The 230686-nt window shown below is 70.9% G+C and carries 203 protein-coding genes, 1 tRNA gene and 1 riboswitch (1 of these 205 only partly in view); of the genes, 79 read left to right on the top strand and 125 right to left on the bottom strand.

Annotation, left to right across the window (positions count from 1 at the left end):
• From ASE01_RS09590 to ASE01_RS09570, 5 genes are all read left to right on the top strand, one after another.
• Positions 1-178, top strand: the end of a protein-coding gene (locus tag ASE01_RS09590) for a BMP family lipoprotein (protein WP_235535933.1). Its footprint begins 905 nt before the window's first position; the window shows 178 of its 1083 coding nt (coding positions 906-1083); its start codon lies beyond the left edge, outside the window; its stop codon occupies positions 176-178.
• Between the two features lie 150 nt (positions 179-328).
• Positions 329-1843 carry an ABC transporter ATP-binding protein gene (locus ASE01_RS09585; protein ID WP_056750008.1) on the top strand — a complete coding sequence of 505 codons (1515 nt, stop codon included), beginning with the start codon at positions 329-331 and terminating at the stop codon, positions 1841-1843.
• On the top strand, positions 1840-3102 hold the full coding sequence (locus ASE01_RS09580; RefSeq protein ID WP_235535932.1) for an ABC transporter permease: 1263 nt from the start codon (positions 1840-1842) through the stop codon (positions 3100-3102). The genes ASE01_RS09585 and ASE01_RS09580 overlap by 4 nt, the downstream gene beginning before the upstream one ends.
• A complete protein-coding gene (locus ASE01_RS09575) occupies positions 3099-4388 on the top strand; it encodes an ABC transporter permease (protein ID WP_056750007.1) in 1290 nt (429 codons plus the stop codon). Before ASE01_RS09580 ends, ASE01_RS09575 begins: the two co-directional genes overlap by 4 nt.
• Before the next feature lie 332 nt (positions 4389-4720).
• A complete protein-coding gene (locus ASE01_RS09570; protein WP_056750006.1) occupies positions 4721-5527 on the top strand; it encodes a hypothetical protein in 807 nt (268 codons plus the stop codon).
• A 110-nt stretch (positions 5528-5637) separates the two neighbouring features.
• On the opposite strand, the gene ASE01_RS09565 is transcribed toward ASE01_RS09570, so the two are convergent.
• The 4 genes from ASE01_RS09565 to ASE01_RS09550 are packed head-to-tail and all read right to left on the bottom strand — an operon-like array spanning position 5638 to position 11702.
• The gene (locus ASE01_RS09565) at positions 5638-6825 is read right to left on the bottom strand and encodes an amidohydrolase (protein ID WP_056749997.1); all 1188 of its coding nucleotides are present in this window, start codon (positions 6823-6825) and stop codon (positions 5638-5640) included.
• 10 nt (positions 6826-6835) lie between these two features.
• Entirely contained in the window at positions 6836-7816 is a 981-nt protein-coding gene (gene meaB / locus ASE01_RS09560) for a methylmalonyl Co-A mutase-associated GTPase MeaB (protein WP_056749994.1), read from the bottom strand.
• A complete protein-coding gene (gene scpA / locus ASE01_RS09555; RefSeq protein WP_056749991.1) occupies positions 7816-9978 on the bottom strand; it encodes a methylmalonyl-CoA mutase in 2163 nt (720 codons plus the stop codon). The genes meaB and scpA overlap by 1 nt, the downstream gene beginning before the upstream one ends.
• Positions 9975-11702 carry a methylmalonyl-CoA mutase family protein gene (locus ASE01_RS09550; RefSeq protein ID WP_056749987.1) on the bottom strand — a complete coding sequence of 576 codons (1728 nt, stop codon included), beginning with the start codon at positions 11700-11702 and terminating at the stop codon, positions 9975-9977. Before ASE01_RS09550 ends, scpA begins: the two co-directional genes overlap by 4 nt.
• An 83-nt stretch (positions 11703-11785) precedes the next feature.
• Between ASE01_RS09550 and ASE01_RS09545 the strand changes: the two genes are divergently transcribed.
• Entirely contained in the window at positions 11786-12211 is a 426-nt protein-coding gene (locus ASE01_RS09545) for a hypothetical protein (protein ID WP_157537218.1), read from the top strand.
• Between the two features lie 73 nt (positions 12212-12284).
• Complete coding sequence (locus ASE01_RS09540) at positions 12285-13331, top strand: glycosyltransferase (protein WP_056749981.1); 1047 nt, start codon at positions 12285-12287, stop codon at positions 13329-13331.
• A 29-nt stretch (positions 13332-13360) separates the two neighbouring features.
• Here ASE01_RS09540 and fdhD read toward each other — a convergent pair whose 3' ends face one another.
• Positions 13361-14188, bottom strand: a complete 828-nt coding sequence (fdhD, locus tag ASE01_RS09535; RefSeq protein ID WP_056749973.1) for a formate dehydrogenase accessory sulfurtransferase FdhD — start codon at positions 14186-14188, stop codon at positions 13361-13363.
• On the bottom strand, positions 14188-16470 hold the full coding sequence (locus tag ASE01_RS09530) for an FdhF/YdeP family oxidoreductase (protein ID WP_056749970.1): 2283 nt from the start codon (positions 16468-16470) through the stop codon (positions 14188-14190). Before ASE01_RS09530 ends, fdhD begins: the two co-directional genes overlap by 1 nt.
• Positions 16471-16599: 129 nt before the next feature.
• On the opposite strand from ASE01_RS09530, the gene ASE01_RS09525 reads away from it, so the two are divergent.
• From ASE01_RS09525 to ASE01_RS09510, 4 genes are all read left to right on the top strand, one after another.
• Complete coding sequence (locus tag ASE01_RS09525) at positions 16600-17322, top strand: succinate dehydrogenase cytochrome b subunit (protein ID WP_056749964.1); 723 nt, start codon at positions 16600-16602, stop codon at positions 17320-17322.
• Positions 17323-17334: 12 nt separating this feature from the next.
• Positions 17335-19398, top strand: coding sequence for a fumarate reductase/succinate dehydrogenase flavoprotein subunit (locus ASE01_RS09520; RefSeq protein ID WP_082605936.1), 2064 nt, complete (start codon positions 17335-17337; stop codon positions 19396-19398).
• Positions 19395-20138 (top strand): succinate dehydrogenase/fumarate reductase iron-sulfur subunit, encoded by a 744-nt coding sequence (locus ASE01_RS09515; RefSeq protein ID WP_056749961.1) that lies wholly within the window; start codon positions 19395-19397, stop codon positions 20136-20138. Before ASE01_RS09520 ends, ASE01_RS09515 begins: the two co-directional genes overlap by 4 nt.
• 73 nt (positions 20139-20211) lie before the next feature.
• Positions 20212-21504, top strand: coding sequence for an adenylate/guanylate cyclase domain-containing protein (locus tag ASE01_RS09510; RefSeq protein ID WP_056749959.1), 1293 nt, complete (start codon positions 20212-20214; stop codon positions 21502-21504).
• 13 nt (positions 21505-21517) lie between these two features.
• On the opposite strand, the gene ASE01_RS09505 is transcribed toward ASE01_RS09510, so the two are convergent.
• The 9 genes from ASE01_RS09505 to ASE01_RS09465 all read right to left on the bottom strand — a co-directional run bounded on the left by ASE01_RS09505 (position 21518) and on the right by ASE01_RS09465 (position 28841).
• Positions 21518-22105 carry a hypothetical protein gene (locus ASE01_RS09505; protein WP_157537216.1) on the bottom strand — a complete coding sequence of 196 codons (588 nt, stop codon included), beginning with the start codon at positions 22103-22105 and terminating at the stop codon, positions 21518-21520.
• The gene (locus tag ASE01_RS09500; RefSeq protein WP_056749948.1) at positions 22093-23343 is read right to left on the bottom strand and encodes a hypothetical protein; all 1251 of its coding nucleotides are present in this window, start codon (positions 23341-23343) and stop codon (positions 22093-22095) included. The genes ASE01_RS09505 and ASE01_RS09500 overlap by 13 nt, the downstream gene beginning before the upstream one ends.
• Positions 23340-24062, bottom strand: coding sequence for an ATP-binding cassette domain-containing protein (locus ASE01_RS09495; protein ID WP_056749946.1), 723 nt, complete (start codon positions 24060-24062; stop codon positions 23340-23342). Before ASE01_RS09495 ends, ASE01_RS09500 begins: the two co-directional genes overlap by 4 nt.
• 22 nt (positions 24063-24084) lie before the next feature.
• Complete coding sequence (locus ASE01_RS09490; RefSeq protein WP_056749944.1) at positions 24085-24564, bottom strand: hypothetical protein; 480 nt, start codon at positions 24562-24564, stop codon at positions 24085-24087.
• A gap of 101 nt (positions 24565-24665) precedes the next feature.
• On the bottom strand, positions 24666-24893 hold the full coding sequence (locus ASE01_RS09485) for an SCO4848 family membrane protein (protein ID WP_056749943.1): 228 nt from the start codon (positions 24891-24893) through the stop codon (positions 24666-24668).
• Between the two features lie 24 nt (positions 24894-24917).
• Positions 24918-25967 carry a YihY/virulence factor BrkB family protein gene (locus ASE01_RS09480; RefSeq protein WP_056749941.1) on the bottom strand — a complete coding sequence of 350 codons (1050 nt, stop codon included), beginning with the start codon at positions 25965-25967 and terminating at the stop codon, positions 24918-24920.
• A 4-nt stretch (positions 25968-25971) separates the two neighbouring features.
• Complete coding sequence (locus ASE01_RS09475) at positions 25972-26475, bottom strand: 2'-5' RNA ligase family protein (protein ID WP_056749939.1); 504 nt, start codon at positions 26473-26475, stop codon at positions 25972-25974.
• Positions 26475-27563 (bottom strand): tryptophan--tRNA ligase, encoded by a 1089-nt coding sequence (gene trpS / locus ASE01_RS09470; protein WP_082605933.1) that lies wholly within the window; start codon positions 27561-27563, stop codon positions 26475-26477. The genes ASE01_RS09475 and trpS overlap by 1 nt, the downstream gene beginning before the upstream one ends.
• Positions 27564-27614: 51 nt before the next feature.
• A complete protein-coding gene (locus ASE01_RS09465; RefSeq protein WP_235535931.1) occupies positions 27615-28841 on the bottom strand; it encodes an MFS transporter in 1227 nt (408 codons plus the stop codon).
• A 188-nt stretch (positions 28842-29029) separates the two neighbouring features.
• On the opposite strand from ASE01_RS09465, the gene ASE01_RS09460 reads away from it, so the two are divergent.
• Positions 29030-29854 (top strand): hypothetical protein, encoded by an 825-nt coding sequence (locus tag ASE01_RS09460; protein ID WP_056749937.1) that lies wholly within the window; start codon positions 29030-29032, stop codon positions 29852-29854.
• Here the strand turns inward: ASE01_RS09460 and ASE01_RS09455 are convergent.
• The gene (locus ASE01_RS09455) at positions 29839-30687 is read right to left on the bottom strand and encodes an SDR family oxidoreductase (RefSeq protein ID WP_056749934.1); all 849 of its coding nucleotides are present in this window, start codon (positions 30685-30687) and stop codon (positions 29839-29841) included. The two genes, ASE01_RS09460 and ASE01_RS09455, sit on opposite strands and share 16 nt — an antisense overlap.
• Before the next feature lie 20 nt (positions 30688-30707).
• The gene (locus tag ASE01_RS09450; protein ID WP_056749928.1) at positions 30708-32048 is read right to left on the bottom strand and encodes a cytochrome P450; all 1341 of its coding nucleotides are present in this window, start codon (positions 32046-32048) and stop codon (positions 30708-30710) included.
• A gap of 112 nt (positions 32049-32160) precedes the next feature.
• On the opposite strand from ASE01_RS09450, the gene ASE01_RS09445 reads away from it, so the two are divergent.
• Positions 32161-32763, top strand: coding sequence for a TetR/AcrR family transcriptional regulator (locus ASE01_RS09445; protein ID WP_056749925.1), 603 nt, complete (start codon positions 32161-32163; stop codon positions 32761-32763).
• A gap of 22 nt (positions 32764-32785) precedes the next feature.
• Here ASE01_RS09445 and ASE01_RS09440 read toward each other — a convergent pair whose 3' ends face one another.
• From ASE01_RS09440 to ASE01_RS09430, 3 genes are all read right to left on the bottom strand, one after another.
• The gene (locus ASE01_RS09440; RefSeq protein WP_056749923.1) at positions 32786-34897 is read right to left on the bottom strand and encodes a hypothetical protein; all 2112 of its coding nucleotides are present in this window, start codon (positions 34895-34897) and stop codon (positions 32786-32788) included.
• A gap of 225 nt (positions 34898-35122) precedes the next feature.
• Entirely contained in the window at positions 35123-36472 is a 1350-nt protein-coding gene (locus ASE01_RS09435) for an HNH endonuclease (RefSeq protein WP_162260285.1), read from the bottom strand.
• 202 nt (positions 36473-36674) lie between these two features.
• Positions 36675-37508: a hypothetical protein gene (locus ASE01_RS09430; RefSeq protein ID WP_056749917.1), complete on the bottom strand. Its 834-nt coding sequence runs from the start codon at positions 37506-37508 to the stop codon at positions 36675-36677.
• A gap of 407 nt (positions 37509-37915) precedes the next feature.
• On the opposite strand from ASE01_RS09430, the gene ASE01_RS09425 reads away from it, so the two are divergent.
• The 3 genes from ASE01_RS09425 to ASE01_RS09415 all read left to right on the top strand — a co-directional run bounded on the left by ASE01_RS09425 (position 37916) and on the right by ASE01_RS09415 (position 39955).
• Entirely contained in the window at positions 37916-38281 is a 366-nt protein-coding gene (locus ASE01_RS09425) for a hypothetical protein (protein ID WP_056749914.1), read from the top strand.
• Between the two features lie 193 nt (positions 38282-38474).
• Positions 38475-39077 carry a TetR/AcrR family transcriptional regulator gene (locus tag ASE01_RS09420; protein ID WP_082605930.1) on the top strand — a complete coding sequence of 201 codons (603 nt, stop codon included), beginning with the start codon at positions 38475-38477 and terminating at the stop codon, positions 39075-39077.
• Positions 39078-39193: 116 nt separating this feature from the next.
• Positions 39194-39955 carry a hypothetical protein gene (locus tag ASE01_RS09415; RefSeq protein ID WP_056749905.1) on the top strand — a complete coding sequence of 254 codons (762 nt, stop codon included), beginning with the start codon at positions 39194-39196 and terminating at the stop codon, positions 39953-39955.
• Between the two features lie 66 nt (positions 39956-40021).
• Here ASE01_RS09415 and ASE01_RS09410 read toward each other — a convergent pair whose 3' ends face one another.
• Positions 40022-40438, bottom strand: a complete 417-nt coding sequence (locus ASE01_RS09410) for a DUF1761 domain-containing protein (protein ID WP_056749903.1) — start codon at positions 40436-40438, stop codon at positions 40022-40024.
• Between the two features lie 100 nt (positions 40439-40538).
• Here ASE01_RS09410 and ASE01_RS09405 point away from each other — a divergent pair, with 100 nt between their 5' ends.
• From ASE01_RS09405 to ASE01_RS09395, 3 genes are all read left to right on the top strand, one after another.
• Positions 40539-41531: a helix-turn-helix transcriptional regulator gene (locus ASE01_RS09405; RefSeq protein WP_082605968.1), complete on the top strand. Its 993-nt coding sequence runs from the start codon at positions 40539-40541 to the stop codon at positions 41529-41531.
• A 97-nt stretch (positions 41532-41628) separates the two neighbouring features.
• On the top strand, positions 41629-43368 hold the full coding sequence (locus tag ASE01_RS09400) for a helicase (protein WP_056749898.1): 1740 nt from the start codon (positions 41629-41631) through the stop codon (positions 43366-43368).
• Entirely contained in the window at positions 43365-43658 is a 294-nt protein-coding gene (locus ASE01_RS09395; RefSeq protein WP_056749896.1) for a DUF1294 domain-containing protein, read from the top strand. Before ASE01_RS09400 ends, ASE01_RS09395 begins: the two co-directional genes overlap by 4 nt.
• A 19-nt stretch (positions 43659-43677) precedes the next feature.
• Here ASE01_RS09395 and ASE01_RS09390 read toward each other — a convergent pair whose 3' ends face one another.
• The gene (locus ASE01_RS09390; RefSeq protein ID WP_157537214.1) at positions 43678-44229 is read right to left on the bottom strand and encodes a hypothetical protein; all 552 of its coding nucleotides are present in this window, start codon (positions 44227-44229) and stop codon (positions 43678-43680) included.
• 92 nt (positions 44230-44321) lie between these two features.
• On the opposite strand from ASE01_RS09390, the gene ASE01_RS09385 reads away from it, so the two are divergent.
• On the top strand, positions 44322-45200 hold the full coding sequence (locus ASE01_RS09385; RefSeq protein ID WP_056749893.1) for a hypothetical protein: 879 nt from the start codon (positions 44322-44324) through the stop codon (positions 45198-45200).
• Positions 45201-45242: 42 nt separating this feature from the next.
• Positions 45243-46277 carry a CPCC family cysteine-rich protein gene (locus ASE01_RS24960; RefSeq protein WP_056749891.1) on the top strand — a complete coding sequence of 345 codons (1035 nt, stop codon included), beginning with the start codon at positions 45243-45245 and terminating at the stop codon, positions 46275-46277.
• A gap of 16 nt (positions 46278-46293) precedes the next feature.
• Here ASE01_RS24960 and ASE01_RS09375 read toward each other — a convergent pair whose 3' ends face one another.
• Together ASE01_RS09375 and ASE01_RS09370 are read right to left on the bottom strand one after the other, a co-directional pair.
• Positions 46294-46731: a VOC family protein gene (locus tag ASE01_RS09375; protein WP_056749889.1), complete on the bottom strand. Its 438-nt coding sequence runs from the start codon at positions 46729-46731 to the stop codon at positions 46294-46296.
• 42 nt (positions 46732-46773) lie between these two features.
• Positions 46774-50289 carry an ATP-binding cassette domain-containing protein gene (locus tag ASE01_RS09370; RefSeq protein WP_235535930.1) on the bottom strand — a complete coding sequence of 1172 codons (3516 nt, stop codon included), beginning with the start codon at positions 50287-50289 and terminating at the stop codon, positions 46774-46776.
• A 182-nt stretch (positions 50290-50471) separates the two neighbouring features.
• Here ASE01_RS09370 and ASE01_RS09365 point away from each other — a divergent pair, with 182 nt between their 5' ends.
• Both ASE01_RS09365 and ASE01_RS09360 read left to right on the top strand, forming a co-directional pair.
• Complete coding sequence (locus ASE01_RS09365; RefSeq protein ID WP_056749886.1) at positions 50472-51818, top strand: hemolysin family protein; 1347 nt, start codon at positions 50472-50474, stop codon at positions 51816-51818.
• Positions 51818-52828, top strand: coding sequence for a CNNM domain-containing protein (locus ASE01_RS09360; protein WP_056749884.1), 1011 nt, complete (start codon positions 51818-51820; stop codon positions 52826-52828). The genes ASE01_RS09365 and ASE01_RS09360 overlap by 1 nt, the downstream gene beginning before the upstream one ends.
• Before the next feature lie 50 nt (positions 52829-52878).
• Here the strand turns inward: ASE01_RS09360 and ASE01_RS09355 are convergent, their stop codons facing one another.
• Positions 52879-55068, bottom strand: coding sequence for an NADP-dependent isocitrate dehydrogenase (locus ASE01_RS09355; protein ID WP_056749882.1), 2190 nt, complete (start codon positions 55066-55068; stop codon positions 52879-52881).
• A gap of 156 nt (positions 55069-55224) precedes the next feature.
• Between ASE01_RS09355 and ASE01_RS09350 the strand changes: the two genes are divergently transcribed.
• Positions 55225-56262 carry an aquaporin gene (locus ASE01_RS09350; protein WP_082605929.1) on the top strand — a complete coding sequence of 346 codons (1038 nt, stop codon included), beginning with the start codon at positions 55225-55227 and terminating at the stop codon, positions 56260-56262.
• Between the two features lie 21 nt (positions 56263-56283).
• Here the strand turns inward: ASE01_RS09350 and ASE01_RS09345 are convergent, their stop codons facing one another.
• Complete coding sequence (locus tag ASE01_RS09345; protein ID WP_056749878.1) at positions 56284-56955, bottom strand: hypothetical protein; 672 nt, start codon at positions 56953-56955, stop codon at positions 56284-56286.
• Positions 56956-57050: 95 nt separating this feature from the next.
• On the opposite strand from ASE01_RS09345, the gene ASE01_RS09340 reads away from it, so the two are divergent.
• The gene (locus tag ASE01_RS09340; RefSeq protein WP_056749877.1) at positions 57051-58037 is read left to right on the top strand and encodes a malate dehydrogenase; all 987 of its coding nucleotides are present in this window, start codon (positions 57051-57053) and stop codon (positions 58035-58037) included.
• Between the two features lie 173 nt (positions 58038-58210).
• Here the strand turns inward: ASE01_RS09340 and ASE01_RS25255 are convergent, their stop codons facing one another.
• The 5 genes from ASE01_RS25255 to ASE01_RS09320 all read right to left on the bottom strand — a co-directional run bounded on the left by ASE01_RS25255 (position 58211) and on the right by ASE01_RS09320 (position 63248).
• The gene (locus tag ASE01_RS25255) at positions 58211-58441 is read right to left on the bottom strand and encodes a DUF3017 domain-containing protein (protein WP_268788667.1); all 231 of its coding nucleotides are present in this window, start codon (positions 58439-58441) and stop codon (positions 58211-58213) included.
• Between the two features lie 104 nt (positions 58442-58545).
• Complete coding sequence (locus tag ASE01_RS09335) at positions 58546-59421, bottom strand: bifunctional methylenetetrahydrofolate dehydrogenase/methenyltetrahydrofolate cyclohydrolase (protein ID WP_056749876.1); 876 nt, start codon at positions 59419-59421, stop codon at positions 58546-58548.
• Between the two features lie 148 nt (positions 59422-59569).
• Positions 59570-61165: a bifunctional phosphoribosylaminoimidazolecarboxamide formyltransferase/IMP cyclohydrolase gene (purH, locus tag ASE01_RS09330; protein ID WP_056749875.1), complete on the bottom strand. Its 1596-nt coding sequence runs from the start codon at positions 61163-61165 to the stop codon at positions 59570-59572.
• Positions 61166-61268: 103 nt separating this feature from the next.
• A complete protein-coding gene (gene purN / locus ASE01_RS09325; RefSeq protein ID WP_056749874.1) occupies positions 61269-61880 on the bottom strand; it encodes a phosphoribosylglycinamide formyltransferase in 612 nt (203 codons plus the stop codon).
• Positions 61881-61940: 60 nt separating this feature from the next.
• Positions 61941-63248 carry a hypothetical protein gene (locus tag ASE01_RS09320; RefSeq protein WP_056749873.1) on the bottom strand — a complete coding sequence of 436 codons (1308 nt, stop codon included), beginning with the start codon at positions 63246-63248 and terminating at the stop codon, positions 61941-61943.
• A 194-nt stretch (positions 63249-63442) separates the two neighbouring features.
• Between ASE01_RS09320 and ASE01_RS09315 the strand changes: the two genes are divergently transcribed.
• The 3 genes from ASE01_RS09315 (at position 63443) to ASE01_RS09305 (ending at position 65434) form a co-directional block, all read left to right on the top strand.
• Complete coding sequence (locus tag ASE01_RS09315) at positions 63443-63949, top strand: GNAT family N-acetyltransferase (protein WP_056749872.1); 507 nt, start codon at positions 63443-63445, stop codon at positions 63947-63949.
• A gap of 166 nt (positions 63950-64115) precedes the next feature.
• Positions 64116-64583 carry an SRPBCC family protein gene (locus tag ASE01_RS09310; protein ID WP_056749871.1) on the top strand — a complete coding sequence of 156 codons (468 nt, stop codon included), beginning with the start codon at positions 64116-64118 and terminating at the stop codon, positions 64581-64583.
• An 89-nt stretch (positions 64584-64672) separates the two neighbouring features.
• Positions 64673-65434: a hemerythrin domain-containing protein gene (locus ASE01_RS09305; RefSeq protein WP_162260284.1), complete on the top strand. Its 762-nt coding sequence runs from the start codon at positions 64673-64675 to the stop codon at positions 65432-65434.
• A 52-nt stretch (positions 65435-65486) separates the two neighbouring features.
• Here the strand turns inward: ASE01_RS09305 and ASE01_RS09300 are convergent, their stop codons facing one another.
• Together ASE01_RS09300 and ASE01_RS09295 are read right to left on the bottom strand one after the other, a co-directional pair.
• On the bottom strand, positions 65487-68861 hold the full coding sequence (locus ASE01_RS09300; protein WP_056749869.1) for a BTAD domain-containing putative transcriptional regulator: 3375 nt from the start codon (positions 68859-68861) through the stop codon (positions 65487-65489).
• Between the two features lie 130 nt (positions 68862-68991).
• Positions 68992-70329, bottom strand: coding sequence for a DUF6350 family protein (locus tag ASE01_RS09295; RefSeq protein WP_157537212.1), 1338 nt, complete (start codon positions 70327-70329; stop codon positions 68992-68994).
• 149 nt (positions 70330-70478) lie between these two features.
• Between ASE01_RS09295 and ASE01_RS09290 the strand changes: the two genes are divergently transcribed.
• The 4 genes from ASE01_RS09290 to ASE01_RS09275 all read left to right on the top strand — a co-directional run bounded on the left by ASE01_RS09290 (position 70479) and on the right by ASE01_RS09275 (position 75371).
• Complete coding sequence (locus ASE01_RS09290; RefSeq protein ID WP_056749868.1) at positions 70479-72407, top strand: hypothetical protein; 1929 nt, start codon at positions 70479-70481, stop codon at positions 72405-72407.
• Between the two features lie 94 nt (positions 72408-72501).
• Positions 72502-73011, top strand: a complete 510-nt coding sequence (locus ASE01_RS09285; RefSeq protein WP_056749867.1) for a SigE family RNA polymerase sigma factor — start codon at positions 72502-72504, stop codon at positions 73009-73011.
• Positions 73004-74482: a hypothetical protein gene (locus ASE01_RS09280; RefSeq protein ID WP_056749866.1), complete on the top strand. Its 1479-nt coding sequence runs from the start codon at positions 73004-73006 to the stop codon at positions 74480-74482. Before ASE01_RS09285 ends, ASE01_RS09280 begins: the two co-directional genes overlap by 8 nt.
• Before the next feature lie 160 nt (positions 74483-74642).
• Positions 74643-75371 (top strand): hypothetical protein, encoded by a 729-nt coding sequence (locus ASE01_RS09275; protein ID WP_056749865.1) that lies wholly within the window; start codon positions 74643-74645, stop codon positions 75369-75371.
• A 75-nt stretch (positions 75372-75446) separates the two neighbouring features.
• Here the strand turns inward: ASE01_RS09275 and sucD are convergent, their stop codons facing one another.
• Together sucD and sucC are read right to left on the bottom strand one after the other, a co-directional pair.
• Positions 75447-76343: a succinate--CoA ligase subunit alpha gene (sucD, locus tag ASE01_RS09270; protein WP_056749864.1), complete on the bottom strand. Its 897-nt coding sequence runs from the start codon at positions 76341-76343 to the stop codon at positions 75447-75449.
• A gap of 11 nt (positions 76344-76354) precedes the next feature.
• Positions 76355-77521 (bottom strand): ADP-forming succinate--CoA ligase subunit beta, encoded by a 1167-nt coding sequence (sucC, locus tag ASE01_RS09265; RefSeq protein ID WP_056749863.1) that lies wholly within the window; start codon positions 77519-77521, stop codon positions 76355-76357.
• A 322-nt stretch (positions 77522-77843) separates the two neighbouring features.
• Between sucC and ASE01_RS09260 the strand changes: the two genes are divergently transcribed.
• Positions 77844-79022 (top strand): M23 family metallopeptidase, encoded by a 1179-nt coding sequence (locus tag ASE01_RS09260; RefSeq protein ID WP_056749862.1) that lies wholly within the window; start codon positions 77844-77846, stop codon positions 79020-79022.
• A 46-nt stretch (positions 79023-79068) separates the two neighbouring features.
• Here the strand turns inward: ASE01_RS09260 and pcrA are convergent, their stop codons facing one another.
• From pcrA to ASE01_RS09235, 5 genes are all read right to left on the bottom strand, one after another.
• On the bottom strand, positions 79069-81537 hold the full coding sequence (gene pcrA, locus ASE01_RS09255) for a DNA helicase PcrA (RefSeq protein ID WP_056749861.1): 2469 nt from the start codon (positions 81535-81537) through the stop codon (positions 79069-79071).
• Positions 81538-81624: 87 nt separating this feature from the next.
• Positions 81625-81990, bottom strand: coding sequence for a hypothetical protein (locus tag ASE01_RS09250; protein WP_056749860.1), 366 nt, complete (start codon positions 81988-81990; stop codon positions 81625-81627).
• A 41-nt stretch (positions 81991-82031) separates the two neighbouring features.
• Positions 82032-82913 carry a M15 family metallopeptidase gene (locus tag ASE01_RS09245; protein WP_200958788.1) on the bottom strand — a complete coding sequence of 294 codons (882 nt, stop codon included), beginning with the start codon at positions 82911-82913 and terminating at the stop codon, positions 82032-82034.
• Complete coding sequence (locus ASE01_RS09240) at positions 82910-83569, bottom strand: LuxR C-terminal-related transcriptional regulator (protein ID WP_056749859.1); 660 nt, start codon at positions 83567-83569, stop codon at positions 82910-82912. The genes ASE01_RS09245 and ASE01_RS09240 overlap by 4 nt, the downstream gene beginning before the upstream one ends.
• Positions 83566-84849: a PspC domain-containing protein gene (locus ASE01_RS09235; protein WP_056749858.1), complete on the bottom strand. Its 1284-nt coding sequence runs from the start codon at positions 84847-84849 to the stop codon at positions 83566-83568. Before ASE01_RS09235 ends, ASE01_RS09240 begins: the two co-directional genes overlap by 4 nt.
• A 143-nt stretch (positions 84850-84992) precedes the next feature.
• Here ASE01_RS09235 and ASE01_RS09230 point away from each other — a divergent pair, with 143 nt between their 5' ends.
• From ASE01_RS09230 to ASE01_RS09210, 5 genes are read left to right on the top strand one after another with little or no spacing between them, the layout of a single operon-like run.
• A complete protein-coding gene (locus ASE01_RS09230) occupies positions 84993-86189 on the top strand; it encodes a PspC domain-containing protein (protein WP_056749857.1) in 1197 nt (398 codons plus the stop codon).
• Positions 86186-86563: a hypothetical protein gene (locus ASE01_RS09225; RefSeq protein WP_056749856.1), complete on the top strand. Its 378-nt coding sequence runs from the start codon at positions 86186-86188 to the stop codon at positions 86561-86563. The genes ASE01_RS09230 and ASE01_RS09225 overlap by 4 nt, the downstream gene beginning before the upstream one ends.
• On the top strand, positions 86554-87102 hold the full coding sequence (locus ASE01_RS09220) for a YbaK/EbsC family protein (RefSeq protein WP_056749855.1): 549 nt from the start codon (positions 86554-86556) through the stop codon (positions 87100-87102). Before ASE01_RS09225 ends, ASE01_RS09220 begins: the two co-directional genes overlap by 10 nt.
• A 48-nt stretch (positions 87103-87150) precedes the next feature.
• A complete protein-coding gene (locus ASE01_RS09215) occupies positions 87151-87693 on the top strand; it encodes a SigE family RNA polymerase sigma factor (protein ID WP_235535929.1) in 543 nt (180 codons plus the stop codon).
• Complete coding sequence (locus tag ASE01_RS09210) at positions 87686-88696, top strand: hypothetical protein (protein ID WP_056749854.1); 1011 nt, start codon at positions 87686-87688, stop codon at positions 88694-88696. The genes ASE01_RS09215 and ASE01_RS09210 overlap by 8 nt, the downstream gene beginning before the upstream one ends.
• Positions 88697-88801: 105 nt before the next feature.
• On the opposite strand, the gene npdG is transcribed toward ASE01_RS09210, so the two are convergent.
• Positions 88802-89518: an NADPH-dependent F420 reductase gene (gene npdG, locus ASE01_RS09205; RefSeq protein WP_235535928.1), complete on the bottom strand. Its 717-nt coding sequence runs from the start codon at positions 89516-89518 to the stop codon at positions 88802-88804.
• Positions 89519-89676: 158 nt separating this feature from the next.
• Here npdG and ASE01_RS09200 point away from each other — a divergent pair, with 158 nt between their 5' ends.
• The 9 genes from ASE01_RS09200 to ASE01_RS09160 all read left to right on the top strand — a co-directional run bounded on the left by ASE01_RS09200 (position 89677) and on the right by ASE01_RS09160 (position 103085).
• Positions 89677-90714 carry an LLM class F420-dependent oxidoreductase gene (locus ASE01_RS09200; RefSeq protein ID WP_056749853.1) on the top strand — a complete coding sequence of 346 codons (1038 nt, stop codon included), beginning with the start codon at positions 89677-89679 and terminating at the stop codon, positions 90712-90714.
• Positions 90714-91862: an acyl-CoA dehydrogenase family protein gene (locus ASE01_RS09195; RefSeq protein WP_056750209.1), complete on the top strand. Its 1149-nt coding sequence runs from the start codon at positions 90714-90716 to the stop codon at positions 91860-91862. The genes ASE01_RS09200 and ASE01_RS09195 overlap by 1 nt, the downstream gene beginning before the upstream one ends.
• A gap of 188 nt (positions 91863-92050) precedes the next feature.
• Entirely contained in the window at positions 92051-94231 is a 2181-nt protein-coding gene (locus tag ASE01_RS09190; RefSeq protein WP_056749852.1) for an MMPL family transporter, read from the top strand.
• 69 nt (positions 94232-94300) lie between these two features.
• Positions 94301-95653 carry a hypothetical protein gene (locus ASE01_RS09185; protein ID WP_157537208.1) on the top strand — a complete coding sequence of 451 codons (1353 nt, stop codon included), beginning with the start codon at positions 94301-94303 and terminating at the stop codon, positions 95651-95653.
• A gap of 82 nt (positions 95654-95735) precedes the next feature.
• The gene (locus ASE01_RS09180; protein WP_056749850.1) at positions 95736-98318 is read left to right on the top strand and encodes a bifunctional FO biosynthesis protein CofGH; all 2583 of its coding nucleotides are present in this window, start codon (positions 95736-95738) and stop codon (positions 98316-98318) included.
• Positions 98319-98517: 199 nt separating this feature from the next.
• Positions 98518-99603, top strand: coding sequence for a sugar ABC transporter substrate-binding protein (locus ASE01_RS09175; RefSeq protein ID WP_056749849.1), 1086 nt, complete (start codon positions 98518-98520; stop codon positions 99601-99603).
• A gap of 138 nt (positions 99604-99741) precedes the next feature.
• Positions 99742-100557 (top strand): ATP-binding cassette domain-containing protein, encoded by an 816-nt coding sequence (locus ASE01_RS09170; RefSeq protein ID WP_056749848.1) that lies wholly within the window; start codon positions 99742-99744, stop codon positions 100555-100557.
• A gap of 10 nt (positions 100558-100567) precedes the next feature.
• Positions 100568-101857: a sugar ABC transporter permease gene (locus ASE01_RS09165; RefSeq protein WP_056749847.1), complete on the top strand. Its 1290-nt coding sequence runs from the start codon at positions 100568-100570 to the stop codon at positions 101855-101857.
• Positions 101858-101939: 82 nt separating this feature from the next.
• Positions 101940-103085 carry an ROK family protein gene (locus ASE01_RS09160; RefSeq protein ID WP_056749846.1) on the top strand — a complete coding sequence of 382 codons (1146 nt, stop codon included), beginning with the start codon at positions 101940-101942 and terminating at the stop codon, positions 103083-103085.
• A gap of 151 nt (positions 103086-103236) precedes the next feature.
• On the opposite strand, the gene ASE01_RS09155 is transcribed toward ASE01_RS09160, so the two are convergent.
• From ASE01_RS09155 to ASE01_RS09140, 4 genes are read right to left on the bottom strand one after another with little or no spacing between them, the layout of a single operon-like run.
• On the bottom strand, positions 103237-104424 hold the full coding sequence (locus ASE01_RS09155) for an ROK family protein (RefSeq protein WP_056749845.1): 1188 nt from the start codon (positions 104422-104424) through the stop codon (positions 103237-103239).
• Entirely contained in the window at positions 104417-105589 is a 1173-nt protein-coding gene (gene xylA / locus ASE01_RS09150) for a xylose isomerase (RefSeq protein WP_056749844.1), read from the bottom strand. The genes ASE01_RS09155 and xylA overlap by 8 nt, the downstream gene beginning before the upstream one ends.
• A 36-nt stretch (positions 105590-105625) precedes the next feature.
• Positions 105626-107014, bottom strand: coding sequence for a xylulokinase (gene xylB, locus ASE01_RS09145; RefSeq protein ID WP_056749843.1), 1389 nt, complete (start codon positions 107012-107014; stop codon positions 105626-105628).
• A gap of 26 nt (positions 107015-107040) precedes the next feature.
• A complete protein-coding gene (locus ASE01_RS09140; RefSeq protein ID WP_056750206.1) occupies positions 107041-107655 on the bottom strand; it encodes a DUF4126 domain-containing protein in 615 nt (204 codons plus the stop codon).
• 140 nt (positions 107656-107795) lie between these two features.
• Here ASE01_RS09140 and ASE01_RS09135 point away from each other — a divergent pair, with 140 nt between their 5' ends.
• The 4 genes from ASE01_RS09135 to ASE01_RS24955 all read left to right on the top strand — a co-directional run bounded on the left by ASE01_RS09135 (position 107796) and on the right by ASE01_RS24955 (position 111119).
• On the top strand, positions 107796-108779 hold the full coding sequence (locus ASE01_RS09135) for a PASTA domain-containing protein (RefSeq protein ID WP_056749842.1): 984 nt from the start codon (positions 107796-107798) through the stop codon (positions 108777-108779).
• 7 nt (positions 108780-108786) lie between these two features.
• Complete coding sequence (locus ASE01_RS09130; RefSeq protein WP_056749841.1) at positions 108787-110310, top strand: TolB family protein; 1524 nt, start codon at positions 108787-108789, stop codon at positions 110308-110310.
• Positions 110311-110418: 108 nt separating this feature from the next.
• Positions 110419-110886 carry a DUF5709 domain-containing protein gene (locus tag ASE01_RS09125; protein WP_056749840.1) on the top strand — a complete coding sequence of 156 codons (468 nt, stop codon included), beginning with the start codon at positions 110419-110421 and terminating at the stop codon, positions 110884-110886.
• Positions 110887-110975: 89 nt separating this feature from the next.
• Positions 110976-111119: a GPGG-motif small membrane protein gene (locus ASE01_RS24955; protein WP_200958787.1), complete on the top strand. Its 144-nt coding sequence runs from the start codon at positions 110976-110978 to the stop codon at positions 111117-111119.
• Between the two features lie 18 nt (positions 111120-111137).
• Here the strand turns inward: ASE01_RS24955 and ASE01_RS09120 are convergent, their stop codons facing one another.
• Genes ASE01_RS09120 through ASE01_RS09110 form a run of 3 tightly spaced genes read right to left on the bottom strand, consistent with a single transcriptional unit; the run spans position 111138 to position 114712 of the window.
• Positions 111138-112664, bottom strand: a complete 1527-nt coding sequence (locus ASE01_RS09120; protein ID WP_056749839.1) for an acyl-CoA synthetase — start codon at positions 112662-112664, stop codon at positions 111138-111140.
• 30 nt (positions 112665-112694) lie between these two features.
• Complete coding sequence (locus ASE01_RS09115; protein ID WP_056749838.1) at positions 112695-113825, bottom strand: FAD-dependent oxidoreductase; 1131 nt, start codon at positions 113823-113825, stop codon at positions 112695-112697.
• Entirely contained in the window at positions 113822-114712 is an 891-nt protein-coding gene (locus ASE01_RS09110) for a DUF1295 domain-containing protein (protein WP_056749837.1), read from the bottom strand. Before ASE01_RS09110 ends, ASE01_RS09115 begins: the two co-directional genes overlap by 4 nt.
• A 53-nt stretch (positions 114713-114765) precedes the next feature.
• On the opposite strand from ASE01_RS09110, the gene ASE01_RS09105 reads away from it, so the two are divergent.
• Positions 114766-115059 carry a hypothetical protein gene (locus ASE01_RS09105; RefSeq protein WP_056749836.1) on the top strand — a complete coding sequence of 98 codons (294 nt, stop codon included), beginning with the start codon at positions 114766-114768 and terminating at the stop codon, positions 115057-115059.
• 121 nt (positions 115060-115180) lie between these two features.
• Positions 115181-116317 carry a N(5)-(carboxyethyl)ornithine synthase gene (locus tag ASE01_RS09100; protein WP_056749835.1) on the top strand — a complete coding sequence of 379 codons (1137 nt, stop codon included), beginning with the start codon at positions 115181-115183 and terminating at the stop codon, positions 116315-116317.
• A gap of 6 nt (positions 116318-116323) precedes the next feature.
• Here ASE01_RS09100 and ASE01_RS24950 read toward each other — a convergent pair whose 3' ends face one another.
• From ASE01_RS24950 to guaA, 4 genes are all read right to left on the bottom strand, one after another.
• Entirely contained in the window at positions 116324-116467 is a 144-nt protein-coding gene (locus ASE01_RS24950; RefSeq protein ID WP_200958786.1) for a hypothetical protein, read from the bottom strand.
• The gene (locus ASE01_RS09095; RefSeq protein WP_056749834.1) at positions 116464-118290 is read right to left on the bottom strand and encodes a thiamine pyrophosphate-requiring protein; all 1827 of its coding nucleotides are present in this window, start codon (positions 118288-118290) and stop codon (positions 116464-116466) included. Before ASE01_RS09095 ends, ASE01_RS24950 begins: the two co-directional genes overlap by 4 nt.
• A 10-nt stretch (positions 118291-118300) precedes the next feature.
• Positions 118301-118771, bottom strand: a complete 471-nt coding sequence (locus tag ASE01_RS09090) for a pyridoxamine 5'-phosphate oxidase family protein (protein WP_056749833.1) — start codon at positions 118769-118771, stop codon at positions 118301-118303.
• Between the two features lie 112 nt (positions 118772-118883).
• Positions 118884-120485, bottom strand: a complete 1602-nt coding sequence (gene guaA / locus ASE01_RS09085) for a glutamine-hydrolyzing GMP synthase (RefSeq protein WP_056749832.1) — start codon at positions 120483-120485, stop codon at positions 118884-118886.
• A 135-nt stretch (positions 120486-120620) separates the two neighbouring features.
• Here guaA and ASE01_RS09080 point away from each other — a divergent pair, with 135 nt between their 5' ends.
• Entirely contained in the window at positions 120621-123959 is a 3339-nt protein-coding gene (locus ASE01_RS09080) for an InlB B-repeat-containing protein (protein ID WP_056749831.1), read from the top strand.
• On the opposite strand, the gene ASE01_RS09075 is transcribed toward ASE01_RS09080, so the two are convergent.
• The 9 genes from ASE01_RS09075 to ASE01_RS09030 form a co-directional block, all read right to left on the bottom strand.
• Positions 123935-124516, bottom strand: a complete 582-nt coding sequence (locus ASE01_RS09075) for a hypothetical protein (RefSeq protein ID WP_157537204.1) — start codon at positions 124514-124516, stop codon at positions 123935-123937. The two genes, ASE01_RS09080 and ASE01_RS09075, sit on opposite strands and share 25 nt — an antisense overlap.
• Positions 124503-125168, bottom strand: a complete 666-nt coding sequence (locus tag ASE01_RS09070; RefSeq protein ID WP_056749829.1) for a hypothetical protein — start codon at positions 125166-125168, stop codon at positions 124503-124505. Before ASE01_RS09070 ends, ASE01_RS09075 begins: the two co-directional genes overlap by 14 nt.
• A gap of 610 nt (positions 125169-125778) precedes the next feature.
• Entirely contained in the window at positions 125779-126516 is a 738-nt protein-coding gene (locus ASE01_RS09060; RefSeq protein ID WP_056749827.1) for an ABC transporter ATP-binding protein, read from the bottom strand.
• A gap of 4 nt (positions 126517-126520) precedes the next feature.
• Positions 126521-126814 (bottom strand): hypothetical protein, encoded by a 294-nt coding sequence (locus tag ASE01_RS09055; RefSeq protein ID WP_056749826.1) that lies wholly within the window; start codon positions 126812-126814, stop codon positions 126521-126523.
• Between the two features lie 362 nt (positions 126815-127176).
• Entirely contained in the window at positions 127177-128889 is a 1713-nt protein-coding gene (locus tag ASE01_RS09050) for an FAD-dependent oxidoreductase (protein WP_056750203.1), read from the bottom strand.
• A 17-nt stretch (positions 128890-128906) separates the two neighbouring features.
• Positions 128907-130535: a succinic semialdehyde dehydrogenase gene (locus ASE01_RS09045; RefSeq protein ID WP_056749825.1), complete on the bottom strand. Its 1629-nt coding sequence runs from the start codon at positions 130533-130535 to the stop codon at positions 128907-128909.
• A 120-nt stretch (positions 130536-130655) separates the two neighbouring features.
• Positions 130656-132110, bottom strand: coding sequence for an aldehyde dehydrogenase (locus tag ASE01_RS09040; protein WP_056749824.1), 1455 nt, complete (start codon positions 132108-132110; stop codon positions 130656-130658).
• Positions 132111-132231: 121 nt separating this feature from the next.
• Complete coding sequence (locus ASE01_RS09035) at positions 132232-133401, bottom strand: hypothetical protein (RefSeq protein WP_235535927.1); 1170 nt, start codon at positions 133399-133401, stop codon at positions 132232-132234.
• Complete coding sequence (locus ASE01_RS09030; RefSeq protein WP_235535926.1) at positions 133398-134555, bottom strand: phosphotransferase family protein; 1158 nt, start codon at positions 134553-134555, stop codon at positions 133398-133400. Before ASE01_RS09030 ends, ASE01_RS09035 begins: the two co-directional genes overlap by 4 nt.
• Positions 134556-134651: 96 nt before the next feature.
• On the opposite strand from ASE01_RS09030, the gene ASE01_RS09025 reads away from it, so the two are divergent.
• Complete coding sequence (locus ASE01_RS09025; protein WP_056749822.1) at positions 134652-135230, top strand: TetR/AcrR family transcriptional regulator; 579 nt, start codon at positions 134652-134654, stop codon at positions 135228-135230.
• Between the two features lie 7 nt (positions 135231-135237).
• Here the strand turns inward: ASE01_RS09025 and ASE01_RS09020 are convergent, their stop codons facing one another.
• Positions 135238-136743, bottom strand: a complete 1506-nt coding sequence (locus ASE01_RS09020; RefSeq protein ID WP_056749821.1) for an MFS transporter — start codon at positions 136741-136743, stop codon at positions 135238-135240.
• A gap of 4 nt (positions 136744-136747) precedes the next feature.
• Positions 136748-137872: a GuaB3 family IMP dehydrogenase-related protein gene (locus tag ASE01_RS09015; RefSeq protein WP_056749820.1), complete on the bottom strand. Its 1125-nt coding sequence runs from the start codon at positions 137870-137872 to the stop codon at positions 136748-136750.
• A gap of 34 nt (positions 137873-137906) precedes the next feature.
• Between ASE01_RS09015 and ASE01_RS09010 the strand changes: the two genes are divergently transcribed.
• Positions 137907-138356 carry a hypothetical protein gene (locus ASE01_RS09010; RefSeq protein ID WP_056749819.1) on the top strand — a complete coding sequence of 150 codons (450 nt, stop codon included), beginning with the start codon at positions 137907-137909 and terminating at the stop codon, positions 138354-138356.
• Positions 138357-138398: 42 nt separating this feature from the next.
• On the opposite strand, the gene guaB is transcribed toward ASE01_RS09010, so the two are convergent.
• Both guaB and ASE01_RS09000 read right to left on the bottom strand, forming a co-directional pair.
• Positions 138399-139898 carry an IMP dehydrogenase gene (guaB, locus tag ASE01_RS09005; RefSeq protein WP_056749818.1) on the bottom strand — a complete coding sequence of 500 codons (1500 nt, stop codon included), beginning with the start codon at positions 139896-139898 and terminating at the stop codon, positions 138399-138401.
• 76 nt (positions 139899-139974) lie between these two features.
• Positions 139975-143403 carry an HtaA domain-containing protein gene (locus tag ASE01_RS09000; protein WP_162260283.1) on the bottom strand — a complete coding sequence of 1143 codons (3429 nt, stop codon included), beginning with the start codon at positions 143401-143403 and terminating at the stop codon, positions 139975-139977.
• Positions 143404-143560: 157 nt separating this feature from the next.
• On the opposite strand from ASE01_RS09000, the gene zwf reads away from it, so the two are divergent.
• Positions 143561-145039 (top strand): glucose-6-phosphate dehydrogenase, encoded by a 1479-nt coding sequence (gene zwf, locus ASE01_RS08995; protein WP_056749816.1) that lies wholly within the window; start codon positions 143561-143563, stop codon positions 145037-145039.
• Here zwf and ASE01_RS08990 read toward each other — a convergent pair.
• From ASE01_RS08990 to groES, 5 genes are all read right to left on the bottom strand, one after another.
• Positions 145008-146009 carry a cytochrome d ubiquinol oxidase subunit II gene (locus ASE01_RS08990; RefSeq protein ID WP_056749815.1) on the bottom strand — a complete coding sequence of 334 codons (1002 nt, stop codon included), beginning with the start codon at positions 146007-146009 and terminating at the stop codon, positions 145008-145010. The genes zwf and ASE01_RS08990 overlap by 32 nt on opposite strands.
• The gene (locus ASE01_RS08985; protein ID WP_235535925.1) at positions 146006-147412 is read right to left on the bottom strand and encodes a cytochrome ubiquinol oxidase subunit I; all 1407 of its coding nucleotides are present in this window, start codon (positions 147410-147412) and stop codon (positions 146006-146008) included. Before ASE01_RS08985 ends, ASE01_RS08990 begins: the two co-directional genes overlap by 4 nt.
• 59 nt (positions 147413-147471) lie before the next feature.
• Positions 147472-148332 (bottom strand): GNAT family N-acetyltransferase, encoded by an 861-nt coding sequence (locus ASE01_RS08980; RefSeq protein ID WP_082605922.1) that lies wholly within the window; start codon positions 148330-148332, stop codon positions 147472-147474.
• 252 nt (positions 148333-148584) lie between these two features.
• Complete coding sequence (gene groL, locus ASE01_RS08975; RefSeq protein ID WP_056749813.1) at positions 148585-150210, bottom strand: chaperonin GroEL; 1626 nt, start codon at positions 150208-150210, stop codon at positions 148585-148587.
• A 107-nt stretch (positions 150211-150317) separates the two neighbouring features.
• Entirely contained in the window at positions 150318-150611 is a 294-nt protein-coding gene (groES, locus tag ASE01_RS08970; RefSeq protein ID WP_056750194.1) for a co-chaperone GroES, read from the bottom strand.
• A 229-nt stretch (positions 150612-150840) separates the two neighbouring features.
• On the opposite strand from groES, the gene ASE01_RS08965 reads away from it, so the two are divergent.
• Both ASE01_RS08965 and ASE01_RS08960 read left to right on the top strand, forming a co-directional pair.
• Positions 150841-153000: an MMPL family transporter gene (locus ASE01_RS08965; protein ID WP_056749812.1), complete on the top strand. Its 2160-nt coding sequence runs from the start codon at positions 150841-150843 to the stop codon at positions 152998-153000.
• A gap of 23 nt (positions 153001-153023) precedes the next feature.
• Positions 153024-154199, top strand: a complete 1176-nt coding sequence (locus tag ASE01_RS08960; RefSeq protein WP_056749811.1) for a class I SAM-dependent methyltransferase — start codon at positions 153024-153026, stop codon at positions 154197-154199.
• A 21-nt stretch (positions 154200-154220) separates the two neighbouring features.
• On the opposite strand, the gene ASE01_RS08955 is transcribed toward ASE01_RS08960, so the two are convergent.
• The 14 genes from ASE01_RS08955 to glmS all read right to left on the bottom strand — a co-directional run bounded on the left by ASE01_RS08955 (position 154221) and on the right by glmS (position 168332).
• A complete protein-coding gene (locus ASE01_RS08955; RefSeq protein ID WP_056749810.1) occupies positions 154221-154838 on the bottom strand; it encodes an MBL fold metallo-hydrolase in 618 nt (205 codons plus the stop codon).
• On the bottom strand, positions 154838-155950 hold the full coding sequence (locus ASE01_RS08950) for an S-(hydroxymethyl)mycothiol dehydrogenase (RefSeq protein WP_056749809.1): 1113 nt from the start codon (positions 155948-155950) through the stop codon (positions 154838-154840). The genes ASE01_RS08955 and ASE01_RS08950 overlap by 1 nt, the downstream gene beginning before the upstream one ends.
• 43 nt (positions 155951-155993) lie before the next feature.
• Positions 155994-157058, bottom strand: a complete 1065-nt coding sequence (tsaD, locus tag ASE01_RS08945; protein ID WP_056749808.1) for a tRNA (adenosine(37)-N6)-threonylcarbamoyltransferase complex transferase subunit TsaD — start codon at positions 157056-157058, stop codon at positions 155994-155996.
• Positions 157055-157564 carry a ribosomal protein S18-alanine N-acetyltransferase gene (gene rimI, locus ASE01_RS08940; RefSeq protein ID WP_235535924.1) on the bottom strand — a complete coding sequence of 170 codons (510 nt, stop codon included), beginning with the start codon at positions 157562-157564 and terminating at the stop codon, positions 157055-157057. Before rimI ends, tsaD begins: the two co-directional genes overlap by 4 nt.
• Positions 157561-158220 (bottom strand): tRNA (adenosine(37)-N6)-threonylcarbamoyltransferase complex dimerization subunit type 1 TsaB, encoded by a 660-nt coding sequence (gene tsaB / locus ASE01_RS08935; RefSeq protein WP_056749807.1) that lies wholly within the window; start codon positions 158218-158220, stop codon positions 157561-157563. The genes rimI and tsaB overlap by 4 nt, the downstream gene beginning before the upstream one ends.
• A gap of 32 nt (positions 158221-158252) precedes the next feature.
• Positions 158253-159125, bottom strand: coding sequence for a family 16 glycosylhydrolase (locus tag ASE01_RS08930; RefSeq protein ID WP_056749806.1), 873 nt, complete (start codon positions 159123-159125; stop codon positions 158253-158255).
• Between the two features lie 99 nt (positions 159126-159224).
• Complete coding sequence (locus tag ASE01_RS08925) at positions 159225-160100, bottom strand: family 16 glycosylhydrolase (RefSeq protein ID WP_056749805.1); 876 nt, start codon at positions 160098-160100, stop codon at positions 159225-159227.
• Between the two features lie 73 nt (positions 160101-160173).
• Positions 160174-161337 (bottom strand): glycoside hydrolase family 16 protein, encoded by a 1164-nt coding sequence (locus ASE01_RS08920; RefSeq protein ID WP_056749804.1) that lies wholly within the window; start codon positions 161335-161337, stop codon positions 160174-160176.
• A 183-nt stretch (positions 161338-161520) separates the two neighbouring features.
• Positions 161521-162471, bottom strand: coding sequence for a tRNA (adenosine(37)-N6)-threonylcarbamoyltransferase complex ATPase subunit type 1 TsaE (gene tsaE, locus ASE01_RS23970; RefSeq protein WP_200958785.1), 951 nt, complete (start codon positions 162469-162471; stop codon positions 161521-161523).
• Positions 162468-163565, bottom strand: a complete 1098-nt coding sequence (locus ASE01_RS08910) for an alpha/beta fold hydrolase (RefSeq protein WP_056749803.1) — start codon at positions 163563-163565, stop codon at positions 162468-162470. The genes tsaE and ASE01_RS08910 overlap by 4 nt, the downstream gene beginning before the upstream one ends.
• Positions 163562-164731, bottom strand: a complete 1170-nt coding sequence (gene alr / locus ASE01_RS08905) for an alanine racemase (protein WP_321164121.1) — start codon at positions 164729-164731, stop codon at positions 163562-163564. The genes ASE01_RS08910 and alr overlap by 4 nt, the downstream gene beginning before the upstream one ends.
• Before the next feature lie 7 nt (positions 164732-164738).
• A complete protein-coding gene (locus tag ASE01_RS08900) occupies positions 164739-166124 on the bottom strand; it encodes a bifunctional ADP-dependent NAD(P)H-hydrate dehydratase/NAD(P)H-hydrate epimerase (RefSeq protein ID WP_056749802.1) in 1386 nt (461 codons plus the stop codon).
• Positions 166124-166477: a holo-ACP synthase gene (locus ASE01_RS08895; protein WP_056749801.1), complete on the bottom strand. Its 354-nt coding sequence runs from the start codon at positions 166475-166477 to the stop codon at positions 166124-166126. The genes ASE01_RS08900 and ASE01_RS08895 overlap by 1 nt, the downstream gene beginning before the upstream one ends.
• A gap of 10 nt (positions 166478-166487) precedes the next feature.
• On the bottom strand, positions 166488-168332 hold the full coding sequence (glmS, locus tag ASE01_RS08890) for a glutamine--fructose-6-phosphate transaminase (isomerizing) (RefSeq protein ID WP_056749800.1): 1845 nt from the start codon (positions 168330-168332) through the stop codon (positions 166488-166490).
• A 126-nt stretch (positions 168333-168458) separates the two neighbouring features.
• Here glmS and coaA point away from each other — a divergent pair, with 126 nt between their 5' ends.
• Entirely contained in the window at positions 168459-169445 is a 987-nt protein-coding gene (gene coaA / locus ASE01_RS08885) for a type I pantothenate kinase (protein ID WP_056749799.1), read from the top strand.
• 365 nt (positions 169446-169810) lie between these two features.
• Here coaA and ASE01_RS08880 read toward each other — a convergent pair whose 3' ends face one another.
• Positions 169811-171052 (bottom strand): transcriptional regulator, encoded by a 1242-nt coding sequence (locus ASE01_RS08880; protein ID WP_235535923.1) that lies wholly within the window; start codon positions 171050-171052, stop codon positions 169811-169813.
• Positions 171053-171113: 61 nt separating this feature from the next.
• On the bottom strand, positions 171114-171566 hold the full coding sequence (locus ASE01_RS08875; protein ID WP_056749798.1) for a carboxymuconolactone decarboxylase family protein: 453 nt from the start codon (positions 171564-171566) through the stop codon (positions 171114-171116).
• A 148-nt stretch (positions 171567-171714) separates the two neighbouring features.
• On the opposite strand from ASE01_RS08875, the gene sigJ reads away from it, so the two are divergent.
• A complete protein-coding gene (gene sigJ / locus ASE01_RS08870) occupies positions 171715-172602 on the top strand; it encodes an RNA polymerase sigma factor SigJ (RefSeq protein WP_056750177.1) in 888 nt (295 codons plus the stop codon).
• 19 nt (positions 172603-172621) lie between these two features.
• Here sigJ and ASE01_RS08865 read toward each other — a convergent pair whose 3' ends face one another.
• From ASE01_RS08865 to ASE01_RS08815, 11 genes are all read right to left on the bottom strand, one after another.
• On the bottom strand, positions 172622-173818 hold the full coding sequence (locus ASE01_RS08865; protein WP_056749797.1) for an XdhC family protein: 1197 nt from the start codon (positions 173816-173818) through the stop codon (positions 172622-172624).
• The gene (locus ASE01_RS08860; RefSeq protein ID WP_056749796.1) at positions 173811-174932 is read right to left on the bottom strand and encodes a vWA domain-containing protein; all 1122 of its coding nucleotides are present in this window, start codon (positions 174930-174932) and stop codon (positions 173811-173813) included. Before ASE01_RS08860 ends, ASE01_RS08865 begins: the two co-directional genes overlap by 8 nt.
• Entirely contained in the window at positions 174929-175822 is an 894-nt protein-coding gene (locus tag ASE01_RS08855; RefSeq protein WP_056749795.1) for an AAA family ATPase, read from the bottom strand. Before ASE01_RS08855 ends, ASE01_RS08860 begins: the two co-directional genes overlap by 4 nt.
• Before the next feature lie 9 nt (positions 175823-175831).
• Positions 175832-176437 carry an NTP transferase domain-containing protein gene (locus tag ASE01_RS08850; protein WP_082605921.1) on the bottom strand — a complete coding sequence of 202 codons (606 nt, stop codon included), beginning with the start codon at positions 176435-176437 and terminating at the stop codon, positions 175832-175834.
• A complete protein-coding gene (locus ASE01_RS08845; protein WP_056749794.1) occupies positions 176434-176823 on the bottom strand; it encodes a RidA family protein in 390 nt (129 codons plus the stop codon). The genes ASE01_RS08850 and ASE01_RS08845 overlap by 4 nt, the downstream gene beginning before the upstream one ends.
• 242 nt (positions 176824-177065) lie before the next feature.
• Positions 177066-178697: a chaperonin GroEL gene (gene groL, locus ASE01_RS08840; protein WP_056749793.1), complete on the bottom strand. Its 1632-nt coding sequence runs from the start codon at positions 178695-178697 to the stop codon at positions 177066-177068.
• 136 nt (positions 178698-178833) lie between these two features.
• Complete coding sequence (locus ASE01_RS08835) at positions 178834-179715, bottom strand: ATP-grasp domain-containing protein (RefSeq protein WP_056749792.1); 882 nt, start codon at positions 179713-179715, stop codon at positions 178834-178836.
• A gap of 9 nt (positions 179716-179724) precedes the next feature.
• Positions 179725-180897 (bottom strand): hypothetical protein, encoded by a 1173-nt coding sequence (locus tag ASE01_RS08830; protein ID WP_056749791.1) that lies wholly within the window; start codon positions 180895-180897, stop codon positions 179725-179727.
• Between the two features lies 1 nt (position 180898).
• On the bottom strand, positions 180899-181402 hold the full coding sequence (locus ASE01_RS08825) for a SigE family RNA polymerase sigma factor (protein WP_056749790.1): 504 nt from the start codon (positions 181400-181402) through the stop codon (positions 180899-180901).
• Between the two features lie 41 nt (positions 181403-181443).
• Complete coding sequence (locus ASE01_RS08820) at positions 181444-182283, bottom strand: SGNH/GDSL hydrolase family protein (protein WP_082605920.1); 840 nt, start codon at positions 182281-182283, stop codon at positions 181444-181446.
• A gap of 59 nt (positions 182284-182342) precedes the next feature.
• On the bottom strand, positions 182343-182813 hold the full coding sequence (locus ASE01_RS08815) for an OsmC family protein (RefSeq protein ID WP_414858529.1): 471 nt from the start codon (positions 182811-182813) through the stop codon (positions 182343-182345).
• Between the two features lie 88 nt (positions 182814-182901).
• On the opposite strand from ASE01_RS08815, the gene ASE01_RS08810 reads away from it, so the two are divergent.
• The 3 genes from ASE01_RS08810 (at position 182902) to ASE01_RS08800 (ending at position 186189) form a co-directional block, all read left to right on the top strand.
• Positions 182902-184491, top strand: coding sequence for an AMP-binding protein (locus tag ASE01_RS08810; RefSeq protein WP_056749788.1), 1590 nt, complete (start codon positions 182902-182904; stop codon positions 184489-184491).
• Between the two features lie 99 nt (positions 184492-184590).
• Entirely contained in the window at positions 184591-184950 is a 360-nt protein-coding gene (locus tag ASE01_RS08805) for a YciI family protein (protein ID WP_056749787.1), read from the top strand.
• A 27-nt stretch (positions 184951-184977) separates the two neighbouring features.
• Entirely contained in the window at positions 184978-186189 is a 1212-nt protein-coding gene (locus ASE01_RS08800) for an RNA polymerase sigma factor (RefSeq protein ID WP_056749786.1), read from the top strand.
• Positions 186190-186201: 12 nt separating this feature from the next.
• On the opposite strand, the gene ASE01_RS08795 is transcribed toward ASE01_RS08800, so the two are convergent.
• The 5 genes from ASE01_RS08795 to ASE01_RS08775 form a co-directional block, all read right to left on the bottom strand.
• Entirely contained in the window at positions 186202-186480 is a 279-nt protein-coding gene (locus ASE01_RS08795; RefSeq protein WP_056749785.1) for a MoaD/ThiS family protein, read from the bottom strand.
• Positions 186481-186511: 31 nt separating this feature from the next.
• Positions 186512-187783 carry a threonine synthase gene (gene thrC / locus ASE01_RS08790; protein WP_056749784.1) on the bottom strand — a complete coding sequence of 424 codons (1272 nt, stop codon included), beginning with the start codon at positions 187781-187783 and terminating at the stop codon, positions 186512-186514.
• Between the two features lie 10 nt (positions 187784-187793).
• Positions 187794-187941: riboswitch (SAM riboswitch) on the bottom strand.
• 70 nt (positions 187942-188011) lie between these two features.
• A complete protein-coding gene (gene otsB / locus ASE01_RS08785; protein WP_056749783.1) occupies positions 188012-188860 on the bottom strand; it encodes a trehalose-phosphatase in 849 nt (282 codons plus the stop codon).
• A gap of 86 nt (positions 188861-188946) precedes the next feature.
• Positions 188947-189513, bottom strand: coding sequence for a LytR C-terminal domain-containing protein (locus tag ASE01_RS08780; RefSeq protein WP_056749782.1), 567 nt, complete (start codon positions 189511-189513; stop codon positions 188947-188949).
• Positions 189514-189546: 33 nt separating this feature from the next.
• A complete protein-coding gene (locus ASE01_RS08775) occupies positions 189547-189843 on the bottom strand; it encodes a DUF3263 domain-containing protein (protein WP_056749781.1) in 297 nt (98 codons plus the stop codon).
• 117 nt (positions 189844-189960) lie between these two features.
• On the opposite strand from ASE01_RS08775, the gene ASE01_RS08770 reads away from it, so the two are divergent.
• Positions 189961-190983, top strand: a complete 1023-nt coding sequence (locus tag ASE01_RS08770; RefSeq protein ID WP_056749780.1) for a Gfo/Idh/MocA family protein — start codon at positions 189961-189963, stop codon at positions 190981-190983.
• Here ASE01_RS08770 and ASE01_RS08765 read toward each other — a convergent pair.
• The gene (locus tag ASE01_RS08765) at positions 190953-191621 is read right to left on the bottom strand and encodes a response regulator (RefSeq protein ID WP_056749779.1); all 669 of its coding nucleotides are present in this window, start codon (positions 191619-191621) and stop codon (positions 190953-190955) included. The genes ASE01_RS08770 and ASE01_RS08765 overlap by 31 nt on opposite strands.
• Positions 191618-192958: a sensor histidine kinase gene (locus ASE01_RS08760; RefSeq protein WP_056749778.1), complete on the bottom strand. Its 1341-nt coding sequence runs from the start codon at positions 192956-192958 to the stop codon at positions 191618-191620. Before ASE01_RS08760 ends, ASE01_RS08765 begins: the two co-directional genes overlap by 4 nt.
• 101 nt (positions 192959-193059) lie before the next feature.
• Between ASE01_RS08760 and ASE01_RS08755 the strand changes: the two genes are divergently transcribed.
• From ASE01_RS08755 to ASE01_RS08730, 6 genes are all read left to right on the top strand, one after another.
• Positions 193060-194487, top strand: a complete 1428-nt coding sequence (locus ASE01_RS08755) for an alpha,alpha-trehalose-phosphate synthase (UDP-forming) (RefSeq protein WP_056749777.1) — start codon at positions 193060-193062, stop codon at positions 194485-194487.
• Positions 194488-194515: 28 nt separating this feature from the next.
• Positions 194516-195700, top strand: coding sequence for an alpha/beta fold hydrolase (locus tag ASE01_RS08750; RefSeq protein ID WP_157537202.1), 1185 nt, complete (start codon positions 194516-194518; stop codon positions 195698-195700).
• Positions 195697-197016 (top strand): MFS transporter, encoded by a 1320-nt coding sequence (locus ASE01_RS08745; RefSeq protein WP_056749776.1) that lies wholly within the window; start codon positions 195697-195699, stop codon positions 197014-197016. Before ASE01_RS08750 ends, ASE01_RS08745 begins: the two co-directional genes overlap by 4 nt.
• Entirely contained in the window at positions 197006-198424 is a 1419-nt protein-coding gene (locus ASE01_RS08740; RefSeq protein WP_056749775.1) for a pyridoxal phosphate-dependent decarboxylase family protein, read from the top strand. Before ASE01_RS08745 ends, ASE01_RS08740 begins: the two co-directional genes overlap by 11 nt.
• Positions 198425-198797: 373 nt before the next feature.
• Complete coding sequence (locus ASE01_RS08735; protein ID WP_056750170.1) at positions 198798-199460, top strand: uracil-DNA glycosylase; 663 nt, start codon at positions 198798-198800, stop codon at positions 199458-199460.
• A 43-nt stretch (positions 199461-199503) separates the two neighbouring features.
• Positions 199504-200292 carry a dioxygenase gene (locus tag ASE01_RS08730; RefSeq protein WP_056749774.1) on the top strand — a complete coding sequence of 263 codons (789 nt, stop codon included), beginning with the start codon at positions 199504-199506 and terminating at the stop codon, positions 200290-200292.
• Between the two features lie 45 nt (positions 200293-200337).
• Here ASE01_RS08730 and ASE01_RS08725 read toward each other — a convergent pair whose 3' ends face one another.
• Both ASE01_RS08725 and ASE01_RS08720 read right to left on the bottom strand, forming a co-directional pair.
• Positions 200338-201918, bottom strand: a complete 1581-nt coding sequence (locus ASE01_RS08725) for a succinic semialdehyde dehydrogenase (protein WP_056749773.1) — start codon at positions 201916-201918, stop codon at positions 200338-200340.
• Entirely contained in the window at positions 201915-203570 is a 1656-nt protein-coding gene (locus ASE01_RS08720) for a GMC family oxidoreductase (protein ID WP_056749772.1), read from the bottom strand. The genes ASE01_RS08725 and ASE01_RS08720 overlap by 4 nt, the downstream gene beginning before the upstream one ends.
• A gap of 127 nt (positions 203571-203697) precedes the next feature.
• On the opposite strand from ASE01_RS08720, the gene pdxY reads away from it, so the two are divergent.
• A complete protein-coding gene (gene pdxY, locus ASE01_RS08715; RefSeq protein ID WP_056749771.1) occupies positions 203698-204561 on the top strand; it encodes a pyridoxal kinase PdxY in 864 nt (287 codons plus the stop codon).
• A 35-nt stretch (positions 204562-204596) separates the two neighbouring features.
• Positions 204597-204669, top strand: a tRNA-Thr gene (locus ASE01_RS08710).
• Between the two features lie 213 nt (positions 204670-204882).
• Here ASE01_RS08710 and ASE01_RS08705 read toward each other — a convergent pair.
• Positions 204883-205815: a DMT family transporter gene (locus tag ASE01_RS08705; RefSeq protein WP_235535922.1), complete on the bottom strand. Its 933-nt coding sequence runs from the start codon at positions 205813-205815 to the stop codon at positions 204883-204885.
• Positions 205816-205924: 109 nt separating this feature from the next.
• Here ASE01_RS08705 and ASE01_RS08700 point away from each other — a divergent pair, with 109 nt between their 5' ends.
• From ASE01_RS08700 to ASE01_RS08690, 3 genes are read left to right on the top strand one after another with little or no spacing between them, the layout of a single operon-like run.
• Positions 205925-207076, top strand: a complete 1152-nt coding sequence (locus ASE01_RS08700; RefSeq protein ID WP_056749769.1) for an ATP-dependent DNA ligase — start codon at positions 205925-205927, stop codon at positions 207074-207076.
• A gap of 31 nt (positions 207077-207107) precedes the next feature.
• Positions 207108-207641: a hypothetical protein gene (locus ASE01_RS08695; protein WP_056749768.1), complete on the top strand. Its 534-nt coding sequence runs from the start codon at positions 207108-207110 to the stop codon at positions 207639-207641.
• A gap of 57 nt (positions 207642-207698) precedes the next feature.
• On the top strand, positions 207699-207953 hold the full coding sequence (locus ASE01_RS08690) for a hypothetical protein (RefSeq protein ID WP_056749767.1): 255 nt from the start codon (positions 207699-207701) through the stop codon (positions 207951-207953).
• Positions 207954-207957: 4 nt separating this feature from the next.
• Here the strand turns inward: ASE01_RS08690 and ASE01_RS08685 are convergent, their stop codons facing one another.
• From ASE01_RS08685 to ASE01_RS08635, 11 genes are all read right to left on the bottom strand, one after another.
• On the bottom strand, positions 207958-209049 hold the full coding sequence (locus ASE01_RS08685; RefSeq protein ID WP_056749766.1) for a DNA polymerase domain-containing protein: 1092 nt from the start codon (positions 209047-209049) through the stop codon (positions 207958-207960).
• Between the two features lie 18 nt (positions 209050-209067).
• Entirely contained in the window at positions 209068-210327 is a 1260-nt protein-coding gene (gene aztD, locus ASE01_RS08680) for a zinc metallochaperone AztD (RefSeq protein WP_056749765.1), read from the bottom strand.
• A gap of 56 nt (positions 210328-210383) precedes the next feature.
• Positions 210384-210785 (bottom strand): peptide-methionine (R)-S-oxide reductase MsrB, encoded by a 402-nt coding sequence (gene msrB, locus ASE01_RS08675; RefSeq protein ID WP_056749764.1) that lies wholly within the window; start codon positions 210783-210785, stop codon positions 210384-210386.
• Between the two features lie 33 nt (positions 210786-210818).
• A complete protein-coding gene (locus ASE01_RS08670) occupies positions 210819-211262 on the bottom strand; it encodes a rhodanese-like domain-containing protein (protein ID WP_235535921.1) in 444 nt (147 codons plus the stop codon).
• Positions 211259-211708, bottom strand: coding sequence for a cysteine dioxygenase (locus tag ASE01_RS08665; protein WP_056749763.1), 450 nt, complete (start codon positions 211706-211708; stop codon positions 211259-211261). The genes ASE01_RS08670 and ASE01_RS08665 overlap by 4 nt, the downstream gene beginning before the upstream one ends.
• Before the next feature lie 201 nt (positions 211709-211909).
• Positions 211910-214276 (bottom strand): S8 family serine peptidase, encoded by a 2367-nt coding sequence (locus tag ASE01_RS08660; RefSeq protein WP_056749762.1) that lies wholly within the window; start codon positions 214274-214276, stop codon positions 211910-211912.
• Between the two features lie 51 nt (positions 214277-214327).
• Positions 214328-215053, bottom strand: a complete 726-nt coding sequence (gene hemQ, locus ASE01_RS08655) for a hydrogen peroxide-dependent heme synthase (RefSeq protein ID WP_056749761.1) — start codon at positions 215051-215053, stop codon at positions 214328-214330.
• Between the two features lie 20 nt (positions 215054-215073).
• Positions 215074-215745, bottom strand: coding sequence for a response regulator transcription factor (locus ASE01_RS08650; RefSeq protein WP_056749760.1), 672 nt, complete (start codon positions 215743-215745; stop codon positions 215074-215076).
• Positions 215742-217790, bottom strand: coding sequence for a sensor histidine kinase (locus ASE01_RS08645; protein ID WP_157537200.1), 2049 nt, complete (start codon positions 217788-217790; stop codon positions 215742-215744). The genes ASE01_RS08650 and ASE01_RS08645 overlap by 4 nt, the downstream gene beginning before the upstream one ends.
• Positions 217791-217809: 19 nt before the next feature.
• Entirely contained in the window at positions 217810-218553 is a 744-nt protein-coding gene (locus ASE01_RS08640; RefSeq protein ID WP_056749758.1) for a hypothetical protein, read from the bottom strand.
• 247 nt (positions 218554-218800) lie between these two features.
• Complete coding sequence (locus tag ASE01_RS08635; RefSeq protein WP_082605961.1) at positions 218801-220147, bottom strand: protoporphyrinogen/coproporphyrinogen oxidase; 1347 nt, start codon at positions 220145-220147, stop codon at positions 218801-218803.
• Positions 220148-220205: 58 nt separating this feature from the next.
• On the opposite strand from ASE01_RS08635, the gene ASE01_RS08630 reads away from it, so the two are divergent.
• The gene (locus tag ASE01_RS08630) at positions 220206-221198 is read left to right on the top strand and encodes a DUF4349 domain-containing protein (protein WP_056749756.1); all 993 of its coding nucleotides are present in this window, start codon (positions 220206-220208) and stop codon (positions 221196-221198) included.
• Here the strand turns inward: ASE01_RS08630 and ASE01_RS08625 are convergent.
• From ASE01_RS08625 to ASE01_RS08600, 6 genes are all read right to left on the bottom strand, one after another.
• Positions 221170-221694, bottom strand: a complete 525-nt coding sequence (locus tag ASE01_RS08625; protein ID WP_200958784.1) for an NADPH-dependent FMN reductase — start codon at positions 221692-221694, stop codon at positions 221170-221172. The genes ASE01_RS08630 and ASE01_RS08625 overlap by 29 nt on opposite strands.
• Positions 221691-222851, bottom strand: a complete 1161-nt coding sequence (locus tag ASE01_RS08620; RefSeq protein ID WP_056749755.1) for an LLM class flavin-dependent oxidoreductase — start codon at positions 222849-222851, stop codon at positions 221691-221693. Before ASE01_RS08620 ends, ASE01_RS08625 begins: the two co-directional genes overlap by 4 nt.
• Positions 222852-222882: 31 nt before the next feature.
• Entirely contained in the window at positions 222883-224094 is a 1212-nt protein-coding gene (locus ASE01_RS08615) for an SfnB family sulfur acquisition oxidoreductase (protein WP_056749754.1), read from the bottom strand.
• Positions 224095-224147: 53 nt separating this feature from the next.
• Positions 224148-225272 (bottom strand): dimethylsulfone monooxygenase SfnG, encoded by a 1125-nt coding sequence (gene sfnG, locus ASE01_RS08610; protein ID WP_056749753.1) that lies wholly within the window; start codon positions 225270-225272, stop codon positions 224148-224150.
• Positions 225273-225411: 139 nt separating this feature from the next.
• Positions 225412-226647 (bottom strand): acyl-CoA dehydrogenase family protein, encoded by a 1236-nt coding sequence (locus ASE01_RS08605; RefSeq protein ID WP_056749752.1) that lies wholly within the window; start codon positions 226645-226647, stop codon positions 225412-225414.
• Positions 226648-226657: 10 nt separating this feature from the next.
• Positions 226658-227926, bottom strand: coding sequence for an acyl-CoA dehydrogenase family protein (locus ASE01_RS08600; RefSeq protein WP_056749751.1), 1269 nt, complete (start codon positions 227924-227926; stop codon positions 226658-226660).
• 122 nt (positions 227927-228048) lie between these two features.
• Between ASE01_RS08600 and ASE01_RS08595 the strand changes: the two genes are divergently transcribed.
• Positions 228049-228978 (top strand): LysR family transcriptional regulator, encoded by a 930-nt coding sequence (locus ASE01_RS08595; protein ID WP_056749750.1) that lies wholly within the window; start codon positions 228049-228051, stop codon positions 228976-228978.
• A 32-nt stretch (positions 228979-229010) separates the two neighbouring features.
• Positions 229011-229817, top strand: coding sequence for an NYN domain-containing protein (locus ASE01_RS08590; protein ID WP_056749749.1), 807 nt, complete (start codon positions 229011-229013; stop codon positions 229815-229817).
• A gap of 43 nt (positions 229818-229860) precedes the next feature.
• Here ASE01_RS08590 and ASE01_RS08585 read toward each other — a convergent pair whose 3' ends face one another.
• Entirely contained in the window at positions 229861-230346 is a 486-nt protein-coding gene (locus ASE01_RS08585) for a hypothetical protein (RefSeq protein ID WP_157537199.1), read from the bottom strand.
• Positions 230347-230686 lie beyond the last annotated feature (340 nt).

Below are 230686 nucleotides of genomic sequence, written 5' to 3'. Positions count from 1 at the left end.
CGAGGACAAGTTCGACGCGAACTCCTACGTCGGCACGCTCGAGAACGACGGAGTCGGCATCGCGCCGTTCCACAACTTCGACAGCAAGATCTCCGACACCCTCGCCGCTGAGCTGGAGACGGTGAAGGCCGGCATCATCGACGGGTCGATCCCCGTCACGTCGTACCTCAACCAGTAAGCACCACGGCACCGCAGCACCACCACTGCGTCCGGGGGAGGTCGGTTCCCGCAGAACCGGCCTCTCCCGGATTGCCTTTCCTGCCCTGAACCAGCCCGTTCACGGCACGTTCGCTGGTATCTGACCGCCCGCTCGGAGAGGATCGACTCCATGACGCTCGAACTCAGGGGGATCACGAAGCGATTCGGCTCCCTGGTCGCCAACGACCGCATCTCCCTCACCGTGAACCAGGGCGAGATCCACGCCCTGCTGGGTGAGAACGGTGCCGGCAAGTCGACCCTCATGAACGTCCTCTACGGCCTCTACCAGGCCGACGAGGGCGAGATCCTCCTCGACGGCGCCGAGCTGAAGATGTCCGGACCCGGCGACGCGATGGCCGCCGGCATCGGCATGGTCCACCAGCACTTCATGCTCATCCCCGTCTTCACGGTCGCCGAGAACGTCATGCTCGGCAACGAGGCGACCGGCTTCGCCGGCACCCTCGACATCGACGCCGCCCGGGCCCGGGTGCGCGAGATCTCCCAGAGGTTCGGGTTCGACGTCGACCCCGACGCCCTGGTCGAGACGCTGCCCGTCGGCGTGCAGCAGCGCGTCGAGATCATCAAGGCCCTCTCCCGGGACGCACGCGTCCTCGTCTTCGACGAGCCGACCGCCGTCCTGACGCCGCAGGAGACCGACGAGCTGATGGAGATCATGCGCCAGCTCCGGGAGTCCGGGACGGCGATCGTCTTCATCAGCCACAAGCTCCGTGAGGTGCGCGCGATCGCGGACCGGATCACGGTCATCCGGCGCGGTGCCGTGGTCGGCGAGGCCAGCCCGACCGCGACCAACGCCGAGCTGGCCGCCCTGATGGTGGGACGTCCGGTCGAGCTGACCGTGCACAAGGACCCCGCCAAGCCCGGCGCCGACGCCTTCGTCGTCCGCGACCTGCGCGTCATCGACGACTCCGGCCACATCCACCTCGACGGGATCAGCTTCACCATCGCGGCGGGCGAGGTGCTCGGGGTCGCCGGCGTGCAGGGCAACGGCCAGACCGAGCTCACCGAGGCCGTCCTGGGCCTGCAGTCCCACGTCAAGGGATCGATCGACCTCGACGGCGCCCAGCTCGTCGGCCGCTCGGTCCGCAAGGTGCTGGACGCCGGTGTCGGCTTCATCCCCGAGGACCGTCAGGTCGACGGCCTGGTCAGCAACTTCACCATCGCCGAGAACCTCATGCTGAACCGCAGCCACGGCGAGCCGTTCGTCGGGCTGGGCACCGTGCGCACCAAGGTGCTCGAGGCCTTCGCCGAGGAGAAGCTCGTCGAGTACGACGTACGCGCGTCCGGCATCCAGTCCACCGCCGGCCAGCTCTCCGGCGGCAACCAGCAGAAGGTCGTCGTCGCGCGTGAGCTCTCCCGCGACCTGCGCCTGCTCGTCGCCGCCCAGCCGACCCGCGGGGTCGACGTCGGCTCCATCGAGTTCATCCACAAGCAGATCGTCGCCACCCGCGACAGCGGGGTGCCGGTGCTGCTGGTCTCCACCGAGCTGGACGAGATCGCCGCCCTGTCGGACCGGATCATGGTGCTGTTCCGTGGCCGGATCGTCGGGATCGTGCCGGCGGACACACCGCGAGAGACGCTCGGGCTGATGATGGCCGGCGAGCGACCGGAAGGAGTCGTCGCGTGAGCAACGAGACAGGGGCGTCCGAGGTGCCCGAGCCGGGCTCCCCCGCCGATCTGGAGAAGCCCGGGACCCCGGGGACCCCGCCGGCCGACAAGACGCCCAGTCCGTGGCGCGGCGTGATGCGCGAGATCGCCTCCGGCAGTGCGCTGGTCTCGGTCCTGTCGGTCCTGCTCGCCGTGGTGGTCGGGTCGCTGATGATCCTGCTGACCGACGAGACCGTCCGGGAGGCCGCCTCCTACATCGGCGCGCGACCCAGTGACTTCTTCTACGCCGTGCGCGACTCGATCCTCGACGCCTACACCGCGCTGTTCCAGGGCGCGATCTACAACACCAACGTCGAGGGCTTCGAGCGACGCATCCGGCCGCTCACCGAGACCCTCAAGTACGCCTCCCCGCTGATCCTGGCCGGCCTCGGCGTCGGCCTGGCCTTCCGCGCGGGCCTGTTCAACATCGGTGGCCGCGGCCAGATGCTCCTCGCAGGCGCAGCAGCCGGTTGGGTCGCGGTCTCCGTCGACCTGCCGATGGCCCTGCACCTCCCCCTCGCCGCCCTCGTCGGCGCGGCGGCGGGTGCACTGTGGGCGGGCATCGCGGGCGTCCTCAAGGCACGCACCGGCGCCCACGAGGTGATCGTCACGATCATGCTCAACTACGTCGGCTACTACCTCATCTTCTACGCCCTCTCCCGTCAGGGCCTGCTGCAGGCGCCGGGCTCGGGCAACCCGAAGTCGGAGGCGATGCCGGAATCGGCGATCCTGCCGAAGATCCTGGGCGACGGGTTCAACCTGCACGCCGGGTTCCTGCTGGCGCTGGTCGCCGTCGCCTTCGTCTGGTGGCTGCTCAACAAGTCCGCGATGGGCTTCCGCTTCCGCGCGGTCGGCGAGAACCCGGAGGCTGCGCAGGCCTCCGGCATCCACGTCGGTCGCACCTACACGACCGTGATGCTGATCGCCGGTGCGCTGGTCGGCCTCGCCGGGGTCAACCAGGTGCTCGGCACGGCCACGAGCGGCGTCACCGTCGACCTCGACGCCGGCATCGGCTTCGACGCGATCACCGTCGCCCTGCTCGGCCGCTCCCGACCGCTCGGGATCCTGGCTGCCGGGCTGCTCTTCGGCGGACTCAAGGCAGGTGGCTTCTCGATGGCCGCGGCCGAGGGGATCCCCGTCGAGATCGTGCTGGTCATCCAGTCGCTCATCGTCCTGTTCATCGCGGCCCCACCGCTCGTCAGAGCGATCTTCCGACTGCCGAAGGAGGCGACGGCATGACCGCCCTCTCCGAGAAGACGCCGATGGTCCCGGCGCCCGACGCTCCGGTCGTGACCACCCGTGGCCTCGTCAAGACCCCGATCGTCTTCGGTGTCGTCACCGTCCTGATCTCCCTGCTCGTGGCCTTCAAGGCACGAGAGGGCGACACGACCTTCCGCCTCGCCCAGGACACCGACTTCTTCGAGCTGCCCGAGATCACGGTCCCCTCGACCGCCTCGCTCTCGACCGTCGTGGTCCTGCTGGCCCTCTGCACCGCCGCCTCCGCGCTCCTGGTGAGCCGCGGGCGCCGGTCGCCGTTGTGGCTGGTCGCCGTCTTCGCCTTCCTCGCACTGACCGGGTTCCTGTGCTGGGCCGCCGCAGGCGAGGCCGTTCCGGTCATCGGCCTGCTCGGTGGCTCGATCGCACTCGCCGTCCCGCTGGTGTTCGGCGCCCTCGGCGGCGTGCTCGGCGAGCGGGCCGGCGTCGTCAACATCGCCATCGACGGACAGCTCCTCTTCGGGGCCTTCGCCGCGGCGATGTTCGGCACGATCGTCGGCTCACCGTGGGGCGGTCTGGTCGCCGCGATGGTCGCGGGCGCGCTGGTCGCGGTGGTCCTCGCCTTCTTCGCGATCAACTACTTCGTCGACCAGGTCATCGTCGGTGTCGTGCTCAACGTGCTGGTGATCGGACTGACCAGCTTCCTCTTCGGCCAGGTGATGGCCAAGAACTCCGAGGGCCTCAACGACCCGCCGCACTTCGACCGGATCCCGATCCCGGTGCTCGGCGAGATCCCCGTCATCGGTCCGGTGCTGTTCCGCCAGACGATCCTCGTCTACATCATGTACGCCGCCGTCCTGCTCGTCGCCTGGGCGCTCTACCGCACCAAGTGGGGCCTTCGGGTCCGCGCCGTGGGCGAGCACCCGAAGGCAGCCGACACCGTCGGCATCAAGGTCAACCGGACCCGCTACACCACGCTGATCATCGCCGGCCTCATCGCCGGCATCGGCGGCGCGACGTACACCCTGGTCTCGGTCCCCCAGTTCGGCGAGGAGATGACCGACGGCGCGGGCTACATCGCGCTGGCGGCCGTCATCTTCGGTCGCTGGGACCCGGTGCGCGCGACCCTGGCCGCGCTGCTGTTCGGCTTCGCGACCAACCTGTCGGGCGTGCTGTCGGTCATCGGTTCGCCGGTGCCCAGCCAGTTCATGCTGATGCTGCCGTACGTCGTGACGATCATCGCCGTCGCCGGTCTCGTCGGGAGCTCCCGGGCTCCTGCTGCCGATGGGGTGCCGTACCGCAAGGGCTGAGGTCGGCGCTGCAGGAATCCCCTCTTCAGCGGGGATTCCTGCGCTTACTGGCCGTTGCACCGGCCAGTAAGCGCAGGCAAGGGGCAGGAAGTTCTCCGCGAATGACCGTTGTCCACAGGCCAGCGCTTTCCGCGCCGCGGTGAAGCGCCGGAAAGTGCATCCTGATTCCTGTGCACCTACCTCCCGACGATGTTCGCCTCGGAGACCTTCGGCTGCGGGGCGAGCTCCTGGCGGCCGGTCACAGTGACCGATCGTTGGCGGCGGCCGTACGACACGGCCACCTGGCCAGGCCACGACGAGGCGCCTACTTCGACGGACCGACGTGGCAAGGCTTGAGCGTCGAGCAGCGGTACGCCGTCCAGTGTCGCGCAGCGTTCATCCAGGCCAACACCGAGGTCATCCTCAGCCATGTGTCGGCACTGCCGTTCCTCGATGCTCCGATGTGGGGCTTCGACCTCGCTCACGTGCACCTCACCCGGGAGGACATGTTGAGCGGTCGCAAGGAGAGCGGCGTCTGTCGGCACAGCGGCAAGCTGCTCGCGGGCGACGTGGTCGAGACGCACGGCCTCCTCGTGATGTCAGCCGTGCGCACCGCGCTCGAGGTCACGATGCTGGGCGCCACCGAAGCAGCCCTCGTGGTGGTCAACCACTTCCTGCACCGTGGTGAGGTCACCCCCGAGGAGCTTCGCCACCGGTACGACGAGTCGATGGGGCACTGGCCGAACTCCCTCGCTTCCGACCTCGTTCTTCGCCTCGCCAATCCACTGGTCGAGTCGGTGGGCGAGTCACGCACGGAGTACTTCCTGTTTCGGCGAGGGCTCCCTCGCCCCGTCGCTCAGTACGAGGTCCGCGACGAGGGACGTCTGGTCGCTCGCCTGGACTTCGCCTTCCCCGACCACGGTTTCTGGATCGAGTTCGACGGCCGCGTGAAGTACGAAGGCCATCTCAAGCCCGGCGAGACAGCCGTCGACGTGGTCCTGCGGGAGAAGCAGCGGGAACAGATCGTCGCGGAGCTGACGGGATGGCGTTGCCTGCGGATCACGTGGGCGGACCTTGCCAAACCCGACCGTCTCGAACGACGGATCCGTCGGATGATCGACTCGATCGCGCAGGAGCGGGCGCGCCGACTCGCCTCCTGACATCACGGGCTCGCGGGCGGACTTCCTGGCCGCTTCCTGCACTTCCTGGCCGTTGCAACGGGCGGGAAGCGCGGGAATCCCCACGTAGGAGGGGATCCCTGCACCAGGAATCAGCCGGCAGCGATCGCAGTGACAGCCACACCGGCCATCATCTTCGCGCCGTACCCGATGGCCAGGTCGTCGACCTGGAAGTCACCCTGGTGGAGGTCGTAGCGCGGGCCACCGGGGGTACGGGTGCCGAGACGGAACATCGAGCCGGGGACCTCTTCGAGGTACCAGCCGAAGTCCTCGCCGCCGAGGCTCTGCTCGACCTCGGTGCGGTGGTGCACGCCGAGGACCAGGTCGGCGGTGGTGGCGACCATCGCGGTGGAGAGGCGGTCGTTGACCACGGGCGGGACGCCCTGGAGGTAGTCGACCGTCGCGGTCACGCCGTAGGGGCGCACGATGTCGTGCACGGCCTCGCGCACGACCGGCTCGCACGACGCCCAGGCCGCGGCCTCGAGGATGCGCACCGTGCCGCTGGCAATGCCGCGGTCGGGGATGACGTTGGGTGCCGAACCGGCGCGGAGCATGCCCCACACGACGCTGACGCCGGCGCGCGGGTCCATCCGGCGGCTCAGGACGGCCGGGAGCTCGCTCGCCACCTTGGCGAGGGCGAAGGTCAGGTCGCCGGTGAGGTGCGGGCGTGAGGTGTGTCCCCCGCTCCCCTCGAGGCGTACGTCGATGCGGTCGGCCGCGCTCGTGATCGGGCCGGCACGCAGGCCGATCGCGCCGACGTCGACGGAGGGGTCGCAGTGCAGGGCGAAGATGCGGTCCACGCCCTCGAGGGCGCCGTGGCTGATGAGGTGCTTGGCGCCGCCCGGCATGACTTCCTCGGCGGGCTGGAACAGCAGCCGGATCCGGCCACGCAGCAGGCCCTGCTGGTGGAGCTGGGCGATGGCCAGGGCCGCGCCGAGGAGCGCGGCGACGTGGACGTCGTGGCCGCAGGCGTGGGCGACCCCGTCGTTCTCGCTGCGCCAGGGATCGGTGGTCAGGTCGGCGACGGGAAGCGCGTCCAGGTCGGCCCGCAGGGCGATGAGTGGGCCCACCTCGCCGATGTCGGCGATCAGTCCGCTGCGCGGGGTGCGGGCCAGGCGCCAGCCCGTGCCCTCGAGCCGGTCGGCGACGCGGTCGACCGTGCCCTGCTCGGCCCAGGCGAGCTCGGGGTGACGGTGGAGGTCGCGACGAAGCTCGACCAGCTCACCGTCGTACTTGTCGACGACGGAGGCGACGATCGCCAGCAGGTCAGAGGTCTCCACGGACCCCAACCTACTCGCCCGACGAGGAGTCGTAGGCGGCGAGGATCCGGTCCGCGGCCAGTGGCGCGGTCAGCTCACCGGCCAGGACGCCGGCCCGGATCTCGGCCTGCACGGCACGAACAGGCGCGCTGTGGCGCAGTCGCTGGTCGAGCTCGTCGCGGACCAGGGCCCAGGTGAACTCCAGCTGCTGCTCGGCCCGCTTGCGGGCCAGCCCGTCGACACCGAGGTGGCTGCGATGGAGACCGACCTGGTCCCAGACCTCGTCGACCCGGTCGCCGGTCAGGCCGGAGCAGGTCACGACGGGCGGGGCCCACTCGCCGTGGCCACGCACGAGGCGCAGGGCACCGGCGAGCTCGCGGGCAGCGCCACGCGCCTCCATCTCGCGGTCGCCGTCGGCCTTGTTGACCGCGATCACGTCGGCGATCTCGAGGATCCCCTTCTTGATGCCCTGGAGCTGGTCGCCCGTGCGGGCCAGGGTCAGGAAGAGGAAGGTGTCGACCATGCCGGCGACGGTGACCTCGGACTGGCCGACACCCACCGTCTCGACGAGCACGACGTCGTACCCAGCAGCCTCGAGGACCGCCATCGCCTGCGTCGTGGCGCGGGCGACGCCGCCGAGCGTGCCGGCGGAGGGCGAGGGCCGGATGAAGGCGTTGGGGTCGACGGACAGCTGGGCCATCCGGGTCTTGTCCCCGAGCACCGAGCCGCCGGTGCGGACCGAGGACGGGTCGACCGCGAGCACGCCCACCTTGTGCCCGGCGGCCGTCAGCTGGCTGCCGAGCGCCTCGATGAAGGTCGACTTGCCGACGCCGGGCACACCCGAGATGCCGATCCGGGTCGCCGTCGGCGCGTCGGGGTCCGCGAGCTCGGTCAGGAGCTCACGGGCCGCCTCGCGGTGTCGGGGCGCGGTCGACTCGACGAGCGTGATGGCCCGAGCCACCTGCGCCCGCTTGCCTGCGCGGATGCCCTCCAGCAGGCCGGAGACATCCATCAGTGATCGAGCGCGGCGCCGAGCTTGGCGAGCAGGTCGAGCGCCGACTCCGCGATGACCGTGCCGGGCAGGAACACCGCCGCGGCGCCCATGTCGCGCAGCGTCTGGACGTCGTCCGGGGGGATGACGCCACCGATGACGACCATGATGTCGTCACGGCCCTGCTCGGCCAGCGCGGTCTTCAGCGCGGGCAGCAGGGTGAGGTGGCCAGCAGCGAGCGACGACACACCGACGATGTGGACGTCGGCGTCGATCGCCTGCTGCGCGACCTCCTCGGGGGTGGAGAACAGCGGGCCCACGTCGACGTCGAAGCCGAGGTCGGCGAAGGCGGAGACGACGACCTTCTGGCCGCGGTCGTGGCCGTCCTGGCCCATCTTGGCGACCAGGATGCGCGGACGGCGCCCCTCGGCCTCGGCGAACTCGTCGGTGGCGACCCGGGCCTGGGCGACGAGCGAGTCGCCCTCGCCGTCGTTCGCCAGGTTGGCCTCGTCGCGGTACACGCCGCTGATGGTACGGATGACGGCCTGGTGACGTCCGTAGATCTTCTCCATCGCGTCCGAGATCTCACCGACGGTGGCCTTGGCACGAGCGGCGGCCACGGCGAGCTCGAGCAGGTTGCCGTCGCCGCTCTCGGCGCTGCGGGTCAGCGCGTGCAGTGCGTCCTCGACGTCGGCACCGTTGCGCTCGGCACGGAGCCGCTCCAGCTTGGCGATCTGCTGGCGGTAGACGTCGTCGTTGTCGACCTTGAGCACGTCGAGCTTGTCCTCGACGGCCAGGCGGAACGTGTTGACGCCGATGACCTTCTGCGCGCCCGAGTCGATCCGCGCCTGGGTGCGGGCGGCGGCCTCCTCGATGCGCATCTTCGGGATGCCCTGCTCGATCGCAGCGGCCATGCCGCCGGCGGCCTCGGCCTCCTGGATGTGCGCCCAAGCGCGCTCCGCGAGGTCGTGGGTCAGCTTCTCGACGTAGTAGGAACCTGCCCACGGGTCGATCGTCTGGGTCGTGCCGGACTCCTGCTGCAGCAGCAGCTGGGTGTTGCGGGCGATCCGGGCGGAGAAGTCCGTCGGGAGCGCGATCGCCTCGTCGAGCGCGTTGGTGTGCAGCGACTGGGTGTGGCCCTGGGTCGCGGCCATCGCCTCGATCGCGGTGCGCCCGACGTTGTTGAACACGTCCTGCGCGGTCAGCGACCAGCCGGAGGTCTGGCTGTGCGTGCGCAGCGAGAGCGACTTCGGGTTCTGCGGGTCGAACTGGCGCACCAGCCGGCTCCACAGCGCCCGGGCCGCGCGCATCTTGGCGACCTCCATGTAGAAGTTCATGCCGATCGCCCAGAAGAAGGACAGGCGCGGCGCGAACTGGTCGATGGTCAGGCCCGACTCGAGGCCGGCGCGGATGTACTCGACACCGTCGGCGAGCGTGTAGGCGAGCTCGAGGTCGGCGGTCGCCCCGGCCTCCTGCATGTGGTAGCCGGAGATCGAGATCGAGTTGAAGCGCGGCATCCGCTGGCTGGTGAAGGCGAAGATGTCGGAGATGATCCGCATCGACGGCGTCGGCGGGTAGATGTAGGTGTTGCGGACCATGAACTCCTTGAGGATGTCGTTCTGGATCGTCCCCGAGAGCTGCTCCGGCTTCACCCCCTGCTCCTCGGCCGCGGCGATGTAGAGGGCGAGCACCGGGAGCACCGCGCCGTTCATCGTCATCGACACCGACATCTGGTCCAGGGGGATGCCCTCGAACAGGGTGCGGGTGTCGTAGATCGAGTCGATCGCCACGCCGGCCATGCCGACGTCGCCGCGCACGCGCGGGTGGTCGGAGTCGTAGCCCCGGTGGGTCGCGAGGTCGAAGGCGACCGAGAGGCCCTTCTGGCCGGCCGCCAGGTTGCGACGGTAGAAGGCGTTGGACTCCTCGGCGGTCGAGAACCCGGCGTACTGCCGGATGGTCCACGGCTGCGTGGTGTACATCGTCGGGTACGGCCCACGCAGGAACGGGCTCAGGCCGGGGAAGGTGTCCAGCCCGTCGAGGCCCTCGAGGTCGGCCGGTCCGTAGGACGGCTGGATCTCGATGCCCTCGGGGCTGCGCCAGCCCTCACCGGTCGGCGGGGTCGGCACGGGCGCCGCAGCGTCCGATGCCAGCGGGAGACCCGCGAAGCTCTTCGGAATGCTCATGCGAGCACCTCCCTGGTCCGGTTGAGGAAGGACAGTGCATCCACACCCATGGCGGCGCTGTCATCGGCGAAGTCGGCCTTGCCGGCGATGATGACGTGGGTCGCGCCCGCCTCGCGGAGCGCGGTCGCCGCGTCGGCGCCCCACTCCTCGTAGGCCGCGTCCGTGCCGGCGAGGCACACGACCGCACGGCTGCCCGAGGACTGGTACGCCGCCAGGAGCTCCTCGGTGCCCGAGGTCGGTCCGGCGACCTCGACCGCCACACCGCCGGCCGCGAAGAGGTTGCTGACGAAGGTCGCGCGGGCGGTGTGCTGCGCGACCGTGCCGAGCGTGGCGAGGAAGACGGGTGCAGCGGCAGGCTCGTCGCGCAGCGCCTCGAAGGAGGCGCCGTAGCGGCGGACCCGGTCGTTGAGCGGGTCGGCGGCACGCTCGGGGAGCGTCTCGGCCAGGTTGGGGAACTCGCTGACGCCGGTGAGCGGGCGCTTGCGGCGGGTGATGTCGCTCTCGCGCTTCGCGACGACGTCGGCGATCCGGGCACGGAACGGGTCGAAGTCGTGACCGCTCTCCCACTCCTGCTCGAGGGCGAGGAACTCCGCCCAGCCGGCAGCGGCGAGGTCGGCGGTGAGCTTCTCCACGGCGTACGCGCCACCGGCCGGGTCGGCCACGGCGGCGACGTGCGACTCGTCGATCAGCAGGTGGTTGACGTTGCGCGCGATCCGGCGACCGAAGGCGTCCGGACGTCCGTTGGCGCTGTCGAAGGGCAGGACCGTCACGGCGTCCGCCCCACCGACGCCGGCGGCGAAGGCCGCGACCGTGCCGCGCAGCATGTTGACGTAGGGGTCGTACTTGCTCAGCATCGGCCGGCTCGTCGTGGCGTGCTGGCGCTGGCCGGTCGCGGTCGCACCGCTGATCTCGAGCACCCTCGCCCACAGCACGCGCGCGGCGCGCAGCTTGGCGATGGTCGGGAACTGCTCGTCGGTCGCGGCGTAGCGGAAGTCGACCTGGCCGGCGGCGTCGTCGATCGAGAGGCCGTGGTCGGTCAGCCAGCGCAGGTAGGCGACGCCGGCAGCGAGCGACCAGCCGAGCTCCTGCGCGTCACTGGCGCCGAGGTCGTGCGCAGCGGTGGCGTCCACGACGATCGCGCGGATGTCGTGCTGGTGGGCCTTGCGAGCCAGGGTCTGCAGCTCGGCGACAGCCTCGTCGACCGCCAGCGGGACCTCGCGCAGCATCACGCCGAGCGGGTCGATGCCGAGGTTGCTGTCGGGGTGCTTGGCGCCGGGCAGCGCGAGGAAGGCCTCGGCGGCGGCCGTCGTGGCCGACGGGGCGTCGAGGACGACGGGCGCCAGGTCGAGCAGGACACCGGCGAGCGTCGCGGCGACGTCGGTGTCCGCGTCGGCCGCGAGCCAGATGCTGGTGACCCCGCCGTCGAGGTCGACGAGCGCCGCCTCGTTGGCCAGCTTGGCGTCCGGGTGGTTGATCAGGCTGCGCACGTCCCACGCTCCGGCACGCGTCGGCCGGACCGTGCTGGCCTCGCCTCCGGGCAGGCCCAGGGGCGTGATCCCGATGCCGTCGAGGGTGGTGCGGGTGAGCTTGTCCCAGACGTTGCTGTCCGGGTCGGCGTCACCGAGCTTGCGCGTCTTGCGCAGGACGGCGGCAGTGGCGGCTTCCCAGTCGGAGCGCGAATGCGCGTCCTCGGGTTGCGCCAGCGTCAGAGGCGAGTCAGTCACGAGTGTCGAGAATAGCCCCGTCCCGACCCGAACCAGTCAGGTGTGACCAATCTCCGGGCTACCGGCAGGTAGGGTCCGCCCGCATGAGGGTGAACGACCCGCAGGGGCAGACGTGGCGGGTGACCCGGCGCTGGGTGCCGTGGCGCCCCCGGCGGCGCAACCTCAGCCCGGACCTGATGCTCGAGGGCGAGGACCCGATCGGTTTCCTCTTCTTCCTCGTCCTCGGCCTGGTCCTGCTGCCACTGCTGAGCCTGGTGGTGTTCCTCGCGGTCGAGCTGGTGCTGCTCGTGGTGCTGCTGCCGGTGGTCGTCGTGCTGCGGATCGCCTTCGGGCACCAGTGGTGGATCGAGGCGCGCCAGGGCTTTCGACCCCACTGGGAGGTCCAGGCCGGGACCTGGCGCGAGAGCGGCGAGCAGATCCGGCAGGTCGCGGCCTCGATCGGACGCGGCGACCCGCCGTTGCGCAACCTCGGCAAGGACGAGAACGAGGTCGGGTCCGGCGAGGACTGAGCGCCGCCCCGGATTCATCCGCCGGACACCTCGGCTCCCGTCCTCGGAAAGGTTCGGGGTCCACGGTGGAGCCATGAAGATCGTCCTCGCGACCGAGACCTTCTACCCCGCCGTCGACAGCACCACGACGACCCTCAAGGCGACCGCCGACCGGCTGGTCGACCTGGGGCACACCGTGCGCATCGTGGCCCCCGGCCCGGGACTGGCGTCCTACCGCGGCTGCGACGTCGTCCGGGTCCGTCCCCTCGAGCCGACCGGTGCGCAGATCCGCGAGGCCCTCGAGTCGTTCGAGCCCGACCTCGTGCAGGTCCACTCACCGCGCCAGGTCGGCCGCAAGGCGCTCAAGCACGCCGGTCGCCTCGGCCTGGCGACCCTCGTCGTCGAGCAGTCCGCCGTACTCGACCTGTCGGCCGACTACTGGCGCGCCAAGGTTGCCGACCGCGCCGACCGGGTCCTGGTGACCTCGCCCTGGATGGTCGGACGGGCCGCCGAGCTCGGCGTGCACGCCCACCTGTGGGAGCCCGGCGTCGACGCCCGCGCCTTCACCCCGACCCTGCGCGACCCGTGGCTGCGCGGCTCGTGGTCCCGCGCGAAGTCACGGGAGGGCGGCCGGGTGGTCGTCGGGTACGTCGGCGGTCTCCACAAGGCTGCCGGGGTACGACGCCTGGCCGACCTCGCACGGGTGCCCGGCATCCGCCTCGTGGTGATCGGCGACGGCCCCGAGCGCGCGTGGCTGTCCCGCCGTCTCCCGAACGCCCGCTTCACCGGAGCGCTGTCCGCGGCCGACCTCACCGTCGCCCTCCCGACGCTCGACGTGCTGGTGCACCCGGGCGAGCACGAGACGGACTGCCACGCGCTGCGCGAGGCAGGTGCGTCCGGTGTCCCGGTCGTCGCCCCGCGCGCCGGCGGCGCCCGCTCGGTGGTGTCCCACCTCGAGACCGGCCTCCTCCACGACGCCTCCGACCCGCGCGACCTGACCCGCGCGGTGGCCTCGATCGCTGCCGACCCGCACCGGAGCCTGATGGGCGCGGCCGCGCGGGAGCGCGCCCTGCGGCGTACGTGGCACGACGCGGTGGACGAGCTGCTCGCCGAGCACGTCCGGCTCCCCACGCCCCGCTGACCCTGACCCTGACCGCCCAGCGCAGCCCCTCAGTCCAGCAGCACCCGGTCCGCGCCGGCGTAGACGTTCATCGAGCTCCCACGCAGGAAGCCGACGAGGGTGAGCCCGTTCTCCTCGGCCAGGTCGACGGCGAGCGACGAGGGCGCCGACACGGCAGCGAGCGCGGGGATGCCCGCCATCACGGCCTTCTGGACCAGCTCGAAGGACGCCCGTCCGCTGACCATCAGGACGGTCTCGCGCAGCGGCAGCAGGCCGTTGCGGACGGCGTGTCCGATGACCTTGTCGACGGCGTTGTGGCGCCCGACGTCCTCGCGGACGACGAGGAGCTCCCCCGACGCCGTGAACAACGCCGCGCCGTGCAGTCCGCCGGTGCGGTCGAAGACCTTCTGGGCGTCGCGCAGCTGCCCGGGCAGGGCCGTGAGCGTCTCGACGGAGATCCGCAGCGGGTCGTCGGCGACCGACCACGTCAGCGTCGTACGCACGGCGTCGAGGCTCGCCTTTCCGCACAGCCCACACGAGGAGCTGGTGTAGAAGTTGCGCTCCAGGGAGGGGTCGATCGGCGGCAGCGACGGGTCGAGGCCGACGTCGACGACGTTGTAGGTGTTCATCCCGTCGTCGTCGGTGCCGGCGCAGTAGCGGGCGGCCAGCACGTCGTCCGCGGAGCGCACGACCCCTTCGCCGACCAGGAAGCCGACGGCCAGGTCGAAGTCGTCGCCGGGCGTGCGCATGGTGATGGTCAGGGGCCGACCGCCGACCCGGATCTCCATCGGCTCCTCGACCGCGAGGGTGTCCTGCCTGCGGTCGGCGACGCCGTCGCGGATCCGCAGCACCTTGCGGCGCGAGGTCACCCGTCCCATCAGGGCTCGGCTCGGGGCTCGAGGCGCACGATGACGCCCTTGGAGGTCGGGGTGTTGCTGATCTCGGCGACGCTGTCGAGCGGCACCAGGACGTTCGTCTCCGGGTAGTACGACGCCGCCGAGCCGCGCGCGGCCGGGTAGCCGACGACGCGGAAGCCCTCGGCGCGACGCTCGGTGCCGTCGGTCCAGATGCTCACGATGTCGACGAGCGACTGGTCCTCGATGCCCAGGTCGGCGAGGTCGGCCGGGTTGACCATGACGATCCGGCGGGCGTCGTGGATGCCCCGGTAGCGGTCGTCCATGGCGTAGGGGATGGTGTTCCACTGGTCGTGGGAGCGCAGGGACTGCAGCACCAGGTGGCCGGGCGGGGTCTCCAGCCAGGTGCGGTCGTTGCTGGTGAAGACGGCCTTGCCGCTCGGGGTCGGGAAGACCCCGGAGTTGACCGGGTTCGGCAGCCGGAAGCCGCCGGGCACCGCGACCCGCTCGTTGAAGTCCTCGAAGCCGGGGACGACGCGCGCGATCCGGTCGCGGACGAGCGCGTAGTCCTGCTCGAAGTCCTCCCACGGGATCGCGCCGCCCTCGCCGAGGGTGCGCCGGGCGAGCCGGCTGATGATGGCGACCTCGCTGAGCAGGTGGGGCGAGGCGGGGGTCAGCCGGCCGCGGGACTGGTGGACCTCGCTCATCGAGTCCTCGACGGTGACGAACTGCTCCCCCGCGGCCTGGACGTCGCGGTCGCTGCGGCCGAGCGTCGGCAGGATCAGCGCGGTCTCCCCGCACACGGTGTGCGAGCGGTTGAGCTTGGTGGAGATCTGCACGGTCAACGAGCACGAGCGCAGCGCCGCCTCGGTGACGTCGCTGTCCGACATCGCCCGCACGAAGTTGCCGGCGACGCCCATGAAGACCGATGCCTTGCCGTCACGCATCGCGCGTACGCCGGCGACGGAGTCGACGCCGTGGTGGCGGGGCGGCTCGAAGTCGAACTCGGCGGCGAGCGCGTCGAGGAACACCTCCGGCACCCGCTCCCAGATGCCCATCGTGCGGTCACCCTGGACGTTGCTGTGCCCGCGCACCGGGCACACGCCCGCGCCCGGCCGGCCGAGGTTGCCGCGCAGGAGCAGGAAGTTCACGATCTCGCGGATCGTCGGCACGCCGTGCTTGTGCTGGGTCAGGCCCATCGCCCAGCAGACGATGACGCTGCCGCTGGCGAGCACCTGCCGGTGGACCGCCTCGATCTCGGAGCGGGACAGGCCGGTCGCCTCGAGCACGTGCTCCCAGGTGATGGTGCGAGCGTGATCGGCGAACTCGTCGTACCCCGTCGTGTGCGCGGCGATGTAGTCGTGGTCGAGGACCTCGCCCGGGGCGGCGTCCTCGGCATCGAGCAGCAGCCGGTTGAGCATCTGGAACAGCGCGAGGTCTCCCCCGGGACGGATCTTGAGGAACTGGTCGGCGATGACCGTTCCCTTGCCGATCACGCCGCGCGGCTTCTGCGGGTTCTTGAACCTCATCAGCCCGGCCTCGGGCAACGGGTTGACGGCGATCACCCTGCCGCCGTTGGCCTTGGTCTCCTCGAGCGCCGACAGCATCCGGGGGTGGTTGGTGCCGGGGTTCTGCCCGACGACGAAGACCAGGTCGGAGTGGTGGATGTCGTCGAGGGAGACGGTTCCCTTGCCGATGCCCAACGTCTCCCCGAGGCCGGAACCACTCGACTCGTGGCACATGTTCGAGCAGTCGGGCAGGTTGTTGGTGCCGTAGGCGCGGGAGAAGAGCTGGAGCAGGAACGCAGCCTCGTTCGCGAGCCGGCCGGAGGTGTAGAACATCGCCTCGTCCGGCGAGTCCAGGGCGTTCAACCCGTCGGCGACCAGGCCGAGGGCGTCGTCCCAGCCGATGGGCTCGTAGTGCGTGGCTCCGGGCCGCTTGACCATCGGCTCGGTCAGCCGGCCCTGCTGGTTGAGCCACAGGTCGGAGCGGGCGTCGAGCTCGGCCACGGAGTGCTCGGCGAAGAACTCACGGGTCACCCGGCGCGTGGTCGCCTCGTCGCTGACGTGCTTGGCGCCGTTCTCGCAGTACTCGTTCTTGTGCCGGTGCTGGGGGTCCGGCCACGCGCAGCCGGGGCAGTCGATGCCCTCGGTCTGGTTGAGGCTGAGCAGGGTCAGGGCCGTACGACGGGGCCCGGCCTGGGCGAGGGAGTACTCCATCGCGTGCCGCACGCCCGGCACCCCGGCCGCCCAGGTCTTCGGTGGGGTGACCGTGAGGTCGTCCTTGGGATCCTCGCTCGCCCGCATGGGGCCAGCCTCCCTCGCTGGTGGGTACCGGTCAAAGTCAACCGACCGCGCGGTAAGGGTCGCCTTACGTGCCTATGTCACATGATCCGTGTCACCTACTGCCCAGTAGCAGGGGTAGCGTGAACCCTCGTGGCAACGACGACGCGATCTGAATTGGTCAAGGGCTCACGTGCAGCCCGCACGACCATCGCCCTCAAACTCCTGATGGCCGTGAGCGGCCTGCTGTTCATCGGCTTCGTGCTGGGGCACATGTACGGCAACCTCAAGGCCTTCGCCGGTGAGGAGAAGTTCAACGAGTACGCGCACCACCTGCGCGAGCTCGGTGAGCCGATGCTCCCGTACGAGGGCTTCCTCTGGATCATGCGCGTCGGCCTCCTCGTGGCGATCATCGTCCACGTCGCGTGCGCCATCGCGCTCTGGAAGCGGGCTGCGGACGCCCGACCGGTGAAGTACGTCGCGAAGAGGAACAGCGGCTCGTCCTTCTCCTCCCGCACGATGCGCTGGGGCGGCGTGACCGTCCTCGTCTTCATCGTCTGGCACCTGCTCAACTTCACGGTCGTCAAGATCAACCCGAGCAACGGCGAGACGGGGGACCCGGACCACAGCCCGTACGCCCTGCTCGTCGACACCTTCGACCTGTGGTGGATGACGATCCTCTACCTCATCGCGATGCTCGCGCTCGCGCTCCACCTCCACCACGGCACGTTCAGCTCCTTGCAGACGCTCGGCCTGACCAACTCCGCCGTCTCCCGCGCCCGCGCCCGTGCGGCCGGCTGGGTCATCGCGATCGTCGTTGCTGGCGGCTTCTCGTTGGTCCCGCTGTCCGTCCTCGTCGGCATCATCGAGAAGTAAGGGGCCAACGACATGGCTGCAGGAACCCACTACCTCCCCGGTCTGACCCCGACCAACAAGCCGTCGGTCCAGAAGTCCGACGACGCCGCCGGCTTCTACGAGCTCGGCGAGAACGTGGTCGACGAGAGCGCTCCGACCGGCCCGATCGGCGAGCGCTGGACCACCCGCAAGTTCGAGAACCGCCTGGTCAACCCGGCCAACCGCCGCAAGCTCGACATCATCATCGTCGGCACCGGCCTGGCCGGCGGCGCTGCCGCCGCCACGCTCGGCGAGGCCGGCTACAACGTGAAGTCCTTCTGCTACCAGGACTCCCCGCGCCGGGCGCACTCGATCGCCGCCCAGGGCGGCATCAACGCGGCCAAGAACTACAAGGAGGACGGTGACTCGACGTACCGCCTCTTCTACGACACGGTCAAGGGCGGCGACTACCGCGCCCGCGAGTCGAACGTCTTCCGCCTCGCCGAGGAGTCGGTGAACATCATCGACCAGTGCGTCGCGCAGGGCGTCCCGTTCGCCCGTGAGTACGGCGGCCTGCTCGACAACCGTTCCTTCGGTGGCGTCCAGGTGTCCCGCACCTTCTACGCCCGCGGCCAGACCGGCCAGCAGCTGCTGCTCGGTGCCTACCAGGCCATGGAGCGCCAGGTCGCCGCCGGCACCGTCGAGTCGCTCACCCGTCACGAGATGCTCGAGCTGATCGTCGTCGACGACAAGGCCCGCGGCATCATCGCGCGCAACATGGTGACCGGCGAGATCGAGACCCACCTCGCCGACGTCGTCGTGCTCGCCTCCGGCGGCTACGGCAACGTCTTCTACCTCTCGACCAACGCGATGGGCTCCAACGTCACCGCCGCGTGGCGGGCGCACCGCAAGGGCGCCTACATGGCCAACCCCTGCTACACGCAGATCCACCCGACCTGCATCCCGGTCACCGGCAGCCACCAGTCGAAGCTGACCCTGATGTCGGAGTCGCTGCGCAACGACGGCCGGATCTGGGTCCCCAAGAACGTCGAGGACTGCGAGAAGGACCCGCGTGAGATCCCCGAGGCGGACCGCGACTTCTTCCTGGAGCGGATCTACCCCTCGTTCGGCAACCTGGTCCCCCGCGACATCGCCTCGCGTGCCGCGAAGTACATGTGCGACGAGGGTCGCGGTGTCGGACCGGAGATCTCCGAGATCGGTCCCGACGGCGAGGAGCGGCTCGTCCGCCGTGGCGTCTACCTCGACCTGACCGACGCGATCAAGCGCCTGGGCAAGCACGCGATCGAGGAGAAGTACGACAACCTCCTCGACATGTACGAGCGGATCACGGGCGAGAACCCGTACGAGCTGCCGATGCGCATCTACCCCGCCGTCCACTACGTCATGGGCGGCCTGTGGGTCGACTACGAGCTGCAGTCCAACATCAAGGGCCTGTTCGTGACCGGAGAGGCCAACTTCTCCGACCACGGCGCGAACCGCCTCGGTGCCTCGGCGCTGATGCAGGGCCTGGCCGACGGCTACTTCGTGCTCCCGAACACCATCCGCGACTACCTCGCCGACGCTCCGTTCGACAAGATCCCCGAGGACCACCCCGCCGTGGTCGAGGCGCTCTCGTCCGTCCAGGACAAGGTCAGCCAGTTCCTGTCGATCAACGGCACCCGCTCGGTCGAGAGCTACCACAAGGAGCTCGGCTCGATCATGTGGGAGTACTGCGGCATGGAGCGCACCGAGCCCGGCCTCAAGATCGCGATCCAGAAGATCCGCGACCTGCGCGCCGACTTCTGGACCAACGTCAAGGTGCTCGGCTCCGCCGACAACATCAACCAGGACCTCGAGAAGGCCGGCCGCGTGGCCGACTTCCTCGAGCTGGGTGAGCTCATGTGCGTCGACGCGCTCAACCGGCGCGAGTCCTGCGGTGGTCACTTCCGCGGCGAGTCGCAGACCGAGGACGGCGAGGCACTGCGCCACGACGAGGAGTTCGCCTACGTCGCGGCCTGGGAATGGGGCGGCGACTCCAACGACGGCGGTCAGCCGGTCCTGCACAAGGAAGACCTGGTCTACACGGCCATCGAGATGAAGCAGAGGTCCTACAAGTGAAGCTCACGCTCAAGATCTGGCGCCAGGAGAACCCCAGCGCCACCGGTGGGATCCACACGTACGAGCTCGACGGTGTCTCGAAGGACATGTCCTTCCTGGAGATGCTCGACCTGCTCAACGAGCAGCTCGTCACCGGTGGCGAGGAGCCGGTGGCCTTCGACTCCGACTGTCGCGAGGGCATCTGCGGCATGTGTTCGCTGATGATCAACGGCGAGGCGCACGGTCCGGAGGTCACCACGACCTGCCAGCTGCACATGCGCTCGTTCAACGACGGCGACACGATCACCATCGAGCCGTGGCGCGCCGAGCCCTTCCCGGTCCTCAAGGACCTGGTGGTGGACCGGTCCGCCTTCGACCGGATCATCCAGTCCGGCGGCTTCATCTCCTCCAACACCGGCTCGGCGCCCGAGGCCAACTCGGTGCCGGCGCCGCGCGACAAGGCCATGCGGGCGTTCAACGTCGCGACCTGCATCGGCTGCGGCGCGTGCGTCGCCGCGTGCCCGAACGGGTCCGCCTCGCTGTTCGTGGGTGCCAAGATCACCCACCTCGGCGAGCTGCCGCAGGGCCAGCCCGAGCGCTGGTCCCGGGTCGTCGACATGGTCGGCCAGCACGACCACGAGGGCTTCGGTGGCTGCACGAACATCGGCGAGTGCGCCTCCGCCTGCCCCAAGGAGATCCCGCTCGACGTGATCTCGCAGCTCAACAAGGACCTGCGCACCGCGCTCAAGAACGGCTTCTGACCGCTCGAGGTTCCTGCTCGGCCCGGCTCGCGTTTGCGCGCCGGGCCGATGCCTTTTCTGACACCATGCGCCTGTGGGGGTCAATCCGCTTCGCGGCTGGGTGCTCGAGCGTCATGCGCAGCTGCACATGCGTCGCTGGATGCTGGAGTTCGACCAGCGCGAGGCCGAAGAGGAGTTCGTCGCCTACGACGACGTGATGGGCGTCAACGCCGGCCCGTTCGCCCTCTCGATCGGCGTCTTCTTCACCGTCGTCTACGGCGTCGTCGACGTGCTGGTGCTGGACGACGGCCTGCTCGGCGCCGTGCTGATCCGGCTCTCGATCGTCGTGCTCTTCGCGATCTCCCTGGTGATGCTCGCGCGGTCGATGCTGGTGCACCGCTTCCCCCAGGCCTCGACGACCCTGCTGATCGCCCTCATCCTGGTCTCGCTCGGCCCTGCCCTCGGCCTGGTCGGGGACTTCCCGCCGGAGTACCTCCGCACGTCGTGCAGCGTCACCCTGCTGGGTGCGGTGGGCCTGCTGCGCCTGCGGATGCACGCCGCGATGGCGGCATCGGTCGTGTACGTCGCGTGCTGCCTGTCCCTGCCCGGAGTGCGCAACGGCGGGGTGGATGCGCTCGCCAGCCACGTCGCCCCGACGCTGGGGATGGCCTCGATCGCGGTCCTGATCGCCTACGCGCTCGAGAAGCTGCGTCGTACCGACTTCCTGCGCCAGCGCGAGGTCGAGCTGGAGCAGGCACGCTCCGACGAGCTCCTGCACAACGTGCTGCCCGTGACGATCGCCCACCGGTTGCGCAACGGTCCGGGGGCGATCGCGGACTCCGCACCCAGCGTCAGCGTGCTGTTCTCCGACATCGTCGGCTTCACGCCGGTCTCGGAGGCGCTCGAGCCGGAGGAGCTGGTGCAGCTGCTCGACACGATGTTCCGCGCGTTCGACGCCCTGTGCGACCAGCGCGGCGTGGAGAAGATCAAGACCGTCGGCGACGCCTACATGGCGGTGGCCGGTCTCCCCGACCCGGACGAGGACCATGCCGCCTCGATGGCCGAGCTGGCCCTCGACATGCAACGCACCCTGGCCCGCCTCTCCTCGACCTGGCCGAGCCCGATCGCGATGAGGATCGGGATCGCGTCGGGGCCTGTGGTCGCCGGTGTCATCGGCCAGCGCAAGTTCACCTACGACCTGTGGGGCGACACCGTCAACACCGCCAGCCGGATGGAGTCGCACGGTCGCCCGCACCGGATCCAGGTGTCCGCAGCGACCCACGCCCTGCTGGAGGACCGCTATGCGTTCAGCGACGCGCAGGTGGTGGACGTCAAGGGCAAGGGTCCGATGACGACGTACTTCCTGTTGGGCGCCGACGTCCGCTGACCTCGCACCTCGCTCAGTCCGAGGCGGCGGCGCGGTCGCCGAGTCGGGCGTGGAGCAGGAGCATCAGTGCCCAGCCGGCCCACACGGCGGCCTGGGCGGCGAGCGGCAGGGCGTCCCAGATCCGCGCCGGGGTGAGGTCACGAGCGGCGTGCACCTGCACCAGGAGGACGATGATCGGCACCGCGGCGAGGACCGGGGCCAGGCGCCCCAGCACCACCGAGGCGCCGAACACCAGCCCGGTCATGACCGCAGCCGAGGCGCCGAGCATCGGCTGGGCGGCGCTGGCCCCGACCAGCTCGCCGCCCGCGCCCGCCACCAGGCACACGAGCAGCGACCAGGCCAGACGGGCCCGCACCGCCGGCTCGTGCCAGAGCAGGCGCGGCACCGCACTCGTGGCACCGAGCCCGGCGAACAGGGCCAGCAGCGGAGGGACCAGCAGCCACACGGGCAACCGGCCGCCGCGCACGCCCGGGACGGACGACCACGCATGGAGGACGCCGACGAGCGTGACGACGCCGAGCGCGATCACCAGCGCCGTGGCGTCGTGCGCGACGAGCCATGCCCGCAGGACGCTGCCCCGGCGAGCCCTCACTGCGCCCACGGGACGGTGATGGTGTCGAACGCGCACGAGCGCAGCGCGGCGTAGGTGCGCACGACCCATGCCCGGGTGTCCTCGGACCCGATCTGGTCCAGCCAGGCCTGCATCGGCGGATCGAAGGCCTCCGGTCGCCCGCCCGCGCGGAACACCATCCACTCGACGAGCACCTGCTCGGCCTCGAAGACCACGTCGGCCGGCGGCCCGGCGGGGTCGGACCACTGCGGACACGCCTCGGGACGGGTGAGCAGGGACGCCCCGTCACGCACCGAGGGCCGGTCGATTGTCAGTGGTTGGAGGAGGCCACGCCCCGGCGAGCGCGGACGGTAGGGCAGCTCCTCGTCGAAGCGCGGCGGCAGCCGCACGCCGGCATCGGCCAGCGCGGTCGCAGGAGCGCGCAGCGCCTGCTCGGTCCGCTCGAGGTGGCGCACGCTGGAGCCGGACAGGCACACGGCAGGCGCCGTGCCCCGGCAGCGCGAGGGTGACTCGTCCGACATCGTCCACGGGTAGGAGCCGACCCGGTCGAGGTTGACGAGGGCGCCGGCCAAGGCGATCGCCGCCGCGATCGCCGCGGCCAGCCGCAACCTCCGCCCGCGACCCCGGCGCCGATCGCGCCCCTCGCGCCACGGCAGCATCGCCACGACCAGGCAGCCGGACAGCGCCACGAGAGCGAGGACCCGGCCGACCAGCACGCCCGGCTCCCACACCAGTCCCGCCAGGGAGCCGGTCGAGGGCCCGTGGCGCAGCAGGTCGGCCACGGGGTGCGGGGCGTAGGCGCCCACCAGGAACACTAGGACGGGGACGGCGAGGACCACCACGCGCTGCGGCGCCCACCACGTTGCCAGCGCTCCGGCCAGGGCACAGACGGCGAGCGTCGAGATCCCTGCGGACAGGGCCCACCACTCGAGCGGACCGCCGTGGGGCCCGGCCAGGGTCACGATCGCCGCGACGAGTCCCGTGCCCAGCAGGACGACCGATCCGACCAGCCAGGCATCCGTCGCCGAGCGGACCGGGACCAGCCAGCCCCGCGGGGACACCTGCGCCACGGCCGCGACCCGGTGGGCGTTGAGCTGGAACGCCGCGGCGAGGCCCCCGACCAGCGGCCCCGTCAGGACGGTGGAGCCGTTGACCGCGTCGACGGTCCACGACCACTGGCCCGGCCACTCGCGATAGGTCCACAGCGCGAACGCCGCGACCACAGCGAGTCCGGCCGCACCGAGGACGCGGCCGGTCCGGTCGATCATCGGGTGCCTGCCCGGGACCGCAGCCTCAGGAAGGCCGACTCGAAGTCCGACATGCCCTCGACCGGACCGGCGGCCCCGACCGCCCTGAGCTCCTCGACCGCACCGTCGAACGCAATGCGCTGCTCGTCGAGCATCACCATCCGGTCCACGATCGGGACGAGGTCCTCCAGCGCGTGGCTGCTCACCATCACCAGGGGCGCGTCCAGGGCGCCGATCAGCTCCCGGAACCTGACGCGCTGCTCCGGATCGAGACCTGCGGTCGGCTCGTCGAGGAGCAGGACCTGCGGTCGCCCCAGCAGCGCCTGGGCAAGGAGGAGCCGTCGCTGCATCCCTCCGGAGAGCTCGCCGATCCGGCTCGACCCGCGCCGGTCGAGGCCGACGGCCTCGACCACCCGCTCGACCTCGGCGGCGCGCTCTCGTCGCGGGACCGCCTTGAGCCAGGCGACGTAGGCCAGGAAGTCGACGCCGCGCAGGTTGCGCGGCAGCCGCAGCTCCTGCGGCATGTAGCCGATGTCGGCCAGCTCGCGGCGGCGTCCCGGGCCGAGGCCGGTGACCTGCACCGATCCGTCACTGGGCTCCAGGGCGGTGCTGAGGATGCGGATCAACGTCGACTTGCCGGCGCCGTTGACCCCGATCAGGCCGACCCGCTCCGCGCCGAGCTCGAGGTCCAGCGCGTCGAGCACCGAGAACCCGTCGTAGGAGTGGGAGACACCGGACAACCGGAGGGACGGTCCGGTGGGCTCAGTAACCAAAGGACGGCAACGCCTTGGCGCTGCACGGGTCGTTGCTCCATGCCTGGATCTCGCAGATGTCGATGTGTCCGCGGGCGGTCGAGGAGTTGCCGCTCAACCTCCGCGAGCGGGTGTGGGTCTTCCACGACGAGCTCGTGGTCGACTCCGTCTGCTTCGACGCCGAGGTGATCCAGCAGGTGCCGACCTGGCCGCAGGTCGCGTTGTGCTCGTAGTACTGGAAGTCGGTCTCGACACGGACCGCGTCGCCGCCGGGGCGCATGTCGGCGTACGTCGCCTTGTTCTTGGCGTAGGTGCTCTCGGAGTTGTAGAAGTTGCCGAACGCCTTGCCCTGGCCGACACCGTCCTCCCTCACGATGAGGGGTTTCGACTGTGACCACCACGTCACGCCGGATGCGCTCGAGGCGAAGGCGATGAGCAGGGCAGGTAGAACCGCGACCGTGAGCAGGGCGCGAAGGGCTGTCGAACGCATGGGTCCTCCCGAGAACCGTCCTCGCTGGGACGTCCAGCGAGGATCAGACCGTAGAACACCATCTTCGTATGGTCAAGCAGGCGATCCGGCGCCTGTGGACATCAGTCCGTGCGGGTCGCCTTGAGGGCCTTCCAGCCCAGGGATCCCAGCAGTCCGGCGATCGCGAAGTTCACGACGATCAGGACGGTGTGCGCGATCCAGTAGCCCGCGGCCCGGTCCTCACCGGCGTCGTAGGCCTGGTAGAGGTTCTTGGCGAAGTTGCCGAAGGAGAAGACGTTCCAGGCGGCAACGGCCAGGAGGAGCAGGGCGTGCTTGCGCTCGAACTTCACCGGGACATTGTCTCAGGGGTCCCGTCAGGCCCGGCGCCGCCCCAGCCACGCGCCCACCAGGGTGCCGGCGGCACCGCCGATGGCCAGTGGCCGGGCCCACGCCCGCTTGCCGGCGGGCGGCGCGCCCGACGCCTGGTTCGCCGACGCGTCGCCGGAGACCGCTGCGGCGATGGCGAACGCAGCGGGGCTGGGCGGCACCGCGGCGGGGTGGTGGGCGGTGTGGGCCCAGGCGGCGGCGTACAGGGTGACGCGGGAGAAGTAGTTGATCCAGACCAGCAGGATCAGCGCGATGCCGAAGGCCTGGAAGGCAGGCTGACCCCTGGTGCCGGTCAGCAGCACTCCGGAGAGCTGCTTGAGGATCTCGAAGCCGATCGCCCCGAGCCAGGCGCCCGACCAGATGGCGCGCGCCGGGATCCGCGGCTGGGCCAGGATCCGGAACATCAGGAAGAACAGCAGTGCCGAGGCGGCGAGGCCGAAGGCGAGGGCCACCAGCGTGACCAGCCAGCCCAGGCCGCTGCCCAGGCCCACCAGGTCGAGCGCGCCCTCCGAGGTGCGGGTCAGCACCCCGGACACCGCGACGCTCAGCAGCAGCACCGCACCGAGCACCGCGAGCGAGAGGAGGTCGCGCACCTTGGCGACGATGAAGCTGGGCTGGAGCCGCTCGGGCATCTCGAAGACGACGATGAGGGCGGTCTGCAGCGAGCTCAGCCAGCCCAGACCGGCGTAGAGCACACCCGCCAGACCGATCAGCCCGACGGCGCCGGCGGCGTCCTGGATGTCGGAGAGGGGGATCTCGTTGGCGCCGTTGCCGACCAGTCCCGGGAGGATCTCGTTGATCGCGGTGAGCAACGAGTCCTGCGCGTCGGGGAACACCTTGGCGACGTACCCGACGACGAAGAACGCGAGGGCGAGGACCGGGAAGACCGACAGGAAGCCGAAGTAGGTGACACCACCGGCCTGCTGGCCGGCCTTGAGCGCCGAGAAGTGTTCCTGCATGCGGACCACGTGATCGACGAAGGGCGAGCGGGCTCGGAGGTCGGCCACACGGGCCTTCACACGGTCGATCAGGGTCATCTCGTCACAGGGAGAAGGTGCGGGTGGCCCTCCAACCCTCCTCCTCGTCATGGACGTACAGATGGAACTCCGATACCCCGAACCGGCAATCGAATCCGGCCAGCTCCTCGAAGGCCCGGTCCAGCGTCGGGTCGTCCAGGTGGTGCGCGACGGTGACGTGGGGGTGGTACGGGTACTCCAGGTCGAGGGCCAGCGGCCCTTCGCGTACGGCGTCGGCGAGCTGCTCGCACTGGGAGATCCCCTCGACCAGCCCGATGAACACCACCGGGGAGACGGGCCGGAAGGTGGCGGTGCCGCGCAGGTGGACGTCGAACGGCGCGATCCCGGCCCCGGCCGTGGCCAGGTGCGCCTCGATCGCGCTCAGGTCGCCCTCGACCTCGGTCGGGGGGATGAGGGTGATGTGGCTCGGCACGCCCTCGGCGGTGGGGTCACCGATCGCGATCCGGTAGTCGTACAGCTCGCTGGCCCACGGCTCCGGAATCGCGATCGCGACACCGATCACCGGCATCAGGATCCCGCCGGACGCAGCGGCGTCGGGGCGACGAAGCCCACCCGTTGGTAGACGTCCTTGAGCGTGGCCCGCGCGACCTCGCCGGCCGTCTCGGCGCCCTGGGCGAGCACCTGCATGAGGTGGTCCTGGTCGTCGAGCAGCTCGAGGGTGCGGTCGCGGAACGGGGTGACGAAGTCGACCACCACGTCGGCGAGGTCCTTCTTCAGGTCGCCGTACATGCGGCCGGCGTACTGGTCCTCGAGGGCGGTGATCGCCTCACCGGTCAGCGCGGAGTAGATCGTCAGCAGGTTGCTGACACCCGGCTTCTCCTCGGGGTCGAAGCGGACCACGGAGTCGGAGTCGGTGACCGCGGAGCGGATCTTCTTGGCGCTCACCTTCGGGTCGTCGAGCATCTCGATGATGCCGGACGGCGAGGACGCCGACTTCGACATCTTGGCGGTCGGCTCCTGCAGGTCGGCGATCTTGCCGGTGGCCTTGAGGATGTAGGGCTCGGGCAGCCGGAAGGTCTTCTTGTAGCGGCTGTTGAAGCGCTGCGCGAGGTCGCGGGTCAGCTCGAGGTGCTGGCGCTGGTCCTCGCCGACCGGCACGTAGTGGGGCCGGTAGAGCAGGATGTCGGCCGCCTGCAGCACGGGGTAGGTGAAGAGGCCGACGCTGGCCGCCCCCTCCCCCTGCTTGGAGGACTTGTCCTTGAACTGCGTCATCCGCCGGGCCTCGCCGAAGCCGGTCAGGCAGTTGAGCACCCATCCGAGCTGGGCGTGCTCAGGCACGTGGCTCTGCACGAAGATCGAGCTGCGCGCCGGGTCGATGCCCATCGCGAGCAGCTGGGCGGCGGCACGCAGGGTGCGCTCGCGCAGCACCTTCGGGTCCTGCTCGACGGTGATCGCGTGCAGGTCGGCGATGAAGAAGAAGGGCTGGTGGTCCCGCTGCAGGTCCACCCACTGCCGGGTCGCGCCGAGGTAGTTGCCGAAGTGGAAGGAGTCCGACGTCGGCTGGATCCCGGAGAGCACACGCGGACGCGCGGCACCCTCGGGAACGGCCGGCTGCGCGGTCTCCGGCACGGGCGGGTGCTCGGTGGTGGCAGACATGGGGTCGATTCTCTCAGGCCGCACCCCGGGCCGCGACAGGCCCTGTCCGCGTCAGGACGTCGCGATCAGCTGGGTACGGCGATGCAGTAGTGCGGACACGACCAGGATGACCACGCCGACCGCGGCCAGGCCGGCTCCGACCAGCGCCGGAGCCCGGTAGCCGTAGCCACCGGCGATGACCAGGCCACCCAGCCAGGCGCCGAGGGCGTTGGCGATGTTGAGCGCGGCGTGGTTCATCGCGGCGCCGAGGGTGACGGCGTTGCCAGCGACGTCCATCAGCCGCAGCTGGAGGTTGATCACCAGGACCGAGCCGACCGCGGTCACCATGAAGGCGACCGGCAGCAGCCACCACCCGGCGGGGGCGACGACCCAGTAGACGAGCATCAGCACGATGCCGGCGATGCCGGAGCCCAGCAGGCTGCGGTAGACCGACCAGGCCGCGAGCTCGCCGGCCGCCCACGTGCCGGCGACCATGCCGAGCCCGAGCGCCAGCACGAAGACCGGGACGGTGCCGCGGTCCAGGTCGCCGACGTCGGTGACCGTCTTGGCGATGTAGGAGTAGACGGCGAACATGCCACCGAAGCCGACCGCGCCCACGCCCATCGTGAGCCACACCTGGAGGTTGCCGAAGAACTCGCGCGCCTCCCGACGACCGCTGGCCTCGGAGTCCCCCGGGATCGACGGGACCGCCGCGAGGACCATGACCACGGTGGCGAGGGCGAGCAGGCCGCCGAGCAGGTACGTCGAGCGCCACCCCACCTGCTGGCCCAGGAAGGTGGCCAGCGGGACCCCGACGACGTTGGCCACCGAGAGCCCGAGCATGACGCTGGCGATGGCGCGACCGCGGCGATCCGGGGGCACCAGGCTCGCGGCCACGAGACTGGCGACACCGAAGTAGGCGCCGTGCGGCAACCCGTCGAGGAACCGGGCGGCCGTGAGCACCTCGTAGTTGGGTGCCGCGGCGCTGAGGAGGTTGAAGGCGGCGTACGCGCCCATCAGCCCGACGAGCATCCCGCGGCGCGGGAGAGCCGCTCCGAAGAAGGCGAGGATCGGGACGCCGACCACCACGCCGATGGCGTAGGCGGAGATCACGTGGCCGGCCGAGGGCACGGAGACGTCGACGCCGTCGGCGATCTCGGGCAGCACGCCCATCGTCATGAACTCGGTGGTCCCGATGGTGAACCCGCCGACCGCGAGCGCCAGGATCGCCAGCGCGGGTCGGGAGTGGGACACCGTCGGGCGGCCTTCGGTGGAGGTCGTCGTCGGCGTGGAAGTCACGTGGGATGGTAACTGCCCTCCGCGGCCCGCCATTCCCGGACGTCGGATGTTTCCCGCAGGGCCCGCCGCGGGGTGGCCGGGGTCACGTTCCTTCTCATCCCTACTGCCGCCGACGCGGTCCCGGTGCTCGAATGGAAGGTCCGTCCGACCGGCGGCACGTCACCACCAGCAGGAAGCAGTGTGAGCCCATGTCCGCTCCCCGTCCCCGAACTCGTCGCCTCGGCGCACTGGTCGCCACCCTCCTCGTGGCGCCCCTGCTCGCGGTGTCGCTGACGAGCGCTCCCGCGGCGGCCGGAGCGCCGTACGTCGTGACGCTCACCTCGTCGAACTCGACGATCACCTACGGCGCGAAGGTGACGCTGCGCGGCAAGGTCTCACCGGCCGCGGACGGCCAGCGCGTGAAGGTCCAGCGCCGGATCGAGAGCGGGGCCTGGGCGACGATCGCCACGCCGCGTCTGAGCACCAGCAGCACCTACTCCCTCGTCACGACGCCGTCGAAGGGCCGCACGTCCTACCGCGTGATCAAGAGCGCCTCCAACGGCCATGCCGCTGACGCGAGCCCCACTGTGCTGGTGAAGGCGTGGCGCTGGCGCACCCTCGTGGGCGTGGCCCCGAAGGCGTCGAACGACCTGCGGACCGGGACGTACGCGCAGGACGGCTTCACCCACGGCGCAGGCGTGTCCCTCGGCAACACTGGCTACGTCCAGTGGCGGGTCATCAGCTGGCGCTGCACGCGGGCCCGCGCCGTCGTCGGCGTCCCCGACACCGCTCCCGACGGGACCACCTACAACGGCGTGATCAGCTGGGCCGAGGACGACGGCGACGACCTCGGCGACGCCGAGTTCACGATGCGCAAGTACGACTCACCGCGGGTGTTCATGATGAACAGCCGCTACTCCACGCTCGTCGCGGACGACACCGTCCAGTTCGAGGCCTACCGGGCCGACGGCGGCTCGGCCGACTCCTCGGCCCGCCTCGTCTTCGCGGCCCCGGCGGTCTACTGCAACTCCTGATCCGTACGGCTGCCCGCCGCTGCCCGCTCCTCGTAGGCGGCGCGGGCAGCCGGGTCGGCCGAGGCCAGGACGTCGTCGGCCTTGAGGGCCCTGGTCATCGCCGACTGCACGACCCGCGGCAGGGCCAGCGTCGACTTGCTCAGGCCCTGGGTCCAGCGCGGCACCCACAGCTCGGCGCGCGGCTTGAGCACGGCAGCCTCGACCACCTCGGCGACGTCCTCCGCGGTGACCGGGCGGACGCCGCGGGCGGCGGGGACGCCGGCGGAGAGCTCGGTGCGGACCACCGTCGGGAGCACCATCGTCACCTCGATGCCCTTCGGGGCGAGCTCGGCGCGCGTGGCCTCGCTGAACCCGACGACAGCGAACTTCGAGGCGGAGTACGTCGCCCCGTGCGGCAGCGCCACCCGTCCGACGGCCGAGGCGACGTTGATGATGTGGCCCCTCCCCCGCTGGGCCATCGCGGGCGCCACGGCCTTCGTGCCGAAGATGACGCCGTGGACGTTGACGTCGATGATCGTCTTCGCCTTCTCGTTCGACTCCTCGAGAATGGAGCCGAGCGGCATGATGCCGGCGTTGTTGACCAGCACGTCCCACGGCCCGAGGTGGTCGACCTCGGCGAGGAACGCGGTCCAGGACTCCGGGTCGGTGACGTCGAGGCGTGCGGCGGCCACCTTGTCGCCGTACGACGATGCGACGTCCTTGGCGAGGTCGACGTCGAGGTCACCCAGCGCGACCCGGGCTCCCTGACGGGCGAACCGCTCGACGGTGGCGCGGCCGATGCCGCGGGCACCTCCGGTGACGATGATGGACAGGCCTGCGATGGAGCTGCTCACGATGGGTTTCCTTCGGTGGTTCAGAGTCGGACGAGGTCGATGGGCTGGCCGTCCTTGGGGAACGGCAGCGAGTGGTTGTCGAGCGGCGCGACGTACGACGGGTCGACGGACCAGCTGTGCGTGCGGAGCAGGCGGTGCATGATCGCCTTCACCTCGGCGCCGGCGAAGTAGAGGCCGATGCACTTGTGGACGCCGCCACCGAAGGGCGACCAGGCGTAGCGGTGCGACTTGTCCTCGCGGCGCTCCGGGCCGAACCGGTCGGGGTCGAAGCGCGTGGGCTCGCTCCAGAGCTCAGGCATCAGGTGGGAGAGCTGGACGCCGACGGCGACGTGGGAGCCGGCCGGCACCCGTACGCCCTGCACGACCGTGTCCTTGATCGCACTGCGCGCCAGCATCGGCACCGGGGCGCGAAGCCGCAGGGACTCCTTCATCACCAGGTCCAGCGAGGTCAGCTGCTCGAGCTCGGCGAGGGTGGGCTCGTCCCCGAGCACCATCGACTCGGCCCGGCAGCGCTCCTGCCACTCGGGGTGCTGGCCGAGGTGCTGGAGCATCGTGGAGGTCGTGATGGTGGAGGTGTCGTGGGCCGCCATCATCAGGAAGATCATGTGGTTGACGACGTCGTCGTCGGTGAACCGCTCCCCGTCCGAGGTCTCGATGTGGCAGAGCACCGAGAACAGGTCGTCGGTGCGGTGCGCCCGCTTCTCGGGCAGGTAGTGGCGCAGGAAGTCCTCGAGCACCTTGCGTCCGCGGTAGGCGCGGCCCCAGCGGGTGCCCGGGACGTGGGCGCGCACCACCCCGCTCGCCGCCTGAACGCAGTCGACGAACGCCTTGTTGACCCGGTCCATCTCGGCGCGCGAGGTGTCCGCGGCGCCGCCCATGAAGATGTCGGCCGCGATGTCGAGGGTGAGCTGCTTCAGCGCGGGGTAGCACCGGAACCCCTCGCCGGGCTGCCAGGTCGCCACACCCCGGGCGATCGCGGGATGCATGGGGGCGACGTACGACGCCAGGCGGTCGCGCGTGAACGCCTCCTGCATGATCCGCCGGTGGCCGTGGTGCTCCTCGAAGTCGAGCAGCATGAGGCCGCGGTTGAAGAAGGGGCCCACGAGGCTGCCCCAGGCGGGTCCGTTGGCGAAGGCCTTCTCACCGTTGCGGAGGACTTCCTCGCAGGCGTCGGGACCGAGCATCATCACGAAGGTCTGGCCCAGGAACGGGAACGGTGACACCGGCCCGTAGGTGTCCCACTGGTGCTGCATCAGCGCCACGGGATCGCGGGCGTAGTCGGTGACCCGACCCAGGAACGGGAGTCCCTTGTCGCCCTTGCCGATCGCGGGGAGCTCGCGAATCGTCTGTCCAGCCGTCATCACTGACCTCCTCGGCACGACCTCGGCGTCGCACCTCGTCGGGCCCAGCCTCATTCAGGAAGGGCGTCCTGTCAACCTTCTCTTCGGAGGTCGGACGTGACAGGCTGAGGACATGGCAGTGCAGTCCGGGACCTATCGCGGCGTCAGCGCCGCCGACCGCGCAGCCGAGCGCCGTCGGCGCCTGCTCGACGCCACCCTCTCGGTCTGGGCGGCCCCCGACACCCGCACCACGATGACCGCCGTGTGCGCCGAGGCCGGGCTCACCGAGCGCTACTTCTACGAGAGCTTCACCGGTCTCGAGCAGGCCCAGACCGCCGTACTCGACGACGTTGCGACCGAGATCGAGAGCACCACCCTGGCCGCCGCGGAGGCCGCCGGCCCCGACCCGGCCCAGCGGATCCACGCCGCCATCACCGCCTTCGTCGACCTCCTGCTCGCCGACCCCCGCAAGGGCCGCGTCGCGATCGTCGAAGCCGGCTCGATGCCGGCGCTACGGTCCAGGCGCACCGAGCTGCTGCGCCACTTCGCCCACCTCGCCGCCGAGGAGGCGCACGAGACGCACCGGTCGCGGCGACGTGAGGACGAGCTCGCCGGTCTGCTGTTCATCGGTGGGATGGCGGAAGTCGTCACCGCGTGGCTGGACGGGGTGCTCGACGCGACGCCTGAAGAGGTCGTGGCGACTGCGAGCCGGGGGTTCCTGGGGTTGTACGGCTGAGGCGTCGGGGGCGCGGCTGGCTCTAGTGCATGTACACGCGGAGCGTGGTCGACGCTGGGGTCGCCCGGCTCGAGCCGAGGTAGTCAATCCGAACTGTCACCCATCCGCGCCGGCCGAAATAGAGATCCCTGCGGATCAGGTCGCGAGTCACATTGGAGCGGTAGACGCGCCCGGGGTACCTGATCGTGATCGAGCCACCGGGTCTGGACTGGCCCGAGGTGAGGACGCGGACCTGGAGCTGCGCGCTCAGGTGCTCCCGGTTGCGCACCCACCGCGCACGAATGACGGTCCGGGCCTTCACCACGCCGGTCATTGGCGACGTGGTGGAGGCCATCAGACCGGTGATGGTCGAGCGGGCAGTCACCTTCACCGTCAGCCGGTCGCCGACGTCAGCTGTCACCAGACGGTAGGACCCACCCGTCGCCCCGGCGATGGGCTTCCCGTTGCGGTACCACTGGTGCGAGCGCCCGTCGGCCGCAAAGTTCCAGACGGGCGTTGTGGCGCGCAGGACGGCGCCCGACACGCGCGACCCCGTGATGGCGACACGCACCGTGGCTCGCGGCGCAACGATCGTCACGGGCGCAGATTCAGAAATCGCAGGTTGGTGGCCTGTCAGCATCGAGACTTGGCGGACCGTGAGCCGACAGCCAGCCGTCGTTGCGGGCAACCTGACCGACGCTCCCGTCAGTCCGAGCGACACGCCATCACACAGCCACAGGAACCGAGTCGTCCCAGGGGTGGGCGAGACCGGCACAGCACTGGTGCTCACCTCGAGCCCGGCGATCGCCGTTCCCTCGATGACGGGCGCACCAGCCGCGGCCAGTCGGAACTGCGGGAGGTGGCTCACCGTCTGGTCAGCGACTGACAGATGGTTCCGGTCGAGGTGGTCGAGCGTCTGGAGCGAAGACCTGTACGTCTTGCTCGGATACCAGCTCCTCACCAGGAGCGGATGGTCGTAGCGCAGATTGACGTCGGGCATCGAGCTCGAGCCCAAACCGGAGATCGACCACGTTCCGTCGCTCGCCGAGACGGCCGATCCTTTGACGTCATCGGTCCCATGGGCGAACGCGGTCACCGCGACTCCTGCCATCGGGTCTCCCGCGGTGTCACTGACAACGCCGTTGATCGTTCGCCCGCCGGGGAGCTGAAGGTCGGGGAGCGCGAGCGTCTGCCCCTCGGCGGGATGGAGGGCAGTGGCGCCGGCCGCGTCCGGTGCGCCGCCCAGCCAACCGACGCCGTACTTGTCGTTCGGAGCGACTGCTTGCAGCGTGAGAGTTGTGGCGGGTACGACCAGGGAGAACTCGCCAGTCTTGAGGTCGGAGTCGGTCACCGTGGAGGATCCGAGGTCGAGCCGTTGCCCGTCCTCGATGATCGTGGCGCGCACCTTTGCCGCGATGACGGCGTCGTTGACGTTGGTCGTGCGCCCCGTCACCGTGGCGGTCGCAGGCATGTCGATCGCCAGGCCACTCAGCTCCTCGCCGCTGGCGACCTGCAGCGCGGGAGAGTTCCTCCAGTGGTACTTGTTGCCATTGAAGCGAGCCACACCCGTTGCCCACCGCAGACCGACAGTGACGGGAGCCTCGGTCGTGATCCACACGGCAAACTCGCCATCCGCGATGGTGCGGAGCAGCGAGCCGGAGCCGATTCCAGGCGTGGCCCGCATCAGCAGGAGCGATGACGGCTTGGAGCCCGAATAGGTGCCGCGAATGACGCCTGCCGGGTCGAGAGCGACCGACGCGTCCACGATGCCGCTCGTACCGACGTCGATGATGCTCGCCGATGCCGCGGTCTCACCACCGCCGTACCAGTGTGTGATCGTCTGTGTTGATGTGAATCTCAGCCGATACCCGCGCGCGAAGCCCACCGGGATCTGAAAGCGCCCGTCAGCGTCGGTGTACTTGCCACCGCCGCTGGGCGTGTCAGAGGTGATGTCTCCCGTGAACACCACCAACACGCCTTCGAGCGGCGATCCGTCGACGCTCGAGGTCACTGTGCCACTCACCACCGCAGTCGATCCGGGGAGATCAGCACTGACGACGTGCTCGACGCTTCCAGCCGCGCCGTTGGCAGGCAGGACGAGCACAGGAACCGAGAGGACGGTCGACGCGACCAGGATCCCGAGCAGACGAATCACCGCAGCAGGCTATCCGGGCTGACCGACGCCTGCGGAGAAACGCGACGAGCCGCCACTCTCCCGCGCCGGCGTACGCCGAGACGCTCCAGCAACAGGTTGCGATCGGCTTGCACCTGGGCACTGGGTCGAAAGCCAACGCGTGCCATTCGGATGAGTTGGGCGATCGGTGCGCGGCATGGTCCCAACGCTCGGCGACCTTCATGCCACGGAACCTCGACATGCGCCTCAGGCGGCGCGTAGCCATTGGATGTCGATCATGAAGGCTCGGGGTGGCCCGTGGTCACCCCACCCGGGTGGGGCAGGGGCGGTGGCGTGGTAGCGGTGGCCGGTGGGGGTGGTCGTGGTCACGGCGGGTCGGCCGATCGGCGAGTCGGCGCTCTGGCGCCAGCCGGCTTGTTTGGCGTGGTTGCACGCCGCACAGAGCCCCTGACCGTTGTGGTGGTCGGTCGCACCGTCGTCCTCGACGGGGACGATGTGGTCGGAGTGTTGGATCGGGGCGTCACACCAGGGGGTTGCGCAGATCCCGTGGCCTTGGACCTGCAGCAGCTCGGCGAGACCGTCGGGAAAGGTACGTTGACGGCTGGTCAGGGCGACGAGTCGGCCCAGGGGGTTGGCGTAGAGCTGCCGGAACCACGCCCCAACGCCCTCGGTGATGGAGTGCGCGAGCAGGAGGCGGGCGGTCTCGGCGGGTACGACCTCCCCGGCCACCCCACGGGCGGTCAACAACGCAGGGGCATGACCGCCGGCCAACGTGGGGGCGGGGAGGGTGATGTTGACGGTGACCGGCACCGCGGGCGCTTGGGCGGGGACGCCAGTGTCGGGGACCCCGGTCAGCCGGGAGACGACGAGGTCGGCCGTGAGCTGGCGTCGGGAGCGGTCGTCGCCGGCAGCCTTCTTGGCGTCGGCATCCCTCTGCAAGGTGGCGTAGACGGCGACCCCTTGGGCCATTGGAATCAGGGTGGTGAGGTAGGCCATCGTGTCCGGCGCGGGGCGCAACGACACCCCACGCTCGGACTCGGCCTTGCGGTTGCGCCGCGCGACCGCCGCGGGGTCCAGGAGCGCGACCCGGCGCCGGACGCGGCCAGCAAGTTCCCGGGTCCCGACCCCGACCAATGCAGCCGGGGAACAGCACAGCTCCTCATCGACCGCGGCTCGTTGCTCGGCGTTGAGGCATCCGGTCTCGCGGGCAAGGATCGTGGCTCGGAACTCGTTGAGCGTCCCGTCACGCAGGCGGTCCAGGGTGTGCGGCATCTCAACGACCAGCACCCGGGCCAGCCCGAGCAACGACTGACCCCTGGCTGCGGACTCCTTGCGGGCCAACGCGACTTCACCGCCCACCCCGCGCCCCTGAAGGCGGGAAGCGACACCTGCCGCGGCCTCGCTGGCACGACGGGCAGCATCGAACGCCACCGCGGCCTCAGCCTGCACCGCCCGCGCCGTCGAGGTCAGGTCCTCCAACGCCGCAATCAGGTCCACCAAGTCACCCGCGTCACCCTCGCAGGCATCTGTGCTGCCTCGGGCCAGCCGATCACGCCACGCCACCACATCAGAAGCAACCACCGGGGAGACGTTCATACGCATATGGTAACTCGAACACACGTTCGAAACAACCCCAGAACCGGTCTACTCACAGATCCGAGCGTTGTCCGTGGACCGACGTTCCGCCCCCGCCGACCATGACCGCGAAGGGCAGTGGCGCACGCGGGTCATGAGCAATCGGGAGCCGGAGGAGGGTGGCACATTCCGCCACTTCTCTGGCATCCACCGGGGGGGCGGTCTACTCGGTCTCGCGCTCGCTGGCTCCATCGCGAATCTGTTCGACCACGACGGTGCTCGTCTCGACGCTTGCCGCGAAGTCAGGATTCAGTTCGAGTTCCTCATCGAAGTCGCCGTTCAGGTTGGCAGCCAACGTGTCGGCCAGGCGGTTTCCCATGGGTCGAAACGTCATGAAGGTCAGGCCCCCGGCGATCACGCCGCCAGCAACCGGGACCGCTTTGGTAATCGTCTTCTCCACAGACTTCTTTGTTACCTGCTTGCCGACCAGCGCACCGACCTTCTTGACCAGCGGGTACCACGCCGTCTTCGTGAGTGCCTGCGCCGCGACCTTCTTGCCGAGATTCGCGCCTGCAAGCTTCGACGTCTGAGAGACGAGTGCCGCAGCGCCAGCTGCACCGAACATGGCCCCTAGGTACGCGATCACACGAATCTGGGCCGCCTCGGACAATTGCCCGCCATCGTCGAACAGGTCGTCCTCGCCGAACAGGTAGGCGAGTTGCTGAGCCAAGTTGATGGCGAAGCCGAAGTACTGGGCGACGTCGGCGCCACCCGCCGCGATCATCACCACAGGATTGCCTGGCAGGCCGGTCGCGAAAGACGCCATAGAGGTCTTCGCCGTGCTGTTCTTGATGATCGAGTTGGCCTTCTGGCGCAGTGATTCGACCGTGTAAACCGCCTGTGGACCGCTCTCGAGAACGACGGCCAGATGCGGGGACGACGCGAACTGCTTGCGCAGGAAGGCCTCGCGTTCAACGTGAACCATGGGCAGTTTGGACACTGCGCCGATCGTTTGCAGTGTCGTTGCATAGAGCTTGTCCTGAGAGTCGTCCGCCATGCAGGAGACACTACGACGAGGGCGGGATTGGGTCCTCCCGAGTGTGGGCGGTGTGTCAGGGCAGACGAGTTGCACTTGTGTCCTTCCGCCGCCCGTGGGGCACCGATCGCTACTCCGGAAGACCCCATGGCGACTCTGCCCATCGCCGCTCGACCTGACGGACGGCAGATGCGGTGCTCACGCTGGATGTGATGGTCTTGAGGACGCCGAGGAGGTCGTTCAACCTTTCGTACTGCCGCGATTGGCCGGTGTTTCGCGGAGAGTCCAGTTTTACTGGGTGTTGGACGCGCGCTGGTCTACTACCGCAGGACTCGGTAGCGCCAAGCATTTCAAGACAGCTAGATCCCGTCGACACGTGCGAAGTCCAACAGCCGCTCTCCAAGCGGCACTGACTATCGTTGGGGGCGATGATCACCCGCCGCGACGCTGCCCAACGCTTGGACATCCCCTTGGAGATGGCCACCCGGCACGGCCTTCCCACGACGCTCACTGAAGCCGAACTGGCCGAGATCGAGGACAGCCCGCCACCGTGGCTGGTCCAGTCGCGTGCCAACCGGATCGGCAAGAAGCCGGTGTGGGTCGAGCTGGTGTGCAACGTCTGCGGGTTTGCCGAGAAGGCCCGGCCGAAGAAGTGGTGGCCGGAGTTCACGTACGTCAGTTGCGACTTCCATCAGCCCTCCGATGTACCGAGCCCGGGCCAGGGCGAACATCGTACGGAGATGCCGGGGGTTGGCGGCCGGTTTGTCGGCTGGGTCGACACGCCCATCGACTGAGCAAACACGCTGCCCGCTCTCAGAGCACGACGATTCTCACAGTCACTCCGCCGCATTCCGGGCACCCGACCCGCCAGCAGGTGCTCCGCTACGAAGCGAGCTGCGGCCGGTGCAGGTTCGCTTGATTGAGCAAGGTCCGCTGCTGCAACCTTCTGCCCGTGCAGGTTCCTCGAGCGAGTGAGAGGATCCGGTCGTGTCCCCCGCCAACCCCGATCCAGCAACGCGGCCCAAGGCCACCGCGCTCGCCACGGGCGATGACTACCGCGAGCGAATCCTTCAAGGCGCAACGCGTTCGATCGCCCGGCACGGCCTGGAACGCTCCTCGATGGCATCCGTCGCGCGAGAGGCCGGCGTCTCTCGGCAGACCGTCTACACGTACTACAGCAATCGCGACGACGTGCTCCGTGACGCAGTGACGCGCAGCGCCACCGAACTCACCGAGACCGCTCTGGCCCAAGCACGGAAGGCCAAGACCGCGGGCGAGTTCCTGGTCGAGTTGACCGTCGGCGTCTTCTACGGAGTGCGTGATCATGCCGCGATTCCAGCGATGCTCTACTCGCTGGAAACTCCCGAGGGGCGTGAGATGGCGATGTCGAGCTCCGTCCTGTCCATCGTCGCCGATGCCCTCTCGCCGCTGGTCGAGTACGACGCCGGCCTGGCATCCAAGCTGGATGCCATCGCCGAGGCCTCGCTGCGCATGACCGTCTCTTTGCTGACGTTCCCCAGTCAACGCACCCGCAGCCGTGAAGTCCTCCGGCAGTACCTGGCAGACACCCTCGCCCCCCTGGTCCACTGACCGTGATTCAACCCCAGTGAAGGCATAGCATCTGATCGACATCCTGGACACTTTATGTCCGATGTGTCAACCTGCCTCGACCGCTCTCATCGGGCGCGACACAGACAGGAGATGTCATGGCATCGGCAGCGAAGAAGCAGGCCTCGCCCACCGAGGAGGGAACGCGGAGCAAGTCCTCGCTCCAGAAGGCGCTCCTCGCGGCACTTGCCGTGTTCGTCGCCTCGGTCCCCTTCTTCTGGTATCTCGAGGTCCATCTGGGCGTCTCCCACAAGGTCGCGTCGAACGGCATGACTCTCGTCGGCGTCTCCGTGTTCGTCACCGCCCTCGCCCTCCCGTGGATGAACCTGCCCGGCATGGCCGGACGTACGAGGTCCCAGAAGTTGGACGGCATGATCCTGGTCTGGCTCTTCATCTGCCTCGCGCCACGGTTCATCTGGGAACTTCCCTGGCTGCTGTTCCTCGACCAGATCAAGCAAGGCGTTCTCGACAACGCACTCTGGACCTACTTCTGGTCGCCCTACCTCTCCGGAGGCGACGCCCGCTACCTCAACGGCGACCCGCTCGTCGTCACTCTGGAGTGCATCGCCCTCTTCGTCGGCATTTTCGAGCTGTACGCCGTGGTCATGTTCTTTCGCCAGGGCAAGCGCTTCACCCTCACCCAACTCTCCTTCGTCATGGCGGGCATGATCGTCGAGGTCACCCTGCCGATGGTCTACTTCGGCACCGAGATCGCCAACAACCTCGACAACGTGTCCAGCACAACGGACCTCATCATCAAGTTCGGCCTGCTGAACATCTTCTGGTGCACCATGCCCCTCATCACCTACGCGTGGGGCGCCCGACGCATCGCCCAACAGAATTACGAAGTCAACTTCTAGCCCGGGTGCGTCCTACCGCGGCGACCGCGCCGCCCTGAAGACCGCCAGCAGCTCGCGGCGGACTCGCTATCGCATGACCACCAGGATGACCGAGCTCGCCACCGCGCTGACGACGAAATAGGGAGCGTTGAGCAGGCCGTAGTACAGCGGGCGGGGGAAGTTCGGGTTGAGGGCGATCTGGAAGGTCATCGCGCTGAGGTAGCCGATGCCGATGATCAGGCCGAAGACGACGGCATCGCCGGTGCTGGTGATGTCGAGCGCCTCGACCAGCACGGCGGTGGTGAGGGTGACGATCAGGGTGCAGACAAGTGGTCCGAGGTTGCGGACCAGGTCGCTCTGCGGTGCCGGTTCGTTCTCGCGGCCGAGCGCGACGAGATAGGGCTTGGCGATGACGGCGGCGAACCAGACACCGGCCAGGACGATCGAGACGGCCAGTGCGACGGCGAAGCTGAGCCAGTTGATGTCGGCGAGAACGTTGAACACAAGGACTCCTTGATCTCGATGGCCACGGTGGTCATCGCTCAGGGAACCTTCTCGTGAGTTGCGGACAGGATGTGTCCTGTACTTGCGACAGACTGCTGTGGTGACCACGACATCGTCTCGACTTCTCGCGCTGCTCTCGCTGCTGCAAGCGCGGCGCGACTGGTCCGGGGACGTGCTCGCACAACGGCTCGACGTCACCACGCGGACCGTGCGTCGCGACGTCGACCGGCTCCGCGAGCTCGGCTACCAGATCGCCGCGTTCAAGGGTCCCGACGGCGGCTACCGGCTCGACGCAGGCGCCGACCTGCCCCCGCTGCTGTTCGACGACGACCAGGCCGTGGCGCTCGCGGTCTCCCTCCAGCTCGGGGCCACGGCAGGCGCGGGCATCGGTGAGGCAGCGCTGCGCGCTCTGACCACGCTCCGTCAGGTGTTGCCCTCACGCTTGCGGCACCGGCTGGACGCTCTCGCCTTCGACAGCGTCAGGGCCCCGGGAACCAGCGAGACCGAGGTCGACAGCGCCGTACTCCTGACGCTCGCGGGGACCGTCCGCTCGCAGGAGGTGCTGCGGTTCGACTACGGCACATCCGCGGACGACGCCGCCCCACCGCGTCGCGTCGAGCCGCACCACGTCGTGACCTGGCACGGGCGTTGGTACCTCGTCGCCTGGGACCTCGAGCGCGCCGACTGGCGGACCTTCCGCGCCGACCGCATCCGACCACGGATCCCCCACGGTCCACGGTTCGCCCATCGCGAAGTGCCCGGTGGGGACGTCGCGACCTTCGTGACCGGCCAGTTCCGCGGCAACGAAGGATCGACCGCCTGGCCCTGCCAGGGCGAGGCGATCATCGACCGCCCGGTGGCGGAGGTCGCACCCTTCATCGGCGACGGCGTCGCCGAACCGATGTCCCACGACCGGACCCGGGTCACCCTCGGGTCCTGGTCCTGGCCCGCACTCGTGGCGTCCTTCCTGCGCTTCGACGCCGACATCGAGGTCGTCGGACCCGACGCACTGGCCGTTGCCATGAGGGAAGCCGCGGATCGATGCCAACGCGCCGCGTCCACGAGTCGAGGGCGAACCGCTCCCGGCCCCTGACCGCCCTGGGGATCTGCTGCGGTCAGACTCACGGATGCTCCAGTGAGCATGGGCGAGCCGGTCCGGCTCGACGCGATCGCCCCGATAGCGTCCGAGGGTGGCCAGTTCTCGCCGATCCGGTGCTCGTCGACGCGGTGCGCCCTCGCGGCGTACCGGTGCGGGGGCGTCGCAGCGGCCGTTGCCCACCGCCGGGCCGGGCGAGCGACTCTGGGTCCTCGACGTCCCGTACGGAACCCAGGTCGAGGGCGCCACCTGGCACCCGGCAGTGAAGACCCACCTGTTCGTCGGCCGCGCGCTGCCGAGCCACCTCGCGCCGTACTCCCCCGGTCCGTACACGCTCGGCCGGTTCATCGAGAACACCCTCAACCCCGACAGCCCCACGCCCAGTCCGGAGGCGACCGCTGGGCTGGAGCCGCGCAGGATCCAGTACGAGGCGGCTGACGCGATCGCGGCGCGTGCCGAGGCGGGTGGACGGCAGTTCCTGCTGGCCGACGAGCCCGGCGTGGGCAAGACGATCTCGGCGGTCCTCGGGGCGACGGCGGTGGGTGACCTCCGTGGTGCGGAGCGGGTGCTGGTGGTCGCAGACCGGCCGGCCGCGATCACGATCGGGCACTGGTGCCGCACGATCACGGCGCTGGGCGACGGCGGGCTGGAGTGGGTCGTGATCACCTGGGACCGGCTGGAGAAGGTCAAGGACCACACCTGGGACGTGATCATCGCGGACGAGGCCCACGCGCTGCGTCGTACGACGACGAAGCGGTGGAAGCACTGGGCGCGGATCTCGGGGCACGGGAAGCCCCACGACACGGCGCCGTTCGTCATCGCGACGACCGCGACGCCGGGCCACACGCCGTTGGAGCTGCCGTACCTCGCCCCTGCCTACGCGCAGGTGCTCAGGGAGCCGATGCGAGAGTGGACCTCGGCGACTCAACCCGCGGTCACGTTCGCCAACGCACTCGAACGTCACGGCGTCGAGGTGGAGCGGGGACGGTACGGCGCTACGTGGACCACCGATCCGGCACGACGTGCGGCCGACCTCAAGCTGGTGCGTGGATGGCTCGAGGACGAGCGGCCGCCCGCGATGCTGCACCGGGCAGCGCCGTGGGGGCCGGTGCCGATCTCAGGCATGCCGGTACGGCTCACGCCGGCCGAGCGCGCGGCGTACGAGGCCGAGTGGGGCGAATTCTGCCGGGAGATGGACATCGCCCGGCGCGGGCGCAACGTCGCAAAGGGGCGGGCGGCGCTGCTGCGCTTCCGGCAGAAGGCCGGGTTGATCCGGGTCGACTCCACGGTTGCGTGGATCGCCCAGCAGGTCGAGGCCGAGCGACAGGTGGCGTGCTCGGTCGAGTTCGTCGGGACCGCTGCGGATCCGATCGCCGAGCGGCTGCGTGACTCCGGCATCGACGTCGCCACGATCTATGGCCGCGAGCGGTTCGACCCCGAGGCCGAACGCCTCCGGTTCCAGACCGGGCAGGCCAAGGTCTGCGTGTTCACCACCGTCGCCTCGATCAGCCTGCACGCCGGCGAGACCCTCGCCGACGGCCGGCAGGCGAGCACCGAGCCACGGGTCGGCGTCTTCCACCAGGCCCGCTTCTCCGGGATCGCCGGACGCCAGGTCACCGGCCGCACCCACCGCGACCACCAGGTCTCGCCCTGGCACATCGCCTACGCCGAGGGCACCGTCGAGGAGCAGGTCGGCAAGGTCATGGTCGAGCGGATCGCCGCAGCTTCCGACACGGTCGGGAGCGACACCGCCGGACTCGCCGATCTCGCCGAGCTCCTGGGTGCGGACTGGCTGCCCGCGACGAGCCTGACCTCGTCAGGAGAAGGCGAATGACTGACCTGCCGCTGACCCTTGCGGCGGCGTACGGCGTGCTCAGCGTGGTCACGTTCGCGACGTACGGCGCCGACAAGTCCGCCGCCGTCAACGGCAGGTGGCGCACGTCCGAGTCCACGCTGCACCTGCTCGCCCTCGTGGGCGGCTGGCCGGGTGCGTTGGCCGGGCAGAAGGTGTTTCGCCACAAGACCAGGAAGCAGCCGTTCCGCACGATCTTCTGGCTGACGGTGGTCGCCAACTGCGCTGTGCTCGGTTGGTTCCTGCTGGCCTCACCAGTGACCTTGCCCTGAGCCGCACCGCCCAGCCGCGTCACACCGGCGAAGGCAACCCGAAGCGGGCCAACGAATCGATGTAGCGCCCACCGACCGTGATGCTCGAGATCTGCTCGTACCTCCACCGGTCGTCCTCGAGGGCCCAGGTCCCGTTGGGACGGATGAAACGGTGTCGGACACGTTTCTTGCCTGCCTTCACCAAGGTCCCGATCATCAGCTGCTCCTCCCCCTCGTCGCCGAGAGCGAAGGCAGAGAGCGGATGGAGTTCGGCCGCGGCCATGATCAGGTCGCGTGCCGTTACGTCGTCGGAACAGGTGAACGTGGCAACGGGGGTGCCCAGTCCCTGCAGCCCCCGTTGAACGTACTCGTCGTGACCATGGCGAACCATGTCGACGTCACGAGTCCTCATCATGACCAGACCGTCCAGATGCACGCCGTCGTCGACGACGTGCATCACGAACCAGTCCTGGGTGAGGGCGATGAGAATGCCGTCGGTGGAGGTCGAGTCGTACTCATCACGCCAGACGCGCACCACCCGTCCGGACTCGAGCGCCTCGCCGAGGCGGCGGCGGACCTTGCTGTGCTTCACCTGCCGAAGCATCCACAACTGCGCCGTGTCACTCAAGCGCATTACGGCTGCGGCGGGCGTGGGGACGGCAGGCTGGTGCCAGACTCGTCGTCATGACCAGCGACGCGGCGCGCACTCCCCCGGCCTTCGACGAACTCGTCGAGCTGCTGATCGCAGGCAACGACCCAACGGTCGGCTACAGCGGAGTCTTCACAGAGAAGCAGGACGGCCAGGTCATCCGGCGTCGCCGGGTGTGGCGCCTGCGGCACATGGCGCGAGTGGAGGAACCGCCCGGCCACACGACGATCCTCGCGGGCGAACACACCTTCTGGCAGGCGGCAGACGACTTCGTCGAGGAGCTGTGGGAACTTCGCGAAGATGATTCCGGCGACCTGACGGATCTACGGCTCTACGACCCTCGCAAGTACTGGACCGGATGGCTGACATCCGATCGGCAGGCCGTGGTGACCAGCCTGCGAGCGACCGAGTTCGAGGGGCGGCCTGCGTGGCAGTTCACCGCCCCCGAGACAAAGGGGCGCCGCGCGGTGGTGACGGTCGATGCCGAACTCGGTGTCCCTCTCACGATCTCGGTCGACGACACAGCCCTGACCTGGAGCGAGCTGAGGATCGAAAGCGACCTGGGACCGGCGTTCTTCGAGCCTCGACACCGCACGCCGTTGAACCCGCCTGACCCCGAGCCAGATCCCACGTTGATCGAACGTCTTCAGTGGGAGAGTCGATTCCTCGATGCCGTCCTACGCGCCACCGATGACTGGCAGGTGGTCAGTGAGCTGGTGCTGTCTGCCGAGGAGATCGAATCCGCACGAGCGGCTGTCGCGGCCCATCTCGGAGTGGACAAGCAGTTGGCGAGCGCGGTGCTCGACGTCCAACTTCGCCGTCTCACGACCCTCGATCGTCAACGGATCAGGGAGCAGCGACGAGACGTCGACCATCAGCTACGCGTCGAGCAGGATGCTGAACGAAGCACGTGAAACTGAGGAGCGCTTTCGACTCCCCTGGCAGAGAATGTGCCCGTGAACAGCTTCCCCTGTCCCTGCTGCGGTCACCTGACCCTCGACAGCGGTCCCGGCGACTACGAGCTCTGCCCGGTCTGCCGCTGGGAGGACGACGGTGGCCAGCTCCGCTATCCGATGCACCCGGACGGCGCCAACGGGATCAGCCTGATGGAGGCACAGCGAGCCTTTGCCACGCAGGGCGCGAAGCACAAGCAGGCCCGACGCAGGGCCCGGCGTCCACGCAGTGACGAGCCGCTCGACGAGGGTTGGCGGCCGTTCGACCCCGAGCTGGACTGGAGCAACCCCGTCCTCGACGGTGACCAGTGGCCCGTCAACCACGAGGCGCTCTACTACTGGCGGGCGACTTACTGGAACGGCGACCAGCACAAGCTCCCGCGCCCACCTGCCGAGCCCACCGATGCGGACCGGTTCCTCGAGACCTTGCGACACGTCCCGGAGTTGAGGCAGGTGATCGCCGAGTCGGAGCGGCGGTGGGGCGTCACCCATCCCTTCGACGTCTGCAGCGCTGCGGCCGAGGTCGCCGCCCAGGCATACCGGGAGGGCGATGAGGAGGCCGGCCTGCGGATCGTGGAGGCGATGCTGCCCGCGCTCGACGAGGGCTCAGCGACGTACGCCCCGAACTGTGTGGTGATCGCCTTCCTCGAGGACGAGGTCTGGCACGAGGCATGGGTGCAGCAGTACGTCGACCGCTGGCCCCCGGAGATCAGGGACGACCTCCGCGAGCAGCAGACGCACGTCGAGCAGCACACGGTGACTCAGGAACGGAAGTGGGAGGACCTCCAGGAGCTGTTCCGGTCGGGCCGCGGCCAACCCGTCGAGACCGTCGTCGACCGGCTGCGCGCAACCACAGGCAACTCACACGACGACCCCCGCTCGGAGCTGGGACAGCAGGTGGTTGCCCGCTTCATCAGCAACCCGTGGTGGGTGTACCGCCACCCGATCGACTCGCTGACGCTCGCCTGGCGCTCTCGTGCACTGGAGCACCCGCTGCGGACCCTGAAGCACATCAACCGCCCCCGCATCTCGGGCTGAGCGGCAAGGGTCCCGCTCAGCCCTGCCGCAAGTCCTGCGCCAGCATCACGATGATCCCGCTCGGCCCCCGTACGTACGTCAGCCGGTAGATGTCCTCATAGGTCCCCACGCCCCGGAGCGGATGGCACCCGTGCCGGGCGGCGATCTCCAGTGCGGCGTCGAGGTCGTCGACAGAGAACGCGACGCGGTGCATGCCGATCTCGTTCGGCAGGGTGGGCTCGGTCTCGATCGCATCGGGGTGGATGTACTCGAACAGCTCCAGCCGGCCGAGGCCGTCGGGGGTCTGGAGCATCGCGATCTTGGCGTGGTTGCCGTCGAGTCCGACCGCGGTGTCGGTCCACTCACCGCTGACGGTGTCGCGACCGAGCACGGTCAGGCCGAGGTCGGTGAAGAAGGCGATCGTCGCGTCCAGGTCGCGGACGGCGATGGCGACGTTCTCGAGCTTGATGGCCATGTCGGCACCGTACCCATTCCCAGCAGGTGCAGGCAGCAGCCGTCACCCGGCGAGGTGACCCCACTCGCCCGCCAGCTCGGTCCACGGCCCCACGGCCGCCAGCTCCCCGTCGACGAGTACGACGACGCGGTCGGCCTGTGCGAGCGCTGCCCTCTTGGAGGTGGCTCCGATGACCGTCGCCTGACGCTCGCGCAGCGCGACCCACAGCTCGATCTCGGTGGCGGCGTCGAGCGCGCTCGACACGTCGTCGGCGAGCAACAGCTCGGCGTCGGTGGCCAGTGCGCGGGCGAGCGCGAGCCGCTGGACCTGGCCGCCGGAGAGGCGGACGCCTCGGTGGCCGACCAGGGAGTCGGGACCGCCGGCGTCGGCGACGTCCTCGACGAGGCGGGCGTCGGCGATCGGGCGATCGACGTCGCGCAGGTGGCCGAGCCGGACGTTGTCGGAGAAGGTGCCCGACAGCACCCGCGGGACCTGGGCGACGTGGCCGACCTGGCCGGGGCGCAGGAAGGCCTCCGCGTCGCGCACCTCGGTGTCGTTCCACGCCAAGGAGCCGGTGTGGTCGATGAGTCCGGCGAGGGAGGCCAGCAGGCTGGACTTGCCCGAGCCGACCTGCCCGACGAGGAGGATCAGCTCGCCGCGCGCCACGGTGAGGTCGACACCGGCGACGCCGATCGTGCCGTCGTCGTGCACGGCCGTGAAGTCGGAGAGGCGCAGGTGCTCGAGGCGGACGCGGTCGGGTTGCGCGGGCACGGGCGCGACACCCGTGACGAGGTCGATCCCCGCGGGGAGCTCGACCAGGTCCGCTCCCCCGGCGAACCGCGACGTCGCCCGCTGCCAGGCCCGGACGCCGGGCGCCTCTGTGACGACGGCCCCGGCCACGCGGCCGAACCAGTCGAAGCCGTTGACCGCGGTGGCCACCAGGAGCGCGGTCGCCAGGCCCCACACGTCCCACAGGTAGAACGCCCAGGCCGACACGACGCCGACCTGCACCATCACCATCGGGACGCCGTCCAGCACGGCCTGCACGCGGTGCTCGAACACGGCCGCCTCCACGCGGCCACCGTCGACCTTGCGCAGGTGCTCGTGGACCTGCGGCGTACGACCGGCGAGCTTGACCGTGCGCGCCGACTCCACCGCCGACACCAGCGCGCGACCGAACCCCGCGCGGGCGGCGGAGGAACGCGCAGCCGAGCGTCCCGCGATCGGGCGTCCGATCGAGGAGGCGAGCGCGCTCGAGCCCATCACCACGAGCAGTACGGCGCCCGCGAGCCACGACCCGGCGACGAGCATCGTGAACAGCGCGATGAGCAGGCCGTTGATGAAGTCGATCCAGCGGTCGGAGTAGCGGGCGTAGCGGTCCGCGTCCATCGACCGGGCCACGACTTCGCCCGGCGGAGTCCGAGGCAGCCGACGGCCGTCGATCTGGCCCAGCAGCACCGACATCCGCACCCGGAGCATCACCTCGATCCACCAGCGCGGGTAGCGACGGATCGCGTCACCGAGCAGGATCGGCGCCGCCAGCAGCAGCACGGCCAGCACGCCGGTCAGCATCCCGACCGACTCACCTGCCTGCAGCCGGGCCACGACGTGACCCCAGACGAAGCCCGTCAGCGCACCGAGGGGCGCGAAGATGCTCGCCGCCAGGAAGAGTACGACGGAGTAGAGGCCCCACCACGGCCGAACCCGCATCGCGTGCCACGTGCCGCGCGCCAGCGAGGGTCCCGAGCCGACCTCGGGCCGTTCGGGAGGAACCCCGCTGCGACGACGTCCCCCGACGGGGTCGGAGGCTGCGGCCTCGCTCGCGTCCGACGAGTCCTGATCAGCGTGCTGGGCCCCGCTCGCGGCGACGAGTCGCCGGAACGGTCCCTCTTCCAACGCCAGGTTCGTACGCAGGCCCTGCTGGATCACCCGGCCGTGGTCGAGGACGGCGACCATCTCGGCGCGCTCGATCGTGCTCAGCCGGTGGGCGACAAGCACGCCGGTGCGGCCGTTGATCAGCCGGTCGGCCGCGGCGACGACGCGGCTCTCGGTGACCGGGTCCATCCGCGCGGTCGCCTCGTCGAGGACGACCACCTGGACGTGCCGGACCAGCAGTCGCGCGAAGGCGACCAGCTGCTCCTCGCCGGCCGACAGCGTCGTGCCTCCCGGACCGAGCAGCGTCTCGAGGCCGTCGGGCAGGCCGTCGACCCAGTCGGTCAGGCCGAGCTCCGCGATCGCCTCCTCGATCTCCACCCGCGGCACGTCCGCGAAGAGAGCGATGTTCTCGGCCAGGGTGCCGGCGAGGATCTCGGTGCGTTGGGTGACGACGCCGACGCGGCGACGCAGCTCGTGCAGGTCGAGGGTGGTGATGTCGGCCCCGCCGAGGAAGATCGTGCCGGGGGGCGGCTCGACGGCGCGCGACAGCAGGGACGCGAGCGTCGACTTGCCGGAGCCCGTCCGGCCGACCAGCGCGATGGTGTGACCGGCTTCGACGTACAGCTCGACGTCGTTCAGCGCGAAGGAGCCCTCGGCGTAGGCGAAGTCGAGGTGCCGGATCCGCAGGTCGAGCGCACCGGCCGGGACCGCTTCGCCGCCCTCGGGCTCGGCCTCGACGGCGAGCAGCTGCCGCAGTCGCAGCACCGCGCCGAGGCCGGCCTGGATGTCGGGGAGCTGGTGGGCGAGCTGGTTGATCTGGCCGACGAAGATCGTCGTCACCAGGAAGAGGGTCACCAGCCGGGCGACCTCGAGGTTGCCGTTGCTCGCGAGCAGCACCCCGGCGACCGCGACCGCGATGAGCAGGCCGTGGAGCACGAGCCCCACCTGCACGGCGATTCGGCCCTCGAGGACCACCACGGCACGGAACCGCTCGTGGATCACCGCGGACAGCGTCGCGAGGCGTTGTACGGCGAACGCCTGGCCCAGGCTCGTGCGCAGGTCGTCGCGGCCGGCGATGCCCTCCTCCAGCGCGGCGGCGTGGTCGGTCCAGGCCATCTCCTCGATCACCTTGAGGCGCGAGATCTCCACCAGGGCGGGGCGCATCACCCACACGGTCACGAAGCCGACCACCGGGAACAGCAGGAACGCCGGCCACCAGGTGAAGCCGGCGACCAGCCACATCGGGATCGCGCCGAAGCCGGTCCGCATCGCCATCCAGATCTGCTGGCGCAGCAGCGTGCCGACCTCGTGGGTGTCGTCGTCGACCCGGTCCAGGACCTCACCGACGGCCTGCTCGGTCAGGTGCTCCAGAGGCTGCTGGAGGGCGGCGCTGAGCAGGTCGCCGCGCAGTCGGCCCTCCGCCCGGTCGACCACACCGGCCCACACGACCCGGCCGGTGGTGTCGAGGGCGGCGGCACCGACCACGCACAGCGCGAGCCAGAGGACCAGGTCGGTGCGGGGGTGGTCGGCGATCCGGCCGGCGAGGACCGTCCCGAGCGCCGTGCCCAGCGAGGAGATGGCGACCGCGATCACCGCGAAGCGGGAGACCCGGCCCTTGAGGCGGCGCCAGTCGACCAGGCGAGTCGGGTCGGCAACGACGAGGGTGGCAGCAGGCGCGGGGGCCTTGCTCAACGTCGTCGTCACTGGATCGAGAATAGATGGCGTCACCGACATCCGCCTCCGAGTTTCTTCCGCCGTCGAGACCACCCGCGAGGAAATGGTCCGGATCGGAACCCCAGCGCCTTCTCGTCCGTTCAACTCGACATCATGCGCAAGAAGAAACGCCGAAGACCCCCCGTTCCTCTCCCCCACCCGGAGCGCGCCCGATGACCGCGCTGCTCTCCCTCCTCCTGGGCCTGCTCGTGGTCCTCGCGATCACCGCGGCCACGGGCTACTTCGTCGCCCAGGAGTTCGCCTTCATGGCGGTCGACCGGTCCCGGCTCCGGGCCCGCGCCGCCGCCGGTGACGCCCGCGCCGAGCGCGCCCTCGAGGTCACTCGCCGCACCTCGTTCATGCTCTCCGGTGCCCAGCTCGGCATCACGGTCACCGGCCTGCTGGTGGGGTACGTCGCAGAGCCGCTCATCGGCGACTCCCTCGGCACCCTGCTCGGCGGGGTCGGCATCCCGACCGCCGTCGGCGTCGCGGTCGGCACCGTGCTGGCGCTCGCTTTCTCCACGATCGTGCAGATGCTGTTCGGCGAGCTGTTCCCCAAGAACCTCGCCATCGCGCGACCGGAGCCGGTCGCCGACCGGCTGGCCCGCTCGACCCTCGGCTACCTGCGGGTGACCGGGCCGCTCATCTGGATCTTCGACCAGTCCTCGAACCTGCTGCTGCGGGCGATCCGGATCGAGCCGGTCCACGACGTGGAGCACTCCGCGACGGTCCGCGACCTCGAGCACATCGTGGCGGACTCGCGCGACACCGGTGACCTGCCTGCCGAGCTGTCCCTGCTGCTCGACCGGGTGCTGGACTTCCCGACCCGCGACGTCGAGCACGCGATGGTGCCGCGCACCCGCGTCGACGTCGTCACGACCGACACCACGGTCGGCGAGGTACGCCGGCTGATGGCGGCCGGGCACTCGCGCTACCCCGTCGTCGACGGCGACTCCGCCGTCGTCGGCATGGTGCACCTGGGTGACGTGCTGGGCGCCGCGCCGACCGCGACCCTCGCGGAGCTGACCCGGCCCGCTCTCGTCGTACCCACCCGGATGGCGCTGCCCGACGCCCTCGACGAGCTCAGCCGGACGAGCAACGAGCTGGCGGCCGTGGTCGACGAGCACGGCGGCTTCGTCGGCGTGCTCACCCTCGAGGACCTCGCCGAGGAGCTCGTCGGCGAGCTCACCGACGAGCACGACGAGGACACGCCCGTGGCCGTCGACGACGCCGCCGGCTCCTGGCTGGTGCCGGGCGAGCTGCCCGTCGACGAGGTCGAGCGCACCATCGGCCAGGACCTGCCCGAGGGCGACTACCAGACCCTCGCCGGACTGGTCATCGCCGAGCACGGTCGACTGCCCGCACCGTGCACCGTCATCACCGTGCGCCTGCCCGACGACCCGGGCGACCTCGTCCACGACGAGGACCCTGCTCCGCGCCATGCGCGGATGGAGGTCGTCGAGGTCGAACAGCACGTGCCGACGTCGATCCGGATCACGCTCGGGGAGGAGGAGTCCTGATGGAGAACCCAGTCGTGGTGGCCGTGGTCACCACCGTCATCATCGTCGCCAGCGCCTTCTTCGTGGCCGTCGAGTTCGCACTCATCGCGGCCCGTCGGCACCGCCTCGAGGACGCTGCGGCCTCCAGCCGTTCGGCCCGCGCGGCACTGCGCAGCTCCTCCGAGCTCAGCGTCCTGCTCGCGGGCTCGCAGCTCGGCATCACGGTCTGCGTGCTCGCACTCGGCGCGATCACCAAGCCGGCCGTGCACCACTGGCTCACGCCTGCCTTCGAGACGTGGGGCGCGCCGTTCTGGGCCGCCGACGTCGCGGGCTTCGTGCTAGCGCTCACCGTGGTGACGTTCCTGCACCTCGTGGTCGGCGAGATGGCCCCGAAGTCATGGGCGATCGCGCACCCCGAAAGGTCCGCGACCATGCTGGCGATCCCGATGCGCGGCTTCATGTGGCTCACCCGGCCGCTGCTGCGGGCGCTCAATGACACCGCCAACTGGTGCCTGCGTCGGGTCGGGGTCACCCCGGTCGACGAGGTCGCGTCCGGCCAGGACCCTGCTGGCCTGCGTCAGCTGATCGAGCACTCCACCAGCGTGGGCGCGCTCGACGCGTCGTACTCCGCGCACCTCTCGGGTGCCCTGGAGCTCGAGACCCTCGCGCTGGGCGACCTGGTGCGTCCCGAGCTCCCGACCTGTGTGCCCGTGGGTGCCAGGGTCGCCGACGTGCAGGCAGCCAGCCAGCACTCGGGCCACCTGCGCATCCTCGTCGGCGACGCCGATCACGCGGTCGGTGTCGTGCACGTGCGCGACACCCTCGAGCGCGAGGCCGACGCACCCATCGAGTCCCTGACGCGGCCACCGCTGCGGCTGCCGGCGGACACGAAGGTGTACGCCGCGCTCGCGCGGATGCGGGAGTCGAGCAGCCAGCTGGCCATCGTCACCGAGCCCGGTGACGACAGTCGGATGGCCGGACTGGTCACGGTCTCCGACCTGCTCCAGCGGCTGGTGGCGCCTGCCCGATGAGATGACGAGAGGCCCCGGGATGCGTCGCATCCCGGGGCCTCTCGGTTCGATCAGAAGGCGGCGAGCACCTCGTTGAACGTCACGCTCGGACGCATGACGGCCGAGGTGAGCTCGGCGTCGGGGCGGTAGTAGCCGCCGATGTCCGCCGGCTTGCCCTGAGCAGCGATGAGCTCACCGGCGATCTTGTCCTCGTTGGACCGCAGGGTCTCGGCGAGCCGGGTGAACGCGGTCGCGAGGTCGGCGTCCTCGGTCTGCTTGGCCAGCTCCTCGGCCCAGTAGAGCGCGAGGTAGAAGTGCGAGCCGCGGTTGTCGGTCGTGCCGAGCTTGCGGCCCGGCGAGCGGTCCTCGTCGAGGAACGTGCCCGTGGCCCGGTCGAGGGCATCGGCCAGGATCTGTGCCGCCGGGGCGTCGGCCTGCTCGGCGTACTTCTCCAGCGACGGCACGAGCGCGAAGAACTCGCCCAGGCTGTCCCAGCGCAGGTAGTTCTCCTCCACGAGCTGCTGGACGTGCTTGGGGGCCGAGCCGCCCGCACCCGTCTCGAACAGTCCGCCACCGGCGATCAGCGGGACGACGGAGAGCATCTTCGCCGACGTGCCGAGCTCGAGGATCGGGAACAGGTCGGTGTTGTAGTCACGCAGCACGTTGCCGGTCACCGAGATGGTGTCCTCGCCCTTGCGCAGGCGCTCGAGGGAGTACGCCGTCGCGAGCTCCGGGCTCAGCACCCGGATCTCGAGGCCGTCGGTGTCGTGCTCGGGCAGGTAGGTGTCGATCTTCTTGATGAGCTCGGCGTCGTGGGCGCGCGACTCGTTGAGCCAGAAGATCGCGGGGGTCGCGGAGGCACGGGCCCGGGTGACGGCCAGCTTGATCCAGTCCTGGACGGGAATGTCCTTGGTCTGGCAGGCACGCCAGATGTCACCGGCCTCGACGTCGTGCTCGATCAGCACGTCGCCGTTGGAGGACACGACGCGGATGGTGCCGGCCTCGGCGATCTCGAAGGTCTTGTCGTGCGAGCCGTACTCCTCGGCCGCCTGGGCCATCAGGCCGACGTTGGGGACGGTGCCGATGGTGGCCGGGTCGAGCGCGCCGTGGGCCTTCACGTCGTCGAAGACGGCCTTGTAGACGCCGGCGTAGGAGGAGTCCGGGATGACCGCGAGGGTGTCGTCCTCGCCGCCGTCGACGCCCCACAGCTTGCCGCCGTTGCGGATCAGGGCCGGGATCGAGGCGTCGATGATGACGTCGCTCGGGACGTGCAGGTTGGTGATGCCCTTGTCGGAGTTGACGTAGGACAGGCGGGGGCCGGCGGCCAAAGCGGCGTCGAAGGCCGCCTTGATCTCCGCGCCGTTCGGCAGCGCGTCCAGGCCGGACAGGATGGCACCGAGTCCGTCGTTGGCCGAGAGGCCCGCAGCGGTCAGGTCGTCGCCGTACTGCGCGAAGACGTCGGCGAAGTAGGCCTTCACCACGTGGCCGAAGATGATCGGGTCGGAGACCTTCATCATCGTGGCCTTGAGGTGCACCGAGAACAGCACGTCGTCGGCCTTGGCCTTCGCCAGCGCGTTGCGCAGGAACGAGTGCAGGTGGGCCACCGACAGCTTGGTCGCGTCGACGATCTCGCCGGACAGGACCTTCAGGCCGTCCTTGAGGACGATGCTCTCGCCCGCAGCGGTCTCGAGCACGATCGACAGGGTGTCGTCGCCGGCGAGGGTCACGGACTTCTCGTTGCTGGCGAAGTCGTGGTCGGCCATGGTGGCGACGTCGGTCTTCGAGCCCTCACCGAACGGCTTGTTGGTGTGCGGGTGCTTCTTCGCGTAGGCCTTCACCGAGCCCGGCGCGCGCCGGTCGGAGTTGCCCTCGCGCAGGACCGGGTTCACCGCGGAGCCCTTGATCTTGTCGAACTTGGCGCGGATCTCGCGCTGCTCGTCGGTCGACGGCGCCTCGGGGTAGTCCGGGACGTCGAAGCCCTGCGCCTGCAGCTCCTTGATCGCGGCCTTGAGCTGCGGGATCGAGGCGGAGATGTTGGGGAGCTTGATGATGTTCGCCTCGGGCGTCTTCGCGAGCTCACCGAGCTCGCTCAGCGCGTCGTCGGCCAGGCCGAACTGCGCGAGGATGCGCGCCGCGACGGAGATGTCCCGCGTCTCGAACGCGACGCCGGCCTTGGCCGCGAAGGCCTCGACGATCGGCAGGAAGGAGTACGTCGCGAGCAGCGGCGCCTCGTCGGTGTGGGTGTAGATGATGCTCGACATGTCCGGGCGTCGCTCCTGGGGCCGTTGGTGGGATTCTTGACGTCAAGATACCTGATCGTCAGAACGGGGTCCGCTTCGCCGCCCACACTAGTGACTAGTCTGATTCGTGTAACCCGGCTGGTTTATCGGGAGCCGTACCGAGGAGAGAGAACAGACATGACTCAAGAACCAGTGGTCGACCAGACCACCGACACGCCCCCCACCACCGTCCAGAAGCTCCTCGCCGAGCTGCTCGGAACCTTCGTCCTGGTCTTCATCGGCTGCGGGACCGCCGTGATCAGTGGCGGTGACCTGGTCGCGACCGGGCTCTCCTTCGGCATCGCGATCGTGATCATGGTCTACTCGTTCGGCCGCATCTCCGGTGGTCACTTCAACCCGGCCGTCTCGGTCGGTGCCGCGCTCGCGGGCCGCATCTCGTGGAAGGACGCCGGTCTCTACTCGGCCGTCCAGACCCTCGGCGCGCTCATCGGTGGCTTCGTCCTGGCGATCACCCTGCTCGCCAGCGACGCCCCGTGGGAGTTCGGTGACCCGCTCGGCAGCAACGGCTTCGGCGAGCTCGGCGCAGCCGACTGGGCCGGCGCGCTGATCATCGAGGTCGTCCTGACCTTCATCTTCCTGCTCGTGATCCTCTCGGTCACCGACGACCGCAACCGCGCGATCGCCGCGCAGGCCCCGCTGGCCATCGGCCTGGCCCTGGCCGCCATCCACTTCGTCGGGATCGGCGCGACCGGCACCTCGGTCAACCCGGCCCGCTCGATCGGTGTCGCGTTCTACTCCGGCGGCGACGCGATCCAGGACCTCTGGCTGTTCATCATCGCCCCGCTCGTCGGAGCCGTGATCGCCGGACTGATCTACCCGCTCACCTTCGGACGCGACAAGGACCCGGTCCCCGGATCCGGCCTCAACTTCGGCAGCGGCGGCTCGTCCGACCCGGGCTTCACCCAGCAGTGGAACCAGGGCTACGGCCAGCCGGGCTTCGGCCAGCAGCAGCCGCACCAGGACTTCGGTCAGCAGCCGCCCGCGCAGGAGCAGCCGATCATCCAGGACGGTTGGCAGTGGGACCCCGCCACCCAGCAGTGGATCCCGGCTCAGCAGCAGCCCGTCGCGCCCGACGCTGGTCAGCCCGGCCAGCAGGCCGGTGGCTGGGCGCCGCCCGCCGGCGACCAGACCCAGGTCCGTCCTCCGGGCCAGTAGTCAGCAGCAGTTGATCCGACCTCAGCGGGGCTCGTCGAAGGCGACGAGCCCCGTTGCGTCTGTCCGGACCAGTCCCACACCGCGGGCGTAGACGTCCTCGCGGAGCAGGGATCCGTCCGTCACGGCCAGCTCCACCGTGTCGTCGTACGACGCCAGCGGGACCTCGATCGTCCCCCCGACCTCCTCGACGGTGGCGGTCGAGCGGGTCAGCCCCGGCGCGAACGCCAGCCGGAAGCCGTCCCCGGCGCGCGGTCGTGCGGGCATGACCAGCCCGGCCTCCGCGCCGCTCGTGCCAGCGGCCCACTCCCCCTCGCGCCCGAACCACCACACGTTGCCGTCGAGGTCCTGTGCGAAGTGGTCGCGGGTGCTCGTGCCGTCGACGTCGGTCCACACGCGCGTCGTGGTGGCGATGCCTGCCACCTCGGGCCCGGGAACCGCCTCGACGACGACCTGGGTCGCGGGCGTGGTCACGTCGTCGTCGTACACCCATCGGGTGCCGGGGAGCAGCGGGAACCACGGGTTGTCGACCTCGGCCACGAAGTCGGCGACCTCGGGGTCCGGGGTGGGGATCACCAGGCCGTCGACACCGCCGGGCGGGCTGGGCTCCGACGCGGACCCGCAGCCGGCGAGGCCGGCCGATCCGAGAAACAGGACCGCGGCACTCAGCGCCACCCTTCGGCCGGAGGTCGTCATGGCGCCATCGTCTCGCATCCTTGCCCGCCTCCCGCGCGCGGGCCGGGCGCTGCTAGCGTCGCAACGAGTCCCACGCAACCCTTCAAGGAGTCCCTGTGAGCACCACCCCGCTCAAGGTGGCCGTGACCGGCGCCGCCGGCCAGATCGGCTACAGCCTGCTCTTCCGCATCGCCAGCGGTGCCATCGCCGGCGACCGTCCCATCGAGCTCCGCCTGCTCGAGATCGAGCCGGCCCTCAAGGCCCTCGAGGGCGTCGTCATGGAGCTCGACGACTGCGCGTTCCCGAACCTCGCCGGCGTCGTGATCGGCTCCGACCCGGAGCAGGTCTTCGACGGCGTCAACCTGGCCCTGCTCGTCGGCGCCCGCCCCCGCGGCCCCGGCATGGAGCGCGGCGACCTGCTCTCCGCCAACGGCGCGATCTTCACCGCCCAGGGCAAGGCCCTCAACAAGGTCGCTGCTGACGACGTCCGCATCGGTGTCACCGGCAACCCGGCCAACACCAACGCGCTCATCGCCGCCACCAATGCGCCCGACATCCCCAACGAGCGGTTCTCGGCACTGACCCGCCTCGACCACAACCGGGCGATCTCGCAGCTGGCGAACAAGACCGGCTCGGCCGTGACCGACATCAAGAAGATCACGATCTGGGGCAACCACTCGGCCACCCAGTACCCCGACATCTTCCACGCGGAGATCGCCGGCAAGAACGCCGCCGAGGTCGTCAACGACCAGGCCTGGATCGCCGACACCTTCATCCCGACCGTCGCCAAGCGCGGCGCCGCGATCATCGACGCCCGGGGCGCCTCCTCGGCCGCCTCCGCCGCGTCCGCGACCTGCGACGCCGCCCGCGACTGGCTCAACGGCAGCCCCGCTGGCGACTGGGTCTCCATGGCGGTCGTCTCCGACGGCTCCTACGGCGTTCCGGAGGGCCTCGTGTCCTCCTTCCCGGTCACCACGTCGAACGGCGACTGGAGCATCGTCCAGGGCCTCGAGATCGACGAGTTCTCGCGCACCCGGATCGACGCCTCCGTCGCCGAGCTGGCTGACGAGAAGGCTGCGGTCACCGAGCTCGGTCTCATCTGAGACGAGCAGCAGGGCGCGAGGAACGAGCGCACTGCGTCGCTCGGCCAGGTTGAGCAAGCCCCGCGACCGCGCTTGCGCGGTCGTGACGGGCGCGTCGAAACCCAGCCGCTTGCGAACACGAATCACCACGAAGGGTCGGTGCCTGCGGCGCCGGCCCTTCGTCGTACCCCTGGTCAGACGGGCTGGTCGGGAATGGTGGCCGCGAGGACGAACAGCGTGCCACCGATCAGTACCAGGATCGCGACGTCGAGGAACCGGTTGCGTACGGCGAGCATGCCGGCGTCGCGGTCGCGGAGCACCAGCCGCAGGAACGCCGCGAACCCCAGCGCCCCGGACACGATCCGGATGCCGGCGCGCCAGTCCGAGGCGGCCGCGACGATCAGCCCGGTGAGGGTGATGAGCAGGATCAGGATGTAGCAGGCGCCGCCGATGGTCGAGGGGTAGCGCCGGGCACCGGTGTCGGCGTCCGCCGACTCACCGGCGTCCGCGGACCCCTGCTGCTCGTCGTTCAGCGCGCTGCCCTTCCACCGTCACGCTCGGCCTGCTTCTCGGCCATCGTGACCACGTTGGCGAGCAGCATCGCGCGGGTCATCGGGCCGACCCCGCCCGGGTTGGGCGAGACGAAGCCTGCGACGTCCCAGACGTCGTCGGCCACGTCGCCGGCGATCTTGCCGTCGACCCGGCTGACGCCGACGTCGAGGACAGCCGCGCCGGGCTTGACCATGTCAGCGGTGATGATGCCGGGCACACCGGCAGCAGCGACCACGATGTCGGCCTTGCGCACGTGCATCGCCAGGTCGACCGTGCCGGTGTGGCACAGCGTCACCGTGGCGTTCTCGGAGCGGCGCGTCAGCAGCAGTCCGAGCGGGCGACCGACCGTGATCCCGCGACCGACCACGACCACCTCGGCGCCCGCGATCGGGACGTCGTGGCGGCGCAACAGCTCGACGATGCCGTACGGCGTGCACGGCAGCGGCGCCTCGTTGCCGAGCACCAGCCAGCCCAGGTTGGTGGGGTGCAGGCCGTCGGCGTCCTTGTCGGGGTCGATCAGGCCGAGCACGCGGTTCTCGTCACGGCCGCGCGGCAGCGGGAGCTGCACGATGTAGCCGGTGCAGGCGGGATCGGCGTTGAGGCCGGCGACGGCCTCCTCGATCTCGGCCTGGGTGGCGACCTCGGGCAGGTCGACGCGGATCGAGGAGATGCCGACCTCGGCGCAGTCCTTGTGCTTGCCGTTGACGTACCAGCGCGAGCCGGGGTCGTCGCCGACCAGCACGGTGCCGAGGCCGGGCGTGATGCCCTGCTCCTTCAGCGCCGCGACCCGGACCCGGAGTTCGTCCTTGATGGCCGCCGCGGTCGCGGATCCGTCGAGCTTCTGTGCAGTCACGGAGTCATCCTGTCATCTGGTCGTCTGCTCGTCTGGGCGGCCGTCGTTGCTCCAGCCGCTCGGTGTCTCGATACGCGCTGCGCGACCTCGTCCCTCGGTCGCGGCGCTACTCGACCCTTCCACTGGACGCGTCCGCTGGCGCGTCCGCTCAGTGGAAGAAGTGGCGGGTGCCGGTGAAGTACATCGTCACGCCGGCCGCCGCGCACGCTGCGATGGTCTCCTCGTCGCGGACCGAACCACCCGGCTGCACGATCGCCTTCACACCGGCATCGATCAGGATCTGCGGACCGTCGGCGAACGGGAAGAAGGCGTCCGAGGCGGCGACCGCACCGCGGGCCCGCTCCTTGCCCTCGACGAGGCCGTTGGCGCGCTCGACCGCGAGCTTGCACGAGTCGACACGGTTGACCTGGCCCATGCCGATGCCGACGGCGCCGCCGCCGTCGGCGAGCAGGATCGCGTTGGACTTCGCAGCTCGGACCGAGCGCCACGCGAAGGCGAGGTCGGCGAGCGTCTGCTCGTCGGCGGCCTCGCCGGTGGCCAGCGTCCAGTGGGCCGGGTCGTCGCCGTCGGCCTGGAACTGGTCGACGACCTGCATCAGCAGTCCGCCGCTGATCGGGCGGGTCTCGACGCCACCGGCCCGGAGCGGCTCGGCAACCAGGATCCGGATGTTCTTCTTGGCCTGCAGGACCTCGACGGCGCCGTCCTCGTAGGCCGGGGCGACGATGACCTCGGTGAAGATCTCGGCGACCTGCTCGGCCATCTGCTTCGAGACCGGGACGTTGGTGGCGATCACGCCACCGAACGCGGAGACCGGGTCGCACTCGTGGGCCCGGCGGTGCGCCTCGGCCACGTCCGCGCCGACGGCGATGCCGCACGGGTTGGCGTGCTTGATGATCGCGACCGTGGGCGCGTCGCCGTGGTCGTACGCCGCGCGGCGGGCCGCGTCGGTGTCGACGTAGTTGTTGTAGGACATCTCCTTGCCATGGAGCTGCTCGGCGGCCGCGAGGCCACCGGGGCCGAAGCCTGAGCGGTAGAGCGCGGCGGGCTGGTGCGGGTTCTCGCCGTAGCGGAGCACAGCGGACTTGTCGTAGGTGCCGCCGACCCAGGCCGGGAAGCCGGAGCCCTCGGTGCTGTCGGTGAGGACGCTGCCCATCCACGAGGCGACCTGGACGTCGTAGGTCGCCGTGTGGACGAACGCCTTGGCGGCCAGCGCCTTGCGGGCGTCGTGGGTGAAGCCCTCGCCCTGGGCGGCCGTCAGAGCGGCGGCGTAGTCGGCGCCGTCGGTGACGATCGCGACCGACGGGTGGTTCTTGGCCGCGGCGCGGACCATCGAGGGGCCGCCGATGTCGATCTTCTCGATGCAGTCGTCGACGCCGGCGCCGGAGGCGACGGTCGCGGCGAAGGGGTACAGGTTGACCACGACGAGGTCGAACGGCTCGACCTCCAGCTCCTCGAGCTGGGCGACGTGCTCGGGCAGGCGGCGGTCGGCGAGGATCCCGGCGTGCACGCGCGGGTGCAGCGTCTTGACGCGGCCGTCGAGGCACTCGGGGAAGCCGGTCAGGTCCTCGACCTTGGTGACCGGCAGGCCGAGGGACTCGATCAGGGCCGCGGAGCCGCCGGTGGACACGAGCTCGACGCCGGCCTCGGAGAGACCCTTGACCAGGTCCTCGAGTCCGGTCTTGTCGAACACGGAGACGAGTGCGCGCTTGATCTTGATCTGGTCGGTCACGGAGGGGCTCCTCATCGGTCGGTCATGTCGATGAGGGCACCCAGGCGATCGATGCCGACTCGTCACTCCCTGGTGGTTGCCCACCTGCGCCAGTCGTGTGCGGCGAGTCTATCCGCGATCAGCGCCCGAACCGAACCCGCCGGCCGTCGACCTCGAAGCCCTCGCGGGCCATCCGGCCGACGGCGTCCACGAGCATCGCCCGCTCGGCCGTCTTGATCCGCTCATGCAGGCTCTCGACGTCGTCGTCCGGCTCGACCGGCACCACGGCCTGGGCCACGATCACGCCGGTGTCGACACCCGGGTCGACCACGAACAGGGTCGCGCCGGTGACCTTCACGCCGTAGTCCAGCGCGTCCTTGGGCCCCTGCATGCCGGGGAACGACGGGGACAGCGCGGGGTGCGTGTTGACGGTCCGGCCGCCGAACTCGCCGAGGAAGGTCTCCCCGACGAGCTTCATGAACCCGGCGAGCACGACGAGGTCCGGCTCGAAGGCAGCGACCCGGTCGGCCAGCGCCCGGTCCCAGTGCTCGCGGGAGGTGTAGTCCTTCACCTTCGCCACGAAGGTGGGGATGCCCGCGCGCTCGGCCCGGCGCAACCCCTCGATGTCGTCGCGGTCGGCCCCGACGGCCACGACCCGGGCGCCGTAGGCGGGATCGGCGGCGGCGTCGAGGATCGCCTGCAGGTTGGTGCCGGAACCGGACACGAGGACGACGAGACGGGCGGCACTCACGGGCGTGAGTCTAGGGCCGCACCAGGTCCCGGAGACCGACGTGCCCGTTCCGGCGACCGGTCACCTCCGCACGGAGCGCGCCGGGCTCGTGGCCGCCTTGGACAGGAAGCCGGACCGTCGGGCGGTCACCCGCACCGTGATCCGCTTCCCCCGATCGGCCCGGGTGAGCTGGTAGGTGCGCCGGGTGCCGCCCTTGATCGCCTTGCCGTTGCGCAACCACACGAACGAGTACGACGCCGGCGCCGGCGACCAGCGACCGAGTGAGGAGGTCAGTCTCGCTCCGACCCTGGTCGCACCGGCGATCGCCGGACGGGTCCGGTTGACCAGCGCGCGCACCACCACCGCGCTGAGCGCAGCCGGGGACCAGTCGGGCTCCGATCCGCCCGGGACGAGCAGGCGCTGGGTGGCCGAGCAGTCGTCGACGCCCGCCTTGCTCCAGATCCCGTCGTCCTCCTGCCACGCGAGCGAGTCGCTGTCCGGCGCCCAGGTCGGTCCGGAGATCCCCTCCTCCGGGATGAAGCAGAACAGGGACGGCAGCCCCGGGGGCGGGCCTGCCTTGGCGGAGCCCCGGACGTCGTACCACGCCATCGCCGTGTCCTCCCCGTAGCCGCGGATCGCGGCGAGGTGACGTCCGTCGGGCGAGAGCTCGGTGTCGCCGAGGTCGGTCGCGAGGGGGAACTCGAACATCTGTGAGTCGCTGAACCAGTGCACAGGAGCAGCGCCCTGGTCGTGCAGCTGGACCTGCGAGCCCCACCCTCCGGTCTCCAGGGTGCGCGTGTTCGACACCCAGGACGGGTCCCAGAACTGGGTCGAATTGCCGATCGGCCGGAATCGAGCGGCCTCGGTGTAGCCCGTCGCCGAGCACGGCGCGCCGTTCGAGCACCGGACCTGGGAGAACGTGTAGGCGATGCGGGCCCCGTCCGGCGAGATGGCGAGGTCGATCGGAGTGCCGTCGATGTCGTCACCGGATCCGGTGCGCAGCGGCGCGGGGTCCATCGTGTTGAGCACCCGGCCCTGCTGGTTCATGCGCACGATCGTCCTGTTGTACGACGCCACGACGATGCCGCCGTCGGACTGGCTCGGGGCGCCGTAGGGGAAGGCCTTCGTCCCGTTCTTGGTCAGGGCCCGCGCCCCGGTCGCGTTCCCGCGGGCGATCCACACGTTGAAGTTCTTGATGTAGACGAGGGTGCCGGCCGAGGTGCTGCTGCGCGCTGCGAGGACCTCGCTCTCCCCAGCGATCGACGGTCCGGGGGCTGCCGCAGTCGAGGTGCCGGCCGAGACGACGAGCGAGGTCGCCACCGCGGCGAGCAGGGCCGCCCGGCTGCGACGTCGGACAAGGGGACTGGTCGATCCAGCCAGGGTGATCATCAGGGAACCTCCACGAGTTCTGATTCGGAGGGATCACCGTGGGGCGCGCCGCTGGGAGTGCACTGTGGGATCGCTGGGACCCGAGGTCCACCGTCCTCCCAGCCCCACCGACGACACTGACCACCGACGACACTGGCCACCAAGAACACTGGCCACCGACGAGGACCCGACACCGAACCGATGAGGAGTGGGCCATGAGCGAGGCCACCTGGCTGCCGGCCGACTGGCAGCACCCGACCCGGGCCGAGCTGCCCACCGGGCACCACCTGCGCCCGATCCACCCTGACGACACCGAGCTCGACCTGGCCGCGGTCATGGGGTCCAGGGATCGGCTGTGGTCGATCTACGGCGGGGCCTGGGGCTGGCCGCCCGCGCACATGACGGCCGCGCAGGATCGTGAGGACCTGCAGCACCACTGGGACGAGATCCAGGCTCACGAGTCCTTCAACTACGCATTGTTCGACGCCGGGGAGACCGAGCTGATCGGCTGTTGCTACATCGACCCGACCGACAAGCCCGGCGCCGATGCCGACATCTCGTGGTGGATTCGCGAGGAGTACGTCGGAACCACCGTCGAGCAGGCCCTGGACACGTTCGTGCCCGCGTGGATCGCCGCCGACTGGCCGCTGAGGCAACCCCGCTTCGTCGGGGTCGACCTCAGCTGGTCCGAGTGGTTGGCCATCCCGCGCTCACGGGACTGAGATCGCGCAGCCGGCTCCCCCAGCCGGGTCCCACCGGTCTCCCAGCGCGGTGACAGATCGTCGAAGGGTCCACTTCCGACGAGACGAAAGCTCCTCACATGCGCACACCGGACCGCCTGCCCGCCCTCGCCGCCTCGAACGCCAGCGGCCAGAGGGCTGGTCGCTGATGACCACGATGAGAACGACGACCCTGGCGTCGTCGGTCACCCTCGACCATCCCGCATCGCGCGTGGCCGACTTCGTGCTCGACTGGGGCAACGACCACCTCTGGCGGGCCCACGTCCGACGCTTCGCCTGCACGCCGACGGGCCGGGCGTGCGTCGGCCAGCGCCTCGTCGAGGAGCTCCGCTTCGCCGGGCTCCCCTTCGTCACCCCGACGGTCATCGAGACCGCCGAGGACCTCAGGGCGTCGTACGCCGGCGGCACCTCGACGATCGAGGTCCGCGGCCGACGTGAGGTGGTGCCGCTCGACGCCGGGCGGTGCGAGGTCCGCACGACCACCGAGCTGACCCCCGGGCGGCTCCTGCGCCCGGTCGCCCCCCTGATGATCCCGGCCTACCGGCGCGCGGACGCTGCCGACCTGCGCTCCCTGCCCGCCGTCCTGGCCGCGCGAGTGCGTGGGGGGATCGCATGAGGACGGCCGTCACAGCGGTGACGCTCACCCGGGTGCTGCTCCCTCCGGGCTCCCAGTCGTCTCCCAGTGCCCGGCGCCATCCTCCTCGCATGACCACTTCACGAGACCTCCACCGCGACCACCAGAACGTGCCGGCGGCCCCCACCACGGCCGCCCTCCTCCTCCCCGGGCAGGCGGCCGCGCCGCCCGGACCGTGCGACATGTCCGGCATGTACCTCATGCACCACGCCTTCCGACGCGACCTGCGCGACTTCACCGCCGCCGCTGGCCACACGCCGCCGGAGGACGGCACGACCTGGCGCGCGATCAACGAGCGGTGGGGCCACTTCTCCCACCACCTCCACGGACACCACTCGGTCGAGGACCGGGTCCTGTGGCCGCTGCTGCTCGACCGCGTCGACGCCGCCGGTGACACCGCTGGCAGGGAGGTCCTGGCAGCGATGGAGGCCGAGCACGAGCAGATCGACCCGCTGCTCCAGGAGTGCAGCGACCTCCTCGAGTCGATGCTCGCCGCCCCGGACGCCGCCGTGCGGACCCGGCTCGTGACGGCCCTGACCGGCGCGGCCGAGGTGCTGGATGCCCACCTGTCCCACGAGGAGCGGCAGGCCGTCGTACTCGTCCAGCGTCACGTCGGTGGCGCCGAGTGGGAGGAGCTCGAGCGCAAGGAGTTCCGCGGGAAACCGAGCCTGGGCGAGCTCCGCTTCCAGCTCCCGTGGATGGTCCACGAGGTCCCGGACGAGGTCGTGACCGCGATGGTCCGGGCCGCTGGTCCTGTGTTCGCGTTCGTCCTGCGGATCTCGAGGCGCCGGTTCCTGCAGCAGCAGGCAGCAGCATTCCGCCACGTGCAGTGACCCGCTGGCAGCGCCGGGCCAGCGCCGGGCCGGGACCGAACCAGGACCGGCGTCAGAAGGCGTGTGCCGCGCGCGTCTGCTCGACCCACGTGACGTAGCGGGGCAGGCCCCACGAGCGCGCGAGGTCGATGGCGTCCTCGGCATGCCTGCGGGCCTGCTCCCGGTCCCCGGCGGCCAGGGCCCCCAGGGCGAGGAAGCCGTCGACCGGGCCGAGCGCCATGGCGCTGCCTCCCGACGCCATCAGCCCTGCATGAGCCGCCGCCGCGGCGTAGCCGCGTGCCGCGAGGTCGGGCAGGTCGAGGCCGAGGCCGAGCTCGCAGGCCAGGCAGGCGTTGGCGAGGAACGTGTAGGCGTGGCGGGAGAGGTCCACGTCGGGGTCCACGAAGACTGTTCGCGCCAGGTCGACCATCCCGATCCGAACCAGGATCCACGGCCCGATGTGACGCATCGAGACGCCTTCGTCCCCGGTGGCGTCGAACGCGGCCGACTGGGCGGCGAGCGCGGCCAGGTCCCCTGACCAGAGGGCAGCCAGGGCCGCCGTACCCGCCATCGCGCGGTCGAAGTTGGGCAGCCGGCTGTGCTGGGCCACCTCGGTGGCCTCCTCCAGTGTCTGCTGGGCGGCGGCGTCGTCGCCGGTCATGGAGTGCAGCGGAGCGGCCGCCGCGAGCAGGACCGCCTGCGCCGTCACCAGTCCCAGGTGGCGGGCGAGCTCGAGGGTGGGTGGCAGCAGCCTGCGCACGGCCGCCAGGTCGCCGGACTCGATCGCCACCGCGACGGTGAGGGTCCGGGCCAGGCACTGGTGCCGGGCGTCGCCGAGCTCGTCGGCTGCAGCAACGGTCTCCTCTGCGACCGTACGACGCCACCCGAGCGTGTCGGTGCGCCATCGGGCCGAGAACCCTCCCGCCAGGACGATCGAGAGCAGACGCGGATCTCCGTCGTTGCGGGCGAGCTCGACGGCGTTGATCACCAGCTCGTCGACGCGAGGGGTGTCCTGGGCGTAGTAGAGCTCGATGGCGAGCGCGATCCGAGCCCGCGCCCGGAGACCGACCGGCGCGTCGGTGCTGTCGAGCTGGTCCACCGCCCGCTCGAGGGCAGCGACCAGTGGCCAGTGGACCACGCCGTAGGTCCGGACCTGCCAGATCGCGCCCTCCACCGTCGCCATGGCAGCGCGAGCCGTCAGCGCCGGGTCGCCGAGACGTTCCGCGGACGCGACCGCACGATCGACGGTGTCCCCCAGCGCACTCCACTGACCTGCCCAGCGCTGGTCGTCGACCAGGAGCATCAGCAGCTCGTACCGTTCCCGGTCCGTGTGCGCAGGGTCCAGCTCCTGCAGCGCCGCGGCGCGTGCCAGCAGGTCGGCGGCCTCGCGGTGAGCGCGGTCGCGGCCCGCGAGCTCCGCGGCTCTCAACAGCGAGCGCCATCCGGCGCCGGCGTGCTGCACCCCCGCGGCCTCCCAGTGCAGGGCGAGCGCGGAGCGCTGCTCGATCCGGCGCAGGTCTGCGTGGTCGTCGAGCGTGACGGCCGCCCGGGCGTGCCACCGCGACCGCTCCGCCGGGCCCAGGGAGCCCAGCAGGACCTCCCGGACCACTCCGTGCGCGAAGGAGAGTCGGGGCACCCGCGACTCGTGGGACTGGATGGTCCCGGCGGCCGCGGCGGCGACGAGCCGCTCCTCCAGCTCGTGGGACCCGAGGTCGAGGGTGAGGGCGAGGAGGTGGTGGGCGACGTCGTCGCCCAGGACTGCTGCTGCGGTGAGCGCCTCCCGGGTGGCCGGGGGAAGGCCGGAGAGACGGGCAGCGACGACCTCGACGAGTGAGCCGTTGAGCCGGCCGCCGGAGCGTGCGAGCTCGACGAGGAAGTAGGGATTTCCGCCGGACCGAGTCGTCAGGTCGGCGACGGTACGTCGATCGAGGTCACCGCCGACGGCCAGATCGACGAGCTCGCGTGCGTCCGCGGGCGCCAGGCCGTCGAGGTCGATCCGCAGACCTCCGTGGCGTGCGATCGCTGTGCTGACCGGTTGGAGCAGCTCCTCGTTTCCCGCCCCCGCGCGGCGGGTGGCGAGCACGGCCAGGGAGGTTCCGTCCATCGAGTCCGCCATCGCGTCGACCACGTGGGCGAGCATCTGGAGGGTGGCCACATCGGCATCGTGGACGTCCTCGAGGAGCACGAGGACCGGGCGATCGCGAGCCGCGTCGCGCAGGTGCGCGGTGAGGCCGGTCCGCACCGCGAAGTCCTCGGGATCATCGGCGAAGAGTCGTTCGAGGTCTGGCTCGGTCCCGGACTGCGCGGCGATCGAGTCCAGCACCTGGCGCCACGGCCAGAGACTGGGCGCCCCGGCCTGGCCGCAGGTGCCGCGGGCCACGACCACGCCACTCCTGTGGGCTGCGAGAGCGAGCTCCTGGGTCAGCCTGGTCTTGCCGATCCCGGCCTCGCCCGCGAGCCAACCTGCCTGGGGACCGTGCTGTGAGCTGCGCTCGAGCCACGCGGTCAGGAGATTCCTCTCCGGCACCCGGCCGGCCAGCGGCCAGGGCGGCGCGACCGGGTCGGCGGAGCGCGGCGGCACGACCTCGAGGGTCCGTCCGTGGCTCGGGGCGCTGGACGGCGCACCGGCACGGTCCTGCCACGCCACCGTGGGGTCCTGGCGCAGGATCGCGGTGTGGAGCTCCCGGACCGGCGGGCTCGGTTCGACGCCGAGCTCGTCGTCGAGCACGGAGCGGAGCTCCTGCAGGGTGGCCAACGCATCCGCCTGCCGACCGCTGCGCGCCAGCGCGAGGGCACGCAGCGTCCACCAGCGTTCGTGCAGGGGGTGCGCCTGGGTCATCTGGTCGATGCTCGGCAGGACGTCGACGTGCTGCCCGAGAGCGAGGCGCGCGACGATCAGCAGCTCCTGGGCGCCGAGCCGGAGGTCCTCGCACCGCGCGCGCTCGGCGAGGACGTCCGGATCGTCGTCCAGCTCGGCATAGGGACGTCCGCGCCAGGTGGCCAGCGCCTCGTCGAGCAACGAGACCGCCTCTGCGATCTTCGGCGAGGCGCCCTGCGGAAGCTGCGGTCGCAGCTGGTCCGGTACGACGGACAACAGGTCCCGGGCCTGCAGGACTGCCTGCTGCAGCCGGACGTCATCGCGTGCCTCCGCGTCGATCCGGAGGGCGTAGCCGCCGTGCTCGGTGACCAGCACGGCGGCCTCGGCGCGCGGCGCTCGATCGGGCTCCAGGGCGCGTCGCAGCTGCCCGATGTAGCTCTGCAGGGTGGCGACGACCGAATCCGGCGCGTCGTTCCCCCAGACCCGCTCGACCAGTGCAGCGACGGCGAGGCTCCGACCGCCCTCCAACGCGAGCGCGGACACGATCGCGCGCTGGCGCGGTGTGCCGAGATCGAGCTCGACGCCGCCCCGCCGCACCCGGACCGGGCCGAGGACGTCGAGGTGCAGCACGCGCCGATCATAGGTGTGACCACGGCCCTGCACGGGAGAAGTGCAGAAGGTCCACCAGAAGCCGTGCTCGGCGCCGGCTCGGGCACCGACGACGGTGGTCCCAGAGGTTCAGCGCTGGTTCAGCCCTGGTTCAGCGCTGACGCCGGCGCAGCAGACGGGCCGATCCGGCGAGCCGGGTGCGCACCCAGCCGTCGCCGTCACGCTGCCACCAGCACACGACGAGAGCACCGACCACGCCGCCGATCCCGAAGGAAGCGATCGCGTGCAGCAGGACCTCGAAGGTGAAGGGACCGACCTCGGCCATCCGACCGGGGCCGACAGCACCGCCGGCGAAGGCGGTCAGCAGGGCCAGCACGACGCCGGCGAGGATGCCGCCCGCGCAGCCCCGGATCGCGGCCTGGTCCCAGGCGAGGACGGGGCGGTCGCGCTGGACCCGCCCGGCGACGACGATCGCGACGAGGACCGGCAGCACCATCAGCCAGCCCGTCCAGCCCGGGGTCGGCCCCTGGTCGGGGAGTGCCGCCAGCAGCGGGAACATCGGGAGCGGGCCGAGGACCACCGCTCCGGTGGAGACCGTCGTCCCGGTGCCGACGGTGAAGCCGGGGCCGACCAGGTAGGAGCTGGAGAACAGCATCGCGTTGGGCAGCACGATCGCCGTGAGGACGATCAGCAGGGTGACCGCGCCGCCGTCGGCGTGCAGCTGGGACACGACGTTGGCGGCGGTGGAGAAGTCCAGGACGAAGGCGATCGCCAGGGCCACGAGGCTGATCACGAACCACAGGCCGAGGATGCGGCGGGTCACCAGCGCCACGTCGCGCACGACCGCGGGGATCACCGGGAGCCAGATCGCCGCACGACCCGAGCCGAAGGCGATGCCCGCGCCACCGACGAGCCCGCCGATCAGCAGGGACCACAGGACCACCCGGGCGGGAGCCGGCGAGGAGGCGGCGGTCGCGGCGAGGGAGGAGGCCAGCACGCCGACGACGGCGTACCCGACGGCGAAGAGGGTGGCGGCCAGCGGGACGGTCCAGTCGCGCTCGCCGTCGGCGATCCGGTCGGCGTCCGGGCCGTGGCCCGACACGGACTCGCCCACCCGGTGACCCACGCGCCAGGTCGCCCAGGCGCAGATCAGGGTGAGACCGAGCGGGATCGCGGTGATCCGGATGCCCTCGACGGCGACGGTCGAGCCGTGGGCCACGAGCCAGCCGTGGGCGCCGACGCGCAGGGCCCCGCTGGGGGTGCCCTCGCCACCGGCGTCGGTGAGGAACCAGCCGACCACCGCGAGCGCGAGACAGACCAGCAGGGGTGCGCCGGCGGCGATCACGCCGCCGATGGTCGCGGTCGGGACCAGCGGGCGGCTCGTCGCGAGGTCCCGGCGCAGATCGGCGTCGCTGCGCTGGGCGCCGCGGCGACCAGCGCTGGCACTCTGGCCGGCGGTGCGACGGGTCGAGGACTGCAGGGACGTCATGGTCCGACCATCTTCACGCCGTCGACGGGCCCCAGGAGGCTGCCACGCCGGGACCACCCGGTTCGCGGCTGAGAATCACCTGAAGGAGTGGCCGAAGGGGGGGTTGCGGTTGGAGCCGGGTCCCCCGCTCGTCGTACGGTGTTCCGGTCATGATCGAGTCCGGCTCCCGCACCCCTCCCCCGGATCAGGGGTACGTCAGCACCAGCGACCTCACTGCGAGCTTCGACGAGTTCTACAAGGACGCCCGCGACCGACTGCTGCTGCAGACCTTCGCGCTCACGGGCGACCTGGCCGTCGCGCGCAGCGCCGTGCGCGAGGCGTACGTCGTGTCGTGGCACCACTGGCGCAAGACGGCCCGGCTCGACGACCCGGAGATGTCGGTGCGGCCGCAGGCCTGGCGCAAGGCCCTGCGCCGCAGCAACGCCCGCCCCTGGCACCGCAGGAAGGACCTCGACGCGCAGAGCAGGTCCATCCTCGATGCCCTGGCCGCGCTGACGGTGAACCAGCGCAGGGCGCTGCTGCTCACCCAGCTCGCCGCGGTCACCATGGCCGAGATGGCCCACGAGATCGGGCTGCCCCTCGAAGCGGCCGAGCGCGAGCTCCAGCTCGGCGCCGCCCAGTTCGCGATGCAGCTGGAGATCCCCACCTCGGCGATCCCGCTTTCCCTCAACTCGCTCGCCGAGATCACCCGCGCCGTCACCTGGCCCCGGGTCACCATCATCCGTCGGGCAGGCAGCGCCCGACGGCGGGCCCACACCGTCCTCGGGTCCGCGACCGCCGTCGTCGCCCTGGTGGCCGCGGGCGCGGTCGCCATGGACGCCTCGGGAGCCCGCCCCACCCTCGACCGCGAGGGAGTGCCCGCCGCCTCGGCGCCCGCCTCGTCCGGCCCGGCCGTCAACACGCTCCCCGACACCGCGCTGATCTCGCTGGAGGGCCTGACCGACACCCTCGGCGGCCGCGCCTGGGCCCAGATCGGCACCTCCGACAACTCCTCCGGCAACGGCCGCGTGCTCCCCTGCCAGCCCGACCGGTACGCCGACCCCAGCGGCACCGCTGCCTGGGTCCGGGTGTTCCGGGCGGGCTCCGGCACGAGCGCCCGCGCCACGACCCAGTTCGCCGAGGCCTCCGCGACCGAGCAGCGCGCCATCCGCACCTTCCGGCGCACACTGACCTGGTTCACGAGCTGCCCGGCCCCCGCCGACGACCCGTCCGCCGTCCCGCGCATCCAGCTGGTCAGCACGGCCACCGTGCCCGGGGTCGGTGACGAGGCCAACCTCGTGGTGCTGCGCTCCCGCGCCGACCGCACGCTGCACGTGATCGGCGTCGCCCGCACCGGACAGTTCACGACCACGCTGTCGCTGGCCAGCCGCACCGCGGTGACCCGCGCCGACCGGGCCGGTGTCGCACGGCTCCTCGCCGCGTCCGTCGCCCGGCTGTGCGTCCTGGCCGATGGCGGTGGCTGTGCGCCAGCCCGGCCGAAGGTGGCCGACCGGGCGTCGTACCCGGTCGGGAAGGTGCCGTGGATGCTCTCCGAGCTGGACCTGCCGCCGCTGAGCAAGGACCAGGGTCCGTGGGTCGGCACCCCCGCCACGAAGCTGACCGAGAGCCGGATCGACTCGGGCGCCGTCGGCTGTGACACCGCCCGCCTGTTCGGCAAGTTCGGCGGTCAGGCGATCCAGGCCAACCAGTTCCGCACCTTCGTGCTCAGCGCCGCGAAGCTGCCGCCCGAGGTGGGCCTGACCCAGACCGTCGGATCGCTGCCCACCGGCACGGCCCGCGCCTTCGTGCGTCGCTTCCGTGACCAGATGGCCGACTGCCCGGACCTCGACGCGAGCGCCGGCACCGAGGTCGACGAGCTCGTCTCCGGCGGCGACGCGAAGTCGGCACTGTCCGCCTGGCACCTCGTCACGGCGCTCCCGGGCGACCGCACCGTGGAGTACGACGTCGCCGTCGTCCGCCGCGGCACCTCGGTCTCGTTGCTCGTCTACGTCGCCGCTCCGCGAGCCCGCATCGCCGACGCCGACTTCGTCGCCCTCGCCCGGCGGTCCCTGGACCGCCTGGCGCGGATGGAGAAATAACTCGCCGGAGCGTGCAACCGGATCCCGCGCCCGGACGTATGCATCCTGAAGGTCCCCACCGAGGGGCCCAGGAACGCATCCGAGAGGAGTCGGCGTGGAAGCCAGTGAGTTCGACGAGTTCTACTCGGCGTCGTTCCGCAGGGTGACCGGTCAGGTCTACGCGATGATCGGCGACTTCGACGAGGCCACCGAGTGCACCCAGGAGGCGTTCGCCCGCGCCTGGGCCCACCGCCGCAAGCTGGACCGGGCGGAGTACCCCGAAGCGTGGGTACGCACGACCGCCTACCGGCTCGCCGTGAGCCGGTGGCGTCGCCGCAAGCGCGCCGAGCGCGCCCCCGACCGTGCACTGCAGGGCTCGGGGGTGATGCCGGCGGTCGACGAGAACCACGTGGCGCTCGTCGCGGCCCTGAAGAAGCTGCCCGAGGCCCAGCGCCAGGCGCTGGTCCTCCACCACATCGCAGACCTCCCGGTGGCGCAGGTCGCCGCCGAGGTCGGCGTTCCCGAAGGAACCATCAAGGCCCGGCTCAGCCGCGGCCGCACCGCACTCGCCGAATTGCTGGCTGACGAGGCCGGCCTCCCTGGAGGAGGGCTGAGCAATGCCTGAGCAGCACGATCCGATCGATGACCTCTCCCGGTTCGGAGCCGGACTCAGCAACGGAAGCACTGGAGGCGACATGGCCCTCTCGGCTGCCGACGTACGACGCCGCGGGGACCAGATCCGCCGTCGGCGTACCGCCCTCGTGGCCGGCGGCGCTGCCTTCGCCGTGGCGGCCGTCGCCGTCCCGATCTTCGTCGTGGTCGGCAACGGCGGCACGCCGAAGAGCGACCGCGACCAGGTCGCCGACGACACTCCCGTCCTCAGCGCCGACGACCTGCTCCGCGACGCCGACACCGAGTACGCCGTGGGCGAGAAGGGCTCCTTCGCCACCAACGACACCTACCAGGGCGACGGCCAGGCGACCTTCCACCCGTGCCAGCAGGAGAAGCTGAGCGCGCTCGGCGCGACCGACAGCTTCACCCGCAGCTACGACTACGTCATCCAGCTCGAGCCGGGCGACTCCGCTCCCCCGGACGCGCCCGGCGACGGGCTGGTCGAGACGATCGCGGAGTTCGAGGACGACGCGGCGGCGCGGGCGGCGTACGACACCCTCGCCGAGTGGCTGGTCGGGTGCACGACGATCCCGGGTGCCGACGAGGTGACCGTGCAGCCCAAGGCCCGCACGGTCGAGGTCGATGGCGGTGACGCCGTCGTCTACGACCTGATGTGGGGACCAGCGCCGGAGGAGGTCGACCCGTTCGGCGACTCCGCCTTCATCAACGAGACCGGCCTGGTCCTCACCGGGGACCGGATCGCGGTCGTCGCGGTGACGATCATCGGCCAGGACTACAACTTCCTGCCGGAGTACGGCACCCCGGTCGAGCGGATGATCCCGACTGCCGCCGAGCGCCTCGCCCCCGGCGCGAAGGACGAGGCGGAGCCCGAGCCCGAGGAGACGGTCACCAGTGGCACCGGTGATCCGGTGATCTCCGACGACTTCCCCCTCGCCTCCGGGTGGCCGGCGACCGCCGGCGACGGCACGGGCCTGACCGGCCCGGACCGCGCCCTCGAGCCGGTGGTCTTCGACGCGTGTGACAACCCGCTCCCCGACTTCACCCACACCGACCGCCTGACGGCGCAGTGGGAGGACGCCGAGGACTACCGGACCCGCCAGCTCACGACGTACGTCTCGACCGACGAGGCCGCCATCGCCGTCTCGGAGATCCGCGACCTCTACGCCGGCTGCCCGACGGACGCGGTCCGCGAGGACGGCTACACCCCGAGGTGGGAGGTCCGCGACACCCCGCTCGGCGAGGACTCGTTCGCGATCCTCGGCTGGGACGAGCTCGACGGGGCGCAGACGACCTTCGGCGAGACGATCCTGGTCGTCCGGACCGGCAGCTCGGTCCTGGTCGTCGTGCAGGCGGGCCACTCCGGCAACCCCCAGGGCCGCGAGGACCAGGCGATCGACGAGATCGCCACCGAGTCCGCTGACGTGGTCGCCGCGCTGTGCGAGTTCACCGAGGACGGCTGCTGAGCCGCACTCCTCACGCCGGGCCGCCCCTCATCGGGCGGCCCGGTGTCGTTTTCCCCGAAAGTACGGGCAATTCGGCGCCATCCGGATGCAACCGACCTGCCCGCTGGGACGTATCTGCTTCGACAACATCGACACACGATCCGAAGAAAGAGGTACCGCCGTGAACCGTCGGACCACCCAGCTCCTCCTCGCCGCGACTGCGTTCGCGGCGCCTGCCCTGCTCACCGCCTGTGGGAGCGACGCGACCGCGGACGATCGGGCCGCCAACCCCGGCACGACCCGGACCGTCGACGTCGCCGACCTGCTCACCGACGCCGACACGGTCTACAGCGACGGCGCCGACTGGTTCCGTCTCGCCACCGGCAACGAGTCCCTCGACGGCAACGGCGACCTCGCCCACCCCTGCCTCGCCCAGGGCCTGAGCGGCCTCGGCGCCACCGACGTCGTCCGCGCCGACTTCGAGCTGCGCAACTCCGATGCCCCGGACATCGAGGTGAAGGGCGACCTCTTCACCCAGCTCATCGGCCAGTACGACGACGAGGCGGCCGCCAGTGCGGCGTACGACCAGGTCCTGGCCGCGCTCGCGAAGTGCGAGGACCGACCGGGCGCGATCACGGAGTACCGCTCCTTCGAGCCGCGCGACGTCCAGGGTGCCGGCGCGGACGCCGGCGACCGGGCGCAGGTCGTGGACGCCCAGTACGGCCCGCTGCCGGCCGCGCTCGAGGACGGCGACTCGGCCTACATCATGGAGACCGGCGTCGCGCTCGTCGGCGACCGGGTCACCGTGCTCACCTCGGTGATCGTCGGCCAGGACTACAACTTCCTGGAGGAGGACGGCGGCACCCCCGTCAACCAGATGCTGCCGAAGGCGGTCGACCGGCTGGGCTGAGGTCCACGCGCTGGAGAACGACGAAGCCCCGTCACCGAACAACCGGTGACGGGGCTTCGTGGTGCCTGATCGAGATCAGAGGTTCTGCAGGATCTCCCGCGCCAGGGCAGCGGTCGCGGACGGCGTCTTGCCGACCTTGACCCCGACGGCCTCGAGGGCCTCCTGCTTGGCGGCCGCGGTGCCGGCGGAGCCGCTGACGATGGCGCCGGCGTGGCCCATCGTCTTGCCCTCCGGGGCGGTGAAGCCCGCGACGTAGCCGACGACCGGCTTGGTGATGTTGTCCTTGATGTAGGCCGCCGCACGCTCCTCGGCGTCGCCGCCGATCTCGCCGATCATGACGATCACCTTGGTCTCCGGGTCATCCTGGAATGCCTGGAGGGCGTCGATGTGGGTGGTGCCGACGATCGGGTCACCGCCGATACCGATGGCGGTCGTGAAGCCGAAGTCACGCAGCTCGTACATCATCTGGTAGGTCAGCGTGCCCGACTTGGACACGAGACCGACCGGGCCCTTGCCCGCGATGGTGTGCGGGGTGATGCCGGCCAGCGACTCGCCCGGCGTGATGATGCCGGGGCAGTTCGGACCGATCATCCGGGTGGACTTGCCCTGCAGGTACGACCACACCTCGGCCGAGTCCTGGACCGGGACACCCTCGGTGATCACGACGATCAGCGGCATCTCGGCGTCGATCGCCTCGATGGCCGCAGCCTTCGTGAACGCCGGCGGGACGAAGAGGACCGACACGTTGGCGCCGGTCTCCTTGATGGCCTCGGCGACAGTGCCGTAGACCGGCAGCTCGACGTCGGAGCCGTTGGCGTCCTTGTGGGTGACCGTGGTGCCGGCCTTGCGGGCGTTGACGCCGCCGACGATCGTCGCGCCGGACTCGATCATGAGGGCCGTGTGCTTGGCACCCATGCCGCCCGTGATGCCCTGGACGATGATCTTGCTGTCCTTGTTCAGGTAGATGCTCATGTCTGGTCCCCTCAGGCGTTCGCGAGCTCGGCGGCCTTGTCGGCCGCACCGTCCATGGTGTCGACCAGGGTCACCAGCGGGTGGTTCGCCTCGGCCAGGATCTGCCGGCCCAGCTCGACGTTGTTGCCGTCGAGGCGGACGACGAGCGGCTTGGTGGCCGCGTCGCCGAGCAGCTCGAGCGCGCCGACGATGCCCTTGGCGACCTCGTCACACGCGGTGATGCCACCGAAGACGTTCACGAACACCGACTTGACCTGCGCGTCGTTGAGGATGACGTCGAGGCCGTTGGCCATGACCTCCGCGTTGGCGCCGCCGCCGATGTCGAGGAAGTTCGCCGGCTTCACGCCGCCGTGGTTCTCGCCGGCGTACGCGACGACGTCGAGGGTCGACATGACCAGGCCCGCGCCGTTGCCGATGATGCCCACGGCACCGTCGAGCTTGACGTAGTTGAGACCGAGGTCCTTGGCCTTCGCCTCGAGCGGGTCGGCCTCCTCACGGATCTCGAACGCCTCGTGGTCCGGGTGCCGGACCTCGGACGCGTTCTCGTCGAGCGACACCTTGCCGTCGAGGGCCTCCAGCTTGTCGCCGGCGAGGCGAGCGAGCGGGTTGACCTCGACGAGGGTGGCGTCCTCCTCGACGAAGACCGTGTAGAGCTTCTCGATCATCACGACGGCCTGCTCGAAGACGGCCTCCGGGAAGCCGGCCTCGGTCGCGATCTCGCGCGCCTTGGCAGCGTCGACACCCTTGCCGGGGTCGATCGCGATCTGCTTGACGGCGTCGGGGTTGGTCTTAGCGACCTCCTCGATCTCGACACCACCCTCGACGGAGGCGATGCAGAGGTACTGGCGGTTCGACCGGTCCAGCAGGAAGGAGAAGTAGTACTCCTCCTCCGGCGGGGTGGCCGGCGTGACGAGCACGCGGTTGACCGGGAGGTCCTTGATCGTCAGGTTCAGGATGTCCGTGGCGTACTGGAAGGCCTCGTCAGGGGTCTTCGCGATCTTCACGCCGCCGGCCTTGCCGCGGCCTCCTGCCTTGACCTGCGCCTTGATGACGGTGACGCCGCCGAGCTGCTCGGCGGCTGCCTTTGCGGCCTCGGCGGTCTCGACGACCACACCGAGGGTCGTGGTCACACCATGCTTAGCGAAGAGTTCCTTCGCTTGGTACTCCATCAGGTCCACTGATACGTCCTCACATCTGGGTCAGAGGGTGGTGCGCGCAATGGCACACCCCCGGGCACACTAGTAGTGACTGGCCGGTACGACGACCCCGGAGAGGTCGACGTGACGCGGCTCACCACCAGTTGGGCCGTTTCCGGGTCATCCACAGGCTCGCCGTCGTACGATTTCGGAGCGCTGCCAGTATCGGATATGGTCGGCGCGCAAATGTTTCACCCGGCCGTCGCAAGGCGGCCACCCTGTCGGAGCCACTCGGGCGTCTCGGACGAGCGGTGCAGGGTCGAAACGGGCCTGCACGATCGTCCCCCCAAGGAGTCAGCAGTCGATGGGTAGCCACCGAGCGGATCACCGCGCGCAGCAACCCGCGGCGAGCCCTGGCACTGCCGGGACCTCCTACGTCGGCAAGCGTGCGGCGCAGCGCTCGACGGCCATCGAGATGCCCTCCGCGTACGTCGGCAAGCGCGCCGCCCGTCCGGTCGAGCCGGTCGTCACTGCTCCCGCGGTCTCCACGCCGGTCGTGAGCACGCCGGTCGTGGCCGAGCCCGTCGCCGTCGCGGCCCGGGTGAGCCCCGGTGCTCCCGTCGTCGTTGCTCCCGTCGTCCCGCTCTTCGCCGACGCCCCCGCGCGACGCCTCGTCGACCGCGCCCCGACCGTCGAGCTGCCCGCCCTGCGCGACATCGCGCTCTTCGACCCGATGGTCGACTCCTCCACGACCCAGCTCCGGGCGATCCAGCCCGCCGGTCGGCGCCGCGCCGTCAAGCACGCCGGCTCCCGGGGCCCGCTCTTCAAGAGCCTGCCGACCATGCCGGTCGCCGTGGGTGTCGCCACCCTCGCGATCGCCGTCGGCGGCGCTGTCGCATCGGCCGACCCCCAGCTGGCCTCCGGCACCGACCGCCTCAACGCCTCCACCGCGATGACCGGCTCGTTCGGCAACGGCTCGGTCGCCGAGCGGGTCGAGACCGTGAGCCGCGACTCCGACCGCGACACCCTCGCCCAGGCCACCGGCACCGACCTGGTCGCCGAGGCGGAGCGGCACGCCGAGGAGCGCAACAGCGCCCTCGGTGAGCTCGCCCAGGCCGCCGAGAAGGAAGCCGCTGAGATCGCGCTCAACAAGTGGGTCCTCCCGCTCGCGAGCTACCGCCTCACCGCCACCTTCGGCGAGTACGGCCTCTGGTCGAGCTACCACACCGGCCTCGACTTCGCGGCCCCCTCCGGCACCCCGATCCGCGCCGTGACCAACGGCGTGATCACCTCCGCCAGCTTCGACGGTGCCTACGGCAACAAGACCGTGCTCACCCTCGAGGACGGCACCGAGATCTGGTTCTGCCACCAGAGCTCGTTCAACGTCTCGGTCGGCGACACCGTCCGCACCGGCGAGATCATCGGCGCCGTCGGCAGCACCGGCCACGTGACCGGTCCCCACCTCCACCTCGAGGTCCGCCCCGGTGGCGGCGACCCGGTGGACCCCGACGCCGCGCTGCGCCAGCACGGCGTCACGCCCTGACGCTCGATCGCGTCTGCGGTCCCGGCGGTGGCACCAGCGTGCCCCCTCAGAGCTTCTCCACCGGCGCGTAGCGCAGCAGCAGTCGCTTGACCCCGTCGGAGCCGAAGTCGATGGAGGCGACGGACTTGTCGCCGACCCCCTCGACGGACACGACGGTGCCCAGGCCGAACGAGTCGTGGGTGACCTTCTCACCGGGGGTGAGGACGGGGATGGCGCGGGCGGGCTTGGACTTCGCGGCAGCATCGGCGCGGGCCGCGGCAGAGCTGAAGTTGCGGCGGCCGGCGGCGTTGGGCGCACCCATTCCGCCGCCACCACCTCCACCGCTGCCGTACGACGACCCGCCGCCGTCGTACCGGCCGGCGGAACCGTAGGCGGGACGCGACCAGCGGGTCTGGTCGGCCTCGGTGCGACGCCACTCGACGAGGTCGATCGGCAGCTCGCCGAGGAAGCGGGAGGCGGGGTTCATCGACGGGGCGCCCCAGGCGGAGCGGACCATGGCGCGGGAGACGTAGAGGCGTTCGCGGGCGCGGGTGATGCCGACGTAGGCGAGGCGCCGCTCCTCCTCGAGCTCGGGACGGTCCCCGAGGGCGCGGGAGTGCGGGAAGACGCCGTCCTCCATGCCGGTGAGGAAGACGACGGGGAACTCCAGGCCCTTGGCGGTGTGCAGGGTCATCAGCGTCACGACACCGGTGTCCTCCGGGGCGTCGGGGTCGTCCTCCGGCGCATCGGGGATCTGGTCGGCGTCAGCGACCAGCGCGACCCGCTCGAGGAAGTCGCCGAGCCCGGGCTCCACGACGCCGGCGTCGACGTCGCTGGGGTCGGCGGACGGTCCGGCGACCGGGTCCTCGGCGAACTCGCGCGCGACGGCGACCAGCTCGCCGAGGTACTCCAGGCGGGTCTCGTCCTGCATGTCGTCGGAGTTCTCGAGGCTGGCGAGGTAGCCGGAGCGGTCCAGCACGGTCTCGAGGATCACGTCGGGCCGTTCCCGGGCCTCGACCATCTGCTGCAGGTCGCTGATCAGGGCGACGAACGCCTCGATGCTGGTCTGGCTGCGCGTGGCGAGCCCCGGCGCCTCGTCGGCCCGGAGCAGCGCTTCCCAGTAGGTGATCCGCTCGCGCTCGGCGAACGCGCCGATCGCGGCCTCCGCGCGCTGACCGATGCCACGCCGCGGCGTGTTCAGGATGCGGCGCAGGGACACCTGGTCGGCCGGGTTCACCAGCAGGCGCAGGTAGGCGAGGGCGTCGCGGATCTCCTTGCGGTCGTAGAAGCGCGTCCCGCCGACGACCTTGTAGGGCATCCCGGTGCGGACGAAGATCTCCTCGAACACCCGGGACTGTGCGTTGGTCCGGTAGAACACCGCGACGTCGGAGGGCCGGTGCCCGCCCTCGTCGGTGATCTTGTCGATCTCCCCGGAGACGAAGCGCGCCTCGTCGTGCTCGTCGTCGCCGACGTACCCGACGATCTTCGCGCCGTCGCCGGCGTCGGACCACAGCCGCTTGGGCTTGCGCCCCTCGTTGCGCTCGATGACGGCGTTGGCCGCGGTCAGGATGGTCTGCGTGGAGCGGTAGTTCTGCTCGAGCATGACCGTGCGCGCGTCGGGGTAGTCCTGCTCGAAGTCCATGATGTTGCGGATGTCGGCACCCCGGAAGGCGTAGATCGACTGGTCCGCGTCACCGACGACCATCAGCTCCGCGGGCGGCACCCGGTCGGCCGGCAGCCCGTCGAGCGTGGACGGGTCGTGCTCCTCGAGGTCCTGTCCGCAGAGCTGGTTGATCAGGGCGTACTGCGCGTGGTTGGTGTCCTGGTACTCGTCGACCAGCACGTGGCGGAACCGGCGGCGGTAGGTCTCCCGGATCTCCGGCTTCAGCTGGAACAGCCGCACGGTCTCCAGGATCAGGTCGTCGAAGTCCATCGCGTTCGCCTCGCGCAGGCGCCGCTGGTAGGACTTGTACGCCGCCGCATAGCTCTCGTCGACCGAGTTGGTCGCCTGCGCGGCCACCTCGTCGGGGTCGCGCAGCTCGTTCTTGTGCTCGCTGATCCAGTGCAGGACCGGGCCGGGCTGGAACTTGCGCGGGTCGAGGTCCAGGTCGCTGCAGACCAGCGAGATCAGCCGCTTCTGGTCCTGGGTGTCGTAGATCGAGAAGTTCGACCTCAACCGCTCGTGCCCGAGGTGCTCGACCTCCTTGCGCAGGATCCGGACGCACGCGGAGTGGAACGTGCTGACCCACATGATCCGCGCGCGGTTGCCGACGAGCTCGGCGACGCGCTCCTTCATCTCGGCAGCGGCCTTGTTGGTGAAGGTGATCGCCAGGATCGAGCCGGGGTGGGCGCGGCGTACGGCGATCAGCCAGGCGATCCGGCGGGTGAGCACCCGGGTCTTGCCCGAGCCTGCGCCGGCGACGACCAGGAGGGCTGACCCCTCGTGGCGAACGGCCTGCTGCTGCGGGTCGTTGAGCCCCTCGAGAAGGGTCTCTGCGGTCAGGGCCGGGGTCGCGGTGCTGGTGGAGTCGATCATGCTCCGACCAGCCTACGGCGCACCGCCGACGGCCTGCGCCACGGACTCACCGACCGTCCGTGATGTGACCAGGAAGGAGGTCGCGGGTCAGCTCACCTGGTGCACGGAGGACCACATCACCGCGACGCAGACCTCGATGATCGAGAGCACGAGGAGACCGGCCCAGAGGCCGTTCGGGATCTTCTCCTTGCGCATGTTGGCCATCACGAGGACCAGCAGGACCAGTCCGATGACCAGCTTGACCGCGATCTTGGCGTGGTTGACCTCGACGCCGTCGGTGCCCTCGAGCACACCGACGAGCAGCAGGCCAGCGAGGAAGGCCGTGCCGACGCCGTCGCGCATCACGCCGGTGACCTTCTTCTCACCCGGCCCGACCTGGGCGAGGAGACCGCCGATCAGGGCTGCGAAACCCAGGATGTGGATGACGAGAAGGATCAGGCGCACGGTCTCCATGGCCGGATCCTAGTGGTCGCGCGGCCCGGACCGGCGGCACCTCACCGGCCAGTGGCGCTGAAGTGCTGGTAGTCCTTCAGCGAGCTCCAGGACCCGCCCCAGGTCCAGCCGATCCGGGCGAACTCGCGGACCACGAGGTCACCGGCGTGGAGGATGCCCGGCTGGGTCCGGGTCCGGTCGAGGTACGCCGAGGCCCGCTCCGGGAGCACGACCTCGCCCTTGCTGTACGGGTTCAGGAACGGGTTCACGTCGATCGCCAGGCCGTAGGCGTGCGCCGACCAGGACGTCGCGCCGCGGGCCGCGCGACAGACCAGCGCCGCCGTGTTGTTGCCGTCCCCGGTCGGCGGGGCCTCGAGGTCCGCCGTCGTCGGCAGGCGCATCTCCTCGATCGGGTAGTCAGCGGCGTACAACGCCCGGAACACCGACACGACCTTCTCCGCCTCGCTCGCCGCGACGACCAGCTCGCCGGTGTGCGCGGCATCGTCGAAGCCGCGGAAGGAGACGGTCAGGTACCTCAGGTCCGCCAGGCCCACCGGGCACCGCGGCGACCAGGTGTCCCCCATCCGCGTTCGGATCGCGTCGGTCACCGGCCCGATCGTGGACGCGAAGCGGTCGCCGTCCGGAGGCGCGAGCAGGTCCGCGGTCGGGAACCGGCGCACCCGCAGGGACTTCGGCGTCGGGCGGATCTCGCCGAAACCGGCGTCCGTGCGCGGCAGGACGTGGACGCCCAGCTCCCAGTCGGAGTACGCCGGGCCGGAGTCAGCCGTCGCGCTCTGTCCCGGACCGGCCGGGGTCGTCGTACCTCCGGACGTGGGCGTCTCGCCGGACGGCGTCGGCTCGTCGGCCGTGTCGTCGGAGCAGCCTGCCAGCAGGGCCGACAGGACCAGTGCCGTCGCCGCGAGGGCCGCGACGGGACCTCTCACAGCAGTCGCCGGTCCGATGCCCAGCGGGTCAGCTCGTGGCGCGAGGAGAGCTGCAGCTTGCGCAGCACCGAGGACATGTGGGTCTCGACGGTCTTGATCGAGATGAAGAGCTCCTTGGCGACCTCCTTGTAGGAGTAGCCGCGCGCGATGTGGCGCATGACCTCGCGCTCCCGCTCGGTCAACCGGTCGAGGTCCTCGTCCACGCTCGCCAGGTCGGCCGAGATCCCGGCTCCCGCGAAGGCGTCGAGGACGAAGCCCGCCAGGCGCGGCGAGAAGACCGCGTCCCCGTCCGCGACGCGACCGATCGCGTCGACCAGCTCGGGTCCGGTGATCGTCTTGGTGACGTAGCCACGAGCGCCGCCGCGGATGGTGCCGATGACGTCCTCGGCCGCATCGGACACGGAGAGCGCGAGGAAGCGGACCTCGGAGTCGTTGACCCGACGGATCACCTCGACCCCGCCACCGCCGGGCAGGTGCACGTCGAGGAGTACGACGGCGGGCCGGTGCTCGAGCACGGCCGCGACCGCTTCGTCGACGTCAGCGGCCTCGGCCACCACCTCGACCCGGCCCGCCCCCGTCGTACCCAGCTCGGCGCTGACGCCCCGGCGGAACATCGCGTGGTCGTCGACGACCACGACCCGAACGGGCTCGCTCATCGGTCTCCCTTGTCGTTGGTGGTGCTCAGGTGCAGTCGCACCTCGGTGCCCTCGCCCGGCGCGGAACGGATCTCCGCCCGCCCTCCGTGACGCTCCATGCGGTCGATGATGCTGCGCCGCACGCCGAGCCGGTCCTCCGGGGTGGCGTGCTGGTCGAAGCCGACGCCGCGGTCACGCACGAAGACGTCTATGCCGGTCGGGGTGATCTCGGCGTACACGTCCACGCGCGGGACACCGGCGTGCTTGGCCGCGTTGGCGGTCGCCTCGCGGGCGGCCTGGACGATCGGACGGAGGGTCTCGTCGAAGTCGACGTCACCGACGGCGACCACGTCGACCGCGACGCCCCAGGCGTCCTCGATCTCGGCGGCGGCAGCACGCAGGGCGCTGGCCACGGTCGCCTCGTCCATCGACTCCCCCGCGTACAACCAGGAGCGCAGGTCGCGCTCCTGGGAGCGGGCGAGACGGGCGGCGTCGGCGGGGTTCTTCTGGATCAGCGCGAGGGTCTGCAGCACCGAGTCGTGGAGGTGGGCGGCGACGTCGGCCCGCTCCTGGGTGCGGACCCGCTCCTCGCGCTCCTCGCTGAGCTCCGACATCAGCCGGTAGACGAACGGTCCGGCGACGATGCCGATGCCACCGATCGCCAGCAGGATGGCGATCACCGCGTCGCGGGCCAGGGACAGGGAGCCGTCCCGCAGCGCGAACAGCACCAGCGCGACGACGACGAGCGAGACGCCCGCGGCGATCCGGGCCCAGGCGGCCCAGCCGCCGCCACCGAGGATCACCCGGATCGGGTCGACCTTGCCGCTCGCGTCCAGCCAGCGCTCGCGCTGCGCCTCGTCGGCCTGCCGCCACAGCAGGGCGATGCCGACGACGGCGATCCCGAGCGGCCAGACCCACCAGCCGTTGCCCAGGACGGCGCCGGCCGCGAAGATCGCGCCGACACCGAGCACCGACAGCGTGATGACCGGGCCGAGGTCGGAGAGCCGGCGGCCGCGGCCGGGGCGGCGGCCGTCGCGGGTCGCGCTCTCCAGCCCGGGGGCGAGCAGCGACGGCGGCGGCCCGGCGGGCAGCAGGGCCCAGAGGGCGGCGTACGCAGCGACACCGGCCCCACCGACGAAGGTCGCGACCACGAAGCCGACCCGGACCCAGACCACCGGGACGCCGAGGTGTGCGGCCAGTCCGGAGGCGACGCCGCCCAGCACCGGGTCGCGGAGGTCACGCCAGGCGCGGCGGACCTCTCGGGACGCCGGCGGGGCGGGCGCAGTCGCAGTGGTGCTCATGGTGGTTCCATCGTCACACAGCGCACCCCGTGCGAGCAGGGGGAACGACCCTGATCCGACCCTGAGGTGATCCCTCGGGGGATGCGGCAGGATCAGGGCTGTCCCCGATGGTGTGCCACATCTTTCGACAGCAGGCTTGAGCCATGAGTTCCCCGTACGACACCGACAGCGGCCCGACGGGTCCCGAGCAGGGGCCGAGCACCCCCAGCGGCCCGCCCAGCGCCGGACCCCGCGTCAGCCGTGACGAGGTCCGTGACCTCGCTGCACTGCGCCGCAGCCGGACCGACCGCAAGGTGTCCGGTGTGGCCGGCGGAGTCGCCCGCCACCTCGACATCGACCCGCTCCTGGTGCGGGTCGCGTTCGTCATCCTCACCTTCTTCGGCGGCGGTGGCCTGATCCTGTACGGCGTCGCCTGGATCCTCGTGCCCGAGGAGGACACCGGTGACACGGTGATCCACACCGAGGACGGCGTGCGCACCGCGGCACTGATCATCGCGGGGGTGCTCGCGGCGGCCTCGGTGATCGGGGACTCGGTCGGCGGGATGGACGTCCCCTGGCCGCTCATGGTCGTCGGGCTGGTCATGATCGTCGTGCTGGGCGGCAAGCAGGCCAAGGACCGCCGCTTCGGCGGCTCGGGCGCTGCTGATGGGCTCGCACCGGACGCCGGTGCCGACGGCCCGACGTACCCCGGCTACCGTCCCGGACCTCCCCCGCCGCCGAGGCCGGCCGAGCCGAGGCGCCGCGGACCGCTGCTCTTCCCCTTCACCCTCGCGCTCGCCGCGTTCGGCCTCGGTGTCGTCGGCACGCTCCACCTGGCGGGCGTCGACGTGGCGGTCTCGGCCTACCCCGCGACCGCGCTGGGCGTGATCGGCCTGATGCTCCTGGTCGGGGCGTTCTACGGTCGGGCCGGCGGTCTGATCTTCATCGGCCTGCTGGCCGCGATCGCCACCGCCGTCACCTCCGTCGTCGACGACGTCGAGATGGGCGAGATCAACAAGAAGCCCGACACGGCTGCCGAGCTCAAGACCAGCTACAGCCTGGGGATCGGCGAGATCGTCATCGACCTCACCGGCCTGGACGCCACCGAGCTGGCGCAGCTGGACGGCGATCGTCTCGAGGTCGACCTCGACGTCGGCCACCTCCGCATCGTGGTCCCCGACGAGGGTCTCCGCGTGAACGCCGACGCCTCGATCGAGCTGGGCGAGGTCATCCTCTTCGGCGAGAAGTCCGACAGCTCCGACCGGGCCAGCCACGGCGACGCCGAGGACCCCGTCCTCGAGATCGACGCCGACCTCAGCCTCGGCCAGCTCGAGATCATCACTGCGAAGGACGCGGCATGAGCACCCACGAGTTCGACACCACCGGCCCCGAGCGTCCGCGTGAGGACCGCACCGACCCGCAGGGCCACCCCTCGGGCGACCGGTCCGGCGAGCGCCCGCGCCGCTCCGGCTGGCACCCCGTCAACACCGGGCACCTGGTCATGGGCGTCGCCTTCAGCGGCCTGGTCGTCGTGTGGGCACTGGTCAAGGGCGACGTCGTCGACCTGGCCGACAACGGCTGGGTGATGGGCCTGCCGTGGCTCGCCGCAGGAGCGGTCGGGCTGCTCGCCACGGTCCTGCGTGGCCCGCGCGACCACGGCCCCCACCACGGCCCCCACCACGGGTCGTCCCACCACGGCTCCCACGGGTCAGGCACCATGCACGGGTGGCACTAGCACTTCCGCAGCTCCCCGGCCTGACCTCGCTCCCTGCACTGGAGCACCCCGAGCTCGTCGCGGCGCCGGTCGCCGCAGCCCTGGCCGCCTGGCCCGGCGCGGCCGGCGTCGCCGTGGTCGAGATCGATCCCGACCTCGCCGACACGGCAGCGATGAGCGAGGCCTACGGGCTGTCGATGGAGGCCGGCGCCAACTGCGTCCTCGTCGCCGGCAAGCGGGAGGGGGTCGAGCGGATCGCGGCCTGCCTGGTGCGCGCCGACACCCGCGCCGACGTCAACCACACCGTCAAGCGGCTGCTCGACGTACGCAAGCCGTCGTTCCTGCCGCTCGAGCGGGCGGTCGCGGAGTCCGGCATGGAGTACGGCGGGATCACGCCCGTCGGCCTGCCGGAGGGCTGGCGCCTTCTGGTCGACACGCGGGTGGCAGACATCGAGGTCGCGGTGATCGGCTCGGGACTGCGGCGCTCGAAGCTCCTCGTCCCCGGGAGCCTGCTGGTGCAGCTGCCCGGCACAGAGGTCGTCGAAGGCCTCGCTGGCTGACAACCTTTCGGCACCCCTCACCGCTTCTTGCAGGTGAGAGGAGTGCTGATGGAGCGAACGGTGGTGGACAGGGCGATGCCGGAGGACGCCGTCGATGACGGCGCGGACCACGGGTTCGACGCCTTCGTCGTCGCGCGGGGCGACGCATTGTGGCGCTCGGCGTGGTTGCTCACCGGCGACCACCAGCTCGCCGAGGACCTCGTGCAGACCGCGCTGGCGAAGTGCTGGCGTGCCTACGGCCGGATCGGTGCCGACGGGTTCGAGCCCTACGTACGCCGGGTTCTGTTCACGACCTACGTGTCGTGGTGGCGCCGCAAATGGCGCGCGGAGCGACCGACCGAGCACCTGCCCGAGACGGCCGCTGCGGCGAACGACAGCGATGGGCGCAACGACCTGGTCGAAGCGCTCGGACGCCTGCCCCGTGGTCAACGCGCCGTCGTGGTCCTGCGCTACTTCGAGGACCTCACCGAGCAGCAGACCGCCGCTGCCCTCGGCATCAGCACCGGCACCGTCAAGAGCCAGTGCTCGCGGGCGCTCGCTGCCCTGCGCTCCTCTCCCCACCTACGACGAGAGGAGTCACCCCATGACTGACGAGGACTGGCTGCGCGCCGGACTGGCCGATGCCGTGCCCGAGGCGCCCGGGGCGCCCGACCGCGCGGCAGCGGCGCTGGCTCGCGCGCGGCGCGACCGGCGTCGTACGACGATCGTGGGGGCCGCCAGCGTCGCGGTGACCCTCACCGTGGTCGGCGCGATCGCGACGCTCGGCGACGGACGGTCGCCGGATCGTGTCGCGGCCGAGCCGCCGTCGCCCCTGGACGTCGCTACGTGTCCGGCCGAGCCGGTCGACGCGCTGACGCAGGTAGGTCCTGACCACGTCCCGGACGGCGCGGTCTCGGTGCGCCTGTGCGACGGCGGCGTCGTACTGATCGACGTCCCGCAGGACGCACTGGTCACCGAGGTCGACGACGTTGCCGCGGCGGTGAACGGGCTCGAGGACGCCGCACCCCGGGCATGCACGGAGGAGCTGGGCCCCGGCTACCAACTCGTCTTCGCCTACGCCGACGGCACCTCGGTCGTCGCCGCAGGCCGGCTCTACGGCTGCCGCGAGGTCGTCGTCAACGGCGCCGAGCGGATCGGCGCCGATGCCCCCTTGGAGCGCTTCATCGAGCTCCTGCGCGAGCAGCGGGAGGGCCTCGAGCCGCCTCAGGTGTCGACAGCAGACGGACTCGAGTGCCTCCGGCGTCTCGACACCGTCACCGCGCCCATCCCTCTGGGCCGGGCGCAGGACCTCGAGGTCGCCGTCCTGTGCGTCACCAGCGGCGGGCGGGTGGACCGTCGAGCCGAGATCGCCGAACGGGACATGGAAGTCCTGGTCGCGGACATGGAGCAGAACACCCAGTCCGGCGCCGGCATGCCCAGCTGCCTGGCCGACCCTCCGCCGATCCCCCGGATCCTCGGGCTCACGGCGTGGCGTGACCTCGTCCGTCTCTCGGGACTCTGCGGCTCGAACAGGTTCCATGTCGAGGGGACCGAAGACACCGTGTGGACGCCAGGCCCCGAGGCCGCGGCGATCATCGAACGGCTGATCGGCTGACCGGCTGACCGGCTGACCGGACGCCAGAAATGTCGGAGCCCACCCGCGCACGATCGCGCGGGTGGGCTCACGAGTCCTCAGGGCCGAGCTGACCCGGGGTGTGCCTCAGTGCCCGCCGAGGCCCGTGACCTTGATGCCGGAGTGGATCTTGTACTTCCGGTTGATCGAGATCAGCACGGCGGTGAAGGGCTCCAGCACGCGCGCGAGGCGGAGCTTGCCACCGTCGATGCCGGGGTGTCCGGTCACAGCGGCGGCGAGGTCGATGGCGACCTGCTTGCCCTCGACGGAGTCGCCGACGACGATGACGTCCTCGTCGAGGAACTCGTCCTCGCTCCACAGGCCGATCGCGGACACGTTGTGGAACGCACCGACGACGGTCGCCTCGGGGGCGAGCTCGGCGGCGGACTCGGCGGCCGAGCCCTCACCGCCGTTGACGACCTGGCCGTGCGCGCCGCGCTTGTCGAAGGCGAGCGGGTTCACGCAGGAGATGACGGTCTTGCCGTCGAGCGCGCCGTTCTCGGCAAGGGCGGCGACGAGCTCGTCGTGGCCGTCGTAGGGGACGGCGAGCAGGACGACGTCGGCGGCGGCGATCGCGTCGGCGTTGGTCGCACCGGTGGCGGTGCCGGCACCGGCGAGACCGGCGAGACGCTCGGTCACCTCGGCCGCGACGACCTCGGCCTTCTCGGCGGCGCGGGAGCCGAGGACGATGTCGTGGCCGTGCCGGGCGAAGCGGTAGCCCAGGCCCTTGCCCTGCGGCCCGGTGCCACCGATGACGGCGACGGTGTAGTGGCGGATCTCGGTCGAGTTGGTCTCAGAAGTCACGCTTCGTCCTATCAGGTGGCGCGCGGTCGCGGTGGAGCAGGTCTCGCAAAGGGAGACCATGGACATTGTGACAGTATTACTGTCACAGTTGTACTGGCGGGGTTCGCACCCGCCATCGACATCGTCGTTGATCGGCCGCGAGGCCGGAAGGGATCTCCATGAAGCTCTCGATGCCCCTCGTCTATGCGGGCAACCCGCGCGAGTCCGCCGACCAGGTCGCCGCGCTGGAGAAGGCCGGGCTGGACACCATCTGGGTGGCCGAGCCCTACGGCTTCGACGCCCCGACCCTGATGGGCTACCTCGCCGCCAAGACCGAGACCGTCGAGATCGGCGCCGGCATCCTCAACGTCTACTCCCGCACGCCGGGCGCCCTGCTGCAGACCGCGGCCGGCCTCGACAACGTCTCCGGCGGCCGCGCCGTCCTCGGCCTCGGCGCCTCCGGCCCGCAGGTGATCGAGGGCTTCCACGGCATGGCCTACGACCGTCCGCTGACCCGCACCCGCGAGGTCATCGAGGTCCTGCGCGCCGGGCTGCGCGGCGAGCGCCTCGACTACCAGGGCAAGACCATCCAGGTCCCCCTGCCCGAGGGCCAGGGTCTGGGCCTGGGCAAGCCGCTCAAGCTGCTCAACCGCCCCGAGCGCGCCGACCTCCCGATCTGGGTGGCCGCGCTGGGCGACAAGAACGTCGCGATGACTGCCGAGGTCGCCGACGGCTGGCTCCCCTTCCTCTACTACCCCGAGAAGGCCAAGGACGTCTGGGGCGAGCCGCTCGCCCGCGGTGGCGCCAAGCGCTCCGCCGACCTGAAGCCGCTCGAGATCTGCGCCGGCGGCATGGTCGCCATCGGTGAGGGCCCCGAGACCAAGGCCCTGCTCGACTTCATGCGCCCTCTCTACGCCCTGTACGTCGGCGGCATGGGCGCGCGCGACAAGAACTTCTACAACCAGCTCGCCTGCGAGTACGGGTTCGAGAAGGAGGCCAAGGAGATCCAGGACCTCTACCTGTCGGGCAAGAAGAAGGAAGCCGAGGCGCTCGTGCCACTCGAGTGGCTCGAGGCCGGCAACCTGGTCGGCTCCGCGTCGTACGTCCAGGAGCGGATCGCCGCCTTCAAGGAGTCCGGCGTCACGAACCTCTCCGTGTCCCCCGCGTCCGACGACCCGGCCGCGACCATCGCACAGATCAAGGAATGGGTGGCCTGATGCCCGAGCGTCCCAGCATCTACGAGACCGAGCACGAGGACTTCCGCAAGACCGTGCGTGCCTTCATGGAGCGGGAGGTGATGCCGCACCACGAGCAGTGGGAGAAGGACGGCGTCGTCAGCCGCGAGGTGTGGCGCAAGGCCGGCGAGGCGGGCCTCCTCTCCTTCGAGGTGCCCGAGGAGTACGACGGCCCCGGGATCAAGGACTTCCGCTACAACGCGATCATCGCGGAGGAGAGCGCCCGGGCGGGCGCCAGCGGACCGGGCTTCGCGGTCCACACCGACATCATCGTCCCGTACCTCATCACCCTCGGGACCGAGGAGCAGAAGCAGCGCTGGCTCCCCGGCACCGTGTCCGGCGACCTGATCACCGCCATCGCGATGACCGAGCCCGGCGCCGGGTCGGACCTGCAGGGCATCCGCACCACCGCCATCGACAAGGGCGACCACTACGTCCTCAACGGCACGAAAACCTTCATCAGCAACGGCATCCTGTCCGACCTGGTCATCGTCGTGGCCCGTACCGATCCCGAGGCCGGCGCGCACGGCATCAGCCTGCTCGTGGTCGAGGAGGGCATGGAGGGCTTCACCCGTGGCCGCAACCTCGAGAAGCTCGGCCTCAAGGCGCAGGACACGGCGGAGCTCAGCTTCGAGGACGTCGTCGTGCCGAAGGCCAACCTGCTCGGCGAGGAGGGCCACGGCTTCGTCTACCTGATGCAGAACCTGCCCCAGGAGCGTGTCTCCATCGCCTGCATCGCGGTCGCCGCGATCGAGCACGTGCTGGAGCTGACCATCGACTACACGAAGACCCGCGAGGCCTTCGGCAAGCCGATCGGCAAGTTCCAGAACACCCGCTTCGAGGTCGCCGAGATGGCCACGGAGGCCTACATCGCGCGGGTCTTCGTCAACCACTGCATCGAGCTGCTCAATGCCGGCGAGGTCGACACCGCGCTGGCGTCGATGGCGAAGTGGTGGACCACCGAGCTGCAGAAGAAGATCGTCGACCAGGGCCTGCAGCTGCACGGCGGCTACGGCTACATGCTGGAGTACCCGATCGCGAAGGCGTACGCCGACACCCGCATCCAGACGATCTACGGCGGCACGACCGAGATCCAGAAGGAGATCATCGGGCGGTCACTGGGCCTCTGAGCCCGTCGACCGACGACGAACGCGCAGAAGTACGGCGACCCCGGGATGTCACATTCCGGGGTCGCCGTACGTCGTGTGGGTGCGGGAAGGTAAAAGTTCCCGCTCCGCGATGAGTCCGGGGTGATCTCAGGGTCAGATCCGGAGAAATCCCGATGCCGTTGTCGGTCCCCACTGGAAGAGTTCCCCGCATGCACCGTCAGATCGCCGGAAAGCTCACCGGCCCCGTCACGAAGTGGATCGTCGCCGTGGCGGTCCTCTTCATTGCCTTTGCGCTCGCGCCCCTCAACGCCAAGCTCGCCGACGTCCAGAACAACGAGGCATCCTCCTGGCTGCCCGAGTCGGCCGAGTCCACCAAGGTCCTCGAGGAGCTCTCCAGCTCCAACACCCAGGACCCCAACGACATCCCGACCCTCGTCGTCTACCAGCGCGACGGCGGACTCACCGACGCCGACTTCGCCGAGATGGACGAGCACGCGACCGAGATCGGCGCCGACGTCGACGGGGTGACCGACTCCAACGACGACGGAACCCCTGACGTCCTCTCCCCCAACGTGGCCGAGCAGGCCGGACTGCCGCAGAAGCTCGTGTCCGATGACGGCGAGGTGGCCTACCTCTACCTCGTCCTCAACTTCGGCGAAGACGGCTGGAATGCCATTCCCGATGCGGCCGAGGACATCCGCAGCCTCGCCAAGATCGACGGTGCCACCGTCCACCTCGCCGGCTACGGCGGCCAGGCCGCCGACGCTGCCGAGTCCTTCGAGGGCATCGACACGAACCTGATCTTCGCCACCCTCGGCGTGGTCATCATCATCCTGCTGTTCACCTATCGCAGCCCGATCCTCTGGCTGCTGCCGATCATCTGCGCCGTGGTGGCCAACCTGATCGCCACGGGTGTGGTCTACCTGCTCGCGAAGCACGCCGACCTCACCGTCAACGGGCAGAGCCAGGCGATCCTCAGCATCCTGGTGATCGGGGCAGGGACCGACTACGCCCTGCTGCTCGTCGCGCGCTACCGCGAAGAGCTGCGTCGCCACGACGACCGGCACGAGGCGATGGCGTTCGCGCTGCACCGTGCTGCACCCGCGATCCTCGCGAGCGCCGCCACGGTCTGCGTCGGGATGCTGTGCCTGGTCTTCGCCGATCTCAACTCGACCGCCGGTCTCGGACCGGTGATCGCGGTCGGCATCGCCGCCACCTTCCTGGTCATGGTGACCCTGCTGCCCGCGCTCCTGGTGATCTGCGGCCGGTGGGTGTTCTGGCCCAAGCGCCCCACCTTCGGGACTCCCGAGCCCACCAGCTCCGGTCTGTGGGCCAAGGTCGGCAACGCGATCAAGCCCCGCCCCCGCGCTGTCTGGGTGGTCACGACCGGCCTGCTGCTGGTCGCCTGCGTGGGCCTGATCCGGCTCGACACCGGCGGCCTGTCGACCGAGGAGACCTACACGAAGGAGTTCGACTCGATCAAGGGTCAGAAGCTCCTCGAGGACCACGGCCTGCAGGACGCGTCCAACACGATCCAGGTGGTGGCCGACACCGACCAGATCGACGCGGTCTCGCAGGCACTGGCTGGGGTCGAGGGGCTGGGCGCACCCGGCACCGCCGTTCCCCTCAGCGATGGCCGGTCCTACTTCGAGGCGACGATCGCGGCCGACATCTCCTCGCAGAAGGCGTTCGACATCGTCGAGGCCAGCCGCGACGCGGTCCACGACGTCGACGGGGCCAGCGCCCTGGTGGGCGGAGGTGCGGCGTTCTACCTCGACACCAAGATCGCCGCCAACCGCGACAACCTGGTGATCATCCCGCTGGTCCTGCTCGTGGTCTTCATCATCCTGTTGCTGCTGCTGCGGGCCGTCCTGGCGCCGGTGATCCTGATCGCCACCGTGGTGCTGTCCTTCGGGGCGGCACTCGGCATCTCGGCACTGCTGTTCGAGTTCGTGTTCGGCTTCGCCGGGGCGGATCCGGGCTTCCCACTGTTCGCGTTCGTCTTCCTCGTCGCCCTGGGCATCGACTACAACATCTTCCTGATGACCAGGGTCCGCGAGGAGACGGCAGCCCATGGCACCCGGAAGGGTTCGCTGATCGCACTGTCCTCGACGGGCGGGGTGATCACCTCGGCCGGACTGGTGCTCGCCGCGACCTTCCTGGTCCTCGGGTCCCTGCCGCTGGTGTTCCTCGCCGAGCTGGGTGTGGCGGTCGCGCTCGGCGTCCTGCTCGACACGATGATCGTGCGCTCGGTGCTGGTCACGGCGATCAACCTCGACATCGGCGGCAAGATCTGGTGGCCGAGCAACCTCGATCGCGGCGAGAACGTCGTGGCCGAGGAGCCCGAAGCGGAGCCGGACACCTCGGCGAAGGTGCCGGCAGGGGTTTAGCAACCGCCAGGAAACCTAGGATGCTCCCGCGGGCCGATGCACGGCCTGCGGGAGCAAGGGGTTCAGCACATGGGTGACGAGACGAATCCGATCTGGCCGTCGGACGAACCGACCAACCCGCGCGGCGCGCGCCCGAGCGGTCCGCCACCCTCCGGTCCCCCGTCGGGTCCGCCCGCACTGCCGCCGACGGCGATGCCGCCCCAGCAGCAGCCACCGCAGTGGTCGCCGACGCCTCCTCCCCTCGCCCCGCACCTCCAGGGTCCGCCGAACCAAGGTCCTCCGCACCAGGGCCCGCCGTACGGACCTCCGCCCGGCTTCGGCGGTCCCGGGTACGGCGCCCCGCCGCCCCGCCGGCGTCGGGTCGGCTTGGTCATCGCGGCCCTGCTCTCCCTGGCCCTGGTCGCCGGGCTGGCCGTTGCCGGCTTCCTCTACGCCACCGGTCGCTTCGGCATCGGCCCGCTGAGCGCGGCCGACAAGGACGCCGCCGACGCGATCGTCGACGGGGTCGAGAAGCCGGCCTGGGCCGACGACGACCAGGTCGAGTGCGCAGTGGACGACCTCGTGCACGAGTACCGCTCCGAAGGACTCCAGGACCGCGGCCTCGTTGAGTACGACGGCGGTTCGTGGGCCTACAACGGCCAGTGGCGCGGCGACGACGCGGTCGCCTTCAACGAGAGCCTGCTCGACTGCGACGATGACTGGGCGAAGGCCGTCGGCAAGGAGTGGGGCATCACCGACACCGAGTGCCTCGACGGCGTCGACACCGCCGCCCTCGGCGCGTTCTTCGCCCAGGAGTCGTTCACCCTCACCGACGGCGAGGAGTCGGTCGAGGAGGACAGCGCCGAGGCCGTGGCAGAGCTCGACGAGTGCTACCTCGAGGAGCCCGACATCCCGCGGGGCGTCGCGCGGGCCGCCTACCGCTCGCTCGAGGTGGTCTTCACCGAGCCGGTCAAGACCTCGCCCGGCGAGACCGTGATCAGCACCGGCGGTGAGGGCAGCTGGACCCCGCTCAGCGGTGACACGGTCACGGTCGACACCGAGGAGGGCGGCGTACGACGCTGCGTCGAGGCGCAGGCCGTGACGACCCTCCCCTGGGGGTCCACCGCGGAGAAGGTGACCGAGATCTGCGGGACCTCCCAGCCCAAGCGGATCTTCTGGAAGCGCCCCGCCAAGAAGTGCACCCAGCAGCCCGGCTGCTACTCCTTCCAGCTGCACTACGAGGGCTTCAAGGACTACGCCTCCATCACCGCCCGCTACACCAGCGACGGCGGCGGGTGCATGGCCACCAGTGGCCGCTGCTCCGACACCGTCACCGTGGTGCCGGGCGGCAAGGGCACCATCGTCACGTGGTCCTTCCCCCGGTCCTACCGAGGCGACTTCAGGGCGAGCGTCGGCAAGCTCTTCGACGAGGTCCCCAACTGAGGGCCCCGCACCAAGGACCCGTGTCCGCAGAAAAGTGGAACACGTTCTAATTCAGGCACCTGCCTTGTAAACTCGGGATGCCATGACAGAAGGTCCCACCCCCCAGCAGATCCGCCGGGCTCTGGCGCGCGCCGAGCGCGGCGCCGCGCTCGATGTCGCCGAGGCGACGGTGCTCCTCGCCGCCACCGGCGAGGACCTCGATCGACTCGCGGCAGCAGCCGCGAAGGTGCGCGACGCGGGCCTGGTCGCGGCCGGTCGCCCCGGAGTGGTGACCTACTCCCCGAAGGTGTTCATCCCGATCACCAAGCTGTGCCGGGACCGGTGCCACTACTGCACATTCGTGGAGACCCCAGCCCAGGCCGCGCGAGAGGGGCGGGCGCCGTACCTCTCGCCCGACGAGATCCTCGACATCGCCCGTCAGGGTGCCGAGCTCGGCTGCCTGGAGGCGTTGTTCACGCTGGGCGATCGTCCCGAGGACCGGTGGCCCGAGGCCCAGGCCTGGCTCGACGAGCAGGGCTACGACTCGACCCTGGCCTACATCCGGGCGATGGCGATCCGGGTGCTGGAGGAGACCGGGCTGCTGCCCCACCTCAACCCGGGCGTGATGAGCTGGGAGGAGCTGAACCGGCTCAAGCCGGTCTCCCCCTCGATGGGGATGATGCTCGAGACCACCTCGCGTCGCCTGTTCGAGACCAAGGGCGAGGCCCACCACGGCTCCCCCGACAAGGACCCCGAGGTCCGCCTACGGGTCCTGGAGGACGCCGGCCGCCACGGCATCCCGTTCACCACCGGGCTGCTGGTCGGGATCGGCGAGACCCTCACCGAGCGCGCCGAGACGATCTTCGCGCTGCGAGCGACCTCGCGGGCCTACGGCGCAATCCAGGAAGTCATCGTCCAGAACTTCCGGGCCAAGCCCGACACCGCGATGCGTCACGTCGACGACCTCGACCTCGCCGAGTACCGCGCCGCGATCGCGGTCACCCGCCTCGTCCTGGGCCCCAAGGCCCGCATCCAGGCGCCCCCCAACCTTGTGGACCTCGAGGAGTGCCGCGCGCTGCTCGACGCCGGTGTCGACGACTGGGGCGGCGTGTCCCCCCTGACCCCGGACCACGTGAACCCCGAACGCCCCTGGCCCTCGCTGGAGCGGCTGCGCTCGATCAGCGAGCAGTGCGGCTTCGAGTTGCGCGCCCGGCTCACCGTGCACCCGGAGTACGTCGTCGGCGCGCTGCGCCACGGCGAGGCCTGGATCGACCCGCGGGTGCACGCCCACGTCGCCGCGCTCGCGGGACCGGACGGGCTGGCGATCCCCGGCGTCCGTCCGACCGGCCTGCCCTGGCAGGAGCCCGACGCCGCGCTCGAGTCCGCCGGCCGCACCGACCTGCACTCCTCGATCGACGACGAGGGACCTGACGGAGGCCGCACCGAGGACCGGCGCAGCGACTTCGCCTCCGTGTACGGCGACTGGGACTCGGTTCGCGAAGCCGCCTCTCACACCTCCGCCGCGGTAGTCCCGGGCCAAAAGCACCGCGACACGCCGTACATCGGTGCTTTTGGCCCGGGACTATCGGCGATGGCCGCCGCAGAGAAGGATCCGGGCAACCTCTCCGACGAGCACGCGTTGACCCTGATGACCGCCGAGGGCGACCTGCTGCGCTCGGTCATCAGCCTGGCCGACGACCTGCGCCGCGAGGTCTCCGGCGAGGCGGTCACCTACGTCGTCAACAGGAACATCAACTTCACCAACGTCTGCTACGTCGGCTGCCGCTTCTGCGCGTTCGCGCAACGCAAGAGCGACGCCGACGCCTACTCCCTGTCCTACGACGAGGTCGCCGACCGTGCCCAGGAGGCCTGGGACCTCGGCGCGACCGAGGTCTGCATGCAGGGCGGCATCGACCCCGAGCTGCCCGCCGACGCCTACTTCGGCATCGCCGCCGCAGTGAAGAAGCGCGTCCCCGGCATGCACGTGCACGCCTTCTCCCCCATGGAGGTCGTCAACGGCACCGCCCGCACCGGCCTGTCCATCGAGGACTTCCTGATCAAGGCCCGCGAGGCCGGCCTCGGCTCCCTGCCCGGCACCGCCGCGGAGATCCTCGACGACGAGGTCCGCTGGGTCCTCACCAAGGGCAAGCTCCCCACCCGCACCTGGATCGAGATCGTGTCGACCGCCCACCGCATCGGGCTGCCCACGACCTCCACGATGATGTACGGCCACGTCGACAACCCACGCCACTGGGTCGGCCACCTCGGTGTGCTGAAGTCCATCCAGGACACCGCACGCGAGAACGGCTCCAGCGGATTCACCGAGTTCGTCCCACTGCCCTTCGTGCACACCTCCTCACCGATCTACCTCGCCGGCGTCGCCCGCCCCGGCCCCACCCACCGCGACAACCTCGCCGTGCACGCCATGGCCCGCATCCTGCTCCACGGCCGCATCGACAACATCCAGACCTCCTGGGTCAAGCTCGGCATCGACGGCACCCGCGCCATGCTCGACGCCGGCGCCAACGACCTCGGCGGCACCCTCATGGAGGAGACCATCTCCCGCATGGCCGGCTCCGAGCACGGCAGCGCCAAGACCGTCGCCGAACTGGTCGAGATCGGCGCCGGCATCGATCGCCCGGTCCGCGAACGCACGACCTTGTACGGCGTCCCCAGCCGCGCCTGAGCCCCACCCCTGCTGCGGAGCCGTTCGTCGGCGTACTCGACGACGGCTTCCGGCCACACACCTCTTGAGAAAGTTGTTGGCGCCAACCCCTTTACGTGACCCCCGTCACTGCATATGTTGTCCCGAACAACATATAGCCGGACCACGAACGCCGACAGACGACGTCACCGGGGCCCGGAATCGCTAGGAGGCGGTTGGTGTGAAGCGCAAGTACGGCGCGGTGGTGGCCGCGGGCCTCGGCCTGGCTCTCTCACTCTCGGCATGTGGCTCGGACGACAGCGGCGGTGACGACAACAACTCCGGCGGCAAGGTCGACGGCAAGATCGGCGTGATCCTCCCCGACACCGAGTCCTCGGTGCGCTGGGAGAGCGCGGACCGTCCGGCGCTCGAGAAGGCGTTCAAGGACGCCGGCGTCGAGTACTCGATCCAGAACGCCGAGGGTGACGCCGACAAGATGGCGCAGATCGCCGACTCGATGCTCGCCGACGGTGTCACGGTGCTCGCCATCGTGAACCTCGACTCGGCCTCGGGCGCAGCGATCCAGGAGAAGGCGAAGTCGCAGGGCGTCGCCACGATCGACTACGACCGACTCACCCTCGAGGGCTCGGCGGAGTACTACGTCTCGTTCGACAACACCGTCGTCGGCGAGCTCCAGGGCCAGGGCCTGGCGGACTGCCTGGGCGAGAAGGACGCGAACATCGTCTACCTCAACGGCTCCCCGACCGACAACAACGCAACGCTCTTCTCGGCGGGCGCGCACAGCGTCCTCGACAAGGTCAGCACCTACACCGAGGTCGGCGAGCAGGCCGTTCCGGAGTGGGACAACGAGGAGGCTGCGGTCATCTTCCAGCAGCTGTACACGCAGGCTGACGGCAAGGTCGACGGCGTGCTGGCTGCCAACGACGGCCTGGGCGGTGCCGCGATCTCGATCCTCGAGGCCAACGGCCGAGCAGGAGAGGTTCCCGTCACCGGACAGGACGCCACCGTCGAGGGTCTGCAGAACGTCCTCGCCGGCACCCAGTGCATGACGGTCTACAAGTCCGCCACGCTCGAGGCGAACGCTCTCGCCGAGACCGCCATCGCCCTCGCCAGTGGCAAGGACGCCGAGACCACCGGCACCACCAAGGACTCCGAGAGCGGCCGTGAGGTGCCCTCGATCCTGCTCGACCCGGTCTCCATCACCAAGGACAACGTCGCCACCGTCATCGACGACGGTGGGCAGAAGCTCGAGGACGTCTGCACCGCGGACTTCGCCGACGCCTGCAAGGCCGCCGGCCTGTCCTGATCCACACCGCACGTCGGGCACCCGCGATCCGCCACGGAGCGGGTGCCCGACGCGCGACCTCGACGAGACCGGCGCGCTCGTGACGAGCACGCCATTTCGTTGGCCCGAACAACAATCAACTCGCCCCGGAGGGCCGCCATGACTGCCGAGCTCAGCGCTGAGGCTCCGTACCGTCCCGAACCCCTCGCCCCGCTCCTCGAGCTGCGTGGCGTCAACAAGAGCTTCGGTGTCGTGCACGTCCTGCACGACGTCGACTTCGCCGTCTACCCCGGCCAGGTCACCGCGCTGGTCGGCGACAACGGCGCCGGCAAGTCGACGCTGGTCAAGGTCATCGCCGGCATCTACGGCCGCGACAGCGGCGACTACCTCTTCGAGGGCGCGCCCGTGCACGTCAACGGCCCCCGCGACGTGGCCGGCCTCGGCGTCGAGGTCGTCTACCAGGACCTCGCGCTCTGCGACAACCTCGACATCGTTCAGAACATGTTCCTCGGCCGCGAGCTGCGCAAGGGCATCGTCCTCGACGACATGACCATGGAGGATCGGGCCCGCGAGACCCTCGCCTCCCTGTCGGTCCGCACCGTGAAGTCCGTGCGCCAGAGCGTCGCCAGCCTCTCCGGCGGCCAGCGCCAGACCGTCGCGATCGCCAAGGCCGTGCTGTGGAACTCCCGCATCGTGCTGCTCGACGAGCCGACCGCTGCACTGGGCGTGGCCCAGACCCGGCAGGTCCTCGACCTCGTGCGCCGACTCGCCGACCGTGGTCTCGGCGTCGTGCTGATCACGCACAACATGAACGACGTCCTCGAGGTGGCCGACCGGGTCACCGCGCTCTACCTCGGCCGCGTCGCGGCCGACGTACCGACCGAGAACGTCAACCACAAGCAGATCGTGGAGCTGATCACCGCCGGCCGTTCCGGCGATCTCGGCATCCGCGACGACGCCGCGGCGACGATCTGAGGAACTGACGATGAGCATCCAGACCCCTGCCCCCACCCCGACCGACACCGCGAAGGTCGCCGACAGCGACTTCACCGGCGACAACCGCAGCTCCGCCACGATCGGCGACGCCGCCCGCGACTACCTCAACCGCCTGCGTGGCGGCGACATGGGATCGCTCCCGGCACTGCTCGGCCTCGTCGTGCTGTTCGCCGTGTTCGGGCTGTCTCACGACAAGTTCCTCACCACCTACAACCTCACCAACCTGGTGATCCAGGCCGCGTCCATCTGCGTGCTCGCGATGGGTCTGGTCTTCGTGCTGCTGATCGGCGAGATCGACCTCTCCGCCGGCGTCGCGGGTGGCGCCTCGGCCACGATCACCGCCCTGGTGATGATCGACCACGGCTGGTCCTGGTGGGCGGCCGTGCTCGCTGCCCTCGCGATCGGCGCCGTCATCGGCCTGGCCATCGGCTCGCTGGTGTCGCTGCTCGGGATCCCGTCCTTCGTCGTGACGCTCGCGTTCTTCCTCGCACTGCAGGCCGTGCCGCTCAAGCTGATCGGCTCCGGCGGCTCGCTGCGGTTCAACGACGAGGTCCTGCGCGGGCTCTCGATCAAGAACGTGCCCGTCACCGCCGGGTGGATCGCCGCCGTGCTCCTCGTCGTCGGCTTCGCCGGGCTCACCCTGTGGCAGCACCGCTCACGGGTCGCGAAGGGCCTGGTCCACAAGCCGATCGCGCTCGTCGCCCTGCAGCTCACGGTCTTCGCCGGCATCGTGCTCGGGCTGACCGCCCTGCTCAGCCAGAACCGTGCCGTGAACCCGAACGTGTTCAACATCAGCGGCATCCCGTGGGTGGCGCCGGTCGTCATCGTGCTCCTGCTCCTGTGGACGTTCGTCCTCACCCGCACCCGCTTCGGCCGCCACCTCTACGCCGTCGGCGGCAACGCCGAGGCGGCCCGCCGCGCCGGCATCAACGTCACCCGGATGAAGATCACCGCCTTCGTGATCTGCACCAGCATGGCCGCGATCTCCGGCATCCTCGCGGCGTCGTACACCGGCAAGGTCTCGCCGGGCTCGGGCGGTGGCAACGTGCTGCTGTACGCCGTGGGCGCGGCCGTCATCGGCGGTACCAGCCTCTTCGGCGGACGGGGTCGTGCGATCGACGCCGTCGTCGGCGGCCTGGTCATCGCCACGATCCCCAACGGCCTCGGCCTGCTCGACCAGGCCAGCTACATCAACTACATCGTCACCGGTGGCGTGCTGCTCCTCGCTGCGAGCGTCGACGCCATCTCCCGGCGACGTCGCTCGGCTGCCGGGGTCTAACGTGGCCGGCGTGCAACGGGTGGGGACAGGGACCAATCAGGAAGCCGTCCGCCGCCACAATCTCGGGACCCTGCTCCGTCACGTGCACGACTCCGGCGAGCAGTCGCGAGCCGAGCTCACCGGGCAGATGGGCCTCAACCGGTCGACCATCGCCGGCCTGGTGAGCGAGCTCGACGAGCTCTCCCTCATCGAGCAGGCCTCCCCCGCCGTCGGTCGTCGCGGTGCGGGCCGACCCTCGGCAGGGGTGCGAATCCGCGACGACGGTCCCTACGTGGTGGCCGTCGACCTCGGTGTCGACCGCGCCGTCGTGGCCAGGATCGGCCTCGGTGGACGGATCTGGGATCGCGCCACGGCGCCGATCCCCCACGACACCGAGGCCTGGCAGGTCGGAGCGACGGTGGCCGGCCTGGTCCGCCAGGTCGTGGCGCTGTCGCCGCCGGAGGCCCCGCTGCTCGGCATCGGGGTCGCGATCCCCGGCCTCGTACGACGCAGCGACGGCCTGGTGCGGCACGCCCCCAACCTCAACTGGCACGACGTCTCGTTCGGTTCCATCGTGCTCGCGGCGCTCTCGCTCGACGTACCCATCGCGGTCGGCAACGACGCCGATCTCGGCGCGCTCTCCGAGCACCGCCGCGGGACGGCCGTCGACGTCGACGACCTCGTCTACCTCTCCGGCAACGTCGGCGTCGGTGCCGGTGTCATCACCGGCGGGAACCGTCTCGAGGGCGTTGCCGGGTACGCCGGCGAGGTCGGCCACCTCTCGCACGACCCGCGCGGACTGGTCTGCCACTGTGGCAGCCGGGGGTGCTGGGAGACGGTCGTCGGTGCGCCCGCCATCGCCGAGGCGCTGCGGTGTCCGGAGGACCAGGTGGCCCGCTTGGGCGAGATCCTCGAGGACATGACCACCGCACCCCGCGAGCTGCGCTCGATCGCGACCGAGCTCGGTCGCGGACTGGCGGCGGTCGTCAACATCTTCAACCCCAGCGTGGTCATCCTGGGCGGCCACTTCCTGCCGCTCTTCCGGCTGTGCCGGGCCGAGGTCACCGCCGGCCTCACCGAACGCGCGCTCTCACCTGCCCGCGACGCCGTACGCCTCGCCCTTCCGGGGCTGGGCGGCGACTCGATCCTGCTCGGCGCGGCGGAGATGGCGATGGAGCCGGTGTTCGTCGACCCCGTCGCGAGCCTCGCCGCAGCGGTCACGGACGCTCCCGCTCGGCTGGCTGGCTGACGAAGTGCCCGGTTTTCTCCTCCGAAGTGCGTGGTTTGCTCCACCGAGGTCGGCGGTCTTCTCCGCGACGTACGACGTCCTCGGCACCGAGAGCAGCAGCAAACCACGCACCTCGGAGGAGAAAACCACGCACTTCGCGGGCAACGGAGGATCAGGGGAGGAGGTCGACCGACCCGGCGAGCACGTCCTCGAGGGCTCGCTCGGCAGCACCGGTGGCCGCCACCCCCGTGCCGAGCTCGCCCAGCCGCAGGTCGGGGCGTCCCAGCCCGCTGCTGGCCAGCGAGGCGGTGAGCTCCTCGGTGACGGGGGCGAGGATCAGGTCTCCGAGCGGCGCGAAGTAGCCACCGAGGACGATGGTGGCGGGGTCGACGATGCCGGTGACGATGCCCAGTCCGCGACCCAGCCAGCGGCCGACCGCGGCGACACCGGCCCGCACCTCCGGTGAGGTGGCAGCGACCCGGGCGACCTCGGCCGCGGTGTCGCGCGGGGTGCCGACCTCGCTGATGCCGGTGGCCTCGAGGAGTGCGTGCAGCCCGACGGAGGCCTCCCAGCACCCCGTGCGTCCGCAGCCGCAGCGGGCACCGGGCTCGCCGATCGGGAGGTGACCGACCTCGCCGGCGAAGCCACGCGCTCCACGCAGCAGCCGGCCGCCGTCGACCAGCCCGGCGCCGATGCCGACCGTTCCGGTCAGGTAGAGGAGGTGGTCGGATCCACGGCCCGCGCCGTGATGGAGCTCGGCCAGCGCCGAGCAGTCGGCGTCGTTGGTGACGCGGGTCCGTCCGGACCAGCCGAAGGCAGCATCGACGACGTCGGCGACCACGGTGCCGGTGACGGGCAGGTTCGGCACCCAAACGGCGGTCCGGTCGTCACCGTCGACGAGACCGGGTACGGCGACCGTGGCACCGACGGCGTGGAGCCCGGCCCCGGCGAGGTCCTCGGCCAGACGGGCAGCCAGATCGGCCAGGGCTGCCACCACGTCGACACCGGTGACGGGCCGGGTCAGCTCCCGACGCACGCTGCCCGCCAGGTCGAGGGCCACGGCGGCGACGTACTCGACGTTGACCTCGAAGCCCAGCCCCACGAGGCGTCCGTCGGCCAGGGTGAGCAGCTGGCCGGGGCGGCCGCGCTCACCGCTGCGCGCCTGCTCGAGCTCGCGCACCACGCCGGCCTCGTCGAGACCGGCCGCGATCGTGCCCACGGTCGCCTTCGCGAGACCGGTCCGGCTCGCCAGGTCCGCGCGGCTGCCAGGCCCGTCCGCACGCAGCGAACGCACCACTGCGGCGGCGTTGCGCCGCCGCAGCGAGTCGGCACCGGAGTCCGGTGCCGGGCCGTCAGCCACGAATGCCGTAGAGGTGTTCGAGGGCGAGCTGGTCGAGCTTCTCCATCGCCACCTCGCGGGTCGCGAGCTCGTCCAGGCGGTCGGCGTCCGGCAGCGTCCAGTCCAGCAGCCCGCGCCATCCCTCTCCCTCGGACAGGGTCGGACGCGCGAGCTCGGGGAGCTCGGCCTCGACCAGGGCCGCCTTCACCTCGGGGTCGGCCCGGAAGGCGGTGACCTTGTCGCGCAGGATCAGGTAGTTGTCGATGCAGGCGCGCGCCGAGGCCCACACCCCGGCCTCCGTCTCGGGCCGGACCGGCTTGAAGTCGAAGTGCACCGGGCCGTCGTACCCACCGGCGACCAGGGTGTCGACGACCCAGAAGGCGCCCCGGACGTTGCCGGCGCCGAAGCGCAGGTCCTGGTCGTACTTCGGGCCGTTCTGGCCGTTGAGGTCGATGTGGAAGAGCTTGTCGTGCCACAGCGCCTGCGCGTAGCCGGCCGCCGCGTTGAGACCTGCCATCTCCTCGTGCCCGATCTCCGGGTTGAGGCCCACCAGCTCCGGACGGTCGAGGGTCTCGATGAAGGCGAGGGCGTGGCCGACGGTCGGGAGCAGGATGTCGCCGCGCGGCTCGTTGGGCTTCGGCTCGATCGCGAAGCGGAGGTCGTAGCCCTGGTCGACGACGTACTCGCCGAGGACGTTGAACGCCTCCTGGTAGCGGTCGAGCGCGGCCGGGACGTCCTTCGCGGCGCCGTACTCGGCACCCTCGCGGCCGCCCCAGCAGACGTAGACCTTGGCGCCGAGCTCGGCGGCGAGGTCGAGGTTGCGCATCACCTTGCGGATCGCGAAGCGCCGCACGTCGCGGTTGTTGGAGGTGAAGGCACCGTCCTTGAAGACGGGGTGGGTGAACAGGTTGGTCGTGGCGGTCGTGACGACCAGCCCGGTCTCGGCCAGCCCCTTGCGGAAGCGGTCGATGATCCCGTCGCGGGTCGCGTCGTCAGCACCGAACGGGATCAGGTCGTCGTCGTGGAAGTTGACGCCGTGCGCGCCGATCGCCGCGAGCTGCTCCAGCGCGTGCACCGGGTCCATCTCGGCGCGGGTCGCGTCACCGAACGGGTCGCGGGCCTGCCAGCCGACGGTCCAGAGTCCGAAGGAGAACTGGTCGGCAGAGGTGGGGACGGGACGGTTCATGAGGGGTTCCTCTCGGTGGTGGTCAGGCAGGGTCGGTCAACGGGTGGCGAGACCGTCGCGCAGCGCGGCGTACCGCTCGCGCACACTCGGGTCGGGATCAGGTACGGCGGCCAGGCTCGCCTCGGTCGGCAGCGGCCAGCTCGGGGGCGTGGCCGTCCCGGCGAGGACCCAGGCCGCCTGGCGGGCGGCGCCGCGGGCGACGTACTCCCCGGGCTCGGGGAGCACCACCTCACGGCCCAGGACGGCCGGAGCGAGGGCGCGGACGGCCGCACTGCGTGCGGCTCCCCCGACGAGCAGGACCCGGGCGGGCTCCACACCGGTCTGCGCCACGAGGGCGTCGACCGCGTCGGCGAGCGAGCAGAGGAGGGCCTCGACGGCCGCCCGGGCGAGATCGGCCCGGGTGGTCTCCGGTCCCATCCCGCTCCAGGTGCCGCGGGCGCCGGGACGGTTCGGGGTGCGCTCGCCGCCGTAGTAGGGCGAGAGCGTGACGCCGCCGGCTCCGGGCTGCGCACTCAGCGCGAGCCGGGCGAGCTCGTCGTGGTCGACGCCCAGCCAGCGGCACTGCAGGTCGAGGATGCCGGCGGCGTTCATGGTGGTGACCATCGGCAGGTAGCCGCCGGCGGCGTCGGCGAACCCGGTGACCGTGCCGGTGGCGTCGGCGATCGGCGCGGCGGCGACGGTCGAGGCGACGCCCGAGGTGCCGATCGACACGAGCACGTCGGCCGGGGTCAGGCCGAGTCCGAGCGCGGCCGCCATGTTGTCGCCGGTGCCGGAGGCGAGGGGGCGACCGCCGCGAGTGCTGGCGGCCACGTCACCGGGAGCGACCACCACGGGGAGGGCGGCCTGGTGCCCGAGCGCTGCACCGAGCAGGTCGTGGCGCCAGGTGGCGGAGCGTGCGTCGAAGTAGCCCGTGCCGGAGGCGTCGCCGCGATCCGTGAAGGGCTCGGTGCCGGGGACTGCGAGGTGGACCGAGACGAAGTCGTGCGGCAGCAGGACCCGCTCGACCCGGGCGGCGTTGTCGGGCTCGTTGTCGCGCAACCAGCGCAGCTTGGTGCTGGTGAAGGACGCAACGAGCACGCTCCCCAGCGCCTCCGCGCACGCCTGTGGTCCACCCATCTCCGCGACCAGCTCGGCGGCCTGCGACGCGGAGCGGGTGTCGTTCCACAGCAGCGCGTCACGCACCGGCTCACCGGCAGCGTCGAGGGCGACCATGCCGTGCTGCTGGCCGCCGACGGCGACCGCGTCGGCACGCTCGATCAGGCCGGCCGTGGCGTCCTCGACCGCGCTCAGCCAGGCCCTCGGGTCGACCTCGGTCCCCCCGGGGTGCCGTGCGACCCGCTGGTCGACGACGGTCCCGTCGTCGGCGTCGACGAGCAGGGCCTTGGTGGATTGTGTCGAGGAGTCGACACCGAGGACGAGAGGCACACCACCTATTTAGTACGAGTCTTGAACTAAGTCAAGGGTTGCGGCACCCCGGGACCACCGCTGCGCCCGTCGCGCCAGGTCCGGAACCGTCGCCAACCGCGCCGGACCAGTCGCCAGGAGAGCCACAGCAGCACGAGACCCAGGAGCAGGAGCGTCAGCGCGATCGAGCCGGCGATGTAGGGGTGCTGCACCGCGAACCAGGTCAGGGCAAGCACGACCACGTCCTCGCCGAGGCTGACCGCGATGTTGGTGAACGGCTCGGGCGAGGTGTTCACCGCGACCCGCGTCCCGGTCTTCACGAGATGGGACACGAAGGCGCTGGTCCCGCCGACCGCGCCACCGGCGAGGTCGTTGATCGAGGAGGAGTCGCCGGCGATCAGGACGCCGACGGCGCCACCGACGAAGGGCCGGATCAGCGTGGAGACGACGTCCCAGGCCGTGTCGACGTACGGGATCTTGTCGGCGACGAACTCGAACGCGTACATCGCCGCAGCCACGCCCAGGACCTCCCACCGTCCGAGGACGTCGGGCACCTGGTCGAAGCCGCCGATCCGGTCCGCGATGCCGAGGACGAGCACGACGAGATAGCTGTTGACCCCACTGGCCCATCCCGAGGAGAAGGCGAGGGCGATTGATTCCACGCCGACAGCGTAGGGCCGCGAAGCTGCGTCGGTCCGGCTCTGATCGGGGCTGCTGTCGATCTTCGCGGAATACATGTTCGCCGCGGTTGAACGCCACTAGGCTCGGCAGGCTCCCGCCGCGCTTCACGTTAGGCCTTGCCATGCGATCACGTCGTACTGCCCGGTTCCTCACCGTCCTCGTCGCCACCGCCGCATTGGCGTCCGCGTGTGGCGGCGGTGATGACGATGCGAAGGATCAGGACACGGACACCGGGAGCTCGCAGGCGGAGGAGTCTCCCGTCAGCGAGGAGGTCGACGCCTCGATGCCCGACCTCACCGGGCTCACCGAGGACGAGGCACGGACCCAGCTCGTGGGTCTCGGCGTCGACGAGGGCGACATCGTCGTGGCTCCGCAGGAGAGCCTGCTCGACGCGGGCACGATCGTCGACACGGTTCCTGGGGCGGGTAGCGCGATCACCGGCTCGATCACTCTCAAGATCGCTGGGCCAGTGGGCCCTGTGCCCAACTTCGTCGGTGACCAGGTCTCGAAGGTCGAGGCATGGGCCGAGGAGCGAGGGATCACCTTCACCGAGGTGCCCATGCCGGATGCCGACCGTGCCGATGGCGAGGTGCTCGGCACCACTCCCGAGGCAGGGCAGACGGCCTCCTCGGAGATCGAGGTCCAGGTCGCTCGCACACCTACGAACAAGCCGCTCTACCTGTCGGACTCCCTGGACAACGACTACTGCGCCGACCTCGAGACCGGCGAGATCTTCGTGGACGGTGAGCCGTACGACGGAAGTGCCGCCGAGCCCGGTAGCAATGGCTGCTCGTGGGAGTTCGACATGGGTCGCGACTGGAACCGCCTCACCGGCATCGTCGGTTTCACCGACACGTCGGAGAGCAACACCCGCATGCGGGTCCAGATCAAGGTCGACGGCGCGCCCAAGGTCAACCAGGTCATCGACTTCGGCAAGAAGCCGCTGACGCTCGACGTCGACGTCTCAGACGGGCTCCGCCTCTCGATCACCTTGAGCCCGGTGGCCGGCGGCGGAACGATCGGCTTCGGGGACCTGCAGCTGGTGGGTTCGGGCGCAGCAGCCGGAGGCGACCCGGACGAGGACCTCGACGAGACCACCGAGTAGCTGCTCGATGGCGCTCCACCACACCCTGCGCCAGCTGGTCCAGCAGCTGGGCCCTGACGTCCTGGACGACGCAACCGCACTGCGCGGCAGCCTCGAGGACCGCCTCGAGGACCAGGACGAGGACGTCGCCGCGATCACTCTGCTGACGAGCGCCGTCGAGAACGGTGCCGTCATCCGTCTCGTCCGGCTGCTCGACGAGGGCGCAGAACCGGCCCGGGCCGTCGCGAGCGTCAGCGAGACCTTCGTCGCTCACGCGGCGAAGAGCGAGCGCGGCGCCCTCTGGGCGATCGCTGCCATCGGCCACGCGCTGGGCCGCGTCGACGACGTGTTCGTCGCCGAGGCTCACTCCCGATGGCAGGCAAGCCTCCAGACACGGGTTGCACCTCCCGTGTCGTCCCCTCCACCGTCGGATGCAGTTCCGCCCACGCCGCCCACGCCACCTCCACCGCCCGTGGAGCCCTGGGGAAGGCAGGCTGCGGCGCCCACCGCTCCCGTGCCGTCCACCGCAGTGGGAGCACCACCTTCGCCAACCACACCCTTGACTCCTCGACGGCGGCGGCTGCCGGCGACGGTGGCGGCGGCCGTCCTGGTGACCGGCGTCCTCGCCGGTTGGTGGGCGATGGACGACCGGGAACCCGACGAGGACGTCCGCACGACACCCGACGTCGCCGATTCCGCGGGTGACGAGGTGACGTCGCCCTCTGCAAGGTCGGAACCCTCCTCGTCGCCCGGCAGCACGACGGAGGCCGACGCCTCCGGCTCGCCCGAAGCTCGGACTGGCTTCGTGGCATTCTCCAGCCGATCCGGAGGGACGTCCCGGATCCAGGTGCTCGACCTGCGGAGCGGCGACACCCGGCAGGTCGCCGCCCCAGGGAGTGCCTTCCAGCCCAGCGTCTCCAGCGACGGGAAGGTCGTCGCCTTCGTGGTCGAGACGGACGACGGCAAACGGATCGCGATCAGCCGTGGAGCCGATGAGCCCCTGCTGCTGGACGTCGGTCGGGAACCCAGCGATCCCGCCATCTCCCCGGACGGCACAGCCGTTGCGTACGTGAGCCAGACCGACCGCGGCAGGGACGTCTCCGTTCGTAGGCTCGACGAGACGCAGGCAGTGGTACTGGCCGCGGGCTCAGCCGACGAGCTGGATCCGACATGGTCAGCCGACGGATCGTCCGTCGCCTATGTCCTCACCGGCTCAAGCAACGACTCGATCGTCGCGGTCGACGTGGCCACAGGCAACGAGGTGTCCCGGACGCAGGTGCCGGGGCATGCGGCATCGCCGGCACTGTCGCCCGACGGCGACGACGTCGCCTTCGTCGCATCAGTGCAGGGCAACCTCGAGGTCGTGGTCTCCGCAGTCGGCGGGACCGCCAGCCCGATGAACGTCAGCCAGAGCGCCGAGTCGGAGGTGGGCGTGATCTGGCTCCCCGACGATCGCCTGCTCTCGGCGGCGCCGACCAGGGGCATCGTGGCCATCACCCCCAGATCGCCGACACCGGCTGCCATCACCGCAGGGGTCGGCGACTCGCTCTGAAGAGCTGAGCTCTTCGAATCGACCACCTCCGCAGACTGTCGACGCGGCCGTTGAGCCGCGCGGCCTTCGGGTACTGGTGCGACGAACCCGACCGACCGAGGAGGTCACATGAGCACCGTCCCCGAGAACGATCCGGAGCACATCGAGGAGTACAGCATCGACGAGGAGGACCAGCTCCAGCCCGAGGACACGCTCGTCGGCGACGACGTCGCCGACGAGCTCGACCGGGGCTACTCGCCGCCGGAGAACTACTCCGCCGGCCAGCGCTACGGCAACACCCCGTGGGAGCAGGCGCACGACCAGCCCCTCGACGACCGCCTCGCCGAGGAGGAGCCTGAGCCCGACCCCGTCGCGGAGGCGGACGCCGCGGAGGTCGACGACGACGGCATCCCGCACGAGGCCGACGAGTCGGGCGAGGAGGTCGGCGACGCCCGCTCCGGGCGTCTGGTGGCTCCGGACGAGGGCCTGGGCGAGGACCACGAGAAGGATCTCGTGGCCGACGACGTCGGCATCGACGGCGCCGCCGCGAGCGCCGAGGAGGCGGCCATGCACATCGTTTCCGAGGACGACGTCTGAGGGGTCCCGGGACACCCGGGACCGTCTGGCCCCCTCAGCAGGGGGTACCTCAGTCGCGGGCCGACCGGCCCGCAGAACGGGAGGAAATCATGGCGCTCATCTTGTGGATTCTGGCGGTCATCCTGGTGGTGTCCGGCATCTTCAGCCTGATCAGGGGCCAGTTGCTGTGGGGCATCGTGCTGATCGTCGTCGGACTGCTGGTCGGTCCCGGTGGCGTCAGCATCTTCACCTGACGCCACCAGGCAGATGACTCACCCCGCGACGTACTCCTCGCGCAGCTTTCCCTTGACCATCTTTCCCGTCGGGGTGCGCGGGAGTACGTCGCGGAAGTGGAACTCCCGCGGCACCTTGTAGCCCGCGATCCGCTCGCGTGCGTACGACGTCAGCTCGGCCGCGAGCTCCTCGCTCGCCGCATGCCCCGGCGCCGTCTCGACGAAGGCCACGACCCGCTCGCCCATCTCGTCGTCGGGCACACCGACGACAGCGATGTCGGACACCGCGTCGTGGAGCGTGAAGAGGTCCTCGATCTCCTGCGGGTAGATGTTGACCCCGCCGCTGATGATCATGAACGCCAACCGGTCGGTCAGGTAGAGGAAGCCCTCGTCGTCGAGGTAGCCCAGGTCGCCGACGGTCGTCCAGTTGGCGTGCTCCGGGTGCTCGGTGGACCGGGTCTTCTCCGGGTCGTTGTGATAGCTGAAGTTGCGGGCGTCGCGCTCGAAGTAGATCGTCCCGACCGTGCCGGCGGGCAGATCCGCACCGTCCTCGTCGACGATGTGCGGGACGCCGAGCAGCGGCTGGCCGACCGAGCCGGGGTGCGTGAGCCAGGTCGCGGAGTCGATCCGGGTCGCACCGTTCGCCTCGGTGGAGGCGTAGTACTCCTCCAGGATCGGGCCCAGCCACTCGATCATCTGACGCTTCACGTCGACCGGGCAGGGCGCCGCGGCGTGGATGACGCAGCGCAGTGACGACAGGTCCGGGCCGAGGCGGACGTCCTCGGGCAGCTTGAGCAGCCGCACGAACATCGTGGGGACCATCTGGGTGTGCGTGACGCCGTACTCCTCGATCGCGGCCAGCGCACGCGCGGCATCGAACTTCTCCATGATCACCAACGTCCCGCCGACGGTGTGGATCACGCCACCGAAACGCAGCGGAGCCGCGTGGTAGACCGGCGCCGGCGACAGGTAGACGGTGTCCTCGTCGAGGCCGTAGCTCGGCGCGAACATCGCGGGGTACAGGTAGCCCGGCTCGTCGACCGCGTACGTCGGGAGCGGCGGCTTGATGCCCTTGGGGCGACCGGTCGTGCCGCTGGAGTAGAGGAGGTCGTCGCCGTGCGGCTGCGCAGGCAGCGGCGCGGTGCCGGCCTCGGCGAGCGCGGCCTCGTAGTCGGCGTACCCCTCGACGGGGCCGCCGAAGGCGAGTCGCAACGGGACCTCCACGTCGAGCGCGCCGACCGCGCCGGCGAGGGCGGCCGAGACGACCAGTGCCTTCGCGCCGCAGTCGCGCACGATGTACGACGCCTCGCCGGCGGTGAGGTGCGAGTTGACCGCGGTGATGTAGAGGCCCGAGCGCAGTGCGGCCCAGTAGACCTCGTAGGTCTCGGGGCGGTTGTCGCTGATCATCGCGACCACGTCGCCCTGTTCGAGGCCGGCAGCCCGCAGGTGGTTGGCGAGCCGGAGGCTGCGCTCGTCGAGCTCACCGTAGGTGAGGGTGCGGCCACTTCCGGCCATGATCAGCGCGGGCTTGTCGGGGTTCTTGGCGGCCCAGGTTCCGGGGTACATGGGGCGACCCTCTCACCCCGGAGCCGATATTTAAAGCAGATGCCTCAAGTGGCGGACGCCGCCGTAGATCCCACGACGCACGATCCAGGGCTGCAGCACCCGCTCCACCGACCAGGCAGGGAAGCGGAACGGGCGGCCGGACGGGGCGAAGACGCGGAGTCCGTCGGGCTCCACCCCGAGCACCGAACCCCACCGGTTCCTGGGCGGCGTGAACTCCCGCATCGGCAGGTCGTCCAGATGGGCGCCGATGTTGCGGGCCAACAACCGGTCGGCACGCCCGCGCGCGGAGGAGCGCAACGGGTCGGTCGCCGCCACGTCACCGATCGCGAAGACCTCCGGGTGCTCGGGGGCCTGCAGGGTCGAGTCGGTGCGGACGAAGCCCTCGTCGTCGAGCAGCTCCGCCGGCAACCAGCCCGTGTTGGGCCGCACCCGGCCGATCGCCCAGACCACGGCGTCGGCGGCGTGGGGCTCCTGACCGCCGCTCCAGTCCACGGGTCCGGCGGTGATCCGGTCAGCCCGAAAGCCCTCGGGCAGGACGGCACGTCGACCGGGCAGCAGGACCACGCCCGCGGCCCGGAGCCGAGCCTCCACGTGATGCCAGGCCCGCGGATGGTGCCGCGGCAGCGCACGCTCACCCGGGAAGGCGAGAGCCACCTCCTTCTCGGGCCACGTCAACGCCAGCTGGAACGCACTGCTCACCGCAGCGGCGCCGCCACCGACGACCAGGATCGAGTCCGAGCCCGCCAGGCGGGCGTGGGTCGCGGCGAGCTCCGCGGCCACCTCGTCCTCGCCCTGCAGGTCGGGGCGGCGCCAGAAGCCGTTCGTCACCCCCGTGGCCACCACCAGCACGTCCCAGGGCTCGGCGACCACCTCGTCGGCATAGGTCCGCACGGTGACCTCGCGGGCCACGAGATCCAGTCCGGTCAGCTCGCCGTGGATTCGTCGTACCCGGTCCAGCCGGCGGTAGCGGTCGAACCCGATGCGGTAGTCGCGCGCCCAGTCGTCGGGGCGCGCGAGCCTCGTCCCGAGCTCCTGGCCACTGACCAGGCCGGGCTTCACCGAGACCCCCACGACCTCGAGGTCGCGGCGCCCCGCGAGATGCATGGCCGTCAACAGGCCGCTGTCCCCGAGTCCAGCGATGAGAACCCGGGTGCGGGTCATGCCGTGGTCCGCCGGCGCGGCGGCCGCGGCACCAGGCGCGGGACCCGGTCGATGATGTCCTGGTAGGTCGGGCGTCGCTCGAGGCTGCGCTTCTCCATCATCGGGATGCTGGCGAACTGGAACATCAGGGTCATCGCGACGGCGCCGGCGACGAGCCACCACCAGTCCTCGGGCGCGCCGGCGATGCCGAACATCGCAAGTGACCACCAGAAGGAGATCTCGCCGAAGTAGTTGGGGTGCCGCGACCACGACCAGAGGCCCTTCTCCATCGCCTGGCCGGGCTGGCGGACCTTGATGAAGGCACGCATCTGCGCGTCGGAGACGAACTGCAGGATCGGCGCACCGATGCCGACGAGGAACGCGACGACGTCGAGCCAGTTGAGCGGCTCGCCTGGACGGGCCAGCACTGCGTACGCCGGCACCATGGCGGCGAACACGATGAGCGTCGGCACCAGGTGGATCGCGCCGAAGTCGGCGGCCATCTCGGCCCTGCCCGCGCCGTCACGCAGCGGCGCGTAGCGGAAGTCCTCGTGGTGCAGCCCCGGCCAGTCGTAGAGCCAGTTGCCGGTGAGCCGGATCGCCCAGACGAACACGACGATGATCAGCAGGACGGCACGACCGTCGTCCACGCCGCTCACGCCCTCGGCGGCGAAGAACCAGAAGAGCACCAGGAACGGCGGCAGCACGCTCCAGTACGGGTCGTAGCAGCTGGAGTTCTTGAGGGTCCGGCTGCCGACGAAGACCACCACCGTGGCGATGAGGTCGGCGATGAGGCCGTCGAGCCAGAGGTGGTCCGTGTCCGGCCCGGCGACGACGTACGCCGTCGCGGCACCGAAGGCGATCAGGTACACGAGGCCCACGCGGGCCAGTGAGGCGGTCTTGCTCATGCGCGGACAGTACAGGAACGTGTTCTAGTTCTGGGGCCGATCGGGAGATCGACGTGAACCCGGTCACATTCGGAGCCACCCGGATCGCGATCGGCAACGAATCACCTGCAGCCCACCAGACAGGACTCGTCATGGACCACAGCAACCAGCACTCCGCGACCCGGCGCAAGCACCTCCTCACGGCCGAGGAGCTGGCCTCGCACGCAGGCATCACACCCGACGCGCTCGCCCGGGGGCATCGCCACGGCAACGGCATCCGCGTGCACCGGACCTACATCTTCGTCGTCTCGATGGTGACCCTCGTCCTCCTCGTCGGCGCGATCGCGATGGCCAGCGCCCAGATGTGATGCACGCGGTCGCGATGGTCGGGCCGGGTCGCACTGCGCGTACTGTCGCAGGTCGGAGCCATTCAGGCTTCCTCTCAGAGAGATCCGCCATGCGCGACAAGATCCACCCAGGCCAGAAGAAGTGACGCTCCTGAAGTTGGGCGTCATCGGATCCTCGGCCAAGGAGAACGAGCACCGCCTGCCGATCCACCCGGACCACATCCCTCATCTCGACGCCGACCTGCGAGCGGTCATCACGCTCGAGCACGGGTACGGCGCCAAGTTCGGCGTCGAGGACGACGCCCTGCGCGAGCACGTCGCCGGCTTCGCCTCACGCGAGCAATTGCTCGCCGACTCCGAAGTCGTGCTGCTGCCCAAGCCGCAGCTCTCCGACGTCGCCGCGATGGCGCCGGGTCAGGTGCTCTGGGGCTGGCCGCACTGCGTCCAGGACACCGAGCTCACCCAGGTCGCGATCGACCAGAAGCTCACGCTGATCGCCTTCGAGGCGATGAACCACTGGACCCGCGACGGCGCGGTCGGGTTGCACGTCTTCCACAAGAACAACGAGCTCGCCGGCTACTGCTCCGTGCTGCACGCCCTCGAGCTGGCCGGCCTGACCGGCGACTACGGACGCCGGCTCAGCGCCGTCGTCATCGGCTTCGGTGCCACCGCCCGCGGTGCCGTGACCGCCCTCAACGCGCACGGCGTGCACGAGGTCGCGGTCCTGACCAACCGCGGGGTGGCCGCGGTGGGCTCCCCGATCCACTCCGTGCGGATCCGGCAGTTCGAGCACGACGCGGACGGGCAGAGCGACGTGATCACCGAGCGCGGCCGGGAGCCACTGCCGGCCTACCTCGCCGAGAACGACATCATCGTCAACTGCACCCTCCAGGACACCGCGAACCCGATGGTCTACCTGGAGGACGAGGACATGGCTGCGTTCCGCCCCGGCAGCCTGGTCGTCGACGTCTCCTGCGACCTGGGGATGGGTTTCAGCTTCGCCCGCCCGACCAGCTTCGAGGATCCGACCTTCGTCGTCGGGGACAACGTCCTCTACTACGGCGTCGACCACTCACCGTCGTACCTCTGGAACTCGGCGACGTGGGAGAACAGCAACGCCCTCACCCCGTTCCTGCGCCGCGTGCTCGAGGGTGGCGCCGCCTGGGACGCCGACGAGACCCTGAGCCGGGCGATCGAGGTCCGCGAGGGACGCATCGTCAACCCGGCGATCCTGGCCTTCCAGGGGCGGGAGTCCGAAGCGCCCCACCGGGTGGTGTGACGCAGCTCAGCCCTGCGGGCGACGACCCCGGGTGCGGCTCTTCAACTTCTCGGCACCCGCCTTGATCTTGGCCTGGTTCTCCGGCTTCTTGGCCTCCTCCACGACCTTCTTGGCAATCCCGAGGGCGGCAGCGGTGCGAAGGATCTTCATGGGGAAGTTGTACCCGAGGCGCGAAACCTCAGCCCCACGTCGAGCTCCTGGGCCGCCTGCTCGTCCAACAGGTCCCGGGCGTGCGCCCCGGACTCGCCCTCCGCGTCCAGGCCCTCGCGGAAGTCGTCCAGCTTCTGCTCCCCCGCCGGAAAGGGCGGCAGCAGCGGCACGTCGGGATCCACGACGGCCTCGATGAGGAAGGGGCGGTCAGCGGAGAGTGCGCGAGCCCAGGCGTCGTCGAGCTGGTCCGGGTGGTCGACGCGCAGGCCACCCAGGCCGAGCAGCTCGGCATAGGCGGCGTACGGGAACTCGGGCAGGGACTGGCTGTCCTCGAAACGCGGCTCCTTCTCCATCTCCCGCTGCTCCCAGCTCACCTCGGCCAGGTCGCGGTTGTGCAGCACCAGCAGTGCGAAGCGGGGATCGGCCCACTCCCGCCACAGGCGCGACACCGTCACGAGCTCGTTGATGCCGACCATCTGCATCGCGCCGTCGCCTGACAGCGCGACGACCGGACGGTCGGGGTGCGCCAGCTTGGCGGCGATGCCGTACGGGACGCTCGAGCCCATCGTCGCCAGCGTCGAGGACAGGTGTGCCGGGACGCCGGACGGCAGCTGGAGGTGCCGTGCGTACCAGTAGGTCACCGAGCCGACGTCGACTGCGACCTGCGCACCGGCTGGCAGGTGTGCGTTGAGCGAACGGACGGCGAGCTCCGGGTTGATCGGATCAGCGGGAAGGGCGGCACGATCGGCGGCCAGCTGCCGCGACCGACGTACGACGTCCTCCACCTCGGCCTGCCAGGACGAGCCGGAGCGGTCCGGCAGGAGCGGCAACAGCGCGGCCAGGGTCTCGGCGGCGTCGCCGGTCAGCCCGACCTCGACCGGGTAGCGGTTGCCGAGGTGGCGTCCGTCGATGTCGACCTGGACGGCGCGCGCCTGGCCCGGCTTCGGGTAGTACTCGCTCCACGGGTCGTTGCTCCCCACGATCAGCAACGTGTCGCACTGCTCCATCAGCCAACCCGACGCATGCGTGCCGAGGTGGCCCATCACGCCGCAGCTGGTCGGCAGCGCCTCGTCCCACCACGGCTTGCCGAGAAGGCTCGTGGTGACACCGGCGCCCAGCCGTTCGACCACCGCGCGCACCTCGCTCCCGGCCTCACGAATGCCCTGGCCCACCAACAGCGCCACCCGCTCGCCGGAGGACAGCACAGCCGCCGCCTCGCTCAGGTCCTGCGCCGTGGGTACGACGCGAGGTCGGCGCCACTCGACGGCAGTCGCCATGACGCCGTGCTCGTGCCCGGCCGGGTCGGGCGTGGGGAGCTCCTGCACGTCGTGCGGCACGATCACGACGCAGGGCGACCGCGTGGCCAGCGCCGTGCGGAAGGCACGGTCGATGACCATCGGCGCCTGCTCGGCGGTCTGCACGGTCTGGACGAACTGGGCCGCGACGTCCTTGAAGAGCGACTGCAGGTCGATCTCCTGCTGGTACTCCGAGCCCAGCACGCTGCGCTGCTGCTGACCGACGATCGCCACGACCGGCGTGTGGTCGAGCTTGGCGTCGTACAGGCCGTTGAGCAGGTGCACCGCCCCCGGGCCCTGGGTGCTGGTGACGACGCCGACCTCACCGGTGTACTTGGCGTGGCCGACCGCCATCAGGGCGGCGTTCTCCTCGTGGCGTGCCTGGACGAACCGCGGGTCTCCGTCGGCTCGGCGCAGGGCGCCCATGAAGGTGTTGATGCCGTCGCCGGAGTAGCCGAAGATCCGGCGTGCTCCCCACGCCCTCAACCTCTCCACCAGCAGGTCCGCCACCAGACGCTCGTCGGCCACGGCCCTCACCTCACGGTCGGACGGTCGCGTGGTCGGCGTCGTAGGTCTCGCCGGTGAGCTTGGTCTTGGCCAAGCTGATCAGCGAGGCGACCTTGCCGCCCGGGGTGTCCCAGTACTCCGCCTCGTCGACGTCGACGCGCAGCAGCACGGCATTGGGATCCTCGGGGCCCTCGGGCATCCACGCCTCGGCGAAGGTGGTCCAGAGCTCCTTCAGCTTCTCCTGGTCCTCCACGACCGTGGCACGACCGTTCAGCGCGACCCACGAGTCGCGGGCCGAGAAGGTGATGGAGACGGTGGGGTCGGTGGCGAGGGCGTCGACGTGGCGGGTGTCGCGGGCCGTGATGAACCACAGCTCAGCCCCCGGGTCGACCTCCTGGCGCGCCATCGGGATGCTGCGCGGACCGTCGGGCCCGTAGGTGGTCAACATGCCGATCGGCATGTCCTTCATCAGCTCGATCAATCTGTCCTGCTCGGCGGACATCGGTCCTCCTGATCCTCGATGCGAACGTCCTGAAGGCATCGAGGTACCCGCGGTACCGAGCACGATACGGACGCCACGACGACGGACGCCTCCGCAGGTCAGAGTCGGGGAACTACTCCCACTCGATGGTCCCCGGGGGCTTCGAGGTGATGTCGAGGGTGACCCGGTTGATCTCGCGGACCTCGTTGGTGATCCGGGTCGAGATCGTCTCCAGGACGTCGTACGGGACGCGTGCCCAGTCGGCGGTCATCGCGTCCTCGGAGGTGACGGGCCGCAGTACGACGGGGTGGCCGTAGGTGCGGCCGTCGCCCTGGACCCCGACCGAGCGGACGTCGGCGAGCAGGACGACGGGGAACTGCCAGATGTCACGGTCCAGGCCGGAGGCGGTGAGCTCCTCGCGGGCGATGGCGTCGGCCTCGCGGAGGATGTCGAGGCGCTCGCGGGTGACCTCGCCGATGATGCGGATGCCCAGGCCGGGGCCGGGGAACGGGTGTCGCCACACGATCTCGGCGGGCAGGCCGAGCTGCTCGCCGACCAGGCGGACCTCGTCCTTGAAGAGGGTGCGCAGCGGCTCGATCAGCTCGAACTCGAGGTCCTCGGGCAGGCCGCCGACGTTGTGGTGCGACTTGATGTTGTGCGTGCCTGCTCCCCCACCGGACTCGACGACGTCGGGGTAGAGCGTGCCCTGGACCAGGAAGCCGACGGAGGCACCCTCGGGAGCGTCCTTGATGACCTCGATCTCGGCGGCCTCGAAGGTCCGGATGAACTCGCGGCCGATGATCTTGCGCTTGGTCTCCGGGTCGCTGACGCCGGCGAGTGCGTCGAGGAACTGCTTCTCCGCGTCGACGACGACCAGCTTGGCCCCGGTCGAGGCCACGAAGTCCCGCTCGATCTGCTCGGTCTCGCCCTTGCGCATGAGCCCGTGGTCGACGTACACACAGGTGAGCCGGTCACCGATCGCCTTCTGCACGATCGCCGCGGCGACCGCTGAGTCGACACCACCGGACAGGCCGCAGATCGCCCGGCCCTCAGGGCCGACCTGCTGGCGGATGCGCTCGATCTGCTCCTCGGCGATGTTGCCGATGGTCCAGGTCTGGCGGCAGCCGGCGATGTCCCAGAGGAAGTGCTCGAGCACCTTCTGGCCGTGCTCGGAGTGCAGCACCTCCGGGTGCCACTGCACGCCGGCGTAGCCGCGCTCGACGTTCTCGAAGGCGGCGACCGGCGTCGACTCGGTCGACGCGAGGACCTCGAAGCCCTCGGGCGCCGCCGTGACGGAGTCACCGTGCGACATCCACACCTTGTGCTCGGAGGGGATGCCGCCGAGCAGGGTGCCGGCGTGGCCGACGTGGACCTTGGTGCGGCCGTACTCCCGGGCGCCGGTCGCGGACACCGTGCCGCCGAGGCCCTGGGCCATCAGCTGGAATCCGTAGCACATGCCGAACAGCGGGGTCTCGGCCTCGAAGATGGCCGGGTCGATCGCCGGGGCGCCCTCGGCGTAGACCGAGGACGGTCCGCCGGACAGGATGATCGCCTTGGGACCCCGCGCGACCATCTCCGCGATCGGCATCGTGTGCGGCACGATCTCGGAGTAGACGCGTGCCTCGCGCACTCGTCGGGCGATGAGCTGGGCGTACTGCGCCCCGAAGTCCACGACCAGGACCAGGTCGTGCTCGGACTGCGTCTCGGGGACCTGCGTCGCGGGGGCCTGGTTCATGGCCGAATCGTATCGACGCCCGGGCCTGCCGCCGAACCGACGCCGCCCTGTGGCATCCGGTCGCAACGCCCCGGCCGAGCAGCATTCCTGGCCAATCTCTGAGACCCCTCGTCAAAACCGGTATCGTACTCGCTCGTGACGTGCCTTCCCGGGACCGGCGGTCCATCTCTCGGTCTCCTCCTCCTCGGCTTCGGCCTGCTCGCGATCGGCTTCGCGCTGGTCGCCCGCAAGCGCGGCATCCGCGCGATGTGGGCCAGCCTGGTCGTGGTCGCGATGCTGACGGTGAGCACGCTCAGCACCACCGACGCCCACGCCGCCGACGGTCCCAACGGGGCCGGCACCAGCCAGGACTGCCCGCCGGGCACTGGCGGCGGCACTGGCTCCGGGGACGACGGTGGCGACACCGGGTCGGGCGACGGCGACGGCACGACCACGAGGTACGACGTCACCTACGCCCCCGGCGTCGGCGGCACCATCGACGGCGACACCTCCCAGCGCGTCCGCGCCGGTCGCGACGCCACGCCGGTCACGGCGGTCCCCGATGCCAGCCACCGCTTCACCGAGTGGAGCGACGGGGTCACCACCGCCCTTCGTCAGGACCGCGACGTCGAAGCCGACATCAACGTCACGGCCCAGTTCGCGCTGCGGCAGTACACACTGACCTACACCGCCGGGCCCGGCGGCACCGTCGGCGGCACCTCGCCGCAGACCGTCGACCACGGCACCGACGGCACCACGGTCACCGCGGTGCCCAACCCCGGCTCGACCTTCGTGCGCTGGAGCGACGGCAGCACGACCAACCCCCGCACCGACGAGGCCGTCACCGCCGATGTCGAGGTGACCGCCGAGTTCACGACCATCACCTACGACGTCACCTACGCCGCCGGTCCGGGCGGATCGATCACCGGCGACGCCGACCAGACGGTCGCCCACGGCTCCGACGCGGCCACGGTGACCGCAGTGCCCGACACCGGCCACCGCTTCGTGCAGTGGAGCGACAGCAGCACCACCAACCCCCGCACCGATGCGGCCGTCGTGGCGGACATCTCGGTGACTGCCGAGTTCGCGCTGATCACCTACCGCCTGCAGTACTCCGCCGGCACCGGCGGGTCCCTCACCGGTGACGACGACCAGAGCGTGGACCACGGCTCCGACGGCACGGCCGTCACCGCCGTACCGGACGAGGGCCACGAGTTCCTCCGGTGGAGCGACGGGAGCACCACCAACCCCCGCACCGACACCAACGTGACCGCGGACGCGTCGATCGCAGCGGTCTTCGAGATCAACGAGTACGCCCTGACGTACGCCGCCGGCACCGGCGGCACCCTCACCGGGACGGCCTCCCAGACGGTGGAGCACGGCTCGGACGGCACCGCCGTCACCGCTGTCCCCGACACCGGCCACCGGTTCGTCCAGTGGAGCGACGGCAGCACCACCAACCCCCGCACCGACACCAACGTCACCGGGGACCTCAGTGTCACCGCCGAGTTCGCAGTCCTGGAGTACACACTCACCTACTCCGCGGGCGCCGGCGGCACCCTGGGCGGTACGACGCCCCAGACCGTGGAGCACGGCTCCGACGGCACCGCCGTCACCGCCGTCCCCGACACCGGCCACCGCTTCGTCCAGTGGAGCGACGGCAGCACCGCCAACCCCCGCACCGACACCGACGTGGTGGCCGACGTGAGCGTCACCGCCCAGTTCGCCGTGCTGTCCCACCGACTCCAGTACGCCGCCGACACCGGCGGGTCGATCACCGGGGACGCCGACCAGACGGTCGACCACGGCACCGACGGCACCGCCGTCACCGCCGTCCCCGACACCGGTCACCGCTTCGTCCAGTGGAGCGACGGCAGCACCACCAACCCCCGCACCGACACCGCCGTCGTCGCCGACCTCAGCGTCACCGCGGAGTTCGAGGAGTCCGAGGTCCTCCCGCTGCACGGCGTGTACGCCGACGAGCTCACCGACGACACCGCCGAGAGCGTGTCCTTCCACAACCCGGGTGCCGCCGAGGCGGAGTACCTCCTCGTCCCGACCAACACCGGCTCGCAGCAGAACCAGGTGTCGGTCGGCATCACCGGCAACGCGCCGCTGACCGGCGCGGACCCCGGTGGCTCGGCTGCCCTCGCCGATCCCCACTCCGCCGATCGTCGTGATGCTGTCGCCCTCGTCGAAGCACGCCGTGGCGGGGTCGGTCCCGGCACGCCGCTCGTGCCGCCGGCCCAGCTGGCGTCCGGTGCCGTCCCGGCGCTCGGCGACTCGATGAGGCTCAACGGGAACCTCAACCACAGCTGTGCCACCGGCACGGCCATCACCGGCACCGTCCAGGGCGTCGGCTCCCGCGTCGTGATCGTCACCGACGACAACAACCCCGTCGGCGGCTTCTCCACGGTCGACTACGACGACCTGGTCGAGACCCTCGACCTCGCCGTCGCCTCCGTCACCGACGCGCTCGGCGACACCTCCGACATCGACCAGAACGACCGGGTCGTCGTCGTCGTGACGGCCGAGATCAACAAGCTGGCCCCGCCCGCCACGACCGCCACGGACATGGTCCTCTCCCGGCCCCGGGACCTGCTCGACCAGGTCGAGTGCCCGACGAGCAACGTGGGCGAGGTCTTCTATGCGATGGCGCCGGACCCCACCGGCGCGGTGAACTCCAACATCCGGACGTTGTCCTTCGTGAAGACCGCGATCCCCCGCGACCTCACGCACGAGCTCGGCCACCAGATCGTGGACGCCGCCCGGCTCGACGCCGGAACGCCGCTCGACAGCACGTGGCTCGGTGAGGCCATCGCCGACATCGCGCTCGACGCGGTGTTCTACGCCAACGCCGTCGGCCTCACGCCGCTGCAGGACATCACGCTCTCCGATCTCACCACCGGCCCCAACGCCTCGCGGCGGGTCGCGGCGTTCAACACCTACATCAACGCCAACTACACCCGCTACCGCCCGTGGCTGCAGGCGCCGACCCGCAACCCGGTCTTCGCGGCCACCCCCTCCCCGGCGAGCCGGGGCGGCGCCTGGGCGTTCCTCAACTACGCCGCGGACCGGATCGCAGGGGGCTCCCTGCCTGCCCGCACCGCGTTCCTGAAGTCACTGGTGACCGGCTCCACCACCGGCACGCCGGCGCTCGCGAGTGCCCTCGGAGCGAGCCCGACGACGTGGCTGGAGCAGTTCGCGGTCTCCGCCTACACCGACGACCAGACCGACGCGGCCGCACTGGGCACCACCGGTCCGTACGCGATCCTGTCGTGGAACTTCAGGTCGGTGTTCAGCGGCCTCGGCGGCTACCCGTTGGCCGTGGCAGCTCTGGACGCCGGTGGCTCGATGACCAGCACCTACGCACCGACCGGCGGCAGCCGCCACATCCGCTTCGTCGTGGCGGCGGGCAGCACGGCCACGATCACCGTGACCTCACTCGACGTGACGAACCCGAGCGTGGGCTACCGGGTGGTCCGGCTGCGCTGACGGCGCCGGAGCCGCTGCGACTCCCCGATCACGTAGGCGGCTCCGCCGCCGGCGACCACCAGCAGATCCAGCAGGATCAAGGAGTCCGGGGCGGTGTAGGGCCAGTCCCGCGAGCCCCACTGCAGCCACAGCACCATCACGAAGAGCATCGGTGCCCAGTACCAGGAACCGAGGGTGACGCACGCCAGCGCGCCGAGTCCGACGAAGGCTGGCACGACGAGCGCCGCGGCGCTCGACCATCCCGCTGCCCGGAGGGCGAGGATCAGCGGAACAGTGGCGATCAGGGCGCCGACGAGGCGGAGGACGAAGACACGCTCCGGCGGTGCGGTGGACAGCACCGTGAGATCGGGTGTCCGGTCGAGAAGCCGGAACGGCAGCACGACCGCGGCCAGTCCGGGGAAGACATGGATGATCCGCACCTGGTCCCGCAATGACGGCAGCTCGACGACGACGTCTCCGACGACCGCGACGGCGATCGCGAGACAGACACCCACCAGGAGCCCGACGCCGAGTCCCCACGTGCGGGCCACAGCGGGCCAGCGCTCATCCCACACCATCGGGCATCTGGATCCGCTCGAAGTCGCAGGTGCGCAGCAGTCGGTACGTCGTTCGCACCCAGGCGGCCTGCTCCCCGAGGTCGCCGGTGAGCCACGCGCCGTCGCTGTCGTCGGCGCCGGGTGTCCGCAGGCCACTTCGGACCTGGAGCCACCGGCCGAGCAGGTGACGGGCATCGAACGCCTCCTCCGAGGGCAGGTCGCTCCAGTCCTGGGGGCACGCGGCCGGAGTGACGAGTGTCTGCGTGGCGGACGCGGCGTCCACGGTGCGCCCCGTCTCCTCCCCGACCGACAGGCTCACCACGCCGTCCACGGAGCCGTCCCGGTGCCCGGCGTAGGACTGGACGAAGCGACCGGGGAGGTCCACGCCCGCTTCGCGCAGCGGCTCCGCCTGACGTCGGACCTGCTCCGCCAGGTCCTTCAGCGGCCGGGGCGTCTCCGCGAACACGCACACCTGTGGTGCCGAACCGGCACAGGTCACGGCAGGGTCGGCGACCAGCTCATAGCGCGAGTCGTTGTCATTGGAGACCATCACCCACCCGGTGACGAGAGCGGCACCCCCGGCGACGACGACGACCCGACGGGACCAGGTCGCCCAGGCCATCGGTGGGTGAGCGGCGGCCAGCACGACGACGGCGATGCCCAGGCCGGCCAACGCCGGTGCCCAGATCGGGCCGGGGACGAAACGCTCCCCGCCGAGGGTGCCGGTGACGCCCCCGGTGTCGAGACCTCCGGGACCACACCACTCGACATCAGCAGCGACACCGAGTAGACCCCGGCGACCGCCATCGGTGCCGTCCAGGTCCGCCCGCTTCTGAACCCGATGGCTGCTCCGATGGCCGTCTGGGCGCCCACCACCACCAGAGCGGGGAGGAGGATCCAGACCGATCCCCAGTACGACGGGACGCCACCCAGGCTCGCCAGGGTCGTCGCGCCAAGTGCCACGGTCAGGAGGGCGGCGCAGGCCAGCGACCACACCGCGACGGCGGGCCGTACCCAGACCCGCAGGTCGTGGCGCCCCTGCGCCATCAGCTCGGTCACCGCCGAACGACGCAGCCGCGCATAGGCGAGGCAGGCGGCGCCCGCAGCGAACGGACCGATGAATCCGGTCGATCCCGCCGCAAGGTCCAGTGCCTGCTTCCACGAGCCGATCCAGCTCGAGAAGCGCGGGCTGAGCCACAGGACACCTGCCGCGGTCAACGCGACGGCCTGCAGAAGGATCGATCGCGGACCGCCGAGCCATGCCCACGATGGCCCGGTGAGCCTCACTGGACAGACCCCGCGATCGTGGCCAGGAAGGCGAACTCCGCCGAGGCGTCCGGTCCTCCGCGCTCCGCGACGAACGCGTCGATGGGTCCGTCATGGCGCAGGCGGCCCTCGTGGAGGACCACGATCCGCGAGGCCATCATCGCGACGTCCTCCATGACGTGACTGCTCAACACCGTCACCGCCGTACCGTCCAGGTCCGACACGATCCCGCGCAGCGCGGCGCGCTGCGCGGGATCGAGCCCAGTGGTCGGCTCGTCCAGCAGGAGGACGTCCGGGTCGGTGACCAGGGCCACCGCCAGTGCCAGTCGGCGGTTCATGCCGCCGGACAGCTGCGCGACCCTCTTCGAGGACTCGCGCGCCAGCCCGACCCGCTCGAGCAGCGTGGGGTTGCGGACACGTGACGCGGCAGCCGGGACACCCCTGACCCAGGTCGCGTACGCCAGCGCGTCCCCCACCCGCATCTCGCCCGGCAGGTCGAGCTGCTGCGGCATGTAGCCGATCCGGCCCACCACCGTGCGCCGGGCCGGACCATAGAGGGCGACCTCGTCGATCCGGACCCGGCCGTTCTCAGGTCGTCGGCACCCGGCGAGCGTGCGGAGCAGCGTGGACTTGCCCGCCCCGTTGACACCCACCAACCCGCACACCCCCGGCTCGAGGTCGAGCGCGTCGACCTCCAGGACCGGCGGGCCGCCACGGGAGTAGCAGCAGCGGAGATCGTCGACGACCATGCTCATCGGATCAGAGGTTGAACGTGTAGTAGGGCTTGCGGCTGCACGGGTCGAAGCTGTTGTTCTGGTCCTCGCAGACCTTTACGTGGACGCGCCCACGGTCGGCTCCCCGAGACGAGTAGTCGTCGTTGTCGTACTGATCCTTCCAATCCCCTGACCTGTCGCGAGCACTCTGGTCCTTGCCCACCTGGCCGCACCACTTGATCGCGGTGTCGCAGAACTTGAAGTAGCTGTAGGTGGTCTCGGTGTAGACGGCATCGCCGCCGCCGGAGCGTGACGGAGCGAGTTTGGACAGGTTGAGCAAGACGGACCTCCCGAGAGACGGCAGCGGTGCTGCCAGGTGACGACATCTTCATGTGACCATACGAAGATGTCAACGTCGGCGAGGCGGACCTGTGGAGAACCCGGACGGAGTGCCTGCGGACAGGTTCGGGGAGCCCCAAAAATGAACCAGAGCCCGACCGGGGAGGGAGGGTGGTCGGGCCCTGGTTGTCCACGCAGCTGATGGACAGTGCTTGGACCGAGCCCGGGCTTCGGGAGGGAGCGTGATTCCCGGGCTCGCAGGGATCAACGACCCCGGTGAAGGTGGGTTACGCCGGGACGGCACAACTTGGCGGGAAAAGAACGGGGCGACCCGGCGAGGCGGGGATTCCTGCACCCACCGACTCAGCTGACCCCCACGATCGGGAGCCGCAGCGCAGCAGGCGCGTCGGCAGGCACGACCGGCGCCTTCGGCGCAATCGGCTGGATCCGCTCGTAGACCTCACCCAGGACGGGACGGGTGTCGTCCTCGCCCTTGTTGGGCCAGTACGCCATGGCCCGCTCGGCCTGGGCGGTGATCGTCAGCGACGGGTTCACGCCCAGGTTGGCCGAGATGGTCGAGCCGTCGACGATGTGGAGCCCGGGGTAGTTGAAGACCCGCTGGTAGCCGTCGACCACACCCGTCTCGGGGCTGTCACCGATCGTGCAGCCACCGATGAAGTGAGCGGTCAGCGGCCGGTTGAACGGCTCACCGATCGTGCCGCCGGCGATCCCGCCCATCACGTCGGCCATCTCGCGCACGGCGTCGTTGGCGACCGGGATCCAGGTCGGGTTCGGCGCACCGTGGCCCTGCTTGGAGGACAGCACGAACTTGCCGGCCACCTTCTTGGGGTAGGTCGTGATGGAGTTGTCGACCGACTGCATGACCAGGGCGATCACGACCCGCTCCGACCAGTGCTTGACGTCGTACAGGTCCTTGACGTTGGCCTTCTGCTTCCACAGCTCCTTGAGCCACACCCGCCAGCGCGGCTGGTCGCCGTCACCGTCGGTGAGCACGGTCTGCATCAGCGACATCGCATTGCTGCCGACGCCGTAGCGGCACGGCTCGATGTGGGTGTGCTCGTCCGGGTGCCACGACGAGGTGATCGCCACGCCCTTGGAGTAGTCGACGGTGCTCTCGGCGGGTGCGATCGCGCCCAGCAGCGACTCGGAGTTGGTCCGGGTCAGGTGGCCGAGCCGTTCCGACACGTTGGGCAGGTCGCCGGTGGCCTTGAGCCGGTGCAGCAGCTTCTGCGTGCCGAGCGCGGCGGCGGAGAAGATCACCTGCTCGGCGGTGAACGTCTTGGTCGCCGTACGACGGGACAGCTTGGCCTTCGACCAGCGGGTGTCGACCGTGTAGCCGCCGCCCTTGATCGGCCGCACCCGGGTGACCGTGGTCAGCGGGTGCACCACGGCGCCGTTCTGCTCGGCGAGGTAGAGGTAGTTCTTGACCAGGGTGTTCTTGGCGTTGTGACGGCAACCCGTCATGCACTCGCCGCAGTCCGTGCACGCGTTGCGCCGGGGGCCGGCGCCGCCGAAGTACGGGTCCTCGACCTCCTGGCCCGGCTGCTCGCCGGGACCGCCGAAGAACACGCCGACCGGCGTCGGGTGGAAGGTGTCGCCGCGGCCCATCCGCTCCGCGACCTCCTTCATGACCTCGTCGGAGGGCGTCATCCTGGCGTACTCGACGACGCCGAGCATCCGCTTGGCCTGGTCGTAGTACGGCGCCAGCTCGGCCTTCCAGTCCGTGATGTGGGCCCACGACGGGTCCTTGTAGAACGGCTCGAGCGGCTCGTAGAGCGTGTTGGCGTAGACCAGCGATCCACCGCCGACACCGGCGCCGGCCAGGATCATGCAGTCCTTGACCATGTCGATGCGCTGGATGCCGTAGCACCCGGCGGCCGGGGCGTAGAGGTACTTCTTGAGGTCCCACGAGTTGTCGGCGAAGTCGGCGTCGTCGAAGCGCGCGCCAGCCTCCAGGACGGCGACGCGGTAGCCCTTCTCGGTCAGCCGCAACGCGGTGACGGAGCCACCGAAGCCGGAGCCGATGACGAGGACGTCGTAGTCGAAGTCGGTCATGTGGTTCTCCCCCTTGGTCATGCGCGGCCGAGCTTGTCCATGATCCGCAGCGAGGCGGTCATGAACTTGGCGTAGCCCTCGTCGGACATCCCGAACATCGGGCCGAAGCGGATCAGCCGCTGCGTACCCACGGACTGCACCTCGGTGTAGCGGTGGATCCCGTCACTGCCCTGGCGGCGGCCCATGCCGGACTCGCGCATGCCGCCCATCGGGGCGTCGATGCTGGCGAAGGTCGCCCCGAACGCCTCGTTGACGTTGACGGTGCCGCACTTGATCTGGCGGGCGATCGCCCGGCCACGGACGGTGTCGCGGGTGTAGACCGAGCCGTTGAGGCCGTACTCCCCGTCGTTGGCGCGCGCGATCGCGTCGGCCTCGTCGTGGAAGCGGTAGATCGAGATCACGGGGCCGAAGGTCTCGTGGCCGAAGCAGGTCATCTCGGGGGTCACGCCCTCGAGGATGGTCGGCTCGAAGAAGTACGGCGCCAGGTCGGGCCGCGCCTTGCCGCCGGCGAGCACGCGCGCTCCCTTGGCGACGGCGTCCTCGACGTGGGCGGTGACGGTCTCGAGCTGGTCGGCGGAGATGAGCGTGCCCATGTCGGCGTCCCAACCCAGCGTCGCGCCGAGGCTCATCGCCTTGGTACGCGCGACGAAGCGCTCCACGAAGCGGTCGTAGACCTGGTCCGCGACGAACATCCGCTCGGTCGAGACGCACAGCTGGCCGGCGTTGGAGAAGCTCGCCCGGACGGCACCCTCCGCGGCCCGCTCGATGTCGGCGTCACGCAGCACGAGGATGGGGTTCTTGCCGCCCAGCTCGAGCGAGCAGCCGATCAGTCGCTCGGCCGCCTGCCGGGCGATGATCTTGCCGGTCGCGGTGGAGCCGGTGAAGCAGATGTAGTCGGCACGATCGATGATCGGCGTGCCGAGCTCGCGGCCCGGTCCGGCGACGACCTGCCACAGGTCACGCGGGAAGCCGGCCTCCTCGAGGAGCTGCGCACCGAGCAGGGCGGACAGCATCGTCTGCGCGTCGGGCTTGGTCACGACCGCGTTGCCGGCGAGCAGGGCCGGGAGGCCGTCGCACAGCGCCATCGTGAACGGGTAGTTCCACGGCGAGATGATGCCGACGACGCCCTTGGGGAGGCGGTTGATCTCGACCTTGGTGAGGACGGGCACGACGCCGGGAGCACTCCGGGTGTCGAGGTGCTTGTGGGCCGTGCGCGCGTAGTAGCGGGCGGTGAGCGCGATGTGGAGCGGCTCGTCGAACGCGTGCTTGCGGGCCTTGCCGGACTCGAGCTGGATCAGGTCGATGATCTCGGCCTGGCGGTCCAGCACGATGTCGTGCAGCCGGTGCAGGATGCGGGCGCGCTCGTCGATCGAGACCCGTGCCCAGGCGGCCTGCGCGATGCGGGCCCGGCGGAACGCCTCGGCGACGTCGTCGGCGCTCGACTGCGGGATGTTGGCCAGCGGAGCGCCGTCGAGCGGCGAGTGGACCACGGTCGTGCGCCCGGTGGTCGTGAGGATCCGCTCGGTCAACCGGGCGACGTGCTCGGGCTCCAGCGCGTACGACGCCCGGGGGTCGTGCTCCGGGTCGTGGGGGCCTTCGACAACGGGGCCGCCGGAAGCGCCGGGACCGGAGATCGCATCACTCATGAGACGAGAGTAGGTGAGCGGCGTCACCGAATCTACTGATCAGTAGCAGATGTGCCGCTTTACACATCCCAAGACGATGTCAAGAACCGCGCTCCGCGCCTGAACCGACCCCGCGGGGCCCTACATCGGCGGCGCCGAGAGATAGATCGACTTGGCCTCGGTGTACTGCGCGAGCCCTTCGGGACCGAACTCGCGGCCGACGCCGGAGGCCTTGAAGCCACCGAAGGGCGCGGCGAAGTCCATCGTGTAGGTGTTCACGCCGTAGGTGCCGGTCCGGACGCCACGGGCGACCTCGAGCCCCGCCTCGGCGTCCGCGGTCCAGACCGTGCCGGCGAGGCCGTACTCCGAGTCGTTCGCGATCCGCACGGCGTCGGCCACGTCGTCGTACGCGATGACGGAGAGCACGGGACCGAAGATCTCCTCCTGGGCGATCCGCATCCGGTTGTCCACGCCGGCGAAGACGGTCGGGCGGACGTACCAGCCACGGTCCAGGCCCTCGGGTCGGCCCTCACCACCGGTGAGCAGCTGGGCGCCCTCGTCCTGGCCGATGCGGATGTAGGAGGACACCCGCTCCTGCTGGCGCTGCGCGACCATCGGACCGATCTCGGTGGCCGGGTCGAGCGGGTCGCCGACCTTCATGGAACCGATCGCCGAGGCGAGGGCCGCGGCGAAGGCGTCATGGCGGGCCCGGCTGACCAGGACGCGGGTCTGCGCGACGCAGGCCTGGCCGGAGTTCATCACGCCGAGGAACTTCAGGCCCTCGATCGCAGCCGTCTCGTCGGCGTCGTCGAGGATGATCGCGGCCGACTTGCCGCCGAGCTCGAGCGAGACCCGCTTGAGCTGCTCGCCGCAGATCGCACCGATCTTGCGGCCTGCCGCCGTCGATCCGGTGAACGCGACCTTGTCCACGCCGGGGTGGCGCACCAGGTGCTCGCCGACCTCTCGACCGCCCGCGACGATCGACACCACACCGTCGGGCACGCCGGCCTCGATCAGCAGCTCGGCGAGCAGGTAGCCGTCGAGCGGGGTCTCCGGGGCGGGCTTGACCACGACGGTGCAGCCAGCGAGCAGGGCCGGCACCAGCTTGGACAGGATCGTGAACTGCGGGACGTTCCACGGCGGGATCGCGGCGACCACACCGACCGGCTCGTGACGTACGACGACGTCGGAGCCCAGCGCACCCGGCCGGGTCGACTCCCAGGGGAACTCCCGGGCGATGGCCAGGAACGCCTCGATCTGCATCCACGGGGCAGGCGCCTGCGCCAGGCTGCTGAACGAGATCGGCGAGCCCATCTCGGTGGAGATGATGGTGGCCATCTCGTCGAGCCTGGCGGCGTACAGGCCGGACAGGTTCTGCACGACCTCGATCCGCTCGGCCGGGCTCATCCGCGGCCACGGGCCCTGGTCGAACGCCGTGCGCGCGGCGGCGACCGCGGCATCGATGTCAGCGCTCGATCCCTCGGGCACCCGCGCCACGACCTCCTCGGTGTGCGGCGAGACCACCTCGATCACGGCGTCGGTGGCGGGCTTCGCCCAGGTGCTCCCGATGAAGAGGGCGTCGCGGTCGAGGGTCATGTCAGGTCCTTGGGTCGGGTGCGAAGTGCGGGCTTTTCTCTGCCGAAGTGCGTGGTTCTCTCCATCGAGGTGTGCGCAAACCACGCACCTCGATGGAGAAAACCACGCACTTCGCGGGACATCAGGGGGCGAGGGTGAACCAGTCGGCGAAGCCGCTGGGGTCGTGGCGCCCCAGGGCGCCGTGCTCGAACAGGCCCCACCCCTCGGCGCCGTCGGGTACGCCGGCACCGGGCCCGTGGACGGTGGCGCGACCGACGTGGTCGATCACCCCGAACATGACACGCCCGGCGACGGCCGGGTCGGCCAGGTCGTAGGTCAACCGCTCGGTGAAGCCGGCGCCCTTCCACACTCCGTGGGTCCAGTCCGAGTCACCGCCGTAGCCGCCGCCGACGTGGATCGGCGTGGCCAGCAACGAGGAGACCTCGAGGACCAGCTCCTTGCCCTCGGGCGTGGTGCAGGTGATCGTGGCGCCGGTCGGGACGCGGGTCCCCGAGGTGTAGCGGACCTGGACGCGCGGCCAGCCGAGCTGTTCGACGCGACCGTCCTTCCACACCCGGGTGCAGTCGTTGAGCGTCCGGAAGCCGTCGGGCGTCTCCTGCAGGATCAGCACGATGCAGAACTCCTCGAAGCGCATCGGGACGTAGAGCCACCACATGCCGTCGAAGGCCGGGTCGGCCGGCTTGCCCGCGGGCGCCGCCTCCCCCACGGGCCGGATGCCCCAGGAGCGGTCACGCGAGCCGACCCACGTCTCCGGCGACACCGCGATGTCGGAGCCGTCGACGCTGACCAGACCCTCCCAGGTGCCGACCTGGGCGAAGCGCTGGGCGTCGAGGATCGTGCCGGAGCCCTGCCGCATGACGTGCGGGAGCTCCTGAACGACGTCGAAGGAGCCCTCCCAGGTCAGGTCGAGGGCGACGCCCTCGGTCTCCTCCATCACGATCCGGATCTTCTTGAGCGGGTCGAGCACCTCGATCCGGTAGTTCCCGACCTGCTGAGCCATCCGGTCCGCCCCACGCGGATCGGCGGCGTCACCGAGGTGCACCGCCGTCTGCTCGCGGCGCCCCTCGACCTCGCGGCTGAGCAGGACGAAGGCGTCCTTGGTGCCGAGGTTCGGGTAGAAGCCGAGGCCGGTGATCAGGAACAGGTCGCCGGTGCGGTCGTGGGCGTTGAAGTAGCAGCGGTCGTAGAAGTTCCGGTCGCTGCTGCCCGCCCAGGCCATCGGGCGCGGCATCTGGTGGATCGGGTACTCGTCCAGGGGCCCGAGGCCGACGTACTCGTCGTGCATGCTCATGCGCCCACCTGCTCCAGGAGACGCTCGAAGAGCGGGCGGTGGTGGAAGACCGACTCCGGGTCCGCCGGGACCTCGATCTCGCCGAAGTGGACCTGGCGCGCGCTGGTGCGCAGGAAGACGCAGCCCCAGTTGACCGCTGCGTGGACGAGGTACCACGTCAGGTCGCCGGGCTCGACGCCGCTGATCTCCGTGTACGTCGCCACGACGTCGTCCGCGGCGAGGAACTCCGGCATCCCGGGGAGCCCCAGCATGGTCGCGATCTCCTGGAAGACCTGGTGCGCGAAGACCATCCACGCCAGGTCCAGCTCGCGCGGACCGAGGGTGGCCATCTCCCAGTCGAGGACCGCCACCGGCGCGAACTCGCGGTACATCATGTTGCCGATCCGGGCATCGCCCCACACGAGCACCGGCTCGCCCTCATCGGCCGGGAGGTTGGCCTCCAGCCACACCAGACCGCGCTCGATCAGGGGCGAGCGCGGGCTGCCCTCCGGCGCGTCGAGGGCGTACTGGTACCAGGCGCGGGTCTTGGCGAGGTTGCGGGCGAGCGGGGTCGCGCCGTCGTGGCCGGTCACGGCCGGGTCCAGGAAGGCGAAGGTGCTCGACGCGTCCGGGATCGCGTGCAGGCGGGCGAGCACGTCGACGCTGCTGCGCTGCAGCAGCGCCTGCTGCTCGGGCGAGGCGTCGAAGAGCCAGTTGTCGCCGAACGGGTAGGGCAGCACGTCCGGCGGCACGGCGCCGTCGAGCCGCTCCATCAGGAAGAACGGCGTCCCCAGCACCTCCCCCGTCGGCTCGTTCAGGCCGACCGGCGGGACCGGGACACCGGCCAGCTCGCCGGCGAGACGCATCGCGTCGTACTGGTCGGTGAGGCGGTACTCCGGGAAGACCGGCAGGTCGGCCGTGGCCGGGGCGACCCGGGCGACGTACTCACGCGTGACGCGCTCGCCGTCCACCAGGGTGCTGATGCCGATCAGGACCGTCTCGCTCGACATGCCGTTGGTCTGGATGCCGTCGTGGACGATGACCTCTGGCTCGGCCCCGGCGGGCAGCACGCCCGTCAGCCAGTCGGTCAGTCGCGACCGCAGGTCGTCGGCGTCGCGGCTCGATCGCTGCAGCGTCATGTCGGCCGGGGGCGCCGACTGCTCGGACGGGGTCACGGGTCCTCCTGAGGGTGCGGGTCCACCCTGTTAGAACGTGTTCTACTTGTCAACGGACGATTACGGTACCCTCGGTATCGAAAGAGGGGAAGAGGTATGGCGAACCCGCGCACCGCAGGTCGGCCGCGCGACCCCCGGATCGAGCAGGCAGCCCTCGCCGCCGTGCGCGACCTGCTGGTCGAGGGTGGCTACCCTGCCGTGACCGTGGCGGCGGTCGCCGACCGTGCAGGGACGACGAAGGCTGCGCTGTACCGCCGGTGGCCGGCCCTGCCCCACCTGATCCACGAGGCGGCGTTCCCCGACGAGCTCGCCCAGGACCTGGTCCTCGGGGCCGACCTGGCCACCGACCTGGCCGGGATCGTGCGCGGCACCCTGGACACCTTGAGCTCGCCGCCCGGAGCAGCGGCGCTGCCCGGACTCCTTGCCGAGGTGACCACCTGGCCCGACCTGCACGCCGCGATGATGCGCCGCTTCGAGGGCGTTTTCGGCGCGCTCGGAGAGCGGTTGCGCGAGGCGGTCGCCGACGGCGAGGCGCGAGACGACGCGCGCGCCGACGACGTCCTCCGGGTCGTCATCGGCTCCGTGATCGCCGGCCTGCTGCTCACGCCCGGAGAGCTCGACGATGCCTGGGTCGAGCGGATCGCGGCGATGCTGGCCCGCGGCCTGAGACCCTGAGACGACCCTAGGCCGGGTCGGCAGGGTGGAGCTGCGGCCCGGTGACCCCGCAGTGCGCACAGTCCTCGATGGGAAGTCGGTCGTGGACGGCGACAGGTCGGCGGATGAACACGGCCGCGAGGACGGCACCTCCCAGCAGCAGCACCGCGTTGACCACCATCGCCCGTGAATAGCCTGCGTCGAAGGCCACCGGATCGGTGTAGTCGGCTCCCCCGATGCCGACGGCGACCGGGATCGCGGCGACGGCGATCAGTCCCGCAGTGCGGGCGACCGCGTTGTTCACCCCCGAGGCCACCCCCGCATGCCGGCTCTCGGCGGCGTCGAGCACGGCGGCCGTGAGCGGGGCGACCAGCAGGGTGAGGCCGATGCCGAAGAGGACGACCGGCGCCAGCACGTCGACGACGTACGACGCGTCCGGGCCGATGCGCGCCATCCAGAGCGCGCCCGCGGCGGCGACCAGCGAGCCGAGCGCCATCGGCAGGCGCGGCCCGATCCGCTGGGCGAGCGCCCCCGAACGCGCGGAGAAGAGCAGCATCACCACGGTCACGGGCAGCACCGCAGTGCCCGACCGCAGCGGGGACCAGCCCGCGACGACCTGGAGCTGCAGCACGAGGAAGACGAACAGCACGCCGAGCGCGGCGTAGACCAGGAAGGTGACGGCGTTGGCCGCGCTGAACTGGGCCGAGCGGAACAGGTCGAGGGGCACGAGCGGGTGGGACGAGCGGGCCTCGACCACGACGAACGCCGTGAGGCAGGCCAGTCCGACGGCCAGGATCGACAGCACGTTGCCGGTGAAGCCGACGTCCCCGGCGCGGGTCAGGCTGAAGGTGAGCGCCGCCAGGCCGAGCGCCGCCAGCGCCGTACCGGCCACGTCGATCCGGTCGGCAGCGTTCGGGTCCCGGGACTCGGGGACGTGGCGGAGTGCGACCACCACGACGACCGCGGCGACCGGCACGTTGACCAGGAAGACCAGGCGCCAGTGCCACTCCACGAGCCAGCCACCCACGAGGGGGCCCACCGCGCCGGCGATCCCGCCGAGACCGGACCAGGCGCCGACGGCCGCCGCGCGGGAGTCGGGGTGGAAGGACGCCGCGATGATCGCGAGGCTGCCCGGAGTCATCAGCGCGCCACCGACACCCTGGAGCGCCCGGGCGCCGACCAGTGTCGCGATGTCCGGCGCGATGCCGCACAGCAGGGACGCGACGGCGAACCAGACCACGCCCACGAGGAAGACACGGCGCCGTCCGAACCTGTCGCCCAGCGAGCCGCCGAGGAGGATGAGCGCCGCGAGCGAGAGGGTGTAGGCGTTGATCGTCCACTGCAGCCCGGCGAAGCCGGCGTCGAGGTCCTCACCGATCCGGCCGAGGGCGACGTTGACCACCGTCGCGTCGAGCATGGCCAGGCCCGACCCGAGAACGGTCGCGAGCAGGACCCACCGACCGGCGGCGCTGCCCATCTGCAGGTCCGCGGGCGGCGACGACCCGGGTGGCACCGATCCCGCGGTGTCGCTCATCGGGTCACGTCGGCGACGTCAACGGACCGGACACGACCTCCACCCGCTGGAACTCCTTGAGCTCGGTGTAGCCCGTCGTGGCCATGGACCGCTTCAACGCACCGACGAGGTTCATCGTGCCGTCGGCGACGCGGGAGGGACCGAAGAGGATCTCCTCGATCGTGCCGACCTGGTCGAACTGGACGCGCTGACCACGGGGCAGGTCCGCGTGGTGGGCCTCGGCGCCCCAGTGGAACCCACGCCCCGGCGCGTCGGTGGCGCGTGCGAGCGGCGAGCCGACCATGACGGCGTCCGCACCGCAGGCGACAGCCTTGGCGAGGTCGCCGGACTTGCCGATCGAGCCGTCCGCGATGACGTGGACGTAGCGGCCACCGGACTCGTCGAGGTAGTCACGGCGGGCGGCGGCGACGTCGGCGACGGCGCTGGCCATCGGGACGGCGATGCCGAGCACCGTGCGGGTGGTGTGGGCCGCTCCCCCGCCGAAGCCGACCAGGACCCCGGCTGCGCCGGTGCGCATCAGGTGGAGCGCGGCCTGGTGGGTGGCACAGCCGCCCACGATGACCGGGACGTCGAGCTCGTAGATGAACTCCTTGAGGTTCAGCGGCTCGGCCTGGCTGGAGACGTGCTCGGCGGAGACCGTGGTGCCACGGATGACGAACAGGTCGACCCCGGCATCGGTCACCGTCTTGGCGAACTCCTTGGTGCGCTGCGGGGACAGCGACCCCGCAACCGTCACGCCGGCCTCGCGCATCTCGCGCAGGCGCTCGGTGATCAGGTCGGGCTTGATCGGCTCGTCGTAGATCTCCTGGAGGCGACGGGTCGCCTCCACGCCCTGCAGACCGGCGACCTCCTCGAGGAGCGGCTCCGGGTCGTCGTACCTGGTCCAGAGACCCTCGAGGTTCAGCACCCCGAGACCGCCGTGCTGACCGAACTCGATCGCGGTGCGCGGGGACATCACCGAGTCCATCGGCGCGGCGAGGATCGGCAGCGAGAACCGGTAGGCATCGATCTGCCAGTCGACGCTGACCTCCTCGGGATCACGCGTGCGCCGCGACGGCACGATCGCAATGTCGTCGAAGGAGTACGCGCGGCGGGCCCGCTTGGCTCGGCCGATCTCGATGTCGCTCACCGGAGAAGGATATCGGTGACGGCAGACTCACCCTGTGAGCGACCCGACCCCCGAGCTCGACGGCACCTGGTACGTCGTGCGCACCAGCCTCTCCTTCTGGCGCCGACGCACCGATCCGACCATCAGCTACACCCTGCTCCCGGACGGTCGGATGACCGACACGGTGCTCTACCGACGGCGCGGCCGGGACCGGGTGGTGCTCGGTCTCGACTCCCCCGCGACGGGCGGCGGCTGGACCTGGCGCGGGGTCGGCGCGACCCGGCTGCTCACCTCGCGGTGGGAGGTCGTGGCGCACGAGGGACCGTGGCTGGTCACGCTGTTCGAGCGGACCCCGTTCACCGCAGCAGGTCTGGACCTGTGCTGGCGACGCCCCGACCCGGACCCCGACGAGCTGGCCCGGGTGCTCGACCCACTCGGCGAGATGGCGGCCGCGACGCCGTACGTCGACCGGTTGTTCGCGCCGGTGCACGACCGCCGCACCTGAGCCTCGTGACGCGAGCCCGCGAACGCGGCTCGCGCCCTCCGCTCACCGGTGGTAGTTGGGGGCCTCGACGGTCATCTCGATGTCGTGGGGGTGGCTCTCCTTGAGCGATGCGGAGGTGATCCGGACGAACCGGCCCTTCTCCTGCAGCTCGGGCACGGTCTGCGCCCCGACGTAGAACATCGACTGCGACAGTCCACCGAGGAGCTGGTGGGCGACACCGGCGAGGGGACCCTTGTAGGCGACGCGACCCTCGATGCCCTCGGGGACGATCTTGTCGTCGCTGGTGACCTCGGCCTGGAAGTAGCGGTCCTTGGAGTAGGACTTCTTGCCCCGCGAGGACATCGCGCCGAGCGATCCCATGCCGCGGTAGGCCTTGAACTGCTTGCCCTGGTGGAAGACGACCTCGCCGGGCGACTCCTCGCAACCGGCGAGCATCGAGCCGATCATGACCGACTCGGCACCAGCGACGATCGCCTTCGCGATGTCGCCGGACTGCTGGAGCCCGCCGTCGGCGATGACGGGGATGCCTGCGGGACCGGCGGCGAGCGATGCTTCGTAGACCGCCGTGATCTGGGGGACGCCGCAGCCGGTGACGACGCGCGTCGTACAGATCGAGCCGGGACCGAAGCCGACCTTGACGGCGTCCGCGCCGGCATCGACGAACGCCTGGGCGCCCTCGCGGGTGGCGACGTTGCCGCCGATGACCTGGACGTGCCTGGTCGCGGGGTCGGACTTGAGCCGACGGACCATGTCGAGCAGGAGGGTGACGTGGCCGTGGGCGGTGTCGGCGACCAGCACGTCCACGCCAGCCTCGATCAGGCCGGTCGCCCGCTCCCAGGCGTCACCGAAGTAGCCGATGGCCGCGCCGACCAGGAGGCGGCCGTCCGCATCCTTGGACGCGAGCGGGAACTGCTCGGACTTCACGAAGTCCTTGACCGTGATCAGGCCACCGAGGCGACCCTGGTCGTCGACGAGCGGCAGGCGCTCGCGCTTGTGCTGGCGCAGCAGCAACGTGGCGTCGTCACGGCTGATCCCGACGTGGCCGGTGATCAACGGCATCGGGGTCATGACCTCGTCGACCTTGGTCGTCGCCCACTCGGCGACGGGGGTGAACCGGAGGTCGCGGTTGGTGCAGATGCCGAGCAGACGGTTGCCGGCGTCGACGACGGGCAGGCCGGAGACGCGGTACTCGCCGCAGATCCGGTCGAGGTCCTCCAGCGTCGCGTCGGGCCCGATGGTGACCGGGTTGGAGATGATCCCGGTCTGGGTCCGCTTCACGAGGTCGACCTGGTAGGCCTGCTCCTCGGCAGAGAGGTTGCGGTGCAGGATGCCGATGCCGCCCTCACGGGCCATCGCGATCGCCATCCGCGACTCGGTCACGGTGTCCATCGCGGCGCTGATCAGCGGCGAGCGCAACGAGATCTCCCGGGTCAACCGCGACGTGGTGTCGATCTGGTCCGGCGCCAGGTCGGAATGACCAGGCAGCAACAGGACGTCGTCGTAGGTGAGACCTAGGGCTGCAAACTTGTCCGGGACCTCCACCCCCTCATTCTAGGGGGCCCTCGCCATGGCAGGGCACCCGCGTCCGCGAGTGCCCTGCCATGGGACGGGAGCTGGGTCAGCGACGCACGGACAGCGCCTTGTACGTCGTCACCACACCCTGCTGGAGGGTGGTCGCGCTGAGCTCGATCCGCAGGTGGTGCGTTCCGCGCGCGAGGCGCGGCAGGCGGATCGAGATCCGGCCCTTCGCGGTGCTGCGCAGGGTGGCGACCTTGATCACCCTGCCGCCGTCCTTCACCACGACCTGGCCGGACGGGTGGAGGCCGGCAGCACCGGGGATCGTGGCGTGGACGCGGACCAGAGGGGTCTGCCGGGTGGTGATCCGGCGGGAGCCGAGCTGCCAGGTGACTGACGGCCTGGTCCGGACGACCTTCAGCGTCGTGGCGGCGCTGGAGGCCAGCAGCCGCTCGGCGCCGACGTAGCGCACCGCGACCTGGTGGCTGCCCGGACGCAGGGTGCGCGGCAGCAGGACCTTCGCCTGACCACCGGCGAGGGTGCCCTTCAGGAGACGCCCGTTGACCTCGACGTCGACCGTGCCGGCGACCGGAGCACCGGCGGCGTCGGCCACCCGCACGGTGGCGACCGGCTGTCGGCCGAAGGTCAGCGTGCTGGAGGCGAGACTGACCGTGGTGGTGGTCGCGACGTCGACCGGTTCGGTGATCTCCTCACCGAGCTCGCCGTCGAGGCTGATCGGGTCGAGCTGCGTGCCGGCGGCGTAGAACCCGGCGAACGCACCGGCACCCGAGGAGGTGAGCGTCGCGGGCAGCGGACCGGCGGTGATCCGGTCACCGACGAGCTTCCAGCCGGTGGCGGCATCGACGTCGGCGAGCTCGACACCGGGGTACTCGACCAGCTGGTGGCTGGCCTCGTCCTTCGACGTCACGTCAGCGACCAGTACGGCGCCGTCGTCGTCGAGGCGCAGGACCGGGTCGGAGACGGTCAGCTGCAGGCAGGGCGAGTACTCCGGCGCGCAGGTCGGCGGACCGTCGTGACCGGCGAACGTCACGCTGCCGTCGAGCTGGACCTCCGCGGTGCCGGCCGCCGGGTCGCTCCAGCCGCCGGCGACGGCGAAGGTGAAGGTGCCGTCCTGGTTGCGGACCGCACCGTCCTCCACGGTGACCGAGCCGTGGGCGATCGGGCCCACGACGTAGTCGCGGAAGGACTGCTTGACGCCCCAGGTCAGGGTGCCTCCGTCGATCTCCCGCTTGACGGTCGACGGCGCCGCGACGGTGAGGGTGGCCGTCCGCGAGTAGGTCACACCGAGCTCGTTGGCCAGCCGGGCCCGGATCTTCACGCCGCTCTGGTCGAGGTCGGCGTCCTTGATGGTGAGGAAACCGCCGTCGACGTCGACGTCCTCGTCCGCATCGTCGATGGTCTGCCAGAACCCGTCGACCCGGCGCTGCCACACGACGGAGGGATACGGACTGCCGGCCGGCATGACCTTGAACTGGACGTCCTCGCCGGGCGTCGCGGCGACGTCGTCGGGCTGCGCCGCGACGCGGGGGAAGAACTTCACCGTGAGGGTGGCGGTCAGTGACGTCGCAGTCGCGAGGTCGCTGGCACCGAGGGCCCGGAACTGGCGGCCGTTGTCGTCGATCGTGGCCGGCCAGGTGAGGCTCCCGCCGGTCGCACCGGCGATGGTGGTCCAGCGGCCGGTGCTGCTGACCCGGGTCTGCCACCGCAGGCTGTCGGAACCGGTGAACGCCGCGGTGAGGGTAACGTCCTCGGTGCTCACGCCCTCCTCGAGGCTCACCGAGGAGCTGGCCGGCGAGGTGGTCGCGACGGGCGCGACGCCGGTCAGTCGGTACCTCAGCAACCGGTCGTCCTCGGTCGTGCTGCCGATGAAGACGGTCTGGTCGGTACCGATGTCGCCGCCGAGGTGGTTGGAGAACGATCCCGAGCCGAGGCCGGGGATGCTGAGATCGGTCCAGCCGTCGCCCTTCCAGACCCTTGCCTTGCGGGCGGAGTAGTCGAGCATCAGGACCGAGTGGGTGAGGTGCTCCTTGCGGTCGACGAGGAAGGAGCCGGGGGTCGCACGGAGCCAGGGCGTGGTGGCCTTGTAGCCACTGCTGGTGGAGCCGATGCGGATCTTGCTGCCGGTGTACGCCGACAGCCAGATGCCGGGGCCGTCACGGAACACCATGGTGGGCTGGTCGTACTGGCCGGGCTGGAGGGACCGCTCGTCGCCCACCCCGGTGATCGGCTCCTGGGTCAGCGCCTGGGACGCGGTCACCAACCGGACGAGCCGGGCACCCTTGCTGGAGCCCGCGGCACTGGTGACCGCGATCGTGGCGGTCCACATCGCGACGGACTCGCGGGCTTCGAAGCTCACCCCCGTGTACGGCGTCACGGTGTAACCGGACGCCTCCGAGGTGCTGCGCGCGAGCACGGAGAGGCCGTCCGAGCCCAGCACGACGATCCGGTCGCGCGGGGCGTCGTAGCTGATGTCGTGCACCGTGCCGACGCCCGGCGCCAGGTCCACCGAGGCGTAGCCGGTCGTCGGGTCGTGGCGGTAGGCGACCAGGCCGGCGCCCTGCGGCATCAGCACGGCGCCGTTGCCGGGGTCGAGCACCATGCCCGGGTAGCCCTGGTTGGCAGCCGCGACCGGGGTGGTGGTGAGCGGCGCGAGGGTGGCGTAGTCGTACGCCTGCAGGACCGGGACCGTCGTACCGCTGGGCACGTGCTGGACGTGCAGGACGCCACGCTGGGCGTCGGCGACGACATTGGTCACGCCGCCGACACCGTCGATCTCGCCGGCGGCCTCGTACTGGGGCGCACCCGAGGAGACGATCTCCTCGGTGGTGATGACGGGGACACCACCCGGACCGGCGTAGTCGATGTCGACCGGGTCCATCGAGGAGCCGGACTGGTAGAAGCCGGCGAAGGCCGCTGAGGCGTCCTCGGCGAGCGTGGTCGGCAGATCGGTCCACACCGTACGACCGCCGCTCGTCGAGGGGCTCTTGCCCTCGAACGGGATGTCGACGACCGCGACCCGGCCGTAGTCGACGGTCTCGCCGGCGAGCGTCCGGGAGACGACCTCGGCGAAGATCGCCGGCTGCTCGCCGTCGATGACGACCTCGAAGTCGCTCAGGGTCATGTCGAGCGCACCTTCGTGGGCGTGGAACCGCACTGCGCCGTCGAGGTCGAGCTGGAGCTTCTTGCTGGCCGGGTCGTAGCTGCCGTCGGCGATGTCGAAGACGAACTCGCCGGCGGCGTTGCGGGTCAGGCCGTCCGAGATCGTGATGCCGCTCGCGCCGATGTAGTTGCGGAAGGACGCCCGCACACCCCAGACGACGGCGCCCTCCGAGATCGGCGTCGCGGTGTCGGCCTCACCCTCGGCGCGGGCCGACGACGGCGCGAGCACGAGCACCGGCACCATCAGGGCGAGCAGCGTGAGCAGGAGGAGCGGGAGGCGGGACAGCAGGAGGGGGTGGGGGGACAGCACGGGTGGGCGCGACGAAGCGCGCCCGCGGGAGAGGGAACTCACCGGGGTCCTTTCCGGACGGTGGGGGCTGGGAGCGTCCCGAGAAGGGCTCACCAAGTTAGGCAAGCCTGACCTTATTCAATTTCATGACAGGTTGTCGACAACGCTCGAGTGGCCTGTGTCACACCCGAGGCCTTGACGGGCCCGGCAGGCTGGTCGGGTGAGCTCCGAGCTGCCCCCGCACGTCCTCGTCCTCTTCGGCGCGACCGGCGACCTCGCCGCCCGCAAGCTGTTCCCCGGCCTGTACCGGCTCGGCGCCGCCGGGCGGCTGCCCCGGCACTTCGCCGTGATCGGCAGCGGTCGGCACTCCCCCGGCTCCGATGAGGAGTTCCGCACGCACGTCCGCGACGCGCTGGCCGAGTTCGTCGGCGAGGTCGACGCCGAGGTCGCCGACGACCTGCTCGAACGGATCAGCTTCGTCGCCTCCTCCTCCGACGACGGCCGGGAGCTCGGTCAGGCCGTGCGTGACGCGGAGGACCGCCTGCTCGAGGAGGCCGACTGCCTGCTCGGCGACGTCCGCCGCCTGCTCTACCTCTCGGTGCCGCCCGGCGCGGTCAAGTCGATGGTGGGGATGCTCGACCGCGAGGACCTCGTCAGCAGGTCACGACTGGTCGCCGAGAAGCCCTTCGGCACCGACCTCGCCACCGCCCGCGAGCTGCAGACCGTGCTGGCCTCGGCCTTCGCCGACGAGCAGGTGTTCCGCATTGACCACTTCCTCGGCAAGGAGGCGGTGCAGAACATCCTCGCGCTGCGCTTCGCCAACGGGCTCTTCGAGCCGGCCTGGAACCGGCACAGCATCGAGTCCGTCCAGATCGACGTACCCGAGAAGCTCACCGTCGAGGGACGCGGCAGCTTCTACGAGGGCACCGGCTGCCTGCGCGACATGGTCACCACCCACCTCGCGCAGCTGCTGGGCTTCGTCGCCCTCGAGGACCCGCACGCGTTCCGCGCCTCCGCGATCCGCGCCGCGAAGGCAGCGACCTTCTCGGCCCTGCGCCCGATCGACCCCGAGCGCGTGGTCTTCGGCCAGTACGACGGCTACCGCGACGAGCCCGACGTCGCCGCCGACTCCTCGGTGGAGACCTTCGTGGCGGCCGAGCTCTGGATCGACAACGACCGCTGGCGCGACGTCCCGTTCTACCTGCGCACCGGCAAGGCCCTCGCGGACGGACGGCGCACCATCACCGTCCGCTTCCGCGACCCGCGGCACCGCTGGCTCAAGCCGGAGAGCGGCGGCACCCCCGAGCACAACGAGCTGGTCATCGAGCTGGCCGACCAGCCACGGATCGCCATCGACGTCCGGGCCAAGCGCCCCGGGCCCGACATGGCCCTGGTGGAGGGCGTCTTCCGCCTCGACCTGGTCGACGACGTCCCCGGCGCCGACCCGCTCGAGGCCTACGAGCGCCTGCTCCTCGACGTGATGCGCGGCGACCGGACGCTGTTCATCAGCTCCGAGGAGGTCGACCGGCTCTGGGAGATCTTCCAGCCCGTGCTCGACCGGCGGCCGCCGACGGAGACCTACGAGGTCGGGTCGTGGGGGCCGGCCACCGCGCTCGAGCTCCCGCTCGGCGGCTGGCGGCTCGGCAACCACGCACCGGACCGCGGGTTCAGTGCCGGGTCCACTCCTCCGACTGCGTGAGCCGGAACAGGTAGACCAGCGGCGGGACCACCAGGACCACCGCCAGCCCGACCGCGACCAGCAACCCCTGCAGGGTCGCGGTCGCACCCGCCGCGTCGACGATGGTGACCTCGTCGACGAGCAGCCAGGGGTACTGGCCCACGCCCCAGCCGGACACCACCGACGCGACGGCGAGCACCGCCGTGAACCGGGCGACGGCGTACCTCCGCGTCCAGAGGAGGTACGTCGTCGCCAGGCCCGCGATCGCGGCGAGCACGACCAGCGGTGCGGCCCGTCCCTCGAGTCCTGCGGCGAGGGTCGGTGCGTCGCGGTCGATCGGGACGAGCGCGGCGAAGACGAGGACGCCGGTCACCAGGCCCACGCCCAGCGCGCGCACCCGGATCTCCCCGGCCAGACGGTCCTGACCGCTGCGTGCCGCATCGGCGGCGAGGAAGGTGCCGGCCAGGAAGGCGCAGGTGCCGACGGCGATCAGGCCGCCGAACAACGACGTCGGGTTCACCCACGACGACCAGCGGTCGCCGGTGCCCTCCAGCGGCACCCGGCCCGACGCGATCGCCCCGGCCACCGCGCCGAGGAAGAACGGCGTGATGATCGAAGACGCGGCGAACACGAAGCCGAAGAGCCGCGCCTGGCCGAGGGTCTCGCTGTACTTGCGGAACGCGAAGCTCGCACCGCGGAGCACGATTCCGAGCAGCGCGAACAGCAGCGGCAGCACCAGCGTCGAGGACGCCGCCGCGAAGGACTCGGGGAACCCGGTCCACCAGATCACCAGGACGTAGATCAGCCAGACGTGGTTGGCCTCCCACACCGGACCGATGCTGTGGTCGACGAGGGTGCGCAGCTCGGCGCCGCGGCGACTGCTTCCGGCGATCAGGTCGAAGAACCCCGAGCCGAAGTCCGCTCCACCGAGCACGGCGTAGGCGAGGACCCCGACGAACATCGCCGCAGCGACAGCGACCTCCAGGCTCATCGCTCCTCCTCCGCCGCCGGCACGGGGGCGTAGGGACTGGGCAGGTCGACAGCACCCTCACGCCAGCGGCGCGCCATCGAACGGAGTACGACGACCGCGCCGACCGTCATCGCCGTGTAGACCACGAACGTGATCCCCAGCAGCCACCAGAGGCTGGCGGTGTAGTCGCCCACCGCCTCCGGCGTCCGCATCACGCCGTAGACGATCCACGGCTGGCGACCGACCTCGGTCGCGATCCAGCCCGACTCCAGGGCGATCACCGCGAGCGGACCGGCGACCGCGGCGAACCGGAGGAACCACCGCCTCTGCAGCAGGTCCCTGCCCCGTCGGCGCTGGACCCAGAACAGCACGACGGCGGCGGCCAGCAGGGTGCCGATGCCGACCATGGTCTGGAACGCGAGGTGCGTCAGGTTGACCGGAGGGTGGTCCTCCTCGGGGATGGTGTCGAGCCCGGGGACCGGCTTGTCCGGCGAGTTCATCGCGATCAGCGAGCCGAGCACGGGGATGTCGATCGAGTACCTCACCTCGCCGTCGACGAGGATCCCGCCCAGGCGCAGCGGGGAGGGGCTCTCGGTCGTCTCGGCGAGCTCGAAGGCCGCCAGCTTGGCGGGCTGCCGCTCGTCGAGGCCGAACCCCAGCACGTGTCCGACGAAGGGTTGCGTCACGGCAGCGATCGAGGCGAAGGCGAACGGGACGATGAAACCCAGCCTGTGGTGGGCGTCGCGGCGTCCGCGGAGCATGCCCACGGCGTACACGCCGGCGACGCAGAAGCCGGCCAGCATGTAGGCGCCGACCCACATGTGGGCGAACTGCAGGAAGGCCTGCTGGTTGAAGAGCACCGCCCACGGCTGGACGTCGGTGACCTCGCCGCCGACCAGGCTGAACCCGGTCGGCGCGTTCATCCACGCGTTGACCGCGAGCACGCAGTACGCGCCGATGACGCCGGTGATCGCCATCGGCAGGACCATCAGGACGTGTCTCTTCGGGGGCATCCGGCCCCAGCCGTACAGGTAGATGCCGAGGAAGATCGCCTCGAGGAAGAACGCGAGTCCCTCGAACGCGAAGGGCAGCCCGAGGACGTCGCCGTACGTCCCCATCAGACCGGGCCAGAGCACGCCCATCTCGAAGCTGAGCACGGTGCCGGACACCGCGCCGATCGCGAACAGCACCGCCGAGACCTTCGCCCAGCGCTGCGCGAGGCCCAACGCGACCGGGTCGTTGCGCCGGATGCCGCGCAGGTGCATCACGAAGATCATCGCCGGGAAGGCGACGCCGAAGCAGGCCAGGATGATGTGCCATCCCAGCGACAGCGCCATCTGCTGGCGGGCCGGCATGAGGCCAGCCGGCTCGGCCTCGGTGGCGAGGTGGACAAGGGCAGCGGTGACGACGTCAGGGGTCAGCACGGCTCCGACGCTACGCCCTTGTGAATACTTTCACAAAGTGCACGGAGGTGCGGACTCCGTCACACCCGGAGGTCGGTGATCGCGATCCGTACGGTGAGCGACTCCCCCGCCATCCGGATGCGGCCGCGCATGCCCGCAGCGAGCACCATCGGCAGCACGGCCTTGCTGTCGGACGGCGCCGTCAGCACGATCTCCTCGGCTCCGTGGGCTCGCGCAGCACGGGCCACACCGGCCAGCAGCTGGGTGCCGACGCCACGTCGGTGCCAGGCCGGGTCGACCCACAGGTCCACCGGCCAGGGCTCGCCGGGCTCCGGCTCGGTGAACTCCGCGCGCCCGGCCACCTTGCCGGCCGCCAGGGCGGTGACGATGGCGCCGTCGGTCACGAAGTCGGGGTCCGTCGCGCCGGTCTGCTGCGGCGCCGGCGGGGTCTGCGCGTCGAGCACCTGGCCGACGAGCTCGGCCAGCGCCGCAGCGCGCGCCCGCTCGGTCGCGGTGAAGGGCGGATCGCGCCGGATCTGGATCGTCGCGGCGCCACCGACCGTCATCTCCAGGACGTCCTCGGCGCCGTCGCTCGGCGCGACGTCCGCGTCGAACAGGTGCGCCGCCACGTCGGGGAAGGTGGCCGGCTGCGCGATGATCGCGCGGACCGCCTGCACGTACCTCGTCGGCTGGTCCTCCAGCGCGGCGGTCGTCACCGGCACCGCGGAGACGGTCTGCCCGCCTGCGTCGTTGACCAGGTCGTGCAGCGCCTGGCGGGTCCAGTCCTGCGGCACCTGGAGCACGAACTCGTCGGTGACCGAGGTGCCGTCGGGGAACACCTGGACGGTCTGGATGTTGACGCCCGCCCGCCCGCAGGCGGCGGCGAGCTCGGCAAGGGCCCCCGGTCGGTCGGGCAGTCCGGCACGCACTCTCCACAACATGTGCCCACTATGCCGGAGTCAGGTCACGCGCCGCGATCACTCATGTTTCCGGGTGGCGCGCGAAGTGCCAGGTTTTCTCCTGCGAAGTGCGGCACTTTCTCCTTCGAGCTCGCGTCCCGGTGTCACCCGGGGCGATCTCGATGGAGAAAACCTGACACTTCGGCGGAGAAACCCACGCACTTCGCGCCCCAATGCGACCGGCCCGCCGCACCAGGAGGTACGACGGGCCGGTTGCGTTGAGCAGGTGGTCGATCAGTGACCGTGACCGTGGCCGTGGCCGCCGGCAGCGGCGGCCTCGTCCTCGTCCTCGGGCTTGTCGACCACGAGGACCTCGGTCGTGAGCAGCATGCCCGCGACGGAGACCGCGTTGGCCAGGGCCGAGCGGGTCACCTTGACGGGGTCGATGACGCCCTGGGCGACCAGGTCGCCGAACTCGCCGGTGGCGGCGTTGTAGCCGTTGCCGACACCCAGCTCGCGGACCTTGTTGGTGACGACGTAGCCGTTCACGCCACCGTTCTCGGCGATCCAGCGCAGCGGCTCGTCGACCGACTTGCGCACGATGCGCACGCCGATCGCCTCGTCGCCGGTCATGCCGAGGTCACCCTCGAGCACGGCAGCGGCGTGGATGATCGCGGAGCCACCGCCGGGGACGATGCCCTCCTCGATCGCGGCGCGCGTCGCGGAGACGGCGTCCTCGATGCGGTGCTTCTTCTCCTTGAGCTCCACCTCGGTGTGAGCGCCGACCTTGATGACCACGACGCCACCGGAAAGCTTCGCGAGCCGCTCCTGGAGCTTCTCGGTGTCCCAGTCGGAGTCCGACGCCTCGATCTCGCGCTTGATCTGCTCGACGCGACCCGCGACAGCAGCCTCATCGCCGGAACCGTCGACGATCGTGGTGTTGTCCTTGGTGACGACGATGCGACGGGCCTGGCCGAGCTCCTCGAGACCGATCTGGTCGAGCTTGAGGCCGACCTCCGGGGAGATCACGGTGCCGCCGGTGAGCACGGCGATGTCCTGCATGATCGCCTTGCGGCGGTCGCCGAAGCCGGGGGCCTTGCCCGCGACAGCGGTGAAGGTGCCACGGATCTTGTTGACGACCAGCGTCGAGAGCGCCTCGCCCTCGACGTCCTCGGCGAGGATGAAGAGCGGCTTGCCGGTCTGGATGACCTTCTCCAGCAGCGGCAGGAGCTCGGCGATCGCAGAGATCTTGCCCTGGTTCAGCAGGATGTAGGGGTCGTCCAGGACGGCCTCCTGGCGCTCCGCGTCGGTGACGAAGTACGCCGAGTTGAAGCCCTTGTCGAACTGCATGCCCTCGGTGAACTCGAGCTCGGTCGAGGGGGTGTTCGACTCCTCGACCGTGATCACGCCGTCCTTGCCGACCTTGCTGAAGGCCTCGGCGAGCAGGTCGCCGATGTGGCTGTCGCGTGAGGAGACCGTCGCGACCGAGGCGATGTCCTTCTCGTCGCCGACCTCGCGGGCGGCGTCCTTGAGCGCCTCGCCGACGGCCGCAGCGGCGGCGTCCATGCCGCGCTTGAGGCCCATCGGGTTCACGCCGGCCGCGACGGCGCGCAGGCCCTCGTGGACCAGCGCCTGCGCCAGGACGGTCGCGGTGGTCGTGCCGTCACCGGCGACGTCGTTGGTCTTGGTCGCGACCTCCTTGGTGAGCTGCGCGCCGAGGTTCTCGAACGGGTCGTCGAGCTCGACCTCGCGGGCGACGGTCACACCGTCGTTCGTGATGGTGGGCGCGCCCCACTTCTTGTCGAGGACGACGTAGCGGCCCTTCGGGCCGAGGGTCACCTTGACCGTGTTGGCGAGCTTGTCCACGCCACGCTCGAGCGCGCGGCGGGCGTTCTCGTCGAACTCCAGGATCTTGGGCACTGATTACTCCTTGGGTAGGGAAAGCCGAACGCCCGGGACGTCATGCGTCATGGCCGCCGGGGCGACCACTTCGCATGACATCCCGGGCGAAGCGAAGCGAAGCTGAATCAGCCGAGGACCGCGAGGACGTCGCGCGCGGAGAGGATGAGGAGCTCCTCGCCGGCGTACTTGACCTCGGTGCCGCCGTACTTGCTGTAGATGACCTTGTCGCCGACGGCGACGTCGAGCGGAACGCGGTTGCCGTTGTCGTCGATGCGACCGGGGCCGATCGCCAGGACCTCGCCCTCCTGGGGCTTCTCCTTGGCGGTGTCCGGGATGACCAGGCCGGAGGCGGTGGTCTGCTCCGCCTCGACGGCCTTGACGACGATGCGGTCCTCGAGCGGCTTGATGTTGACCGACACGATGTCGACCTCCACTTTCTGGGGCTGAAGAGTTGGGTGGTGCTGTTCGCGGACCGGCCTGGGGCGCGTCGCGCTCCTGACCGGCATTGGCACACTCACTACGAGAGTGCCAGTGATGAAACTAGCACTCACCTCAAGCGAGTGCCAGAGCGGCCCCGTGGCCGGATGTGGCGAGTCCCTACCAAAGTCGCTTGACCGGCAGCCCCGGTACGCCGCTAGCGTGCCTGTCATGTTCGCTGCGCTCGGCCGTTTCGTGACCCGTTTCCGTTGGTACGTCATCGCTGCCTGGGTGCTGGTCGCCGTGGTGGTCGGCGCCAGCGCTCCGGCCCTGGAGTCCACCCAGGACAACTCGGAGTTCCTGCCCGACCACTACGAGTCGATCCAGGCCCTCCAGCTCCAGGAGGACAAGTTCTCCGACGCCTTCTCGCCGGGAGCGATCCTGGTCATCGAGCGCAAGGACGGCGAGGAGCTGACCGCCGGGGACCAGGCCAAGGCCGCCGAGATCGGCCAGGCGCTCGCGCCGACCCTCGGCGAGAAGACCTTCCAGCGCCTGGTGATCACGCAGGACGAGACGGGTGCCCCCAACCTGTCCGAGGACGGATCGGTCCTCTTCGGCATCGTGCCGCTCGCCGACGGGGCCAGCGGCTACGACCCCAAGGCCTTCGACGACGCCGAGGACATGCGTGAGGAGATCAAGGACCTCAACGAGGGCACCGATCTCGAGATCCGCACAACCGGAGCGGTCCCGCAGGGCCTGGACTCCCAGGAGTCCAGCGAGTCCACCCTGCTCATCGTCGGCGTCGCCACGGTGGTCCTCATCGTCGGGCTGCTCGCCCTGATCTTCCGCAGTGTGCTGATCTGCCTGTTGCCGATCGTGGTGGTCGCCCTCGTGTCCACCATCGCCACCGGCGCGATCGCCTGGGCCAACGACATCTTCGACCTCAAGGCCGACTCGTCGGTGCAGCAGATCCTGATCGTCGTCCTGTACGGCGTCGGCACCGACTACATCCTGTTCTTCCTGTTCCGCCACCGCGAGCGGATGCGGCAGGGGGCCGCGGTGAGGGACTCGGTCGTGCACAGCCTCGACCGGGCGGGCGAGGCGATCGCCTCCGCCGGCGGGGCCGTGATCGTGGCGTTCATGGCGCTGATCCTCAGCTCGCTCAGCATCTTCCGGGCGATCGGCCCGGCGCTCGCCATCGCCGTGTTCGTCACCCTCATCGCCGCGCTCACCCTCGTCCCGGCGATCGTGTCGCTGCTCGGCAAGGCGCTCTTCTGGCCCTCGAAGTCCTGGCAGAAGGAGCCGAAGCACGGCACCTTCATCAAGCTCGGCAGGCTCGTCGGACAGCGCCCCGGCCTCACTGCCCTGGCCTCGGGCGGTGCGATGACCGTGCTGGCCCTCTTCGCGCTGAGCTTCAACCCGTCCTTCGACTTCAACTCCAGCCTGCCCGAGGGCGTGGAGTCGACCGAGGCGATGACGACCTTCCAGGAGAACTTCTCCGCCGGCGCGGCCGAGCCCGTCCCGGTCCTCGTCGACGCCGAGGGCGCCGACGTCACCCCCGAGGAGCTCGAGGCGTTCAAGACCGCCCTGGGCGAGGCGAAGGGCGTGGACCAGGTCGCCGGACCGCTGCCGTCTGAGGACGGTACGGCCTACCAGTACTACCTGACGCTGCACGACGACCCGGTCTCCGACAAGGCGCAGGACAACGTCGAGGGTCCGATCCGCGATGCCGCGCACGACGCCGCACCCGAGGGCACCGAGGCCTTCGTCGGCGGCACGCCCGGCATCTTCGCCGACATGTCGAAGGCGATGGCGCGCGACTACAAGGTCGTCTTCCCCGTTGCGGCGGGCGTGATCATGCTGATCCTCGCGCTGCTGCTGCGCAGCCTGGTCGCGCCGTGGTTCCTGATGGCGGCGGTGGGCCTCGGCTTCGCCGCCACCCTCGGCACGACCGTCATCGCCTTCCAGCACATCGGCGGGGAGTCGGGGCTGATCTTCATGCTCCCGATCTACATCTACCTCTTCGTCACGGCGCTCGGGACGGACTACAACATCTTGATGATCGCCCGCCTCCGCGAGGAGGCCAGGGAGGGACGTGACCCGCACGATGCCGCTGCGCAGGCGGTCACGCACGCCGGCCCGACCATCGCAGCGGCCGGCGTGATCCTGGCCGGAACGTTCGCGTCGTTGATGCTCGGCGGCAACACGCTGATCGTCTCCATGGGCTTCGCCCTGGCCGTCGGCATCCTGATCGTGTCCTTCGTGATGTCGATGTTCTTCACGCCGGCCCTGACCTCGCTCCTCGGGCACGCCGCCTGGTGGCCCGGTCACGCCGATGTGGCGAAGGAGCCCGGGAAGTCCCACCCGGACGGGGTCGACCTCACGAAGTGACGCCCGCCTGACAGGATCGCGGGGTGGACCTCGAGACCTTCCAGTGGCTGCTGACCGATGACGGCCAGTTGCTGCTGGCCGAGGCCACCGCGCTGGTCGCCAGCGAACCGAACCCGCTCGCGGTCGGCTCCGCCCTGCGTCGTACGACGACCGCGGAGCGTGCCGCGGCAGCGCTCACCCAGGTGGAGCTGCGCGGACGTGCCGTCGCGAAGTTCGGGGACCTGGCCCCCTTGCTCTACTTCACCCCCGACGGGCTGGAGCAGGCGACCCGGGTCCGCGTGGCCCGGCACCGGGCCGGGCGGGCCGCCGCCTTCGGGGCAGGCTCCCTGGTCGACCTGGGGTGCGGTGTCGGCGGAGACCTGATGGCCGCCGCGGGAGCGGGGATCGTGTGCGCCGGCGTCGACCTCGACCCGGTGCGGGTCGCCGTAGCAGGGGCCAATCTCGCCGCGCTCGGGCTCGCGGGCGCGGTGCAGGTGGCCGATGCGACCACGCTCGACCACTCCGGCTTCGACCTCGCCTTCGCCGACCCGGCCCGGCGCTCCGGCGCCGGCCGCACCTTCCGCGTCGAGGACTGGACCCCGCCGTGGTCCTGGGTCCAGGGCCTGCTCGCCCGCGACGCCTGCGTCAAGGTCGCCCCCGGCATCCCGCACGGCCTGATCCCCCCAGGGGTGGAGGCGGAGTGGGTCAGTGACGGCGGCGAGGTCAAGGAGGCAGCCCTCTGGTCCGGCCGCACCGCAACCGTCGCCCGACGTGCCACCGTCATCGGTGACGGCGGGCTCGCGACCCTCACCGACGAGGACGACCCCGGCGCGGAGGCGATCGGCACCCGCGCCGTCGGCGGTTTCCTCCACGAGCCGGACGGCGCCGTGATCCGGGCCGGCCTGGTCACCGCGGTGGCCAGCGCCGTCGGCGGCCGTCTGGTCGATCCGAAGATCGCCTACGTCACCGCCGACAGCCACGTCCCCACACCGTTCGCCCGTTCCTACCGGGTGATCGAGGAGCTGCCCTACCGCGAGAAGGCCCTCCGGGCGGCCCTGCGCGAACGCGGGATCGGTCGGCTGACCATCAAGAAGCGCGGGGTCGACGTGGTCCCCGAGACCCTGCGCAAGCGGCTGGCGCTGAGCGGGGACGCAGAGGCCACCATCGTGCTGACCCGGGTCGCCGGCGAGGGCACCGCCCTGCTGGTCGACCCCGTCTGAGGGTCACCACCGCCGAACGCGTCAGCGTCCGAGCGCCGCGGCCTCCGCACCGATCGTGGTGTCGTCACCGTGGCCGGTGTGCACGACGGTGTCGTCGGGCAGGCCGAAGAGCTTGGCGCGGATGGAGTCCTCCAGGGTGGGCCGGTCGCTGAACGAGCGTCCGGTCGCTCCGGGGCCACCGTTGAACAGGGTGTCGCCGGTGAACACGCAGTGCAGGTCCGGCGCGTACAGGCACACCGCGCCGGGCGCGTGGCCGGGCGTGTGCAGCACGCTCAGCGTCGTACCGGCGACCTGGATCTCCGAACCGTCGGCGAGATCGAGGTCCCACAGGTGGTCGGTGTGGGTCAGCTCCCACACCGGGCCGTCGGCCGGGTGCAGCAGGATCGGCGCGACGACCTTCTCCCGCAGGGCGGGGGCGACGCGGACGTGGTCGTCGTGGGCGTGGGTGCACACGATGGCCTTGACCCGACGCTCCCCCACCACCGCGAGGATGTCCTCGACCGAGTGAGGGGCATCGATCACGATGCACTCCTCGTCGTCACCGACCACCCAGATGTTGTTGTCGACGTCGAAGGTCTCGCCGTCCAGCGAGAACGTCCCGCTGCTCACGGCGTGGTCGACACGCAAGGTGCCGCCCATCAGAGCACCACGACCGAACGGAGCACGTCGCCGTGGTGCATCTTCTCGAACGCAGCCTCGATGTCGCCGATCCCGATCTCCTCGGTCACGAACGCGTCCAGGTCCAGGCGACCCTGGCGGTACAGGTCCACCAGCATCGGGAAGTCACGCGAGGGCAGGCAGTCGCCGTACCAGCTGGACTTCAACGAGCCACCGCGACCGAACACGTCGATCAACGGGATCTCGGGGATCTTCATGTCCGGCGTCGGCACCCCGACCAGGACCACCGTGCCCGCCAGGTCACGGGCGTAGAACGCCTGCTTCCACGTCTCCGGGCGACCCACGGCCTCGATCACCACGTCGGCACCGTCAGCACCCTCGTAGGTCTCACCACAGATCCGCTTGATCTCCTCGACCGGGTCGAGCTTGCTGGAGTCCACCACGTGGGTCGCGCCCAGGCGCTTCGCGGTCTCGAGCTTCTTCGCGTCGATGTCGACCGCGATGATCGGCGAGGCACCGGCGAGCGCGGAACCGGCGATCGCAGCGATCCCGACACCACCGCAGCCGATCACGGCGATCGAACGACCCCGGGTGATCGCACCCGTGTTGATCGCCGCACCGATCCCCGCCATCACGCCACAACCCAGCAGACCCACCGCAGCCGGACGAGCCTCGGAGTCGACCTTCGTGCACTGCCCCGCAGCAACCAGTGTCTTCTCCGCGAACGCACCGATCCCCAAGGCCGGGCTCAGCTCGGTGCCGGCGTCCGGACCATCGGCCAGCGTCATCTTCTGCGTCGCGTTGTGGGTGTTGAAGCAGTACTGCGCCTCACCACGCTTGCATGCACGGCACTCACCACACACCGCCCGCCAGTTCAGCACCACGAAGTCACCCGGCGCCAGGTCCGTGACCTCCGCACCCACCGACTCCACGACACCCGAGGCCTCATGTCCCAGCAGGAACGGGAACTCGTCGTTGATCCCACCCTCGCGATAGTGCAGGTCTGTGTGGCACACCCCGCACGTCAGCACCTTGACCACCGCCTCGCCCGGACCCGGGTCCGGGACGTTGATGGTCGCGATCTCGACCGGCGCTCCCTTGCTACGAGCGATGACGGCCTTGACCTGCTGCATGGTGCCTCCTGGGCGGATCGGAACGGGAGCACCACCGTATCGGTCAGCCCGCGAGGACCTCGGTGACCGGGAGACTCGAGTCGGCGGGCAGATCGAGCGAGGACGGCGCGCGGCCGCGCGAGACCATCGTCGAGCCCAGTGCCGCGACCATCGCACCGTTGTCGGTGCACAGTCCCGGACGTGGGACCCGGACCCGGATGCCGAGGCGGTCGGCCCGCTCCTGGGCCATCGCACGCAGACGTGAGTTGGCAGCCACCCCGCCGCCGATCATCAGGTCCTCGATGCCCTCGGAGGCGGCGGCGTCGAGCGCCTTGCGGACCAGGATGTCGCACACCGCCTCCTGGAAGGAGGCCGCGACGTCGGCGATCGGGACCGGCTCGCCGGCCCGCTCGCGGGCCTCGACCCAGCGGGCGACGGCGGTCTTGAGCCCGGAGAACGAGAAGTCGAAACGGTGCCGCTCGAGGTCGCGACGGCTCGACAGGCCGCGCGGGAAGTCGATGGCGACGCGGTTGCCCTCCCGGGCGACGCGGTCGATGTGCGGCCCACCGGGGAAGGGCAGGCCCAGCAGCCGCGCGACCTTGTCGAAGGCCTCGCCGGCGGCGTCGTCGATCGTGGCGCCCATCGGGTCGACGCCGGAGTCGTGGCCGGTGATGTCGGTGACCCTGAGCAGGCTGGAGTGCCCGCCGGAGACGAGCAGTGCGAGCGAGGGTTCCGGGAGCGGCCCGTGCTCGAGCTGGTCGACGGCAACGTGCGCGGCGAGGTGGTTGACGCCGTAGATCGGCTTGCCGAGGGAGAGCGCCAGCGCCTTCGCGGCGGCGACCCCGACCAGGAGGGCCCCGGCGAGACCGGGCCCGTGGGTGACCGCGATCGCGTCGACGTCGGAGAGCTGGATGCCCGCAGTGTCGCAGGCGCGCTGGATCGTGGGCACCATCGCCTCGAGGTGCGCCCGGCTGGCCACCTCGGGGACCACGCCGCCGAAACGGGCGTGCTGCTCGACGCTGCTGGCGACCGCGTCGGCGAGCAGCGTGTTGCCGCGGACGATGCCGACACCGGTCTCGTCGCAGGAGGTCTCGATGCCCAGCACCAGCGGCTCGTCGGGGGTCGTCACGGCACCATTGTGACGGGTGCGAGGGGGACGACGAGGACCACCGCCGTGGTGCCGTCGCGGTAGTAGCGCGGGCGACGTCCGAGCTCGGTGAATCCGTTGCGCGTGTAGAACGCCCGGGCGGCGAGGTTGTCCTCACGCACCTCGAGCAGCACCCGTTCCGCGCCGAGTGCCGCGGCGTGCGTGCGGACGGCGCCGAGCAGGGCCCGCGCGACGCCACTGCGCCGCAGGTCCTCGGGCACCGCGATCCTCTGCAGCTCGGCGTCCACGTCGACGACGCTGACCACGGCGTAGCCCGCGAACTCCTGACCGTGCGGACCGGCGGCCTCGGCGACGAAGAGGGTGACGGTCGGCAGGGTGTGGTCGACGCCCTGCTCGATCAGGTTCTCCGACCACGGGTCGAGCGGGAAGGCCTCGGCCTCCAGGTCGGCGATCGCGCCGACGTCGTCAGTCCCTGCGCCACGCACCGTGACGAATCCGGTCACGGGGTCGGTCACGGGGTCGGTCACGGGGTCGGGGTGACGTCGGACAGCACGGCCTTCGGCGCCCTGGGGATCTCGGCGTCCGGGCGGCGGAGGTAGAGCGGCTCGGGCTCCAGCAGCCGCACCCGCTCGCCCACGACCGCACGGGCCAGCCAGGCGGCGTCGGGGCGCATCGGTCCACGGGCGTTCGGGAAGGCGTCGGGGTAGAGCACCGCGCCCTCGCCGACGACCGGCGTCTCAGTGGCGAGCACGGCGGGTCGGTCGACGAGCGGGTCTCCCGTGCGCATCCCCCGGGCGTCGTACGACGCGAGGTAGACCTCCTTGCGCCGCGCGTCCGTCGCGACGAGGAAGTCCCCGTCGACGGTTCCGCTCTCCACCGCCTCGACGGCCAGGGCATCGAGTGAGCAGACGCCGTGGACCGGGATCGACAGCACGTGGCCCATCGTCCGGGCAGTGACCAGGCCGACGCGCAGTCCGGTGAACGGACCGGGCCCCGCACCGACCGCGATGGCGGTGAGGTCACCGGGCCGGGCTCCGGCCCGGTCGAGGACCTGCTGGATCAGCGGCGCGAGCTGTTCTCCGTGGCGCATCCCGTCGGCGGCCGTGGCAGAGGCGAGCACGTCGGTGCCGTCGTGCAGGGCGACGGTGACCGTCGGCGACGCGGTGTCGAGGGCGAGCAGCACGGGTCGAGGCTACCGGCCGGGGCCGGCCGGCCTCAGCGCCAGGCCTTCACCCAGTCGACCTCCATGGTCGCGGGCAGGGCCACGCGCCCGGTGTAGAGGTTGTTGCCGCCGCCCAGGAGCTGGGAGAAGTTGATGATGAAGCGCTTGCGGAAGGCCGCCGCGCCGTGGGTGTTCACCAGGCAGGTCTTGCCGTCGACGATGATCGCCAGCCGGGTCGCCGTCCACTCCAGCACGTAGGTGTGCCACTGCCCACGCTGCGAGCGGCAGCTCCACGACGTGTTGAACCCGTCGATGGCGCCGAGGCTGTCGGCGCTGTAGTGCAGGAAGGGCACCGAGAGCGTCGGCCGGGCCGAGTAGGTCTCCATGATGTCGATCTCGCCCGACGCCGGCCAGGGGCGGTCGCTGCCGTACCGGACGTCCGGCCACATCCAGAACGCCTCGTGCAGTCCGGGCTGGGTGGCACTGCGGACCTTGATCCGGGCCTCCATGCGGCCGTACTGCTGGCTCCAGCGCCAGAAGGAGCTCACCGTCGCGCCGGCGTACTTGCCACGGGTGCCGTCCGGTCGCCGCGGGCACTGGACGGCGAGCCCGGTCCTCACCGCGGACAGCCGCAGCTTCCCGGAGCCGACCGAGACCGTGCGCGGGCTGTTGACCACGCAGAGGTCGGCCTCGCCGGTCTGGTTCAGCGCGGTCCACCGGTTCGGGTCGAGCCTCGAACCGAGGAAGTGCTCGGCCATCGTGCACGTCCAGTAGCCGCCGCCGGACGTCGCCGGCCGGACCAGCTTCGTGCCGCACGCATCGGAGGCCGCTTCGGCCGGTGGCGCCGGAGTGCTGATCGAGATCGGCGCCGCGAGGAGCGTCGCGAGCAGACAGAAAGAAACGAGGACGGACCTCTTCGAACGCATTGACTTCCCCCATGACCCTGAACCCGAGAGCCGTTGCCCCGGGGACAAGGTAGTGACTCAGGTCACCGAAATGGAACCTGTATCACTTTTCGGAACCGGTCAGCGCCAGGCCCGCACGTGATCGACCTCCATCGACACCGGCAGCGCCATGGTCGGCTGGTAGGTGTTCTGGCCGCTGCCGAGGAACTGCGTGAAGTTGATGATGAACCTCTTGCGGAAGCTGCTGGCGCCCGCGGTGTTGACCAGGCAGGTCTTGCCGTCGACCAAGATCCTCAGCTCCTCGGCCGTCCACTCCAGCGCGTAGTCGTGCCACTCACCGCGCGTGGTGCGGCAGCTCTGCGCGGTGTTGAGCCCGTCGACCGGTCCCCCGTTGTCGTCGGCGCCGTAGTGCAGGAACGGCACGACCAGATCGGGATGCTGGGAGTAGGTCTCCATGATGTCGATCTCGCCCGAGGCGGGCCACGGCTTGTCGGCGCCGTACCGGACGTCGGGCCACAGCCAGAACGCCTCGTGGACACCCGCGGAGGGCACGTCCTGGACGCGTATGCGTGCCTCGAAGCGCCCGTACTGCTGGCTCCACCGGCCATGGGTGCTGATCCAGCCGGCGGCGTACGTCGCCCGGGTGCCGTCCGGCCGGACAGGGCAGACCGTCGTCGGGTCGGTCGTCGGGTCGGTCTTCACGACCGAGAGCTGCAGGTGCCCGTCGCTGACCGCGATCGTGCGCGCCGAGTCCGTGGCACACATGTCGTCGGAGCCGACGAGCTCCTGGACCAGCCACGTGTCCGGATCGAGTCGCGATCCGGAGAAGTCATCGGCGAACGTGCACTCCCAGGTCCCGCCGCCGGGCTTCTTCAGCTCCGGACCGCAGCGGCCGTCGGCGGCCGGCTCGTCGTCGCGTGCCACGACCCACCACGTCGTCGCCGCCGCGAGGAGCAGGAGGCTCGCCAGGGCGGCGAGGAGCAGGCGGGAGCGCATGGGAGGTCAACGTAGTCAACGACGGGCCGCCGCGCCGCCTTTTGGCGCGCCGCCCGAGCCGTGGCGGTGAGGATCACTGCCAGGCCTTGACCCAGTCGACCTGCATGGTGGCCGGGAGGGGCAGTGCACCGTCGAAGAGGTTGAGGCCGGTTCCGAGCAGCTGGGTGAGGTTGATGATGAACCTCTTGCGGAAGGTGCTGGCACCGTCGGTGTTGACCAGGCAGGTCTTGCCGTCGACGAAGATCGTCAGCCTGTCGGCGGTCCACTCGAGGGCGTAGGTGTGCCAGTCCCCGCGCGAGGTCACGCAGTTCCAGGCGGTGTTCAACCCGTTGACGGCGCCACGGATGTCCGCGCTGTAGTGGAGGAACGGGATGGCGAGACCGGGTCGGTGGGAGTACGTCTCGACGATGTCGATCTCGCCGGTGTTGGGCCAGTCGGCGTCCGAGCCGTGGCGCACGTCCGGCCAGAGCCAGAACGCCTCCTGGAGCCCGGGGCCGGCGACGTCCTGGACCTTCATCCGCGCTTCGAACCGACCGTACTGCTGGCTCCAGCGCCCGTAGGTCGACACCCATCCCGAGACGTGGGAGCCCCGGGTGCCGTCGGCCCGCAGGGGGCAGAGGAGGTCCTCGGTGGTCGGGACCGCGCTGAGGCGCAGCGTTCCGTCCGCCACGGCGACGGTCTGCGGGCTGTCGAGGACGCACAGGTCGCCGGAACCCACGAGCTGCGAGGCGACCCAGCGGTTCGGGTCGAGGGTGGCGCCGTCGAACTGGTCGACGAAGCTGCAGGCGTACCAGCCGCCATCGGCCTTGCGGGGGCGGACGCCGCAGTCGTCCGCGGCCGGAGCCACCACTTTGGGTGGCGTGGGGGGCGTGGCCTTCCTGCGCGCCGGGACGGTCCGGGTCCTGCTGGGTCGGCCGCCCGACACCGCACGGAAGGTCCGCGCGCGGGCGGAGACGGGCACCCGGACCCGGTAGGTGCCGGACCGGTTGGCGCGCACGGAGCGCACGGTCGTCCAGCGGGTGGTGCGGACCTGGATCCGGACGATCGCCCGGGCCCGCGCACGCCCGGACAGGCTCACCGAGGACGACGAGGCGACCGGGCGGTCGAGCACCGGGGTGGCCCGGTTGCCGGCCTCCGCCGGCGCCTGCGGGGCCCACAGGCCCACGGCGATCACGAGAGCGACCACGCCGCCGAGCAGGCGGGTGAAGGCCCGTCCGGACTCCCGATTTCGCTCCATGCGTCAACGCTAGGAAGGCGCAGGGGTCCGCCGGATCGGACAGCAGGACGGACTCGATGGGCCCGACGGTGAGCATTCCGGGGACGGGGGTCCGCGGGACCGGGTCCGTGGGACCGGGTCCGTGGGACCGGGTCCCCGGGACGGGGTCCCTCGGCGGGCGGCGGACGGGCGGGCGGGCGGGACTCAGTCCGGACGCAGGTCGACGCCCAGCCAGCGCAGTCCGACCGGGTCGATCTCGACGAGCCGCGGGTCGGCCTCCGGGTCGACCTCGGTGAGCGCGGTCGCGCGGGCGATGCGGATCTCGAGGCGCGCATCGGCGAGTCCCTCGGCCAGCCCGCTGCCCCACTCGACGACCGTCACGGCCTCGTCGAGATCGGTGTCGAGGTCGAGGTCGTCGAGCTCGCCCCGGCCGCCGAGGCGGTAGGCGTCGACGTGCACGAGAGCCGGCCCGGTCCCGAGCGAGGGATGGACCCTGGAGATGACGAACGTCGGCGAGGTGACCGCGCCACGGACGCCCAGGCCCTCGCCCAGGCCACGGGTGAAGGTCGTCTTGCCCGCGCCCAGCTCACCGGTCAGGACGAGCAGGTCACCGGGACGGAGGTGTCCGGCCAGCCGCACGCCCAACGCGTGCATGTCGTGGGCCGAGTCGACCTCCACCACCGTCGGGACCGGGCGCGCCATCTCGACGTACGGCGCATGGCGGGCCGTCTCGATGAAGCCCATGTCCCTCCAGAAACCGACAGTCCGTGGAAGTTCCTCGCGGGCCAGGATCACCGCGCGCAGCGGCGCGACCGCGCCCGGAGCGACCTGAGCGGCACGTCGTGCGGCCTCGGCGAGCGCGGCCCGCACGAGTGCCTTGGCCAGGCCCTGTCCCTGCGCCGTCGGGTCGACCCCGAACCGGCGCAGGTAGATCGCGTCGCCGACCGGATCGAGGACGACGGCACCGACCGGACGGCCGTCGACGATCGCCAGGAGGCCGCCGCCAGGGGCGAGCATGGCCGCCACACTGGCCTCGGTCTCGGCGAGGGCCTCGGTCGGCGGGTCGAGCACCGGGCGCGCCGCGAAGGCCGCCTGCACGACCGACAGCACCTGGGCTGCGGCCTCGGGACCCACCGCCCTGATCTCCGCGCTCACCGGGCCGTCGCCCTCGCAGCGGCCGCGGTGATCAGCTGGTCGAGCTCGGCGTTGACCAGCTCGTGGCGCTCCATGGTCACCATGTGGCCGGCGCCCTCGCACTCGAGCAGCCGGGCGTCGGGGATCCGGGACTGGAGCTTGCGGGAGTGCCCGATGGAGGTGAGGCGATCGGCGGTGCCGCAGATCACCGAGACCGGGACGGCGCCCAGCACCTCCACGAAGTCGAACTTGTCGAGGCTGACGAAGTGCGGGAAGAAGTCGGCGACCACCTCGAACGGGGTGGCCGAGAGCATCTCGTCGACGAACTCGACGTAGCCGCGCGGCACCTCCTCGCCGAAGGCGAAGCGGTCGGTGGCCACGGTGCCCATCGCCGCACCGACGCGCCGCAGCGAGTCGACGGCGCGGTGCCCGAGGTGCAGGGCGCGTACGGCGTTGCGTGCGAACGGACCGCCCAGTCGGGCCGGCACCAGGGGCAGCAGGATCCGGCTCGGGTCCAGTCCGCCGGCAGTCGTCGAGATCAGGCCGACCCCGACGACGCGGTCACCGATCAGCTCGGGGTACTGCTCGGCGAACGCCACGATCGACATCCCGCCCATCGAGTGGCCCACGAGCACGACCGGTCCGTCGGGGACGACGGCGTCGAGGACCGAGTGCAGGTCGCGACCGAGCTGGTCGATCGTCGAGTGCGCGCGATCGGAGTTGCCGGACCGTCCGTGCGAGCGCTGGTCGTAGTAGACCGAGCGCACCAGCCCGCGGTAGGCGGCGCGCTGGAAGTGCCAGCAGTCGAGGTTGAGGCAGAACCCGTGGACGAAGACGACCGTCACCCGGGGCGTGCCCTGGTGGCTGCGTCGCAGCAGCCGGTCGACCGCACCCGCTGACCCGGTGTGCTCGACCTCGTCGACCTCGACGTACAGCGCGACGCCGTCGTCAGCGACCACGGTGATCGGGTCCGAGCGCAACGCACCGAAGGTGATGTCCTCGCCGGCCCGGCGACTGATCTGCCGCTGCTGGCGCAGGATCCCCACGGCCGTGCCCGCGGCCGCGACGCCGAGGGCACCGGCGAACGAGCCGAGCACCCTTCCACGGCGGCTCATCGGGGTTCCCCGTCGACGTACCTGCGGCTCATCCGGCCCCCGATCCTGGTCACGATCTCGTAGTTGATGGTCCCGCAGGTCTCCGCCCAGTCCTGCGCGGTCGGCCCCCCGGCCGACGGTGGCCCGAACACGACGACCTCGGTGCCGACCGGCGGCCGGTCGCCGCCGAGGTCGACGACGACCTGGTCCATGCAGACGGTGCCGCGGATCGGGCGCAACGCACCGGCGATGCCGACCCGGGCGGCGGCCTCCGGGGCGCCGGGGCGCGAGGCGTTGCGCGGGATCCCCTCGGCGTACCCGACCGGGACCAGCCCGACGGTCGTCGCCTGCTGGGCCGTCCAGTGGTGTCCGTAGGAGACGGCGTCGCCGGGCGCGAGGTCCTTGACCATCACCAGCGGCGCGCGCACGGTCATGGCCGGCACCAGTCCGATGTCGGTCGCCTGGCCGGGTGCCGGGTCGAGGCCGTACATCGCGATGCCGCAGCGCACGGCGTCGAAGCGCGCGGAGGGACGCAGGATCGCGGCAGCCGAGTTGGCCAGGTGGCGGATCTCGGGGCGCAGGCCGTGGCCGGCAGCGAGGTCCAGGGCGTCGCGGAAGGCAGCTTCCTGCCGGTCGTTGGCGGGGTGCGAGGGGTCGTCGGCGCAGGCGAAGTGGGACCACAGTCCGGTGATGCGCCAGGTCCCCTGCTCCTCGCCGACGCGGGCGCGGGCGAAGAGAGCCGCCCAGTCGGCGCGGCTGGCACCGCCGCGGGACAGGCCGGTGTCGACCTTGAGCTGGATCCGGGCCGGGACCGCCCGCTCGCCGATCGCGGCCGCGATCTCGTCCAACTCCTCGACGGAGTAGGCCGTGACGTCGATGTCGGCGTCGACGGCGGCGGCGTGGTCGGAGGTCGGGGAGGTGATCCAGCAGAGCAGGGGTACGTCGACGACGCCGGCCGCTCGGAGCGCAACGGCCTCCTCGATCGTGGCCGTCGCGAGCCAGGCCGCACCACCCTCGAGGGCGGCTCGCGCGGTCTCCACCATGCCGTGGCCGTAGCCGTCGGCCTTGACCACGGCGATCAGCGGGACCCCCGCCGTGGCGGCGAGCAGACGCGCGTTGTCCCGGATCGCCGCGACGTCGACGACGATCTCCGCGGGGCCGAGCAGCGGTCGCGACATGGTGCTCATCGTTCCATCAAGGGTCGGTGAGGGTGGCGAGCAGGGCCGGGAGTGCCGCTGCGACGTCGCCGGCGACGAACGGCCCCTGCTGCGCGGCGAGCGTGGCTGCGGCACCGTGGAGCCACGAGCCGACGGACGCCGCGTCGAACGGGCAGAGACCGCTGGCGAGCAGGGCGCCGATGAGGCCGCCGAGGACGTCCCCCGCCCCGGCGGTGGCGAGCCACGGGGTGCCGGTCGTCGTCACCCGGACCGCTCCGTCCGGCGCCGCGATCACGGTACGGCGGCCCTTGAGCAGCACCACGGCGTCGTACTCCTGCGCAGCACGGCGGGCGTGCTCGAGCGGGCTCGCCTCGATCACGGACCGTTGCGCACCCAGCATCCGGGCGAGCTCCCCGGCGTGCGGGGTGAGGACCGCGTCGCGGCCGCGGGCGAGGTCGGCGAAGGCGAGGGCGTCGGCGTCCACGACAACCGGGACGGCGTCGGCCAACGCCGCGCTCAGGGCGGGCTGCGCGGCGTCGTCGCTGCCCGAGCCGACCACCCACGCCTGCACCCGACCGGGGCCGACGACCTCCGGATGGGCTGCACGGACCTGGCGCAGCACGACCTCGTCGCCGTCGTACCTGACCATCCCGGCGAGGCCGCACGACGCACCGGCGACGCTGAGCAGGCCGGCGCCCGGGTAGGCCGCCGAGCCGGCGCGGACGCCGACGACACCGCGGGAGTACTTGTGGCCGTCGAGCGCCGGGCGCGGCAGCAACGCCGCGACGTCCATCGGCTGCAGGGCCTCGATCGGTGCGGGCGGGAGGTCCAGGCCGATGTCGACCAGGTCGACGGCGCCGCAGGCGAGCGCTGCGGGGTCGAGCAGGTGGCAGCCCTTGTGGGTGCCGAAGGTGACCGTCAGGTCCGCCACGACGTGGGGTCCGGCGATCTCGCCGGTGTCGACGTCCACGCCGGACGGCACGTCGACGGCCACGACCGGGACGCCCGCGACGGCCTCGAGCGCCGCCACCGCGTCCGGGCGCAGTCCGGGACGTCCACCGATGCCGAGGATGCCGTCGATCACGACGTCGAACCCGTCGTGCGCCGAGCCGGCAGGAGCGACCCGGCCGCCGACGGCGCGGAACGCGGCGAGACCGTCCTCGTGCACGGAGTCCGCGAGCAACCAGGCCTCGACCCGGGCGCCGCGACGGGCCAGCACGACGCCGGCGTACAACGCGTCCCCGCCGTTGTGACCGGGCCCGACGAGGAGGAGCACCCGGCGGCCGTAACCGCCGCCCAGCAGGTCGAGCACTGCGTGGGCCAGGCCGTATGCCGCCCGCTGCATCAACGCGCCCTGGGGCAACCGGGCGAGCAGGTCGGCCTCGGCGGCGCGGACCTGTTCGACGGTGTGGGCGCGGAGCATCAGTCCTCCAGCACCACGACCGCCGACGCGATGCCGCCGTCGTGGGTCAGGGACAGGTGCACCGAACGGACGCCGAGCGCGTCGGCCTCGGCCTGGACGGTGCCCCGGATCAGGAACCGCGGCCGGCCGGTGTCCTCGGAGACGACTTCGGCGTCGTGCCACGACATGCCCCGGGGAGCGCCGAGCGCCTTGGCGAGCGCCTCCTTGGCGGCGAAGCGGGCAGCCAGCGAACGCATCGCCAGACCCCGCTCGCCCTCGGTGAAGAGCTTGTCGACCATCGCGGGAGTTCGACGGCAGGACTCCTCGAACCGGGCGATCTCACACACGTCGATGCCGACGCCCACCACGGCCATGAGTCAGGACCTACTCGACGGTGACGGACTTGGCGAGGTTGCGGGGCTGGTCGACGTCGTGACCGAGCGCCGTGGCCAGCTCGCAGGCGAAGAGCTGCAGGGGCACGATCGCGACCAGGGGCTGTAGCAGGACCGGTACCTTCGGCAGCCGGATCAGGACGTCGGCGTACGGCTCGATCGAGGTGTCGCCCTCCTCGGCGAGGCAGATGGTGCGGGCACCGCGGGCGCGCACCTCCTGGATGCCGCTGATCATCTTGGAGTGGAGGCTGTCGCGACCCTTCGGGGGCACGACGCACAGCACCGGCAGGCCCTCCTCGATCAGCGCGATCGGGCCGTGCTTGAGCTCGCCGGCCGCGAAGCCCTCGGCGTGGAGGTAGGCGAGCTCCTTGAGCTTGAGCGCTCCCTCGAGGGCGACGGGGTACCCGGCATGGCGGCCGAGGAAGAGCACCGAGCGGGTCCCGGCGTGGTCCCGGGCGAGCTCGTAGACCGCCTGCGATCCCTGGAGGACCGTCTCGATGTGCTCGGGCATCGCCTCGAGCTGCTCCATGATCTCGTCGATCTCGTCGCCGTAGCGGGTGCCCTTGACCTGCGCCATGTAGAGCGCGAGGAGGTAGCAGGCGACCAGCTGGGTCAGGAAGCCCTTGGTCGAGGCGACACCGATCTCCGGGCCGGCGTGGGTGTAGATCACGGCGTCGGACTCGCGCGGGATCGAGGAGCCGTTGGTGTTGCAGATCGCCAGCACCTTGGCCCGCTGGGAGCGGGCGTGCCGGATCGCCTGCAGGGTGTCGGCGGTCTCCCCGGACTGGCTGATCGCGACGATCAGGGTCGTCGAGTCGATGATCGGGTCGCGGTAGCGGAACTCGGAGGCGAGCTCGACCTCCACCGGCGTCCGGGTCCAGTGCTCGATGGCGTACTTCGCGACCATGCCGGCGTAGAACGAGGTGCCGCACGCGATGATGATGATCTTGTCGACGTCGCGGAGCTCCTCGTCGGCGAGGCGCATCTCGTCGAGCTGCAGCTGGCCTCCCACGGTGCGACGGCCGATCAGCGAGTCGGCCACGGCCCGCGGCTGCTCGAAGATCTCCTTGCGCATGAACCAGTCGTGGCCGTCCTTCTCCGCAGCGGAGAGGTCCCAGTCGACGTGGAACTGCTCGACCTCGACCGGCTCACCGAAGAAGTCGGTGACCACGACCTCGTCGGGGGTCATCACCACGATCTGGTCCTGGCCGAGCTCGAGCGCCTCGCGGGTGAACTCGATGAAGGCCGCGACGTCGGAGCCCAGGAAGTTCTCGCCGTCGCCCAGGCCCACGACCAGCGGCGAGTTGCGGCGCGCGGCGACGACCTTGTCGGGCTCGTTGGCGTCGATCGCGACGAGGGTGAAGGCACCGTCCAGCTGCTGGCAGACGCGCTGCATCGCGACCGTCAGGTCGACCCCGGACTGCACCTGCAGCTCGACCAGGTGGGCGACGATCTCGGTGTCGGTGTCGGAGAGGAGCTCGTGGTCGTCGGCCTCGACGCGCTCACGGAGCTCGATGAAGTTCTCGATGATGCCGTTGTGAACGAGCGCGACGCGGCGCACGCCACCGGTGTGCGGGTGGGCGTTGGCGTCGTTGGGCGGGCCGTGGGTGGCCCAGCGGGTGTGCCCGATCCCGATCTGCGCGACCGGCAGCGGCGTCTCGTCGAGCACCTTCTCCAGGTTGACGAGCTTCCCGGCGCGCTTGCGCACCGACAGCTCGCCGTCACTGACCACGGCGACCCCGGCCGAGTCATAGCCGCGGTACTCCAGGCGGCGCAGGCCGTCGATGACCGTGTCCGTGGCCGACCTGGGCCCGACATATCCGACGATCCCGCACATGATCGCCCACTGTAGTGGCTCCTGGAGCGAGGACCACGTCGCCGGGCGGCGGGTGAGGACGTGAGATCGGCCCCGGATCGGGACGCGCCCACCGGGCGTCGTACCCCGACTGGAACAATCGTCGTCATGCCGACCGCTCAGGACACGGTGGAGACCCCGGGTGAAGAGCCGACCAGGGAGTCATCGCCGTACGTCGAGCTGGACCGCGCGACCTGGGCAAAGCTGGCCTCCGAGACCGAGAGCCCGCTCACCAAGGACGAGGTCCAGCGCCTTCGCGGTATCGGCGACTCGCTCGACGTGCGGGAGATCCGCGACGTCTACCTCCCCCTCTCCCGCCTGCTCAGCCTCCGGGTCAACTCGGTCACGCGCCTGCACCACGAGCAGGAGGCCTTCCTCCACCGCGTGACGCCACCGCGCACGCCGTTCGTGATCGGCCTCGCCGGCTCGGTCGCGGTCGGGAAGTCGACCGCAGCCCGCGTGCTCCAGCAGATGCTCGCCCGCTGGCCCGAGCACCCCAACGTCGCGCTCGTCACCACCGACGGGTTCCTCTACCCCAACGCCGAGCTCGAGAAGCGCGGCCTGCTCGAGCGCAAGGGCTTCCCCGAGTCGTACGACCGGCGCGCGCTGTTGCGCTTCATCATCGACATCAAGTCCGGCAAGGACGAGGTCGAGGCGCCGGTCTACTCCCACCTGGTCTACGACGTCGTGCCCGACGAGAAGGTCGTCATCAAGAGCCCCGACATCGTGATCGTCGAGGGTCTCAACGTCCTCCAGCCGGCGCGGGTCCGCGAGGACGGCCGCACCGCCCTGGGGCTCTCAGACTTCTTCGACTTCTCGATCTTCGTCGACGCCAACACCAACCACATCCGCGAGTGGTACGTCGACCGCTTCCTGAAGCTGCGCGAGACCGCCTTCCGCGACCCGAACTCCTACTTCGCGAAGTACGCCGCGCTCAGCCACGACACCGCCGTCGACGAGGCGCGCCGGATCTGGGACTCGATCAACGGCCCGAACCTCGCGCAGAACGTCCAGCCGACCCGCTCCCGGGCGACCCTGGTGCTCCGCAAGTCCGCGGACCACTCGGTGCAGTACGTGCGGCTGCGCAAGATCTGAGCCGCACGCGTCGTTGGGTCGTCCACGAGCAGGCGGGTGCACCGGAGCGGCTCCCCGTCGGTCGAGGAGGTCGCGCAGCGACCGTCTCGAGACCYSGTGAGTCGGTGCCGGAACTCAGACGTGGGCAGTCGGGTGCACCGGAGCGGCTCCCCGTTGGTCGAGGAGGTCGCGCAGCGACCGTCTCGAGACCCGGTGAGTCGGTGCCGGAWCTCAGACGTGGGCAGTCGGGTGCACCACGGCCAGAGGTCTCGAGACGGCCGCGGGCGGCCTCCTCGACCAACGGTGGCCGTCCGCCGTACCACGGCCAGAGGTCTCGAGACGGCCGCGGGCGGCCTCCTCGACCAACGAACCACCCGACCGCGGGGTCAGGAGTCCGCGACCGCCAGCCTCGCCTTGAGCAACGGGACGGCGGGGTGGTGGAGGCGGACGTCGCGACCCAGCTGGGCGAGACATGCCTCCAGCACGGCCGTGTCGTACGGCGCGAGCTCGATGTACTGCAGGACGGCATCGGGCTGGGGGTCGGCCAGGAGGGCCTCGCGGACGGCGACGGCGACGTACTCCCCCATCTCGACGAGGGCGGGGCTCTCGGTGCCGGGCAGGAGGTCGCCGCCGTAGGCGTCGACGGCGGCGGCGACCTCGCCGCGGCGCAGGAGGCCGAGGACGTGGTCGACGTCGGTGGCGATCGGCATGAGGAGGCGGTAGGGGCGGGAGGCGAGCTGGCCGGCGAGGGCCTGGCGCAGGTGGGAGACCTCGGCCTTGAGGGTGGAGAACGTGACGGCGTGGTCGCCGTAGAGCATCGCGTGGAGCTGGTCCAGCGAGAGGCCGTCGGGGTGGAGGGCGAGGAGCGCGAGGATCTCGGACTGGCGACGGTTGAGCAGGAGCCGCTGGCCGTCGACCCACGCCTCGGCGGTGCCGAGCAGGCTCAGCACGAGGCCTGGCTCGACGAGCTCCTCGGCGGCCACGGCCTCCTGGACGTAGTGCTGGGTGTTCGGCAGCGCCTGCTCGACCAACCGGGCCAGCACCCGCGCCGTGGCCAGGCCGATCGGGTGGGTGCGGTCCCAGCTGGTCGAGATGTCGAGGACGCCGAGCTTGGTGCCGCTCACCGGGTCGTGCAGCGGCGCCGCCCAGCACACCCAGTTGTGCACGATCGGGGCGTAGTGCTCGGCACTGAAGACCATCGAGGGCCGGTCCATCCGGTTGGCGAGGTCGAGCGCATTGGTGCCGACGGACCGGTCGTCCCAGCGGCCGCCGGCGACGAAGTTGACACTCTCCGCCTTGCGCCTCATCACCCGGCCGCCGTACGTCCACAGCACCCGGGTGTCGGGGTCGGTGACGGCGAGCACGAGGTCACCGTCCTCGGCAGTGCGCCGCAGCTCGTCCTCGACGCGCTCGACGGCCACCTGGAGCGGTGAGCCCTGCCAGAACGACTTGGTCTCGGACTCGTCGGCCAGCGGTGCCTCGACGACGTCGGGCATCACGGACGCGCCGGAGCGCTCCCAGCTGTCCCGGATCTCCGGACGCACGAGCGTCGCGGCCCGGTCCCCCTCCTCGACGAAGGTGGTCCAGGCCGAGAGGGCCGCCCGTCGGCGCTCCAGGAGCTCGTCCACACCCAGCACAGTACCCCTGGGGTGTGACGGCGATCACGTGCCGTCGGGACTGCCCCGTCGGTCAGGGAGCGACGGGGTAGTGGCTCGCGATCGCGATCCGGTTCCAGGTGTTGATCGCGATGGCGACGGCGATGACCGCGGCCACCTTCTTCTCGTCGAGGGCTGCCTCGATGTCGACGGCGGGCGCCGCACCGGTGTGCAGGTCCCCGATCCGGGTGACCTGCTCGGCGAGGGCGAGGGCGGCCTGCTCCTGCGGGGAGAAGTACTGCGACTCCCACCAGGCGGCGACGACGGCGAGCCGGTCGGCGCTCTCGCCCCGCTCCATGGCGTCACGGGCGTGCATCCGCAGGCAGAAGGCGCAGCCGTTGAGCTGCGAGGCGCGCATCTTGACCAGCTCGACGAGCAGCGGGTCCAGGCCGGCCGCGACGGCTGCGTCGTCGGCCGCCTTGTCCGCCGCGAGCTGCGCCTCGTACAGGCCGGGGACGAGCTTGGTGATGTTGGCGTGCGGGAGCATGGGCTTCCTGCCTCTCCTGTCGACGGGCCACCGTGTGCGGCCTCGATCACTTGACGACACAGGCCCCGCAGATGTGAGGTGCTCACACTTCGTGCCGTTGCCTCGTCAGACCTGCGTGAACCCCGAAGGACGTGAACCCGTGGACGCCATGAGCGACGACCTCGACGAGGTGATGGCGGAGCGCAGCCGGCTGGTCGCGCTCGGCTACCGGATGCTCGGCTCGGTCCAGGAGGCCGAGGACGCCGTGCAGGAGACCTACCTGCGCTGGTACCGGCTCGGTGAGCAGGAGCGAGCCGCGATCGACACACCGCAGGCCTGGCTGACCCGGGTCGCCAGCCGGGTCTGCCTGGACGTGCTCAAGTCGGCGCGCGTCCGCCGGGAGCAGTACGTCGGGCCGTGGCTTCCCGAGCCGGTGCCCGCCGACCTCCTCCTGGTGTCCTCGCACGCCCCGGACCCGGCGGACCGGGTCACCCTCGACGACACCGTCAGCACCGCGTTGCTGGTGGTGCTCGACGCGATGACACCGCCGGAGCGGGTGGCGTTCGTGCTCCACGACGTCTTCGCGGTGCCCTTCGGGGAGATCGCCGACGTGGTGGGGCGCTCCCCCGCCGCGGTCCGCCAGCTGGCGAGCTCGGCCCGCCGCCGGGTCGCGACGCACCGGGAGTCGGTCGCGGCCGCTCCCGAGCACGACGCGATCGTGCGCGCCTTCGGGGCGGCCGCCGCGGGCGGCGACCTGGGTGCGCTCGCGGCGCTCCTCGACCCCTCCGTGGTGCTGCGCTCGGACGGGGGCGGCCTGGTCAGTGCTGCCCTCAAGCCGGTGTCCGGTCCGTCCAAGGTGGCCCGCTTCGTGCTCGGCTGCATCGACAAGCGCCCCACGTGGCGGATGGTCGAGCGCCCGACCGCCGACGGCCTCGGCTTCGTCTGGTTGGAGGGAGAGGACGTCCTCGGAGTGATCAACCTGCAGGTCGCCGACGGTCTGGTCACCGACGTCTGGATGGTCGTGAACCCTGACAAGCTCGCCACCTGGCGGAACTGACGCCCGAGCGGTCCGCCGCTCAGCCGTGGATCCGGCCCTCCCGCGCGGCCAGCGGCGCGCCCGTCCCGCCCCACCGTCCGGCGACGATCTCGGCTGCGATGCTGATCGCGGTCTCCTCTGGGGTGCGGGCACCGAGATCCAGTCCGATCGGGCTGGAGAGGCCGGCCAGCTCCGCCTCGTCCAGCCCTGCCTCGCGGAGTCGTTCCATCCGGTCGTCGTGGGTACGCCGAGAGCCCATCGCGCCGACGTACCCGATCTCCGGCAGGCGCAGCGCCACCTCCAGCAACGGGACGTCGAACTTCGGGTCGTGCGTGAGCACCGTGATCACCGTGCGGCGGTCGATGCGACCTGCGTCCCACTGGGCCTCGAGGTAGCGGTGCGGCCACTCCACGACCACCTCGTCCGCGCCGGGGAACCGGCTCGTGGTCGCGAAGACGGGACGCGCGTCGCAGACCGTGACGTGGTAGCCGAGGAAGCCACCCACCCGTGCGACCGCGGCCGCGAAGTCGATCGCCCCGAACACCAGCATCCGCGGCGCCGGCGCGAACGCCCACACGAACACCCGCATCCCCTCGCCGCGTCGTTCGCCGTCGGGTCCGTAGCTCAGCGTGCCGTGGTGTCCCGAGACCAGCAGCCCGAGCGCGTCGTCCCTCACGGCGTCGTCGATCCGGGTGCTGCCCAGCGATAGTCCCGGGTCAAAAGCACCCTTCTCGGCCGCTTTCCGGTGCTTTTGGCCCGGGACTACCGCAGACGGGGCACCAGTGGGGCTGGTGGGATCAGCAGGACGGACGACGATGCGACGGCCGACGTACGACGGGTCGGGGTGGTCGACGACGGTGGCGACCGCAACGGGGAGCCCGGCCTCGATGTCGGCCGCGATCTCGCCGAGCTCGGGGAAGGTCTCGCGGTTCACCTTCTCGACGTAGACGTCGAGGATCCCGCCGCAGGTGAGGCCGACGGCGAAGGCGTCGTCGTCGGAGACCCCGTAGCGCTGCAGCCGCGGCGCACCGGAGGCTGCGACCTCCTGCGCCAGGTCGTAGACGGCTCCCTCGACGCAACCGCCGGACACCGACCCCACGGCGGAGGCATCCGGTCCCACGAGCATCGACGCGCCCGGCGGCCGCGGCGCGGAGCGGAAGGTCGCGATGACCGTGCCCATCCCGACGGTCTCGCCGGCCTCCCACCACGCCAGCAGCTGCGGCAGCACCTCACGCACGGGCCAGCACCTCCGTCAGCTCCGCGAAGGTCGCCAGCGAGTGGCCGGCGAGGAAGGCGTCAACGTGCGGGAGGACGGCCAGGACGCCCTGCTGGACCGGCTGGTAGCCGTCCTTGCCGCGGTGCGGGTTGACCCACACGACCCGGTGGGCGAGCCGCTGCAGCTGCGCGACCTGGTCGCCCAGCAGCTGGGGATCGCCGCGCTCCCAGCCGTCGCTGAACACCACTACGACCGCACCCCGCGCCATGCCGCGCCGCCCGTGACGGACGAGGAAGGCGTGCAGCGTCTCGCCGAGCCGGGTGCCGCCCGACCAGTCCGGGACGACGTCGCCCGCCGCCGCGATCGCCCGGTCGGGGTCGCGCAGCCGGAGGGACCGAGTGATCCGGGTGAGCCGGGTCCCGACGGTGAAGACCTCGACCTGCGGCCCGGCGGTGGCGAAGCGGTGGGCGAGGCGGAGCAGGGCGTCGGCGTACCCGCTCATGGAGCCGGACACGTCGACCAGCAGCACCACCCGGCGTGGCCGGACGTCGCGGCGACGGCGATGGATCTGCGCGGGCTCGCCCATCCGTCGCAGGCTGGCGCGCAACGTCCGGGAGGCGTCGACGGCCCCCCGCCGGTGAGGGGTACGACGTGCGGTCGGCCGCACGGGAAGACGCACCCTCAGCTCGGCGAACATCGCCGCGAGCAGGGCCCGCTCGGTCGGGTCGAGGCCCGCCACGTCGCGGTGCCGCAGCACCTCCGCGGCGCTGGCGGCGGCGCGCACCGGATCGTCCTCGGCGGCTCCCGCTCCCTCGCCCTGGTCGTCGGGGAGCAGTGCCACACCGGGACGTGGCTGGACCGTTCGGGGTCGCAGGGTCGGGGTCGTGGTGTCGCGGTGGAACCACTCCTCGAAGACCCGGTCGTGCCGTTCGACGTCCTCACGGGTCGCGCACAACGTGGCCCGCCCGGCAGTCCGGGTGGCGGCGGGGTCGCCGAGGCCGACGATCGCGACCGCGTCGAGGTAGGCGCGGGTGCGGTCCTGGGTCACTGCCACCCCGGCGCCCCGCAGCGCCGTGGCGAACCCGAGCAGGATCTCGTCGGGCTGCCGGTCGAGGACTCCGGAGGAGCCGCTCATCGCGCCAGCATCCGGTCGATCGCCGCCCGCGCGCGCTCCGCGTCGTCGCGATGCTTCACCAGCGCTCCGAGGGTCAGCGCCGCGGTCTCCACGTCGAGCTCGGTGGTGCCCAGGTGCTGCAACGCGCGCGCCCAGTCGAGGGTCTCGGCGACCCCCGGCGCCTTGATCAGGTCCTCGGTGTCACGCAGCCGCTGGACGACGTCGACGACCTGGCGAGCGAGCTCCGCGCTCACCTCGGGGGCGCGGGAGCGGACGATGGCGACCTCGCGGTCCAGGCCCGGGTGGTCGATCCAGTGGTAGAGGCACCGGCGCTTGAGGGCGTCGTGCAGCTCGCGGGTCCGGTTGGAGGTGAGCACGACCGTCGGCGGGGTGCTTGCCTGCACGGTTCCGAGCTCGGGGATGGTGACCTGGAAGGTCGAGAGGACCTCCAGCAGGAACGCCTCGAACTCGTCGTCGGCCCGGTCGACCTCGTCGATCAGCAGCACCGCCGGCGCCTGCTGCAGCGCGGCCAGCACCGGCCGGGCCAGGAGGAACCGCTCGTCGTAGAGGCTCTTCTCGGCCTCCTCGAGGTTGCGCCGCTCACCGCCGGCGGGGTCGCTGCCCGACAGCGCCTCGAGGGCGCGCAGGTGCAGGATCTGGCGCGGGAAGTCCCAGTCGTAGAGCGCCTGGGTCGCATCGATCCCCTCGTAGCACTGCAGCCGCACCAGCGGCTGGTCGAGCGCTTGGGCGATCGCCTCGGCGAGGGCCGTCTTGCCCGTCCCCGGCTCTCCCTCGAGCAGCAGCGGGCGGCCCATCTGCAGTGACAGGAACAGCACGGTCGCCAGCTCGTCGTCGCACAGGTATCCGGTCTGCTCGAGCCGGCCAGCCAGCTCCGCGACGCGGGGGTCCATGCTCGCAGGCTATTGAGCCGGGCGTTGGTCCGTGGTTGGCCCGACCGGCTCGTCGACGTCGACGCCGGACGCGAGATCCCCGCACTCCACGAGCACCGGGTCGTTGACCGACAGGAAGAGCCGCGCGCCGCGGTCGCCCGACGCCGCATCGGCCACCTTGACCCAGTGCTCCCGCCCGAGCAGGACCGGGTGCCCCGGTGTGCCGTCGTACGACGCCCGCGCGAGCGCTCCCGGACCGGCCTCGGCTGCCAGGACCCGGCGCACGACGTCCGCGGAGACGTCCGGCAGGTCGACGAGGTGGACGAGCGCAGCGTCGGTCTGCGTGTCGGCCAGCGCCCGCAGGCCGGCGCGAAGGGATGCCCCCATCCCGGCCTGCCAGGCCAGCGACCGCGTCACGTGCACCCGGGTCAGGTCGAGGTCCGCGTCCGCCAGCAGGCGCTCGGCCTCGTCCGCCGAGGCACCGAGCACGACGGTGACCTCAGCGCAGCCACCGTCGAGCAGGACGGTCGCCGACCGGACCAGCCACGGGAGCCCGTCGTCGTCGCGGACCAGCGCCTTGGGCTGGCCCATCCGGGAGCCCGCGCCGGCGGCGAGGAGCAGCCCGTGGACCGTCACGGCAGCGCCGCGATCGCCTCGACCTCGACCAGCTGGTCCGGGTAGCCGAGCACGGTGACGCCGAGCAGTGTGCTCGGGGCGTCGTGCTCGCCGAAGGCCGCGCGCACGACCTGCCACGCAGCGACCAGGTCGGCCCGGTCGGAGGAGGCGACGTAGACGGTGGACTTCGCGACGTCGGCCAGGGTGCAGCCGGCTGCGGCGAGGGCCGCGACCAGGTTGTCCATCACCAGCCCGGCCTGGCCGGCGACGTCGCCGACGAAGGCCACCTCGCCTGACTCGTCGAGCGGGCAGGCGCCCGCAGTGAGGACCAGGGCGCCCACGCGTGCGGCATAGGCGTAGGGCACGTCGTCGGTCAGGGTCGGTGCGCGCAGGAGTTCGACGGGCATGGGTCCATCTTGGCGCGGGTGTCCAGCACCGCGCTCCCGGAATGGCGGCCGAAATGGCCACAGGGCCCCCGCGCGGAGCGGGGGCCCTGTGGGTGAATCTTCCGTGCAGGTGACTCGGTTTCGAGACGCGTCGCTCACTCGCTTGCTTCGCAGCGCGAGGGAGCCGACGCTCCTCAACCCTGTCCCTGTGATAGTCCGCGAAGCGTGCGAGCGAGCTCGCACCGCATCGCGGACAAGGGGGACTAGAAGTCCATGCCGCCCATGCCACCGGTCGGGTCGCCGCCACCAGCGGCAGCCTTCTCCGGCTTGTCGGCCACGACGGCCTCGGTGGTGAGGAACAGCGCGGCGATCGACGCGGCGTTCTGCAGCGCCGAGCGGGTGACCTTGGCCGGGTCGATGATGCCGGCGGCCAGCAGGTCGACGTACTCACCGGTCGCGGCGTTGAGGCCCTGGCCGGCAGGAAGGTTCGCGACCTTCTCCGCGACGACGCCACCCTCGAGGCCGGCGTTGATCGCGATCTGCTTCAGCGGAGCGGAGAGCGCGACGCGAACGATGTTCGCACCGGTCGCCTCGTCACCCTCGAGCTCGAGCTTCTCGAAAGCGGTCGCGCCGGCCTGGACCAGTGCGACGCCACCGCCGGGCAGGATGCCCTCCTCGACGGCCGCCTTCGCGTTGCGAACGGCGTCCTCGATGCGGTGCTTGCGCTCCTTGAGCTCGACCTCGGTGGCCGCGCCGACCTTGATGACAGCAACGCCGCCGGCCAGCTTGGCCAGGCGCTCCTGCAGCTTCTCGCGGTCGTAGTCGGAGTCGGAGTTCTCGATCTCGGCGCGGATCTGGTTGACCCGGCCCTCGATCTGGCCCTGGTCGCCGGCACCCTCGACGATGGTGGTCTCGTCCTTGGTGATGACGACCTTGCGGGCCTGGCCGAGCAGCTCGAGACCGGCGGACTCGAGCTTGAGGCCGACCTCCTCGGAGATGACCTGGCCACCGGTCAGGATCGCGATGTCCTGCAGCATGGCCTTGCGGCGGTCGCCGAAGCCGGGAGCCTTGACGGCAACCGACTTGAACGTGCCACGGATCTTGTTGACGACCAGGGTCGACAGCGCCTCGCCGTCGACGTCCTCGGCGAGGATGACGAGCGGCTTGCCCGACTGCATGACCTTCTCCAGGAGGGGCAGCAGGTCCTTGACGTTGCTGATCTTGGAGTTGGCGATGAGCACGTAGGCGTCCTCGAGGACGGTCTCCATGCGCTCGGGGTCGGTGACGAAGTAGGCCGAGATGTAGCCCTTGTCGAACCGCATGCCCTCGGTGAGCTCGAGGTCGATGCCGAAGGTGTTCGACTCCTCGACCGTGATCACGCCCTCCTTGCCGACCTTGTCCATCGCCTCGGCGATGGCGTCACCGACGGTGGCGTCGCCGCCGGCGGAGATGGTGGCGGTGGCGGCGATCTGCTCGCGGGTCTCGACGTCCTTGGCCAGGGCCAGGAGCTGCTCGGTCACGGCGGTCACGGCTGCCTCGATGCCGCGCTTGAGGCCCATCGGGTTCGCGCCGGCGGCCACGTTGCGGAGGCCCTCCTTGACGAGCGCCTGGGCGAGCACGGTGGCCGTCGTCGTACCGTCACCGGCGACGTCGTCGGTCTTCTTCGCGACCTCCTTGACCAGCTCGGCGCCGATCTTCTCGTAGGGGTCCTCGAGGTCGATCTCCTTGGCGATGGAGACACCGTCGTTGGTGATCGTGGGGGCGCCCCACTTCTTCTCCAGGACGACGTTGCGACCCTTCGGGCCAAGGGTGACCTTGACGGCGTCAGCAAGCGTGTTCATCCCACGCTCGAGGCCGCGCCGGGCTTCCTCGTTGAAAGCAATCAGCTTCGACATGTCTCTTGCGATCCTTCGCAGGTGCGTTCGTGGTGATCCGGCCCGAGGAACCGGTCCGGGATTGGCACTCTGATCTTACGAGTGCCAGCCTCATGTTTAGCACTCGCCCCCTGCGAGTGCAAGGAGATGGCGGCCCTCAGCCCCGCTCCGCTCGCCGGGCGAGCAGGTCGGCGAGCAGGTCGGCGAACGAACCGGCGAGGTCGGGTACGACGTCGAGGTACAGCCCCGGCTCGATCAGCTCCAACTCGCTGAGGGACCACTGGCCCTCCCACTGCATCAGGTCGACGCGGGCGTAGGCGAGGTCGCCACCGCGCAGCGCGGCCGCGGACCGCACCGCCTCACGGGCGACGTCGGCCCGGACCGGGTCGAGCGCGACCGCCCGGCTGCTCCCGCCGTACTTCGGGTGGACGCGCACCTCCTCGCCCGCAGCGACCTTGTCGACCTGGGCGACGGGTTCTCCTTCGAGCACGAAGACGGAGGACTCCCCCGCCGTCCGGACCGACTCCACGAGGGGCTGCGCGATCCACGGCCCCGCCAGCAGTCCCGCCAGGGCCGGGTCGTCGGTGCGCGACGCGACGACCAGCCCCACGCCCCCGGCACCGGTGCGTGGCTTGACCACGACGGTGCCCCAGCGCCCCAGTGCGTCGCGCAGGCCCGGGGCCAGCTCGGTGTCGGCCAGGAGCGCCGTCGGCACGACGGGCACCGCGTCGGCGAGCTCGATGAGATATCCCTTGTCGGCGTTCCACGCGAAGACGTCGGAGCCGTTGAGCAGTCGCGTGCCGGCCTCGACCCGGCGCGCCCAGGCGAGGAACTCGGGCAGGCGGCGGTGGTAGTCCCACGTCGAGCGGACGGCGACCAGATCGGCGACCGCCCAGTCCACGGCCGGGTCGTCCCAACACACCCACCGAGCCTCGACGCCGCGCTCGGCGAGGGCCTCGACGAGCAGGGCACCGTCGGGCTCGCCGTCGGGGAGGAGGTCGAAGGTGGCCAGCAGCACCGAGGGGGTCGTGGCGGTCATGGCCGGACCCTACGACGGGTCCGCGAAGCTCCCGATCGGCACCTCGTCGCCGGGCGCCCAGCCGACCAGACGGGAGACCCGCCGCAGGTCGGGGGTGCCGACCCGCCAGGCGAGGATGCCGGCGCTCCCTGAACGCGACTGCAGCAGGACGGTGCGGTCGTCGAGCCAGCCCACGACCGGGCAGCAGGCCTTCCACCGACCGCCCTGGCCCGGCATGACCAGCAGGTGGACGTCGCCGCTGCCGACCCGGGCGGCGAGCGCGTCCGCGCTGCCCTCACTGCGGCCGTCGGGCGCCGTGACCGGGTCAGCGAGGTACTCCGCCTGCGCCACCCCGCCGCCGGACGAGGTGCGGACCGGGCCGTAGGGCTCGTCGACGACGTCGCGGACCCTCGGCAACGACGGGAGCGGAGTGACCGGCTCGGCACCCGTGACGTCGTACGTCGTCCCGGTGCCGTCGGGCGGCCCCAGCTCCCCGGGCGCCCAGACCTCGGTGGCGCTGATCCAGCGCGCACCCTCGGCCAGCCACGGGACCGTCTCGTAGCTGTCCCACGTCCCCTCGCGCAGGTCGTAGACCTCGAGCGATCGCTCCTGCACGAAGAACACGTGGCGCCCGTCCGGGGACAGGCTCTCCTCGCCGAGGGGGGACAGCACGTTGCCCTCCTCGTCGGTGACCGGGTCGAGGCGCGCGACGTCCAGCGAGTACGACGTCCGGTCGGTCCCGACCACCACGACCCGTCCCGGACCGGCCCCCTCCCCGGCGACCTCGAAGACGGCGACGGCCTCGACGCCGGGCCGGTGCGCAGGGGCACCGTCGGCGAGATCGATCTCCGCGGGGAACGGCGTGCCGTCGAGGACCGGCAGCCCCGCCTCCCCGGCCACGTCGGGCGCCCACCAGGTCGGTGCCCCACGATGCTCACCGCCGCGCTCGACATCGGCGTCGACCGCGCCCGAGGCGGTGGGCGTGCCCACCGGCTGCACGGGGCGCACCGGTCCGCCGTCCTCCCCGGTCGGCCGCACCACGACCAGGGCCAGCACGACGGCGGCGACGGCGGCGGCAGCGGTCGTCGCCGCGCGACGACGCCGGACGCGGCGGGCGGCGCGCCAGGCACCCTCCCCGAGGTCGGTGGGCTCGAGGTCCGCCACTCGTTCATCGAGCAGGTCCCGCAGTCGCTCGTCGGTCATGTCAGCTCTCCTCCCCGAGCAGCTCGGCGAGCTCCGGCGCCGCCTGGCGGAGCCGGAGCAGTGCGAGATGGGTCTGGCTCTTGACGGTGCCGACGCTGACGCCGAGGACGTCGGCGGCGGCCCGTTCGGTCAGGTCGTCGTAGTAGCGCAGCACCACGACGGCCCGCTGGCGCGGCGTGAGCGCGGCCAGTGCCTGGTCGAGGAGGATCCGACGCTCGGAGAGGGGTGCGTGGTCGGGCACGCTCCGGTGCGCCACCGGCTCGACGAGCACCTCGCGGCGTCGCTTGCGCCAGGCGGAGATGTTGTCGCGGACGATGATCTGGCGCGCGTACGCCTCGGGGTTGTCGTCGCGGAGCCGACGCCACCGCAGCGCCACCTTGGTCAACGCCTCCTGGACCAGGTCCTCGGCGCGGTGACGGTCGCCGGTGAGCAGGACGGCGGTGCGCAGCAGCGCCAGCTGGCGCTCGCCCGCCCAGCGCCGGAACGACTCCTCATCGGTGCTCACACCCCATCAACGCACACCCGCCCCGAAAGGTTGGAGGTGCCTCAGTCCGCGATGACCCCCGCCGGCCGGTGGTGCCCGAAGGGGACCGTGTCGGCGTGCCCGAGCGCGAGCAGCACGGACGGCAACAGCGCCTTCGCGGTGCGCTTGTAGCCGAGCGCACTGGGGTGGAACCGGTCGAGGCTGAACATCTCGTCGGGGTTGGTGATGAAGAACGGGCCCACGACGTGCGCGAGCGACACCGCGTGCGCGCCCTTGCGTACGGCGACCTCCGCCTGGGCCACGGCGAGCTGGCGCGACATCCGCGAACCCAGTGACCGCAGCGGCTGGGGCACGGGACGCAGCGCCCCCAGGTCGGGGCAGGTCCCGACGACGACCTCGGTCCCCAGCTCGCGGAGCCGGACCACCGCCTCCTCGAGCTGGGCCGCCGAGGTGGCGACCGGGACCCGGTGCGTGACGTCGTTGCCGCCGACCACGATCACCGCGACGTCGGCCCGGTAGCCCTCGGGGAGCCCGTCCAGCTGACCGGCGAGCGCCGAGGTCTCCGAACCCACGACGGCGGCGGTGTGCAGCGCCACCGGTCGCTTGAGGGTGGTGGCCAGGCTGCGGGCGAGCCGGGCGCCCAAGGTGTCCTTGGGACGCTCCGCGCCGAGCCCGGCAGCGATCGAGTCACCCAGGACGAGGAGCCGCAGCGGCGGGGCGTCGTACGACTTGCGCTTCCAGGTCTTGTCGGCCGCGAGGGCCTCCTCGCCGAGCGGCTTGCCGATCCGGGCCCGGGCGATGGCGGCCTGACGGCGCAGCAGCTCCCGGCCGCCGCCCGTGGTGACGCCGATGCCCGCCAGGGCGACGCCGGCAGCGACCAGGGTCTTGCGGGTGAGACTCATGGTTGTTGTTGAACCAGACCGCCCTGAACACCTCGTGGCCACCCGGTGGCCCCCGCATGTCAGGGCGACGCGATCTCGATCACGGGTTCGTGGTGCACGGGGAAGTTCACCGACGCGGCGATGAAGCAGTTCGCGCTGGCCTCGACGTGGATCTCGCGAGCGAGGTCGGCCTGCGCGGCGTCGGTGATGACCACTCGCGGGCGCAGGGTGACCGAGGTGAAGTGTCCGCCCTGACCGACCTGGGACATCGTGCCGACCGGGCTGTCGTCGTAGTCGACCACGACGATGCCGTGGGTGACGGCGGAGTGCAGGTAGGACAGCAGGTGGCACTGGGCGAGCGCGGCGAGGAGCATCTCCTCGGGGTTCCAGCGGCCCGCGTCGCCGCGGAAGGTGGGGTCCGCCGAGCCGGCCAGGTCGGGCTTGCCGGCGGCGCGCAGCACGACGTCGCGGCCGTAGTCGCGGTAGCCGGAGGTCCCGGTGCCCCGGTTGCCCTCCCAGACGAGGTCGAGGGCGTAGTGGTGGTCGCTCACGGGTCCCATTGTCCCGATGTCGTCCGATGTTGGACCGATGACCGGGAAACGCTAGCGAGAACCTGTTCTAGTTTGGCACTCTGTCCCTGTGACCGCCGCCACACAGACCACCCCCCGCCCGATCAACCTCGCCGACGTCGTCGAGGCGATGGCCGATGCGCTGCCCGAGCGCGCCGCCGTCTTCACGATGGACCGCGTCTGGACCTTCGCGGAGATCGACGACCGCTCGACCCGCCTCGCGAACCACCTCGTCGCCCTCGGCATCCAGCCGGGCGACCACGTCGCGGTCCACGCGACCAACCGGATCGAGTGGGTCGATGCGCTCTACGGATGCCTCAAGGCACGCGCGGTGCCGATCAACATCAACTTCAAGTACCTCCACGACGAGCTCGCCTACCTCTACGACAACGCCGACTGCGTGGCCGCGATCATCGCGCCCGAGTTCGTCGCCGCCGTCGAGGCGCTCGACGTCCCGACGTTGAAGCACCTCGTCGTGCTCGACGAGACCTACGAGGCCGCGCTCGCCGCCGCCTCTCCCGAGCGCCCCGACAACGGCCGCAACGCCGACGACCACTACGTGCTCTACACAGGCGGGACCACCGGCTACCCCAAGGGCGTCGTGTGGCGCAACGAGGACGTGATGCGCGCGGCGCTCAACGCAGCGAGGTACGGCGCACCCCTCGACTCGATCGAGCAGCTGGTCGAGGAGGCCAGCGCCAACGAGACGCCGATGGTGCTGCTGGCCTGCGGGCCGATGATGCACGGCGGCAGCCAGTGGATCCTCGGCAACGGCCACGTGGCCGGCCACACCATCGCGCTCTACACCGACGCCAACTTCAGCGCGCCCGCCATCCTCGACCTCGTCGAGAAGGCGAAGGTCGTCTCCCTCACCTTCCTGGGTGACGCGATGGGTCGGCCGGTCGCCGAGGCGATCCTGGCCGAACCGGACCGCTGGGACCTCTCCAGCCTGGCCGCGGTGTCCAACGGCGCCGCTCCCCTGTCCGACGGCGTGCGCGAAGAGATCCGCGAGGCACTGCCCGGCCGCTTCATCCTCGACTCCTACGGCTCCTCGGAGTCCGGCGCCGCGGGCTCCCGGATGGACGACGGCTCCGAGGGCGCGAGCGGCGCTCCCCGGTTCACGGTCAACGACCAGGTCGAGGTCTTCGACGTCGACATGAAGCGGTGCCCTCCCGGTGTGGACGGGATGCTGGCCCGCTGCGGCCCCGTGCCCCTGGGCTACTACAAGGACGACGCCAAGACCGCCGCCACCTTCAAGGTGATCGACGGCGTGCGCTGGGTGATCCCCGGTGACTTCGCCCGCCGCGAGGAGGACGGCTCGGTCACCGTGCTGGGCCGCGGCTCGGTGTGCATCAACACCGGCGGCGAGAAGGTCCACCCCGAGGAGGTCGAGTCGGTGCTGCTGCGCCACGACCAGATCTTCGACGCCGTCGTCGTGGGCACACCGCACGAGCGCTGGGGCCAGCAGGTCACTGCCCTCGTCCAGCGTCGCGAGGGATCCACCCTGGACGAGGACGGCGTACGCGACCACTGCCGCGCCCTGATCTCCAACTACAAGGTGCCCAAGACGGTCCTGTTCATCGACACCGTCCCGCGCACCCCGGTCAGCAAGGTCGACTACCCGGCCAGTGCTGCCCTGGCTGCGCAGCTCCTCGGCTGATCGACCGACTTCCCCGGATTCGACGGCACCTGTCGATCGGGCACTGACTCGCCCGTCATCGAGGTGGAAGACTCACCACCACTTCGAGGAGATGATCCGATGACCGAGTACGTCGTCCTGCTGACCGGCAACGAGAAGGCATGGGAAGCAGCGAGCCCTGAGGAACAGGCCGCGATGTTCGAGCAGCACGGCGAGTTCAGCCGCCTGCTGGAGGAGCGCGGCCACCGGATCACCGGCGGCGCCCAGCTGGACAGCTCCCGCACGGCGAAGGTCGTGCGGGCCGACGCCGACGGCACCGTGCTGACGACCGACGGCCCCTACGTCGAGTCCGTCGAACAGCTCGGCGGCTACTACGTCGTCGAGAGCGACGACGTCGACGACCTGCTGGAGGTCTGCGCCGTCCTGGCGCGCACCGGTGACACCGTCGAGGTGCGCCCCTGTCTGGGCGCACCGGACTGATCCGGCCACACACTGTCCGAGGACCGGATGGACGAGCTCGAGCGCGCACTGCGCGAGGAGTGGGGCCGCCTGCTGGCCCTGCTCGCCGCGTGGTGCCGCCGACTCGACCTCGCCGAGGACGGGCTGGCCGACGCCTTCGAGGCGGCCGCCCGGACCTGGCCGGAGACCGGAGCTCCGGCCAATCCCGCCGGCTGGCTGCTCACCGCTGCCCGCCGCCGGATCACCGACGCCCTGCGCACCGAGGCAGTCGCGCACCGCAAGGTCCCGCTGCTCGAGGTCGAGGCGTCCCTGCACGAGCACGCCGGGCGGGTGCTGGCCGCCCTGCCGGAACGGGAGGTCGTCGTGGACGAGCGACTGCGCCTGGTCCTGCTCTGCGCCCACCCCTTGCTGTCGCGTGAAGCTGCCGCAGCGTTGACCCTGCGGCTGGTGCTCGGTGTCGCGACCGAGGACGTGGCCCGTCTCTTCCTCGTGCCCACCGCGACGATGGCGGCTCGCCTGACGCGTGCCCGCAAGAAGCTCGCGGGAGCCCGCTTCGCCGTACCCCCGCCCGACGAGCTGGCGGCCCGGGTCGACGTGGTCACCGACGTCGCCTACCTCGCCTTCACCAGTGGCTACGCCCCGGGATCGGGCGCCGACGTGCTGCGCGCCGACGTCGCCGGTGAGGCGGTTCGACTGGTGCGGGTGCTCCGCTCGCTGCTCCCCCACCCGCACGCCGAGCTGGACGCGCTGCTCGCGCTCATGCTGCTCCAGCACTCGCGACGCGACGCCCGGACGAGCCACACCGGCCTCGTGCTGCTCCCTGACCAGGACCGCTCCCTGTGGCACCACGACGAGATCGACGAGGCCGTCGACCTCCTGGCACCGCTCGCGCTGGCCGACCCGGCGCCGTACCTGCTGCAGGCGCTGATCGCCGCCGAGCACTCGATCGCCCTCTCGGCGAAGGCGACGAGGTGGGACCGCATCGTCGCGCGCTACGACGAGCTGCTCGCGCTCGCTCCCTCACCCGTGGCCCGGCTCAACCGTGCCGTCGCCATGGCCGAGCGGGACGGGCCCGCCGCGGGACTCGAGGCGCTGCGCGGCATCGCGATGCCCGGGCACCGGCTGCCCGCCGTCCGCGCCGAGCTGTTGGTCCGGCTCGGGAGGTACGACGAGGCGCGGATCGCCTACGACACCGCGCTCGCCCTGAGCAACAACGACGCCGAGTCCGCACACTTGCGGACCCGGCGTCGATCGTTGTGAAGGGGTACGACCTCAGCAGCCGCCGGCGACGGCAGGGATGACCGACACCTCGGCGCCGTCCGGCGTCGGGGTGGCGAGGTCCTGCTCGAAGCGGACGTCGTCGTTGTTCACGTAGACGTTGACGAAGCGGCGCAGCTTGCCGTCCTCGTCGACGATGCGGCCCTTGATGCCGGCGAAGTTGGCATCGAGGTCGTCGAGGATCTCGGCCACGTTCGCACCAGTGGCGCTCACCTCGGACTCGCCGCCGGTGTAGGTGCGGAGGATGGTCGGGATCCGGACGCTGACTGCCATGGTTTCTTCCTTGTTCTCAGTGGAGGGGGTCTCAGAGACCCGTTGCCTTGAAAGCGGCGTACGTCGGCGCGATGGTCGCCGCAGCGCTCACCTGGCCGGAGACCGCGTCGAGGGTCTTGAGGCCGTGTCCGGTGTTGATGACGACGGTCTCGAGGTTCGGGTCGAGCTGGCCGGTCTCGACGAGCTTGCGCGTCACCGCGACCGTGGTGCCACCGGCGGTCTCGGTGAAGATCCCCTCGGTGCGGGCGAGCTGCACGATGCCCGCGCGGATCTCCTCGTCGGTGACCTGCTCGACGGCACCGCCGGTGCGACGGGCGATGTCCAGGACGTAGATGCCGTCAGCCGGGTTGCCGATCGCCAGGCTCTTGGCGATCGTGTCGGGCTTGACCGGACGGATCGCGTCGGTGCCGGCCTTGAAGGCGGTGGCGACCGGGCCACAACCCTCGGCCTGGGCACCGAAGATGCGGTACGGCTTGTCCTCGACGAGGCCGAGCTTGATCAGCTCCTGGAAGGACTTGTCGACCTTCGTGAGCTGGGAGCCGGACGCGACCGGGATCACGACCTGGTCGGGCAGGCGCCAGCCGAGCTGCTCGGCGATCTCGTAGCCGAGCGTCTTGGAGCCCTCGGCGTAGTAGGGGCGGACGTTGACGTTGACGAACGCCCAGCCCTCCTCCTCGCCGGCGATCTCGGACGCGAGCTTGTTGACGTCGTCGTAGTTGCCGTCGACGGCCACGAGGTTCTCGGTGAAGATCGCCGAGTTGACCTGCTTGGGCTGCTCGAGGTTGCTCGGGATGAACACGACCGTCTTGATCCCGGCGCGGGCGCCGGCGGCGGCGACCGCGTTGGCCAGGTTGCCGGTGGACGGGCAGGCGAAGACCTTCGCGCCGAGCTCGCGGGCGGCGCTGAGGGCGCACGCCACGACCCGGTCCTTGAAGGAGTTCGTCGGGTTGGTGGAGTCGTCCTTCACCCACAGGTTCGTGATGCCCAGCTCAGCGCCGAGGTTGTCGGCCTTGAGCAGGCGGGTGAAGCCGGGCTCGGTGTTGGGGCTCGACTCGATGTCGGTCGGGACCGGCAGCAGCGCCTTGTAGCGCCAGATGTTGGGGGGACCGGCCTCGATCTCCTCCCGCGTCACCGCGGGGAAGTCGTAGGAGATCTCCAGGGGACCGAAGCACTCCGGACAGGCGTAGAACGGTCCCAGGTCGACCTTGTGCCCGCACTCGCGGCAGGCCAGGGAGGTGGCGTGCCCGAAGGCACCTTCGCGAAGTCCGGACGTCCCGGGTGCTTCCGTCACAGCGGCGCTCATGGATTCCTCCTTCTCATCTGTCCCGTGCGGCTCTCGCTCCGGGTCGGATTTGGCACCGTTTCCGCGACGTAGGTTCCAGCTGTTGCTGGTTCGTACGGGGGTTCGCGGCGGTTGCCGGGACTTCTCAGGGCCGTTCCCTCAGTCCCTCTGGATGAGCAGGCGTCAGCCTACGGGTGACAGGTCACCGATCACGAATCCAAATACCGAATGGCGAGACGCACGTCCACATCATGAGATGCGGTGAGATCGAGCGTCTCCTGCCAGGCCTCGCAGGAAGTCCAGGACACCGGCCGGGCCGCGGACCACGACGTCGGACAGCTCCATCAGTGCGCTCTGCTCGGCAGAGGCCGAACAGATCCGCAACGCAGCCAGGCCCTGCTGGCCGAGCTCCTCGACCGCCTCGAACGCTTCGACGTCACCGAGGTCGTCGCCGGCGAACACGAAGCCCTCGGCATCCAGGACGGCGGCCAGCCGGTTCACGACCATGCCCTTGTGGGAGCCGGGCGAGCGCACCTCGATGACCGAACGGCCCGGTTCGAGGACCAGTCCGTGCCGCTGGGCCAGCTCGCGCAACGGGGGCAGCAGCCGATCGAAGGCGGCCTCGGAGTCCTCGAGGCGGCGGGTGTGCACGGCGACAGCGAGCCCCTTGTCCTCGACGAACGCGTCGGCTGCGCCGGCCAGGCGCAGTGCCCGTGGCAGGTCCCGCTCGAAGGTCGCCAGACCACGGGGCGGGCGAGCGCCGAGGATGCGTCGATGGTTCGAGCTCCAGCGCTCGTTGCCGTACTGCCCGAAGACGAAGAGCTCCTTGTCGACGGCCTGCAGCGCGTCGGCGACCTCTTCCAGCCCGCCCAGGTCCAGTGCCTGGCGCGCCGGGCGGCCGGTGACGACGGCGATCGCGGCGACCTCGGCGGCGAGCTCGACGAGTACGTCGGCCGCATCCGGGTGGATGTGGGCACTGCCCGGGTCGTCCACGATCGGGGCGAGCGTGCCGTCGAAGTCGAGGCCGACGACCGTGCGGGACGCGACGCGGACGACCGCTTCATAGCGTCGTTCACCCTCGGCGGACGTGTACCTCACGCCTCCATCCCATCACGCCGACCTCGAAGCCGGGTGACGGGTGGGTGAAGTTCCAACGCGAGCGCAACGCTCGCGCCGACCCCTGGCTAGCTGAGCTCGCCGGTCAGGATCAGGGTCAGGGACGTGGCGGACATGTCGCTGCCGGTGTCCGCGGGCTTGATCCGGGCGACGCCGAGGTCGAGGGCGAGCAGCTGTGCGGCCGCCTTCTTGCCCTGCGGGTAGTAGACCGTCGTGGCGGGCACCGTGCCGTACCAGTTGTCGGCGGCGGCGACCTTCCACCCGGCGCTCTTGACCTGCTCCGAGACCCGGCCGGCGAGGCCCTTGATCTGGGTGTTGTTGAAGACGACGACCGGCGTCGCACCACGGTCGACGGGCTTGGGGGTCGGCGTGGGGGTGTCCTCGGGCGTCGGCGTCGGCTCACCGCTCCCGCTCTCGTCGTCGCCCTTCTCGTCGTCCGCGCTGGGCGTGGGCGTGGCGGCGGCGGTGGTCGCGGAGATGTCGCGCTCGGTGGGCTCCTCACCGCGGGTCGCGACGAAGGCGACGGCAGCGAGGACGACGGCCAGCACGCTCAGGAGCACGACGGGCGAGGGCAGCACAGCACCGCGCTCGGAGCGCGGTGGAAGAACAGGGGCAGGCCGGTCGGGGAAGGTCATGGCCGCGCGCCTTTCACGAGGTCGTTGCGGTGATCAGATCTCGAAGCCGAGGCGTCGCGCGGAGCGCTGACGCTGACGCTGCGAGCGGAGGCGACGGAGCCGACGCACGAGCAGCGGGTCCGCGGCGAGAGCGTCGGGACGGTCGATGAGCGCGTTGAGCACCTGGTAGTAGCGGGTGGCGCTCATGTCGAACTGCTCGCGCACCGCGCTCTCCTTGGCGCCGGCGTACTTCCACCACTGCCGCTCGAACTCGAGGATGGCGCGGTCGCGGTCGCTGAGGTCACCGGGGACGGCCGCGGTGGCGTCCTGGTGGCTGCGCTCGGCGCTCATGAGGTCTCCTCGAGACTCGGATGGGGGCTCTTCGACGGGTGGAACACCCCACTCTAACCCGCGAATGACAGCGATGTCATTCGCCCCGCCGCCGGGCGAGTTCCTAGGGTGGGCTGCATGGCTCACACCTCTGGGGACATCGGATGGGGCATCCTCGCGACGGGCAAGATCGCGCGGACCTTCGCCGCCGACCTCGCCGTCACTCCCGGCGCCCGCCTCGCGGCCGTCGGCTCCCGCACGCCTGAGGGTGCCCGCGCCTTCGCCGAGGCGTACGGCGAGGACCGTACCCGCGCCCACGCGAGCTACGCCGACCTGCTGGCCGACCCCGACGTCGACGTCGTCTACATCGCGACGCCCCACGCGCTGCACCTCGACGGCGCCCGGGCGGCGTTCGAGGCCGGCAAGCACGTCCTGTGCGAGAAGCCGCTCACCCTCCGGGCGGGCGACGCCGAGGAGATGGTGCGCCTGGCAGGGGTCCACGACCGCTTCCTGATGGAGGCGATGTGGATGGCCTGCCACCCCGTGATCCGCGAGCTGCGCGAGGTCCTGGGCGCCGGTCGGTTCGGGACTCCCCGCCACGTGCAGGCCGAGCTGGGCTTCCGGGTCGACGCACCGCAGAGCGACCGGATGTTCGCGCCCGAGCTCGGCGGCGGTGCCCTGCTCGACATGGGGATCTATCCCCTGACCTTCGCCCACCTGGTGCTCGGCGAGGCCGAGGCCCTGACGGCGCAGGCAGTGCTCGCCCCGACGGGCATCGACCTCGACGTCGCGATCGCCGGTCGCTACCCCGGCGGAACGCTCGCCACCCTGCACGCGTCGATGACCTCCTGGTCCTCGCGACGGGCCTCGATCGCCACCGACCTGGGGCGCGTCGAGGTGGGGCCGCAGTTCCACCACCCCGACCAGGCCGTCTTCGTCGCGCACGCGACGGGCGAGCAGGTCGTCCTGGAGGGTGCCGAGCCCGTGATCGGGGTCGGCTACGGCAACGAGATCCTCGAGGTGAACCGCTGCCTGCGCGCGGGCCTGCGCGAGAGCCCGCTGGTGCCGCACGCCCAGACGCTGACATTGCTGCGCCAGATGGATGCCCTGCGCGCTGCTGCCGGGATCCGCTACCCCGACGACCCCGACGCCCCCGCCTGACCCCGCAGGAAGCGCACGACCGCCAGCACCCGGCGGTGTGACTGGTCGTCGTCGGGCGAGAGACCGAGCTTCGCGAAGATCCGCTGGGTGTGCTTCTCGACCGCGGCGAGGGACACCACGAGGGCCTCGGCGACCGACGCGTTCGAGCGGCCCTCGGCCATCAGCGCGAGCACCTCGCGCTCGCGGGGCGTGAGCTCCAGCAACGGGTCGCGGCGCCGGGTCATCAGGTGGCGCACCACCATCGGGTCGAGCACGGTGCCGCCGGCCCGCACGGTCTCGAGCGCGTCCAGGAACTCCCCGACCTCGCTGACCCGGTCCTTGAGCAGGTAGCCCACACCGCCCTCCCCCGTGGCGAGCAGCTCGTCGGCGTACGACGCCACGACGTACTGCGACAGGACCAGCACCCGCGCCTCGGGCCAGGTGCGTCGGCACGCGACGGCGGCGCGCAGGCCCTCGTCGGTGTGGCTGGGTGGCATCCGTACGTCGACGATCGCGAGGTCGGGACGGTGCTCGAGGACCGCGGCGACCAGTCCGGGGCCGTCGCCGACCGCCGACACCACGTCGTGGCCGGCCTCCGCGAGGAGGAGCTGCAATCCCTCCCGCAGGAGCACGGAGTCGTCGGCGACCACGATCCTCATCGCAGGGGGACCTCCGCGCGCAACCGGGTCGGGCCACCCTCGGGCGAGGCGAGCAGGAGGTGTCCGTCGACGCCGTCCAGCCGCTCCTGGAGGCCGAGCAGTCCGTGGCCGGGCACTCCGGTCGCGCCACCACGGCCGTCGTCGTCCACGGTCACCTGGAGCCGGTCGTCCACGACGACCAGCGTGACATCCGCCCGGTCGGCACCGCTGTGCTTGACCACGTTGGTGAGCGCCTCGGCGACGACGAAGTACGCCGCCGTCTCGACCGCGAGGGGCAGCCCGGTCGGGATCTCGGCGACCACCCGGACCGGGATCGGCTGACCGTCGGCCATCTCAGCGACCGCCGCAGCCAGGCCGCGGTCGACGAGCAGCGGCGGCGCGATGCCCCGGGACAGCGCCCGCAGCTCCTCGACTGCAGCGCGGGTCTGCGCGACGGCCTCGTCGAGGGTCCGCGCGGCGGTGTCGGGGTCCTGGGAGAGCTGGATGCGGGCACGACCCAGGTCCATGCCGAGCCGGATCAGGCGCTGCTGCGGGCCGTCGTGGATGTCGCGCTCGAGGCGACGCAGCGACTGGGCCTCGGCCCGGTGGGCCGACTCGCGGCTCTCCTCGACCCGCGCCACGCGGCCCTGCAGCTCGGCGCGGCTGGTGAGCAGCACGGACGCCAGGCTCGAGTGGACGAGGGCGGCGAAGCGGACCGCGAAGGGCAGGGTGAGCAGCGCGACCACGCCGAGCCCGGTGTTCGCCGCGATGTCGGCGCCCCGGCCGTCGCCGAACCCCAACAGCTCGCCGAGACCGGAGGGGTCCTCACCGCGGGGGACGAACCGCTCCCAGAACCAGTACGACGCCCCGGACAGCACGGCCGCCCACCACACCACGGCGATCGCGAAGGCGGCCGTGCCGGTGAGGAGGCCGACCAGGGCCCACACGACGTCCAGCCAGGACTGCGGGTCGCGCAGCGCGGTCAGCGACCGTCGCCAGAACCCGTCACCCGCGACCGCACGGAGGTACGTCGGCGACGGCACCACGTGCCCGCGCAGCGACCGCATCCGGATCCGCTCCAGGACGGCGAAGGCGCGCGCCACCAGGGCCGCCACCACGACCACGAGGACTCCGCCGAGGAGCACGGACAGCGCCACACCGAGCGCCACCAGCGTGACGACGAGGACGTGGGCCACGAGCGCGATCGGGAACGCCGTCAACGCATAGGCGGAGTCGTGCAGCGTGCGCTGCACGAGCCCGCGCTGCACCGGCCCGCGCTCCACCGGCCCGCGCTCCACCGGCGCGCGGTCCGCTGCGGGGGGCGTGGAGGTGGGGGTCATCACCAGGGTCTCGGTCATGCGTCCAGCGTGGTGCGCGGACGCCGTACGCGGAATCCTGCCAGCACGACACCCCATGTCGGGCCAGCCCGACCTTCGCGGCTCCCGCTAGGGTTGCCGACGTGGCCCACGACCTGGTGATCGTTGCCAACCGACTCCCCGTCGACCGTGTCACGGGGAAGGACGGCAAGACGACCTGGCGCCGATCCCCCGGCGGCCTGGTCTCTGCCATCGAGCCCGTGATGCGGGCGCACGACGGCGTGTGGATGGGCTGGCCCGGAGGGACCGAGCAGCGGCTGCGGCCCTTCAAGGACGACGGCCTGTCGCTGGTGCCGATGTCGATGAGCGCCGAGGAGGTCGAGGAGCACTACGAGGGCTTCTCGAACGGCACCCTCTGGCCGCTGTACCACGACGTCGTCGCGAAGCCGGAGTTCCACCGTGAGTGGTGGGACAGCTACGTCAAGGTCAACCAGCGCTTCGCCGAGAAGGCCGCCGACCTCGCCGCGAAGGGCGCCACCGTCTGGGTGCACGACTACCAGATGCAGCTGGTGCCGAAGATGCTGCGCGAGCTGCGGCCGGACCTGCGCATCGGCTTCTACCTGCACATCCCGTTCCCGCCGGCCGAGCTCTTCCAGCAGCTGCCCTGGCGCCGCCAGATCCTCGAGGGACTGCTCGGTGCCGACCTGGTCGGCTTCCAGCTGCCCGGCGCTGCCCAGAACTTCATCCGCCTGGTCCGCCAGCGGGTCGGCCACAAGACGCACCGCGACACCGTCTACCTGCCCGACGGTCGCACGGTGCGCGCAGCGGCCTTCCCGATCTCGATCGACGCCGCAGGCTTCGAGGAGCTCGCGCGCTCCGAGGCCGTCACCGAGCGGGCGGCCGCGATCCGCGACGCCCTCGGGAACCCGACGAAGATCTTCCTCGGCATCGACCGGCTCGACTACACCAAGGGCATCCATGCCCGCCTGCGCGCCTTCGGCGAGCTGATCCACGACGGCGACCTCTCCGTCGGCGACGCCGTCTTCGTCCAGGTCGCGGTGCCCTCGCGCGAGCGGGTCGAGCACTACCGCAACCTGCGCGACGACATCGAGCTGCTCGTCGGTCGCCTCAACGGCGACCTCGGCCGGATCGGCACCCCGGCGATCAGCTACCTCCACACCTCCTACCCGCGCGAGGAGATGGCCGCGCTCTACCGGGTCGCCGACGTGATGGTCGTGACGCCGTACCGCGACGGGATGAACCTGGTCGCCAAGGAGTACGTCGCCTGCCGGATCCACGACGACGGCGCGCTGGTGCTCTCGGAGTTCGCCGGTGCTGCCGACGAGCTGCGCCAGGCCTGGCTGGTCAACCCCTACGACATGAACGGCATGAAGGCCGCGCTCCTCGACGCCTACCGGGCGGAGCCCAAGGAGCTGACCAAGCGCATGAAGGCGATGCGCAAGCAGATCGCGCAGCACGACGTGAAGGCGTGGGCCGACAGCTTCATGACCTCCCTCGAGAACGACGACAACGAGCACACGAAGTCCGTGCGGCCGGCGACGGGCGGCTGAGGGGCTCTCCACGCGGTAGCGTTCGGACATGGATCTGGTGCCCTTCCGCTCCGTGCCCGGCGCCGGCCTGTTGCCCGCCCCGGACCAGGTCGTCGCAGCGGCCAGCAATGTCGCGCAGAAGCTGCTCTACGGCGGCGTCGCCGACCTGCGTCCGATGCCGCGAACCCTGATCGACGACGGCACCCTGCGCGAGGTCTACCACTACCGCCCTGCCGGGCACGTGAAGGAGCAGGGCGACCCCGTCCTGCTGGTCACGCCGCTGGCTGCGCCGTCGAGCTGCTACGACCTGCGGCGCGGTTGCTCGCTCGTCGAGCACTTCGTGACCGAGGGGCGTCCGACCTACCTCGTGGAGTACGGCGAGGTGTCCTTCCGGGACCGCAACCTCGGCATGGAGCACTGGGTCGACGAGGTCGTGCCCAACGCGATCCGCGAGGTGTCGAAGCACGCCGGAGGACGGCCCGTGCACGTGATCGGCTGGAGCCTGGGCGGGATCTTCTCGATGCTCACGCTCGCCGACAAGAAGTCCGGCGACCTGCCGGTCGCCTCGCTGACGGTGGTCGGCTCCCCCGTCGACATCTCGTTGGTGCCGCTGCTCGCGCCGCTGCGTCCGCTGCTGAACTTCTTCAACGGCAAGGGCCCGATCACCAAGGGCTACCAGCTGCTCGGTGGAGCACCGAAACCCCTGGTGAAGTGGGCGTTCCAGCTCACGGCGTTCCAGAAGATGGTGACCAAGCCGATCGCGCTCGCGACCCACGTGGACGACCGCGAGTTCCTGGCGCAGGTCGAGGCGGTCGACGCCTTCACCTCCAACATGATCGCCTACCCGGGACGCACCTTCGGCCAGCTCTACCACCGCTTCGCGAAGGGCAACCAGCTCGCCAGCGGCACCTTCGAGCTCGACGACCGGACCATCGACCTCGGCGACATCACGGTGCCGGTGCTGGTCTTCGGCGGCTCGACCGACGGCATCGCGCCCGTCCCGTCGGTGCGGGCGGTCGTCCCGCTGCTGACGAAGGCCGAGGACGTGCGCTTCGAGATCGTGCCCGGCGGCCACCTCGGCATGCTCACGGGCCGGGCCGCGCGACGTACGACGTGGCTCGTGATGGACGAGTGGATCACCCAGTGGTCCACGGAGAACAAGCCGACCGTCGCGATCGGCACCAACCGGAAGCGGCGCACCTCCTCGGCCGCGTCGCGCTCCCTGGCGAAGTGAGCCTGCCCCGCGGCGTCCGGATCGGGTACGGCGCCGGGTCGGTCGCGACCGGTGCGTTCGGCACCGTGCCCGGGCTGATGCTGCTGCCGTACCTCACCGACACCCTGGCCGTCCCGGCGCTGGCCGCCGGCGCGATCGTCTTCCTGCCGAAGGCGTGGGACGTGGTGCTCAACCCCGTCGCCGGGCGGATCAGTGACCGGTCGGTCGACCCGCGCGGGCCGCGCCGCCCGTGGTTGCTCCGGTCCGGGATCGCGCTGGCCGCCTGCTTCGCGCTGCTCTTCGCCGGCCCCGACCTGGGGTCGCAGCTCTTCGACACGGCATGGGTGCTGGTCGCCTTCCTGGCCTGCGCGACGGCGTACGCGTTCTTCCAGGTGCCCTACGTGGCGATGCCGGCGGAGATCACCGACTCCTACGAGGAGCGCACCCGGCTGATGACGTGGCGGGTCGCGATCCTGGCGTTCACGATCCTGCTGGCCGGCGCGAGTGCACCGGCCATCCGCGACGCCGTCGGAGGTCGCGACGGCTACCGGGTGATGGGCATCGCGATGGCGCTGCTGATCCTCGTCGGTGCGCTGCTCGCCTACCGCGGCACGCGTGCGGCACCGGTCGGCACCGTCGAGCCCGGCCCGGGGAGCCTGCGCGACCAGCTGCGCCTCGTTGCCGGCGCCCGCGACTTCCGGCGCCTGCTCATCACCTTCGTGCTCCAGGCGCTCGCCACCGGCTGCATGCTCGCCGGCGTCGACTACCTCGCCGGTGACGTCCTCGAGCGCGACGGCGCCTCCACGATCCTCTTCATCTGCTTCGTCGGACCGGCCCTGCTCCTCACGCCGGCCTGGGCCGCGATCGGACGGCGGATCGGCAAGAAACGGGGGTACGTCGCCTCGTCGGTCGTCCTCGCTGGCGGCGCCGCCCTTGCGGTGCTCGCCGGATCGGCGCCCGCCGCGGTCGTCTTCGCCGCGGTGGCACTCGTCGGCGTGGGCTACGCCGGAGTCCAGGTGTTCCCGCTCGCGATGCTCCCCGACGCCGCGGCGGTCGACGCCCGGCGGACCGGCTCGTCGCGGGTCGGCGTCTACACCGGCGTCTGGACCGCGGGCGAGACCCTCGGCCTGGCCCTCGGGCCCGGGCTGTTCGCCGTGGTCCTCGCGCTCGGCTCCTACCGCTCCAGCGACGGCGGCGACGTCCTGCAGCCCGACTCCGCCGTCACCGCGATCACGCTGGGCTTCTCGGTCCTCCCTGCCCTGCTGGTCATCGCCAGCCTCTGGTGGTTGCGTGGCTACGCTCTCGACGAGAGGGAGGTGGACCACGGTGGGACCTGACGAGATCCGCGATCGACTGGTGGCGATGCAGGACGAGGACCTGCCGGTCCGCGGCGGGCGCACGCTCGCCTACGTCTACGACTCCGGCCTGTCCGAGGTCGACGCGCTCGCCCGCGAGGCGGTCGCCGCCTATGCGGGGAGCAACGGCCTCGACCCGACCGCCTTCCCCAGCCTGCTCGCCATGGAGAACGACCTCGTCGCCTTCGCCCGCGACCTGGTCGACGGGCCGGACTCGATGGTCGGCACGATCACCTCCGGCGGCACCGAGTCCTGCCTGCTTGCCGTGCAGGGGGCGCGCGACGCGCACCCCGAGATCACCGACCCGTCCATGGTCGTGCCCGAGACCGTGCACGCGGCCTTCCACAAGGCGGCCCACTACTTCGGGGTCCGTGCGGTCGTGGTGCCGGTCGGGCCCGACCACCGAGCGGATGCCGCAGCGATGGCGGCCGCCATCGACCAGACCACCGTGCTCGTCGTGGCCAGCGCACCGTCGTACGCGCACGGGGTGGTGGACCCGGTCACGGAGATCGCCGCGGCGGCTGCGGAGCGCGGCGTCCGCTGCCACGTCGACGCCTGCATCGGCGGGTGGGTGCTGCCCTACGCCGCGCGCCTGGGTCGCGAGGTCGCGCCGTGGACGTTCGCCGTCGAGGGCGTCACCTCGATCTCGACCGACCTGCACAAGTACGCCTACGCACCGAAAGGTGCGTCCCTGCTGCTGCACCGCACGCCCGCGCTGCGACGTCCGCAGTACTTCGCCCACGCCGGCTGGCCGGGCTACACGATGCTCAACGCGACCCTCCAGTCCACCCGCTCGGGCGGCCCGGTCGCCGGCGCCTGGGCGACGGTGCAGGCACTCGGCCACGACGGCTACCTCGACCTGACCCGCCAGGCCCTCGATGCCACCGACCGGATCGCTGCCGGCATCGCCGCGCTCGACGGGCTGACCCTGCTCGCCGCTCCGGACTCCACCCTCGTCGCGGCGTTCGCCGACGGTCCCCTCGACGTCTTCACCGTCTGCGACGAGATGGCCGAGCGCGACTGGTTCGTCCAGCCGCAGCTGTCGTACGACGACCAGCCGCCGTCGCTGCACCTCGCGGTCAGCGCGGCCACCGACCCCGACGCCTTCCTCGCCGCCCTGCAGGACTCGGTCGCTGCCTCGATCGCGGCGGGACCGGTCCCGGTCGACATCGGCGTCGTCGACCTCCTCCAGACCCTCGACGCGGCCACGCTGGGCGACGACGAGTTCGACATCCTGCTGGCCGCCGGCGGACTGGCCACGGGCGGCGAGCTCGGCCTGCCCGAACGGATGGCGCCGGTCAACGCGCTGCTCGACGCCGCTCCCCCGGCCCTGCGCGAGGCCGTCCTGGTGGCCTTCCTCGACCGGCTCGCCCGCCCCACCACCGGCTGATCGGACCCACCGATCGTCGAGGGGTCCTAGTCCCGAAGGACTACGGGACCTCGGCCGCATTCCCGATTCGGCTGTCCTCGCGGATCCGTAGGTTTCTCATTACCGACGCGGACCTCGAAGAACCGCTGGAGGGAGCCCCACCGGGCAGGCACCCCGCAAGGGTGTGCCCCCGGAGGACCAGAAGGGCTCGAGATCCGCGTCGGAGCTACCACCGGGTGGCGCCCCTTGGAGGGAGAGGGGCGCCGCCGAACGGTGGGCGTACCAGGAGCAGCACACCACGGCCGGCCATCACTTCGGTGGGTCTGGGGGGACGAGCGTTCAACGCTATGGTCCGGCCGTGGGTGCTTTCCTCGAACTCCTCGACCAGGGCCTGATGGCCGCTGACTGGGCCGAGGCCCTCGCACCGGTCGAGGACCGCGTCACCGCACTCGGCCAGTTCCTCCGCGACGAGGTCGCAGCCGGACGGTCCTACCAGCCCGCCGCCGACGACGTCTTCCGCGCGTTCCGCACGCCGCTCGCCGAGGTGCGCGTCCTGATCGTCGGTCAGGATCCCTACCCGAACCCGGCGCACCCGATCGGGCTGTGCTTCGCCGTCGACCGCGAGGTGCGCCCACTGCCGGCCAGCCTGCGCAACATCCACACCGAGCTGGCGAGTGACGTCGGCGTCGTACCACCGGCGCACGGGGACCTCAGTGCGTGGACCGGGCAGGGCGTGATGCTGCTGAACCGGGTCCTGACCGTGCGCCCCGGCGAGCCCGCCTCGCACCGGGGCCGGGGCTGGGAGGAGGTCACCGCGTGCGCGATCCAGGCGCTGGTACGACGCGCCGAGGGCGGCGCTCCGCTCGCCGCGATCCTGTGGGGACGGGACGCGCAGACGCTGACGGCGCACCTCGGTCCGATCCCGGCTGTCGAGTCCGTGCACCCCTCACCGCTGTCGGCGTACCGGGGCTTCTTCGGGTCGCGTCCGTTCAGCCGGGTCAACCAGCTGCTGGTCGACCAGGGTGCCGCACCGATCGACTGGACCTTGCCGGACTGAGCCTTTCGGGAATATAGTTGAAGCCTCAACTATTGAGGTGGACATGAGCACTGACACGAGCGCCCGGATGCCGGCCCTCTACATCGGCCACGGCGCCCCGCCGCTGCTGGACGACCCCGTGTGGTCGGGCCAGCTCGCCGCGTGGGCCGAGGACCTCCCCCGCCCCACGGCGATCCTCATCGTCAGCGCCCACTGGGAGTCGGCACCGCTCGCCCTGAGCGCGAGCTCGGCGCCGCTCGTCTACGACTTCGGCGGCTTCGCGCAGCGGTACTACGAGATGACCTATGCGACCCCGGACGCGACCGCGCTCGCCCAGCGGGTCGCCGCGATGATGCCGAGGACCGAGCCCGTTCACCAGCACGCCTCCCGAGGCCTGGACCACGGCGCGTGGGTGCCGCTGAAGATCATGTACCCCGGCGCGGACATCCCGGTGCTGCAGATGTCGATGCCCACCCACGACCCGGGTCGCCTGATGGAGATCGGCCGCCGGCTGCGTCCACTGCGCGACGAGGGCGTGCTGATCGTCGGGTCGGGCTTCCTGACGCACGGCCTGCCGTTCCTCAAGGAGTTCCGCATCGAGGCCGCCGCCCCCGGCTGGTCGAAGGACTTCGACCAGTGGGCCGGCGAGGCACTCGCCCGAGGCGACGTGGACGAGCTCGCGTCGTACCTCGACAAGGCGCCGGGCATGCCCTACGCCCACCCGACCGTCGAGCACTACAGCCCGCTGTTCGTCACCCTCGGCGCCGCGACCGACGCCGCGACCCCGGGCCGGCAGGTCATCAAGGACGAGTTCTGGATGGGTCTGTCGAAGCGGAGCCTGCAGGTCGCCTGAGCGGCGGGTGGCATGAATCCCCGGATGTCCGGGGATTCATGCACCTCAGCGCACGCGCAGCTTCCGCATCAGCTTGAGCGACTGCAGCATCTGCTTGACGTACGCGTCGTAGTCCTGGCCCGGACGCGCGCCCATCACCTGCTTCTTGAGCACCGCGACGTTCTTGGCGTCGGTGTACTTCAGGAGCCCCTGGTCGCCGTGGCGGGCACCGACGCCGGACTGCTTGACGCCGCCGGAGGGCGAGCCCTTGGAGGCGTACGCCGTCGCGAGCGCGTCGTTGATGTTGACGTTGCCGGAGTCGATCCGTGCCGCCACCGCCTCGGCGCGCGCGACGTCGCCGCCCCAGACCGAGGCGTTGAGGCCGTAGTCGGTGTCGTTGGCGAGGTGGATGGCCTCGTCGACGGTGCGGTACGGGTAGAGACCGACGACCGGTCCGAAGGTCTCGGTGGAGCCGGCGAGCATGTCCTTGGTGACACCCTCCAGCACGGTGGCCTCGAAGAAGGCAGGACCGATGTCGGGACGTGCCCGACCGCCGGTCAGCACCGTCGCCCCCTTCGCGACGGCGTCCTCGACGTGCGAGGCGACGCGGTCGCGGTGGTCTACACTGACCAGGGAGCCGAGCTCGGGACCGAAGTCGTACGCCGCCCCGATGCTCAGGTTGCGGGCCCGCTCCACGAACGCGGACTTCAGCTCGTCGTACCTCGTCTCGGGCAGGTAGATCCGCTCGATGTGCATGCAGATCTGGCCGGTGTTGCCGAAGACACCGAACGCGGCCGACTCGACCCACTCGGCCACACCGGTGCTGTCGAGGTCGTCGAGGACGATCATCGGGTTCTTGCCGCCGAGCTCCAGGCAGCAGCCGATCAGGTTGCGACCGGCCCGCTCGCCGATCACCCGACCGGTCGCGGTGGACCCGGTGAACATGACGTAGTTGGCGTTGTCGATCAGCGTGGGACCGATGTCGGGACCCTCGCCGCAGACCACCTGGAAGAGGCCCTTCGGCAGTCCGGCCTCCTCGAGCAGGGAGATGCCGTAGAGCGGCGACAGCGCGGTCTTGTTGTCCGGCTTCACCACGACCGCGTTGCCGGCCATCAGGGCCGGGATGGCGTCGGAGAGTCCCGTCGCGAACGGGAAGTTCCACGGCGCGATGATCCCGACGACGCCCTTGGGCACGCGGATCTCCGTCGAGCCGGAGATCACCGGGACCGGGCCGCCGTGCCGCTTCGGCTTGAGCAGCTTCTCGGCGCGCTTGAGGTAGTAGCCGATGATCATCGGCGGGTCGCAGGTCTCCTCGATCGCCATCCGCCGGTTCTTGCCGCTCTCGACCTGGATCAGGTCCGCGGTGTTGCGGGCGTTGTCGATCAGCAGGGTGTGCGCGCGCTTGAAGACCTCGAGCCGCTTGGCGACGGGCCACTGCGCCCACAGCGCCTGTGCGGCACGGGCCTCCTCGAAGGCCGCCTCGATGTCCTCGGGGGTCGACTGCGGGAGCTCGACGAGGACCTCGCCGGTGTAGACCTCGGTGAGCTTCCAGGTCGCACCGGTGCGGCCGGGGACGCGGGCGACGAGCCGGTCGAGCAGCTCGTCGGTGACGAAGGCCGGACGCGTCAGCGCCGAACCAGCGCTCACCAGTTCGCTCCGCCCAGGATGATCTCGGCCGCCTTCTCACCGATCATGAAGCACGGCGCGTTGGTGTTGCCGCCCGTGATGGACGGCATGATCGAGGCGTCGGCGACCCGCAGGCCCTCGATGCCGCGCACCTTGAGGTCGGGTCCGACCACGGCGCGGTCGTCCACGCCCATCCGGCAGGTGCCGACACCGTGGTAGACCGACGTCGAGCGCTCCTTGAGCGCGACCCGCAGGTCCTGGCCGTTGGGGATCGACGGACCGGGGTGGATCTCGGCCTTGACGCCGCCACCGAAGGCCGCGGAGGCCATGATCTCGCGGATCATCTCGGTGCCCTGCGCCAGCACCTCGACGTCGTCGGGGTGGGTGAAGAAGCCGTAGTCGATGAGCGGCGCTGCCATCGGGTCCGAGGAGGCGAGGCGGATGGTGCCGCGGCTCTTGGGATAGATCAGCGTCGAGAAGACGGTGAGGCCGGGACGCGGGTCGGGCATGTGCCGGATCGGCTCGTCCTGGTTGGGGCTCGGGTAGGTCCACGGCAGCGCGTGCAGCTGGATGTCGGGGATGTCGGTGGCCAGGCCGGAGCGGATGAAGCCGACCGACTCGAAGACGGAGTTGTCGAGGAAGGACTTGCGGCCGGACAGGTTGCGGGCCGTGCCCTTCGCGAACGTCCACGGGTTGCCGCGGAACCTCACGCTCGGGACGTGGAAGGACATCGGGTGGAAGAGGTGGTCGTGGAGGTTCTCGCCGACCGGCAGGTCCGCGACCACGTCGAGGCCGAGCGAGGCCAGGTGGTCGGCCGGACCGATGCCGGAGAGCATCAGCAGCTGCGGGCTGTTGATGAAGCCTGCGGACAGGATGACCTCCTTGCCCGCCTTGATGAAGCGGTGCGTGCCGCCCTTCTTGCCCTGGTCGACGACCTCGACCCCGGTGGCGCGGCCTTCCTTGATCACGACCTTCTTGACGTGGACCTCGGTCTGGAACTCGAGGGTGCGCGGCGCCAGGTGGTGCACGTAGCCACGGGTGGAGGAGTAGCGCAGGCCGCCGGCAGCGTTCTGCTGCATCCGGGAGATGCCCTCCTGCTCCGCACCGTTGTAGTCGTCGTTGACCTTGACACCGAGGGTGTCGGAGGTGGCCTGGATGAACTGGAGGGTCGCCTCCTGCGGCGTCTTGTTGCGGGTGATCTTGATCGGCCCGCCCGCGCCGCGGTAGGCGTCCTCGCCGTCCTCGAAGTCCTCGTAGCGCTTGAACGCCTTGTTGACCTCGTCGGCCGACCAGCCGGTGTTGCCCTCGGCGGCCCAGGAGTCGTAGTTGGCGCGGTTGCCGCGCACGTAGACCATGCCGTTGACCGAGGACGAGCCGCCGCCGACCTTGCCGCGCGGCGCCGGCATCCGCCGACCGTCGAGACCGGCCTGCGGCACCGAGCGGTAGCCCCAGTCGAACATCGCCTCGAGCTTGGGCTCGGAGTGCATCGGGCCGATCATCCCCGGCACCTTCGACATGTAGCCGTGCAGGCCCTTGTCGTCGGACGGGCCGGCCTCGATCAGGATCACGCTGGCGCCGGACTGCGCCAGCCGCCCGGCCACGATCGCTCCGGAGCTGCCGGACCCAACCACCACGTAGTCGGCCTCATTGCTGTACTGCTGGCGCTTCGCCATGGGGGCATCCATCCTTCGTGATGTGACCGGGGTCATGTTGGTGACAGGTAACTGTAACGCGTTCTAGTTTGTTCACGAAAGTGTTTCACTTTGCCGATCCAGCGGGTGCACGCGCGATGATGGGCGGGTGCGGATCCTGTCCATCCAGTCCTCGGTCGCCTACGGCCACGTCGGCAACTCGGCCGCCGTCTTCCCCCTCCAGCGTCTCGGCCACGAGGTGTGGCCCGTCTTCACGGTGCACTTCTCCAACCACACCGGGTACGGCGCCTGGCGCGGCCCGCTGCTGGACCCGGCCGATGTCGGCGAGGTGATCACCGGGATCGAGGAGCGCGGCGTGTTCACGACCTGCGACGCGGTGCTCTCCGGCTACCAGGGCTCCCCCGCCGTGGCGGGCGTGATCGTCGACGCGGTCCGGCGGGTCAAGGCGGCCAACCCGGCCGCGATCTACACCTGCGACCCGGTCATGGGCAACGCCAGGTCGGGCTGCTTCGTGAACCCCGAGATCCCCCCGGTCATCCGCGAGCAGGTCGTCCCGGTCGCCGACATCCTCACCCCCAACCAGTTCGAGCTCGGCTTCATCACCGGCCGCGACGCGCTCAGCGGACCGTCCCCGATCGAGGCCGTCCTCGAGGCCGCCGACGAGGTGCGCTCGATGGGACCCTCGAGCGTCCTGATCACCTCCGTCGAGCGCGCCGGCGCTCCCGAGGACGTGATCGAGATGATCGCCGTCACCGGCGAGGGTGCCTGGATCGTGCAGACCCCACGCCTGCCGATGAAGGCCAACGGCTCGGGCGACATCACCGCCGCCCTGTTCACGGCCCACCTCCACACCACCGGCTCCCCCGCGCTCGCCCTGGGGCGCACCGTCGCGTCCGTGTACGACGTACTCGCGGCCACCCTGGAGTCCGGCGAACGGGAGCTGCGGCTGATCGCGGCGCAGGAGGCGATCGCCCATCCCCAGGAGCGGTTCGAGGTGCGTCAACTGCGCTGACTAGGATGACGGGCGTGCCCGTGTCCACGGGCTGCGCCGCGTTAACTCAGTTGGCAGAGTGTCGCTCTTGTAAAGCGAATGTCGTCGGTTCGACTCCGACACGCGGCTCGGGTGGGGCCGCTTCATCACGGGATGTAGCCGAGTCCGCGGCGCTTCATCACGGGATGTAGCCGAGTCCGCGGCGCTTCATCACGGGATGTAGCCCAAGGCGCACTTCTGTAGCGGGGTTCCACCGGGGAAGTGCCCGGTCACCTACATCCCGTGATGAAGCCACCGCCGCCCGCGACAGCCGCCCATCCACCTACATACCGTGATGAAGCCTCACGCCGCAGGCGCCCCCACCCGCGGCTTGCGCCGCGTCACCAGCACCCCCGCGATGCACAGCGCTCCCCCGGCGAAGGCCAGCGCCGGGGGCACCTCGTCGAGCAGGGCCCAGGCCATGAGCGTCGCGAGCACGGGGACGAGGAAGGTCGTGAGCGACTGCTTCCCGGCATCGGTGTGGCGCAGCGCGAAGGCCCAGGTGAGGAACGCGACCGCGGTCGGGAACACCCCCAGGTAGGCGATCAGCAACAGCGTCTCCGCGCTGCCGTGACGAACGACGTCGCCGAGGTCGACGATCCACGGCAGGCAGACGATCGCCCCGATCCAGCAGGCGTAGCAGGTCACCTCCAGCCCGGAGAGCCGACGCAGCAGCACCTTCTGGCACACCACCCCGATCGCGTAGGTCACCGCGGCCAGCAGCGCGAGCAGCACCCCGTCCAGGTCGGAGCCGCCGTCGCCGCGGGTCGCGGTGCCGATCACGACGACGCCACCGAAGGCGATCACCATCCCGAGCAGGAGCCAACCGGTGAGCCGCTCGCCGAGGAAGAGCGCGGCGAGCAGGGCGATCAGGATCGGGCCGACCTGCACGACCATCGCGGCAGTCGCCGCGTCGATCCGGCGCTCGCTGTCGTTGAGGGCGAGGTTGTAGATCCCGAACCACGCGACGCCGCAGCACACCAGCAGGATCACCTCGGTGCGGGTGAACCGGCTCCGCGGCGCGCGGGCCAGCAGCGCCGACAGGACGACCGCCGCGATCAGCAGGCGGCCCAGGGAGAGCGCGCCCGGCGTGACCTCACGGCCCAGGTGGCGGATCGCCACGAACGCGGAGGCCCACAGCACGAGGGTGACGCCGATCGCGGCCACGGGTTGCCAGGCCGGGGGCGCGGCCGCTCCGGACGACTCGGACGCTGCCTGCGCGGGGGTGGACGTCACCGGGCTGAATCTAGGCGCCCCAGCCGCATCGCGGCACCCGCTTTTCGGCCGTCCGTCGTCGAGATCCAGACGTTCGATGAATGTCGGAGCGCTCACTAGTCTCATCACCGTGGACCTCCCCGTGATGCCGCCCGTCCAGCCGATGCTCGCGAAGGCGGTGTCAGGTGTGCCCGATCCGGCGAAGTACGACGCACAGGGCCTCAGCTTCGAGCCCAAGTGGGACGGGTTCCGCTGCATCGTGTTCCGCGACGGCGACGAGATCGAGCTGACCAGCCGCAACACCAAGCCGCTGACGCGCTACTTCCCCGAGCTGGTGGAGGCGATCCGGGCCGAGCTGCCGGAGCGGTGCGTGCTCGACGGGGAGATCTTCGTGGCACTGGAGGGCGCGGACGGCAAGGGCCGGCTGCAGTTCGAGGTGCTGCAGGAGCGGATCCACCCGGCGGCGTCGCGGATCGCCATGCTCTCGGAGAAGACGCCGGCCGACTTCGTCGCCTTCGACCTGCTGGCGCTGGGCGACGAGTCGTACGTCGACAGGCCGTTCGCCGAGCGGCGGGCCGCCCTGGAGCAGGCGCTCGCCCACCTCACCGATCCGACGAGCGCGAGGAGCCCGGCGAGCCCGGCGAGCAGGACCGGCGGGCACTGCCACCTCACCCGCACCAGCACCGATCCCGCGGTCGCCGAGGAGTGGTTCCACCAGTTCGAGGGGGCCGGGCTGGACGGCGTGGTCGCCAAGCCGCTCGGCGCGCCGTACGCCCAGAACGGCCGCACCATGCTGAAGATCAAGCACGAGCGCACCGCCGACGTCGTGCTGGCCGGCTATCGCGAGCACAAGACCAGCACCCCCGAGAATCCGCTGATCGGCAGCCTGCTGCTCGGCCTGTACGCCGACGGCGAGCTCCAGCACATCGGGGTCAGCGCGAGCTTCACGGCGGCGCGACGGGCCGAGCTGTGGCAGGAGCTGCAGGCGCTGGTGTGCCCCATCGAGGAGCACCCGTGGGGTCGCTGGCAGGAGTTCCTCGTCGCCAACCCCGGACGCCAGCCCGGCACGCAGAGCCGGTGGAGCAGCGGCAAGGACCTGTCCTTCACCCCGCTGCGGCCGGAACGGGTGATCGAGGTGAAGTACGACGCCATGGAGGGCACCCGGTTCCGCCACACCGCCCATTTCAAGCGGTGGCGCGAGGACCGCGATCCCACCTCGTGCGGCTACGAACAGCTCGACCAGCCGGTGAAGTACGACCTCGCAGACGTGCTCGGGGGCTGACGGGCGACCACCCGACGGTCATGATGGAGACATGACCACCGAGCCTGCCCCCGGCGAAGAGCCGTACGCCGTCGTCCTGCTGGTCGAGCAGGCGCTGACCGGGGCGGACGCCGCCCAGGTCCGCGCACTGCACATCGAGCTCGACGACGATCCCACGATCGAGGTCGTCTACCACGTCCTGCTCCCGATGGCCGATGCCGCCGCCGCCGTCGAGGCGTCCCTCGGCGTGATCGGTGGCGCCGACCTCATCACTCCACCCATGACGCCCACGCCGGACGAGATCGACCGGCTGCGCGAGGAGTACCGCGAGCAGGCCGAGCGCGACCTGGCCGCCACCCGGTCGGCGCTCGCGGCTGCCGGAGCGAAGGTCGGCGAGGCCGTCATCGTCACCGAGTCCCCGGTCGACGCGCTCATCGAGAAGGTCAAGGCGACCGACGGGCGCGAGGCGATCATCTTGACCCGCTCGCACCTGGTGGCCGAGTTCTTCCACGTCGACTGGACCTCCAAGGCCCGCCGCAAGCTCGGCGTCCCGGTCCTGCACCTGCTGGAGCACGACGAGGACTGAAGTCCCGGTTCGCGACGCGGGCCGTAACAGCCGGAACCGCCCTGTCGTTGAGCGGTCATGTCGGCCCTGCACACACTCGACGCCCGCCTCTACGAGGTGCTGGCAGGCTCCGGCCTGTCGGCGTTCGAGCGGGAGCGGGTCGTCGACCTGTGCGAGAGCGTGGTCGCGATGACCGCCGACCTGCCCCACCCCGGGCGCACGGCCCGCTGCGCGACGCACCTGCTCGTCGGCACCGACGTGACCGGCCTGGACCCGCGCGTGCGCGGGGACATCGCGCGGCTGTGCGAGGTCGCTGTCGTCCGCGGCCTCTGAGCGGCTACTTCTCGACCCGGTTGCCCTGCTCGTCCCAGTGCTCGGCGACCTTCTTGCTCGGCTGAACGCGCGGCGGCTCGCCCGCCATCTTCGGGTAGTCCGGCGGGAAGTTGAGCTCGCCCTCGCCGTCCGCGACCTGCTGGTCCCAGAGATCGAGGAGCGGCTGCAGCGAGAAGGACTCGTCGTCGATGCTCGCCCACGGATCGCCGTCGGCCAGCCGCTCCGGCACCGTGAACAGGTTGTAGGGCCGGGGATCGGTGACCTCGGCGATCTCCTCCCAGGTCATCGGGGTCGAGACGGGAGCCCCGGCCAGCGGCCGCAGTGAGTACGCCGACGCGATGGTCCGGTCGCGGTTGTTCTGGTTGAAGTCGACGAAGATCCGCTCCCCGCGCTCCTCCTTCCACCAGGCCGTGGTGACCTGGTCGTCGCGCGTGGCCAGCTCGCGGCCGAAGGCGATCGCGGCATGGCGTACGTCGGTGAACTCCCACCGGGGCTCGATCCGGACGTAGACGTGGACACCGCGGTTGCCGGAGGTCTTGGGGTAGCCGCGCAGACCGAGCTCCTCCAGCAGCTCGCGGGCGATGCCCGCCACCCGCACCGCATCGGTGAAGGTCGTGCCGGGCTGGGGATCCAGGTCGATCCGCAGCTCGTCGGGGTGGTCGACGTCGTCGCTGCGCACCGGCCACGGGTGGAAGGTCAGCGCACCCATCTGGGCGCACCAGACCGGCACGGCGATCTCGGTGGGGCAGATCTCCTCGGCGGTGCGCCCGGACGGGAAGGTGATCTCGACGGACTCGAGGTAGTCGGGAGCGCCCTTCGGCACCCGCTTCTGGTAGAAGCCCTCGGCGTCGCTGTCACGCGGGCCGGTGGCCAGCCGGAAGCCCTCGCGGACTCCCGATGGCCACCGTTCCAGCGCGGTGGGTCGACCGCGCAATGCCCGCATCAGCCCGTCACCGACGGCGGCGACGTACTCCGCCACCATCAGCTTGGTCGCCTCGGGCGTGTGCTCGGTCGCCTCGTAGATGACCCGGTCCGGGCTGGACACCCGGACCTCGCGGTCTCCTGCCTGGACCATCGCCGCAGCGGTCTTCGCCATGGCGCGAGCCTACGGGGGTCAGCCGGTGACGCCACTCAGCTCGACCGGCGTGTGCGGCACCGCGAACGTGTCGACCACGGCCCGCTTCGCCAGGTCGACGACGTGGATCTCCTTGGTCGCTGGCTCGGTGACGTAGGCGAGGTCGCCGACGACCTGGACGAGCGGGCGCGCCTGCTGCCAGTCGGTCGGCTCCTCCCAGCCGGCGGTGACCGGGATCGTCGCCGAGACCGTGGCGCGGGCCATGTCGATCACGCGGAGGCTGCCGTCGGTGCCGAGCACCAGGCCGTCGCCGTCAGGGGTGCGGCCGAGCGAGCGGAAGGTGTAGCTGGCGGGCAGGTCGACCAGACGCAGCGAAGCCTTCGAGGTGTCGATGACCGAGACCCGGGTCGGACGCTCGAGCTCGGCGTCGGCGTCGACCTTGTAGTCGCCGAGGACGAACGGCGAGGTCTCGTGCCCGGCCTGGTTGCCGATCCGGCCGTAGGCGTCGGGCGAGTCGACCTTGGTGATCTTCGTGCCGTCGAGCAGGAGTACGCCGTCCTCGCACCCGAACAGCGCGACCTCCCCGGCGAACGCCTCGCCGTGCACGCCCGGGCACTCGTCGGAGGACGCGAGCTCGGCGCCCGCGGCGGTCACGACGCGGATCCCGCTGCGCGACTCGTGGTCACCGACCGTCGTGACCAGGTTGCCGTGGCCGTCCTGCACGGCGACACCGTGGTGGGCCTCCTCGGTGCGGAACGTCTCGAGCGCGGGCTCACCGTCGGCGAGCGTGGCCAGGTCGGCCGGGTCGAAGGCGGTGATCTCACCGGTGCCGTCGTCGAAGACCGCGGTGCGGCCGTGGTGCGCGACGACGTGGCCGGGTTCCTCGGCCTCGATGGTGAAGGAGGTGAGATGCGGGTCGGCGGTCCAGGAGTGGCCGTGGTCGCCGTGGTCGGCGGTCCAGGCACCGGTGTCGAGCGCGGTCAGGCCGCCCGCGCCCGCGACGAGCACGTGCCGGCCGTCACCGGCAGGGTTGAGCCGCAGGAAGCCGTCGCGCTCCTCGTCGAGCAGCACGTCGCCGGTCTCGGCGTCGAGCACGAACACTCCCCCGTCGTACGACACGGCGAGGCGGGGATGCGGTGCATCGGCCTCCACGGCGTCGACCGGGTCGGCAGCACCGGGTTCGGTCATCGTCGGGCTGGACTCACCCGAGGGGCGGGCGGACTCCTCGGTGCCGCAGGCGACGAGGGCAAGGGAGGCGAGCATGGACAGGGTGAGCAGGGCACCGGACTTGATCAACATGAGAATGATTCTCATGCGCAAGTCCGGCGGCCGTCAAACCGGCGTCACCCCGGGGCTCAGCCCTGCTTCGGCTCCAGGGTCAGCGAGACCGAGTTGATGCAGTACCGATCCCCGGTCGGCGTCCCGTACCCGTCGGGGAAGACATGCCCCAGGTGAGAGCCGCAATTCGCACAGCGGACCTCGGTCCGCTTCATGCCGAGCGTCGAGTCGTCGATGTACTCGATCGTGTCGCTGATCGGCTGGTAGAAGCTCGGCCAGCCACAGCCCGAGTGGAACTTCGTGTCCGACTCGAACAGCGTCGCCTGGCAGGCCTTGCAGCGGTAGACACCGGTTGTCTCGGTGTCGGTGTACTCACCGGTGAACGCGCGCTCGGTGCCCGCCTTGCGGAGCACCTGAAACTCCTCGGGAGTCAGCTGCGCGCGCCACTCCTCGTCCGTCTTCTCGACCTCGTATCCCATGTCCTCAAGCCTACTCAGCCGACCACGGGAGCCTCAGGCCGCGACGCCTGCGACCGGCATCCCTGCGGCCAGCCAGGCGGCGAATCCGCCGACGACGTCGGTGGCCCGATGGATGCCGATGCTCTGCAGCGCGTCGGCGGCGAGCGAGGACGTGTAGCCCTCCTGGCACAGCACGATCACCCGGCGGTCGTACGACGCCTCCGGGATCCGCGCCTCGCTGCGCGGGTCGAAGCGCCACTCGAGCACGTTGCGCTCGATCACGAGGACGGGAAGCCATTCGGCGACCTCACCCTCGGCCGCGCGCTGCGTCGCCGGACGGATGTCGACGATGAGGGCGTCGAGCGTCACCAGCTCCTGGAACGCGGCCCGAGGACTGATCCGCTCGAGCCGCGAGCGGGCGTCCTCCAGCAGGGCGTCCACGCCGTCGTACCGAGAAGCCTCGCGGGTCACCTGCCCGAGCGTAGCGAGCGCGCTCACCAGTCCTGTCCTGCTGACTCGACGCCGAGCACCTCGAGCCGGTCACCGCGGAAGCGGAACCGGGTCATCGAGCTCAACCGCGGCGAATAGGCGTGCAGGGACAGCGCCGGCAGGTCCGAGGCGTTGCGTACGTCGTGCGCGTAGCCCGCGCCGAACGCCTTCGAGTCGCCCGGCTCGAGGTCGGTCAGCTGCAGGCCGCCGTCGAAGGTGTGCTCGGTGAGCGATCCCTGGAGGACCGTGAACGCACCCGAGGACGACCCGTGGTCGTGCCAGTCGGTGGCCGCACCCGGCGGCCAGGAGATCAGCCAGATCTCGTACTCCTCGGCGGCATGGACGCGGACCCAGGAACGCTCGGGCACGTCGGGGTCGAGCAGGTAGTGGAGGTCGGGGTCCTCGGCGTAGGAACGCAGGACCTCGAGGAGGGGAAGGACGGTGAGCTGGGTCATCGGAACGGTCTCTCGGTACGACGCGCGGCGGGCCGCGCGGGGCTGCTGGATCGGACGGTGCCGGGGGGCACGGGGCGGTCGATCAACAACAGCGACACAGCTGCGGGTCACCCGGGGTGACGGGAGCAGCGGTGGTAGAGAAGCCGGGCATGAGCCCATAGTGCATTAAGTCGATAGAGATTGCAAGCGTAGGTGTCCGGGTCAGCGAGCCACCACGAAGGTGAACCTCCGCGAGACCGTCCCGCCATGCCCGTCACCGACGGCGACCACCCCGACGTACGTGCCGGCACGGACCTTCCCGACCCTGGCCACGACTCCGTCCGAGCGCAGCCGCAGGCCCGTCGGCAGCCGCCCGGAGGTGAGCCGGTAGGTCAACCTGTCGCGATCGACGTCGGTGGCGACGAGCCGCGGAACGGGCCGGGAGCGCGGGAAACGGAGCGTCGTGGACGTGGCCCACCGGGGCACGTTGTTGCGGACGGTGGCGGTCCGGGCGACAACGACCCGCTCACCGCTGGCGACCACGGCGACCTTGACCGCGAAGCTGCCGCGGCGGGGATGGATGCGGGTCAGCGTCGTGGGCGCGCACACCCCGCTCACGTCGGAGCACGCCACCTGGCGGGTCGCCGTGGTCCCGTCGCCCCACGTCACCGTCACGGTGGCCGAGGACGCGGCCGGGGCGATCGCAGCGACCACCAGCCGGGCAGAGGTCCGGTTGAGCACCGACAGGGTCGAGCCCGGTGTCGTCACAGAGGGCGCGAGATCGGGGCGCCCGACGGTGACCACGGGTGCGCCGTAGAAGTAGTCGACCGAGTACACGATCGGCAGGCCCAGGCTCCGCCAGGACTCGTAGTCCTGCGGCAGGACGACATCCAGGTCGTAGGTCCAGGGCCCGCCGAGCTGGTTGGCGAGGAAGCCCGACCGCGCCGTCACGCAGCGGTCGTGCTGGAGGTCGCACACCCCCGGGTCCGAGTTGAAGGTGAACTCACCGTCGGACAGCTCGACCACCGAGCGCGGCGCCCACTTCCCGGAGGTGCAGGGCGAGCCCGAGCAGACGTAGGCACCACGGGCCGGAGCAATCGGGAGGACCAGCACCGGACCGGCGTCCTCCGCACCGATCGAGAGCGTGTAGTGGTCACTGGGGTGGGCGTCGGTGAGCTCGCCCCGCAGGAAGCGGTGCTTCGGGAAGGCCGTGCGCTCCGGCTCGACGATGCCCTTCAGCACGTCGACGAACGCTCGAGCGTCGACGAGGCCGGCACCCCACTCGTTGTCGACGCCCGGCATGCCGACGTCCTTGGCGGTCGTCATCAGTGCCTGCTTCACCTGGGCGGGCGTCGCGTCGGGGACCGCCTCGAGCCCGAGCGCGACCAGACCGCTGATGTAGGGCGCCGCCATCGACGTGCCGCTGAGGACGCCGTACGCCGTGCTGCTGGTCTGCACCGCGCCCACCACCGAATTGCCGGGCGCCATGATGTCCGGCTTGACGGCACCGGACAGGGTCGGCCCGCGCGAGGAGTAGGCCATCACGCCGGGGCCGGCGTCGTGGACGTCGAAGGCGCCGGTCCAGGGCGCGTTCGCGAGGATCGGGGGCGGCGCCGAGATGTCACCGACGCTGCCGACGGTGATCGCGCTCGGTGCAGTGCCGGGCGTGGTGACCGTCCGCGGCCGGTCGCCCTCGTTGCCCGCGGCGGCCACGACGACCTTGCCGGCCGCGACGGCGGCCTCGACCGCCAGGCTGGCCGCGTCGGTGCCATCGGTCGGGACCGCGCTCACCGAGAGGTTGATGATGTCGACGCCTGGCTGCGCGGCGCACCAGTCGATGCCGCCGATGACGCTGGTGTAGGAACCCGAGTTGTTGTTGAGCACGCGCGCGACGTACACCTCGGCTCCCGGGGCGACACCCTGGGCGGCGCTGCTGAAGGGCGGCGCGCTGCCGCCGCCGTCACCGGCGGCGATCGAGGCGACGTGGGTGCCATGGCCGTTCCCGGCGAGGTCGGAGACGGCACCCGGGTCCGGCCGGGGCCCCTCCGCGAAGTCCGCGGAACCGGCGATGTCGCCGTCGAACTGCTCGTGGTCGGCGGTGATCCCGTTGTCCGCGATGCAGATGCCGACACCGTCGCCGTCGAGGCCGAGGTCCTCGCGCGCCTCACCGGCGCCGAAGTCGGCGATCCCCCACTGGTCCGCGCCCGTGAAGACCCGGTCGGGCTCGATCCGGTGCACGCCGCTGGCACGGCCCAGCGCGCGGACCTGCGCCGGCGTCAGGCGCGCCGAGAAGCCGTCGATGATGTCGAGCGGCACCACCGAGGACAGGACGCCCGGGGCGAGGCCGCGGGCGGTGGCGGGGTCGAGCCCGGCGACCACGACGTCGAGCAGGTCGTCGGCACCCGTCGCGGCGAGCGTGAGCTCGAGGTCGTCGGCGAGGCGGTCCCCGTCACGGTCCCCCGTCCGCACCACCGGCTCGGGGACGACGGGCGGGTCGGCGACCGTTCGCGACGGCTCGGCACCAGCAGCGACGACCGCGGTCAGGACGAGCCCGCTGGCGATCAGGAAGGCCGTGGGAGTGCGATGCATGGGGCAACCTCTCGGACACATCGGCCCGAGAGGACGGCCCCAGCATAGGGCTCAGGGCAGGCGGGCGAGGAGCTCTGCGAGCTCGACCCGGCGGCCGGTGTAGAACGGCACTTCCTCGCGCACGTGACGGCGGGTCTCCGAACCACGCAGGTGCCTCATCAGGTCGACGATCCGGGTGAGGTCGTCGGCCTCGAACGCCAGCATCCACTCGTAGTCGCCGAGAGCGAAGCTCGGCACCGTGTTGGCCCGCACATCCGCGTAGTCACGGGCCATCCGGCCGTGCTCGGCGAGGAGGCGACGGCGCTCGGCGTCGTCGAGGAGGTACCACTCGTAGGAGCGGATGAAGGGGTAGACCGCGACGTAGTCGTGCGTGCGCTCGTCGGCCAGGAACGCCGGCAGGTGGCTGCGGTTGAACTCGGCGGGGCGGTGCAGCGCCATCTGCGACCACACCGGCGCCAGGCGCGAGCCGAAGGCGGTGCGGCGCAGGCGGTGGTAGGCCGCTTGCAGCTGGTCGCTGGTCTCGGCGTGCCACCAGACCATCAGGTCCGCATCGGCGCGGAGCCCGGCGACGTCGTACACACCACGGATGACGACGTCGTCGGCGGCGAGCTCCGCGGCGAGCGCCTCGAGCTCGGCGAGCTCGCCCTTGCGCACGACCTCGTCGTTGCCGAGCGGCTGCTCGAGCTTGAACACCGACCACATGGTGAAGCGGATCGTGTCGTTGAGCTCGTTGATCTTCGCCGCGTTGGACTGGATGTGCGCCTGGGGATCCGACATGACTCCATTGTGCCGACTGCTCAGTCCCGGCCGTACCCCGCCTCACGTGCCTTCACGATCGCATCGGCCCGGCCGGTCGCATGGAGCTTGGCGTAGATCGACGACACCGCGTTGCGCACCGTCTTGTTGGACACGAAGAGGGCCGAGGCGATCTCGTCGTTGCTGCGGCCCGCGGCGAGCCGCTCGAGGATGTCGCGTTCGCGCTCGGTCAGGTCCGGGAACGGCTCGTCGTCGACTGATCCGGCGCCACCAGTGGCGCCGGCGAAGAAGCCCACCACCTTCGCGGCCAGGCTCGCGCCGAACACCATGCCGCCCGCGGCAGCCGTCCGGATGGCGTTGTGGACCTCCTCGGCACCCGCGCCCTTGAGGAGGTAGCCGCAGGCGCCGGCCCGGATCGCGCTGAGGACGGTGTCGTCGTCCTCGTTCATCGTGAGCATGACGACCCGGAGCGAGGGGTTTCGTCCGGTCAGGAACCGGGTGGCCTCGATCCCGTCCAGGTGGGGCATCTGGATGTCCATCACGACCAGGTCGGGCGTGGCCTGCTCGACGACGTGCAACGCCTCGCGTCCGTCCGCCGCCGAGCCGACGACGTCGATGCCGTCCAGTGCCGTCAGCAGGGAGACGAGGCCGTCACGGACGATCTGGTGGTCGTCGACCACGACGACCCGGATCGCGGGCGCGGGAGTGCTCATGCGGGACTCCTGACGGGGAGGAGGGCGCGTACGACGGTACCGCCGCCGGGTCCTGAGGTGATGGTCGTGCTGCCGCCGAGCTCGGCGGCCCGTTCGCGCAGGCTCGACAGGCCGACGCCCGCGACCCGTCCGGGGGCGATGCCGATGCCGTCGTCGACGACCTCGATCACGAGCTCGTCGCCGAGGTCGAGGCGCAGCTGCACGTCACCGGCCCGCGCATGCCGGGCGATGTTGGTGAACGCCTCGCCGACGATGCGGTAGGCCGCGACCTCGACCGCTGCGGGAAGTCGGCCGGCCAGGTCGTCGGCGGCCTCGATCGTCACGGGCAGCGCGAGGGACTCCGCCTGCTGGCGGAGGGCTCCCACCAGTCCCCGGTCGTCGAGAGCCGGCGGACGGAGGTCGTGCACGAGCCGCCGTACGTCGGCGACGACGTCCTGGACCTGCCGGCTCACGGCCTCGATCTGGTCGCTGGCCCGGTCCGGCTCGTCGGCGAGCGTCATCCGGGCCGCCTCGAGCTGGAACACGATCCCGCTCAGAGCCGGTCCGAAGCCGTCGTGCAGGTCGCGGCGGATCCGGCGCCGCTCCTCCTCGCGGGCGCCGACCAGTCGCTCGCGGCTGCGCTGGACCTCCTCGGCCAGCTGGCTCGCGCGGGCGGCCGTCGCGGCCTGGCGCACCAGGTCGCCGAGCAGCTCCTCGTCACGGCCGCTGAGGCGACTGCGCAGGCCACGTGCGGGCAGCACGAGGCGCCCGATCGTCGCGTCGCGGTAGGTGATCGGCAGGGTCCGCACCTCCTCAGGTGCCCGGCCGTGCGTGGTGACGAGCCGGTCTCCGTGGGTGCGCTCGACCTCGACGCTGACGAACGAGATCCCGAACGCGGACGCGACTGCCCTCGCGACGGCCGCCAGCTGCTCGCCGCTGTCGTCGGTGCTCTCCAGGGTCGACGCGAGACCGGCCACGGCGTCGTACCTGTTGCCGCGTTCGCCGAGCATCCGGCGACGTACGGCAGCCGAGAGCCGCTGACGCAACGGTCCGTAGAGCAGCACGGCGACGGCGAGCACGACCGCCGCGACCTGGGCGTTCGTCAGGGCGTCGTCGAGGACGAGGGTGATCAGGCCGAGCACGACCGCGTCCGCCGCGACCAGCACCGCGACGACGGCCGCGAGCACCACCGTGCGCCCGAGCAGGTCCTGGATGGGTACGACGGCGGGCCGGACGATCGCGACCGTCATCGCCACGGGCGGCAGCACGGTGGCGGTGAAGGCGCCGAGGTAGTCGGCGCCACGCAGCGGGAAGACCACGCCCAGTGCCAGCACCGCGACGATGACGACGACGCTCCAGAGCAGCCAGCGCATGCGGTCGCGCTCCAGGCCGACCGATCGGCGGTAGCGCACCACGACCGTCAGGAGCGCGAAGAAGAAGCACCCGACGCCGAGGGCGACGCCCGTCGAGACGACCTGCTCTCCGTGACCGGCGAGGAACATCAGGCTCGTGGGGTCCTGGTCGACACCCGGCGGGAGGTCGTCGACGACCTGCGGACCCTCGGCGGGTGCGACCACCACGGCCAGACCGCTGATGACGAGCAGGACCACCGCCGCCCACGATGCGGGCGTCCAGCGTCCCGGCAGGAAGCGGCCGGTCGGGAACACCAGCAGCAACGCCGCGGTCACGGCTGTCAGGTAGGCACCGAAGCGGTTGAGGAACCACAGCGCGAACGTCATCGCAGGCCACGGGTCGCGCTCGGTCAGGCCTGCGTGGATGTAGCTCTGCGCGAAGCCGTCGAGCGCCCAGAAGATCCCTGACAGGGCCAGCAGCCAGCCGAAGCGCTGGCGCCGGTCGCGCAGGAGGATGACTGCAGCGAGCACGCCGAGGACCGATCCGTTGACGACCCACGGCCAGCCCGGGCCGGCGGCGACGTCCACGCCGGGCCCCGAGTCCGGGGCGACCAGATCGAGCCAGGCCGCGGCAGGCAGGAGCAGCACGCAGGCCACAGGCACGGCCAGGACGGCCGCCACCTGTGGCCCGCGCGGCCGGTCGTCGCTCTGCACCGGCACATTGTGCACGTCGTCAGGCCCGACCGCGGAACACCTTGTCGCCGACCAGGAAGCCCGTAGCGATCACGACCAGACCGACCGGGCCCGTCATACCGGCCATGTACTGCAGCGGCGAGACACCGAGCAGCAGGGTCAGTCCGCCGCCGACGAGGCCGACCAGGCCGATCCACCGCGGCAGCCCGCCCTTGCGGGCGACACCGAAGAGGGCCAGGCCGGACAGGCCGAGCAGGCCCCAGCACCACGGAACGGTGCCGATCCAGTGGTTGTAGAAGGCGGCGCTCTCGGCAACCACGATCTCGGGGTCGCCCGCGGCGAAGATGAACTCGGTGTCGAGCCCGGTGCCGACGACGAGCATCACCGCGGTGACCAGCGCGCCGCTGAAGGCGACCAGCGGCAGCACGCTGTCGGCTCCCGCCGTCGCGCGCAGCCGACGGAACAGGCCGGCCGCGAACACGACCAGCAACACGGCACTGGTCATGGCGAAGAGGTGGAACGCCAGCATCTGCGGGACGAGGTCGCCGAGCCGGTCAGAGATCGCCTGGGCGTCGCCGGCGTACTTCTCGTCGTACACGGCGTTGACCATGCCGGAGGTGACCATCATCCCGACGCCGGCGACACCGGCGACGAGGCCCGCCAGCGCCCAGCGGGTCGGCGGGTGCACGAGCGACGGTTGGGCCGACTGGGCGTCGGTGCCGGGGTCGGTGCCGGCGTCAGCCTGGTCGAGCGCGGTCGGGGGAACGTGGAACTGGGTGGTCATCGCGTCCTTCTTTCCTTCGGGGTCGGTGCGATGACCTGACGGTGCCTGTCCCGGTGTCCCACCCGACAGGGACAACGGGGCACATCTCGCGGGACACGAAGTGCGTGGTTCTCTCCGCCGAAGTGCGTGGGTTTTCTCCGCCGAGAGGTCGCGTTTTCTCCGCCGAGAGGACGTCGGGCTCGGTGCACCGGACGCACCTCGGAGGAGAAAACCACGCACTTCGCGGGAGAGACCGCGGCACTTCGTGTCAGATGAGGGTGGCCGCAGCGTGGTGGGCGGAGGCGATGGTTGCGGGGATGCCGACGCCGTCGTACGCCGCGCCGCAGACCGCCAGTCCCGGCACGGCCGCGATCTCCGCGCGGATCCGGGCGACCCGGGCGCCGTGGCCGACCCAGTACTGCGGCAGGCCGCCGCCCCAGCGCCGCACCACGGCATCGACGGGATCGGCGTGCAGGCCGGTGGCCTCGGCGAGGTCGGCGAGGGAGGCGCGAACCAGCTCGTCGTCAGGGACCTGCAGGGTCGCCTCCTCGCCGAAACGACCGAGGGAGGTGCGCAGCACGAGGAGACCGTCGCCGGCCTCGCGCACCCAGTCCCACTTGGCGAAGGAGAACGTCGATGCCTTGACCCGGCGGCCGTCGACCGGCGGCACGAGGAAGCCGGACGCCCCCACCTCCAGCGCCTCGGCGACGCCCGGGTCGTCCGCACGGAAGGCCAGGGTCACCAGGGCCACGGAGGCGTAGCGGATCTGCGCCAGGTCGGTGGCCGCGTCCGGGGCGACCGGGTCGAGCAGTCGGGCCGACGGCGCTGCCGGGGTCGCCAGGACGAGGAGGTCGGCGACCTCGTCACCGGCGCCGGTCCTCACCACGAACCCCGATGCCGTACGACGAACGGCGGTCACCGGGGCGTCGTACCTGATCTCGACGCCGGGCCGCTCCACCAGGTCCGCAGCGAGCGCGGCCGGCAGCCGCCACATGCCCCCGTCGACGCCGGCGAACACGGGCGGCGCACCGGTCGGCGGCACCGGCAGGGTGAAGTCGGGGCGGCCGAGCAGGTCGACGAGCTGCGGAACGGCCGAACGCACCGAGATCGTGCGGGCCTGTCCGGCGTAGACGCCGCCGAGCAGCGGCTCGACCAGCCGGTCGACGACCTCGTCGCCGAACCGCTGGGCGACAAGGGTCCCCACGGACGCGTCGTCCTCGGGCGCCAGCGGTTGGACGGACTGCTGGCGGGCGCGGTCCATGCCGTCCGCGGAGAGGATGCCCGTGGCGTCGAGCTGGTCGAGGTCCAGCGGCGCACCCATCAGCGTGCGCGGCAGCGGGCGCAGGGCGCCGCGCGTCCAGATCCGCGAGGACGCGGCCGTCGGGTGCGTGAGCGGGAGACCCAGGTCGACCGCGAGCGAGGTGCCCTCGGGCCGGCGGTGCAGCATCGCCTCGGCGCCGACGTCGACGCGGACGCCCGCGACGGTGCCCGCGCGCAGCTTGCCGCCGGCACGGTCCGTGCCCTCGAGCACCAGCACGTCGAGCCCGGCAGCCGCGAGATCGCGGGCCGCGACCAGCCCGGCCACCCCGGCCCCGACGACGATCGCCCTGCTCACGCCCCCAGCCTGCCAGAGCACCCGGGAACCAACCGCCGCCCTCCCCCGTCACAGTCGCATGCACCCGACCCGCACCCGCTTCTCCGTCGCCCTGGCCGGGCTCGCCACGGCCGCCGTCCTGACCGGCTGCGCCGGCACCGGAGGCTCCGACGACTCCGCTGCCAGCACCTCCGACGTGAGCGTCGCCCAGGAACCCGCACCCGAGGGCGACCTGGCAGGCAGGTACGACGCCGGGGACTCCGGCGCGCTCTCCGACGAGGTCGCCTCCGGAGGAGACAGCACGAGCAAGGACGGCTCGCCGGGCGACGAGGCGCCGGGCGCCCCCGACGTCGGCACGCCGGCCGTGATCGCCACGGGCACCGTCTCCCTCGAGGCCGAGGACGTCGGCAGGGCCCGGTTCGACATCCGCAAGATCGTCGACCAGTTCAGCGGCACCGTCTCCGAGCAGGAGACCAGCACCGGCGAGAAGGGCGAGGTGGTCATGGCGCGCCTGGTGATCCGGGTCCCCAGCGCCCGCTTCGCCGAGGCACAGGCTGCCCTGGAGGAGGTCGCCACCCTCACCGGTTCGAGTGCGGGCGCGGAGGACGTGACCACCGAGGTGATCGACATCGAGGCCCGGGTCCGCGCCCAGCGCAAGAGCGTGGAGCGGATCGAGTCGCTGCTGGCCCGGGCCAAGAGCCTCCAGGAGCTGGTGTCGATCGAGTCACAGCTCGCGGGACGCCAGGCCGAGCTGGACTCGCTGGTCGCCCGCCAGAAGTGGCTCGCGGACCAGACCAGCCTGTCCACGCTGACCGTCTACGTCGAGCAGCCCCGCGAGAAGGCGGAGAAGGACGACGACGAGTCCGACAGCGGCTTCCTCAGTGGTCTGCGCGACGGCTGGGACAGCTTCGTCGACGGCGGCGGCGCGGTCCTGACCGTGATCGGCTTCGCACTCCCGTGGCTCGGGCTGCTCCTGCTGCTCGGCCTGCCGTTCTGGCTGCTGCTGCGTCGGCGCGGATCGCGACGTCCGGCGAACCCGCCCGTCACGCCGCCGACGTCACCAACCGCGTGACGATCGGGAGCGCACGCTCCAGCCAGCCCGCATAGGCCGCGGGGTCGTCGTACTCCTTGTCGAGCACGTAGAGCCCCGCGCCCGGGACCACGGCGCCCAGGTGCGCGAGCAGCGGCACCAGCCCGTGCTCGGGCGCCAGCGAGTGGCCCGGTCCGCCGCCGAGCATCAGCGGCACCGCCACGCCGGAGAGCTGGCCGGCCGCGAACCGGTCGAGGAACAGCTTGAGCAGCCCCGTGTACGTCGCCTTGTACGTCGGGCACGCCACCACGACCAGGTCGGCGTGACCCACCTGGGTCACCAGGTCGTCGATGGTGGGATCGCTCCAGTCGACGAGTCCGGCGCCGAGGGTGGCGATGTCGACGACGAGGTCGGGCTCCTTGCCCACCAGCTCGCGGTGGACGTGCAGTGCGGCCGTGAGGGTTCGGCTCGCGGGCTTCGGGTTGCCGACGACGACGGCGGTGCGCGGACCGGCGGTCACGGCGGGCACCGCGGTCACCGGCCCACCGCCGCGAACGGCACGGACGTGGTGTGGCGACGGTGTGGTCCGTCGTACTTCCACAGACCGCGCTCGGCGAGGATCGGCAGCACTCCCTCGCCGAACCAGTACGCGCCCTCGAGGTGCGGGTAGGCGGACAGGACGAACTCGTCCAGGCCCAGCTCGGCGTACTCCGCGATCCGGTCGGCGACCTGCTCGTGGCTGCCGACCAGCGCCGTGCCCGCTCCGCCGCGGACCAGGCCCACACCGGCCCAGACGTTCGGGTAGATCTCGAGGTCGTCGGTGCTCCCGCTGTGCAGGTCGAGCATCCGGCGCTGGCCCTCGGACTCGCTGCGGCGCAGGCCCTCCTGGACCTGCTTGATGGTGGCCGGATCGATGCCCTTGAGCAGTCGGTCGGCCTCGGCCCACGCCTCCTCCGCGGTGTCGCGCGTGATGACGTGCATGCGGATGCCGAAGCGGATCGGACGGTGGTCCGGCCCGCGTCCCTCGGCCGCCGCGAGCTCACGGATCCAGGCGATCTTCTCGGCGACGGCCTGCGGCGGCTCGCCCCAGGTGAGGTAGACGTCGGCGTGCTCGGCGGCGACCTTGCCGGCGGCGGGCGAGGAGCCACCGAAGTAGATGTCGGGCACCGGGTCGGGGATCTGGCCGAGTCGCGCCGCCTCGACGGAGAGGTGCTTGCCGGTGAAGTCGACGGTCTCGCCCGTCCAGAGCCGGCGCACGATCTCGAGGAACTCGCCGCACCGCTCGTAGCGCTCGTCCTTGTCGAGGAAGTCCCCGAACATCCGCTGCTCGTGGCTCTCGCCGCCGGTGACGACGTTGAGCAGGAGGCGGCCGCCGGTGAGGTTCTGGAAGGTCCCCGCCATCTGTGCGGCGAGGTACGGCGCCACGATCCCCGGCCGGAAGGCGACCAGGAACTTCAGCCGCTCGCTGGTCTGGCTGAGCATCGCCGTGGTGAGCCAGGCGTCCTCGCACCACGCACCGGTCGGCGTCAGGGCGGCCTCGAAGCCGTTGTCCTCCGCTGCCCGGGCGACCTGCGTCAGGTAGGCGACGTCCGCGGGACGGCCGGACTGGCCGGGGTTCACGCCGTGGCCACCCCCGACGACGTCGCGGCCGTCACCACCGTTGGTGGGCAGGAACCAATGGAACTTCAGGGACATGAGGACCTCTCGTTGCTGTGCACGTGGTGCGTCAGATCTGGCCGTGGTTGGGAGGCGGGGTGCCGTCGATCGCGTGCCGGCCGAGGTGGTGCACCTTCCACGCGGCGGGGTCGTGCAGGGTGTGCGTGCGGGCGTTGCGCCAGTGCCGGTCGAGACCGAGTCCGGCCAGCGCGGAGCGGGTTCCGGCGACCTCGAAGAGGCGGCTGGACGCCTCCAGCGAGGCGGTCGTGGTCGCCGCCCGTGCCGCGGCCACGGCCAGGCTCGCCTCCGCGGCCGAGTCCGCCGTCACCTCGGCCCGCGCCCGGTCGACCGCGCGCCCGGCCACGGCCACGAGGGCCTCGGCCGCGCGGACCTGGACCTCCACCTCGCCGAACGCCTGCACGACCAGGGGGTCCTCGGCGGCCCGCTCGACGTCGTACACAGCGAGCGCGTCGGGGTAGGGCCGACTCCTCGTCGTGACGAAGCCGGCCGCCTCCCTGATCGCGGCGCGCGCGATCCCGGCGTCGATGGCGGCGTGCAGCAGCTGAGCGAACGCACCGTAGGTCTGCGGCCGCTCGAACGTCAGGTGGTACGCCGTCACCCGCTCCGCCGCGACGCGCACTCCCTCGAGACGCACCGTCCCACTGGCGGTCGTGCGCTGGCCGAGCCCGTCCCAGTCGTCGATCACGCTGACGCCGTGGTCGTGGCGCCCCACCCAGGCGACGTGCAGCGGACCGCCCTCGCCGAGATGCGCCAGGACCGGGATCCAGTGGGCGAACAGCGCGCCGGTCGCGTAGCCCTTCTCCCCGTCCAGCACCCACTCCCCCGACCCGTCGCCCGCAGCCCGCAACGTCGTGGCGTGGTCGCGCACGTGACCGCTCCTGATCTCGGACTGCGCGTTGCCGAAGCGCTTGCCGGCCAGCACCTCACCGAGCAGGAACTCCCGCTGCGACGGGGTTCCCTGCTCGACGAGCGCGTTGACGTAGACGAAGTGACTGTGCGGGACCTGCGCGATGTTGGGGTCGCCGGTGGCGATCAGCCGGACGACCTCCGCCAGCACCTCCGCACCCAGACCAGCACCGCCGTCGGCAACCGGCACGGTGATGGCGAGCAGGCCCGACGCGGAGAGCGCCTCGATCTCTGCGGCCGGGAGGATCCGCTCCCGGTCCCGCTGGGCGGCGCCTTCGGCGAAGCGGGCCGCCAGGTCGGTGGCGGTCGCGATCGCCGAGCGCGCGGAGTGGGTGGGGACCGGGGTTCGGCTCACCGGGCCTCGAGACGGTCGCTGCGCGACCTCCTCGACCAACGGGGATCGGGACATCAGACCCGCTCCAGCTCCACGGCCTCGAGCTCGCGCACGATCGGCAGGACCTCGCGACCGAAGTACTCCACGTCCTCCAGGTAGTGCAGGAAGCCGAGCAGGAGCAGGTTCACACCGCGTCGCTTGTACTCGATGATCCGGGTGGCGATCTGCTCGGGCGTACCGATCAGGCCGGTCTTGAAGCCGTCGTTGTACTGCACGAGGTCGGCGAACTCGGAGTCCTGCCACATGCCCTTCTTGTCACCCGTGCTCTGGCCGGCCTGCTTCACCGCGGAGCCGAAGCCCTCCACGGCTTCACGGTCGGCCTTGTCGACGATCTCGCGCAGCACGTCGCGGGCCTCGGCCTCGGTGTCGCGGCCGATGAAGAAGCCGTTCACCCCGAAGCGGACCTTGCGACCGTGGACGGTCGCGACGTCGGTGACGTCGCGGATCTGCTCGGAGATGCCGTCGGGGGTGTTGCCGTTGGCGAAGTACCAGTCGGAGACCCGGCCGGCCATCCCCCGCGCGTCGGTCGAGTTGCCGCCCTGGAAGATCTCCGGGTGCGGCCGGCTCTCGGAGGCCAGCGGCTTCGGCTTCAGGTCGAAGTCGTGCAGGCGGTAGAAGTCGCCGTTGAACTCGGCGTTCTCGGAGGTCCAGATCTCCCGCACGTAGCGGATGAACTCCTCCGAGCGGCGGTAGCGCTCGCCGTGCTCGAGCCACGGCTCACCGAGCTTGGTGAACTCGTCCTTGAACCAGCCGCTGACGACGTTGATCGCGGCCCGGCCGCCGGAGATCTGGTCGGCGGTGGCGATGAACTTCGCCAGCACGCCGGGCTGCCAGAGACCGGGGTGGACTGCGGCGATCACCTTCAGCCGCTCGGTGGCGAGCAGGAGTGCGAGGCTGAAGCTCGTCGACTCGTGCTGGTAGGCCGCGCCGTACGACGCGATGTAGCGGACCTGCGAGAGGGCGTACTCGAACCCGTTGTTCTCGGCCAGCCGGGCGAGCTCCACGTTGTAGTCGTAGCCCCAGTCGGTGCGCTGCTCGATCTTGCTGACGACCAGTCCCCCGCTGACGTTGGGGACCCAGTAGGCGAACTTGAGGGGCTCCGCGAAGGCTTCGCGGTCGAAGATCTGTGGCTCGGTCATGATGCTCTCCCGGATAAGTAGAGTAGTTCAATAGACATTAGCGGATGGAAGGCGGTGCGCAAGAACAGCGCGGGGCCGCCGGCCCGTGGAACCGACGACCCCGCGACAGGCAGAACCGATCACCGTGCAGCGGAGGGGCTCACCCCGCGGTGCGACCGATCGCCCAGGCGTACGGCGGCGGGGTGCCGTTGACGAGGTGGCCACCGACCACCCGTGCCTTGAGGATCCGCGGGTTGTGCGAGGACACCGTGCGCGCGTTGCGCCAGTGCCGGTCCAGCCCCTTGCTGATCGAGGTGCCCGAGGCTCCGAGGGTGTCGAACAGGTCGCTGGTCAGGCCGAGCACCAGCGAGGTCACCACGACCTGCGCCGCCGACGACTCGATCTCGGCCCGCTCGTTGGCCGCCGCCACCTGGTCCGGAACCTCGCCCGCAACCGCCGCCAGGTCGGCGACCTCCTGGATCGTCGCCGCCACCCGCAGCGTGGCCGCCTCGGCGGCGTACACGGCAGCCGAGGCCTCCCCGATCCGGGCCAGCACCTGCGGGTCCTCGCGCACCCGCAGCGCATTCGCGTGGGAGTAGTTGCGTTCACGACCGCGCACGTGACCGACGAAGTCGTCCAGCGCCGCCCGCCCGATGCCGGAGAGCACCGCGAGCAGGTTGAGCTGGTAGTACGCGGTCTGGAAAGGGAACCGCTCGCCGAACGGCAGGACGTGGTCGGCCGCGACGATCGCGTTGTCGAAGGTGGTCGTCCCGCTCCCCGTCCCCCGCTGGCCGAAGCCGTCCCAGTCGTCGGAGACGGTGACCTCCGGTTCCCGGGTGTCGACCAGCGCGATCGCGAAGTCGCTCTCGCCGCCGGCCAGCTCGCGCCGGACGTAGACATCGGCCCACTCCGCGTAGATCGTGCCGGTCGTGTAGAACTTGCTGCCGCTCAGCCGGTAGGTCCCGTCGGGCTGGCCGGTCAGCACGGTCTGCTGCGAGTCGATGGCGGTGGCACCGACCTCCGACCACGCATTGCCGGCGATCTCCCCCGCGACGAACCGCGCGAACCACGCCTGCTGGTCGCGACCCCTGGCGTGCTGCCAGAGCCGGTCCTCGACCAGCGCACCGTGTCCGCGCAGCGCCTGCGGCAGGTTGCTGTCCGCGGCCGCGAGGTCGATCCAGAGCTGCGTGAGCTCGGGCGTCGAGACCCCGCGGCCGCCGTACTCGACGGGCACGCGCAGTGCTCCGAAACCGCGTTCCTTGAGCCGGCGCACCTCCTGGTCGGGGAGGACGTCGTCGAGCTCGCGCTGCAACGCCCCCTCCCCGATCTCCGCGAACAACGGCGCGTACGTCGCCTGGATCTCCTCGAGCTGCGGGCGCGCGTCGGTCACACTCATCGCCGCCTCCTCACGTGTACCAGGTCGGCTCGGGCAGCTCGCCGAGCAGCGCGTAGCGGCCGACCTCGGCACGCTTGTGCGCGATCGGGTCGTGCAGGCTGTGCGTGCGGATGTTGCGCCAGAAGATGTCGAGACCGACCGAGCTCGCGGTCGCGCGGGCGCCGGTGACGTCGTACACCCGGGTGCCGATCTCCAGGCCCGTGTCGATGGCGACCTGCTTGGCAGCGGCGATCACGACCTCCGCCTCACCCCGCTCGGCCTCGGTGACGCTGTCGGCGTGGGCGTTGATCGCCTCGATCAGCGTTGCGGCACGCTCGGTCAGCGCCTCGGCGGCCCACAGCTTGGAGCGCAGCTCGCCGTAGGTCTCCAGGATGTGGAACTCCTGCGTGGCCGACTCCTTGAGGTCCGGCGTGTAGGGCCACGGACGGGTCCGCTCGCGGGTGTAGGCGCCCGCCGTCGCCAGCGCCCCTTCGGCGATGCCGAGGTAGATGTTGGCGAAGATGAGCTGGATGAGCGGCACGTTCAGCGTGTTGTAGACGCGGGGCAGGAACTCCCAGCCCTGCTCGGTCTCCACGTAGCCCGCCGCAGCGGCCCACGGGACCCGCACGCCGTCGATCACGACGCCACCACTCTCGGTGAGCCGCTGGCCCAGCGCGTCCCAGTCACCCTTGAACTGGATCGCCGGCTGGTCGGTCGGCACGATTGCGAAGACGTGCTTCTCGGTGCCCTCGATGACGCCCTCGAGCACGGTCACGTCGGAGATCCGGCCTCCCGTGGAGAACGACTTCTCACCGCGGTAGACGAGCTCGCCGTCCTCGTGGCCCTGCTCGATCGTGATGGCCAGATCGGCGTCGCGCGGGTTGACCGCACCGCCGAAGAACCAGCTCTCCTGCGTGGCCTGCTGCTCGACAGCAGCGATCTGCTCGGGGGTCCCGACGAGCCGGACCGCCCAGAACCAGAGGTAGTGGTAGCCGATGAGCTGGCCGATGGACCCGTCGCCCGCGCTGACGGCCCGGATCACCCGCAGCGCCGTCGTCCAGTCCTGGCCGCCGCCACCGAACTCGGTCGGACCGAGGAGCGTCACGAGGCCGGAGTCCTTGAGCAGCGCCACCTCGGCGGTGGGTACGGCGAGAGCGCGGTCCCGTTCGACGGCGTCGGCGGCCAGCGTGGTGGCGACCTGTCGGGCGCGCTCCAGCCAGCCCTCGGGGGTCGTCGGGCGTTCGGTCCACGCGCTGGCTCCGGCTCCTGCGCCGGTCGCCGTGGTCGTGTCAGCAGTCATGGGTTGAGGTCTCCCTTCCGAGAACAGTCGTGTTACTGTTTGTTTACAGACTTACTTGACTTAAGGGCGCGGGCAAGCCCCCGGACCCACGGGTTCTCCGATGAAGGTGAAAGGCACCACCCATGCGCATCGAACAGCTGGAGTACCTCGCCGCGGTGACACAGCACGGTTCGCTGCGCCGTGCCAGCGAGAAGCTCCACCTCTCCCAGCCCGCACTGAGCGAGGCGGTCACCAAGCTCGAGCGCGAGCTGCGGGTCACCCTGCTGGACCGCCGCCGCTCGGGTGCCCGGATCAGCCGCGAGGGTCGCGAGCTCCTGCCCTACATGACCGAGGTGCTCGCCGCTGTCGACAGGCTCCGCAACGCCGCCGGTGACCAGCGCACCGACACCCGGATGATCCGGATCGGCACCGTGCACGCCGCCACCTCGACACTGCTCGTCCCAGCCGTGCGCACCTTCCAGGAGCGCCATCCCGGCACGACGGTCGAGGTCCTGACGCTCCAGCAGGCGCAGATCGACGAGGCCCTCAGCGAGGGCACCCTCGACCTGGGCCTGGTCAACGTGCTCGACGGGGACGACCCGCCCATCGGCCTCGACGGGATCGACCTGCTGCACGGCCGCCCGGTCGCCGTACTCCCCGCGGGGCACCACCTGCTCTCCCGTGCCCAGGTCACCATCGACGAGCTGCGCCAGGAGCGCTTCGTGATGATGCGCGCCGGCTACGTCATGCACCGCTACGTCCACCGGGCCTTCGGTCCGGAGGTGCCGCCGGCCGCGCACAGCACCGACGGCGCCGAGATGGGCAAGGCGCTGGTCGCCGAGGGCGTCGGGGTCACCGTGCTGCCGGACTACTCCGTGATCGGCTGCCCCCTGCAGCGCGTCGGGATGATCGAGGCCCGCCCGATCGCCGGGAACCAGACCTTCGTCACCCTCCAGCTGCGTCAGCGCAAGACGCTCCAGCAACCGCTCCCGGTCCGCGAGCTGCAGAACGCACTCGCCGCGCGGGCCGCTGAGTACCGCGCACAAGGGACCAGCACCAGCGCGGCCTCCTGACCGGCGCTGAACCCGTCGTCCATGATGGGACGGTGACCGACTTCCGCATCGCCGTCCTCATCGACGCCGACAACACCTCGCACCGCTACACCGCCTCCCTGCTGGCGGAGCTCGCGAAGTTCGGGCGTACGACGGTCAAGCGCGCCTACGGTGACTGGACCTCCGAGGGCCTCAAGGGCTGGAAGGCCAAGCTCAACCGGCACGCGATCAGTCCCGAGCAGACCTTCGCCTACACCGTCGGCAAGAACTCCACCGACTCCGCGCTGATCATCGACGCGATGGACCTGCTCTACTCCAGCAACGTCGACGCGTTCGCGATCGTCTCCAGCGACAGCGACTTCACCCGCCTCGCCACGCGCCTTCGTGAGTCCGGCAAGACCGTGTACGCCGTGGGCCGCAGCAACACCCCGATCGCCCTGCAGGAGGCGTGCGACCGCTTCATCCGGCTCGAGCTGCTCGACCCGGCCGCGGACGAGGCCGTCGTCGGCTCGCCCGAGGAGCCCGAGCCCTCCGCCGAGGCCACGACTCCCCCGCTGCCGAACCTGCAGAGCCTGCTGACCCGCGGCGTCAACAACGCCTCCGACGACGACGGCTGGGTCTCCCTCGGCTCCCTCGGCAACTACCTGCGCACCGCCAACCCCGCCTTCGACGCCCGCCTCTACGGCTTCCCCCGGCTCCTGCCGCTGGTCGAGGCCCAGGCCTACCTGACCACCGAGGGTTCCGGCAGTGGCGTGCGCGTGGGTGTGAAGGGCAAGGTCCCGGCGGCGCCCGCAGCCGCCGCGCCTCCTGCGAAGAAGGTGGCGAAGAAGGCAGCGCCCAAGAAGGCGGCCAAGAAGTAGGCCGCCCGCCACGCGTCATGGTCGGGCGTTCTATGCGGCAGCGCTAGTCGACGGTCACCGGGCACACCACAAGGAAGGATTCGCCGTCCTCCGTCGGGGCGTCGCTCGGAACGGGGCAGTCCTCATCGTCAACGCTGGACGGGATCTGCGCTCCGCAGCCCTCACCGCCGACGGCGATCCATCGACCCTTGATCTTCTGCACGTGGAAGGTTCCTTCAACCCCGTCTCCCAGGACCTCGACGTTCTTCAGGTCCGCCCTGGAGCCGGCCTTGACCGCGGTGATCTCCAGAGAAGCCGCCGCGGCCGCAGCCGAGGCAGCGCCCTCGGGGGTCGCGGCGCGCTCGACCTCGGGTATTAAGACATGCGGGTTTCGAGCCCACTGATCCATCGGCGGCTCACACGCGCTAACCCCAGACTCGGTGGCGTCAGCTTCATTCGGGTATTCCTCCGAGCCGCAGCCCGCCGACACGGTCATCGACACCACTGCAAGGATCCCGACGACGAAGGATGAGTTGGGTCTACTTCGCATCAGAGGTTCCGCCTGAGATCGGTGCTTGTGCTGTCCGTCGAGCGCTTCTACCCACGCCACAGGGGGTTGGCACTTCGGTGCCTCGGCACAGTTTGCCACCGGCCACGGCGCATAACCTCCGATCTGCAGAAGACGCCTGAGCTGACGCGATCGTCCGCTAGCGCTGCTGACGGCTTGCATCACTGCGCTGTCGGCGGCAGCGCCATCGCCGCGAGCGTGCCCTCACAGCGGCATGGTCGGGCGTTCCGCTCCGACAGCGGCATGGTCGGGCGCTCCGCTCCGACAGCGGCATGGTCGGGCGCTCCGCTCCGACAGCGGCATGGTCGGGCGCTCCGCTCCG

Source organism: Nocardioides sp. Root190, assembly GCF_001428565.1.
Lineage (GTDB): Bacteria > Actinomycetota > Actinomycetes > Propionibacteriales > Nocardioidaceae > Nocardioides.
Note: the sequence above shows the minus strand (reverse complement) of the source record. Positions and strands in the feature narration are given on the sequence as shown.

Coding starts and splice junctions, on each gene's coding strand:
- ASE01_RS08780 (WP_056749782.1), bottom strand. CDS start 189,513: ATGACCTTCCCCGACCGGCCTGCCCCTGTTCTTCCACCGCGCTCCGAG.
- ASE01_RS09430 (WP_056749917.1), bottom strand. CDS start 37,508: ATGGCGGACGACTCTCAGGACAAGCTCTATGCAACGACACTGCAAACG.
- ASE01_RS08660 (WP_056749762.1), bottom strand. CDS start 214,276: ATGCATCGCACTCCCACGGCCTTCCTGATCGCCAGCGGGCTCGTCCTG.
- ASE01_RS08760 (WP_056749778.1), bottom strand. CDS start 192,958: ATGACCGAGACCCTGGTGATGACCCCCACCTCCACGCCCCCCGCAGCG.
- ASE01_RS08965 (WP_056749812.1), top strand. CDS start 150,841: ATGTTCGCTGCGCTCGGCCGTTTCGTGACCCGTTTCCGTTGGTACGTC.
- ASE01_RS08910 (WP_056749803.1), bottom strand. CDS start 163,565: ATGAGCCGCCGTGGAAGGGTGCTCGGCTCGTTCGCCGGTGCCCTCGGC.
- ASE01_RS08770 (WP_056749780.1), top strand. CDS start 189,961: ATGGCTCACACCTCTGGGGACATCGGATGGGGCATCCTCGCGACGGGC.
- ASE01_RS08765 (WP_056749779.1), bottom strand. CDS start 191,621: ATGAGGATCGTGGTCGCCGACGACTCCGTGCTCCTGCGGGAGGGATTG.
- ASE01_RS09545 (WP_157537218.1), top strand. CDS start 11,786: ATGAGGGTGAACGACCCGCAGGGGCAGACGTGGCGGGTGACCCGGCGC.
- ASE01_RS09365 (WP_056749886.1), top strand. CDS start 50,472: ATGACCGCGCTGCTCTCCCTCCTCCTGGGCCTGCTCGTGGTCCTCGCG.
- ASE01_RS08875 (WP_056749798.1), bottom strand. CDS start 171,566: ATGCTCCCGCACGCCAACATCACCAAGCTCGTCCCCGGCCTGTACGAG.
- ASE01_RS09035 (WP_235535927.1), bottom strand. CDS start 133,401: ATGAGCATGCACGACGAGTACGTCGGCCTCGGGCCCCTGGACGAGTAC.
- ASE01_RS09260 (WP_056749862.1), top strand. CDS start 77,844: ATGGGTAGCCACCGAGCGGATCACCGCGCGCAGCAACCCGCGGCGAGC.
- ASE01_RS08990 (WP_056749815.1), bottom strand. CDS start 146,009: ATGAGCCTGGAGGTCGCTGTCGCTGCGGCGATGTTCGTCGGGGTCCTC.
- ASE01_RS08630 (WP_056749756.1), top strand. CDS start 220,206: ATGCACCCGACCCGCACCCGCTTCTCCGTCGCCCTGGCCGGGCTCGCC.
- alr (WP_321164121.1), bottom strand. CDS start 164,731: ATGAGCACCATGTCGCGACCGCTGCTCGGCCCCGCGGAGATCGTCGTC.
- ASE01_RS24950 (WP_200958786.1), bottom strand. CDS start 116,467: ATGAAGATCCTTCGCACCGCTGCCGCCCTCGGGATTGCCAAGAAGGTC.
- ASE01_RS09115 (WP_056749838.1), bottom strand. CDS start 113,825: ATGACCCGCACCCGGGTTCTCATCGCTGGACTCGGGGACAGCGGCCTG.
- ASE01_RS09350 (WP_082605929.1), top strand. CDS start 55,225: ATGACTCAAGAACCAGTGGTCGACCAGACCACCGACACGCCCCCCACC.
- ASE01_RS09385 (WP_056749893.1), top strand. CDS start 44,322: ATGACCAGCGACGCGGCGCGCACTCCCCCGGCCTTCGACGAACTCGTC.
- ASE01_RS09235 (WP_056749858.1), bottom strand. CDS start 84,849: ATGAGCACCACTGCGACTGCGCCCGCCCCGCCGGCGTCCCGAGAGGTC.
- ASE01_RS08820 (WP_082605920.1), bottom strand. CDS start 182,283: ATGAGTCTCACCCGCAAGACCCTGGTCGCTGCCGGCGTCGCCCTGGCG.
- ASE01_RS09395 (WP_056749896.1), top strand. CDS start 43,365: ATGACTGACCTGCCGCTGACCCTTGCGGCGGCGTACGGCGTGCTCAGC.
- ASE01_RS09060 (WP_056749827.1), bottom strand. CDS start 126,516: ATGAGCATGGTCGTCGACGATCTCCGCTGCTGCTACTCCCGTGGCGGC.
- ASE01_RS09185 (WP_157537208.1), top strand. CDS start 94,301: ATGGGTGACGAGACGAATCCGATCTGGCCGTCGGACGAACCGACCAAC.
- ASE01_RS08900 (WP_056749802.1), bottom strand. CDS start 166,124: ATGCTCCGCGCCCACACCGTCGAACAGGTCCGCGCCGCCGAGGCCGAC.
- ASE01_RS09290 (WP_056749868.1), top strand. CDS start 70,479: ATGATCGAGTCCGGCTCCCGCACCCCTCCCCCGGATCAGGGGTACGTC.
- groL (WP_056749793.1), bottom strand. CDS start 178,697: ATGTCGAAGCTGATTGCTTTCAACGAGGAAGCCCGGCGCGGCCTCGAG.
- ASE01_RS08775 (WP_056749781.1), bottom strand. CDS start 189,843: ATGAGCGCCGAGCGCAGCCACCAGGACGCCACCGCGGCCGTCCCCGGT.
- ASE01_RS09500 (WP_056749948.1), bottom strand. CDS start 23,343: ATGATCGACCGGACCGGCCGCGTCCTCGGTGCGGCCGGACTCGCTGTG.
- ASE01_RS09230 (WP_056749857.1), top strand. CDS start 84,993: ATGAGTTCCCCGTACGACACCGACAGCGGCCCGACGGGTCCCGAGCAG.
- ASE01_RS08895 (WP_056749801.1), bottom strand. CDS start 166,477: ATGGCCGTGGTGGGCGTCGGCATCGACGTGTGTGAGATCGCCCGGTTC.
- ASE01_RS09530 (WP_056749970.1), bottom strand. CDS start 16,470: ATGCGGGCGAGCGAGGATCCCAAGGACGACCTCACGGTCACCCCACCG.
- ASE01_RS09170 (WP_056749848.1), top strand. CDS start 99,742: ATGACTGCCGAGCTCAGCGCTGAGGCTCCGTACCGTCCCGAACCCCTC.
- msrB (WP_056749764.1), bottom strand. CDS start 210,785: ATGGGATACGAGGTCGAGAAGACGGACGAGGAGTGGCGCGCGCAGCTG.
- ASE01_RS08805 (WP_056749787.1), top strand. CDS start 184,591: ATGACCGAGTACGTCGTCCTGCTGACCGGCAACGAGAAGGCATGGGAA.
- ASE01_RS09315 (WP_056749872.1), top strand. CDS start 63,443: ATGAGCGAGGCCACCTGGCTGCCGGCCGACTGGCAGCACCCGACCCGG.
- ASE01_RS09540 (WP_056749981.1), top strand. CDS start 12,285: ATGAAGATCGTCCTCGCGACCGAGACCTTCTACCCCGCCGTCGACAGC.
- ASE01_RS09460 (WP_056749937.1), top strand. CDS start 29,030: ATGTCCGCTCCCCGTCCCCGAACTCGTCGCCTCGGCGCACTGGTCGCC.
- ASE01_RS08855 (WP_056749795.1), bottom strand. CDS start 175,822: ATGGACCCCCGCGTCGCGGAGCTGGCTGGCCGGCTCGAGCAGACCGGA.
- ASE01_RS09320 (WP_056749873.1), bottom strand. CDS start 63,248: ATGATCACCCTGGCTGGATCGACCAGTCCCCTTGTCCGACGTCGCAGC.
- xylA (WP_056749844.1), bottom strand. CDS start 105,589: ATGAACCGTCCCGTCCCCACCTCTGCCGACCAGTTCTCCTTCGGACTC.
- purH (WP_056749875.1), bottom strand. CDS start 61,165: ATGAGGAGCCCCTCCGTGACCGACCAGATCAAGATCAAGCGCGCACTC.
- ASE01_RS09435 (WP_162260285.1), bottom strand. CDS start 36,472: ATGAACGTCTCCCCGGTGGTTGCTTCTGATGTGGTGGCGTGGCGTGAT.
- ASE01_RS08600 (WP_056749751.1), bottom strand. CDS start 227,926: ATGACTGCTGACACGACCACGGCGACCGGCGCAGGAGCCGGAGCCAGC.
- ASE01_RS09215 (WP_235535929.1), top strand. CDS start 87,151: ATGGAGCGAACGGTGGTGGACAGGGCGATGCCGGAGGACGCCGTCGAT.
- ASE01_RS08695 (WP_056749768.1), top strand. CDS start 207,108: ATGACCACCGAGCCTGCCCCCGGCGAAGAGCCGTACGCCGTCGTCCTG.
- ASE01_RS08950 (WP_056749809.1), bottom strand. CDS start 155,950: ATGCAGCAGGTCAAGGCCGTCATCGCTCGTAGCAAGGGAGCGCCGGTC.
- ASE01_RS09360 (WP_056749884.1), top strand. CDS start 51,818: ATGGAGAACCCAGTCGTGGTGGCCGTGGTCACCACCGTCATCATCGTC.
- fdhD (WP_056749973.1), bottom strand. CDS start 14,188: ATGGGACGGGTGACCTCGCGCCGCAAGGTGCTGCGGATCCGCGACGGC.
- ASE01_RS08650 (WP_056749760.1), bottom strand. CDS start 215,745: ATGAGCACTCCCGCGCCCGCGATCCGGGTCGTCGTGGTCGACGACCAC.
- ASE01_RS09280 (WP_056749866.1), top strand. CDS start 73,004: ATGCCTGAGCAGCACGATCCGATCGATGACCTCTCCCGGTTCGGAGCC.
- glmS (WP_056749800.1), bottom strand. CDS start 168,332: ATGTGCGGGATCGTCGGATATGTCGGGCCCAGGTCGGCCACGGACACG.
- ASE01_RS09305 (WP_162260284.1), top strand. CDS start 64,673: ATGACCACTTCACGAGACCTCCACCGCGACCACCAGAACGTGCCGGCG.
- ASE01_RS09225 (WP_056749856.1), top strand. CDS start 86,186: ATGAGCACCCACGAGTTCGACACCACCGGCCCCGAGCGTCCGCGTGAG.
- ASE01_RS08640 (WP_056749758.1), bottom strand. CDS start 218,553: ATGACCACCCAGTTCCACGTTCCCCCGACCGCGCTCGACCAGGCTGAC.
- ASE01_RS09450 (WP_056749928.1), bottom strand. CDS start 32,048: ATGACGGCTGGACAGACGATTCGCGAGCTCCCCGCGATCGGCAAGGGC.
- ASE01_RS09310 (WP_056749871.1), top strand. CDS start 64,116: ATGACCACGATGAGAACGACGACCCTGGCGTCGTCGGTCACCCTCGAC.
- ASE01_RS24955 (WP_200958787.1), top strand. CDS start 110,976: ATGGCGCTCATCTTGTGGATTCTGGCGGTCATCCTGGTGGTGTCCGGC.
- ASE01_RS08845 (WP_056749794.1), bottom strand. CDS start 176,823: ATGCCCGTCGAACTCCTGCGCGCACCGACCCTGACCGACGACGTGCCC.
- ASE01_RS08620 (WP_056749755.1), bottom strand. CDS start 222,851: ATGTCCCTGAAGTTCCATTGGTTCCTGCCCACCAACGGTGGTGACGGC.
- ASE01_RS09090 (WP_056749833.1), bottom strand. CDS start 118,771: ATGTCCGCCGAGCAGGACAGATTGATCGAGCTGATGAAGGACATGCCG.
- ASE01_RS08800 (WP_056749786.1), top strand. CDS start 184,978: ATGGACGAGCTCGAGCGCGCACTGCGCGAGGAGTGGGGCCGCCTGCTG.
- ASE01_RS09585 (WP_056750008.1), top strand. CDS start 329: ATGACGCTCGAACTCAGGGGGATCACGAAGCGATTCGGCTCCCTGGTC.
- ASE01_RS09110 (WP_056749837.1), bottom strand. CDS start 114,712: ATGAGCAAGACCGCCTCACTGGCCCGCGTGGGCCTCGTGTACCTGATC.
- ASE01_RS09200 (WP_056749853.1), top strand. CDS start 89,677: ATGAAGCTCTCGATGCCCCTCGTCTATGCGGGCAACCCGCGCGAGTCC.
- ASE01_RS09445 (WP_056749925.1), top strand. CDS start 32,161: ATGGCAGTGCAGTCCGGGACCTATCGCGGCGTCAGCGCCGCCGACCGC.
- ASE01_RS09025 (WP_056749822.1), top strand. CDS start 134,652: ATGGCGAACCCGCGCACCGCAGGTCGGCCGCGCGACCCCCGGATCGAG.
- aztD (WP_056749765.1), bottom strand. CDS start 210,327: ATGTTGATCAAGTCCGGTGCCCTGCTCACCCTGTCCATGCTCGCCTCC.
- ASE01_RS09045 (WP_056749825.1), bottom strand. CDS start 130,535: ATGAGTGATGCGATCTCCGGTCCCGGCGCTTCCGGCGGCCCCGTTGTC.
- ASE01_RS09490 (WP_056749944.1), bottom strand. CDS start 24,564: ATGCGTTCGACAGCCCTTCGCGCCCTGCTCACGGTCGCGGTTCTACCT.
- ASE01_RS09195 (WP_056750209.1), top strand. CDS start 90,714: ATGCCCGAGCGTCCCAGCATCTACGAGACCGAGCACGAGGACTTCCGC.
- ASE01_RS08685 (WP_056749766.1), bottom strand. CDS start 209,049: ATGGCGAAGACCGCTGCGGCGATGGTCCAGGCAGGAGACCGCGAGGTC.
- ASE01_RS08795 (WP_056749785.1), bottom strand. CDS start 186,480: ATGGCAGTCAGCGTCCGGATCCCGACCATCCTCCGCACCTACACCGGC.
- trpS (WP_082605933.1), bottom strand. CDS start 27,563: ATGTCTGCCACCACCGAGCACCCGCCCGTGCCGGAGACCGCGCAGCCG.
- scpA (WP_056749991.1), bottom strand. CDS start 9,978: ATGAGCATTCCGAAGAGCTTCGCGGGTCTCCCGCTGGCATCGGACGCT.
- sigJ (WP_056750177.1), top strand. CDS start 171,715: ATGAGCGACGACCTCGACGAGGTGATGGCGGAGCGCAGCCGGCTGGTC.
- ASE01_RS09425 (WP_056749914.1), top strand. CDS start 37,916: ATGATCACCCGCCGCGACGCTGCCCAACGCTTGGACATCCCCTTGGAG.
- ASE01_RS08750 (WP_157537202.1), top strand. CDS start 194,516: ATGGATCTGGTGCCCTTCCGCTCCGTGCCCGGCGCCGGCCTGTTGCCC.
- ASE01_RS09180 (WP_056749850.1), top strand. CDS start 95,736: ATGACAGAAGGTCCCACCCCCCAGCAGATCCGCCGGGCTCTGGCGCGC.
- ASE01_RS09480 (WP_056749941.1), bottom strand. CDS start 25,967: ATGACCCTGATCGACCGTGTGAAGGCCCGTGTGGCCGACCTCCGAGCC.
- ASE01_RS09135 (WP_056749842.1), top strand. CDS start 107,796: ATGCGATCACGTCGTACTGCCCGGTTCCTCACCGTCCTCGTCGCCACC.
- ASE01_RS08930 (WP_056749806.1), bottom strand. CDS start 159,125: ATGCGTTCGAAGAGGTCCGTCCTCGTTTCTTTCTGTCTGCTCGCGACG.
- sucD (WP_056749864.1), bottom strand. CDS start 76,343: ATGAGCATCTACCTGAACAAGGACAGCAAGATCATCGTCCAGGGCATC.
- ASE01_RS09575 (WP_056750007.1), top strand. CDS start 3,099: ATGACCGCCCTCTCCGAGAAGACGCCGATGGTCCCGGCGCCCGACGCT.
- ASE01_RS08605 (WP_056749752.1), bottom strand. CDS start 226,647: ATGAGTGTGACCGACGCGCGCCCGCAGCTCGAGGAGATCCAGGCGACG.
- ASE01_RS08690 (WP_056749767.1), top strand. CDS start 207,699: ATGTCGGCCCTGCACACACTCGACGCCCGCCTCTACGAGGTGCTGGCA.
- ASE01_RS09130 (WP_056749841.1), top strand. CDS start 108,787: ATGGCGCTCCACCACACCCTGCGCCAGCTGGTCCAGCAGCTGGGCCCT.
- ASE01_RS08730 (WP_056749774.1), top strand. CDS start 199,504: ATGAGCACTGACACGAGCGCCCGGATGCCGGCCCTCTACATCGGCCAC.
- ASE01_RS09475 (WP_056749939.1), bottom strand. CDS start 26,475: ATGCCGGTGATCGGTGTCGCGATCGCGATTCCGGAGCCGTGGGCCAGC.
- ASE01_RS09345 (WP_056749878.1), bottom strand. CDS start 56,955: ATGACGACCTCCGGCCGAAGGGTGGCGCTGAGTGCCGCGGTCCTGTTT.
- ASE01_RS09075 (WP_157537204.1), bottom strand. CDS start 124,516: ATGGTGTGGGATGAGCGCTGGCCCGCTGTGGCCCGCACGTGGGGACTC.
- ASE01_RS08925 (WP_056749805.1), bottom strand. CDS start 160,100: ATGCGCTCCCGCCTGCTCCTCGCCGCCCTGGCGAGCCTCCTGCTCCTC.
- ASE01_RS08830 (WP_056749791.1), bottom strand. CDS start 180,897: ATGACCGACGAGCGACTGCGGGACCTGCTCGATGAACGAGTGGCGGAC.
- hemQ (WP_056749761.1), bottom strand. CDS start 215,053: ATGTCGGATCCCCAGGCGCACATCCAGTCCAACGCGGCGAAGATCAAC.
- ASE01_RS08955 (WP_056749810.1), bottom strand. CDS start 154,838: ATGGGCGGCACCTTGCGTGTCGACCACGCCGTGAGCAGCGGGACGTTC.
- ASE01_RS09415 (WP_056749905.1), top strand. CDS start 39,194: ATGGCATCGGCAGCGAAGAAGCAGGCCTCGCCCACCGAGGAGGGAACG.
- ASE01_RS09210 (WP_056749854.1), top strand. CDS start 87,686: ATGACTGACGAGGACTGGCTGCGCGCCGGACTGGCCGATGCCGTGCCC.
- ASE01_RS09040 (WP_056749824.1), bottom strand. CDS start 132,110: ATGACCCTCGACCGCGACGCCCTCTTCATCGGGAGCACCTGGGCGAAG.
- pcrA (WP_056749861.1), bottom strand. CDS start 81,537: ATGATCGACTCCACCAGCACCGCGACCCCGGCCCTGACCGCAGAGACC.
- sfnG (WP_056749753.1), bottom strand. CDS start 225,272: ATGACCGAGCCACAGATCTTCGACCGCGAAGCCTTCGCGGAGCCCCTC.
- ASE01_RS09520 (WP_082605936.1), top strand. CDS start 17,335: ATGGCTGCAGGAACCCACTACCTCCCCGGTCTGACCCCGACCAACAAG.
- ASE01_RS09165 (WP_056749847.1), top strand. CDS start 100,568: ATGAGCATCCAGACCCCTGCCCCCACCCCGACCGACACCGCGAAGGTC.
- ASE01_RS08860 (WP_056749796.1), bottom strand. CDS start 174,932: ATGAGCGGCTCCTCCGGAGTCCTCGACCGGCAGCCCGACGAGATCCTG.
- ASE01_RS08835 (WP_056749792.1), bottom strand. CDS start 179,715: ATGACCGCCACGACCCCCTCGGTGCTGCTGGCCACCTTCGACCTCCTC.
- ASE01_RS08735 (WP_056750170.1), top strand. CDS start 198,798: ATGGCCGCTGACTGGGCCGAGGCCCTCGCACCGGTCGAGGACCGCGTC.
- ASE01_RS09355 (WP_056749882.1), bottom strand. CDS start 55,068: ATGTCGAGCATCATCTACACCCACACCGACGAGGCGCCGCTGCTCGCG.
- ASE01_RS08595 (WP_056749750.1), top strand. CDS start 228,049: ATGCGCATCGAACAGCTGGAGTACCTCGCCGCGGTGACACAGCACGGT.
- ASE01_RS09295 (WP_157537212.1), bottom strand. CDS start 70,329: ATGACGTCCCTGCAGTCCTCGACCCGTCGCACCGCCGGCCAGAGTGCC.
- meaB (WP_056749994.1), bottom strand. CDS start 7,816: ATGGATGTCTCCGGCCTGCTGGAGGGCATCCGCGCAGGCAAGCGGGCG.
- coaA (WP_056749799.1), top strand. CDS start 168,459: ATGCCGACCGCTCAGGACACGGTGGAGACCCCGGGTGAAGAGCCGACC.
- ASE01_RS08585 (WP_157537199.1), bottom strand. CDS start 230,346: ATGCGAAGTAGACCCAACTCATCCTTCGTCGTCGGGATCCTTGCAGTG.
- ASE01_RS09240 (WP_056749859.1), bottom strand. CDS start 83,569: ATGAGCGAGCCCGTTCGGGTCGTGGTCGTCGACGACCACGCGATGTTC.
- ASE01_RS09125 (WP_056749840.1), top strand. CDS start 110,419: ATGAGCACCGTCCCCGAGAACGATCCGGAGCACATCGAGGAGTACAGC.
- ASE01_RS09375 (WP_056749889.1), bottom strand. CDS start 46,731: ATGGCCATCAAGCTCGAGAACGTCGCCATCGCCGTCCGCGACCTGGAC.
- ASE01_RS09250 (WP_056749860.1), bottom strand. CDS start 81,990: ATGGAGACCGTGCGCCTGATCCTTCTCGTCATCCACATCCTGGGTTTC.
- ASE01_RS08665 (WP_056749763.1), bottom strand. CDS start 211,708: ATGACCCAGCTCACCGTCCTTCCCCTCCTCGAGGTCCTGCGTTCCTAC.
- ASE01_RS08920 (WP_056749804.1), bottom strand. CDS start 161,337: ATGGAGCGAAATCGGGAGTCCGGACGGGCCTTCACCCGCCTGCTCGGC.
- ASE01_RS09020 (WP_056749821.1), bottom strand. CDS start 136,743: ATGAGCGACACCGCGGGATCGGTGCCACCCGGGTCGTCGCCGCCCGCG.
- ASE01_RS08980 (WP_082605922.1), bottom strand. CDS start 148,332: ATGTTGTGGAGAGTGCGTGCCGGACTGCCCGACCGACCGGGGGCCCTT.
- ASE01_RS09120 (WP_056749839.1), bottom strand. CDS start 112,664: ATGTACCCCGGAACCTGGGCCGCCAAGAACCCCGACAAGCCCGCGCTG.
- ASE01_RS09050 (WP_056750203.1), bottom strand. CDS start 128,889: ATGACCGACTTCGACTACGACGTCCTCGTCATCGGCTCCGGCTTCGGT.
- thrC (WP_056749784.1), bottom strand. CDS start 187,783: ATGAGCGCCGCTGTGACGGAAGCACCCGGGACGTCCGGACTTCGCGAA.
- ASE01_RS09190 (WP_056749852.1), top strand. CDS start 92,051: ATGCACCGTCAGATCGCCGGAAAGCTCACCGGCCCCGTCACGAAGTGG.
- ASE01_RS08720 (WP_056749772.1), bottom strand. CDS start 203,570: ATGGCGAAGCGCCAGCAGTACAGCAATGAGGCCGACTACGTGGTGGTT.
- guaA (WP_056749832.1), bottom strand. CDS start 120,485: ATGAACCAGGCCCCCGCGACGCAGGTCCCCGAGACGCAGTCCGAGCAC.